General features: G+C 66.7%; 208 protein-coding genes, 3 pseudogenes and 1 riboswitch (2 of these 212 running past the window's edge). Of the genes and pseudogenes, 108 read left to right on the forward strand and 103 right to left on the reverse strand.

Annotation, left to right across the window (positions count from 1 at the left end; translation table 11 throughout):
- From QFZ61_RS04790 to QFZ61_RS04810, 5 genes are all read right to left on the reverse strand, one after another.
- Positions 1-761: the 5' portion of a hypothetical protein gene (locus QFZ61_RS04790; protein WP_307033793.1), read on the reverse strand. The gene continues 130 nt to the left of window position 1, outside the view; 761 of the gene's 891 nt are visible here — the first part of the coding sequence; its start codon is at positions 759-761; its stop codon lies off the left edge, out of view.
- Positions 761-2,050, reverse strand: a complete 1,290-nt coding sequence (locus tag QFZ61_RS04795) for a heparan-alpha-glucosaminide N-acetyltransferase domain-containing protein (RefSeq protein ID WP_307033794.1) — start codon at positions 2,048-2,050, stop codon at positions 761-763. The genes QFZ61_RS04790 and QFZ61_RS04795 overlap by 1 nt, the downstream gene beginning before the upstream one ends.
- Positions 2,051-2,079: 29 nt before the next feature.
- Complete coding sequence (gene dapA / locus QFZ61_RS04800) at positions 2,080-3,018, reverse strand: 4-hydroxy-tetrahydrodipicolinate synthase (protein ID WP_307033796.1); 939 nt, start codon at positions 3,016-3,018, stop codon at positions 2,080-2,082.
- Positions 3,015-6,953, reverse strand: a complete 3,939-nt coding sequence (locus QFZ61_RS04805; protein WP_307033798.1) for a Pls/PosA family non-ribosomal peptide synthetase — start codon at positions 6,951-6,953, stop codon at positions 3,015-3,017. Before QFZ61_RS04805 ends, dapA begins: the two co-directional genes overlap by 4 nt.
- Positions 6,954-7,885: 932 nt before the next feature.
- Positions 7,886-8,866 carry an aminodeoxychorismate lyase gene (locus QFZ61_RS04810; protein ID WP_307033800.1) on the reverse strand — a complete coding sequence of 327 codons (981 nt, stop codon included), beginning with the start codon at positions 8,864-8,866 and terminating at the stop codon, positions 7,886-7,888.
- Between the two features lie 91 nt (positions 8,867-8,957).
- Here QFZ61_RS04810 and cls point away from each other — a divergent pair, with 91 nt between their 5' ends.
- Entirely contained in the window at positions 8,958-10,430 is a 1,473-nt protein-coding gene (gene cls, locus QFZ61_RS04815; protein ID WP_307033803.1) for a cardiolipin synthase, read from the forward strand.
- Between the two features lie 40 nt (positions 10,431-10,470).
- Here the strand turns inward: cls and pabB are convergent, their stop codons facing one another.
- The gene (gene pabB / locus QFZ61_RS04820; protein WP_307033804.1) at positions 10,471-12,549 is read right to left on the reverse strand and encodes an aminodeoxychorismate synthase component I; all 2,079 of its coding nucleotides are present in this window, start codon (positions 12,547-12,549) and stop codon (positions 10,471-10,473) included.
- 187 nt (positions 12,550-12,736) lie between these two features.
- Between pabB and QFZ61_RS04825 the strand changes: the two genes are divergently transcribed.
- From QFZ61_RS04825 to QFZ61_RS04845, 5 genes are all read left to right on the forward strand, one after another.
- Positions 12,737-13,684, forward strand: a complete 948-nt coding sequence (locus tag QFZ61_RS04825) for an SDR family NAD(P)-dependent oxidoreductase (protein WP_307033806.1) — start codon at positions 12,737-12,739, stop codon at positions 13,682-13,684.
- Positions 13,685-13,743: 59 nt separating this feature from the next.
- On the forward strand, positions 13,744-14,580 hold the full coding sequence (locus tag QFZ61_RS04830; protein WP_307038008.1) for an amidohydrolase family protein: 837 nt from the start codon (positions 13,744-13,746) through the stop codon (positions 14,578-14,580).
- A gap of 1 nt (position 14,581) precedes the next feature.
- Complete coding sequence (locus QFZ61_RS04835) at positions 14,582-15,823, forward strand: acyl-CoA dehydrogenase family protein (protein ID WP_307033808.1); 1,242 nt, start codon at positions 14,582-14,584, stop codon at positions 15,821-15,823.
- A 78-nt stretch (positions 15,824-15,901) separates the two neighbouring features.
- A complete protein-coding gene (locus tag QFZ61_RS04840) occupies positions 15,902-16,357 on the forward strand; it encodes a MaoC family dehydratase (RefSeq protein WP_307033810.1) in 456 nt (151 codons plus the stop codon).
- Positions 16,358-16,409: 52 nt separating this feature from the next.
- Positions 16,410-18,014, forward strand: coding sequence for a long-chain fatty acid--CoA ligase (locus tag QFZ61_RS04845; protein WP_307033812.1), 1,605 nt, complete (start codon positions 16,410-16,412; stop codon positions 18,012-18,014).
- A gap of 73 nt (positions 18,015-18,087) precedes the next feature.
- Here the strand turns inward: QFZ61_RS04845 and QFZ61_RS04850 are convergent, their stop codons facing one another.
- From QFZ61_RS04850 to QFZ61_RS04865, 4 genes are all read right to left on the reverse strand, one after another.
- The gene (locus QFZ61_RS04850; protein ID WP_307033814.1) at positions 18,088-18,711 is read right to left on the reverse strand and encodes a LysE family transporter; all 624 of its coding nucleotides are present in this window, start codon (positions 18,709-18,711) and stop codon (positions 18,088-18,090) included.
- A 100-nt stretch (positions 18,712-18,811) separates the two neighbouring features.
- Complete coding sequence (locus tag QFZ61_RS04855; protein ID WP_307033816.1) at positions 18,812-19,363, reverse strand: dihydrofolate reductase family protein; 552 nt, start codon at positions 19,361-19,363, stop codon at positions 18,812-18,814.
- Positions 19,364-19,485: 122 nt separating this feature from the next.
- The gene (locus QFZ61_RS04860; protein ID WP_307033818.1) at positions 19,486-20,307 is read right to left on the reverse strand and encodes a methyltransferase domain-containing protein; all 822 of its coding nucleotides are present in this window, start codon (positions 20,305-20,307) and stop codon (positions 19,486-19,488) included.
- An 81-nt stretch (positions 20,308-20,388) separates the two neighbouring features.
- Positions 20,389-20,889, reverse strand: a complete 501-nt coding sequence (locus QFZ61_RS04865) for a MarR family winged helix-turn-helix transcriptional regulator (protein WP_307033820.1) — start codon at positions 20,887-20,889, stop codon at positions 20,389-20,391.
- Positions 20,890-21,109: 220 nt separating this feature from the next.
- Here QFZ61_RS04865 and QFZ61_RS04870 point away from each other — a divergent pair, with 220 nt between their 5' ends.
- From QFZ61_RS04870 to QFZ61_RS04900, 7 genes are all read left to right on the forward strand, one after another.
- Positions 21,110-23,323, forward strand: a complete 2,214-nt coding sequence (locus QFZ61_RS04870; protein ID WP_307033822.1) for an MMPL family transporter — start codon at positions 21,110-21,112, stop codon at positions 23,321-23,323.
- 189 nt (positions 23,324-23,512) lie between these two features.
- Complete coding sequence (locus QFZ61_RS04875; RefSeq protein WP_307033824.1) at positions 23,513-24,031, forward strand: hypothetical protein; 519 nt, start codon at positions 23,513-23,515, stop codon at positions 24,029-24,031.
- Between the two features lie 368 nt (positions 24,032-24,399).
- Positions 24,400-26,259: a molecular chaperone DnaK gene (gene dnaK, locus QFZ61_RS04880; RefSeq protein WP_307033826.1), complete on the forward strand. Its 1,860-nt coding sequence runs from the start codon at positions 24,400-24,402 to the stop codon at positions 26,257-26,259.
- A 2-nt stretch (positions 26,260-26,261) separates the two neighbouring features.
- Positions 26,262-26,909, forward strand: coding sequence for a nucleotide exchange factor GrpE (locus QFZ61_RS04885; protein WP_307033828.1), 648 nt, complete (start codon positions 26,262-26,264; stop codon positions 26,907-26,909).
- A gap of 169 nt (positions 26,910-27,078) precedes the next feature.
- Positions 27,079-28,065: a DnaJ C-terminal domain-containing protein gene (locus QFZ61_RS04890; RefSeq protein ID WP_307033830.1), complete on the forward strand. Its 987-nt coding sequence runs from the start codon at positions 27,079-27,081 to the stop codon at positions 28,063-28,065.
- Between the two features lie 10 nt (positions 28,066-28,075).
- Positions 28,076-28,510, forward strand: a complete 435-nt coding sequence (locus QFZ61_RS04895) for a heat shock protein transcriptional repressor HspR (protein ID WP_307033832.1) — start codon at positions 28,076-28,078, stop codon at positions 28,508-28,510.
- Positions 28,511-28,775: 265 nt separating this feature from the next.
- Positions 28,776-29,174, forward strand: a complete 399-nt coding sequence (locus QFZ61_RS04900; protein WP_307033834.1) for a hypothetical protein — start codon at positions 28,776-28,778, stop codon at positions 29,172-29,174.
- A 34-nt stretch (positions 29,175-29,208) separates the two neighbouring features.
- Here QFZ61_RS04900 and QFZ61_RS04905 read toward each other — a convergent pair whose 3' ends face one another.
- Both QFZ61_RS04905 and QFZ61_RS04910 read right to left on the reverse strand, forming a co-directional pair.
- On the reverse strand, positions 29,209-32,616 hold the full coding sequence (locus tag QFZ61_RS04905; protein ID WP_307033835.1) for a DEAD/DEAH box helicase: 3,408 nt from the start codon (positions 32,614-32,616) through the stop codon (positions 29,209-29,211).
- A 131-nt stretch (positions 32,617-32,747) separates the two neighbouring features.
- Positions 32,748-33,323: a hypothetical protein gene (locus QFZ61_RS04910; RefSeq protein WP_307033837.1), complete on the reverse strand. Its 576-nt coding sequence runs from the start codon at positions 33,321-33,323 to the stop codon at positions 32,748-32,750.
- A gap of 153 nt (positions 33,324-33,476) precedes the next feature.
- On the opposite strand from QFZ61_RS04910, the gene QFZ61_RS04915 reads away from it, so the two are divergent.
- Both QFZ61_RS04915 and QFZ61_RS04920 read left to right on the forward strand, forming a co-directional pair.
- Positions 33,477-33,977 carry a sigma-70 family RNA polymerase sigma factor gene (locus QFZ61_RS04915; protein ID WP_307033839.1) on the forward strand — a complete coding sequence of 167 codons (501 nt, stop codon included), beginning with the start codon at positions 33,477-33,479 and terminating at the stop codon, positions 33,975-33,977.
- Positions 33,974-34,642 carry an anti-sigma factor gene (locus QFZ61_RS04920; protein ID WP_307033841.1) on the forward strand — a complete coding sequence of 223 codons (669 nt, stop codon included), beginning with the start codon at positions 33,974-33,976 and terminating at the stop codon, positions 34,640-34,642. The genes QFZ61_RS04915 and QFZ61_RS04920 overlap by 4 nt, the downstream gene beginning before the upstream one ends.
- 72 nt (positions 34,643-34,714) lie before the next feature.
- Here QFZ61_RS04920 and QFZ61_RS04925 read toward each other — a convergent pair whose 3' ends face one another.
- The gene (locus QFZ61_RS04925) at positions 34,715-35,533 is read right to left on the reverse strand and encodes a DUF1206 domain-containing protein (protein WP_307038009.1); all 819 of its coding nucleotides are present in this window, start codon (positions 35,531-35,533) and stop codon (positions 34,715-34,717) included.
- A gap of 199 nt (positions 35,534-35,732) precedes the next feature.
- Positions 35,733-36,656: a tRNA (guanosine(46)-N7)-methyltransferase TrmB gene (gene trmB / locus QFZ61_RS04930; protein WP_307033842.1), complete on the reverse strand. Its 924-nt coding sequence runs from the start codon at positions 36,654-36,656 to the stop codon at positions 35,733-35,735.
- Positions 36,657-36,767: 111 nt separating this feature from the next.
- Here trmB and QFZ61_RS04935 point away from each other — a divergent pair, with 111 nt between their 5' ends.
- On the forward strand, positions 36,768-38,042 hold the full coding sequence (locus tag QFZ61_RS04935; protein ID WP_307038012.1) for an MFS transporter: 1,275 nt from the start codon (positions 36,768-36,770) through the stop codon (positions 38,040-38,042).
- A 111-nt stretch (positions 38,043-38,153) separates the two neighbouring features.
- Here QFZ61_RS04935 and QFZ61_RS04940 read toward each other — a convergent pair.
- Together QFZ61_RS04940 and QFZ61_RS04945 are read right to left on the reverse strand one after the other, a co-directional pair.
- Positions 38,154-39,444: pseudogene (locus QFZ61_RS04940) on the reverse strand (MFS transporter).
- A gap of 19 nt (positions 39,445-39,463) precedes the next feature.
- Complete coding sequence (locus QFZ61_RS04945; protein WP_307033844.1) at positions 39,464-40,720, reverse strand: M20 family metallopeptidase; 1,257 nt, start codon at positions 40,718-40,720, stop codon at positions 39,464-39,466.
- Between the two features lie 161 nt (positions 40,721-40,881).
- Here QFZ61_RS04945 and QFZ61_RS04950 point away from each other — a divergent pair, with 161 nt between their 5' ends.
- The 3 genes from QFZ61_RS04950 to QFZ61_RS04960 all read left to right on the forward strand — a co-directional run bounded on the left by QFZ61_RS04950 (position 40,882) and on the right by QFZ61_RS04960 (position 45,618).
- Positions 40,882-41,910, forward strand: a complete 1,029-nt coding sequence (locus tag QFZ61_RS04950) for an Lrp/AsnC family transcriptional regulator (RefSeq protein WP_307033846.1) — start codon at positions 40,882-40,884, stop codon at positions 41,908-41,910.
- 79 nt (positions 41,911-41,989) lie between these two features.
- On the forward strand, positions 41,990-43,402 hold the full coding sequence (locus QFZ61_RS04955) for an MFS transporter (protein WP_307033848.1): 1,413 nt from the start codon (positions 41,990-41,992) through the stop codon (positions 43,400-43,402).
- 317 nt (positions 43,403-43,719) lie between these two features.
- Positions 43,720-45,618 carry a DEAD/DEAH box helicase gene (locus tag QFZ61_RS04960; RefSeq protein WP_307033850.1) on the forward strand — a complete coding sequence of 633 codons (1,899 nt, stop codon included), beginning with the start codon at positions 43,720-43,722 and terminating at the stop codon, positions 45,616-45,618.
- A gap of 106 nt (positions 45,619-45,724) precedes the next feature.
- On the opposite strand, the gene QFZ61_RS04965 is transcribed toward QFZ61_RS04960, so the two are convergent.
- From QFZ61_RS04965 to QFZ61_RS04985, 5 genes are all read right to left on the reverse strand, one after another.
- Positions 45,725-46,375 (reverse strand): MBL fold metallo-hydrolase, encoded by a 651-nt coding sequence (locus tag QFZ61_RS04965; RefSeq protein ID WP_307033852.1) that lies wholly within the window; start codon positions 46,373-46,375, stop codon positions 45,725-45,727.
- A gap of 10 nt (positions 46,376-46,385) precedes the next feature.
- Positions 46,386-47,405 (reverse strand): aldo/keto reductase, encoded by a 1,020-nt coding sequence (locus tag QFZ61_RS04970; RefSeq protein ID WP_307033854.1) that lies wholly within the window; start codon positions 47,403-47,405, stop codon positions 46,386-46,388.
- Positions 47,406-47,581: 176 nt separating this feature from the next.
- Positions 47,582-48,001, reverse strand: coding sequence for a multidrug efflux SMR transporter (locus QFZ61_RS04975; RefSeq protein ID WP_373427130.1), 420 nt, complete (start codon positions 47,999-48,001; stop codon positions 47,582-47,584).
- Positions 48,001-48,324, reverse strand: coding sequence for a multidrug efflux SMR transporter (locus QFZ61_RS04980; protein WP_307033856.1), 324 nt, complete (start codon positions 48,322-48,324; stop codon positions 48,001-48,003). The genes QFZ61_RS04975 and QFZ61_RS04980 overlap by 1 nt, the downstream gene beginning before the upstream one ends.
- 11 nt (positions 48,325-48,335) lie before the next feature.
- Positions 48,336-48,401: riboswitch (guanidine-III (ykkC-III) riboswitch) on the reverse strand.
- A gap of 161 nt (positions 48,402-48,562) precedes the next feature.
- The gene (locus QFZ61_RS04985; protein WP_307033858.1) at positions 48,563-49,171 is read right to left on the reverse strand and encodes a HutD family protein; all 609 of its coding nucleotides are present in this window, start codon (positions 49,169-49,171) and stop codon (positions 48,563-48,565) included.
- 84 nt (positions 49,172-49,255) lie between these two features.
- Here QFZ61_RS04985 and QFZ61_RS04990 point away from each other — a divergent pair, with 84 nt between their 5' ends.
- Complete coding sequence (locus QFZ61_RS04990; RefSeq protein WP_307033860.1) at positions 49,256-49,855, forward strand: phosphoribosylanthranilate isomerase; 600 nt, start codon at positions 49,256-49,258, stop codon at positions 49,853-49,855.
- Between the two features lie 61 nt (positions 49,856-49,916).
- Here the strand turns inward: QFZ61_RS04990 and QFZ61_RS04995 are convergent, their stop codons facing one another.
- Positions 49,917-51,008, reverse strand: coding sequence for a metallophosphoesterase (locus QFZ61_RS04995; protein ID WP_307033862.1), 1,092 nt, complete (start codon positions 51,006-51,008; stop codon positions 49,917-49,919).
- A 215-nt stretch (positions 51,009-51,223) separates the two neighbouring features.
- Between QFZ61_RS04995 and QFZ61_RS05000 the strand changes: the two genes are divergently transcribed.
- The 3 genes from QFZ61_RS05000 to QFZ61_RS05010 all read left to right on the forward strand — a co-directional run bounded on the left by QFZ61_RS05000 (position 51,224) and on the right by QFZ61_RS05010 (position 52,817).
- On the forward strand, positions 51,224-51,769 hold the full coding sequence (locus QFZ61_RS05000) for a YceI family protein (protein WP_307033864.1): 546 nt from the start codon (positions 51,224-51,226) through the stop codon (positions 51,767-51,769).
- 116 nt (positions 51,770-51,885) lie between these two features.
- On the forward strand, positions 51,886-52,287 hold the full coding sequence (locus tag QFZ61_RS05005; RefSeq protein WP_307033866.1) for a YccF domain-containing protein: 402 nt from the start codon (positions 51,886-51,888) through the stop codon (positions 52,285-52,287).
- Between the two features lie 41 nt (positions 52,288-52,328).
- On the forward strand, positions 52,329-52,817 hold the full coding sequence (locus QFZ61_RS05010) for an SRPBCC domain-containing protein (protein WP_307033868.1): 489 nt from the start codon (positions 52,329-52,331) through the stop codon (positions 52,815-52,817).
- Between the two features lie 19 nt (positions 52,818-52,836).
- On the opposite strand, the gene QFZ61_RS05015 is transcribed toward QFZ61_RS05010, so the two are convergent.
- A complete protein-coding gene (locus tag QFZ61_RS05015) occupies positions 52,837-53,706 on the reverse strand; it encodes a DUF4031 domain-containing protein (RefSeq protein ID WP_307033870.1) in 870 nt (289 codons plus the stop codon).
- Positions 53,707-53,811: 105 nt separating this feature from the next.
- On the opposite strand from QFZ61_RS05015, the gene QFZ61_RS05020 reads away from it, so the two are divergent.
- The 5 genes from QFZ61_RS05020 to QFZ61_RS05040 all read left to right on the forward strand — a co-directional run bounded on the left by QFZ61_RS05020 (position 53,812) and on the right by QFZ61_RS05040 (position 58,058).
- Positions 53,812-54,222 (forward strand): molybdopterin-binding protein, encoded by a 411-nt coding sequence (locus QFZ61_RS05020; RefSeq protein WP_307033872.1) that lies wholly within the window; start codon positions 53,812-53,814, stop codon positions 54,220-54,222.
- Positions 54,219-55,013, forward strand: a complete 795-nt coding sequence (gene modA, locus QFZ61_RS05025; protein WP_307033875.1) for a molybdate ABC transporter substrate-binding protein — start codon at positions 54,219-54,221, stop codon at positions 55,011-55,013. Before QFZ61_RS05020 ends, modA begins: the two co-directional genes overlap by 4 nt.
- A complete protein-coding gene (locus QFZ61_RS05030) occupies positions 55,010-55,846 on the forward strand; it encodes an ABC transporter permease (RefSeq protein WP_307033878.1) in 837 nt (278 codons plus the stop codon). Before modA ends, QFZ61_RS05030 begins: the two co-directional genes overlap by 4 nt.
- Complete coding sequence (locus QFZ61_RS05035) at positions 55,843-56,892, forward strand: sulfate/molybdate ABC transporter ATP-binding protein (RefSeq protein ID WP_307033880.1); 1,050 nt, start codon at positions 55,843-55,845, stop codon at positions 56,890-56,892. Before QFZ61_RS05030 ends, QFZ61_RS05035 begins: the two co-directional genes overlap by 4 nt.
- An 83-nt stretch (positions 56,893-56,975) precedes the next feature.
- Positions 56,976-58,058, forward strand: a complete 1,083-nt coding sequence (locus QFZ61_RS05040; protein ID WP_307033882.1) for an SDR family oxidoreductase — start codon at positions 56,976-56,978, stop codon at positions 58,056-58,058.
- A gap of 10 nt (positions 58,059-58,068) precedes the next feature.
- Here QFZ61_RS05040 and QFZ61_RS05045 read toward each other — a convergent pair whose 3' ends face one another.
- Positions 58,069-58,569 carry a carboxymuconolactone decarboxylase family protein gene (locus tag QFZ61_RS05045; protein ID WP_307033884.1) on the reverse strand — a complete coding sequence of 167 codons (501 nt, stop codon included), beginning with the start codon at positions 58,567-58,569 and terminating at the stop codon, positions 58,069-58,071.
- Positions 58,570-58,775: 206 nt separating this feature from the next.
- Here QFZ61_RS05045 and QFZ61_RS05050 point away from each other — a divergent pair, with 206 nt between their 5' ends.
- Both QFZ61_RS05050 and clpB read left to right on the forward strand, forming a co-directional pair.
- Positions 58,776-60,233, forward strand: coding sequence for a YdiU family protein (locus QFZ61_RS05050; RefSeq protein ID WP_307033886.1), 1,458 nt, complete (start codon positions 58,776-58,778; stop codon positions 60,231-60,233).
- Positions 60,234-60,411: 178 nt separating this feature from the next.
- Entirely contained in the window at positions 60,412-63,072 is a 2,661-nt protein-coding gene (gene clpB, locus QFZ61_RS05055; protein WP_307033888.1) for an ATP-dependent chaperone ClpB, read from the forward strand.
- Positions 63,073-63,170: 98 nt separating this feature from the next.
- Here clpB and QFZ61_RS05060 read toward each other — a convergent pair whose 3' ends face one another.
- A complete protein-coding gene (locus tag QFZ61_RS05060; RefSeq protein ID WP_307033890.1) occupies positions 63,171-64,031 on the reverse strand; it encodes a hypothetical protein in 861 nt (286 codons plus the stop codon).
- 350 nt (positions 64,032-64,381) lie between these two features.
- Between QFZ61_RS05060 and QFZ61_RS05065 the strand changes: the two genes are divergently transcribed.
- Both QFZ61_RS05065 and QFZ61_RS05070 read left to right on the forward strand, forming a co-directional pair.
- On the forward strand, positions 64,382-64,615 hold the full coding sequence (locus QFZ61_RS05065; RefSeq protein WP_307033892.1) for a DUF3073 domain-containing protein: 234 nt from the start codon (positions 64,382-64,384) through the stop codon (positions 64,613-64,615).
- Between the two features lie 244 nt (positions 64,616-64,859).
- The gene (locus QFZ61_RS05070; protein WP_307033895.1) at positions 64,860-65,639 is read left to right on the forward strand and encodes a VOC family protein; all 780 of its coding nucleotides are present in this window, start codon (positions 64,860-64,862) and stop codon (positions 65,637-65,639) included.
- A gap of 76 nt (positions 65,640-65,715) precedes the next feature.
- Here QFZ61_RS05070 and purM read toward each other — a convergent pair whose 3' ends face one another.
- From purM to QFZ61_RS05085, 3 genes are all read right to left on the reverse strand, one after another.
- Entirely contained in the window at positions 65,716-66,885 is a 1,170-nt protein-coding gene (purM, locus tag QFZ61_RS05075) for a phosphoribosylformylglycinamidine cyclo-ligase (protein WP_307033897.1), read from the reverse strand.
- Positions 66,882-68,576: an amidophosphoribosyltransferase gene (gene purF, locus QFZ61_RS05080; RefSeq protein WP_307033899.1), complete on the reverse strand. Its 1,695-nt coding sequence runs from the start codon at positions 68,574-68,576 to the stop codon at positions 66,882-66,884. Before purF ends, purM begins: the two co-directional genes overlap by 4 nt.
- A gap of 72 nt (positions 68,577-68,648) precedes the next feature.
- Positions 68,649-68,987 carry a hypothetical protein gene (locus QFZ61_RS05085; protein ID WP_307033902.1) on the reverse strand — a complete coding sequence of 113 codons (339 nt, stop codon included), beginning with the start codon at positions 68,985-68,987 and terminating at the stop codon, positions 68,649-68,651.
- A 205-nt stretch (positions 68,988-69,192) separates the two neighbouring features.
- Between QFZ61_RS05085 and QFZ61_RS05090 the strand changes: the two genes are divergently transcribed.
- Positions 69,193-70,041, forward strand: coding sequence for a class I SAM-dependent methyltransferase (locus QFZ61_RS05090; RefSeq protein WP_307033903.1), 849 nt, complete (start codon positions 69,193-69,195; stop codon positions 70,039-70,041).
- Positions 70,042-70,132: 91 nt separating this feature from the next.
- On the opposite strand, the gene QFZ61_RS05095 is transcribed toward QFZ61_RS05090, so the two are convergent.
- From QFZ61_RS05095 to QFZ61_RS05115, 5 genes are all read right to left on the reverse strand, one after another.
- Positions 70,133-71,080 (reverse strand): type IV toxin-antitoxin system AbiEi family antitoxin domain-containing protein, encoded by a 948-nt coding sequence (locus tag QFZ61_RS05095; RefSeq protein ID WP_307033905.1) that lies wholly within the window; start codon positions 71,078-71,080, stop codon positions 70,133-70,135.
- Between the two features lie 167 nt (positions 71,081-71,247).
- Positions 71,248-71,724, reverse strand: a complete 477-nt coding sequence (bcp, locus tag QFZ61_RS05100) for a thioredoxin-dependent thiol peroxidase (protein ID WP_307033907.1) — start codon at positions 71,722-71,724, stop codon at positions 71,248-71,250.
- Between the two features lie 123 nt (positions 71,725-71,847).
- Positions 71,848-73,056: an MFS transporter gene (locus QFZ61_RS05105; RefSeq protein ID WP_307033909.1), complete on the reverse strand. Its 1,209-nt coding sequence runs from the start codon at positions 73,054-73,056 to the stop codon at positions 71,848-71,850.
- On the reverse strand, positions 73,053-73,892 hold the full coding sequence (locus tag QFZ61_RS05110) for a hydroxypyruvate isomerase family protein (RefSeq protein WP_307033911.1): 840 nt from the start codon (positions 73,890-73,892) through the stop codon (positions 73,053-73,055). The genes QFZ61_RS05105 and QFZ61_RS05110 overlap by 4 nt, the downstream gene beginning before the upstream one ends.
- A gap of 29 nt (positions 73,893-73,921) precedes the next feature.
- Entirely contained in the window at positions 73,922-74,086 is a 165-nt protein-coding gene (locus QFZ61_RS05115; RefSeq protein ID WP_307033913.1) for a glycine zipper domain-containing protein, read from the reverse strand.
- 101 nt (positions 74,087-74,187) lie between these two features.
- Here QFZ61_RS05115 and QFZ61_RS05120 point away from each other — a divergent pair, with 101 nt between their 5' ends.
- Positions 74,188-75,171 carry an aldo/keto reductase gene (locus tag QFZ61_RS05120; RefSeq protein WP_307033915.1) on the forward strand — a complete coding sequence of 328 codons (984 nt, stop codon included), beginning with the start codon at positions 74,188-74,190 and terminating at the stop codon, positions 75,169-75,171.
- Between the two features lie 30 nt (positions 75,172-75,201).
- Here the strand turns inward: QFZ61_RS05120 and QFZ61_RS05125 are convergent, their stop codons facing one another.
- Positions 75,202-75,726 carry a DUF488 family protein gene (locus QFZ61_RS05125; protein WP_307033917.1) on the reverse strand — a complete coding sequence of 175 codons (525 nt, stop codon included), beginning with the start codon at positions 75,724-75,726 and terminating at the stop codon, positions 75,202-75,204.
- An 83-nt stretch (positions 75,727-75,809) separates the two neighbouring features.
- On the opposite strand from QFZ61_RS05125, the gene QFZ61_RS05130 reads away from it, so the two are divergent.
- From QFZ61_RS05130 to QFZ61_RS05140, 3 genes are all read left to right on the forward strand, one after another.
- A complete protein-coding gene (locus tag QFZ61_RS05130; protein ID WP_307033919.1) occupies positions 75,810-76,460 on the forward strand; it encodes a uracil-DNA glycosylase in 651 nt (216 codons plus the stop codon).
- Between the two features lie 129 nt (positions 76,461-76,589).
- Entirely contained in the window at positions 76,590-76,829 is a 240-nt protein-coding gene (locus QFZ61_RS05135; protein WP_307033921.1) for a hypothetical protein, read from the forward strand.
- A gap of 85 nt (positions 76,830-76,914) precedes the next feature.
- Positions 76,915-77,931, forward strand: a complete 1,017-nt coding sequence (locus QFZ61_RS05140; protein ID WP_307033923.1) for a serine hydrolase — start codon at positions 76,915-76,917, stop codon at positions 77,929-77,931.
- A gap of 106 nt (positions 77,932-78,037) precedes the next feature.
- Here the strand turns inward: QFZ61_RS05140 and QFZ61_RS05145 are convergent, their stop codons facing one another.
- Positions 78,038-78,874: an alpha/beta fold hydrolase gene (locus QFZ61_RS05145; RefSeq protein WP_307033925.1), complete on the reverse strand. Its 837-nt coding sequence runs from the start codon at positions 78,872-78,874 to the stop codon at positions 78,038-78,040.
- A gap of 163 nt (positions 78,875-79,037) precedes the next feature.
- On the opposite strand from QFZ61_RS05145, the gene QFZ61_RS05150 reads away from it, so the two are divergent.
- Together QFZ61_RS05150 and QFZ61_RS05155 are read left to right on the forward strand one after the other, a co-directional pair.
- Positions 79,038-79,199 (forward strand): hypothetical protein, encoded by a 162-nt coding sequence (locus tag QFZ61_RS05150; protein WP_307033927.1) that lies wholly within the window; start codon positions 79,038-79,040, stop codon positions 79,197-79,199.
- 109 nt (positions 79,200-79,308) lie between these two features.
- Positions 79,309-80,229 carry a 2-hydroxyacid dehydrogenase gene (locus tag QFZ61_RS05155; protein ID WP_307033929.1) on the forward strand — a complete coding sequence of 307 codons (921 nt, stop codon included), beginning with the start codon at positions 79,309-79,311 and terminating at the stop codon, positions 80,227-80,229.
- Between the two features lie 9 nt (positions 80,230-80,238).
- Here the strand turns inward: QFZ61_RS05155 and QFZ61_RS05160 are convergent, their stop codons facing one another.
- The 5 genes from QFZ61_RS05160 to QFZ61_RS05180 form a co-directional block, all read right to left on the reverse strand.
- Positions 80,239-80,640: a VOC family protein gene (locus QFZ61_RS05160; RefSeq protein WP_307033931.1), complete on the reverse strand. Its 402-nt coding sequence runs from the start codon at positions 80,638-80,640 to the stop codon at positions 80,239-80,241.
- Between the two features lie 4 nt (positions 80,641-80,644).
- Positions 80,645-81,454: an SDR family oxidoreductase gene (locus tag QFZ61_RS05165; protein ID WP_307033933.1), complete on the reverse strand. Its 810-nt coding sequence runs from the start codon at positions 81,452-81,454 to the stop codon at positions 80,645-80,647.
- A gap of 133 nt (positions 81,455-81,587) precedes the next feature.
- Positions 81,588-81,749, reverse strand: coding sequence for a hypothetical protein (locus QFZ61_RS05170; RefSeq protein WP_307033935.1), 162 nt, complete (start codon positions 81,747-81,749; stop codon positions 81,588-81,590).
- Positions 81,750-81,869: 120 nt separating this feature from the next.
- On the reverse strand, positions 81,870-82,769 hold the full coding sequence (locus tag QFZ61_RS05175) for a hypothetical protein (RefSeq protein ID WP_307033937.1): 900 nt from the start codon (positions 82,767-82,769) through the stop codon (positions 81,870-81,872).
- 687 nt (positions 82,770-83,456) lie between these two features.
- Entirely contained in the window at positions 83,457-83,657 is a 201-nt protein-coding gene (locus QFZ61_RS05180; RefSeq protein ID WP_307033939.1) for a hypothetical protein, read from the reverse strand.
- A 278-nt stretch (positions 83,658-83,935) separates the two neighbouring features.
- Between QFZ61_RS05180 and QFZ61_RS05185 the strand changes: the two genes are divergently transcribed.
- The 3 genes from QFZ61_RS05185 (at position 83,936) to QFZ61_RS05195 (ending at position 88,553) form a co-directional block, all read left to right on the forward strand.
- Complete coding sequence (locus QFZ61_RS05185; RefSeq protein ID WP_307033941.1) at positions 83,936-85,672, forward strand: ABC transporter ATP-binding protein; 1,737 nt, start codon at positions 83,936-83,938, stop codon at positions 85,670-85,672.
- The gene (locus QFZ61_RS05190) at positions 85,669-87,759 is read left to right on the forward strand and encodes an ABC transporter ATP-binding protein (RefSeq protein ID WP_307033943.1); all 2,091 of its coding nucleotides are present in this window, start codon (positions 85,669-85,671) and stop codon (positions 87,757-87,759) included. The genes QFZ61_RS05185 and QFZ61_RS05190 overlap by 4 nt, the downstream gene beginning before the upstream one ends.
- 281 nt (positions 87,760-88,040) lie before the next feature.
- Entirely contained in the window at positions 88,041-88,553 is a 513-nt protein-coding gene (locus QFZ61_RS05195; protein WP_307033944.1) for a hypothetical protein, read from the forward strand.
- A gap of 122 nt (positions 88,554-88,675) precedes the next feature.
- Here QFZ61_RS05195 and nagA read toward each other — a convergent pair whose 3' ends face one another.
- From nagA to QFZ61_RS05245, 10 genes are all read right to left on the reverse strand, one after another.
- The gene (gene nagA, locus QFZ61_RS05200) at positions 88,676-89,854 is read right to left on the reverse strand and encodes an N-acetylglucosamine-6-phosphate deacetylase (protein ID WP_307033946.1); all 1,179 of its coding nucleotides are present in this window, start codon (positions 89,852-89,854) and stop codon (positions 88,676-88,678) included.
- The gene (locus tag QFZ61_RS05205) at positions 89,854-90,537 is read right to left on the reverse strand and encodes a sugar MFS transporter (RefSeq protein ID WP_307033948.1); all 684 of its coding nucleotides are present in this window, start codon (positions 90,535-90,537) and stop codon (positions 89,854-89,856) included. Before QFZ61_RS05205 ends, nagA begins: the two co-directional genes overlap by 1 nt.
- 605 nt (positions 90,538-91,142) lie before the next feature.
- Positions 91,143-92,792, reverse strand: a complete 1,650-nt coding sequence (locus tag QFZ61_RS05210) for an ABC transporter ATP-binding protein (RefSeq protein WP_307033950.1) — start codon at positions 92,790-92,792, stop codon at positions 91,143-91,145.
- A gap of 65 nt (positions 92,793-92,857) precedes the next feature.
- On the reverse strand, positions 92,858-94,003 hold the full coding sequence (locus QFZ61_RS05215) for a serine hydrolase (RefSeq protein WP_307033952.1): 1,146 nt from the start codon (positions 94,001-94,003) through the stop codon (positions 92,858-92,860).
- Entirely contained in the window at positions 94,000-94,563 is a 564-nt protein-coding gene (locus tag QFZ61_RS05220; RefSeq protein WP_307033954.1) for a GNAT family N-acetyltransferase, read from the reverse strand. Before QFZ61_RS05220 ends, QFZ61_RS05215 begins: the two co-directional genes overlap by 4 nt.
- A 13-nt stretch (positions 94,564-94,576) precedes the next feature.
- On the reverse strand, positions 94,577-95,728 hold the full coding sequence (locus tag QFZ61_RS05225) for an anhydro-N-acetylmuramic acid kinase (RefSeq protein ID WP_307033956.1): 1,152 nt from the start codon (positions 95,726-95,728) through the stop codon (positions 94,577-94,579).
- 11 nt (positions 95,729-95,739) lie between these two features.
- Positions 95,740-96,663: an N-acetylmuramic acid 6-phosphate etherase gene (murQ, locus tag QFZ61_RS05230; RefSeq protein ID WP_307033958.1), complete on the reverse strand. Its 924-nt coding sequence runs from the start codon at positions 96,661-96,663 to the stop codon at positions 95,740-95,742.
- On the reverse strand, positions 96,660-97,457 hold the full coding sequence (locus tag QFZ61_RS05235; RefSeq protein ID WP_307033960.1) for an ABC transporter permease: 798 nt from the start codon (positions 97,455-97,457) through the stop codon (positions 96,660-96,662). The genes murQ and QFZ61_RS05235 overlap by 4 nt, the downstream gene beginning before the upstream one ends.
- An 86-nt stretch (positions 97,458-97,543) precedes the next feature.
- Positions 97,544-98,515, reverse strand: a complete 972-nt coding sequence (locus tag QFZ61_RS05240; protein WP_307033962.1) for an ABC transporter permease — start codon at positions 98,513-98,515, stop codon at positions 97,544-97,546.
- A gap of 60 nt (positions 98,516-98,575) precedes the next feature.
- Entirely contained in the window at positions 98,576-100,138 is a 1,563-nt protein-coding gene (locus QFZ61_RS05245; protein WP_307033964.1) for an ABC transporter substrate-binding protein, read from the reverse strand.
- A gap of 202 nt (positions 100,139-100,340) precedes the next feature.
- Between QFZ61_RS05245 and QFZ61_RS05250 the strand changes: the two genes are divergently transcribed.
- The 3 genes and pseudogenes from QFZ61_RS05250 to QFZ61_RS16945 all read left to right on the forward strand — a co-directional run.
- Positions 100,341-101,243, forward strand: coding sequence for a MurR/RpiR family transcriptional regulator (locus tag QFZ61_RS05250; RefSeq protein WP_307033966.1), 903 nt, complete (start codon positions 100,341-100,343; stop codon positions 101,241-101,243).
- 72 nt (positions 101,244-101,315) lie between these two features.
- A complete protein-coding gene (nagB, locus tag QFZ61_RS05255) occupies positions 101,316-102,128 on the forward strand; it encodes a glucosamine-6-phosphate deaminase (protein WP_307033968.1) in 813 nt (270 codons plus the stop codon).
- A 13-nt stretch (positions 102,129-102,141) separates the two neighbouring features.
- Positions 102,142-102,770, forward strand: a pseudogene (locus QFZ61_RS16945) (ABC transporter ATP-binding protein); the annotation flags it as partial.
- A gap of 1,142 nt (positions 102,771-103,912) precedes the next feature.
- Here the strand turns inward: QFZ61_RS16945 and QFZ61_RS05270 are convergent.
- Entirely contained in the window at positions 103,913-104,821 is a 909-nt protein-coding gene (locus tag QFZ61_RS05270) for a DNA adenine methylase (protein ID WP_307033973.1), read from the reverse strand.
- Positions 104,818-106,170 (reverse strand): hypothetical protein, encoded by a 1,353-nt coding sequence (locus QFZ61_RS05275; RefSeq protein WP_307033975.1) that lies wholly within the window; start codon positions 106,168-106,170, stop codon positions 104,818-104,820. Before QFZ61_RS05275 ends, QFZ61_RS05270 begins: the two co-directional genes overlap by 4 nt.
- 834 nt (positions 106,171-107,004) lie before the next feature.
- Between QFZ61_RS05275 and QFZ61_RS05280 the strand changes: the two genes are divergently transcribed.
- Positions 107,005-107,682 carry a hypothetical protein gene (locus tag QFZ61_RS05280; RefSeq protein ID WP_307033977.1) on the forward strand — a complete coding sequence of 226 codons (678 nt, stop codon included), beginning with the start codon at positions 107,005-107,007 and terminating at the stop codon, positions 107,680-107,682.
- Positions 107,683-107,805: 123 nt separating this feature from the next.
- On the opposite strand, the gene QFZ61_RS05285 is transcribed toward QFZ61_RS05280, so the two are convergent.
- A complete protein-coding gene (locus QFZ61_RS05285; RefSeq protein WP_307033979.1) occupies positions 107,806-108,507 on the reverse strand; it encodes an SCO1664 family protein in 702 nt (233 codons plus the stop codon).
- A gap of 25 nt (positions 108,508-108,532) precedes the next feature.
- Positions 108,533-109,207, reverse strand: coding sequence for an MSMEG_4193 family putative phosphomutase (locus QFZ61_RS05290; protein WP_307033981.1), 675 nt, complete (start codon positions 109,205-109,207; stop codon positions 108,533-108,535).
- Positions 109,208-109,356: 149 nt separating this feature from the next.
- Here QFZ61_RS05290 and QFZ61_RS05295 point away from each other — a divergent pair, with 149 nt between their 5' ends.
- The 3 genes from QFZ61_RS05295 to QFZ61_RS05305 all read left to right on the forward strand — a co-directional run bounded on the left by QFZ61_RS05295 (position 109,357) and on the right by QFZ61_RS05305 (position 113,989).
- Positions 109,357-110,745: a sigma 54-interacting transcriptional regulator gene (locus tag QFZ61_RS05295; RefSeq protein ID WP_307033982.1), complete on the forward strand. Its 1,389-nt coding sequence runs from the start codon at positions 109,357-109,359 to the stop codon at positions 110,743-110,745.
- Between the two features lie 27 nt (positions 110,746-110,772).
- Positions 110,773-112,773 carry a VWA domain-containing protein gene (locus QFZ61_RS05300; RefSeq protein ID WP_307033984.1) on the forward strand — a complete coding sequence of 667 codons (2,001 nt, stop codon included), beginning with the start codon at positions 110,773-110,775 and terminating at the stop codon, positions 112,771-112,773.
- A gap of 757 nt (positions 112,774-113,530) precedes the next feature.
- Entirely contained in the window at positions 113,531-113,989 is a 459-nt protein-coding gene (locus QFZ61_RS05305) for a hypothetical protein (protein WP_307033986.1), read from the forward strand.
- On the opposite strand, the gene QFZ61_RS05310 is transcribed toward QFZ61_RS05305, so the two are convergent.
- Positions 113,905-115,329 (reverse strand): MFS transporter, encoded by a 1,425-nt coding sequence (locus tag QFZ61_RS05310; protein WP_307033987.1) that lies wholly within the window; start codon positions 115,327-115,329, stop codon positions 113,905-113,907. The two genes, QFZ61_RS05305 and QFZ61_RS05310, sit on opposite strands and share 85 nt — an antisense overlap.
- Before the next feature lie 104 nt (positions 115,330-115,433).
- Positions 115,434-116,327 carry an alpha/beta fold hydrolase gene (locus QFZ61_RS05315; RefSeq protein ID WP_307033989.1) on the reverse strand — a complete coding sequence of 298 codons (894 nt, stop codon included), beginning with the start codon at positions 116,325-116,327 and terminating at the stop codon, positions 115,434-115,436.
- Between the two features lie 148 nt (positions 116,328-116,475).
- Between QFZ61_RS05315 and QFZ61_RS05320 the strand changes: the two genes are divergently transcribed.
- Positions 116,476-116,805, forward strand: a complete 330-nt coding sequence (locus QFZ61_RS05320; protein ID WP_307033991.1) for a hypothetical protein — start codon at positions 116,476-116,478, stop codon at positions 116,803-116,805.
- Positions 116,806-116,808: 3 nt separating this feature from the next.
- Entirely contained in the window at positions 116,809-117,606 is a 798-nt protein-coding gene (locus tag QFZ61_RS05325; protein WP_307033993.1) for a nitroreductase family protein, read from the forward strand.
- 6 nt (positions 117,607-117,612) lie between these two features.
- Here the strand turns inward: QFZ61_RS05325 and QFZ61_RS05330 are convergent, their stop codons facing one another.
- The 14 genes and pseudogenes from QFZ61_RS05330 to glyA all read right to left on the reverse strand — a co-directional run bounded on the left by QFZ61_RS05330 (position 117,613) and on the right by glyA (position 134,284).
- Positions 117,613-118,419 carry an alpha/beta fold hydrolase gene (locus QFZ61_RS05330; protein ID WP_307033995.1) on the reverse strand — a complete coding sequence of 269 codons (807 nt, stop codon included), beginning with the start codon at positions 118,417-118,419 and terminating at the stop codon, positions 117,613-117,615.
- A 49-nt stretch (positions 118,420-118,468) separates the two neighbouring features.
- A complete protein-coding gene (locus tag QFZ61_RS05335) occupies positions 118,469-119,215 on the reverse strand; it encodes a cytochrome b/b6 domain-containing protein (protein WP_307033997.1) in 747 nt (248 codons plus the stop codon).
- Between the two features lie 1,035 nt (positions 119,216-120,250).
- Positions 120,251-121,234 (reverse strand): electron transfer flavoprotein subunit alpha/FixB family protein, encoded by a 984-nt coding sequence (locus QFZ61_RS05340; RefSeq protein WP_307033999.1) that lies wholly within the window; start codon positions 121,232-121,234, stop codon positions 120,251-120,253.
- 12 nt (positions 121,235-121,246) lie between these two features.
- A complete protein-coding gene (locus tag QFZ61_RS05345; RefSeq protein WP_307034001.1) occupies positions 121,247-122,023 on the reverse strand; it encodes an electron transfer flavoprotein subunit beta/FixA family protein in 777 nt (258 codons plus the stop codon).
- A gap of 207 nt (positions 122,024-122,230) precedes the next feature.
- Positions 122,231-122,614: an S-layer homology domain-containing protein gene (locus QFZ61_RS05350; RefSeq protein ID WP_307034003.1), complete on the reverse strand. Its 384-nt coding sequence runs from the start codon at positions 122,612-122,614 to the stop codon at positions 122,231-122,233.
- On the reverse strand, positions 122,523-124,154 hold the full coding sequence (locus QFZ61_RS05355) for an S-layer homology domain-containing protein (protein WP_307034005.1): 1,632 nt from the start codon (positions 124,152-124,154) through the stop codon (positions 122,523-122,525). Before QFZ61_RS05355 ends, QFZ61_RS05350 begins: the two co-directional genes overlap by 92 nt.
- A 516-nt stretch (positions 124,155-124,670) precedes the next feature.
- Entirely contained in the window at positions 124,671-125,414 is a 744-nt protein-coding gene (locus QFZ61_RS05360; protein WP_307034007.1) for an ABC transporter permease, read from the reverse strand.
- A 130-nt stretch (positions 125,415-125,544) separates the two neighbouring features.
- Positions 125,545-126,444 carry a formyltetrahydrofolate deformylase gene (gene purU / locus QFZ61_RS05365; RefSeq protein WP_307034009.1) on the reverse strand — a complete coding sequence of 300 codons (900 nt, stop codon included), beginning with the start codon at positions 126,442-126,444 and terminating at the stop codon, positions 125,545-125,547.
- A 3-nt stretch (positions 126,445-126,447) separates the two neighbouring features.
- Positions 126,448-127,821, reverse strand: a complete 1,374-nt coding sequence (locus tag QFZ61_RS05370; protein ID WP_307034011.1) for an L-serine ammonia-lyase — start codon at positions 127,819-127,821, stop codon at positions 126,448-126,450.
- On the reverse strand, positions 127,821-128,456 hold the full coding sequence (locus QFZ61_RS05375) for a sarcosine oxidase subunit gamma (protein WP_307034013.1): 636 nt from the start codon (positions 128,454-128,456) through the stop codon (positions 127,821-127,823). The genes QFZ61_RS05370 and QFZ61_RS05375 overlap by 1 nt, the downstream gene beginning before the upstream one ends.
- Positions 128,449-131,416, reverse strand: a pseudogene (locus tag QFZ61_RS05380) (2Fe-2S iron-sulfur cluster-binding protein). Before QFZ61_RS05380 ends, QFZ61_RS05375 begins: the two are co-directional and overlap by 8 nt.
- Positions 131,413-131,742, reverse strand: a complete 330-nt coding sequence (locus QFZ61_RS05385; protein WP_307034015.1) for a sarcosine oxidase subunit delta — start codon at positions 131,740-131,742, stop codon at positions 131,413-131,415. Before QFZ61_RS05385 ends, QFZ61_RS05380 begins: the two are co-directional and overlap by 4 nt.
- 14 nt (positions 131,743-131,756) lie before the next feature.
- Entirely contained in the window at positions 131,757-132,977 is a 1,221-nt protein-coding gene (locus QFZ61_RS05390) for a sarcosine oxidase subunit beta family protein (protein WP_307034017.1), read from the reverse strand.
- Positions 132,974-134,284 (reverse strand): serine hydroxymethyltransferase, encoded by a 1,311-nt coding sequence (gene glyA / locus QFZ61_RS05395; protein ID WP_307034019.1) that lies wholly within the window; start codon positions 134,282-134,284, stop codon positions 132,974-132,976. The genes QFZ61_RS05390 and glyA overlap by 4 nt, the downstream gene beginning before the upstream one ends.
- Positions 134,285-134,450: 166 nt before the next feature.
- Between glyA and QFZ61_RS05400 the strand changes: the two genes are divergently transcribed.
- Positions 134,451-135,122 carry a GntR family transcriptional regulator gene (locus QFZ61_RS05400; RefSeq protein WP_307034021.1) on the forward strand — a complete coding sequence of 224 codons (672 nt, stop codon included), beginning with the start codon at positions 134,451-134,453 and terminating at the stop codon, positions 135,120-135,122.
- Here the strand turns inward: QFZ61_RS05400 and QFZ61_RS05405 are convergent.
- Positions 135,119-136,621, reverse strand: a complete 1,503-nt coding sequence (locus tag QFZ61_RS05405; protein WP_307034023.1) for a PucR family transcriptional regulator — start codon at positions 136,619-136,621, stop codon at positions 135,119-135,121. The genes QFZ61_RS05400 and QFZ61_RS05405 overlap by 4 nt on opposite strands.
- A gap of 145 nt (positions 136,622-136,766) precedes the next feature.
- Here QFZ61_RS05405 and QFZ61_RS05410 point away from each other — a divergent pair, with 145 nt between their 5' ends.
- From QFZ61_RS05410 to QFZ61_RS05450, 9 genes are all read left to right on the forward strand, one after another.
- On the forward strand, positions 136,767-138,332 hold the full coding sequence (locus QFZ61_RS05410; protein ID WP_307034025.1) for a cytosine permease: 1,566 nt from the start codon (positions 136,767-136,769) through the stop codon (positions 138,330-138,332).
- Positions 138,333-138,360: 28 nt separating this feature from the next.
- A complete protein-coding gene (locus tag QFZ61_RS05415) occupies positions 138,361-139,617 on the forward strand; it encodes an aminopeptidase P family protein (protein WP_307034027.1) in 1,257 nt (418 codons plus the stop codon).
- A 92-nt stretch (positions 139,618-139,709) separates the two neighbouring features.
- Positions 139,710-140,513 (forward strand): creatininase, encoded by an 804-nt coding sequence (locus QFZ61_RS05420; RefSeq protein ID WP_307034029.1) that lies wholly within the window; start codon positions 139,710-139,712, stop codon positions 140,511-140,513.
- Between the two features lie 65 nt (positions 140,514-140,578).
- Positions 140,579-141,313 (forward strand): GPP34 family phosphoprotein, encoded by a 735-nt coding sequence (locus tag QFZ61_RS05425; protein WP_307034031.1) that lies wholly within the window; start codon positions 140,579-140,581, stop codon positions 141,311-141,313.
- A 112-nt stretch (positions 141,314-141,425) separates the two neighbouring features.
- Entirely contained in the window at positions 141,426-142,028 is a 603-nt protein-coding gene (locus QFZ61_RS05430) for a helix-turn-helix domain-containing protein (protein ID WP_307034033.1), read from the forward strand.
- A 169-nt stretch (positions 142,029-142,197) separates the two neighbouring features.
- Complete coding sequence (gene argE, locus QFZ61_RS05435; RefSeq protein ID WP_307034035.1) at positions 142,198-143,424, forward strand: acetylornithine deacetylase; 1,227 nt, start codon at positions 142,198-142,200, stop codon at positions 143,422-143,424.
- The gene (locus QFZ61_RS05440) at positions 143,421-144,743 is read left to right on the forward strand and encodes an MFS transporter (protein WP_307034037.1); all 1,323 of its coding nucleotides are present in this window, start codon (positions 143,421-143,423) and stop codon (positions 144,741-144,743) included. The genes argE and QFZ61_RS05440 overlap by 4 nt, the downstream gene beginning before the upstream one ends.
- A gap of 108 nt (positions 144,744-144,851) precedes the next feature.
- Positions 144,852-145,160, forward strand: a complete 309-nt coding sequence (locus QFZ61_RS05445) for an MmcQ/YjbR family DNA-binding protein (RefSeq protein WP_307034041.1) — start codon at positions 144,852-144,854, stop codon at positions 145,158-145,160.
- Between the two features lie 64 nt (positions 145,161-145,224).
- The gene (locus QFZ61_RS05450; RefSeq protein ID WP_307034043.1) at positions 145,225-146,547 is read left to right on the forward strand and encodes an APC family permease; all 1,323 of its coding nucleotides are present in this window, start codon (positions 145,225-145,227) and stop codon (positions 146,545-146,547) included.
- A gap of 30 nt (positions 146,548-146,577) precedes the next feature.
- Here QFZ61_RS05450 and QFZ61_RS05455 read toward each other — a convergent pair whose 3' ends face one another.
- The gene (locus QFZ61_RS05455; RefSeq protein ID WP_307034045.1) at positions 146,578-147,078 is read right to left on the reverse strand and encodes a MarR family winged helix-turn-helix transcriptional regulator; all 501 of its coding nucleotides are present in this window, start codon (positions 147,076-147,078) and stop codon (positions 146,578-146,580) included.
- Between the two features lie 82 nt (positions 147,079-147,160).
- Complete coding sequence (locus tag QFZ61_RS05460) at positions 147,161-148,225, reverse strand: LacI family DNA-binding transcriptional regulator (protein WP_307034047.1); 1,065 nt, start codon at positions 148,223-148,225, stop codon at positions 147,161-147,163.
- 210 nt (positions 148,226-148,435) lie between these two features.
- Here QFZ61_RS05460 and QFZ61_RS05465 point away from each other — a divergent pair, with 210 nt between their 5' ends.
- From QFZ61_RS05465 to QFZ61_RS05485, 5 genes are all read left to right on the forward strand, one after another.
- A complete protein-coding gene (locus QFZ61_RS05465) occupies positions 148,436-149,275 on the forward strand; it encodes an ABC transporter substrate-binding protein (RefSeq protein WP_307038016.1) in 840 nt (279 codons plus the stop codon).
- Between the two features lie 115 nt (positions 149,276-149,390).
- Complete coding sequence (locus QFZ61_RS05470; RefSeq protein WP_307034049.1) at positions 149,391-150,179, forward strand: amino acid ABC transporter permease; 789 nt, start codon at positions 149,391-149,393, stop codon at positions 150,177-150,179.
- The gene (locus tag QFZ61_RS05475) at positions 150,176-150,955 is read left to right on the forward strand and encodes an amino acid ABC transporter ATP-binding protein (RefSeq protein ID WP_307034051.1); all 780 of its coding nucleotides are present in this window, start codon (positions 150,176-150,178) and stop codon (positions 150,953-150,955) included. Before QFZ61_RS05470 ends, QFZ61_RS05475 begins: the two co-directional genes overlap by 4 nt.
- Positions 150,956-152,008 (forward strand): Gfo/Idh/MocA family oxidoreductase, encoded by a 1,053-nt coding sequence (locus tag QFZ61_RS05480; RefSeq protein WP_307034053.1) that lies wholly within the window; start codon positions 150,956-150,958, stop codon positions 152,006-152,008.
- 64 nt (positions 152,009-152,072) lie between these two features.
- Entirely contained in the window at positions 152,073-153,185 is a 1,113-nt protein-coding gene (locus QFZ61_RS05485) for an FAD-binding oxidoreductase (RefSeq protein WP_307034055.1), read from the forward strand.
- Positions 153,186-153,285: 100 nt separating this feature from the next.
- Here QFZ61_RS05485 and QFZ61_RS05490 read toward each other — a convergent pair whose 3' ends face one another.
- The 4 genes from QFZ61_RS05490 to QFZ61_RS05505 all read right to left on the reverse strand — a co-directional run bounded on the left by QFZ61_RS05490 (position 153,286) and on the right by QFZ61_RS05505 (position 156,028).
- A complete protein-coding gene (locus QFZ61_RS05490; RefSeq protein WP_307034057.1) occupies positions 153,286-154,017 on the reverse strand; it encodes an SDR family NAD(P)-dependent oxidoreductase in 732 nt (243 codons plus the stop codon).
- A 103-nt stretch (positions 154,018-154,120) separates the two neighbouring features.
- Positions 154,121-154,324, reverse strand: a complete 204-nt coding sequence (locus tag QFZ61_RS05495) for a hypothetical protein (protein ID WP_307034058.1) — start codon at positions 154,322-154,324, stop codon at positions 154,121-154,123.
- A gap of 295 nt (positions 154,325-154,619) precedes the next feature.
- The gene (locus QFZ61_RS05500; protein ID WP_307034060.1) at positions 154,620-155,816 is read right to left on the reverse strand and encodes an NAD(P)/FAD-dependent oxidoreductase; all 1,197 of its coding nucleotides are present in this window, start codon (positions 155,814-155,816) and stop codon (positions 154,620-154,622) included.
- A 5-nt stretch (positions 155,817-155,821) separates the two neighbouring features.
- Entirely contained in the window at positions 155,822-156,028 is a 207-nt protein-coding gene (locus tag QFZ61_RS05505) for a DUF2945 domain-containing protein (protein WP_307034062.1), read from the reverse strand.
- A 240-nt stretch (positions 156,029-156,268) separates the two neighbouring features.
- Here QFZ61_RS05505 and QFZ61_RS05510 point away from each other — a divergent pair, with 240 nt between their 5' ends.
- Entirely contained in the window at positions 156,269-157,165 is an 897-nt protein-coding gene (locus QFZ61_RS05510) for a dihydrodipicolinate synthase family protein (protein WP_307034064.1), read from the forward strand.
- Positions 157,166-157,218: 53 nt separating this feature from the next.
- On the opposite strand, the gene QFZ61_RS05515 is transcribed toward QFZ61_RS05510, so the two are convergent.
- Together QFZ61_RS05515 and QFZ61_RS05520 are read right to left on the reverse strand one after the other, a co-directional pair.
- A complete protein-coding gene (locus QFZ61_RS05515) occupies positions 157,219-158,049 on the reverse strand; it encodes an oxidoreductase (RefSeq protein WP_307034066.1) in 831 nt (276 codons plus the stop codon).
- A gap of 77 nt (positions 158,050-158,126) precedes the next feature.
- A complete protein-coding gene (locus QFZ61_RS05520) occupies positions 158,127-159,707 on the reverse strand; it encodes a chitinase (protein WP_307034068.1) in 1,581 nt (526 codons plus the stop codon).
- Between the two features lie 213 nt (positions 159,708-159,920).
- On the opposite strand from QFZ61_RS05520, the gene QFZ61_RS05525 reads away from it, so the two are divergent.
- On the forward strand, positions 159,921-162,242 hold the full coding sequence (locus QFZ61_RS05525) for a glycosyltransferase family 2 protein (RefSeq protein ID WP_307034069.1): 2,322 nt from the start codon (positions 159,921-159,923) through the stop codon (positions 162,240-162,242).
- Positions 162,243-162,302: 60 nt separating this feature from the next.
- Positions 162,303-162,734 carry an STAS/SEC14 domain-containing protein gene (locus QFZ61_RS05530; protein ID WP_307034071.1) on the forward strand — a complete coding sequence of 144 codons (432 nt, stop codon included), beginning with the start codon at positions 162,303-162,305 and terminating at the stop codon, positions 162,732-162,734.
- 57 nt (positions 162,735-162,791) lie between these two features.
- Here the strand turns inward: QFZ61_RS05530 and QFZ61_RS05535 are convergent, their stop codons facing one another.
- Positions 162,792-163,448, reverse strand: coding sequence for an alpha/beta hydrolase (locus QFZ61_RS05535; protein ID WP_307034073.1), 657 nt, complete (start codon positions 163,446-163,448; stop codon positions 162,792-162,794).
- Positions 163,449-163,590: 142 nt separating this feature from the next.
- Here QFZ61_RS05535 and QFZ61_RS05540 point away from each other — a divergent pair, with 142 nt between their 5' ends.
- Complete coding sequence (locus QFZ61_RS05540) at positions 163,591-165,537, forward strand: ATP-binding protein (RefSeq protein ID WP_307034075.1); 1,947 nt, start codon at positions 163,591-163,593, stop codon at positions 165,535-165,537.
- 18 nt (positions 165,538-165,555) lie between these two features.
- On the opposite strand, the gene QFZ61_RS05545 is transcribed toward QFZ61_RS05540, so the two are convergent.
- Positions 165,556-166,647: a type I restriction endonuclease gene (locus QFZ61_RS05545; RefSeq protein WP_307034078.1), complete on the reverse strand. Its 1,092-nt coding sequence runs from the start codon at positions 166,645-166,647 to the stop codon at positions 165,556-165,558.
- 141 nt (positions 166,648-166,788) lie between these two features.
- Between QFZ61_RS05545 and QFZ61_RS05550 the strand changes: the two genes are divergently transcribed.
- From QFZ61_RS05550 to QFZ61_RS05560, 3 genes are all read left to right on the forward strand, one after another.
- Positions 166,789-167,181, forward strand: coding sequence for a helix-turn-helix transcriptional regulator (locus QFZ61_RS05550; protein WP_307034079.1), 393 nt, complete (start codon positions 166,789-166,791; stop codon positions 167,179-167,181).
- Positions 167,182-167,193: 12 nt separating this feature from the next.
- A complete protein-coding gene (locus tag QFZ61_RS05555; RefSeq protein ID WP_307034081.1) occupies positions 167,194-167,691 on the forward strand; it encodes an SRPBCC domain-containing protein in 498 nt (165 codons plus the stop codon).
- A 199-nt stretch (positions 167,692-167,890) separates the two neighbouring features.
- A complete protein-coding gene (locus QFZ61_RS05560; RefSeq protein WP_307034083.1) occupies positions 167,891-168,670 on the forward strand; it encodes an SDR family NAD(P)-dependent oxidoreductase in 780 nt (259 codons plus the stop codon).
- Positions 168,671-168,759: 89 nt separating this feature from the next.
- Here the strand turns inward: QFZ61_RS05560 and QFZ61_RS05565 are convergent, their stop codons facing one another.
- Positions 168,760-170,994, reverse strand: coding sequence for a PKD domain-containing protein (locus QFZ61_RS05565; protein WP_307034085.1), 2,235 nt, complete (start codon positions 170,992-170,994; stop codon positions 168,760-168,762).
- Positions 170,995-171,728: 734 nt separating this feature from the next.
- On the opposite strand from QFZ61_RS05565, the gene QFZ61_RS05570 reads away from it, so the two are divergent.
- The 8 genes from QFZ61_RS05570 to QFZ61_RS05605 all read left to right on the forward strand — a co-directional run bounded on the left by QFZ61_RS05570 (position 171,729) and on the right by QFZ61_RS05605 (position 182,995).
- On the forward strand, positions 171,729-172,505 hold the full coding sequence (locus tag QFZ61_RS05570; protein ID WP_307034087.1) for a glycosyltransferase family 2 protein: 777 nt from the start codon (positions 171,729-171,731) through the stop codon (positions 172,503-172,505).
- Between the two features lies 1 nt (position 172,506).
- Positions 172,507-173,508, forward strand: coding sequence for a glycosyltransferase family 2 protein (locus tag QFZ61_RS05575; protein WP_307034089.1), 1,002 nt, complete (start codon positions 172,507-172,509; stop codon positions 173,506-173,508).
- A complete protein-coding gene (locus tag QFZ61_RS05580; RefSeq protein WP_307034091.1) occupies positions 173,490-174,812 on the forward strand; it encodes a glycosyltransferase family 2 protein in 1,323 nt (440 codons plus the stop codon). Before QFZ61_RS05575 ends, QFZ61_RS05580 begins: the two co-directional genes overlap by 19 nt.
- 111 nt (positions 174,813-174,923) lie before the next feature.
- Positions 174,924-177,158 (forward strand): hypothetical protein, encoded by a 2,235-nt coding sequence (locus QFZ61_RS05585; protein ID WP_307034093.1) that lies wholly within the window; start codon positions 174,924-174,926, stop codon positions 177,156-177,158.
- Between the two features lies 1 nt (position 177,159).
- Positions 177,160-177,978, forward strand: coding sequence for a glycoside hydrolase family 16 protein (locus QFZ61_RS05590; RefSeq protein WP_307034095.1), 819 nt, complete (start codon positions 177,160-177,162; stop codon positions 177,976-177,978).
- Positions 177,968-179,032 carry a phosphotransferase family protein gene (locus QFZ61_RS05595; protein ID WP_307034097.1) on the forward strand — a complete coding sequence of 355 codons (1,065 nt, stop codon included), beginning with the start codon at positions 177,968-177,970 and terminating at the stop codon, positions 179,030-179,032. The genes QFZ61_RS05590 and QFZ61_RS05595 overlap by 11 nt, the downstream gene beginning before the upstream one ends.
- 108 nt (positions 179,033-179,140) lie before the next feature.
- Entirely contained in the window at positions 179,141-180,829 is a 1,689-nt protein-coding gene (locus tag QFZ61_RS05600) for a long-chain-fatty-acid--CoA ligase (protein WP_307034099.1), read from the forward strand.
- Between the two features lie 291 nt (positions 180,830-181,120).
- Positions 181,121-182,995 (forward strand): hypothetical protein, encoded by a 1,875-nt coding sequence (locus QFZ61_RS05605; RefSeq protein ID WP_307034101.1) that lies wholly within the window; start codon positions 181,121-181,123, stop codon positions 182,993-182,995.
- A gap of 67 nt (positions 182,996-183,062) precedes the next feature.
- Here QFZ61_RS05605 and QFZ61_RS05610 read toward each other — a convergent pair whose 3' ends face one another.
- A complete protein-coding gene (locus tag QFZ61_RS05610; protein WP_307034102.1) occupies positions 183,063-184,514 on the reverse strand; it encodes a lipopolysaccharide biosynthesis protein in 1,452 nt (483 codons plus the stop codon).
- Positions 184,511-185,653, reverse strand: a complete 1,143-nt coding sequence (locus QFZ61_RS05615; RefSeq protein WP_307034104.1) for a glycosyltransferase — start codon at positions 185,651-185,653, stop codon at positions 184,511-184,513. Before QFZ61_RS05615 ends, QFZ61_RS05610 begins: the two co-directional genes overlap by 4 nt.
- 205 nt (positions 185,654-185,858) lie before the next feature.
- On the opposite strand from QFZ61_RS05615, the gene QFZ61_RS05620 reads away from it, so the two are divergent.
- Complete coding sequence (locus tag QFZ61_RS05620; protein ID WP_307034106.1) at positions 185,859-186,455, forward strand: DUF1992 domain-containing protein; 597 nt, start codon at positions 185,859-185,861, stop codon at positions 186,453-186,455.
- Positions 186,456-186,625: 170 nt separating this feature from the next.
- Complete coding sequence (locus QFZ61_RS05625; RefSeq protein WP_307034108.1) at positions 186,626-187,390, forward strand: DUF4386 family protein; 765 nt, start codon at positions 186,626-186,628, stop codon at positions 187,388-187,390.
- Between the two features lie 89 nt (positions 187,391-187,479).
- Here the strand turns inward: QFZ61_RS05625 and QFZ61_RS05630 are convergent, their stop codons facing one another.
- From QFZ61_RS05630 to QFZ61_RS05665, 8 genes are all read right to left on the reverse strand, one after another.
- The gene (locus QFZ61_RS05630; RefSeq protein ID WP_307034110.1) at positions 187,480-188,121 is read right to left on the reverse strand and encodes an NADPH-dependent F420 reductase; all 642 of its coding nucleotides are present in this window, start codon (positions 188,119-188,121) and stop codon (positions 187,480-187,482) included.
- An 82-nt stretch (positions 188,122-188,203) separates the two neighbouring features.
- Positions 188,204-188,521 carry a DUF6221 family protein gene (locus QFZ61_RS05635; protein ID WP_307034112.1) on the reverse strand — a complete coding sequence of 106 codons (318 nt, stop codon included), beginning with the start codon at positions 188,519-188,521 and terminating at the stop codon, positions 188,204-188,206.
- 34 nt (positions 188,522-188,555) lie between these two features.
- Positions 188,556-190,430, reverse strand: coding sequence for a Na+/H+ antiporter (locus tag QFZ61_RS05640; protein WP_307034114.1), 1,875 nt, complete (start codon positions 190,428-190,430; stop codon positions 188,556-188,558).
- Between the two features lie 208 nt (positions 190,431-190,638).
- Positions 190,639-191,850 carry a DUF4232 domain-containing protein gene (locus tag QFZ61_RS05645; protein ID WP_307034116.1) on the reverse strand — a complete coding sequence of 404 codons (1,212 nt, stop codon included), beginning with the start codon at positions 191,848-191,850 and terminating at the stop codon, positions 190,639-190,641.
- 130 nt (positions 191,851-191,980) lie between these two features.
- A complete protein-coding gene (locus QFZ61_RS05650; RefSeq protein ID WP_307034118.1) occupies positions 191,981-193,438 on the reverse strand; it encodes a S8 family serine peptidase in 1,458 nt (485 codons plus the stop codon).
- A gap of 142 nt (positions 193,439-193,580) precedes the next feature.
- The gene (locus QFZ61_RS05655) at positions 193,581-195,080 is read right to left on the reverse strand and encodes a carboxyl transferase domain-containing protein (protein WP_307034120.1); all 1,500 of its coding nucleotides are present in this window, start codon (positions 195,078-195,080) and stop codon (positions 193,581-193,583) included.
- 19 nt (positions 195,081-195,099) lie between these two features.
- Positions 195,100-196,341, reverse strand: a complete 1,242-nt coding sequence (locus QFZ61_RS05660; protein WP_307034122.1) for a CaiB/BaiF CoA-transferase family protein — start codon at positions 196,339-196,341, stop codon at positions 195,100-195,102.
- A gap of 54 nt (positions 196,342-196,395) precedes the next feature.
- Positions 196,396-197,808 (reverse strand): SLC13 family permease, encoded by a 1,413-nt coding sequence (locus tag QFZ61_RS05665; RefSeq protein WP_307034124.1) that lies wholly within the window; start codon positions 197,806-197,808, stop codon positions 196,396-196,398.
- A 123-nt stretch (positions 197,809-197,931) separates the two neighbouring features.
- Between QFZ61_RS05665 and QFZ61_RS05670 the strand changes: the two genes are divergently transcribed.
- Entirely contained in the window at positions 197,932-198,633 is a 702-nt protein-coding gene (locus QFZ61_RS05670) for a FadR/GntR family transcriptional regulator (protein WP_307034126.1), read from the forward strand.
- Positions 198,634-198,704: 71 nt separating this feature from the next.
- On the opposite strand, the gene QFZ61_RS05675 is transcribed toward QFZ61_RS05670, so the two are convergent.
- The gene (locus tag QFZ61_RS05675; RefSeq protein ID WP_307034128.1) at positions 198,705-198,956 is read right to left on the reverse strand and encodes a DUF2630 family protein; all 252 of its coding nucleotides are present in this window, start codon (positions 198,954-198,956) and stop codon (positions 198,705-198,707) included.
- Between the two features lie 222 nt (positions 198,957-199,178).
- Between QFZ61_RS05675 and QFZ61_RS05680 the strand changes: the two genes are divergently transcribed.
- Positions 199,179-199,745, forward strand: a complete 567-nt coding sequence (locus QFZ61_RS05680; RefSeq protein WP_307034130.1) for a type 1 glutamine amidotransferase domain-containing protein — start codon at positions 199,179-199,181, stop codon at positions 199,743-199,745.
- Positions 199,746-199,913: 168 nt separating this feature from the next.
- A complete protein-coding gene (locus tag QFZ61_RS05685) occupies positions 199,914-200,327 on the forward strand; it encodes a VOC family protein (protein WP_307034132.1) in 414 nt (137 codons plus the stop codon).
- A gap of 77 nt (positions 200,328-200,404) precedes the next feature.
- Here QFZ61_RS05685 and QFZ61_RS05690 read toward each other — a convergent pair whose 3' ends face one another.
- Complete coding sequence (locus QFZ61_RS05690; RefSeq protein ID WP_307034134.1) at positions 200,405-200,638, reverse strand: hypothetical protein; 234 nt, start codon at positions 200,636-200,638, stop codon at positions 200,405-200,407.
- Between the two features lie 133 nt (positions 200,639-200,771).
- Here QFZ61_RS05690 and QFZ61_RS05695 point away from each other — a divergent pair, with 133 nt between their 5' ends.
- From QFZ61_RS05695 to QFZ61_RS05705, 3 genes are all read left to right on the forward strand, one after another.
- Positions 200,772-201,119 (forward strand): cupin domain-containing protein, encoded by a 348-nt coding sequence (locus QFZ61_RS05695; RefSeq protein ID WP_307034136.1) that lies wholly within the window; start codon positions 200,772-200,774, stop codon positions 201,117-201,119.
- Between the two features lie 73 nt (positions 201,120-201,192).
- Complete coding sequence (locus QFZ61_RS05700; protein ID WP_307034138.1) at positions 201,193-202,002, forward strand: alpha/beta fold hydrolase; 810 nt, start codon at positions 201,193-201,195, stop codon at positions 202,000-202,002.
- The gene (locus tag QFZ61_RS05705; protein WP_307034140.1) at positions 201,999-202,727 is read left to right on the forward strand and encodes a triacylglycerol lipase; all 729 of its coding nucleotides are present in this window, start codon (positions 201,999-202,001) and stop codon (positions 202,725-202,727) included. The genes QFZ61_RS05700 and QFZ61_RS05705 overlap by 4 nt, the downstream gene beginning before the upstream one ends.
- On the opposite strand, the gene QFZ61_RS05710 is transcribed toward QFZ61_RS05705, so the two are convergent.
- A complete protein-coding gene (locus QFZ61_RS05710; RefSeq protein WP_373427131.1) occupies positions 202,724-203,461 on the reverse strand; it encodes a GAF and ANTAR domain-containing protein in 738 nt (245 codons plus the stop codon). The genes QFZ61_RS05705 and QFZ61_RS05710 overlap by 4 nt on opposite strands.
- Before the next feature lie 306 nt (positions 203,462-203,767).
- On the opposite strand from QFZ61_RS05710, the gene QFZ61_RS05715 reads away from it, so the two are divergent.
- The 4 genes from QFZ61_RS05715 (at position 203,768) to QFZ61_RS05730 (ending at position 208,392) form a co-directional block, all read left to right on the forward strand.
- Complete coding sequence (locus QFZ61_RS05715) at positions 203,768-205,228, forward strand: HAD-IC family P-type ATPase (RefSeq protein ID WP_307034144.1); 1,461 nt, start codon at positions 203,768-203,770, stop codon at positions 205,226-205,228.
- A complete protein-coding gene (locus QFZ61_RS05720) occupies positions 205,182-206,513 on the forward strand; it encodes an HAD-IC family P-type ATPase (protein WP_307034146.1) in 1,332 nt (443 codons plus the stop codon). The genes QFZ61_RS05715 and QFZ61_RS05720 overlap by 47 nt, the downstream gene beginning before the upstream one ends.
- A gap of 113 nt (positions 206,514-206,626) precedes the next feature.
- Positions 206,627-207,979 (forward strand): phosphoribosyltransferase, encoded by a 1,353-nt coding sequence (locus QFZ61_RS05725; protein ID WP_307034148.1) that lies wholly within the window; start codon positions 206,627-206,629, stop codon positions 207,977-207,979.
- Between the two features lie 2 nt (positions 207,980-207,981).
- Positions 207,982-208,392 (forward strand): DUF302 domain-containing protein, encoded by a 411-nt coding sequence (locus QFZ61_RS05730; protein ID WP_307034150.1) that lies wholly within the window; start codon positions 207,982-207,984, stop codon positions 208,390-208,392.
- 12 nt (positions 208,393-208,404) lie between these two features.
- Here QFZ61_RS05730 and QFZ61_RS05735 read toward each other — a convergent pair whose 3' ends face one another.
- A complete protein-coding gene (locus tag QFZ61_RS05735; RefSeq protein WP_307034152.1) occupies positions 208,405-209,445 on the reverse strand; it encodes an NAD-dependent epimerase/dehydratase family protein in 1,041 nt (346 codons plus the stop codon).
- A gap of 187 nt (positions 209,446-209,632) precedes the next feature.
- On the opposite strand from QFZ61_RS05735, the gene QFZ61_RS05740 reads away from it, so the two are divergent.
- Complete coding sequence (locus QFZ61_RS05740) at positions 209,633-209,815, forward strand: hypothetical protein (RefSeq protein ID WP_307034153.1); 183 nt, start codon at positions 209,633-209,635, stop codon at positions 209,813-209,815.
- Between the two features lie 50 nt (positions 209,816-209,865).
- Here QFZ61_RS05740 and QFZ61_RS05745 read toward each other — a convergent pair whose 3' ends face one another.
- From QFZ61_RS05745 to QFZ61_RS05760, 4 genes are all read right to left on the reverse strand, one after another.
- On the reverse strand, positions 209,866-210,117 hold the full coding sequence (locus QFZ61_RS05745; RefSeq protein WP_307034155.1) for a DUF6480 family protein: 252 nt from the start codon (positions 210,115-210,117) through the stop codon (positions 209,866-209,868).
- A 118-nt stretch (positions 210,118-210,235) separates the two neighbouring features.
- Positions 210,236-210,877, reverse strand: coding sequence for a hypothetical protein (locus tag QFZ61_RS05750; protein ID WP_307038017.1), 642 nt, complete (start codon positions 210,875-210,877; stop codon positions 210,236-210,238).
- Between the two features lie 139 nt (positions 210,878-211,016).
- On the reverse strand, positions 211,017-211,754 hold the full coding sequence (locus QFZ61_RS05755; RefSeq protein WP_307034157.1) for an SRPBCC family protein: 738 nt from the start codon (positions 211,752-211,754) through the stop codon (positions 211,017-211,019).
- On the reverse strand, positions 211,751-212,215 hold the full coding sequence (locus QFZ61_RS05760) for a universal stress protein (protein ID WP_307034159.1): 465 nt from the start codon (positions 212,213-212,215) through the stop codon (positions 211,751-211,753). The genes QFZ61_RS05755 and QFZ61_RS05760 overlap by 4 nt, the downstream gene beginning before the upstream one ends.
- Positions 212,216-212,358: 143 nt before the next feature.
- Here QFZ61_RS05760 and QFZ61_RS05765 point away from each other — a divergent pair, with 143 nt between their 5' ends.
- Together QFZ61_RS05765 and QFZ61_RS05770 are read left to right on the forward strand one after the other, a co-directional pair.
- Positions 212,359-213,231, forward strand: coding sequence for an NAD(P)-dependent oxidoreductase (locus tag QFZ61_RS05765; RefSeq protein WP_307034161.1), 873 nt, complete (start codon positions 212,359-212,361; stop codon positions 213,229-213,231).
- Positions 213,232-213,239: 8 nt separating this feature from the next.
- Positions 213,240-214,271 carry an aldo/keto reductase gene (locus tag QFZ61_RS05770; RefSeq protein WP_307034163.1) on the forward strand — a complete coding sequence of 344 codons (1,032 nt, stop codon included), beginning with the start codon at positions 213,240-213,242 and terminating at the stop codon, positions 214,269-214,271.
- 37 nt (positions 214,272-214,308) lie between these two features.
- Here the strand turns inward: QFZ61_RS05770 and QFZ61_RS05775 are convergent, their stop codons facing one another.
- Positions 214,309-215,043: a FadR/GntR family transcriptional regulator gene (locus tag QFZ61_RS05775; protein WP_307034165.1), complete on the reverse strand. Its 735-nt coding sequence runs from the start codon at positions 215,041-215,043 to the stop codon at positions 214,309-214,311.
- 133 nt (positions 215,044-215,176) lie between these two features.
- On the opposite strand from QFZ61_RS05775, the gene QFZ61_RS05780 reads away from it, so the two are divergent.
- From QFZ61_RS05780 to manD, 7 genes are all read left to right on the forward strand, one after another.
- Positions 215,177-216,472, forward strand: a complete 1,296-nt coding sequence (locus tag QFZ61_RS05780) for an ABC transporter substrate-binding protein (RefSeq protein WP_307034167.1) — start codon at positions 215,177-215,179, stop codon at positions 216,470-216,472.
- A 110-nt stretch (positions 216,473-216,582) separates the two neighbouring features.
- Positions 216,583-217,557 carry a carbohydrate ABC transporter permease gene (locus QFZ61_RS05785; protein WP_307034169.1) on the forward strand — a complete coding sequence of 325 codons (975 nt, stop codon included), beginning with the start codon at positions 216,583-216,585 and terminating at the stop codon, positions 217,555-217,557.
- Positions 217,557-218,447 carry a carbohydrate ABC transporter permease gene (locus QFZ61_RS05790; RefSeq protein ID WP_307034171.1) on the forward strand — a complete coding sequence of 297 codons (891 nt, stop codon included), beginning with the start codon at positions 217,557-217,559 and terminating at the stop codon, positions 218,445-218,447. Before QFZ61_RS05785 ends, QFZ61_RS05790 begins: the two co-directional genes overlap by 1 nt.
- 7 nt (positions 218,448-218,454) lie before the next feature.
- Complete coding sequence (gene dgoD, locus QFZ61_RS05795) at positions 218,455-219,603, forward strand: galactonate dehydratase (RefSeq protein WP_307034173.1); 1,149 nt, start codon at positions 218,455-218,457, stop codon at positions 219,601-219,603.
- Between the two features lie 5 nt (positions 219,604-219,608).
- Positions 219,609-220,283, forward strand: coding sequence for a bifunctional 4-hydroxy-2-oxoglutarate aldolase/2-dehydro-3-deoxy-phosphogluconate aldolase (locus tag QFZ61_RS05800; protein WP_307034175.1), 675 nt, complete (start codon positions 219,609-219,611; stop codon positions 220,281-220,283).
- Entirely contained in the window at positions 220,280-221,254 is a 975-nt protein-coding gene (locus QFZ61_RS05805; protein WP_307034177.1) for a sugar kinase, read from the forward strand. Before QFZ61_RS05800 ends, QFZ61_RS05805 begins: the two co-directional genes overlap by 4 nt.
- Positions 221,255-221,310: 56 nt before the next feature.
- Positions 221,311-222,540, forward strand: coding sequence for a D-mannonate dehydratase ManD (gene manD / locus QFZ61_RS05810; protein ID WP_307034179.1), 1,230 nt, complete (start codon positions 221,311-221,313; stop codon positions 222,538-222,540).
- Between the two features lie 121 nt (positions 222,541-222,661).
- On the opposite strand, the gene QFZ61_RS05815 is transcribed toward manD, so the two are convergent.
- Complete coding sequence (locus QFZ61_RS05815) at positions 222,662-222,871, reverse strand: hypothetical protein (protein WP_307034181.1); 210 nt, start codon at positions 222,869-222,871, stop codon at positions 222,662-222,664.
- Between the two features lie 236 nt (positions 222,872-223,107).
- On the opposite strand from QFZ61_RS05815, the gene QFZ61_RS05820 reads away from it, so the two are divergent.
- Positions 223,108-223,890, forward strand: a complete 783-nt coding sequence (locus QFZ61_RS05820; protein WP_307034183.1) for a phosphatase PAP2 family protein — start codon at positions 223,108-223,110, stop codon at positions 223,888-223,890.
- 32 nt (positions 223,891-223,922) lie between these two features.
- Here the strand turns inward: QFZ61_RS05820 and QFZ61_RS05825 are convergent, their stop codons facing one another.
- Entirely contained in the window at positions 223,923-224,210 is a 288-nt protein-coding gene (locus QFZ61_RS05825) for a MerR family transcriptional regulator (protein ID WP_307034185.1), read from the reverse strand.
- A 176-nt stretch (positions 224,211-224,386) separates the two neighbouring features.
- On the opposite strand from QFZ61_RS05825, the gene QFZ61_RS05830 reads away from it, so the two are divergent.
- The 4 genes from QFZ61_RS05830 to QFZ61_RS05845 all read left to right on the forward strand — a co-directional run.
- A complete protein-coding gene (locus tag QFZ61_RS05830) occupies positions 224,387-224,812 on the forward strand; it encodes an Hsp20/alpha crystallin family protein (RefSeq protein WP_307038019.1) in 426 nt (141 codons plus the stop codon).
- A 167-nt stretch (positions 224,813-224,979) separates the two neighbouring features.
- A complete protein-coding gene (locus QFZ61_RS05835) occupies positions 224,980-225,360 on the forward strand; it encodes a DnaJ domain-containing protein (protein WP_307034186.1) in 381 nt (126 codons plus the stop codon).
- Between the two features lie 75 nt (positions 225,361-225,435).
- The gene (locus tag QFZ61_RS05840; RefSeq protein ID WP_307034188.1) at positions 225,436-225,825 is read left to right on the forward strand and encodes a hypothetical protein; all 390 of its coding nucleotides are present in this window, start codon (positions 225,436-225,438) and stop codon (positions 225,823-225,825) included.
- 131 nt (positions 225,826-225,956) lie between these two features.
- Positions 225,957-226,455: the beginning of a GH1 family beta-glucosidase gene (locus tag QFZ61_RS05845; protein WP_307034190.1), read on the forward strand. Its footprint extends 1,052 nt past the window's final position; only the first 499 of its 1,551 coding nucleotides appear in the window; its start codon is at positions 225,957-225,959; the stop codon falls past the right edge of the window.

A 226,455-nucleotide genomic window follows, 5' to 3' on the forward strand; every position in this document is an offset into this window, starting at 1 on the left:
CCGTCTGCGCCGCCCGCTGCCGGTGCCGGCGTGGTTTTTGTACCTGCCTTGAACACCGCCGGCTCCACTCCCATCACGATCCTGTCGCCCGGCTTGGCACTCTTGAGCAGGCGGGTCACCGTGCTGAGGCCGGAGGAGATGCAGCCCAGGGTGGGGGAATTGCCCGCGTGAAGGAAGATGGCGAAGGAAGCACCCTGAACCGTGGGCATGTCCGGTTCGCGGTTCCAATTAATGACCGCGGCCTGTTCGTAGTCACCCTCCCGCATATAGAACCAAAGATTTTCGTCCGCGTCGCCGCCCTCGCCCTCGAAGTACTGGTTGTACGTCGGGCCCCGCTCCCCGCCCCAGCGGGAATTGCGGTTAAGGGTGTGATACTTCAGTGCGGTCCCGGGATTCGCCCTGCCAAACGCCTCGGTGAAGGTAAACGAGCCAGTAGGCGAGTAGAGGGTGTCCTGCCACATTTTGCCCGGCGGTGCGAAACCAGCCCGGCCCGCAAACCCCGACGTCTGCCACTCCTGGACGTACCCGCCGTCGGCGTGGACGCAGCCGGTAATGAGGACCTCTATGTCGCCGTAGGCTTTCGCCGTGGCAAAGGTCACCCGGTCCGCTCCGTGCGTGGGGAACTGCACTTCGCCGGCGGTCAATCGTTCGCATGGGTTGGACACCGTCGCCGGGCGGGGTGCCGCCGAGAGCGGAGCTGCCGAAAGACCCAGTGCCACGGGGATGGCCATAAGGACTGCCACCAGAGGGCGTAGTTGCACTACCGGGAACCTCGCTGGGCGTCAGGGCCGGCAGTCGTCGGCACTTGATCAGACGCTGTTCTCTCCTCAAGCCCCGCGGTGGTGAGGGTTTCGGTGGCTTCACCGGGACGTGCGGGCAGATCCGCGGGCGCCCGGTTGTCAAGGACCCGCTTCCGCGCCCGGCCGGCGCCGTTAGACACCACGCGTTCCAGAGGGCCTTGCTTGCCTGCTGTCACGTTCCTCCAGATGACGGCGAAGAGTGCCGCGGCGACCGTATGAACTGCCAGGCACACCCCCGGCCGGTCCAGGAGGAAACCCGTGGAAAGGGCAACAAGGTGCGCTGAGTAGAGGGTGAGTGTCATGCCGCCCATGGCAGCCAGCGGCATGTAGGCCGATGCCGACTTCCCGGCGAGGATCAGCATGATGCCCAGGGTTGCCGCAGCGATACCGATGGTGTTGAAAAGTTCCAGCGGAGTGGCGGAGTACGGGGACAGGATCGCCAGCCACCACCACGACGTCGTGGGCAGCGTCGGATCGGGTCCCCAGATCTGGATGTCGCTGAGCCCTGTGGCGTTCAGCCACGGGGTGGCCTGAAGCAGGGCGGTCCTCCCGCCGAAGGGCCCCAGCAGGGCTTCCGAGAGCAGCCATGAGCCGACGGCGAGTCCCACGCCCCAGAGGGCCACTTTGACCTGGACCGCGTGGGAACGCAGGTCCAGTCTGCCCAGGGCAAGGCCCGCGCAGATGTAAGCCATCCACGGAATAGCCGGATAGGTTCCGTCCACGAGCAGCGTTGAGATGGTCGCGGTTGGCTCGGTGACAAGGGAGCCGAACGTTGGATCGTAGTCGCCTAGGCCGGGCAGATGGTCGCGTACCGATTGCATGAAAATGGGCCCGAGCACGGCAAAACCGAGCGCCGCCAAGGCGAGGAAGCGCGGACCGCGGCCCAGCAGGGGAATCGCCATCAGGAACATGGTGCCGTAATACGCCAGGATGATCGCTGCCGGCGGGTTAAGAACGGCGAGCAGCAGGCCGATCGACATAATGATGAGGGCACGGACCGCCAGTGCCCATTTCGCCGCCGTCAAGGCCCGGCCCGTCAGGGGTGTCCTCCCGCCGGAGGTGAAGGTGAGCGAGACCCCGGCGAGCAAGGCGAAGAGACCCGCCGATACACCGGAGAAAAGCGTCCACGACAACGTGGGAGCGTAGTTCTCGTCGTAGCCAGGCAGGATGTGGATGGCCATCATGCCGATCAGGGCGAGTCCCCTGGCGACGTCGACGCCGATGAGGCGTTGCTTTGGAGCTGAGGTCATGGCCGTCCTTTGGGTGATTTCGATGCTGTTCATGCCGGTTGTGAAGCCGGAACCCGGGCGGACGCCAAATCCCGCATCAGGACGTCGGTTTCCGTATCGGTTAGGCCAACCAGCGGCAGCCGTACCGGCCCGCCGGGCAGGCCCTGGCTGGCCAGCGCTGCTTTTACCGACGCGGCGGCGGGGGCGCGGAACATTCCCCGGTAGATCGGCAGCAATTCGCGGTGGATTTCAAGCGCCTCCGCCACCCGGCCCTGGCTGTAGCAGGCGAGGAGGTCGCGCAACCGGTGGCCGACCACATGGCCGACTACGGAAACGAAGCCGACGGCGCCGATGGAGAGCAACGGCAAGTTCAGCGCGTCGTCCCCCGAGTAGTAGGCCAGATCCGTGCGGTTCATCACCCAGGCGGACGACTCCAGATCGCCTTTGGCATCCTTGACCGCAAGGATCCGGGGATGCTGCGCAGCCGCCACCAAAGTGTCCGGTTCGACCGCCACTCCGGTTCGCTTCGGAATGTCGTAAAGCATCACCGGAAGCGCAGTGCTGTCCGCGATGGCAAGGAAGTGTTCCAGAATGCCCCGCTGGGACGGGCGTGAGTAGTACGGCGCAACCACCAGCAAGCCGTCTGCTCCCTGCGCCGCGGCCGCCCTTGCCAGCGCGATACTGTGGCGCGTGTCGGCTGCACCCACGCCGGCGATAACTTTCGTTCCGCTGCCGCGGACCGCTTCGATCACCTGCTGCACCAGCGACGCCTTTTCTTCGTCCGAGGTGGACACCGATTCGCCCGTGGTGCCGTTGACCACGATGCCGTCATTCCATCCCGGTCGCGTCAGCCACCTCGCGAGGGTTGAGGCCCCGACGTCGTCCGGCTCGCCGTGGCGGTCGAACGGTGTGACCATGGCAGTAATGACCGAACCGAAGGCCCGGTGTGCGGCTGCCCAATGGTGCCGCTGGAAGTCTGTTTCGGTCATTTGCTCTCACTCCTTGGTGCTTGCCATACGGGCTCCGGTTGAGTGTCTTCCACCCGAGGTGCTGTGTCACCGCTGCCTTGCGCCCTGTGGCGCTGGCGGAGCGGTGCCTTGTCTGGCGTCCAGCGGCGGATGGGGTTTCCTGCCCAATAGCTTCCCGCTGGCACTACCTCCGAGCGCATTACCAAGGACGCGGCCCCGACAGTGGCGCCTTCCATCACCGTGCTGCCCGGCAGAACGATGCTGTTCGGGCCAAGGGTGGACCGGGCACCCAGCTGGACTTTGTCCATCCGCATGATGCGGTCGTGGAAGAGGTGGGTCTGCAGCACTGTCCCGCGGTTGACGCTGGCGCCTTCACCCAGGGAGATCAGGTCGAACTCCGGCAACCACCAGGTCTCACACCACACACCGGGCCCGACTTTGCTGCCCATCAGACGCATCCACCAGTTCAGCATGGGTGTACCGAGGCTCATCCGGACCAATCCGGGTACAGCGAGCGATTCGGAGAACACATCAGCGAGCTCGTTGCGCCAGACGAAGGAAGTCCACAGCGGGTACTCGGTGGCCTCAAAGCGCCCGACCAACGCCCACTTCGCAGCCAAGGCGACCAAGCAGGCAACGACCGCGCTGCCCAGCAGTACCGGGCCGGACCAGAGGGCCGCGGCCAACAGCCCGCTTTGGTCCATGATCTGGCTGAGCACCCAGACGGTGATCAGGGCCAGCCATGCGGTGACGATGGCAGGAAGGATTCTGCAGGCTTCGACTGCTCCGCGTGCAACCATCAGATGCCGTAAGGGGTGGTAGGTCCGGGACGAATCGCCCTGGTCTACCGGCCGGGGAAGTTCCACGGCCGGCTGGCCGAACCATGAGGAGTTTGCGGGCATGTCGGTGGGTGCAGAAGACAGAACCGCCAGCAGGGAGTTGCTGGGAACGTGGCGGTCCGGGCCCACTATCGCGGAGTTGCCCACGAAGGATTTCTCTCCGACGCTTGCTGCACCCAGATGGAGCAATCCTTTGCGGATCCGCCGTGAGGCCACGAGGGAGTGGTCTGCCAGGAAGGACCGGTCAGCGAACTCGGTGAGGTGCGGCAAGGTCTCAACGGTGGAAACTTCCACGTGCTTCCCCACCCGGGCGCCGATAAGCCGCATCCACACTGGCGTAAACAGACTCGCGTAGATGGGGTAGGTGGAGATCAGCGACTTCGTCAGCAGCGCATCGGTCAACCAGGACGCCCAGGCGGCCGCACCATGCACGGAATGATAGCCGGGCTTCATGAAGATGCTCAACGCGCGCACCAGCGCGGCAGTCAGTGACAGATAGACGACGACGGTGACCACAACGAACACCGGGCTCCAGGCCGCCAATCTCCAGAGGGCGTTTTGCAGGGAACGGACGTCCTGGAGGGCAGCCAGTGCGATGAGACTGCCCGGGATAACGGAGACCAGTGGAAGAAGGGTCAACCCGAAGAGCGATATCGGATAGAGCACCGAAAGCACGTGCGGTCGGCGGTGTTCGCCGGTGTCGGAGGGCCAGTCGGTGCCGGCCGCTCCCACATGCTCCATCTGTGATCCGGCCCAGAACTCCCCGGCAGGGACCTCGCCGGTGACCGAGGTGCCCGGCGCGACCTCCGCGCCTGCGCCTACGTGGGTGTCATTCATCAGAATGGAGCGCATTCCCACGCGGGCATGTTCGTCCACGCGGATACGGCCGATATGCAAGACGTCGCCGTCCAGCCAGTGCCCGGCCAGGTCCGCTTCGTGTTCTATCGATGCACCTGTGCCGATCGTGGCAAGACCTGTGACGGGCGGCATAGCGTCGAGGTGGACGTCCTTGCCGACCCTGCAGCCGAGCGCCCGTGCGTACCAGACGGCCATCGGAGTGCCCATCACCGGTTCCAGCTTGCAGTAAGTGACTACCCGTTCCACAGTCCACAATCTCAGGTGGACTGCGCCGCCGCGGGGGTAGCTCCCGGGTCTGATCCCGGCGAGCAGGAGCCGTGCGGATCCCGTGGCGAGGAGGAAACGGAAAGGAACGCTGTAAAGCACAACCCAGGCCGCCACCAGCGGCAGGAGCGGGGGATTCGGAACCCAGGGGCTCTCCGAGATCTGGAAGAGGATGAAGCAGACGATGAGGATGCCGGTGAGGTAGCGCAAGCCGGTAATGGAGTAGAGACCCAGAATCACCGCCGACTGGAGCCAGCCGATCGACGAGGGGGTCCGGGCAACGTGGCGCTCCTCGGTTTCCGAGCTGGTGCTTTCCTCGAGGTAGGTCGAGAGCTCCCCGAGGGTCGGCTGTGCGTAGACGTCAGCAATGGAAACGTTCGGGTAGCGGACGCGAAGCGAGGAAACCAGTTGCGCGGCGGCCAGGCTGGCCCCGCCGGCCGCGAAGAAGTTGCTCTCCTCCGTCAACGGCACCGGGCCGAGGAGGTCGGTCCATTGCTTGCCCAGCCAGGCAAGTTCGCCGGTAAGCTCCTCCACGGGCGGCCCGGCAGCGACCACGAACGGCCAGGGGAGGGCTTTCCGGTCCACCTTGCCCGAAGTTTTCAGGGGAAGGTCATCGACGACGCCGAGCGCGGGAACAAGTTGTGCCGGTAGTCTCCCGGCCAGAAGTGCCCGGCATTCTTCCAGATTGAGCACCGAGCCTTTAGCCGGCACGAGATACCCGGCAAGCACCTTGTTGCCGCTGGGGCTTAGCTGGACGGCTCCGGCGGCCGCTGCCACTCCCGGCAGTTCAGCGAGGGCTTGATCGATTTCCCCCATCTCCACCCGGCGGCCGGCCAGCTTGACTTGTTCGTCCGCCCTGCCGACGAACACCAGCCCGGCCGGGTCCGCAAGCACGATATCGCCGCTGCGGTAGGCCCGCTGCCATCCGAGCGACGGCATCGGTGCGTACTTTTCGGCGTCCTTGGCCGTGTCCAGATAGCGGCCGAGTCCCACACCGCCAATTACGAGTTCACCCTCTTCGCCCCACGCAACAGGCTGCCCGTCGGCACCGACGACGGCGAGGGCGTAGCCGCACAACGGAAGTCCGATCCGCACGGGCTGCTTGCCGTCCACTAGGGCCGCGCAGGCAATAACGGTGGCCTCGGTGGGTCCGTAGGTGTTCCACACCTCACGGGAAGGACCGGCGAGCCTGGCGACCAGGTCGGCGGGGCATGCTTCGCCGCCGAAGATGAGCAGCCGGACTTTGTCCAAGGCCTCGTTCGGCCACAAGGCTGCGAGGGTCGGGACCGTCGACACGGCCGTGATGTTCCGTCGTGCCAGCCACGGCCCGAGATCAGCGCCCGAGCGGACCACGTCCCGGGGAGCCGGAACCAGGCAGGCCCCGTTCCGCCACGCCAGCCACATCTCCTCACAGGAAGCGTCGAAAGTGACGGACAACCCGGCCATCACCCGGTCTCCGGGGCCGAGCGGGTTGTTGACGCAGTACAGTTCTGTCTCCGCGTCCACCAGGGCCGCCGCGGAGCGGTGCGTGATGGCCACGCCCTTCGGCTTGCCGGTGGAGCCGGAAGTAAAGATGATCCAGGCGTCGTCTTCGATGTGCGGCTCGGGGCTGTGTCCGAGGGTCCGCACCCCGCCAATGAGAGCGAGTTCGAGACCTCGGCCTATCACAGCGCAAACGCCGGCCTCGGCCCAGACCGTTTCGGCCCGGTCTTCGGGTTCGTCCGCGTCAACAGGGACATAGGCAGCCCCAGCGGCGAGCACCCCAAGGATTGCGATGTAAAGGTCCACAGATCCCGAGGGAACCCGGATTCCCACACGGTCTCCGGCACCGATATCGGCACTCCATAACCGGCGGGATATGTCCGCCATGCGCCCGGCCAGGGCGTCGTAGGTCAGCACCACAGAGCCGTCATCGAGCGCGGGCGCAGCGGGGTAGCGGGCGATTGTTTCTTCAATGATGTTGACCAGAGTCCTCGGAGCCGGGGCTTCCGTCACCGGGAAAATGGCTGGCTGGGCCGGTTTGTGCTGTTCCTCCGACGGAAAGCCGGACGCGGCAGGACCGCTCAGAGGTTCGTGTGCCCTTCGGTGGTCGGATCGGACTGCAGGGTCGTCGTGATGGCGAATAGTCACCGCCGGTTTTGAAGGATTAACTTTGCGGTGGGCTGTTCCTGAAGCGTTGGTGAAGTCCAATCACGCTCTCCTTAGAAATGGCGATACGTACTGGCCAGTTGCAGGGCGCAGTGATAGCCCTGCCGTACGTCGACGTGGCCTGCATGGAGCTTTGGTCCTTCGCTTCGGTCCTGGGGACGGCGACAGCGATGGCGACCCGGTGGGCCCGGAATTCGGACCGGAACTCGATATCCACGCGCGGAATAAACCCCCCAACGAACAATCGGCGTGTGCTCCATGCCCTATGAACTATAGGAAGAGCAGCCCGGGGCGCCCACGAGTATTGAGTACCCGAATTTTCCACTTGGACTACCCGGGCGGTTGACTTAAGGGCGGCGCGGGTTCCGGGGAAGGCTGGGTCTGGGTGCGGCGATGTCCCCTAGGCGGAACCGGCAGGCCCGCTTTCATTTGCGTGGGAGCGCCACCGGGCCTTCACGTCCTCAGGCAGGTCCTCCCAGGGCGGCGCCGGGGGCATCCAAAGGCCTTCCAGCAGTTTCAGACGCTCCTCGTACAACGCCTTACCCGGATCGGTAGGGTCAGCCACAACGCGAGTCCGGGGTGGTGGTTGGGATGGAACTCCAGTCGCCGACCCTGTCGCTGACTGCAAGTGCCTTCATGGAGAACCGACCTTCTATTCCGGGCACAGTCGATGCTGCACCCTGAGACCTGCGGCGTTCCCGCCCATTTTACGTCGTTTACCGGGAGGGATCGCCCGTCGTTCCCGGGGCGATGCCCCTGCGTCGGGCGCTCGGCCGGGGTTACTCGATTGTGGCGAACAGTTCGTTCAGTTCCGCCGTGAGCTCCCGGCGCAGCTCCGGGGTGCCGATGTTCTTGCCGTCGATGTGGTTCACGGGTGCAAGCAGCCGGATGCTCGAGATAAGCCAGACGGCATCAGCGTCGTAGAGGTCGGCCGGTACCAGTGGGCCGTAGCCCAGTTCCCAGCCGGCGGCCTTGGCTGCCGTGAACAGGGCGCCCTGTGAGGTGCCGGGGAGGATACCGCTGTCCAGTTGCGGGGTGATCAGCCGGCGCACGGTGCGGACACCGCCCTCGCCGTCGTCGGTTGTTCCCAGGTGCGCCAGCAACACGGTCGACGTCGGGCCCTCCAGCACCCGGCCGTCTGCGGAGGTGAAGATGACGTCGTCCGCGCCCTGGTGGCGGGCGTGGCGCAGGGCCGCCATGTTGACCGCGTAGGAGAGCGTCTTGGCACCCAGCAGGAGCCATGGCGCGCGCTCGCCCACCTCACTGTCGTAGCCGCGGTCCAGCAGGACGACGTCGATTCCCGTCTCGCGCTGCCGGCGGCCCGCCGCCGGGGGAGGCGATGCCTGGACCCAGCAGGTCGGGGGGGCGCCGCCTTCGACCCCGCGGGTGACCAGCAGCTTGACTACCACCTCGTCGGCGTCACTGTCGGCGCCGGTGTCCGGGCCGTCCGCCGGGGCCGCCTGCTGGCCGCGGAACTCGCGGATGGCCGTTTCGATGGCGCGCCGCCAGGCGTCCTCAGCCGGGATGTCCAGTTCCAGCGCCCGTGCGGAACCGGCCAGCCGGTTCAAGTGGGCCTGCAGCTTGCGCGGCCGGCCGCCCACCGCCAGGAGCGACTCGAACACGCCGTCGCCACGGGTCGCGCCCTCGTCCGTGGCCATCAGCTGCGGCTTGGATGCATCGGCAATGCGGCCATCCCGGAACGCGGGGTCAAGGAACACCAGCACGGTGGCGCCGGCCTGGGCTGAGGCGGAGGAAGTCATGGCTTCAGCTTAGTGCGGCGCGCCGGGATAAGATTTGCGGGTTGCCCGTTCCGGAACTGTTCCGCGGGTCTGGAACTTTAGGGGTTCGCCTGTGCTGTGGCCATTTCCGTTAGTGGGGACGCTGCCGTCCTGGGTGATCCTGGTGATTACGCTCATCGACCTTGTCATCCGGGTGCTGGCACTGGGCATCATTCCAGGCAACCGCCGTCCCACCACCGCCATGGCGTGGTTGCTGGGGATCTTCTTCATGCCGGCGTTGGGCGTGGTCCTCTTCCTGCTCTTCGGCAACTTCCGGCTCTCCCGCCGGCGCCGCGCCCAGCAGGAGGCAGTGAACACCAGAATCCGGGCGGGGACCTCCGAACTGGCCGCCGTCGAAAGCCGGTATAACGGCTCCGAGTGGGTCGCGTCCGCGGCCGAGCTGAACAAGACCCTCGGATCGCTGCCGATGGTGGATGGCAACAGCGTCGACCTGCTGCCCGGTTACCCGGACTCCATCAAGGCGATGGCTGCCGCAGCCCGGGAAGCCAAGACCTTCATCAATGCCGAGTTCTACATCCTGAGTTCGGACCACGTCACCAACGACCTGCTGACCGCACTTGAGGACGCCGCCGAGCGCGGCGTCGAAGTCCGCCTCTTGTTCGACCACCTCGGGACGCTCCGGATTAAGGGATACCGCAAGCTGATCAAGCGGCTTAAGGCCAGTAAGATCCGCTGGCGGCCCATGCTCCCGCTGCGCCCCGTGCATGGCCAGTGGCGCCGGCCGGACTTGCGCAACCACCGGAAAATCATGGTGATCGACGGCGAGGTAGCCTTCACCGGCTCGCAGAACCTGATCGAACCGTCCTACAACAACCCGCGGCACCGCAAGGTGGGCCGGCAGTGGGTCGAGCTGATGACCTGCATGCGCGGCCCGATTGTCACCACCCTGAACGTCGTGTTCGCCACCGATTGGCTGAGCGAGACCGACGAGTCACTGGAACACCAGTTGGCCCACCGGTCCGGGCACTACGGGGAGGTCACCGCGCAGGTGGTGCCGAGCGGCCCCGGCTTCATCACCGAGAACAACCTGCGGCTGTTCAACACGCTGATTTACTCCGCGCAGCACAAACTCTCGATCTGCAGCCCGTACTTCGTTCCGGACGATTCCCTGCTCTACGCCGTCACGACCGCGGCCCAGCGCGGCGTCGACGTTGAACTCTTCGTCTCGGAAAAGGGCGACCAGTTCCTGGTCCACCACGCCCAGCAGTCCTACTATGAGGCGTTGCTCGAAGCCGGGGTGCGGATTCACCTCTATAAGGCGCCGTTCGTGCTGCACGCCAAGCACTTCACGGTCGATGATGAAGTTGCGGTGCTGGGTTCGAGCAACATGGACATGCGCTCCTTTTCACTGAACCTGGAAGTGTCCGTCATGATGTTGGGCGAGGATATTGTGCAGCGGATCCGCGCCGTGGAGGACACCTACCGCGGCATTTCCCGTGAGCTCAAGCTCGAGGACTGGCGGAAGCGGCCCATGGGGGTCAAGTACGTGGACAACGTCGCCCGGCTCACCGCCACGCTGCAGTAGGCCCGGCCGGGCTGCTGGCTCAACGGGTCTGAGCGCCGGCTCACCCGGCCGGGAACCCGGCGCCCAGCGCCGAGAGCACGCCGAAGGCTTTGGTCCGGATTTCCTCGTACTCCTCCTCGGGCGAGGAATCGGCAGTGATCGCCCCGCCGACCCCGAGGCTGAGCGAGACCGCGCCTTCCGCCCCGGCCGTCACCACGAGGGTCCGGATGGCGACCGCGAGGTCCGTGGCGCCGCTGAGCGAAAAGTACCCGATCGCGCCGGAGTAGACGCCGCGCGGTGCGCCTTCCAGCCGGTCCAGGATGTCCATGGTGCTGACCTTGGGGGCGCCGGTCATGGAGCCGGCCGGGAAGCAGGCCGCCACCGCTTCGGCGCGCGGCGCTCCGGGCCGGAGGCTCGCATCGATGGTGCTGACCATCTGGTGCACGGTGGCGTAGCTTTCGATTGCGCAGAGCCGGCTGACCGAGACGGACCCCGGAACGGCGAAATGGCTCAGGTCGTTGCGCAGCAGGTCCACGATCATGATGTTCTCGGCCCGGTCCTTGGGCGAGGACTCTAGCTCCCGGCGCAGCCGCTCATCCGTTGCGCAGTCCGGGTCGCGGCGGCGGGTGCCCTTGATCGGCTCTGCCCGCATCGCGCCGTCGGCAGCAATCCGCAGGAAGCGTTCCGGTGACGTACTGGCCACCGTGACGTCCGCCAGCCGCAGGAAGCTGGCGAACGGCGCAGGGTTCCGGCGGCGCAGGGCCAGATAGGCCTGCCACGGATCAAACGCGCCGTGCGCCGCGGTGGCCGTCACCGCCGTCGTGAGGCAGACCTCGTAAGTGTTGCCTTCGGCGATTTCCGCCTGCGCCTCGGCGATTTTGGCCTGGTAGCCGGCCTTGGTGTCCCGTGCGCTGAAGGCCAAGGTGCCGGCGCCGTCCGCGGACGGTACGACGCCGGCACTGCCGTGGTGCGCGTGTTCGGCAGATCGCCCGGAAGCCCCTTCGGCAGACGGCTCCGACGCCGCAGTGACAGCGGCGCGGGCAGCGGCCAGCCAGCTCCCGGCGTCGGGAGCGTCGAGGGCAAGCAGCCACGCACTGCCCTCCCGGTGGTCCAGCACCACGGCACGGCCCGCGAAGATCAGGGAGGCGTCCGGGGTGGCGGCGCCGACATCGCTGCCGCCGGTTTCACGTTTGAGTTCGTAGCCGAGATAGCCCAGCCAGCCAAGGGTGAACCCGCACGGGTAGTTGACCGGGGCGTCCAGCTCCTCCCGGCCCCAGGCGCCGTCAAGCCAGCGGAAGAATCCGCCCTCGGTCGCCACAGTGCTGCTGCCGACGCTGACCAGGGTGCGGCCGGAGCGGTGCCGGACCGAGCGGCCCTGACTCCCGCCGTCGTCGGCCAGGATGCTGAAGCGGCCGCGCTCGCCTGCCTCCTCGCCGGTCAGGGATGAATCGAGCCACACCGCCTGGGCAGATCCGGCGTAGAGCGCTTCGAAGAGTCGTGCGGGGTCCGGGGCGGCGTCCAGCCGCTCGGCGCGGAGCCGCCTGCCGCGGCGTTCGGAGAGTTCCGGGGACAGGACCGGGGCCAGCGCAGGAAGGTACTGCAGTGCCTGAAGCACCTCCGCCGGTGCGGCGCCGTCGGCCCGGTTGAGCACCCGCACGTCCGCCCGGGAGGGCACATGGTCCGCGGCCAGCCAGCTGTCCTCCTGGCCGGCCCACAGGTCCCAGAACGGCTCGTAACTTTCGCCGTCACGGTCCAGGGCGCGGGTCCGGCGGTCCTGGTCCGGGGAGTCCGTCCAGATCACCGCATCGAGGAAGGGTACGGCAGCTGCGGCCGCCGCCCCTACCCCCTCGACCAGCACAATCTCGGCCGGCTGGGTCAGCCGCTCCGCACCGTCGTCATTCCGGTCCCAGTCCCAGCTGGTCCATCGCGCGGCTGCTCCGCTGCGCAGCGGGGCAAGGACAGTGGCGGTGTAGCGTTCGATGCCAGCCGCCAGTCCGTTCCAGCCGGGATAAATGTCTTCAAGATGGAAGAGCGACACCTTGTGGTGTTCGCGCAGCCGCGCCGCGAGTTCGATAGCCAGGGTGGTTTTCCCTGCACCCGAGCGCCCGTCGATGGCGATAATGACGGGTGCGGGGCTCATGAACTCGAGCCTACCCGGCAGGGCCGCTGGACTCCCGACGGCCCTCCGCAGGTGCGACCGACGGGCCGGTCTCTCCAGCCGCCGGTTCTTAATCATTGACTTTCTCAATTATCCATACTTTCATGAATGAAGAGCAGCATCCATGCCACAGCGCTGGGTGAATCCGTCAGCTAGCAAAGGAGCAGCGATGAGCCTCGCAGGAAAAGTAGCAATCGTCACGGGAAGCGGCCGCGGGCTGGGCCTGGCCTACGCCCGGGAGCTGGCCAGGCAGGGCGCCGCCGTCGTGGTCAACGATGTGGATGCGTCCGTCGCCGACGAAGCCGTCCGGACCATAAAGTCCGACGGCGGCCGGGCAGCAGCCGTCGTCGCCCCGGTGGGCAGCTCCGACGTCGCCAAGCAGCTGGTCGAAGCGGCAGTCTCCGAGTTTGGCCGGCTCGACATCCTGGTCACGAACGCCGGGATCCTCCGGGACAAGAGCCTGTTGAAGATGACAGATGACGATTTTGACGCCGTCATCAACGTCCACCTGCGCGGCACCTTCACCTGTGCGCGGGAAGCGTTCGGTTATTTCAAGGAGAACGGTATTGCCGGCCGCATAATCACCATCGGCTCTCCCACCGGCCAGCGCGGCAATTTCGGCCAGACCAACTACGCCGCCGCCAAGGCAGGAATCGTGGGCATGGTCCGGACGTGGGCGATGGAGATGAAGAAGGCCGGCGTGACCGTCAACGCCGTTATCCCCGTTGCGGCGACCGCCATGACCAAAACCGTCCCGTACTTCCAGAAAGCGGTCGAGGCGGACGAACGCGGCGAGGCCATGCCGGCCTTCTTCCGCCACGAACTGGGCTTCGGCACCGCCGACGACGTTGCCGGCCTGGTCGCATTCCTCGCCTCCGACGCCGCCGCGGAAGTGACCGGGCAGGCGATCGGCGCCGGCGGCGACCGGCTCCAGCTCTGGACCCACCCGGAGGCGGCCGCCACCGAGTACCGCGAGGGCGGCTGGGGCTATCAGGATCTGGTGGAGAACTTCGGCACACTCTTCGGCGACAAGCTGCAAAGCGTCGGGGAGGAGTTCCTGCCGCTGCCGGAGGAGCTGAAGCCCGAACCTTCAGGTACCGCTGCGAAGGCCGGCTAACCGTGGCTTCCGCACGTTACGAACTCGGGATCGACGCGGCCGGGCTCGCAGCGATCGACATGCACGTCCACCTTGAGATCGACGGCCACGGGCACGGTTCCCTGCCGGCTGAACTCACCGAGGCCTCCGCGAAGTACTTCAAAGCGGAGGAACGGACGCCGTCGCTGGACCGGATTGCGGACATTTACCGCGAACTGAACATGGCTGCCGTCGTCTTCACCGTGGATGCCCGCACGCAGCTCAAGCACGAGCCCAACAGCATTCCCGAGCTCATCGCCGGGGCAGCACGGAACAACGACGTGCTGATTCCATTCGGCAGCGTGGACCCGCGCACCGGCACCGAGGCCATCCAGGGCGCCAAACACCAGGCCGTGGACCTCGGCGCCCGCGGCTTCAAGTTCCACCCCAGCCTGCAGGGCTTCGATCCCTCGAACGAGCAGTTCTACCCCCTGTGGGAAGCGCTCCAGGAACTGGGCCTGCCGGCGATCTTCCACACCGGGCAAAACGGTATGGGAGCCGGCCTGCCCGGCGGCTACGGCATCAAACTCGCCTACTCCAACCCGCTCCTGCTGGACGCGGTGGCCGCGGACTTCCCGGACCTGCAGATCATCATGGCGCACCCCTCGGTGCCATGGCAGGACGAGGCGAATTCGATCGCCACGCACAAGTCCAACGTCTTCATCGACCTGTCCGGCTGGTCGCCCAAGTACTTCCCGGAGTCCCTGGTCCGGATGGCCAACTCGGTGCTGCAGGACAAGGTGCTGTTCGGCACGGACTTCCCGCTGATCACCCCGCAGAAGTGGCTAGGCGCCTTCGCTGACCTGCCGCTCAAGGACGAGGTCCGGCCCAAGATCCTCAAGGCCAACGCCGTCCGGCTGCTCAGGCTGGAGGGCTGAGATGGGCGCGGACACCGCCACTGCCGCCGCCGGCCGGACAAACGGCCAGGAGGAACGACTCTATGCCGGCTGCGACTTCTACGACGCCGAATCACTGCTCACGGCCCCCGAACGCCGGGTGCTGGGCCGGCTGCGGGCATTCCTGGACGAACAGGCCCGGCCTTTGCTGGCCGATTACTGGGAGCGGGGGGAATTCCCGGACCAGCTTGCCCAGCCGCTGATTGACCTGGACCTGATGGAACCGGCGGACCTGGCCGGGCCCCCGGGCGAGGAACGGACCCCGGCCCGGGGGATCTACCACGGCTTCCGGATCTTCGAACTGGCCCGCACCGACGGATCCCTAGCCACCTACTACACCGCCCAGGCGGGGTTGTTCCGGACCGCCATCCGGGTCGGCGCCTCGCCGGAACAGCAGGCGGAGTGGATGCCGAAAGTCCTGGATTTTTCGTTGAAGGGGGTCTTCTCGCTGACGGAGCCCGGATCCGGTTCCGACATCGCCGGTGGCCTTTCCACCAGCGCCCGAAGGGACGGCGACGAATGGGTCCTCAACGGAGCCAAGCGCTGGATCGGAGGAGCGGCCGGCGCCGACGTGCTGGCGGTGTTCGCCCGCGACGAGGCGGACGGGCAGGTCAAGGGCTTCCTCGTGGACCGCGGGTCCGCCGGGGTGGCGCTGCAGAAGATCCACGGCAAGACGGCGCTGCGGATGATGCAGAACGCCCACATCACGCTCGAGGACGTCCGCGTCCCGGAAGCGATGCGCCTGCAGAACGTCAACTCCTTCCGCGACGTCGCCGCGATGCTGAGAGCCATGCGCTCCGACGTCGCCTGGATCGCAACGGGCCTAGCCGCCGGCGCCTTCGAAGCAGCCTGCCGGTACGTCACGCAGCGCGAGCAGTTCGGCCGGCCGGTCGGGTCCTTCCAGCTGGTCCAGGAGAAACTCGCCCGGATGCTCGGCAACGTCACCTCGGCCCTGTCCCTGGTGGTCCGGCTGACCGAACAACAGGCCAAGGGCATCTATCGGGACCAGGACTCCGCACTGGCCAAAATGCAGACCGCCTTGCTGATGCGCGAAACCGTCGCACTGGCCCGCGAGGTGGTGGGCGGCAACGGCATCACCCTTGAATCCGACGTCGCCCGTTTCCACGCGGACGCGGAAGCGGTTTATTCCTACGAAGGCACACACGAAATCAACGCCCTGATCGTTGGCCGCGCCCTCACCGGCCACAGCGCCTTCACCCGCTAGCCCACTGAACCCGGCAGCGGACCCGGCACTGCCGGCCCCGCCGCCGTCCCCTTATCCCGCCACTACCAGGAGCCTAAAATGCCCAACCTCGTCGTCGATTTCGACAAACTGCTCACCCTCGCCGGTACCGACCTCGGCACCACCGAATACCGTGAGATCAGCCAGGACCAGATCAACAAGTTCGCCGACGCCACCGGCGACCACCAGTGGATCCACGTGGACGTCGAACGGGCAAAGGACGGGCCGTTCGGCGCCCCGATCGCCCACGGGTTCCTCACCCTCTCGCTCATCATCCCGTTCTGGGGCGAGCTGTTCGACGTCGAGGGCGTCACCACGAAGGTGAACTACGGCCTGGACAAGGTCCGGTTCACCTCGCCGGTCAAGGTCGGCTCCCGGATCCGCATGCAGGCCACCATCGCCGAGGTCACCGAGGTCAAGGGCGGTGCCCAGATCAAGGTTTCCAACACCATCGAGATCGAGGGCCAGGAACGGCCCGCCGTCGTCGCCGAGTTCCTCGCCCGCTTCTACAGGTAAGCCCCGCCGATCGGTCCTGCAGGCCTTACCGTCTTCCTAGAAAGGATTTGCTGTGGAGAATCTTGGCATCGGTTCGTGGCTGCAACGGCGCAGCCCGAAGTCGGGCACGAAGACCGCCGTCATTGCCGGGACCCGCGAGCTCAGCTACGCAGACCTCGCCCGGCGCGCCGCCGGGCTGGCCAACGCCTTCCGGGAACGCGGGGTGGGCAAAGGCGACCGGGTGGCGTATCTCGGCGAGAATGATCCGTCCTTTCTGGAAACGCTGTTCGCCGCCGGGCTCCTCGGCGCGGTCTTCGTACCGCTCAACACCCGGCTGGCTCCGCCGGAAATCCAGTTCCAGCTCCAGGACAGCGGCGCCGTGCTGCTGGTCCATGCGGCAGCGCTCAGCGGGCTCGCAGAGCGGGGCGCGGCGAAAACGCCCGTCCGGGCCCGGCTCGTCGTCGCTGATGGCACGCACGACGGCGGGACGGCCGACGACGGCGGTGCTTTCGTCACCGCCGGCGATGAGGGCGCATCGGCCGAGGCTTTCGAGGAGGTCCTCGCGTCCGGCTCGCCGCTGGCGCCGGATGTCGCCGTCGAACTGGATGACGGCGCCCTGATTCTCTACACGTCCGGCACCACCGGCAGCCCCAAGGGGGCGCTGCTCACGCACGGCAACATCACGTGGAACTGCCTCAACGTGCTGGTGGACTTCGACTTCTCCTCCACGGACGTCGCGCTGATGATCTCCCCGATGTTCCATGTGGCTTCGCTGGACATGGGGGTGCTGCCGACCCTCCTGAAAGGCGGCACCGTGGTGCTGGAACCCAAATTCGATCCGCGCCGCACGCTGGAGTTGATCCAGCGGCACGGTGCCACCATCATCAGCGGGGTCCCCACCACCTACCAGATGCTGTGCGAGCACCCGGACTGGGACGCCACCGACCTTAGTTCGCTGAACAAGCTCACCTGCGGCGGTTCCGCGGTGCCCATGCGGGTCCTGGAAGCCTACGAATTGCGCGGGCTGCGCTTCTCCCTGGGTTACGGCATGACCGAGACGGCTCCGGGTGCCACCGCGCTGCCAGCCGAACGCTCCCGGGACAAAGCCGGGTCCTCCGGCCTGCCGCACTTCTTCACCGACGTACGGGTGGCGGATCCCGCGGATCCAGAGGCCGGGCCGGTGGGGCCCGGCACCGTCGGGGAGATCCAGATCAAGGGGCCCAACGTGATTCGCGAGTACTGGAACCGCCCGGACGCCACCGCTGATTCCTATACCGAAGACGGCTGGTTCAAGTCCGGCGACGTGGGTTACAAGGACTCGGACGGCTTCGTGTTCATCTCCGACCGGCTCAAGGACATGATCATCTCCGGCGGGGAGAACATTTACCCGGCCGAGGTGGAGCAGGCGATTGCCGAGCTTGACGCCGTCGGCAGCGTCGCGGTGATCGGGGTGCCGGACGAGAAGTGGGGTGAAGTCCCGCGCGCCGTCGTGCTGCTGCGCGACGGCGCCGCGCTCACCGAAGAGCAGCTGCGCGCCCACTTGGAGGGCCGGCTGGCGCGGTACAAGATCCCCAAGTCCGTGGTCTTCGTGGCCGAAATGCCGCGGACGGCCAGTGGCAAGATCCGAAAAACGGCCCTGCGGAAACTCTCCAGCGGCGCGGGCGGCCAGCTCGAGTAGCGCGAACGTACACTTCGGGCCCGGGGAGTTAGCGCGAACGTACACTTTGGGCCCGGAATGCCCGCCGGGGCGCCTAGTGGATGAGCGCCAGCAGGACGCCGACGGCCATGAACAGGACGCCGAAGGTCCGGTTCAGTATTCGCTGGCCGCGGGCGTCGTGGGTGAAGCGCTGGAACGTCTTGGCCGCGGCGGCGAAAAAGAACCACATGACGAGGATGTCGATCACGACCACGGTGGTTGTCAGGACTAGGTACTGCGGCAGCAAGGGGTCGTTCGGGCGGATGAACTGGGGCATAAATGCGAGGAAGAAGACGACCGCTTTGGGGTTGAGCAGGTTCACCCAAAGGCCGCGGCGGAACATGGAGAAGGCCGGCTCGTTGCGCAGCGCCGCGACCTTCTCCTGGTCCAGGTCCGGCTTGTGCCGGAACTGCTGGATGCCGAGATAGACGAGGTAGGCGGCGCCGGCGTAGCGGATGACATTGAAGGCCAGCGGCGAGCTCGCCACCAAGACCCCGACGCCCAGGGCGACGATCAAGATGTGCACCACCAGGGCGGCCTGCTGGCCGAGGATGCCCCAGATGGACCGGCGGAAGCCGGAGTTCAGGGAGTTGCTCATGGTGTTGATGGCGCCCGCGCCGGGAGTGAAGCTGATTAGGACACCGGCGCCAGCCAAAGCCAGCCAAAGGGAAGGTTGCACCTATCAAGTTTACGGTTCCCGACCGGCCCCGGTCCGCTGTCCAGCAGGGCCGGCCCCTGACCCGCCCTCGGCCCGCTGCGCGGCGACGCCAGGCTTACGCTCAGTCCCGGCGGCGGCCGTAGCGCAGGATCATGTTCCCCTTGCTGGTCTGCTGGGATGACTGGAGCTCGAGCCGGGTCAGGGGGTCGCCGTCGTTGAAGAGCCGCCGTCCGCTGCCTGCGACGACGGGGTGGACGATCAGCATCAGGCTGTCCAGCAGGTCGGCGAACAGCAGTTGGCGGGTCAGTGAGATGCTGCTGAAGACGCCGATGTCGCCGCCGTCGCGGTTCTTCAGGTCGGCGACGAACTCCTCCAGCGGGCCTTTGATGAGCTGCGAGTTCTGCCACTGCAGGTCCCCGGTGAGCGTCCGGGAGGCCACATATTTGGGCAGCGGATTGATGAATCCGGCAAAGTCCGCATCAGCTTCGGCGTTCGGCCAGTACTCCGCCCATTGCTCGTAGCCCACCCTGCCCAGCAGTCCGGCGTCGATCCGGCTCATCATCTCGCCCATGCCCGCTCCCAGCTCCTCGTCAAAGCTGTCGAACTGCCAAAGGAACGGGTCTTCCACCACGCCATCCACGGAACTGAACAATCCGGCCGTCACGGTTCGCATTACCTTCTCCTCATTGCAGGGTGTCTGTGTGCACCCTAGCGGCAGACCGGCAGGGAGGGAATGGGCTTCCGGGATCAAAACCGTGAGCCGGGACTGCGGCTAAGCGGAAAGCGGCCGGCGCGTCACGCCCGGGCGATTACCTCGCCGTTGGGAATCAGGAACCAGCCGTCGTCCGTGGAGCCCCAGCGGTGCCAGCCAGCGGAGATCCGGGCGAGGTCCGCGGCGCTGGCGAAGCCGTATTCGACAGCCTGCTCCGCGAAGGCCGAGTGGAGCACCCGCTCACCCCACACCCGCGCCTGCCAGCGGCGCATCTGGCCGGTCGCGTAGAGCCAGTTGCTGCTGGACGGTGCGACGTCGGTGAACCCGGCGGCCTGCGCCCAGCCCACCAGCCGCCGCCCGGCGTCGGGCTCGGCGCCGTTGCGGCGGGCGATCCGCTGGTACAGCTCCATCCACTCGTCCAGCTCGGGGACCGCCGGGTACCAGCTCATGCCGTGGAAGTCCGCGTCGCGGACGGCAACAATCCCGCCGGGTTTGGCCACCCGGCGCATCTCCCGAAGGGCTGCCACCGGGTCGGTAAGGTGCTGCAGCACCTGGTGGGCATGGACGACGTCGAACGTTTCGTCTTCGAAGTCAAGGTCGTAGATGTTGCCGGGGACAAAGCGGACGTTGCTTATTCCGCGCTCCGCGGCCAGGGCGCTCGCGTGGGCGATGACCTCAGGGGAGCGGTCCAGTCCGGTCACCTCGCCCGGGGCAACCAGCGTGGCGAAGTCGCAGGTAATGCTGCCCGGCCCGCAGCCGACGTCGAGCACCGATACCCCGGGCGTCAGGTGCGGGAGGACGAAAGCCGCGGAGTTTTCCGCCGTGCGGGCGGCGTGGGCGCGGACCACCGACTCGTGGTGACCGTGGCTGTAGACATCTTCATCTTCGGGCTGCTCGGCGCTCATAGGAAAACGCTACGCCGCCCCCGCCCGGAAACGGCCCAACTGACGCGCACTGGGCGCCGGTTTATCCTGCCAAAACGGCTGCTAATTCGGGGAGCCGCCCCGGGAAGCCTCCTCGCCGGCCCGAACGGTCGCGTCGATCATGGCGTTCATAAAGCGGGTGGCGAGCTCCTGCTCCTCGAGGGTGAACCCCTCGAGGGCGACACCCATGTGGCGGGCCAGCGGGAGGAACATGGCCCCGCCGTCACGATAGGCCTTGGGGGTCAGCCGGAGCTGGACCTGCCGGCGGTCCGTGCCCTGCCGTTCCCGGACCACGTGCCCGGATTTGTCCAGCCGGTCAATCAGCGCGGTAGTGGCCGGCGAGCTGAGGTGCAGTTCCTTGCGCAGCACGCCGGGGGTGACCACCTGGTTCCTGGCGGTGTGTTGCATGATGACGGACAGCGCGTTGAGGTCGGTGCGGTGCATATCGTTCCTGCCGCCCGCGGCGTCCACGTAGCGGTTCGCCTCCAGGCTGAACTCCTGAAGCAACCGGACCAGCGGCGGAGGACCGGCGGCGCCCGGGCGTCCCGATGTTTCAGCTGTCACGGCCAACCTCCCTTCCGGCAATCTGGGCGCCGTTGCGCACTGCCCTCCCGGACCGGCGCGCGGCGCCCTCCGGAGTTTACTGCAGGTGCAAGCGGATCCGGTGTCTTCACATCCGCCCTGGAAAAAATCTAAAAACTTAGCCCGGACGGTTATCTCCATGATGGAGATAGTCTATGATGGATGCAATCTTACTCTTCCGAGGCCCTCCCCGAAGGACGTCATGAAAAACGCACCCAAGCACACCTCCCGTGTTCCCTTCTGGCTGCGCTGGCTGGTGCCGGCCGTCCTGGTGGTGGCGTGGCTGGCCATCGCCGGGATCGGCGGCCCCACCTTCGGCCGGCTCAGTGAGGTTTCTTCCAACGACCAGGCCTCGTTCCTCCCCGCCGGGGCCGAGGCCACCGAAGCGCAGGACTGGCAGGCAAAGTTCCGCGACTCCAAGGAAATCCCTGCGGTGATCGTGATTGAGAGCGATTCGGCCTTCACGCCGGCTCAGCTCGGCCAGGCTGCGGCGCTGAAGGGCAAGCTGGAGGCCCTGCAGGCCGGCAGCGCCGTCATCGGGCCGATCCCTTCGAAGGATTCGAGGGCCGTGCAATTCGTGGTTCCCATCGCGGCGTCCGATGAGGTGAAGACCGTCGTCAAGGAGCTCCGGGACGAGGTCACGTCCTCGGCGCCGGAGGGCATGCGCACGTTCGTCACCGGCCCGGCCGGGCTCACCGCGGACCTCGTGAGTGCGTTCGCGGGAATCGACGGAATTTTGTTGCTCGTGGCCCTCGGCGCGGTGTTCCTGATCCTGCTGATCGTCTACCGCTCACTGCTGCTGCCCATCACTGTGCTGTTCACTTCCGTCTTCGCGCTCTGTGCCGCCATCCTGCTGGTTTTCGGCATGGCAAAGCTTGGCTGGATCCAGCTCAACGGCCAGAGCCAGGGCATCCTCTCCATCCTGGTGATCGGCGCCGCCACTGACTACGCGCTGCTTTACGTGGCCCGCTTCCGCGAAGCGCTAACACACACCACCAACCGCACCGCCGCCGCGCTCACCGCGTGGAAGGCCGCCTGGGAGCCAATCCTTGCCTCCGGCGCCACCGTCATAATTGCCTTGCTGTGTCTGCTCTTCTCCGACCTGAACTCCAACAAGGCCCTGGGCCCCGTGGCGGCTGCCGGTATTCTCTGCTCGCTCCTGGCGGCGCTGACGCTGCTGCCGGCGATGATGGCGCTGCTCGGCCGGGCGGCGTTCTGGCCCTTCCGCCCCAAGCTGCTGCCGGAGACTGAGCGCGAACCTGAACTCGTCACCGGCCTTGAGGGCCAGAAGGGCCTTTGGCGGGCGACCGGATCCCTCGTCTCGCGCCGCCCCCGCACGGTGTGGGTGGCCTCCGTGCTGCTGCTCCTGGTGGCATCCGCCGGTGTCCTGCAGCTCAAGGCCAACGGCGTCCCGCAGACCGACGTCATCCTCACCGCCTCGAACGCCGTGGACGGCCAGGAGGCCCTGGCCCGGCACTTCGACGCCGGCTCGGGCAGCCCGGCCGTCATCGTCGCCGACGAAGCCAAAGCCCAGGACGTGCTGGCTAAGACCAAGGCCAGCGACGGCGTCGGTGACGCCTACCTGCTGGGCGCCGGCGGCGCGCCGGTTGTCCCTGGTGCGCCGGGTGCGCCCACCGCGCCGGATGTCCGGGACGGCAAGGTCCTGATCAATGCGACCCTCAATTACGCGGCGGACTCCAATGAAGCCGAAAACGTCGTGGTGGACCTGCGCCAGGAACTGAAAAAGATCGACGACGGCGCGCTCGTCGGCGGCGTCACGGCCACTGCCCTGGACACCAACACCACCGCCCAGCGCGACCTGGTCACCATCATCCCGGTGGTCCTCGCCGTCATCCTCGTGATCCTGATGCTGCTGCTGCGTTCCGTGCTGGCCCCGGTCCTGCTGGTCGCGTCGGTGGTGCTGTCCTACGGCGCGGCGATGGGTGTCTCCGCCGTCGTGTTCAACCACATCTTTGGGTTCCCCGGGGCAGACGCGACCGTGCCGCTCTTCGGCTTCGTCTTCCTGGTGGCGCTGGGCGTGGACTACAACATCTTCCTGATGAGCCGGGTCCGGGAGGAATCCCTCAAGCACGGGACCCGCGCCGGCATCCTGCGGGGTCTGGCCGTCACTGGCGGCGTGATCACCTCCGCCGGAGTTGTCCTGGCGGCCACCTTCGCAGCCCTGGGCGTTATTCCGATTATGTTCCTGGTGCAGCTGGCCTTCATCGTGGCGTTCGGCGTGCTGCTGGATACCGTCCTGGTCCGGTCCCTGCTGGTTCCGGCCCTGGCCTACGACATCGGCCCCCGGATCTGGTGGCCGAGCAAGCTGGGCCGTCCGGAGACGGACGCCGCCGCCCGCACACAGCCCGCCCCCCAAGAGCCGGAGCCGGAGTCGGCGGAGGCGGGAATCCGCTGACCGAAAGCCCGATGCCCAGCCGTCGTCACCGTCCCGGTACCCCCCGCCGGCCCGCGGTGACGGCGGCTGTTTGTGTCTGCGGGTTCGGCTGCAGCCCTCTGTTGCTGCCCTCTGTTGCCTCCCGGTGGCGGTCGATAGACTGCGACTGCGCCCACGGGGGCGCCCGATGCTTGCAGGAGGGATCCAGACATGTCTGAGAACAGTGAGTTTGACCGAGCAGCTGCGCACGAGCGCCACGGCGCGACCCCGGCAGGGGCTGCCGGGGAGCCGGCCACCGGGGTGCGTGCAGCCGAAGAGCCTGCAGGAGCGGCAGGGCTCGAGTCCGATGCCGGCCAGTACGTCGAAGGCGACTACGGCCACGCGGGGGTCGCAACCGAGAACCCTGCGGGAGCCCCGGAGGGGGAGTATGCGGAGGGGAATTACGGTAAGGCCGGCGTTGCCACCGGCTCGACCATCGGCACCGAAGAGGGGGACTACCCCGAAGGCGACTACGGGGCTGCCGGCGTCACGCGTCCGGACGCCGCCGCGGGCGAGGAGGGCGAGTACCCCGAAGGTGATTACGGCGCCGCGGGGGCTGCTGGTGCTGGTCGCAGCGGGCGTACGGGCCGGCGTGCCGCCGGCACCCCAGTCGACGCGGAACAGCTGGGCCGGGACGACGCGGGTCGGGACGGTACGGGCCGGAACGACGCAGGCCGCGGAGATATCTGAGTCCGCCAGCGGAGCCCCCCCACGGCCTAGTACGGCTGGGCGTCACTAGCCACGATGGCGGCCCGGCCGGGGCGTTCTCGCTCAGCAGAATCGAGAGCGGACCGGTCGTTGCTGCGCGAAAAGCCGCAGATTTCTGCGGCTTTTCGCGTCCTTCCGCAGCGCCGAGCCCCCAGGATCTGCAGACTTGAGCGGTGCTGACTCAACTTTGGTTTGACATCAAACCCGCCCTGAGTAAAGTTGAGTGCAGAGCGCTCAATAAGTGAGTGCGCCTCGTAATCGACGGGCTCGATCCCCGGGTATGGCCCGGTCGCCGGGCACCCGCCCGATGACCGGGACCAGCAGTTTCCAAGGAAAGAAGGAAGCAACACATGTCACGAGCAGTAGGTATTGACCTCGGAACCACTAACTCCGTCGTCTCCGTTCTCGAAGGTGGCGAGCCCACCGTTATTGCCAACGCCGAGGGCGGCCGCACCACGCCGTCCGTCGTTGCGTTCTCCAAGTCCGGTGAAGTCCTGGTCGGTGAGATCGCCAAGCGCCAGGCCGTCAACAACATCGACCGCACCATCGCCTCCGTCAAGCGCCACATGGGCACCGACTGGAACGTCGCGATCGATGACAAGAAGTACACCGCGCAGGAGATCTCCGCGCGCATTCTGATGAAGCTCAAGAACGACGCCGAATCGTACCTGGGCGAAAAGGTCACCGACGCCGTGATCACCGTTCCGGCGTACTTCAACGACGCCGAGCGCCAGGCGACCAAGGAAGCCGGCGAAATCGCAGGCCTCAAGGTCCTGCGCATCGTCAACGAGCCGACCGCGGCTGCTCTGGCCTACGGCCTGGATAAGGGCAAGGAAGACGAGCTCATCCTCGTCTTCGACCTCGGCGGCGGAACCTTCGACGTCTCCCTCCTCGAAGTGGGCAAGGACGAAGACGACTTTTCCACCATCCAGGTGCGGGCCACCGCCGGTGACAACCGCCTCGGCGGCGACGACTGGGACCAGCGCGTCGTCGACTACCTGCTGAACCAGCTCAAGGTCAAGGGCATCGACCTGTCCAAGGACAAGATCGCCCTGCAGCGCCTGCGTGAAGCTGCCGAGCAGGCCAAGAAGGAACTCTCCTCCTCCTCCAGCACCAACGTCTCCCTCCAGTACCTCTCCGTCACCCCCGACGGCCCGGTCCACCTGGACGAGCAGCTGACCCGCGCCAAGTTCCAGGACCTCACCAAGGACCTGCTGGAGCGCACCAAGAAGCCATTCCACGACGTCATCAAGGAAGCCGGCATCAAGCTCTCTGACATCGATCACATCGTGCTGGTCGGTGGTTCCACCCGCATGCCCGCAGTCTCCGAGCTGGTCAAGGAACTCGCCGGCGGCAAGGAGCCGAACAAGGGCGTCAACCCGGACGAGGTCGTCGCCGTCGGCGCCGCACTGCAGGCAGGTGTCCTGAAGGGCGAGCGCAAGGACGTGCTGCTGATCGACGTCACGCCGCTGTCCCTGGGCATCGAGACCAAGGGCGGTGTCATGACGCACCTCATCGAGCGCAACACGGCCATCCCGACCAAGCGCAGCGAAACCTTCACCACGGCGGATGACAACCAGCCGTCCGTGGCGATCCAGGTCTTCCAGGGCGAGCGTGAGTTCACCCGGGACAACAAGCCGCTGGGCACCTTCGAACTGACCGGCATCGCTCCGGCACCGCGCGGCGTGCCGCAGGTCGAGGTCACCTTCGACATCGACGCCAACGGCATCGTCCACGTCTCCGCGAAGGACAAGGGCACCGGCAAGGAACAGTCGATGACTATCACCGGCGGCTCCAGCCTCTCCAAGGAAGACATCGACCGCATGGTCCGTGACGCCGAGGAGCACGCAGCTGAGGACAAGGCCCGCCGCGAGGCGACCGACACCCGCAACACCGCAGAGCAGCTCGCCTACTCCGTGGACAAGCTCATCGCCGACAACGCCGACAAGCTGCCGGAAGAGGTCAAGACCGAAGTTCAGGCCGACGTCGACGCACTCAAGTCCGCGCTCGAAGGCACCGACGACGCCGCCGTCAAGACCGCGTTTGAGAAGCTCCAGGCTTCGCAGACCAAGCTCGGCGAGGCCATCTACGCGCAGCCCGGATCCCCGGACGGCGCCGCGGGCGCCCAGGGTGCACCGGCCGGCGAGCAGGCAGCTGCCGACGAAGACATCGTCGACGCCGAGATCGTTGACGAAGACGAGAAGAAGTAATCATGCCGCACCACGGTAACGAAGAAGAGCACGCAGGCGAGGGCCGGGACGAAAACCAGAAGCCGGTGATCCACGACAACCGCAAGGTTGATCCGAAGACCGGCCAGGCACGCCACCCGGACCAGGAACCGGCCGGAGCGGAGCCCGACTCGGGTGACGCACTGTCCCAGGCTGAGGACATCCTCAACAGCGTTGATGTGCCGGCTGCGGACTCCGTGGCGCAGGGCGTCGACGCGCAGGAGGCGGAGGAACTGAAGAACGACCTCCGCCGCCTGCAGGCCGAGTACGTCAACTACCGCAAGCGCGTCGAGCGTGACCGCGCCGTGGCTGGGGAGATGGCCGTCATCGGCGTCCTGAACGCCCTGCTGCCGGTGCTGGACGACGTCGACGCCGCCCGGCAGCACGGTGACCTCGCGGACGGACCGTTCGCCGCGATTGCCGCGAAGCTGGAGAACGCGCTGAAGACGTACGGCCTGGTGCGCATCGATGAGACCGGCGTGGAGTTCGATCCCACGATCCACGAAGCCCTCATCCAGCAGCCGGGGGCGGACGTCGTCAACGACACCGTCAGCCAGGTCCTGCGCTCGGGCTACAAGTCCGGCGACCGGGTCCTGCGTGCGGCCCAGGTGATTGTGGCCGTTCCGGCGTAGTCACCTTCGCGAAGCGAGACAAGGGGCCCCGCCCCTTCGCCGGGTGGCCAAGGATCTGCGATCCTCGGCCACCCGGCTCCAGCAGGCCCGATGCCACTCCCGGGCCCCTTGTCTCGCTCCGCTCCGCGGTAATCTCGCCTTACGCTTTGTTTTTTGAAAGGAAACGCCATTGGCTAGCCAGGACTGGGTCGACAAGGACTTCTATAAGATCCTTGGTGTCGCCAAGGACGCTTCCGACGCCGACATCAAGAAGGCCTACCGGAAGCTCGCCCGGCAGCACCACCCGGACACGAACGCGGGGGACAGCGGGTCGGAGAAGAAGTTCAAGGACATCTCCGAGGCGTATTCCGTGCTGTCCGACCCGGACGAGCGCCAGCAGTACGACGCCATCCGGGCGATGGGCGGAGGTGCGCGCTTTGCACCTGGCGGTGCCGGCGCGGCCAGCGGCGGCGCCGGGTTTGAGGACCTCTTCGGCGGCCTGTTCACCGGCGGCGGCGGGCGCCACTCCGGCGGTTACAGCACCGCCGGTGGCATTCCGCCCGAGTTCGCCGACCTTTTCGGCGGCGGTGGCTTCGGCGGTGCCGGCGGCCAGTCCTTCCAGCGCGCTCCGCAGAAGGGTGCCGACCGGACCGCTTCCACCAGCATTTCTTTCGCCGGGTCCATCCGGGGCACCACCATCGGGCTGCGCGAGCCCGATGGCGAAGTCATCGACGTCCGCGTCCCGGCCGGGATCAAGGACGGCCAGAAGGTCCGTGTGCGGGGCAAGGGCCAGTACGGTCCGGCCGGCAACGGCGACCTCATGGTCACGGTCAGCGTCAAGCCCCACGACTTTTACACCCGTGACGGCGACAACCTGCGCATCCACGTCCCGGTAACCTTCCCCGAGGCCGCCCTGGGCGCCGACATCGAGGTCCCGACCATTGACGGAGACAAGGTCAGGGTCCGCGTGCCCGCCGGTACGCCGTCGGGCCGGACGTTGCGCGTCAAGGGCCGCGGCGTCAAGCACAGCAAGGCGACCGGGGACCTGCTGGTCACCATCGACGTTGCCGTGCCGAAGAAGCTGAACAAGGACGCGGAGGAAGCCGTGAAGGCTTTCGCCTCGGCCACCACCGGCGAGGACGTCCGCGCCGGCCTGGCAGCCAGGGCCCGGCTGTAGGAGTCCTGCCATGGACATCGAGTTCGACCAGCCGATCTTCGTTATCTCCGTGGCCGCGGAGCTGGCGGACATGCACCCGCAGACGCTGCGCCAGTACGACCGGCTCGGCATCGTCTCGCCCAGCCGCGCCCCCGGCAAGTCCCGGCGGTATTCGCAGCGGGATGTGAACATGCTCCGCGAGGTGCAGCGGCTCTCGCAGGAGGGCGTCTCGCTGGAGGGGATCAAGCGGATCCTGCAGTTGGAGAACCAGGTTGCCGGGCTTCAGCGCCGGGTTACCGAGCTGACCGAGGAGCTGGGCCGCCGCCGGCAACCGCTGGATTCCCGCATCTTCGCGGCCGGGGCGGCCGGCGACGTCGTCACCCTATCCCGCGGGCAGCGACCCCGGGCACGCTCCCAGGCCGTCGTCGTGTGGAGGCCGCACGGGACGACCGGCACGTCCAAGTAGTTTTCCCCTGCGCAAAGTGCCCGCGCCGCGGATTCGAGTGGCCGGAGCTGCGAAGTCGGGTAGCCCCAACCCGTGACTGGCGCCCGAGCTGCCGGTTGGATTGTAATGTGGCAGCCGGGCGGCAGCCAGCGCGTCCGAAGTTCTTCCGTTCACGCGGAACTCGGGCGCGCATCAATCCAGTGCAAGTGTCGGGGGGGCAGCACATGGTTCACTCCACTGATCGGTACGCAGCAGCGCCGGTGTCCGCAATGAGCGCGGGCCGGCCATGAACTCGCGGCTTCACGCCGCCGCCGTGTTCGGGAGCTCCCTGCCGGGCTTGCTCCTGCTCACGCTCGGCCAGGCGGTCGTCGTCGTGTGCGTCTGTTCGGACCTGGTCCGCGCCGTGTCCGTGCCGCGTTCCCGCCGCCGCTACGTGGCCAACACCGTGTTCCGCACCCTCGCGCTGCCCTCGATCCTGGCCACGGCCCTGACCGTGCTGGTCTACGCTGCCTCGGGCGCCTGGACGCAGGTTGCCGGCGCGGTGTTTGTCCTGGTGTCCGTGATCTTTCGCTGGCACTCGGACGCCGGTGACGACCACTGGTGGACGGGCAAGGGCAAGCAGCTTGGCAGTTGGCTCCGGAGCCACACAGTCTCCGGTCGGCTCGCCGAACCGGCTGCGGCTTAGGCACCCAGCGCGGCGCGGCGGGCCGGCTGTACGGCTAGTCGGTGAACAACCCGGCCAGGTCCTCCGCCGTCAGCGTCCCGCCGGAGAGGGCGTCGCCTTCCATCACGTCGGCGAACAGCTGGGACTTCTTGGCCTTCAGCGCCATGACCTTTTCCTCGATCGTGTCCTTGGCGACGAGCCGGTACACCATCACGTTGCGGGCCTGGCCGATCCGGTGCGTCCGGTCCACCGCCTGGGCCTCCGAGGCCGGGTTCCACCACGGATCCAACAGGAACACGTAGTCCGCCTCGGTCAGGTTCAAGCCGAAGCCGCCGGCCTTGAGGCTGATCAGGAACACCGGCGCGGCGCCGTTCTTGAACTCGTTGACGACGTCGGAGCGGTTGCGGGTGCTGCCGTCGAGGTAGCAGAACTCGATGTTTTCCTCGACGAGCCGCTCGCGGACCTTGCCCAGGAAGCCGGTGAACTGGCTGAAGATCAGCGCCCGGTGGCCCTCGGAAACCAGGTCCTCCAACTGCTCGAACAACACGTCAAGCTTGCTTGAGCGAACACCTGAGAGCGACGGGTCGATCAGGGACGGGTCGAGGCTGAGCTGGCGCAGCAGAGTCAGCGACTGGAAGATCGTGAACCGGTTCTTGTTGACGTCCTCAATCAGGCCCAGGATCTTCTGCCGCTCGCGCTGCAGGTGCGTCTGGTACACCTTCTGGTGCCGGGGGTTGAGCACCACTTCGAGGACCTGTTCCTGCTTGGGCGGCAGGTCGTGGATGACCTGCTCTTTGGTGCGGCGCATCATCAGCGGGCGGACACGGCGCCGGAGCTTGTCCAGCTGCGCCCGGTCGCCGTTCTTTTCCACCGGCTTCTGGTAGTACTCGGCGAAGCGCTTCGGACTGGAGAAGAGCCCGGGGGCGACGATTGAGGTCAACGCCCAGAACTCCATCAGGTTGTTCTCCAGCGGCGTGCCGGTGATCGCCAGCTTGAACGCCGCTGGCAGCTTCCGGGCGCACTGGTAGGCCTTGGACTGGTGGTTCTTCACGAACTGCGCCTCATCCAGCACCAGCCCGGCCCACCGCTGCGACGCGTAGGCTTCATAGTCGATCCGGAACAGCGCGTAGGACGTGATGACGACGTCGGCCCCCGCCATCGCCTCGGCCGGCACCGACCCGCTCTTGGCGAACGTCTCGCTGACCGCCCGGACCGTCAGCCCGGGGGCGAAGCGTGCGGTTTCGGCCTGCCAGTTGCCCACCACGCTGGTGGGCGCCACTACCAGGAACGGCGCCCGGCCGGCACCGGCCACGCCCGCCACGCCGTCGGCTGCCTCCGCCGCTACCTTGGCGGCGCAGATCAGCGCCAGAGCCTGCACGGTCTTGCCCAGACCCATGTCATCGGCCAGTACCCCGCCCAGCCCGTGGCGGTAGAGGAAGCTGAGCCAGTTGAAGCCCTCAAGCTGGTAGGGGCGCAGTTCGGCGTTCAGGGTGTCCGGCAGCGGAAGCCCCTTGACCCCGCCTTCCAGCAGGCCGCCGACGGCTTCACGCCAGGCTGCGGCCTGCTGATCGACGATTCCCAGCTGCGCCAGCTCGTCCCAGAGACCGGCCTGGAAGCGGCTGATCTGCAGCGGCGCGTCCTTGTTGTCCTGCAGCTCCCGGGCCTCTTCGATCAGGGCTCGCAGCTGATGCAGCTCGGGCAGGTCCAAAGAGAAATAGGCGCCGCTGGGGAGCAGCATCTTGGTCTGGCCCGCGGCGAGGGCGGAGAACACAGCGGCGAAAGACACCGGCTGGCCCTCGAGGGAGATCTGGATGCCCAGGTCGAACCAGTCCCGCTGGTCCGTGGCCTTGGTGGAAATGGACACCACCGGGGCTTCCTCGGCCTCGCGGTAATCGGCGATCTCACCGGCCGTGTCAACGGAGACGTCCGGAAGGTCGCGGAGCCGGGGCAGGACTTCCTCGGTGAAGGCCAGTGTGTCCAGGCCGCTGAGCTCGGCGGACGCAGCCAGCCGCGGAGTGCCCCAGCCGCCGGTGGCGGATTCACCCAGCTTCGGCACCACATCCCAGGGCAGGCCGACCGTCTCCAGGATGCGGGCCTCAGCGGTATCGTCGCGGTAGCCGTGGTCGCCCGGGTGCCGCCAGAGCGGCTGCGCCGTGACCAGCGTGCCCGATTTGTAGTGCCATTCCCAGTGCAGCCGCACCCGGTGGTCCGCGCCGTAGTTGGCCAGCAGCGACAAGGTAGGCACGGCCAGGGTCGGCAGCTCGACGGATTCGTCGGAGGCCGTCACCCGGGCCGTCTGTTTCAGCTTGGGGTAGAACCCGGTCAGGAAGCGTCCCTCATCGCGGGCGGGGATGTGCAGCGTGGTGCCGGCGGTGACAAAGGTCAGCAGTTCCTCGCTGAGCCCGCTTTCCAGCGGGGCGAGGGTAATCGCGGAGTCACCCGGTGCCATCCCGGGCAGTGCACCGGCGTCGGAGGTCACGAAGATGCCGTGCGCGGGCCGGCCGATGGTGCCGACCGCTGACGGATCGACGACGGCGCCCTCCACGGTGATGGTCGGCGCAAGCGCCAGCCCGCCGTCGTCGGCCCCTTCTGCGCCAAACCGGGTGAGATTGAGTCCGACGGCGGCCGGTTCCTCGGCCAGCCGCACCGGTTCGTCACCGCGGCCGTGGAGCAGGGCCAGGCCGATCTTCCGGGCCCCGGCCAGCAGGCTCCACAGGTTTTTGCCGGCGTAGGTGTTCAGCCCGAGCCAGAGGCCGGTTCCGGCGTGCTGGCGGTTCGCCTGTGCCGTATGGGAGGCGAGGAATTCCTGCATCCACTCGACGTGGGCTTCATTGCACTCGCGCCGGTAGTTCAGGTAGCTGAGGGTGTTCCAGGAGACGTCGCCGCGGATCCACTTGCCCTTGGCACCCATGATGACCGGCCGGGCCTTGAGTTGGCGGACGCTGCGCAGCGGGTCACGGCGTCCCGTGTAGGAAAAGTGCGGGGCCGGTTCCTCGATTTCAAACTGCAGGGCCAGCGGGATGCCGTTGGTGGACTGGGTGATTCCCGGGCGGGCGAGCAACGGGCTGAGGGCCTGTTCCCAGTCCGGGAGGTCCAGCGCCTGGGACTGCCGCGCAAGCCGGGAGGATTCCGCAGGGGCGAGCAGCTGGACACGCGTGGCCGGGTTGTCCTCCGCGGCGAAGAGCAGGGCGGCCACGTGCTTGCAGTCCTTGCGCATCGGGCAGCTGCAGACGCCGACGCTGCAGCTCCAGCCACCCGCCTTCCGGACCAGCTTCGCGGTGGTCGAATACGGCACATCGGCGCCGCCGCGGACCTTTCCAAGCATCAGCCCGGTCCCGGCGTCGAAGGAAATCCCGGACACCCGGCTTCCCATGGCGTAGGCGAGCCCGGCCGCGAGCGAGCGGTCGTTGATAGCGGGGGTTTGTATCGCCAGTGCCGCACTCTCGTCCGGATGGGAAGGCATGTGCGCACTACTTTCAGCAGTTGGTCATCTGATCTATCTTAACCAGCCCGGACTGCCTTCACTTCCCTCGGTACTTCCTCCCTCCTTCAGCCCCTCGTGCGGCCAGCTCGGCAGGAACGGGCTGCACGTTCTCAGTAGCCGCCCCCGGCTGCGGACGTAATCATGTCGCCGGCGGGGTTGACCAGGTACCAGACGCTGCCGACTCCCTGGCCGGTGATGTCGCCCGGGGCCTTGTCCTTGAAGTAGTAGTAAACCGGCATCCCGTTGACGGTGAGCTGCTTCTTGCCGTCGGGTGTGTTGATAGTCCCCAGTTTCCCGGTCACCCCGTCCGCTGAAGGCGTGCCCGAGCCACTGAGTACCGGTGGCCATGCCGCGATGCAGGAGCCCGTGCAGGCGCTCGTGCCGGAGTCCTTCGTGTCCTTGGTATAGAAGTAAACGCTCATGCCCTTGGCGTCCACGACTGCCGGGCCGGCCTTGGTAGCGGCCGTTTTAAGGTCGACGGCGGCGGCCGGGGTGCCGGACTCACTGCCGCCTGCGGCAGCTGAGGTGGCCGGGGCAGAGCCACTCGAAGCGGATGCGGCGGCGGAGCCCGCCGTCGTGCCGGCCGTGGAAGCCGGCGGCGTTGTGCTGCCGCTGCCGCCCGCGCACCCGGACAGAACGCCGGCGAGGGCCAGGGCGGACAGGGTGATGCCGAAGTGCTTGTTCATTTTTCGCTCCTTGGCTGGGTGCCGGGCACCTCGCGGTCCGGCTAGCTGTTACGACGGCGGCAGGGGAAGAATGGTTCAAGGACGGCCCGTTGAACTTTTGCGCCGGTATGGACGTCCTAATGGGCAGCAGGACCAAGCCCGGGGAGGTGCCGCATGCCGCTGGACGAAGACGTGGTGGCCGTGATTTACCGCGACCACGGAACGGCCCTGCGTCGGTTCGTCCTGGGCGTCTGCCACGACCCGCAACTTACGGACGACGTCGTCCAGGAGACGGTGCTGCGCGTGTGGCAGCAGGCGCCCCAGATCACCGGCAGCCTGCGCAGCTACCTCTTCCGGACAGCGCGGAACGTTCTGATCGACAACTACCGCAAGGCCCAGCGCCGGCCCCGTGAAGCTACCGAGCGGGATATTGCAGACCCTGTTGGCGCCGCCGAACGCGTTGATGAACTGCTCAACCGGGTCCTGATGGAGGAGGCGCTGCTTCGCCTCAGCGCCGAGCACCGGGACGTGCTGGTGGCGCTCCACTACCGCCGCTTCACCGTCCAGGAGGCATCCGATCATCTGCATATCCCAACCGGAACGGTGAAGTCCCGGGCCCACTACGCGATCCGGGCCCTGCGGACAGTGCTCGACGAAATGGGGGTGGAACAGTGAACAGCCCGGACCTCCACCAGTTGCTGGGCGCCTACCTGCTCGGCGGCCTGCCGCTGGAAGAGGCCGCGGAATTCGAACGCCACCTGGCCGGATGCTCCGACTGCAGGACCGAACTGGACCGGCTTGCCAGTCTGCCGGCCCTGCTGGACGCGGTCCCGGTGGCGGACGCCCTTGCGCTCACCGCCGCGGCGCCGGGGCCCGCTGCCGCGCTGCCGGATCCGCTGCCGGGACGGATGCTGGACCGGGTCGCGGCGCGGCGCCGGAGCGTCCGACGGCGCTGGACGGCGGCGCTGGCCGCGGTCGCCGCGGTGTGCCTCGGACTCGGCATCCAGGCCGCGCCGCTGCTCAACCAGCCCCCCAAAGCGGACGCCAGCTACTCCGTCCAAGTCAACGACGGCCTGCAGATCACTGTTGACATGGTTAAGAAAACCTGGGGGACCGAGCTGTCGGTGGAGGGCCGCAGCCTTCCGGTGGACGGCACCTTCTCCTTGTGGGTTCGGGACCACGACGGCGGCGAAGACCGGGCCTGCGCCTGGACGGCAACGCCCAGCGGCAAGGTCAAGATCACCGGAGCCACACCACTGCAGCTCGCCCGGATCTCCAGCGTCGAGATGCGGAACGGGCAACAGCAGACCCTGGCCGTCATCGGTGTGCCCCACGGATGAACCCGCGGCGTCAAAACGCTGTGGCACTCACCCGTGTGAGTGCCTGCAGCCTCCAAGCAGAGGCGACAGTCGTTACATCCGGGCGAGCCGGGCCCGCACGGCCAAAAAGATGCCGTAACAGATCAGGCCGGCGCCGACGGCTGCCAGCAGATACATGCCGAGCGGCTGGTCACGCAGGGCCTTCAGGCCGCCGTCGAGCCCCGTGGACTCGGCCGGGTTCGCTTTGATGGTGGCAATCACAATCAGCAGTCCGGTCAGCAGCAGTGCCACGCCTTTGGCGGCGTAGCCTGCGATTCCGGCGACGGTCACCGCGGTGTGGGCGGTCGGGTTGGAGGGCAGACGCAGGTACTTGAGGAAGGACTTCCGAAAGCCCCGGACGGCGTAGACGACCCCGGTCACGGCGATCGCTGCCCCGACAAGGATCAGCAGGAGAATCCCGCCGGGGGCCTCCAGCAGTTGCAGGGTGAGGTCGCTGGTGGAGCGGCGGTGGTCTGCATGGGCGCCGATCGCGACGGAGGCCAGGGTGAGCGCAAATCCGGCGTAGACGACGGCCTGCAGGGTTGCTTTGAGTTTCCTGCCGACCTTACGTTTGGTGGGCAGGTGCTCGAAGTCGAAGACCGCGTCGCTGGTCTGCCAGATGGCCAGGGCGAGGCAGGCGCCGAAGGCGCTCCACAACAGGATCGGGCCAGCCGGCTGCTTGGCCAGTTCCTCGACGGCGCCGCTGACATCGGCCCGCCCCTCGCCGCCCATCGCGATCCGGATCGCGACCAGACCGATGAGGAAATGGAGCACGCCTGACACCGCGAAGCCGGCGCGGGCCGCAATTTCGAGGGGCTTCGAGTTAGTGACGTCCTCGGCGACCTCCGCGGCGTCCTTGAGTTCTTTCTTGATGGCCCGTCCCTCGCGCTGTTGAGCTGTTGCGCTGGCGTTACTGCTTCTGCCAGTCGTGCATGGTTTCGTTATCCTGCCACGCGAATCCTCCGGCCGTCAGCAACCCGGCGCATCGGCCCCGACAAGCCCACGGGACCTCCGGGCCCGGGGGCGGAGGGCCAGCCGGGCCCGCGGGGCCGGCGCTGCCGGGATCCCGGCGTCAGCGGCGGCGGTAGCAGAGGTCGAAAATGAGCCGGCCAGCCTCGTGGGCCTTGTTTTCGAAGCTGGTCAGGATCCGGCCTTCAAATCTCGGAGCCCAGCCGCCGACGTCGTCCACCCCTTCATTGGGACCGGTGTGCTCGGTGCTGACCGGCGCCCGGCCCTCCTTGACCTGCGCTCCGCCGACCAGGGACTCCACACCGGATTCCCAGACCTGGGTGAGCGGGCTGTCGTCGCCATTGTGCTCACCCTCATGAAGATTCTCGAAGGCCTCCGAACCGGCCAGGACGTCGCGGACGTGGACGGCGTAGTTGGACCAGTCGGTCGCGATCCGCCAGATGCCGCCGGGCTTGAGTGCCCGGGCGGCGAGCTCGGCGAAGGCAGGCTGGATCAGGCGCCGCTTGTGGTGCCGCGACTTGTGCCACGGGTCCGGGAAGAAGACCCACAGCTCGGTTACCGAACCTTCCGGAAGCATGGTGGCCAGCACCTCGGGGGCATTGGCCTCCACCACCCGGACGTTCGTCAGTCCCCGGCTGTTGATCTTGATCAGCGTGTTCGCCAGGCCGGGGGTGTAGACCTCGACGGCCAGGAAGTCCCGGTCCGGGTTCTGTTCGGCAGCATGGCAGACGGCATCACCCAGCCCCGAGCCAATCTCCACCACGAGCGGTGCCTTACGGCCAAACTCGGCCTCGGCGTCGAACACGTAATCGGGGTGCACGGAAGTGTTGGCGATGTGCCGCGGAACCTCGACGGCCCACCGGTCCGAATGCTCCTCCCACGCGGCCTGGCGGCGGCCTTGCAACCGGGTGCCGCGGCGTACGAAACTGACCGGCCTGCCGCCGTAGGTGCCGAACGAGGCCTGGCTGCCCGGCGTGACCGGGCGAGGTTCCTGTGCAGGCTGGGGGGATTCTGGGGATTCACTCATCACCTCCAGAATAGTGGAGCGCAGCTTCGTCTCCCTTTCGGAACGGCGCCGTTCGCCTGCCAGAATGGGTCGGTGACAACACCAAAGAACGCGACCGGACCCGCCCGCAACGTGCCCGGGAGCGCCCCGGAGAGCCGGCGCGAACCATGGGCGGATTCACTGGTGGACGCTGAGATCGATGATGTCCCCGCCGTGGGACCCACCGTGCTCGGCAGCCGCCGCGCCCTCGCTTACCTGGGTGTCTGCCTGGTGCTGATCGGGCTGAACCTTCGCAGCGTCTTCTCCAGTTTCGCCGCGGTGCTCCCCGAGGTGACAGCTGATGCGGGCCTGCCAGGCTGGGCCGTCGTTGTGCTGACCACCGCGCCGGTCACGCTGCTGGGAGTGTTCGCCCCGCTGGCGCCGGTGCTCGCCCGGCGGTTCGGCGCCGAACGGGTGCTGCTGGGCGCCATGGCCGTCCTGACCGGGGGCCTGCTGCTCCGGCCGCTGGAGGCCCCCGGCGTGGGCCACTTGCCGGCTCTGCTGGCCGGGACCGCCGCCTGCGGCGCCGCGATCTCCCTTTGTAACGTCCTGCTCCCGGGCCTGGTGAAACGCGATTTCCCGCACCGCCTTGGTCTGATGGGCGGGTTGTATACGACGGCGATCTGCGCCTCCGCGGCCCTCGGCGCCGGCTTCACCTATCCGCTGTTCAAGGCGACCGGGCAATGGACCGCGGCCCTGTGGTTCTGGGCCCTGCCCGCCGCCGTCGTCGCCCTGCTGTTCCTCCCGGTGGCGCTGCGGCAGCGGCACGGACGGCAGCATGCAGCAGCCGGCGGAGTCAACGTGTGGCGCTCTGCCATCGCCTGGCAGGTGACGATCTTCATGGTGCTCCAGGCGATGATGTCCTTCAGCGTCTTCGCCTGGCTGGCACCGATCCTGCGCGAACGCGGCGTCGACGGCAACACGGCGGGCCTGATTGTGTCCGCATCGATCCTGTTGCAGATGCTCGGCTCCCTGTTCGCGCCGGCCCTGGCCGCCCGGCTTCGGGACCAGCGCGCCATCAACGTGGTCGTGGCGCTGATGACCGGCGGCGGGTTCGCCCTGAGCATCTTCGGCCCGCTGGACCTGGTCTGGCTGTGGACCGGGCTGCTGGGCCTGGGCCAGGGCAGCCTGACCGCGGTGGCGCTCACCATGATCATGCTGCGGACCCGCGACGGGCACACCGCTGCCCACCTCTCCGGCATGATGCAGGGGGTGGGCTACGGCGTCGGCTCAGTGGGAACCCTGCTGGTCGGCCAGCTGCACCAGTCCACGGGCACCTTCGCCGCCGCCGGCGTGCTCTTCCTCGGCGTCGGAACCCTGGCCGCCGTGTTCGGCTACCGGGCCGGCAAGGACCGTTTCATCGGCTAACCCTGCCCAAAATAGAGATGCGCTATCAGTTGTGGCTGTTCTGAGCCTCCAGAACAGCCACAACTGATAGCGCAACCGGGCAGGCCGGTGATAGCGCAACCGGGAGTCGGCTTAGAAGGTGAGGTCCTTGCCTTTGGTCTCCGGGATGGTGAAGACGAAGACGGCGGACACGGCCAGGAGCAGCACGGCGTAGACGTTGAACAGCTGCGGCATCTGCAGGCTGGTGCCAAGCCACTGCTGCAGGTAGGGCGCGGTTCCGCCAAACAGCGCCACGCAGATGGAGTACGGGACGCCGACGCCGACCGTGCGGATGCTGGTCGGGAACAGTTCGGCGTAGACGGCCGGAACGATGGCCGCGCTCGCGGCGATAAAGATCAGCATGACGGACATGCTCACCGCCAGCTGCCAGGCGGAATCCTTGAGCAGGGCAGTCATCGGAAAATGCAGCACGCCGGCGCCGATCGCCCCGGCCCAGAGCACCTTCTTGCGGCCGATGCGGTCCGAAAGCTTGCCCCAGAAAGGGCAGCGCGGCAATGAAGACGATATTGCCCACTACGCCTGCCCACAGGGCCTCGCCGCGGTCGATCTTCAGGGCGGTGGTGGCGTAGCTGGGGGCAACGACGCCCCAGATGTAGTAGATCACCGTCAGCCCGACCGTCAGGCCGATGACCTGCAGGGCCTGCTTGCGGTGCCGGACGATCTGCGGCCAGATCGGCGCGCGCTTCTCCGCGGGCGCTTCACCTTCGAAGACATCCGATTCATGCAGCCGAGCCCGCATGATGAGTCCGTAAAGCCCCATTGCGGCGCCGAGCAGGAACGGGATTCGCCAGCCCCAGGCGTTCATCGCCTCGGTGCTCATGGCCATGTTCAGGACCGCTCCCAGGAGGGTGCCGAACAAGATGCCCACCGTGCCGGAGGTGTAGATCAGGGTGGCCCAGAAGCCTCGGTGTTCCTTGGGTGCCATCTCGGAGAGGTAGGTCTGGGACGAGGGCAGTTCCCCGCCGTGCGCCAGGCCCTGGATTAGGCGGGCCACCAGAAGTAGGAAGGATGCCCACGCGCCCACTGCCGCGAAGGTCGGGGCGATGCCGATCATGAGGCTGCCCACGGACGCGAGGCCCACGGCCAGGGTCATGGACGCCTTCCGGCCGATCCGGTCGCCGATCCAGCCGAAGAGGAACCCGCCGAAGGGGCGGGCAACGAAGCCGACGGCGAAGATGGCCAGCGTCGACAGCACAGCGGACGCGGGGTCGGCTTTGCTGAAGAGCTGGCTGGCGATGAACGGTGTGAAAGTGGCGTAGATGGCCCAGTCGTACCACTCGACAGCGTTGCCGATGCCGGTTCCGATGAGCGTCTTGCGGGTCGATGTCCGGGATGTCGAGGACTGGGACGCGGTTGAGGTCATGGTGTTCTCCGTGAGTGGGCTAGGAATCGGTGGAGGCGGCAGCAGCGCCGACGGAAGGAACCGCTGCAGCGAGCGACGCCAGCCGGGAGATGGCGAGTTCGGCGTACAGGGCGGCACCGTCTGCCAGCACGCCGTCGTCGAACGTGGCATAGGGGGAGTGGTTGAACGCGGTTGTCCCGTGGTCGACGCCGGGTGCGACGGCGCTGAGGCCGATGAACGTGCCGGGGACTTCGGCGAGGACGCGGGAGAAATCTTCCGAGCCGCTGAGCGGAGTGGCCCAACGTGCCAGCCGGGTATCCCCGAAGAGGCTTTCAATGACGTCCTCGGCGGTGTGGGTTTCGTCCTGGTCGGTGATGGTGAGCGGGTATTCCTGCTGGTAGTTCACGTCGACCTCGACACCGTGGGCCGCCGCGATGCCTTTAAGCAGGCGCGGCACGGCGTCCATCATCTTGAGCCGGGAATCCTCGGAAAACGTCCGGACTGTCGCCTCGATGCGGGCGGTCTCCGGAATGATGTTGCGTTTGGTTCCGGCCTGCAGGACCCCCACAGACAGAACAACCGGATCGAACATGTTGAACTGGCGGGTGACCATGACCTGGAGCGCGGTCACCATCTCGGCAGCAACCGTGACCGGGTCCTTGGCCGCGTGCGGTGCCGAACCGTGCCCGCCGGCGCCCAGCACGGTCACCGTCAGGCCGTCGGAGGAGCTCATCATGACACCCGGTTTGGTGCAGAAGGTGCCGTGCGGCTCCAGCGCAGAGAACACATGCATCCCATAGGCGGCGTCGACACGCCGGCCCGGGGCGTCCAGTACACCCTCGCGGATCATGTAGCTGGCACCGTCGAAGCCTTCCTCGCCCGGCTGGAACATCAGGACGACGTCGCCGGCCAGCCGGTGCCGCTGTTCGGCCAGCAGCGTCGCGGCTCCGGTGAGCATGGAGGTGTGCAGGTCGTGGCCACAGGCGTGCATGGCGCCGTCCACCCTGGAGGTGAAGTCCACCCCGGTTTTCTCCTGGACGGGCAAAGCGTCCATGTCCGCGCGGAGAAGGACCGACGGGCGGGTCTCCGCGGCACCGGGGGCCTGGCCGCGCAGGACGGCGGTGACCGACGTCGTGTCCGCGCCCAGGGTGATCTCGTAGCCGAGTCCGTCGAGCTCTTTGAGGACTTTCTCCTGCGTTCGCGGCAGCTCGAGGCCGATTTCCGGTTCCTGGTGCAGCTCATGCCGGAACCGGGCGAGGTCGGCCTGCAATTCGCGGGCGTCTGCGGTGATGGACACGTGTTCTCCTCCACGGGTGGGTACTGGATACGGGCGCCCCTTGGTCGGGCCGACCCCTTGGTCTATTCTGAGGTGACGCAAGCCACAGCGGCGGAAACGCCTGAAAGAATGCAAAAGACCCGGCTGTGCCCAAGATTCGTGCAGGAAAGAGTTGAAGCGCTGTGGAACCAAGCGAAGAAGACCTTGCGCTGATTAACGTGCTGCAGATCGCCCCGCGGCTGAGCTGGGCAGACGCCGCCGAGGTCCTGGGAGTCCATGCCACCACTCTTGCGGCCCGCTGGGAACGTTTACGGACCGCGGGGGCCGCCTGGGTTACCGCGCACCTGATCGGAGACCCGCAGCAAATGTGCCTGGCGTTCGTCGCCGTGGACTGCGAGATGAACCGGCGCCAGGAAGTAACCGCCAGGCTCACCGAGATGCCGGAGGTTGTCACGGTGGAGGAGGCCGCCAGCAACCGGGACCTCATGCTCACCGTGATCACGGCCTCGCTGGACGATTTCAGCTTGCGGGTGGTGTCGAAGCTGAAGGAGATCAGCGGGCTGGTCAAATATGAGACGGCGCTGTGCACCCGGCTGCACTCCAGCGGCGGGGCTTGGCGGCTGAACGTGCTGAGCCGGGCCCAGGAAGCCGCCGTGCGGAAAATGGCCGGACCCGAGGCCACCGGAATTGACCAGCCGGCCCTGCAGGACCTGCCGGCAAGCCACTTGGCGCTGCTGCCGTACCTGGCCCGGGACGGCCGGGTGACCGCGGCGGAGATTGCCCGCGGGCTGGGCAGGCATCCGGCCACGGTGCAACGGCAACTCAACCGCGTGCTGGCCAGCGGGATCCTGTCTTTCCGGTGTGAGATCGCGCAGAAGTATTCGGCTTTCCCAGTCACTTGCCAGTGGTTCGTCAACGTTCCGGCCGGACAGCACGAGGCTGCAGCGGCCCAGCTGAAGACGATGCGGAACGTCCGGCTCAGTGCTTCCACCACTGGTCCCACCAACTTCGTCATCATCATGTGGCTGCAGTCCTTGGCAGATGTGATGAATATCGAGTTGGCCCTGCAACAAAAAGTGCCCGGGATCCTCCTGGTGGAAAGCGTCGTCATGCTCAGCACGGTTAAGCGGGTGGGCTGGATGCTCAACCCCGACTCACGGGCGAGCGGCGCCGTCGTTGTCCCGGCCCAGGGCCTGGAAGCCGCCCGCTGAATTCCCGGCGCCAAGAGCGCGGACGTGCGGCTCGGGCTGCAGGTTTCCGCCTGCGGTGTTGTCCCTCTAGGCTTCATCCATGCCTGCTCGTCCGCAGTCCGGCCCGGACCTTGCCCCGGAGGCCGCCGGCATCTTCCACCGCAGTTACCTGCTGGTGACGCTGGGCGCGTGCGCGCTGGTATTCCTGGCCGCCTTCGAATCGCTGGCCGTGACCACCATCATGCCGGTGGTCAGCCGGGAACTGGACGGTGCCGGGCTCTATGCCCTGGCTTTCGCCGGACCCCTCGCCACCGGGGTGATCGGCATGGTGGCGTGCGGGGGATGGTCGGATCGAAGAGGACCAGTGGCGCCGCTCCTGACCGCCGTCGGAGTCTTCGTGCTGGGCCTGCTCATCGCCGGAACTGCGCCGACCATGCCGGCTCTGGTGGCCGGGCGGCTCGTCCAGGGACTGGGCGGGGGAGGGTTGACCGTGGCCCTGTACGTTGTGGTGGCCCGGGTCTACCCGCCGGTGCTGCATCCAAAAATCTTTGCCGCCTTTTCCGCGGCCTGGGTCATACCGTCCCTCGTCGGCCCGTTCGCTGCCGGGCTCGTGGCGCAGGTGGCGGGCTGGCAGTGGGTCTTCCTCGGCGTGGTCGGGCTGGTGCTGCCGGCACTGCTCCTGACCGCCCCCGCGCTGCGCGGGCTGCGGGGAACGGGCGAACGGCCGGCCGACGCCCCCGCGGCTGCCCCCGGACCGGGCGGCGCCGTGAAGCTGGCCCTGGCGGCGCTCGCCGCGGCTGCCGTGCTGGGCCTGAACCTGTCCGCCAAGCTGCCGGGACCGTCCGGCGGGTTCCTCGCTGCGGCCGCCATCGCCGTAGCGCTCGTGGCGGTCCGTCCCCTGATACCCCCCGGAACATTGACCGCCCGGCGCGGGCTGCCAAGCGTCATCCTGACCCGCGGGCTGGCTGCAGCCGCCTTCTTCGGCGCCGAGGTGTATCTGCCCTACCTGCTGGTGGAGCGTTACGCCTTCGCCCCGACGTTCGCCGGCCTCACGCTCACCGGCGGCGCCGTGGCCTGGGCTGCGGCCTCGGCCGTCCAGGGCAAGCTCGGTTCCCGGCTGGATCACCGAAAGGCAATCCGGATCGGTTCAGTCCTGGTGCTCGGCGCCGTCGTCCTCGCCCTGCTGACAACGCTGCTGGGGTGGCCGGCCGCCGTCGCGATCATCGGCTGGATCTTCGCCGGCGGCGGCATGGGGCTGATGTACGCCAGGCTCAGCGTGATGACCCTAGCGCTATCCACCAAAGACACCGAAGGGTTCAACAGCTCCGCGATGTCCATCTCCGATTCACTCGGCGGCGCGCTGGCGCTCGCGGCCACCGGGATCGTCTTCGCCGCGTTCGCCACATGGGCCGGCGCGGCCCCCTTCGCCGGGGTCTTTGCGCTTACTGCCGCGATCGGCGTCGTCGGCGTCCTCGTCGCACCGCGGGTGTCCGGGCCCAGGGAGGGCGGCTAGGAAACGAGAGGGCTCCCGCAGATGATAGACTGGGGGAACTTGATGTGCAGTGATGCCCACTTTGGTCTTGAATGACCGGCCCGGTCCATCAACCGGTTCGCCTGCTGGATTCCTTACGGATTCCGTTCAGGGAGTGGGATTTTTTCATGTGAGAGGCACATCCTGCGTCGATGAACGCGTTCTATTTGGTCCCAGCCGCCCGCAAAGCTTGCGGACAGCCCGGTTGATCACCTGACTTTTCTTCGGCGAACCCCTGGTCCAACCGGCGCCGGGGGCCGATATCCGCACGGATACCGCCTGAAAGACCTTCAAAACACATGACTACTTTTGCTGCCCTCGGCACGCCCAAGGCTCTCGCCGAAACCCTCACCGCCCAGGGGATCACCGAACCGTTCCCCATTCAGGTCAAGACCCTGCCGGACACCCTGGCCGGACGCGATGTCCTGGGCCGCGGCCGCACCGGTTCCGGCAAGACCATCGCCTTCGCCATCCCGCTGGTCGCCCGGCTCGCCGAGCGCGAAGCCAAGCACTTCCGCAAGCCCGGCCGCCCGATGGGTCTGGTCCTCGCACCGACCCGCGAACTGGCCACCCAGATCAACGCCACCATCGAGCCGCTGGCCAAGGCCATGGGCCTGAACACCACCGTGATCTACGGTGGCATCTCCCAGGCCCGCCAGGAAAAGGCCCTGCGCGCCGGCGTCGACATCGTCATCGCCTGCCCGGGCCGCCTGGAGGACCTGATCCGCCAGCGGGTCCTGACCCTTGAGGGCGTTGAGATTACTGTCCTGGATGAGGCCGACCACATGGCGGACCTCGGCTTCCTCCCCGTGGTCAAGAAGCTCATGGACATGACCCCCAGCCAGGGCCAGCGCCTGCTGTTCTCGGCCACCCTGGACAATGGCGTGGACAAGATCGTCCAGCGCTACCTCTCCAATCCGCTGACCCACGCGGTCGACGAGTCACAGGCTGCGGTCACCACCATGGAGCACCACGTTCTCGTGGTCAACGACCAGACCGTCAAGAAGCAGCTGATCGTCGAGCTCGCCTCGGGTGCCGGCCGCCGTGTGCTGTTCATGCGCACCAAGCACCACGCCCGCAAGCTGGCCAAGACGCTGACCGACGCCGGCATCCCCGCCGTCGACCTGCACGGCAACCTTTCGCAGAACGCCCGTGACCGCAACCTCGCCGAGTTCTCCTCGGGCGAGGTCCGCGTCCTGGTCGCCACCGACGTCGCGGCCCGCGGTGTCCACGTCGACGACGTCGAACTGGTCATCCACGTGGACCCGCCCACCGAGCACAAGGCCTACCTGCACCGCTCGGGCCGCACCGCCCGGGCCGGTTCCGACGGCACCGTCGTCACGCTGACCCTCCCGGAGCAGCAGTCCGACGTCAAGAAGCTGATGAAGGCTGCCGGCGTCGACGTCAGCTTCGAGCGCGTCACCGCCAACTCGCCGCTGGTCGCCGAACTCGTGGGCGAAATGGCCGACAAGATCGATCCGCGCACCCGCGCCGCGCTGCTGGCAGCCAAGTCCAACCAGGGCGGAGGCACCTCCACCGGGGCCAACGCTGAGCGCAAGCGGGCCCGCCACCAGGCTGCCCCCACCGCGGGTGGCCGGGGCGGACGCGGCGGACGCGGCCGGGTTTCCGCCGAAGCTCCCCGCACGGATCTTCCCCGCGCTGAGCGCCGCGCCGTGGCCTACGAAGGCCAGGCCGCTGCCCGCAACGCCGCGGACCGCGTCATCGAGCAGAACCAGGACCGGGCCGACGCCCAGCGCGCCGAACGCCGCAACGCCCGTGGCCGCGGCCGTGCCACTGCCTACGCTCACCACAACGACGTACCCGCCGCCGGGGGCCGTCCCGCTGCCGGACGCGGTTCCGACGGCCGGGCAGCCGACGGCCGCACCGATTCCCGCACCGGCGCTCCGCGCACCGGTTCTGCGCCCCGCTCCGGCTCTGCGCCCCGCTCCGGCTCTGCGCCGCGCGGCGGCTCGGCAGCTGGCGGCCAGCGCGGCGGACGCCCGGCAACGGGCCAGCGTGCAGCCGCAGGCGCCAAGTCCGGCGGGTCCGCCCCGGTGTGGTCCTCCAACACCGGCGGAACCTCGGGCGGCTCCTACGCCGGCGGCGGCAACGGCCGCTCCGGCGAAGGCCGTCCGGCACGCAGCGGCGGCCCCCGCCGCGCGTCCGCCCCGGCGTCCAACGAACGCCGCAGCCGCTAAGGCTCCGGTCTTGCGCTAGGCAAAATAGCTGGCGCTACGGAAACGGACGGCCGCTACGGGGATCCCCGTAGCGGCCGTCCGGATCCGTAGCGGATTCTGCACAGCCTTACCAGCCGCGGGCGCGCCACTCTTCCAGGTGCGGGCGTTCCGCGCCGAGGGTGGTCGGCTTGCCGTGGCCCGGGTGCACCACAGTGTCATCCGGATAGACGTCGAACAGCCGCTCAGTCACGTCGGAGAGCAGCTGGGCGAACCGCTCCGGATCCTGCTGCGTGTTGCCCACGCCCCCCGGAAACAGCGAGTCGCCGGAGAAGATGTGCGCCGGTCCCTCCGGGTCCTGGTACACCAGGGCAACCGAGCCGGGGGTATGCCCGCGCAGGTGCACCGCCGTCACGTCGAACCCGTCGAAGTTGCCGACGTCGCCGTGATCCAGCAGTACATCGACTTTCACCGGCAGCTCCGCGGCATCGTCCGTCCCGGCCGCCGTCTTCGCGCCGGTCGCCTCCACCAGACCCGGCAGCGCCCGGACATGGTCCCAGTGCTGGTGGGTGGTGGCGATCAGCGCCAGCTTCGGCACGGCATTCGTGTCCGCGGCGGCGTCCGCCAGCAGCCCCTGGATGGCGGCCAGGTCATCGGCCGCATCGATCAGGAGTTGCGCGCCGGAGGCCTTGGCGGTGAGCAGGTACACGTTGTTGTCCATCTCGCTGACCGAAATCCTGCGGATGGTGATGTCCCGGAGCGAGTGCATAAGTGAGTCCATGGGCATCAGTCTAGGAGGACTGTTCGCGGCCTTGCGAGACCCAGTTCGGGTCAGCGGCGCGGGAACCGACGACGGCGTCCGCGGCGGCGTCGAGCCGTTCCAGTTGCGCCGCGGTCAGGTCCAGGGCGAGGGCGCCGAGGTTCTCGTCGATCCGAGCCGCCTTGCGCGTGCCGGGGATCGGCACCACGGGCAGCCCCAGCTTGCGGCCCTGCGCGAGCAGCCACGCCAGCGCCACCTGGGCCGGCGTCGCGGCATGTCCGGGGCTGCTGAGCTCAGCGGCAACCGACTGGATCGCGGCGACGACCGCCTGGTTGGCGTCCTGTGCGGTGGCGGCAAAACGCGGGATGTTGCGGCGGAAGTCGTCACTGCCCAGCTTTGACGCGTCGACCGTGCCGGTGAGGAATCCCCGGCCGAGCGGCGAGTACGGCACGAAGCCCACACCAAGTTCGACCGCGGCCGGGACCACGTGGCGCTCCACGTCCCGGCTCCAGATGGACCACTCGCTCTGCACTGCGGCGATCGGGTGGACCTTGCTAGCCTCGCGCAGTTCCTCGGCCGTCACCTCGGACAGGCCCAGGTGCCGCACCTTGCCGGCCTGCACCAGCCCCGCCATGGCCTCCACGGTTTCCCCAATCGGAACGCGGAGGTCACGGCGGTGCATGTGGTACAGGTCGATGGTGTCGGCGCCCAGGCGCTGCAGGCTGCGGTCCACTGCCTGCTTCACGTAGGCGGCGTCACCGCGGATGTCCGAATAGCCCTTGGACGGTGTTCCCACCAGGGCGAACTTGGTGGCCAACTGCACCTCACCGCGGCGCTCCTTGAGCAGCTGCGCGATCAGTTCCTCGTTGCTGCCATCGCCGTAAATGTCCGCCGTGTCGATGAAGGTCATGCCGGCGTCGACGGCGTGGTGCAGGGTGGCCAGCGCCTCGGCGGGGTCGACCTCGCCATACACCGGGGTCAGGGCCATGCCGCCGAACCCGAGGGGGCTGACGCTGAGGCCGTCGCCGAGGTGGACTGAAGCTGCCGTCATGGGTGGGTCTCCTGTCGTTGCTGCACGGGTTTACCAGCCAAGAACCCCGGCGGGCGCTCCGGTATTCCGGCGCGTCGGGCAGCCGTCCCGCGCTCCTGCCCAGTTACCGGCCGGTTTCTGCCCGGTTAGGGCCGAAACCACGGCGTGTCGGCCCGCATCCGGCCCGCAGGTTCTAACTAACCGGGCGGGAGCGTCGCACCGGCTGCCGGATCGCCGGACGGAAGCAGCTTCAACCCGGCCGCGCAGCCCACGATCCCGGCGATGAAGAGTAGCTTCAGGGGACTCGCAGGCTCGACGCCGGTCGCCATCGCCCAGCCGACCGTCAGGGCCGCTCCGATTCCCACCCAGACGGCGTAAGCGGTGCCGAGCGGGATGCTTCGCACCGCCAGGCCGAGTCCCACCATGCTCAGGGTCGCAGACACGCCGAAGACCAGAGTCGGCAGTGGCCGGGAAAAGCCATCGGACAGGCCCAGGGCCGTGGCCCAGACCGCCTCCAACACCGCGGAGGCTAGCAGGATGAGCCACGCCAAGGCAGTTGAGTTAGTGGCGGGTTTCGGCGCCTGGCCGGCGACTTCCGGTGTCTGGCTCGGTGCCATTACGCCACCAGCTTCAGGCCGGCCACGCAGGCCACGATCCCGCCCAGCAGCAGGATCCGCCCGGCGGTCGCCGGCTCCACCTTGGTGGCCATGGCATAGGCGGAGGTCAGCACGACGCCGACACCCACCCAGACGGCGTACGCGGTGCCGGTCGGGATGGACTGCATGGCGATGGCGAGGCCGCCCGTGCTGGCCAGGACGGAGACAAGGAAGATGGCGGCCGGCGCAATCCGGCGGCGGCCCGGCGCCTGTGAGGTCCGGTGCAGCGCTGCAGCCCACACGGCTTCCAGCGATCCGGACAAAATGAGAATCAACCACGACATGACACAGATCCTTTGGCCAGTCTTGTCGCGTGCCGGGTACTGAACCGTCGTCCGGAGACCGCGAGCAGCGGTCTTGCTTTCAGCGTAGCAACGCCCTCGCGGAGAGACGAACCCGGGGAACCGCCGTCGAGCGGTACCGACCAGCCCCGCCCCACCCAGAGCCCATCGAGGGCCCCGGAACGGCCGTTTTGAGGGCTGGCAACGGCACTTGTGGAGCCGTCGATCGGGGTACCGGGGTTTAGTCCTTGACGGGGTCGATCGACACGACGGCCAGGAAACCGCGGCCCAGGATTTCCGGTGTTTCAGTGTCGGAGCCGACGACGGCGTCGTATCGGTTGAGCGGCTCTGCGCCGCCGGCACTGCTGCCCGCGCCGCCGCCACTGCTGGCGGCCGCGCTGACGGTGGCCTGGCCCTGCAGCAGGATCCCGAACTGGCCGCCGAAGACCGGATGGGGACGTTTCTTGGAGAGCTCGATGATGGACGTGTAGCCCTTGAAGACACCGGCCCGGGTCAGGACGTTCAGATCCCGGATGTCACCAGTCGGCAGGGCCCCGGCTGCCTCGGCGTCGCCGGTAAACCGGAACGGCCGGTATCTCTCCAGCGGATGCTCGGCGCCGTCGACGGTAAGAAGCAGCAGTTCGCCCTCAACCACGGTGAGCACACGCTCCATCCCCGGAAAGCTGGAAAACGCGCCGGCCTTGGTGACGTCGGCAATGCTGACGCGCCAGTCCCAGCTTTCATCCGCCGCACGCTGGGCGGGCGCCGGGAACCGGGCCAGTTCGCGGGTCGCGCCGCCGCCGTTGCGCCACGGACGGGGTTTGAGCTCGGCATAGCGGATGATCTCCATCGCCCCAGCTTAACCGCGTAATTTCGGTGCGGGCGCGGCGGTCTTGCTAACGTCAAGGAACAACAAGCTTTATAGGGAGCCGGAATGTTCGTCAAAGTGTGCGGCCTCAGTACGCCCGAAGCAGTGCAGGCCGCCGTCGACGCCGGCGCGGACGCCGTTGGCCTGGTGCTGACGCGCAGTGCCCGCCAGGTGTCACCAGAACATGCCCGGGAACTCCTGGCCGGGGTACCGGCGGGGCTGCCCGCGGTGGGCGTTTTCCGGGATGAGCCCACCGCCGACGCCGTCGCGGCCGCCCAGGAGGCCGGGCTGGAATGGGTGCAGCTGCACGGCGACCGGACCCCCGCGGACGTCCGGACGGTGCACAGTGCAGGGCTCAAACTTATCCGGGCCATCAGCATGGCGTCGGCGCCGGAGTCCTTTGCCGACTGGGGAGAGGACCAGCTGCTCATCGATGCGGCGGTGCCCGGATCCGGTGAGGCCTGGGACTACGCCTCGGTCCGCGATCTCGGACTTGAGGGCCGGAAGTGGTTGCTCGCCGGCGGCCTGGACCCCGACACCGTGGCCCAGGCCGCGGGGGCGGCCGGAGCCTGGGGTGTTGATGTTTCGTCCGGCGTCGAGCAGTCCCGGGGCGTCAAGGACCTCACGAAAATCTCCGCGTTCGTCAAGGCGGCCAAGGGCACCTAGCATGCAGCCGTGGCGGCTTGCGCCACCGCGGCCACTGCAACAACCAAAAGCGGCCAGGCAGCTAGCGCGTGATCTCGAAGGAGTCGGTGAAGCTTCCCTCCGCCGGAACCAGCTCTGCGGCCAGCGAGTCCCGGGTGACCGTGACTTTCAGGGTCCCGTAGGTCGCCTTCCGGTTCTTGCCGGACCATGCCGCGAAGTAGCCGACTTCCGGGTCGTCCTCGCGGACCTCGTGTAGGCCCACGCCGCCGATCCCGACCCCCGCAAAGACGGTGCCGCGGCCCTGGACCATGGTGTCATCGGTCTCGGCCAGGCACTGGCGGGAGAAGGACTCCGGAACCACATCCGCGCAGTCACGGCTCAGTCCCAGCTGGTGGGTCCGCTGGTAAATGTGCTGGTGGCCGCTGAGGACCAGGTCCGCCTTCTTCTCGATCAACATGTTGGTGAATGCCTCACCAGGCTGGCACTCGTAGGCTCCCAGGTTGAAGCAGGGGGTGTGCATGCCGACCACGGTCCAGGGGATCTTTCGCGACTTTGCCTCGTCGAGGGCGTCGGCTGTCCAGCGCCACCTCGCGCTGTCCTTTGAGTAATCCAGCGGCTGGCCGTCACGGAACTTGATGCCGGGGGAGACCATGATGATCCGCACCAGAGGGTTTTTCTGCGGGACGTCGACGTACCACTGCGTACCGTACTCACCTTCAAGTCCGGGCAGCCGGTTGGGCAGGCACTTGACGAAGTTGGCAATGTCCCCGTCGTGGCCGTCACTCTCGTGGTTGCCGGCCACCAGCTGGTACGGAAATTCGGAGCCGAGCTTTTCGGTAACCATGTCGCAAAACTGTTGTTCGATCCCGGGTTCGTAGGTGAAGTCGCCGAGGGCAAGGTTGAGTTGCGGCTTGATCTTCGCGATTGAGCTGAGCACCTTGCGGGCGCTGGAGCCGATGCCGATATCCCCCTGCGCGGTGAAAAGCACCGGGGGCTCCTCCGGAGCCGAGGATTTGGACGGCGAACGGCTGGAACCCGAGGGCGCCGGCGTTTGACCCGAATCGGACGACGGCGGCGGCTTGGGGGTCTCGGGGGTGCAGCCACTCACCAGCAGTGCCATCAGCGCACCGATGATCACGGCCCTTCTGCCCCTGGAGGCGGATGACTCGGCCACTCTTCCTCGTTTCGCACGTAATTTCGCACCTAGGCCGGACGACCTGAGCACGCATCGGCGCATGGGCCTAGGGTAAGCCAGCGGCGTCTGCTCAGGCCAGAGACTGCCGGGCAGCCGCGGACACCTATCGTCGCTTGGGATTCCTCGCTAGCATGCGGAAGAGGGCTCCAGGCCCCGGCGGCCCGGCCCTCAATCTACGCAAAGGAGAAATGACGATGACCCTGCCCCAAGGATTAACGCCCGGCACCTGGACACTGGATATGTCCCACAGCGAGGTCGGCTTCAGTGTCCGCCACGCCGGAATCAGCAAAGTCCGGGGGCGGTTCACGGAAGCGACGGCGGAGGCGCGGGTGGGAGATTCGCTCGCCGATGCCACGCTGCACGCCACGGTGAAGACGGCAAGCTTTGACTCCGGCGATGCCAACCGCGACGGCCACGTGCGCGGGCCCGACTTCTTCGACGTCGAGAACTACCCGGAAATGACGTTCCGTGCAACGTCCATCCGGGGCGACGGTGAGGACTACGTGCTGACCGGCGACCTCACCATCCGCGACGTCACGAAGCCGGTGGATCTGGAAGTCGAGTTCACCGGCGTCGCTGTGGATCCGTTCGGTGCGACCCGGGCCGGTTTCAGCGCTGAGACGGACATCAGCCGCAAGGAGTTCGGGCTGACGTGGAATGCTGCGCTGGAGGCGGGCGGACTCTTGGTCAGTGACAAAGTCAAGATCAGCGTCGAAGCGGCCATGGTGAAACAAGCCTGACACTTTGCCTGCGCGGCAGGCCTGCCGCGCAGGCAAAGCACCGCAGTCTTTGTTTCAGGGGCGATTCAGGGCCAACCCCTAGTCCGGATGTCGGACCAGCGGGGGACAATGGAGCCATGAAGACACTGCTCAACATCATCTGGCTGGTTTTCGGCGGCCTCTGGCTGGCCCTGGGGTACTTTCTCGCCGGCATCATCTGCTGCGTCCTGATCGTCACCATTCCGTGGGGGCTGGCGTCATTCAGAATCGCCTCCTACGCGCTGTGGCCCTTCGGCCGGACCGTGGTCGACCGGCCCGGCGGAACCGGGGTGTTCTCACTGCTGGGCAACGTCATCTGGCTTCTCGTGGCAGGCATCTGGATCGCCGTCGGCCACGTGCTGACGGCGGTCGCGATGGCGGCAACCATCGTCGGGATCCCGCTGGCCATCGCCAATCTCAAACTCATCCCGGTGTCGCTGATGCCGTTGGGAAAGCAGATCGTGCCCAGCGACCGGCCGTTTGCAGGGACGTACCGCTAGTACAAGCCGGGCGTGGACCGGCCAGGCCGAGGGAGGCAGCAATGCAGGAGTCCGTGGTGCCGGAGGCAGAAAACAGCGACGAGGGGCTCATGCTCCTCATCACCCGCGAGTTCCAGGTTCCGATCGCGGCCGTTTGGTCCGCCCTGACCGACCCGGACCAGGCTCCGGCGTGGTGGGGACCGCGCGGTTTCCACACGCCGCGGGAAAGTATCGACGCCGACCTGGAGGTGGGCGGCTTCTACCGGGCCTGCATGGTCCAGGACGCCACCGGGCAGGAACTCTGGTGGAGCGGCATCCACACTGACATCGAACCGCCGAACCTGTTCATCTTCACCCACGCGTGGGACAAGCCGGACGGCACCCGCGGGGTCGAAACGGAGGTCGCTTTCCGGCTGGAGGAGATCGACGGCGGCACCCGGATGACGTTTACGCAGGGTCCCTTCGAATCCGTAGCGGACCGGGACAGCAATGGCACCGGCTGGCGTGAGTCCTTCGACCGCCTCGCTGAACACCTCCGCCGGCAGGCGTAAGAGACAAGCGGGAACGGGTTCAGCCGAGTTCGGCGTGCAGGTTCCGCCGGGCGGCGTCCTGCCAGAGTGCGCGGCCGCGCAGGGTGTGGAACAGCGGGTCCAGTTCCAGCAGTTGGCGCACGACGGCGGCGCGCCCTGCGGCGAAATCGGCGTCGCCGATGTGCGCAAAGTCTATCCGGACGGCCGCGAGGTAGCGGGCGTAGGCTGTCGGATCGCCACCCAGGACCGAGAGATCTGCGTCGCTGAGGAGGGCGGCGGCTTCATCGCCGGCATCCGGCCGGTGGTCCGCCGTCATCCGCACCAGCCGGGCCACCTCGTAAACCTCCTCGGCGGGAAGCCCGGCGTGCGCCAGCCGGTCCTCCGCCAGCCGGGCCGACTCCTCCTCGTCCTCACCGGCGACGCCACGGTAAACGGCGTCGTGGAACCAGGCGCCTAGCAGCACCGACCGGGGCGGGGCTGCGGGCGCGGTGAGCAGGTCAAGGGCTTCCAGCACGGCGAGCAGGTGGGTTCGGCCGTGGTAGTTCCGATGCTCCTCACCCCAGCGGTCCAACAGATCCAGGAAGAGCGCATCGTGGCCCGGCAGGACCTCATTCCACCGGGTCAGCAACGGCAGTTTCAGTGAACCACTGCGCCGCCGTGCCGGAATCCGCAACCCGCTGGCAATGAGCTTCCGGACCAGGACACGGCCCTCGACGGGCACGGCGCCGGCGGCCACCAGAGCAGCGTAACGGGACTCGGCGACGTCGTAGTGGTCCCCGTCGAAGGCCCGCTCCGGGATGCCCTCGGCCCGCGCGAAGGAGTGCAGCTCCTCGAGCGAGGTGTCCGAGACGAGATGGGAAAAGTGCGTTCCGTGTGCGGGCCACAGGGGCGGATCAAGGTAGATGGCCATACCGGCAGTCTACGAGGTGACCCTCAGGACGTAAGGACCGATGTAAAACCGACAATGCGGGGCCCAGGGACCTTAAGTGGCGCAAATGCGGCCTAGAATGTTCGTATGTCTCGTTTTCGCGTTTCTGAAGCCGCCCGGTTCCTGGGTGTCAGTGACGACACCGTGCGCCGCTGGACCGAGAACGGCAGCCTCACGCCGCTCAAGGACGAGTCGGGCCGGCTGGTGGTCGACGGGCTTGAGCTCGCCACGTTGGCCCGCCAACAGGCGAAGCTTCCGGACGACCCCTCGCGTGCCGGCAGTTCCGCACGAAACCGCTTCGTCGGTCTGGTCACCGCCATCACCGCCGACACCGTCATGGCACAGGTGGAGCTGCAGTGCGGGCCGTTCCGGGTGGTCTCGCTGATGAGCAGCGAGGCCGTCCGCGACCTGGGCCTAGAGCTGGGCTCGGTGGCCACCGCCGTCGTCAAAGCCACCACGGTGATCATCGAAAACCCGCACGGAAAGAGCATGCTGTGAACCGGGCCCGGAAGGCCGCGGCCCTGCTGCTCTCCGCAGTCCTCGCGGCGGGTGCCGCCGGCTGCGCGTCGCCCGGTAGAGGTGCCGGCAGCGGTGCCGGCGGGGCGGACGGTTCAGGCCAGAAACTCACCGTGTTCGCCGCCGCCTCACTGAAGGAACCTTTCACAGCGCTGGCCCGGAAGTTCGAAGTCGGCCACCCCGGGTCCAGCGTCGCGCTGAGCTTCGCCGGTTCGGCCGATCTCGCGACACAATTGAGCCAGGGCGCCGCCGCGGACGTGTTCGCTTCCGCGGACCCGGCGAACATGGCCAAGGTCTCCGACGCCGGGCTGGTGAACGGGGCCCCGCAGGACTTCGCCAGCAACGTCCTGGCCATTGCGGTGCCTCCTGCCAACCCGGCCCGGATCGGCTCGTTCGAGGACCTGACCAAGGCGGGGACCCGGGTGGTGGTGTGCGCGCCGCAGGTCCCGTGCGGTGCGGCCGCCAAATCAGTTCAGGAGAAAACCGGCGTGACCCTACAGCCGGTGAGTGAGGAATCCTCCGTGACCGACGTGCTCGGCAAGGTCAGCTCGGGCGAGGCCGACGCCGGACTCGTCTACGTCACCGATGTCCGGAGCGCCGGGACAAAGGTCAAAGGCATTCCCTTCCCCGAGGCGGCCGCCGTCGTCAACCGGTATCCGATCGCCGCGCTGAGGACCGGCCGCGATAAGGACCTCGCGGCCGCCTTCGTCTCGCTGGTCACCGGATCCGAGGGCCGGCAGGTCCTCGCCGACGCCGGCTTCGGGCGCCCGTGACCCGCCACGGCTACAGCGGCATCCCTCGCTGGGTTTTCGCCCTCGCCGCCGCAGGGGCGCTGTTTGTCCTGCTGCCGCTTGCCGCCGTCGCCGCCCGGGTCGACTGGCCGCAATTTCTCCCGCTCGTCACCTCGGAAGCCTCGCTCACCGCCCTTGCACTCAGCCTGCGCACGGCGGCTGCGAGTACCGTGCTCTGCGTGCTCTTCGGTGTCCCGCTGGCCCTGGTGCTGGCCCGCGCCGATTTCCCCGGCCAGCGGCTGCTGCGGTCGCTCGTGCTGCTGCCGCTGGTGCTCCCGCCGGTGGTGGGCGGCATTGCGCTGCTCTACACCTTCGGCCGGCAGGGCCTGTTGGGGCGGAGCCTGGAGCTTGCCGGCATCCAGGTCGCGTTCTCGACGACGGCGGTGGTCCTCGCCCAGACCTTCGTTGCGCTGCCATTCCTCGTGGTGAGCCTCGAAGGTGCCCTGCGCTCCGCCGGAAGCCGGTACGAGGCGGTAGCGGCGACCCTCGGCGCCAGTCCGTCGACCGTGCTGCGCCGTGTCACGGTGCCGCTGGTGCTGCCCGGCCTCGCCTCCGGGGCCGTGCTTTCCTTCGCGCGCAGTCTGGGGGAATTCGGCGCCACTCTCACCTTCGCCGGAAGCCTGCAGGGTGTCACCCGCACGCTGCCGCTGGAGATCTACCTGCAGCGGGAGACCGACGCTGACGCCGCCGTCGCGCTGTCGCTGGTCCTTGTCGCGGTGGCGGTCATCGTCGTCGGGCTCAGCTATCGGGGCCCGGCGCCGGCGCGCCGTTCCGCCGGGGACCCCGCGCCGGCGGCGGCAGGGGCGCTCTCATGACGTTCAAGCTGGAGGCCGCAGTTCCCAGCCGCGGCGTGGACGTGTCGCTGGGTCTGGGCGCCGCCGAGACGGTGGCGGTGCTGGGACCCAACGGAGCCGGGAAATCCACCCTGCTGTCGGTCATCGCCGGCTTGCTCCGGCCGGATTCAGGCCGGGCGGAGATGGACGGCCGCGTTCTTTTCGAGCTGGGGCAGGGACGGCCTACCTGGAGCCCACCGCACCGCCGCGGCACGGCCCTGCTGGCCCAGGAGCCGCTGCTATTCCCGCATCTGACCGCCTTGGAAAACGTTGCCTTCGGACCGCGCAGCGCGGGCGTCCCGCGGACGGAGGCGCGGGACACCGCCCGGCACTGGCTCACCGAGGTCGACGCCGCAGAGCTGGCCGGCCGGCGCCCGGCCGAACTTTCCGGCGGTCAGGCGCAGCGCGTCGCGGTGGCCCGCGCCCTGGCCGCCGGTCCGGACCTGCTGCTGCTGGATGAGCCGATGGCCGCCCTGGACGTCCATGCCGCGCCCCTGCTGCGGCGCCTGCTGAAGAGAGTCCTAGCGGGCCGGCGCGCCATCATCGTCACGCACGACGTCCTGGACGCCTACATGCTGGCCGACCGCGTGATTGTGATGGACGCGGGCCGGATCACCGAGGACGGACCCACCCGAGAGGTGCTCCAGCGGCCCCGCAGCCGCTTCGCCGCCGGACTCGCCGGGCTGAACCTTGTAACCGGCACGGTAACCCCCGCAGGTCTCCAGACCGCATCGGGACGGGAATTCTCCGGCCGGCACGAGGAGCCGCCGGTTCCCGGCCAAGGCGGCGTGGCGGCTTTCCCGCCGTCGTCCGTCTCCGTCTTCCTGACCGAAGCGCACGGCAGTCCGCGCAACTCCTTCCCGGTCACGGTGACGGACCTGGAACCGCACGGCGACCAGATCCGGGTGCGCGCCGGAGAGCTGTCCGCGGACGTCACGCCGGCGGCGTCAGCGGACCTCGGACTGGCCCCGGGAGTGCAGGCGTACTTCGTGGTGAAGGCCGCCGCCGTCTCGATCTACCCGGCGTAGGCCGGTATCTACGGTAACCACGCGGCCGGCTCCGGGGCCTAGGGTGGAGAGGACCGCCGTCCCGAAACCAGGAGGAACCACACGTGCGCAACAGCCCAGAGCTTGGCCAGGGACGGACCGCCCTGGTGGCAGGTGCCAGCGGGATTGCGGGCTCTGCGCTTGTGGCCCTGCTCGCGGAGAGGGGATGGGACGTCCTCGCCTTGTCTAGGAGCGGTGTCGCTCGGCCCGGTGTACGGCCCGTCGGCGCGGACCTGACCTCACCCGAGAGCCTGGCAGCAGCACTGGCCGGGGAGAAACCGACCCATGTGTTCTTCACCGCGTGGTCGCGGCAGGCAACGGAGCGCGAAAACATCGACGTCAACGCCGCGCTGCTGCGGAACCTGCTCGATGCCCTGCAGGGCAGCCCGGTGGAACACGTCGCCCTGATGACGGGGCTGAAGCACTACCTGGGCCCGTTCGAAGCGTATGCCGCCGGTGAAATGCCCGATACGCCCTTCCACGAGGAAGAGCCCCGGCTGCCGGCTCCCAACTTCTACTATGCCCAGGAGGACGAACTGTGGGCCGCGGCGGAACGCCAGGGTTTTACCTGGTCAGTTCACCGCGCCCACACCGTAATCGGCCACGCGGTGGGCAACGCCATGAACATGGGACTCACCCTCGCCGTGCAGGCGTCTCTCTGCAAGGAGTTGAACAAACCGTTCATCTTCCCCGGCTCGGAGACCCAATGGAACAGCCTCACGGACATGACCGACAGCGGGCTGCTGGCCGAACACATGCAGTGGGCGGCCACGGCCGGTCAGGCGGGAAACCAGGCCTACAACATCGTCAACGGCGACGTCTTCCGGTGGCGCTGGATGTGGCCGCGGCTTGCCGCCTACTTCGGGCTCGAAGCCGTCGGTTTCGAGAACGAGCCCCGCCCGCTGGAAGAGCAGATGCAGGGCATGGAGACGGTGTGGGCCGACCTGGCGGCCCGCCACGGCCTTGCTGAACGGGACCTGGGCCGCGTCTCGTCGTGGTGGCACACCGACGGCGACCTGGGCCGCAACATCGAGGTCCTGGCGGACATGAGCAAGAGCCGCCTCGCGGGCTTCACCGGGTACCGGCGGACGCTGGACTCCTTCACGGGGCTGTTCGACAGGCTCCGGGCTGACCGGCTGATTCCCTGAGCCGCCCGGCCTAATGCTTATTCCTGCCGTTCCTGTTCCGGACCGGGTGCCGGCTGACAATCGAAACCCGGTTGAACGCGTTCATGGTGATTGCGAGCCAGCTGACCGCGGAGAACTCGGCGTCGTTGAGATGCTTTCTGGCCTGGCGGCCCTCGCGCTCGCGGGACGGCTGGTCCGCGATGTTCGTGATTGCCTCGGCCAGAGTCAGGGCGGCACGCTCCTTCTCGGTGAAGAGCTCCGTCTCCCGCCAGGCCGGCAGCACGGCTAAACGCTGCGGCGATTCGCCATTCTGGACGGCATCGCCGACGTGCAGGTCCAGGCAGTAGGCGCATCCGTTGATCTGGGAGATGCGCACGTTAAGCAGTTCGATCAGTGTCTCGTCCAGCCCGGCCTCCAGGGCTGACTCCTTGGCTTTCAGCCCGAGCCCGTTGAGCGCCCGCCACGCTGCAGGGTGTTCTTTGTCTAGGAAAACGCTGCGGGGGCTGTGCCCTGGTCCCGAAATCTCATCCATAACTCCCAGACTACCGACAACTTTTTCGTCGCTACGCCGTGTGATGTGACAAATCTGTCACGCGTATGACATTGTTTACCCATAGCCATACTTCGATCCGGTGGTCGGTTCCTTGGGGGAACCGTCCGCCGGATCGCTTACTTTGTCAGCCGTGTTGCCGATTTGGCGGGCAACCACGCAAGAGGGCATCCGCGTAGTCTTGATGGATGAAGGACACAGTCAATTCCACCGCCACCTTCGAGGGCCAGTTCGCACGTGATTTTGCGGAGCTGGCCATTCCCTGGCGAGCCGAGGAGGCCCCGGACCCGCGGCTGTTGGTGCTCAACGAGCCCCTCGCCGTGGACCTTGGCCTTGATCCTGACTACCTCCGCAGTCCGGAGGGCACGCTTCTGCTGATCGGGAACGGACTGCCCGACGGCGCCACGCCAGTAGCGCAGGCCTACGCCGGCCACCAGTTCGGTTGGTACGCGCCCCGTCTGGGCGACGGCCGCGCGCTGCTGCTCGGGGAGCTCACCCACGCCGACGGGCGGCTGCGCGATGTCCACCTCAAGGGCTCAGGGCGCACTCCGTTCGCCCGCGGTGGTGACGGCCGGGCAGTCGTCGGCCCGATGCTGCGTGAATACATCGTGAGCGAGAGCATGCACGCCCTTGGCGTGCCCACCACGCGGTCCCTCGCCGTCGTGGCGACGGGGCGCCCAGTGCAGCGCGACACCGTCCTGCCGGGCGCGGTTTTAACCCGCGTGGCCAGCAGCCACCTGCGGGTGGGCAGTTTCCAGTACGCCCGGGCCACCGGCGACATCGATTTGCTGCGCCGGCTTGCCGACTATGCCATCAGCCGCCACCACCCCGCCGCGGCAGAGGCGGAGAACCGGTACCTGGCACTCTTTGAGGCGGTCGTGGAAGCCCAGGCGTCCCTGCTGGCCCGGTGGATGCTGGTGGGCTTCGTCCATGGGGTCATGAACACGGACAACATGACCATCTCCGGCGAGACGATCGACTACGGGCCGTGTGCGTTCATGGACGCGTTCGATCCCGCGGCCTCCTTCAGCTCCATCGACGAGACCGGCCGCTATGCCTACCGCAACCAGCCGCCGGTCGCGGAGTGGAACCTTGCCCGGCTGGCGGAGACGCTCCTCCCGCTCATCCATGATGACCAGGACAAGGCGGCGGAACTGGCGGTGGAGGCTCTTGGCGGGTTCCGGCCGCAGTACAGCGCCGCCTGGGCGGCAGGCATGAAGGCCAAAATCGGGCTTCGGGGCGTGAAAGACGACGCCGCCTCGCCCCTCGTCGACGAGCTTCTGGCCCTCCTGCAAGCGGCGCGCGCGGACTACACCTCGTTTTTCCGGGCCCTGGCCCAGGCGGCCCGGGGCCGGCGGGAGTCTGCGCGGAACATGGTTGCCGACGCGGCCGCCTTCGAATCCTGGGCCGAGCGGTGGTGCGCCCTGGAGCCCGACGCCGATGCGATGGACCGGGTGAACCCCGTCTATATACCTCGGAACCATCTGGTGGAGGAGGCCCTCGCGGCCGGCACCGACGGTGATGTGGGCCCGCTCGGCAGGCTGATGGAAGCGGTCTCCAGCCCCTTCGATGAGCGCCCTGGTCTGGAGCGGTATGCCGAACCCGGTCCGGAAGACACCGCCTATCGAACGTTCTGCGGCACCTGACTGCCGGTCCGCGTCGCAGGGCATCGTTGATCGGCGTCCCGCGGTGAACTGCGCCGGGCTGGGCGCCCCTAGACAGCAGTTTCGCCGTGGGCAAACATGGAGCCAAAGCGACGCAATCCAAAGTTGAGCGGGCTAGACTCAACTCTGACGACAGTATTATCCCCGGAAGGAGCTCTCTTTGGACGCCAAATTCACCACCAAGAGCCAGGAGGCGCTTTCGGCAGCTGCCATGAACGCCTCGACGGCCGGAAACCCGCAGCTGGAACCGGCCCACCTGCTCAAGGCGCTCATGGACCAGCGGGAAGGCGTCGCCGTCGCACTGCTCCGGGCCACCGGCACCGATCCGGACGCCGTCAGCGTCCAGGCGAGCTCCGCGATCAAGGCCCTGCCGGCGACGTCGGGCAGCTCTGTGCAGCAGGCGCAGTTGTCCCGTACCGCCATGCAAGCCATCAAGAACGCCCAGAATGAAGCAGAACGGCTCGGGGACTCCTTCGTCTCGACCGAGCATCTGCTGCTGGGCCTCGCCTCCGGCAGCGACGGCGTCGGCCGGCTCCTGCGCGAGGCGGGCGCCTCCCACGAGGCGCTGCTCGCGGCACTGCCCGGGGTCCGCGGCGACCGCAAGGTGGACAACGCCGACCCGGAAAACACCTTCCAGTCGCTGGAGAAGTTCGGCACCGACCTGACCGCGATCGCGCGTTCCGGCAAGCTGGACCCCGTGATCGGGCGCGACGCCGAGATCCGCCGCGTCATCCAGGTCCTCAGCCGCCGCACCAAGAACAACCCGGTGATCATCGGCGAGCCCGGCGTCGGCAAGACCGCCGTCGTCGAAGGCTTGGCCCAGCGCATCGTGGCCGGCGACGTGCCCGAGAGCCTGCGCGGCAAGACCCTGATCGCTCTGGACCTGGCCTCGATGGTCGCCGGTGCCAAGTACCGCGGCGAATTCGAGGAACGGCTCAAGGCCGTGCTCGAGGAAATCAAGAACTCCGAGGGCCAGATCGTCACCTTCATCGACGAGCTGCACACGGTGGTGGGGGCCGGGGCCTCCGGAGACAGCTCAATGGATGCGGGAAACATGCTCAAGCCGATGCTCGCCCGCGGGGAACTCCGGCTGATCGGTGCCACCACGCTCGACGAGTACCGCGAGAACATCGAAAAAGACCCTGCCCTGGAGCGCCGCTTCCAGCAGGTCTTCGTCGGTGAACCCAGCGTGGACGACACCATCGGCATCCTGCGCGGCCTGAAGGAACGCTACGAGGCCCACCACAAGGTCTCCATCTCGGACTCCGCCCTGGTGGCCGCCGCAACCCTCTCCAACCGCTACATCTCCGGCCGGCAGTTGCCGGACAAGGCGATCGACCTGGTGGATGAGGCAGCGTCGCGGCTGCGGATGGAGATCGACTCCGCACCGGAAGAAATTGATCAGCTGCGCCGCCAGGTGGACCGGCTGACCATGGAGGAACTCGCCCTGGCCGGGGAGACCGACCCCGCCTCGGTGGAACGGCTCGCGGCTCTCCGCTCGGACATGGCGGACAAGAAAGAAGAACTCGCGGCCCTGAACGCCCGCTGGGAGGCCGAAAAGGCTGGTCTGAACCGGGTGGGTGACCTCCGGGCCAAGCTCGACGAGCTCCGCTCGACCGCCGACAAGGCCCAGCGTGAAGGCGACCTTGAGGTTGCCTCAAGGATCCTTTACGGCGAAATTCCGGCCCTGGAACGCGAGCTCAAAGCCGCCGCCGAGGCCGAGGCAGCGGCGCCGGACAAGTCGCGGCAGATGGTGGCCGACGAGGTCACGGCCGACGACATCGCCGAAGTCATTTCCGCCTGGACCGGCATCCCGGCCGGGCGCATGCTGCAGGGCGAGAGCCAGAAACTGCTGGAGATGGAACACGTCCTGGGTGAACGGCTGATCGGCCAGACCAAGGCCGTCACCGCCGTATCCGACGCCGTCCGCCGCGCCCGCGCCGGCATCAGCGACCCCAACCGGCCCACCGGATCCTTCCTGTTCCTGGGCCCCACCGGCGTCGGCAAAACCGAACTGGCCAAGTCGCTCGCCGACTTCCTCTTCGACGACGAACGCGCCATGGTGCGGATCGACATGTCCGAGTACTCGGAGAAGCACTCCGTGGCCCGGCTCGTCGGTGCACCTCCGGGCTACGTGGGCTACGAGGAGGGCGGCCAGCTGACCGAAGCCGTCCGCCGTCGTCCGTATTCCGTGCTGCTTCTGGACGAAGTGGAGAAGGCGCACCCGGAAGTCTTCGACATCCTGCTGCAGGTGCTCGACGACGGCCGCCTCACCGACGGGCAGGGCCGGACCGTGGACTTCCGCAACGTCATCCTGGTTCTGACCTCGAATTTGGGCAGCCAGTTCCTGGTGGACCCGAACCTGGACGCCGCGGCGAAGCGGGACGCCGTGATGGCCACCGTGCACGCCTCCTTCAAGCCGGAGTTCCTGAACCGGCTCGACGAGGTGGTGCTCTTCGACCCGCTGAGCGTCGAGGAACTCGCCCATATCGTGGAACTGCAGGTCAAGGAACTTGGCGAACGGCTCAAGGGCCGCCGGCTCAACCTGGAGGTCACGGAGGGCGCCCGAGCCTGGCTCGCTGTCACCGGCTACGACCCGGCCTACGGCGCCCGCCCGCTGCGCCGCCTGGTGCAACGCGAAATCGGCGACCGGCTGGCCAAGGCGATCCTCGCCGGGGAGATTGCCGACGGCGACACCGTCCTGGTCGACACCGCCCCGGACCTGATGGAACTCACCATGGGCGGCTCCGACGTCTCCGCCAGGCCCGACGGCGGCGCCGCCTCCAGGAGCGGCGGACTTTCCGTCCGCCGCAAGGGCTGAACTAGGGGAGCAGTGATTCCTTGATGATGTTTCCGCCGTCGGCGGCTACATAGCAGTCCACCCGACGGTCGCCGGTACCCCAGCTGGAGGAGCTGGGGTTACGCCAGCTTGTAGTTGAGCGTGTAGCCGCTGGACTTCTCGGTCAGGGTTGCGCCCTTGCAGGCGTCAAGCGCCCGTTGTTTCAGGGGATCGCGGCCCGGGTAGGTGTCCGAGGCGGCATACGACTGGACCGCCACCAGCTGCGCTGAATGCCCGGCGTCGCAGGCCACCACGGTGGAAGTCGCGGCGTTCGGGTCAAAATCCTTGAAGCAGTCGCCCAGCCGGAAGTCCAGCGGGCTCACGCCCTCCAGGGGCAGCGGCCCGCGGTCCGCGGGGGCGGACGAGGCGCCGGCCGCCGGCGTGCGCGAACTCTCGGCGGAGTCCTGGCCGGCGGATCCCAGCGAGGTCAGCCACCACATCAGCAGGGCCAGCACGACGACGGCGGCCAGCGCGGCGGCGATCTTCGCCGGGCCCAGCCGCTGCGCGCCCGCCTGCGCGCCCGCCAGCGCGGTGCTGCCCAGCGAGCGGGCCCGCGGCCCAAGCTGCGCAGCCCTGAGCTGGGCTGTGCGGGCGGCAAGCTGTTTGCGGAGCTGCTCTGCGCCGGGCATGGACCGGCCCGCGGCTGTGTTCGAAGCCTTCTCGGCGGGCTGTCCGTCGGGGGCGGCCGCCGGCGTCGTCCGGTTCTTGGTTCGCGTGGCGCTCCGGCGCGAGGCGGGTGTTTCCGGCTCCGGTGCGGCTGGGGGTGGGGCTGGGGCTGCCACGACCGGCACGGCCGAGGTGGGCGGCGCCGAGGGCCGTGGCGGGATGCGGACAGGAGGTATGCGTACCGGCGCCTCGCCGGATCCGTCCGTGGGGGCAGCGCCAGGCATCCCGGCATCGCCGCGCCTGACGTTCACGTCGCTCACCGGTTTTTCGGTCACTCGGGAATCCACCTCTTCAGTGCGTCAGGCCGGGCAGGAGGTCCGGCTTGGGCTCCGTCTCCGGGAACCCAAGATGAGACTCTATCGAAGAAGCCCGCCTGCCCGCATTTGGGCGGGCCGCCGGCGGCACGGTCTGGCCCTGTCAGAAACCGTCACGTCGGGCTCGGGAGGCCGGGCCGAGGAGCCGGAGCGTGCCTGGATGGTCCACACTGTCCCCAGCGGTCCGGGCCGGCGCGCAGTCGGAGCCGAAAGCATGTAATCTAGGTGTACGACAAATTGACCAAACATTCCGGGGCCTCACTAACGCCAATGGTGACCACCTCCGGTCCGAGTACAAAGGGGGTCACGCCATGGGGCGCGGCCGTCAAAAGGCAAAAGCTACCAAGCAGGCTCGGGACATCAAGTACTACTCCCCGAATACTGACTACACAGCCCTTCAGCGTGAGTTGAAGAGCTCTGAGGTCCGTGCGCCGAGTCGTTTCTCGAGTGAGCCTGTAGAGCCGGATTATTCGGCCTACGTGGATAAGTACGCGGACGATTTGGAAGACGACGACGACGGGGTAGGTACCCGCCGCATCGGTTAGTCGGTCCTCTTCCGGCGGTCCTTTCCAGGAAGGGCGCCGGCCATGTTTTTCAGGCCCGTCGGCCACGACCCTTACGGGGCGTGGCCGGCGGTTTTTTGTGTTTGCCCACAAGGTGCCGTCCGCCTCCGGCTGCGTCCCGGCAATTGCCGTGCCCTGCCGCCGCTGATCGGTTGCTGAGGCCCCCGGGCCCGGCTACCGTGGACCTTGCCGGGACGTCCGGCAGCGGCGCACGGGGAGGGCTTCCATGGCCATTCGTTCCGGCTTTTCCGAAGGTGAGGTCTGCTGGGCGGACCTGCAGACCGCGGATGTGGCAGCCGCCAAGGAGTTCTACTCGGCACTCTTCGGCTGGCGCTACGAGGATGAGCCAACCCCGGACGGGCGAAGCTACTCCAAGGCCTTCCTGGGCTCGGAACTGGTGACTGTCATTGCGCCGCAGAACACTCAGCAGTTGGACGCCGCAACTCCGGGCCGGTGGAACGTCTATTTCGCCGCTGCCGATGCCGCTGCCCTTGCCGCTGATGTGCCGCACGCCGGTGGGACGCTGGACTTTGGTCCGGAGGCGGTCGGTGACACCGGCGTGATGGTCTTCCTGACTCCGCCGGGAGGAGGAACCACCGGCGTCTGGCAGCAGGGCTCCCACTTCGGTGCCGCCCGCACCGAGGAGCCCGGGGCGCTGGCCTGGGTGGAGCTTCTCACTCCCGAGCCGCGGGCCGCCGTCGGCTTCTTCCAGACTTTGTTTGGCCACGATGTGACCGAATATCCGCAGGACGACGGCGGAACGTACACGACGTTAGTGGTGGGCGGTACCGAAGTGGCGGGCATCGCCACCGTGCCCGAAGCCGAAGCCAACCTTGAACCGGGCTGGCAGGTGTATTTCGGTGTCCCCAGCGTGGCCGAAGCCGTCGCGGCGGCGCGGGCAGCCGGCGGCGTGGTCCTGGTCGAACCGGAGGACATCGAAGAAGCCGGAACCATCGCCACCCTCCGGGACCCGCAGGGCGGCGTCTTCAGCCTGCTGGAGGTCTAACCCGGCCGAGTGCTCCCCGCCAACAGATCGGGAGCCGGCGGGAGCACTCGATCGATGGGCCGGGCACTCGATGACGCTAGGCGTAGGCGTTGACCATCCGGACGGCGCCGCCGTCGACGCCCTTGGCGCCCTGGACGTAATCCGGGCCGCTCTTGACGACCGAATCGGAGTTTTCCCCGACGGTGCCCATGATCCACGAGGGCAGGCCGCGGGCATTCAGGTGGTCCACCGCGGCGTCGGCGGCTTCCGGGGAGACGATGGCGACCATGCCGACGCCGACGTTGAGGGTGCGTTCCAAGTCGGGGAGCGGGACGTTGCCCAGTTCGGAGACCAGCTTGAAGATGGCGGGCAGTTCCCAGCTGGCGCGGTCGACGGTGGCGAGCAGGCCCTGCGGCAGCACGCGGGCGAGGTTCGCGGCCAGCCCGCCGCCGGTGACGTGGCTGAAGCCGCGGACGGCCCGGCCGGCAGCGGAACCGTTGACCGGGAAGGCGCGGGCCAGGTCCAGGCAGTCCGCGGCGTACACGCGGGTGGGTTCGAGGAGTTCCTCGCCCAGGGTACGGTCGAATTCGGAGACGTGCCGGTCCAGGGCCCAGCCGGCGTGGTTGACCACCCGGCGGACCAGAGAGTAGCCGTTGGAGTGCAGGCCGGAGGAAGCCATGCCGATCACCACATCGCCGGCGCGGACGCGGTCCGGGCCGAGCAGGGAGTCGGCCTCGACGACGCCCGTGGCGGCCCCGGCGACGTCGTACTCGTGTTCGCCCAGCAGGCCCGGGTGCTCGGCGGTTTCGCCGCCCACCAAAGCGGTCCCGGCGACCGAGCAGGCGGCCGCGATGCCCCGGACAATGTCCGCGATGCGCTCCGGAACCACCTTGCCGCAGGCGATGTAGTCGGTCATGTAGAGCGGTTCGGCGCCCACCACGACGATGTCGTCCACCACCATGCCCACCAGGTCAAAGCCGATGGTGTCGTGGATGTCCATGGCCTGCGCAATCGCGACCTTGGTGCCCACGCCGTCAGTCGACGTCGCCAGCAGCGGCCGCTTGTAGGTCAGCAGCTTCGACACGTCGTACAGGCCGGCGAAACCGCCGACGCCGCCGATTACCGAGGAATTGTGGGTCGCCTTGACGGCGTCCTTCATGAGTTCGACGGCGCGGTCGCCCGCTTCGACGTCGACGCCGGCGGAAGCGTAGGTGATGCCGGTGCTCCCGGCGTCGTTCATGTCAGCGGCCGGGGAGGCGGAAGTCATACTGGCTCTTTCTTGTCGGCGCCGGGGGTAGTGGCTTCGTGGTGGATCTCGGGCACAAGGTCGGCCTCGGTGAGCAGTTCCTCGAACTCGGAGTCAGGACCGGGATCGCAGCCGGTGGCACCGGCTTTCTCGGCCGGGTCGGTCTGCGGCGAGATGGCATCGGCGCCGGCGGCATCAACGGCAACCGGAGCACCCGCAGGGGCCGGGGTTGCGGGCAGGCCGCCGAGGTCCGTGCGCTCCAGCAGGTTCTTGCCGAGCTTGTCCGCCGTGGGCAGTTCGATGGGGTACTTGCCGGTGAAGCACGCGGTGCAGAGCCGCTCGCGCGGCTGGCGGGTGGCTTCGATCATGCCGTCTTCGGAGATGTAGGCGAGGGAATCCGCGCCGATGGCCTGCGTGATTTCCTCGATGGTGGCGCCGTTGGCGATCAGTTCCGCACGGGAGGCGAAGTCGATGCCGTAGAAGCACGGCCACTTGACCGGCGGGGAGGAGATCTTGATGTGCACGCTCGCAGCGCCGGCCTCGCGGAGCATCCGCACGATGGCGCGCTGGGTGTTGCCGCGGACGATAGAGTCGTCCACCACCACGACGCGCTTGCCGCGGATCACGGACTCCAGCGCGTTGAGTTTGAGCCGGATGCCGAGCTGGCGCAGCGTCTGCGAGGGCTGGATGAAGGTCCGGCCCACATACGCGTTCTTGACGAAGCCGTGCGCGAACGGGATGCCCGATTCCTCGGCGTAGCCGACGGCGGCGGGGGTGCCGGATTCCGGCACCGGAATGACGATGTCCGCTTCCTGGGTGTTCTCCCGGGCGAGCTGCCGGCCCATTTCCACGCGGGACTCGTACACCGAGCGGCCGGCGATGGAAGCATCCGGGCGGGCGAGGTAGACGTACTCGAAGACGCAGCCGGCCGGCGTCGCCTCGGCGAAGCGCTGCGAACGGACGCCGTCCTCGTCGATCGCGATGAATTCGCCCGGTTCAATCTCGCGGATGAAACTCGCCCCGACAGTGGCGAGGGCGGACTGCTCGGAGGCGACCACCCAGCCGCGCTCCAGCCGGCCCAGCACCAGCGGGCGGATGCCGTAGGTGTCGCGGGCAGCGTAGAGGGTCCCTTCGTCCATGAAGACAAAGCAGAAGCCGCCCTTGATCTTGGGCAGCAGTTCCATGGCGGTCTGCTCGAGGGACACTCCCTCCTCGCCCTGCAGCAGCGCGGTGACCAGGGCGGTGTCGGAGGTGTTGCCCTGCTTCAGCTCCCCGGTCAGCTGAGCGTCTTTGCGGGCCACGATCATGGCTTTGAGCTCGGCGGTGTTGGTCAGGTTGCCGTTGTGTGCCAGCGCGACCGTGCCGGTGGCGGTGGCGCCGAGGGTGGGCTGGGCGTTGGCCCAGTGGCTCGCGCCGGTGGTGGAGTATCGGCAGTGGCCGACGGCGAGATGGCCGGTCAGGGTGTTCAGCGTGGTCTCGTCAAAGACCTGCGACACCAGGCCCATGTCCTTGTAGACGTTGATCCGCTTGCCGTCGCTGGTGGCAATACCAGCCGACTCCTGACCCCGGTGCTGCAGCGCGTACAGCCCGTAGTAGGTGAGTTTTGCTACTTCTTCGCCGGGAGCCCAGACGCCGAAGACGCCACATGCGTCCTGCGGGCCTTTTTCGCCAGAGAGAAGATCATGAGTGAGTTTTCCATCGCCGCGTGCCACTGGTCGATTATCTCACGTTGCGTGCAGGGTCTGTCCCGACGACTGCTTTGTGACCTGCTTGTGCTCGCCCGCTTACGCGCGGTCCCCGCCGTCGTTCTCGCCCTGGGTGTCCGGAACCGAGTCGGGGACGGACTCTACGACGGCGCGTTCAGCCTTGCGGACACTCAGCCGGTCCAGCACCAGTGCCACGGCGGCGCCCAGGGCTGCGCCGCCGGCGATGCAGAAGGTCAGGAAGAAGCCGAAGACGGAATTCGCGTCGTAGCCCTCGTCCCCCGGCAGGCCGTAGGCGATGACAGCCGCCACCACGACGCCCAGCAGGCCGCCAGCAATCAGGAACGGCACATACTTCGGAGCGCGCCGGACGGTGACGGCGCGTCGTTCGGGCACAACGGGGGTGTCTTCAGGAACCATGCCGTTAAGCCTACTGCCCCGCCGTGCCTCGGATTCGCGCCGGTTCGCCCCGGTTTTTCGCGCCGGATTCGGACAGGGGCTGCCCAGATCCGGGGTGCGGCTGTCCGATTCCGCGGCGGAAATCCGGAAGCCTAGCGGGAACGGGGACTACGGGGCAGACTTGTGTGCGGGGGAGGGTGCGGTCCGCGGACTGTAAGGACGCACCATGGCAGTTGCAGCGGACGACATCCGCGACCGGCAGCGCATTATTTGGGACCATTTCGCGGCCGGCTGGAAGAAGTGGGACGCGGCACTGCTCGGCTGGCACGGGCCCTTCGGCGACGCTGTGATCGAGGACGCCTGGCTGGGGCCGGATTCGGTGGTGCTCGACGTCGCCTCGGGGACCGGCGAACCCGGGCTTACGGCCGCGGCGCTGGTGCCGGAGGGCCAGGTCGCCATGGCGGACATTTCTGCCGGCATGCTGCACGTGGCCACCGAGAAAGCCGCTGGCCTGGGCCTGACCAACGTGAGCTTCAGTGTCTGCGACGCCGCAGGGTTGCCCTTTGAGGACGCGACGTTCGACGCCGTCCTGTGCCGCTTCGGGTTCCTGTACTTTCCGGACACGCGGGCCGCTCTTGCGGAAATGATGCGCACGGCAAAGCCCGGCGCGAGGATCAGCGCCGCCGTCTGGGGCCGGGCCGCCCAGAACCCCTGGGCCACCCTCGTGCTCGGCGCGCTCGTGCAGCATGCCGAGCTCGCGCGGCCGCCGGCCGGGATGCCGGGGGTGTTCCGTTGCTCGGCGCCGGGCTTCATGGCCCGGCTGTTCCGGCAGGCCGGACTCGTGGAGGTCACCGAGCGGACGGTCAGCACGGACCTGGTGCACCGCTCCCCGGAGAGTTACTGGGAGTTCATGCAGGACATCGCGACCATGGTGGCACTGGGGCTGGCGCAGGCGGACCGGGAAGCACAGGCCCTGATCCGTTCGGACGTGTTCCAGATGCTGGGGCGCTATGAGCACGAAGGCGCCGTCCGGCTGCGGTCAGCGGCGACCATCGTGGCCGGAACCCGGGTGTAGGCCGCTTTTCGCACCGGTTCCGGACAGCCGCACCGCGGACCCGGGGTGCGGCTGTCCGAAACCGGCGCGGATTTCGAGGATCGGCGCGGTTTCAGTGGCGGCAGGCCGGTCGTGTCTGCCGCGGGACGCCCATAGCCGAAAGGTAAGCCCCGAACCGGGCAGAGCAGGAGATCCCCTTCCAGGTCCAGCGGATCACCCTCCGCCCGGTCGCCCGAATCCGGTCTTCGCGGCGCTTCTCCTCAATGACGACGTCGGAGGCGGTGCGGCCCTGTAGGTACTCCGGCTTCTGGTATTTGACCAGGCCGTCGAATTCTCCGCAGAGCCGGTCTTCGCACCATTCGAAGTCGGGGCGGCCGGCAAAACCCCTGGCATCGAAGACTTCGGACTGGAGCGTCGGAGACTGGAAGCCGAGGCGGTGCATCAGGGCCCGGCTTACGGACTCTCCGGCCGAGCCCGACGCCGCATCCGCGAAGTCTAGGGCGGCACGGATGCGCCTGGCCGCCGAGGCGGAGTAGTTGGTCCCGATGCCGGCATCCAGCTCCGACTTGCTCAGCGGCGCCAGCCCGGGTTGAGGTTTCAGGACGTGGTCGAGGGCGGCAACCGCCTGTTCGAAAGACTCGAACGCCGCGAGGTCCAGCACCGTCTGGAGCCGGGAAGTGACCAGCAACCCGCGACGTTCGTCGACCTGCAGCAACCCGGCATCAGCGAAGTGCCGCCGGACGCCGGCCCGGGAGCGGCCGCCGCGGTCATCGAAGGTGCAGGCATGCACCAACAGTGAGCGGCCCAGTACTGGAAGATCCCACAGCGCGGCGGATGATGCCCGGCAAAACACGGTCCGGTTTTGCAAGGTCGACGCGGCTGCCTGAACCAGAAGCGGGTACTTGTCCCAGAATTTCAGCGCGTCCCACACAGCGGCGGGCGCGTAGACGCCCTGCCGGATCCGGCGCAACTCGCCCGCGGCAGCCCGGCGGGCAAGCTGACGGGTATCGCGGCCCAGACGTGCCGAGTCGCTGCTGAGGATGAAGTCGGTTCGGTCCATGCCCCGATGCTGTCCCGGGAATGCGACGCCGGCAACGGACTAAACAGCGGATGTGGAGAACCGCCGGAGTGGTTCGCGGTTTTCGTGGCGGTTCCGGACGGGCGCACCGCGGGCCCGGTGCGCGGCCGTCCGAAACCGGCGCGGATTTCCGGATACCGTGCGGACCCCTAGACGCCCAGTTCGGCTTTCAGTGCGGCGACGTGGCCCTCGGCCTTGACCTGGTACTGCGCGAGCTTGACCTTGCCCTCCGGATCAAGGACCACGGTGGAGCGAACGATGCCTTCGGTTACCTCACCGCGGACCAGTTTCTCGCCCCAGGCTCCGTAGGCCAGGGCGACGGCGTGGTCCTGGTCGGCGAGCAGTGGGAAGGTCAGCGCGAAGTCACCGGTGAAATGGGCGAGTGCTTCGGGGCCGTCGGGGGAGATGCCCAGCACTTCGTAACCCGAGCCCTGCAGCGAGGACAGGCTGTCACGGAAGTCGCAGGCTTCGGTGGTGCAGCCCGGGGTGGCCGCCTTCGGATAGAAGTACACGATGACGTTCTTGCCGCGGTAGTCAGCGAGCGACACCCGATTGCCCTCGGCATCGGGAAGCGTGAAGTCGGGGGCCGGGGTACCGGGCTGGAGCTTGACGGGGTTCTGGCTCATGGGAAGTCCTTCGGGAGGGCTGGAATGGAATCTGTGAGGCACAACACCGGGCGCTGATTCCCTATTCCGCGAGCGGCACCCGCGCCCCGCACCTGCCGGACCCGCGCTCGGGCCGGTCCGCCCTCAGGCCGGTCCGCTGATGACCCGGTTCCGCCCGGCCAGCAGCCCCACCAGGGAGAGGACCGCCATGATGCCCGCGGTCACGAGGAGCGGCAGCGTCCAGCCGTCGGTGAGGTCGTGAAAGGCGCCGAACAGGACCGGTCCCACCGCGCTGAGCCCGTAGCCGACAGATTGCGCCATGCCGGACAACGCCGCAGCCTGCGGGTGGTTCACCGTCCGGAGGCTGAACAGGGACAAGGCGACGACAATGAGGCTTCCGCAGCCGATGGCCCCCAGGACGATCCACAGCAGCACCAGGTCCGGCGCCAGCGTCAGCCCCAGGAACGTCGCCACCGTGAGCGCGCCGCTGGTGGAGGCCACCAGCCGCTGGTCGCGTCCGCGGTGAAGGATGCCGCCGGCGGCAAGGCTGGCGAAGACGCTGATCAGCAGGAACACAGACAAGTGGATACCGGCGGTGGTGGCGGGGACGCCGCGGCTTTGTTCGATGGTGGGCAGCCAGGCCATCAGGACGTAGAAGGCGATCGACTGCAGCCCCATGAAGATCGTCACCTGCCAGCCCAGGGCGGAGGACCAGGGCGACCGGTAGGTGGCCTTCGGGGCGGCAGCATGTGCCGTGCCCGTCCGGTGGCGGCGCAGCCAGGGCAGCAGCACCGCCATGGCAATCAGAGCCAGTCCCACCCAGATTCCCAGGGCCAGCCGCCAACCGGCCGGGGAGGTTTGGGCTACCGGGACGACGACGGCGGCCCCCACCGCGGCGAAGGCGGCCTGGGCGGCGGTATAGCCCCCGGTGACCTGACTGACCCGCATTGGAAAATCCCGCTTCACGAGCGAGGGCACCAGGACATTGAGGAACGCGATGGCCAGCCCGATCAGCGCGGTGCCGGCCCAGATCACCCCGGTCAGCGGCAGGGAGCGCAGCACGATACCCGCGGCGAGGATCAGCAGGGAGGTCCAGAGCGCCCGGTCAAGGCCCACCCGGTTGGCGAAGCCGGGCGCCAGGGGCGAGAAGACGGCAAAGGCAATGAGTGGAAGTCCGGTCAGGAACCCGGCTGCGGCACTGGAAAGCCCGAGGTCGGTGCTGATGTTCCCGAGGACGGGCCCCACGGTGACAAAGGAAACCCGCAGGTTGACGGCGATAAGCAGCACGCCGATGAAGGCGACGCCGATCCTGGCGGTACGGTCGGTCGTGTTCCGGGTGGCGGCGGGGGTCACGGCATGTCCCTCCGGCCGGAGGCGGCCCGGCTGGCGGGCTCGCTGGCAGGCTGGCCGAGCGCCCAGTCGAACGCGGTTTCCGCCGGCGCCTTGTATTCCAGGCCGATCCGGCCTTCGTACCCCAGCTCCCGGCTGCGGGCGATCCAGCCGGCCAGCCGAAGGCCGCCCGACCCCGGAGCGCCGCGGCCCGGGCTGTCGGCGATCTGGACGTGGCCGAAATCCCGGGCGTGCCGCTCGATGACCGCATCGACGTCGTCGCCGTTGACCGAAAGGTGGTAAAAATCGGCGAGCAGCTTGATGTTCGCCGCGCCCGTCTCCTGCCTGACCCGCGCCAGAACGCGGACGGCGTCGTCGGCCGTCAGGAGTGGGTAGCGGGGTGCGCCGCTGACCGGCTCCAGCAGCACTGTTCCGCCGCTGCGGCCCACAACGGCTGCCGCGGCGGCGAGGTTTTCGACGGCGAGTTCGTCCTGCTCCTCGGGGGAGTGCCCGTCCTGCCGGTTGCCGTAGAGCGCGTTGAAGGAGGTGCAGCCAAGCCGCGCGCCGATGCCGGCGACGACGTCGATGTTGTCCCGGAACTCCGAGCTGCGGCCGGCCCAGGAGACCAGACCGCGGTCCCCGGCAGGCATGTCCCCGGCGTTGAAGTTCAGCCCCGTGAGCCGGACGCCTGCGTCGGTGATGGCCCGTTCGAAGGCAGTGATCTCGGCGTCACCGGGAACGGAGTCCGCGAAGGGCCACCAGAACTCGACGGCGTCGAAACCCGCCGCTTTCACCGCCGCGGGACGTTCCAGCAGCGGCAGTTCGGTCAGCAGGATGGAGCAGTTCACGGTGTAGGACATGGGTTCTTTCGGGTGCAGGGCGGGACGGGCTACCGCCGCTTCCGCGGATCTTTCCGGGTGGCCAGGCCGACCAGCGCCCCGACGGCCACGCCAATCAGCAGCCCGGTGAAGGGTTTGTCCGCCGTGGCCACGCCGACGGCATAGCCGATGGCAGCACCAACCAGCATTCCGATCCACAGCGACTCGTACTTCACAGGCTCAGGCTAGCAAGCCCCAAGCCGCGCGGGCCCCCATCCAAGCCGCGCGGGCCCGCATCCGAGCCGCCCGGGCCCACATCTGAGCCTATAGTCGGAGCATGGAACAGCGCATCTTGGGCAAGACCGGACGGAACGTCTCCATCGTCGGGCTGGGAACCTGGCAGCTTGGAGCGGACTGGGGGACCGTGGACCCGGCGCAGGCTCGGGCCGTCCTGGACGCCGCCGCCGAAGCGGGGGTCACTTTCTTCGACACCGCGGACGTCTACGGGGACGGCCGCAGCGAGCAGGCCATCGGCGCTTTCCTAGCGGACAACCCGGGCCTGGACATCACCGTGGCCACCAAGATGGGCCGCCGCGCGGAGCAGCGGCCGGAGAACTACACCCTCAGCAACTTCCGCGAGTGGACTGACCGGTCCCGGCGCAACCTCGGCAGAGAGCAGCTCGATCTGGTCCAGCTGCACTGCCCGCCGAGTGCCGTCTACAGCAACGCCGAGGTCTACGATGCTCTGGACACCCTCGTGGCCGAGGGCGCTATCCGGAACTACGGCGTCAGCGTCGAGCGGACCGATGAGGCCCTCGAAGCGATCCGGCATGACGGTACCGCCACGGTGCAGATCATCCTCAACGCCTTCCGGCTCAAGCCGCTGGACGAGGTGCTACCCGCGGCACAGGCCGCCGGCGTCGGCATCATCGCCCGCGTGCCGCTCGCCTCCGGTCTGCTCTCCGGGAAATACACCGCGGACACGTCCTTCGCCGAGGACGACCACCGGAACTACAACCGCGCCGGGGCGGCGTTCGACGTCGGCGAGACTTTCTCCGGCATCGACTTCGCGGAGGGCCTCAAGGCCGTGGCGGAGTTCGAACAGCTGGTGCCCGACGGCGTCAGCACCGCCCAGGCGGCCATCGCCTGGATCGCAGCCCAGGACGGCGTGAGTACCGTCATTCCCGGCGCCCGGAACGTCGAGCAGGCCCGCGGCAACGCGGAGGCGGCGTCGGTCAGCGGCATCGACGCGACGTTCGACGTCGGCGTCCGCGAAATCTATGACCGCTACTTCCGCGCCTCGATCCACCCGCGCTGGTAGCCCGCTCTACTGGTAGGTTGCCGGGCCGGATCACTCCGGTGGGTACCAAATCCGCTCCCCGTCCACCCGCGCGAAGGAGGTCAGGGTGTGGGGCTTGGCGGACTTTTCCGTCATGATGTCCAGCACCTTGGCCTTCCGGACCAGCAGCGCGTCGCCGACCAGCGAGCGGTGGCAGCGCCAGGGGACGGCTTCGGCGCACATGATCGCCGCGTCGCTGTGCTTGCCGTGCTCCAGCAGCTGGCCAACGGCGTCAGCGAAGTCCTCGGTCTGCATGTAGTCCGCATAGCCCCGGAACGAGGCATTGCGCCAGGCGCCGTTGGGACTGTCCTTGGTGGTGTGCCGCAGCCCGCCCAGGGAGGCCATCCGCCGGTAGGTGATTCCGCTGGCCCGGACGCTCGCCGCCAGCTCATCGGTGTTGAACTGCGGGTTGTGCCGTGACTTCGGGACGGTCCGCACATCGATCAGCTTCTTGATCCCGTGGGCCTTGAGGATGCCGATGAACTCGTCGATGGGGTGCGTGGAGTGCCCCACCGTGAAGATAGTCGTGTCCGTCATGTCCCCCATGCTAAACGCCGGCGGCGGGGGCGGCGCGGATAGTCTGGTTGAGCTACGAGCTGCCAACGGAACGGGCACCAGCTATGACTTCACGCGCCATTGAGGACTTCGTCAACCGGCTCGCCGCCGTGGAGACAGGGCCAGCGTGCAACAACTTCTTTGACGACGCTGCACCCGGGAACGCCCAGCGCCGGCTGAACCTCGCCATCTACCTGCAGGAAATGCTCGACCGCTCCCCGAAAGTGCTGCTGGTCGGTGAGGCGCCGGGCTTCCGGGGCATGGGGATCACCGGCGTTCCCTTCACCAACAGGACCATGTTCGGCGGTCCAGCGAACCGGCTCGGGCTTTTCGGACCAGGCAAGGGCTACGTTGTGCCGCCGGACGCCGACGGAATTGCGGCGGAGCCGACGGCGACGGTGATGTGGGAGGTCCTAGCCGAGCTGGAGTTCCTTCCGCTGCTCTGGAGCGCCTGCCCCTGGCACACCCACCTGCCTGGCCGGCCGCTGTCCAACCGCACCCCCACCGCCGCCGAAGCGGCCCTCGGTTCCCCATTCTGGCAGGAGCTGGCCCGGATCTTCGCCGTCGAGGCGGTGGTGGCCGTCGGTAACGTGTCGCACCGCAGCCTGCAGCGCAGCGGCTTCGACGCCCCGAAAATCCGGCACCCTGCGCACGGCGGCCGGGCCGGGTTCAAGCGGGGACTGCAGGAACTGATCGACGCCGGCATGGCCCGTTAGGTTCGTCGGCAGGGTCGGTGGGTCGGCAGGTTAGGCAGGGTCGGCACGGTCGGCAGGGGAGCCCCCGGCGTCCGTGCCGGCCGGGCTAGGGTGGAAGGACGTTTTGATCCGTGGATGAAAGGCAGGACCATGACTGATCCGAACCAACCGAGCACCGATCCCGCCGACCTGCGCGGACCGGGCGACCCGGACGCCGTCGAAGTCCGCCAGCCGCACGCCGAACCGGGGCAGGCCGGCAACATCCGTGACGAACAAATGACCCATGCCGCCGGAACGGTGCCCGCCGCCTATGTCGGGTCCGGCGACCCCGGAGCCGAGGACAAGCCGGAAGACGCCGTTGACGCCGGCACCTGGGACGACGAGGTGTAAGAGACCGTCGCCATGACCGGGTGACAGCAAGTTCAAAGTTCTTCCATAGGTCGTACCGCTAGCTTGAGCCGCTATGGAAGAGAGCATGACCTGGCACGGGCACACCGGCCCGCGGCACGTACGGGCGGATCGGCGCAGCACCGCCCTGTTGCCGGTCGCAGTTACTGCCCTTTTGGCAATGGGGCTAGCCCTCGGCGGCTATTCGGCCGCGCACCCCCGTTCGACGGCGGCCGCGGCCGGAACCGTAACCGGAACCGTGACAAGCAAGCTCGCACCGGCCGGCGCTGCCGTTCAGGCCGCCGGAACTGCCGTCCTCGCAGCCGGGGCTGCCGCTGGCACCGCAGCGGGAACCGGCGCTGCGGCCGCAGGAGCGGGCACCGCAGCCCTGCACGCCGCCGCCGGAACCATTGACCCGGAACTTGAGACGGAGATCAACGGCATCATTGACGCCAGTCCTGAGTACCGGATCGGGGTGGCCCTAGTGGACCTATCGGGCGGCTCCGATGCGGAGGTTCACCGGTATGGGAGCGAGGACCCCTTCGTGGCGGCCAGCACCGCCAAGGTGCTGGCTGCGGAGGCATTTTACCACCAGGTCGACATCGGCGCAGCCTCGCTGGACGAACAGCTGGGCGACTACTCCGCGGCCTTCCAGCTGCAGGCGATGATCCAGCAGAGTGATAACGACTCCTGGGCGCTGATCATGGACGCCGTGGGCCACGCGGAACTGACGGACTATGCGGCGTCGCTGGGCGTGCAGTACAGCCCCGAGAGCAACGCGCTCACGCCGTCGGACATGGCCCGGATTCTGGCGGGGCTCTACCGCGGAACGCTGCTGGAGGCCAGGGATGCCGCGCAATTGCTTTCCGCCATGCAGGACACGAACGATGAGACACTGATTCCCGCCGCGGTTCCCGCCGGCGTCACCGTCTTCCACAAGTACGGCGCGCTGGACGGGGAACTGCACGATGCCGCCATCCTCGCCAAGGACGGGCAGGCGTACGCCCTCGTGGTTTACACCAGCGGTGACGACCTGAGCAGTGCCCCGGAGCGCACGGACATCATCCACCGGATAGCGGCCGCGGTAACGGACGCCGTGTTCTAGACGCGCTTCGCCGAGTCCGCACCGGAAACGGACGGGCGCACCGGAAACGGACAGGCGCACCCCGGGCCCGGGGCGCGCCTGTCCGAAAGCGGCGCGAAAAGCCCGGCTACTTCGCCAGGAACCCCAGCAGCGCCTCGTTGACCTCGGCGGCGTGGGTCCACAGCATGCCGTGCGGGGCGCCCTCGATCTCCACGTACTCCGCGTCCGGCAGCGCCTTCGCGAAGCGGCGGCCGGTAACGTCGATCGGCAGGATCTGGTCCGCGGTGCCGTGCACGATCAGGGCCGGGACGTCGATCTTGGCCACGTCTGCGCGGAAGTCGGTGAGCCAGGTGGGCTGTGCGGCCGCCGACGCCGTCGGGCCGCCCGAGGTGGCGAGGTTCCAGCCGGCCCGCATCACTTCCTCGCTGAGCCGTGGCGTGCCCAGGAAGGTGTCGCTGTTGTAGAAGTTCTTGAAGAAGTCGGTGAAGAAGGCGTATCGGTCGGCGGTGACTGCCTCCATCAGGCTGTCGAACACCGACTGCGGGGCGCCTTCCGGGTTGTCCTCGGTCTGCAACAGGTAGGGTTCCAGCGAGCCGAGGAACACGGCCTTGGCCACCCGTGCCGAACCGTAACTGCCCAGGTAGCGGCCCACCTCGCCGGTGCCCATCGAGAAGCCGACCAGCACGGCGTCGTTCAGGTCCAGGTTTGTCAGCAGCGTATTGAGGTCAGCGGCGAAGGTGTCGTAGTCGTAACCCTCGGTCGGTTTGCTGGACTGGCCGAACCCGCGCCGGTCGTAGGTGATGACGCGGTAGCCGGCGGCCAGGAGCGCGGCCGTCTGCTTCTCCCAGGACGATCCGTCCAGCGGGTAGCCATGGATCAGGACCACCGGCTGTCCGGACCCGTGGTCTTCGTAGTAAAGCTCGACGTCGGTGCTGTTCTCGGTTCCAACCTTGATGTATGCCATGAAGCGGTCCTCTCGGTACGGTCTGGAGTCAATCCGCGGGCTGCCCTCCCGGGTCCCACTGTAGGAAAGCAACGCCCAAGGGGTGCGGCCTGTTCCATGAATTTGGTCCGCATACCCCCTGGGGTATAGTGGAGGCACGAAACCTACCAAAGGGGAACAGCATATGTGCCGACAGGTTGCATGCAAGAAGTGCGGTAAGACCACGTGGGCCGGCTGCGGCCAGCACGTCGACCAGGTTATGCGCGGCGTCAAGAGCGCCGACCGCTGCAAGGGCCATGCCGACGAGCCGAAAACCGGCTTCTTCGCCAAGTTCTTCGGCCGCTAAAGCCTGCCCGTGTCCGGGCGGCGGTAAGGCTCCCGCTGCCCGGCAGCTGGCTGCCCGGGTTGTGGACACTGTCAGCAAAGGGTGAGGCCTGACCACTAGGCTGGCAGCTATGCCAAGGAAAATTTCAGTCAGCCTGCCGGACTCCAGCCTGCGGGAATACCTCAAACCCCACCCCGACGTCACTGTCCTCGAATGGGACCTGACCGGGGAACCGCCCCAGTCCCGCCTCGACATCGTGGTGCCGCCCTACATGGGCGGCCAGGGAGTCCTGCGAGGACTGGAAGCCGTGGAGACCGGGCTGGTGCAGAGCCAGTCGATCGGTTACGACGGCGTGGAGGAGTTCCTGCCTGCCGGCCGGACGTACGCCAACGCCGCCAGTGTCCACGAGGCATCCACCGCTGAGCTGACCGTGGCCCTGATCCTGGCCAGCCAGCGTGAGCTGCCGAGGACGCTGCAGAACCAGCGCGAACGCCGCTGGGAAGCCCGTCCGACTGCCAGCCTGGCGGACCAGCGCGTCCTGATCATTGGTTACGGCGGCGTCGGCAAGGCGATCGAAGACCGGCTGCTGCCGTTTGAAACCACCGTGGCCCGCGTGGCCAGCAAGGCGCGGTCTGACTCACGCGGTCCCGTCCACGGCATCGACGAGCTGCAGGCCCTGTTGCCGGAGCACGACATCGTGGTGGTCGTGGTGCCGCTCAGCGACTCCACCCGGCACCTCGTCGACGATACGTTTCTTGCCGCCATGCCCGACGGCGCCCTGCTGGTCAACGTGGCCCGCGGACCGGTCGCGGACACCGATGCCCTGGTCAAGCACACCGGCTCCGGCCGGCTCCGCGCCGCGCTGGACGTCACCGATCCCGAGCCGCTGCCCGAGGACCACCCGCTGTGGGACATCCCCGGCGTCATCATCAGCCCGCACGTCGGCGGGGCGAGCGCAGCCATGCGTCCTCGGATGGGCAGGCTGCTGCAGCGGCAGATCGAGTTGATGCTCGCTGATGAGCCGCCGTTGAACGTGGTGCTGGGCGGCTAAGCCGAAAGGCTAGGAACCAGGCTGCCGGGCGCCGTCGGGCGGGGTGCTATCGCCCCGTCCGGCGGTGTCCACCACGCAGAACCGATTGCCTTCCGGATCGGCCAGGATGACGTAGTCCGCGTCCGCCGGCCGCTTGCTCCATTCAACCTTGGTGGCGCCGAGGTCCAGGAGGCGCTGCACCTCGGCGTCCTGGTCCTCCGTGTAAAGGTCCAGATGCAGACGCGGTGGGACCTGCACGGCGGCCGGTACGTGGTCCAGGGAAATGCACGTGCCACCCCCTCCGGGCGGCTGCAGAATCACGAAACCGTCGTCCGGCTCCCGCCGCGGCTCGTAGCCCAGGGCGGCCTGCCAGAAACTCATTTGCCGTTCCAAGTCATCCACCCGGATCACGACCGAGCCGATGCTCAACATCGCCCTAAACGCTCCGCCAGTCGTGCCCGGTGATGTGGGAGCCGGCCTGCGGTCCCATCTGGAGCATGCCGCCGTCGACCGCCCAGGTGGCTCCGGTGACATAGCTCGAGGCCGGGGAGGCCAGGAAGGCGATGACGGCCGCCACTTCCCGGGCGTCACCGGGCCGGCCGAGGGGAACGCCGGGCCGGTCGGCCTGCGTGGGGTCTTCGTCCGTCTGCCCGGTCATGGGAGTGGCGATCTCGCCGGGTGCGACGTTGTTTGCCGTGATGCCGTGCTCGGCGAGTTCCAACGCCATGGTCTTGATCAACCCGCCCAGGCCGTGCTTCGAGGCGTCATAGGCGGCGGCCCCCACCCGGGGCTGGAGCTCGTGGACGCTGGTGACGGCGACGATGCGGCCGCCGCGGCCCTGCTTCACCATGTGCCGCGCGGCGGCCTGCAGGCAGACGAACGCGCCGTTGAGGTTGGTGTTGAGGGTCTGCATCCAGGTGTCCAGGTCAAGGTCAATGAATTTGGTGCCGTCGCCGGTGCCGGCGTTGTTGACGTACACGTCCACGCTGCCCAGTTCCTTGGCCAACTCATCTATGGCGGCTGCGGCTTCGCGGACCTCGGTGGTGTCCAGGCGGCGAACCACTGCTTTGCGCCCGAGGCTCCGGATCTCTTCGGCCGTCGCTTCCGCGCCCTGCTGGTCGGTGTGCCAGGTGACGCCGACGTCGAGCCCGGCTTTCGCCAGCGCCACCGCCGTCGCGCGGCCTATGCCGGAGTCGGATCCCGTGACGATTGCCGTTGCAGGCTGAAAACTGGTCGTGTCTTCCATCGCACATCCTTTCGTGAGGGTGGGCCGTGAGCCGTGAGCCGTGGTCGCGAACCAGGCAGGCTTTCACGCTAGGCGCGCCGGGGCGCGACGCGCAAGGGCTGCCCCGGACCGGCCCCGGCCGTTGGCGGTGGCACTAGCGGCTCCCGTCGGCCCGGCGCATCGCCGCCGACCGGAACACCGCGGCCTGCTGCGCGGCCGGGCTGAGCCGGTGGCTGGCGAGCTGGGCGAGGAGGATCCTGCGTTTCGGGTGCCAGCCCGTGACCCCCGACGCCGGGCACCCGGCGGAACCGGTCAAGGCTCCGCAGCCGGTGCTGGCGCACTAGCTTCTCAACCTCCGCATTCTCGAATATAAAAAAGGGCGGGTCCTCCGGTTTTCACCGAAGGACCCGCCTTTACTGGTGCTATTTACGTTGACTTACTTGACGGCGACAAATGCTTTGTCGGCCACCATTCCCGGCCGAATAGCGAGGACGCCCTGGGCGGCAGTGGCTGACGGCACTTCGATGGCTTTGTTGCCGGTGGCTGTCCCGCCCTTGTAGAGCGCGCTGGTCGTGTCAATCGGTTCAGGCGCCATGACCAGCTTGTCGAGGCCGTTGATTGTCTTGCCGTCCGGCGTGACGTACTCGACGGAGACGAATGCGGGCATCTGTCCGTTGGCGTCGTTGCCGATGTAAGTGGCCGAGAAGTTCACGAGGATGTACTCGGAGCCTGCGGCCGGCGGCTTGTTGTAAGTGTCGGCCGCCATTACAGCATCAGTTGCGGCGAGCTTGACCGAGTTGACGACGATGCGCCAGTCCTTGGACTCCACGGCGGAACCAATCGGGTTCGGGTTTTCGCGGGTGCCGACTTTGCTGCCACTGTTGCCTGCGGGCGCGGCATTCGTGGAGGTTGCCCCGGAGGGCTGAACGACCTTCGTCTCGCCGCTGCCCACTGCGTTACTAAATGATGTGGCGACAACCGAAGTAAATACGACGACGCCGACGATGGTGCCCACTACGGAGATGATGAGGGCGGCGATACCCATCCCCTTGGCCTTGTCCTTGAAGAACAAGGAAACAATGGCAAGGATGAAGGCAATCGGAAGCAGAATCCAACCGATGATCAATGCACCGGGGACGCAAGCAAAAATAAATCCGACGATCGCCGCAATAAGGGCAATCAGCCCGACGACATTCCTCGGTTTCTTTGCCTTTGTCGGCTGCTGTACAGGTGCTACGGGTGGCGCCCCGTGTCCGGCTTGTGCGGTGGACGGCTGCTGCGGTTCGTGGGGCGCGGTCTGCTGTGAGCCCACCCCAGGGAGCTCTGAATTTGTCATAACTCAAACTATTTCAGAGGGGTATGACAACAAGCGTTTCCCGACACAGATGAAGTGATAACGAATTGGCATTCAAATTCCACCCTGCCCCCGCCCGGCCTCCGGTCGTAAACTGACGGACGGGCGCGGGGTCCGCGATGCCGGTTGGCCATGGCGGCCGGCCGGAACCGCTGGCATGTGCCCCCGAATGACCGAACGGCCCGGCTGTCCCACCAGGGCCGCCATCGAGAGCTACGGAAAGGGTCACGGACGCCAAAGCCGTGAGAGCACCATTGCGGGCTTCGCGCCCCGCGGCCGGCCGGTGGTTCTGGGCGTTCCTCAGGAATCCCTCGAGGCCAGCGCCGCCAGCTTGGTGATGGGCAGCAGCTCCGAAAACGGGCACGCCTCCGGCCTGCGAAGGACTCCGAGTACACGCTCCGACTCTCCGCCCTCACCGGGTTCCGGCCCATGGTCGAACGTACCCGCTGGAGAAGGCCGCAGAGGCTTCGACCACATGATGTCCGGGAAGGCGCGCTTCCGCGTGGCCCTGGCCACCGACGGCGCCCACTGAGCGGTTGTAACTGCAGGGCTCCCTTCCCGGGGTACTCGCGGTGACAGGAGGCAGGAGACCTTGACGGCTTCCTGCCTCGTTCGCGTTTATCCAAGCCGTAGTTGGACATGCGCTCAGCGCGACATCAAGCCTTCAGCCTAGCCCGAGCCGCCGTGCAGGCGCTGGGTAGGGGTGCGCAGTTCGCGGGCCAGGAACCGGTACAGCCCGACGGCCAGGGATACCAGACCCAGGACCAGGAATTTGATCAGGAGCACAGCAAGGGCAACCGCGCCGGTGATGAGCAGCAGCAGGCCAAGGGGGACCAGCAGGGGCAGATAGATGAGGAAGGCGCCGAACACCGCCGCGAGGTAGCCGCGCTGCGTATGTCATGATCGTGGCCTGATCCATCGAAAATCCTGTCGAAAAGACACGGCGTCGGCGGTGCTGCACGGCGATAGATTGTTAATAGCACCGCCCTATCGGACCAGCAAGAGCCCGCGGAATCCGCCCTGAGAGGAACGCCTTCCCTTCCAAGCATCCGGACGTAAACTGACATTCGAACCACCGGGGGAACCGTGCGAGATGCGGCGGGAACCGTGCGCCACGACGGGTAATCCGCGCATGAACTGGAGGCCGGATGCTCTGGAAACTGCTCGTCCAATACCTGCGGCCGCAGCGCAGGCTGTTGCTCGCCGTCGTCGTCTTCCAGCTGGCCGCGTCTATCGCCTCGCTCTACCTGCCCACGTTGAACGCCGACATCATCGATAACGGCGTGGCGCGCGGGGACACGGACTACATACTACGCACCGGCGGTGTGATGCTGATGATCACCCTGTTGCAGATCGCCTGCACCATTGCTGCCGTCTACTTCGGTGCGAAGGCCGCGATGGCGCTGGGCCGGGACGTGCGCGGGGCGATCTTCACCCGGGTGGCCGAGTTCTCCGAGCAGGAAGTCACCCGGTTCGGCGCGCCCAGCCTGATCACCCGCTCCACCAACGACGTCCAGCAGGTCCAGCAGTTGGTGCTGATGTCCGCCACCCTGATGGTCACCGCCCCCATGCTGAGCATCGGCGGCGTCATCATGGCCATCCGGCAGGACGTGCAGTTGTCCTGGCTGATCGCCGTCAGCGTGCCGGTGCTCCTCATCGCTGTGGGCTTGATCGTCTCCCGGATGGTGCCGCTGTTCCGGCTGATGCAGACCCGGATCGACACGGTCAACCGGGTGCTGCGTGAACAGCTCACCGGCATCCGCGTGGTCCGCGCGTTCGTGCGTGAGGACATCGAGACCGCGCGCTTTGGCCGGGCCAACGAGGACGTCACGGACACCGCGCTGCGCGCCGGGCGGCTGATGGCGCTCGCGTTCCCCACCGTGATGCTGGTGCTCAATGTCTCCTCCGTGGCGGTGATCTGGTTCGGCGCGTTCCGGATTGAGGACGGCTCCATGCAGGTGGGCACGATGATCGCGTTCCTGAGCTACCTGATGCAGATCCTGATGTCCGTCATGATGGCCACCTTCATGGCGATCATGATCCCGCGCGCGGCCGTTTCCGCGGACCGGATCGGCGCGGTGCTGGGCACCGAGTCCAGCGTCCGGCCGCCCGTGCATCCGGTCAGCATCTCCGGTGCCGCCCGCGGTGAGCTGGAGATGCGCGACGTCGGATTCGCCTACCCGGGTGCGGAGGCGCCGGTCCTCTCGGACGTGGACTTCACTGCCCGAGCCGGGCAGACGACGGCGATCATCGGGGCCACCGGGTCGGGCAAGACCACGCTGGTGAACCTGATGCCGCGGCTCTTCGATGCGACCTCCGGGTCTGTGCGGATCGACGGCGTGGACGTCCGCGAGCTGCACCCGGACCTGCTCTGGGGGCACATTGGCCTGGTCCCGCAAAAGCCCTACCTGTTCTCCGGCACGGTGCGCAGCAATCTGCTCTACGGCAAGCCGGACGCCTCCGAGGAGGAACTCTGGCAGGCGCTGGCGATCGCCCAGGCCGAGGACTTTGTCCGTGAGATGGAGGGCGGCCTGGACGCGCCGATCTCGCAGGGCGGCACCAACGTCTCCGGCGGGCAGCGGCAGCGGATCGCGATCGCCCGGGCGCTGGTGAAGCGACCCGAGCTGTACATCTTTGACGACTCGTTTTCCTCGCTGGACACCGCCACGGATGCTCGGCTGCGGCAGGCGCTCAAGGACCACACCGCCGGTGCGACGCTGGTGATCATCGCCCAGCGGGTGTCCAGCATCGCGGTCGCTGACCAGATCCTGGTGCTCGACGACGGCAGGATCGTCGCGCACGGCACGCACGAGGAGTTGCTGGAGACCTCGGAGACGTACAACGAAATTGTGAACTCCCAGCTGGCAGCGGAGGAAGCGGTATGAGCAAGGTCGAGTCCCCGACGGCGGGCGGCGGCCCGGGCGGCTCGCGCGGCGCGGGCGGGGCCCGCGGCGCGGGCGGGGCCGCAGCGGGCGGAGAGCCGCGCTCCGGTGCCGGCGCACCCGGGGCTGCGCAGGAGGCCCCGCTGCGGATTCCCCGGCCGCGCGGCGGCCCCGGCCACGGCGGCCCGTTCGCCGGGATGAACGTCCCTGCCGAGAAGGCGATGAACTTCGGCCCGTCCGCGGAGCGGCTGCTCGGCGAACTCCGCCCCGAACGGCTCTGGCTGGCGCTGGTACTGGCCCTCGCCGTCGTGAGCGTGGCGCTTTCGGTGATCGGGCCGCGTCTGCTCGGTGAAGGGACCAACCTGATCTTCGCCGGCGTCGTGTCCAAACAGCTGCCCGCCGGGGTGAGCAAGGCGCAGCTGATCGCGCAGCTGCGGGCCGCGGGGGAGAACCAGAAAGCGGACATGCTCAGCGCCATGGCGCTCACGCCCGGCACCGGCATCGACTTCGCCGCGCTGTCCTCGGTGCTGCTGTGGGCGCTGGTGCTGTACGTGCTGGCGTCGGCGTTTATGTGGATGCAGGCATATATCCTCAACGGCGTGGTGCAGCGGACCGTGTACCGGCTGCGCGAACGGATCGAGGCGAAGATCAACAGGCTGCCGCTGCGCTACTTCGACACCGTGCAGCGCGGCGAACTGCTCAGCCGGGTGACCAACGACGTTGACAACATCTCCCAGAGCCTGCAGCAGTCCATCAGCCAGGCGGTGACCTCGCTGCTGACCGTCGCCGGGGTGCTGGTGATGATGGTCATCCTGTCGCCGACGCTGGCGATCATCGCCCTGGTGACCATCCCGCTGACCCTGGTGACGACTGCGCTGATCGCCAAGCGCTCACAGAAACTGTTCGTGGCGCAATGGAAGAACACCGGCGAGCTGAACGGCCAGATCGAGGAGACCTACACCGGACACGCGCTGGTGAAGGTCTTCGGCCGGCAGCGCGAGGTGGAGGAAACATTCCGAAAGAAGAATGTGGAGCTGTACCAGGCCAGCTTCGGTGCGCAGTTCATTTCCGGGCTGATCATGCCGGCCATGACGTTCATCGGGAACCTGGTTTACGTGGGGATCGCTGTGGTGGGCGGGCTGCAGGTGGCGTCCGGGGCGATGCAGCTGGGCGATGTGCAGGCGTTCATCCAGTATTCGCGGCAGTTCACCCAGCCGCTGGCCCAGCTGGGCTCGATGGCGAACCTGCTGCAGTCCGGCGTGGCCTCGGCCGAGCGGGTGTTCGAGCTGCTGGACACTGAGGAGCAGTCGCCTGACCCGGTTCCGGCCGTGGCACCCGACGGCGGGCGGGGGCGGCTGGTGTTCGAGGACGTGTCCTTTGCCTACTCTCCGGACAAGCCGCTGATCTCTTCGCTGTCTCTGGTGGCGGAGCCGGGGCAGACCGTGGCGATCGTGGGGCCGACCGGGGCAGGCAAGACCACGCTGGTGAACCTGATGATGCGCTTCTACGAGCTCGATGCCGGGCGGATCACGTTGGACGGCGTGGATGTCGCGGCGATGTCCCGGCACGAGCTGCGGTCGCGGATGGGCATGGTGCTGCAGGACACCTGGCTGTTCGGCGGGACCATCCGGGACAACATCGCCTACGGCCGGCCGTCGGCCACGGAAGCGGAGATCCTGGAGGCGGCGAAGGCGACCTACGTGGACCGGTTCGTGAAGTCCCTGCCGCAGGGCTATGACACCGTGCTCGACGACGAAGGTTCCAATGTCTCGGCGGGGGAGAAGCAGCTGCTGACGATCGCCCGGGCATTCCTGGCCCGGCCGTCGGTGCTGATCCTGGACGAGGCTACATCGTCTGTGGATACCCGGACCGAGGTGCTGGTGCAGAAGGCGATGAGCGCGCTGCGGTCCGACCGCACCTCGTTCGTCATAGCCCACCGGCTTTCCACCATCCGCGACGCCGACCTCATCCTGGTGATGGAAGCCGGCCAGATCGTGGAGCAGGGGACTCACGCGTCATTGTTGGAGGCCGGTGGCGCGTACGCCGCGCTGTACGAGGCGCAGTTCGCGGCTCCCGTGGCGGAGGTCTAAGGGGCGTTAGGCTGCGGGAAGCTAATGACGGAGGGCTTCAACGCTCCTAAAATTTGCAGTGCAAGGCGCGGGCCGGAAACGGCGGGTAACAACCTGGACTAGTGCGCTGGCCGTGTTGGGCGCAAGGCTCCCCGGAGTCATACCGGTGATCCAGGTGGCCCGTGCCCTGCCCTAGTCGCTGCCGGGCCACGGCAGGCAGACCTGTTGAAGCGCCGAGCCTCTGTCTAGACTTGAATTGCGCCCGAGCAGACGCACGAATTCTTCTCGAAAGGGCAAGGATCATGACAGACCGCAGCGACTCCGAATCGCCGGAAGAGGCACCCCAAAAACCGGCATCGGGCAAACACGAGGCCCTGGGCGGGCCGGCTGAAGGTATCAACCAAGACGCTGTGTCCCAGGACCAGCAAATGTCGTCCGGCTTCGACGCCCTGGCCGATGATTCCCGCAGCGGTGCGGACGTCCGCGAAGCGGTCAACGTCGCGGAGGCGGGCACCAGCGCGGAAGGCGACCATGCGCATCCGGAACGGGCCAAGAGCGGCGAGGCGCCCGTCGAGCAAGTCTACAACGATCCGGCAATGACGGAGGGACAGCGGACCGGAACCGGCGCCGCAACCTCGGCCGCCGGCGCTGCGCCCGGACCATCCCCGGCTGAGGCGGGATCCGGCGGCGCTCAGTCCGTTGTCGGCGCCCGGGAGTCGGACCGACGCGCCGCCGGTGAGCCGCCGGCTGCAGGGCCGCCCTTCGAAACGGGGGAGTCTGGCCAGCAGGCAAAACAGCAGGGCCACTCCGAGTGAGGGCCTAGCGCCGACCCGGCGCCGTCGGGGGCAAGGATGCTTGCCTCAGTTTGTGCGGACTCGTCTGGTCTTGCGCGGCGAGCGCTGCCGCGAGGCCGGTCCGAGGTGTGGCACCGCGCAGATCAGCGAGTGAAGAGGCAGCGTCCTGCCGCGTACGTGGCGCTGATCTTCCAGTCGGAGTCGAATAAGGCAAGGTCGGCTTCGTATCCCGGTGACAGCAGCCCCAGGGTGTCCTGCAGGTTTAGCAGCCGGGCTGGAGCGAGAGTCAACGCTTCAACCACAGCATTCTGGCCAATGTTGTTGCTAATCCCCAGTCGCAGCGCGTTATCGAGCGTCAGCGTGGAACCGGCCAGTGTGCTTGTTCCCGCCAAGACCGCCCTGCCATCGCCAGCTTCGACGTGCAGTTCGCCGAGTAGATAGGATCCGTCCGGCGCGCCGGCAGCGGCCATGGCGTCGGAAACGAGCACCACCCGGCCGGCCGCAAGCCGGAACACCATGGCAGCTACTCGCGGATGGACATGGATGCCGTCCAGGATGAGCTCCATATAGGCGTCCCGATCGAGGGCGGCGATGATGGGACCGGGTTCTCGGTGGTGGATCCCTGGCATGGCGTTGAACGCGTGAGTCAGCATCGTTGCGCCTGCCTCGAAAGCGGCGAGGGAAGTCTCGTAGCTCGCCTCCGTATGTCCGATGGCGACGCGCACCCCGGCCCGGGAGAACTCTCCGATCGCCTCGAAAGCTCCTGGCTGGTCCGGGTCAATCGTGACCTGCCGCAGTGTTCCACGGCCCGCCTCAATGAGCTGACCGATGTCGGTGTCCGCGGGAGCGACCAGATGCTGCGCGCTATGGGCTCCTCTCCGTTCCTTGGCAAGAAACGGCCCTTCCAGGTGACTGCCCAGAACCAAAGGCGATGTAGCGGCGAGCTCAGCGACCATTCTGAGGTTGGCCATGAGTTCGGGTACGGGGTTGGCCACAAAACTCACGACGGCGCGGGTGGTCCCATGGGTGTGGTGGGCTGCCAGCGCCGCCATGATGGCCTGCGGGCCCTGTTCGTTGCTGTACGTACCACCGCCGTGGAAGTGGACATCGATGAACCCGGGCGTGACATACCCGCCCCGGCCCTCCACCACGGCCGTCAAAGGAACAGCGGCGCTCTGCCACGAATCACCCTGTCCCAAGTCCTGGATTCGGCCAGCGGCCACGCTGATCCACGCGTTCTCAATGGTCTTGGTGGCGTCGACGGCTGTGACATCCCGGATTAAGAAGGATTTGTCGTCGATATGTGAAGGTCGGTCGTTCATTAGTCTGCATTCTTCTCTGCCGAGGGCTCGGGCGGTGACTTTTTATGGACGGTCAGGGGCGCTATGAGTGCCGTCAGAAAGGCGGCCGTAACTAGGATCCGGGAGGCTCCCGGGCGCAAGGTGACCGAGAGGAGCACGGCCGGAATGCCTGCCCCGCCTGCCGCCCCAATGGCGACCAGCAGCCCGACCGCCTTCTTTGCGTCGTAGATCTTGACCCGGGAGAGCCCAATGCCGAGAACTAGTGAGTACGTCGGGCCGAGGGACAAGATGGCAACGCCGGAGAAGACCATGGCCAACCCCGGGTTTACCTGCCTGACCAATCCCGCTGCGGCAAAGCACGCCACGGCCAGTGTGCACGCGACGGTAAGTAGCGCTGACGGAGTCACTGATGACTTGAGTATGCACCATGCCGCATACCGGCCGGCGGCCATCAATACCCAAAATACTGAAGTGCCTGCCGCCGCGGTGTGGGGGTCCAAAGCAAGAACATCCGTCGCGATGACCGCTGACCAGCCCGAGAATACTGTTTCGATGCCCACGTAGACGAAGAGGGCTGCCGCTACGGGAGCCAGCAGGACGAGCAGGGACTTTGCAGGGGACCCGGTGCGGGTTTCGGCGGCAAGGTTCTCGGGCTCAGTTTTTCCCGCCTTGGGCACCAGGCGGTGGAAGAGAACCGTGGCCACATGAATGAGCGCAATTGAAGCAAGCAAGGGAGCAGGGCTCGCACCGACTAAGCCTGAGACGATGAACAGCGGCCCGGCGGCCCCGACGAAGGCAACTGTCCCGGTGAGGGCTGACAAAAGTCTGGCTGTCCCGGCGCGCGGCAAAGACACGAGCCAGCACACTTCCACTGGCTTCGCATAACCCGAATCCAACGCCGGCGACCATCGCCGACATTGCGAAGGCAGGCCCGTCTGGTGCAAGCGGGAGTGCAACGAGAGCAGCAGCTTGAAGTGCCGATCCAGTGCTAAGGACGGCTGACGGCGACATTGCCCGCAGCAGAATTGCGGAGAGCAGCACGCCCGCCATCAGGCCGAAGAAGAGCGCAGGAACAACACCAAGGTAGTCCGCTGTGGAGGCGTGGACGTTATGGGCGCTAAGGGGAATGCTCGCTGGGATTACGGAAGCCGTACCGCCCATGCCGGCGAAAGCGGTGAACAGCCCCACCTTTGCAGTCCGCTGTAGCGGTACCTCTGAGGCCGGGTTCAGTCGATTCGGACTCGGGAGGGACGCCCGAAGGGCGTCATCTCCAACGTTACGGTGGGCCACTACGGTAGCGCTTTTGCGTTCATGCGCCCGTCTTGGCGGCAGGAATAGCTGCGAGGAGTTCCCGGGTGTAATCCGCGACGGGGCGGTCGAAGATGTCTGAGGGGCTGCCGCTTTCAATGATTTTGCCGCGCTGCATGACGTGTACCGTGTGGGAGATCATGCGGACGACGGCGAGGTCGTGACTGATGAAGAGGTAACTGACGTTTAGCTCTTTCTGGAGCTCCGCCAGCAGGTCCAGCGTCTGGGCTTGAACGAGAACATCGAGGGCGGAGACGGCCTCATCGAGTACGACAAGTTCGGGAGAGAGCGCTAACGCGCGGGCGATCGCGACACGCTGCCGCTGACCGCCGGAGAGCTCATGGGGCAGACGCTCAGCAAGGTCTGCAGGCAGGGCGACCTGGTCCAGCAGCTCAAGGCACCTTCTTCGGCGTGCGTCCTTCGTTCCGATGCGGTGCACCCGTAGGGGCTCAATAATCGATTCGGCGACGGTGTAGCGGGGGTCAAGGGACGCATACGGGTTCTGGAAGACCGGTTGGATCCGGCGGCGGAATGCGAAGAGCTCCCGTCTGCTCAGGGTTGCGATGTTGGTCCCGGCAAAAAGTATCTGCCCGGTGCTGATCTCCTCCAAGCCGAGCATGAGATTTGCAGTTGTCGATTTGCCGGATCCTGATTCCCCGACAATTGAGACGGTCTTGCCCCGCGGGATGCTGAAGCTGATGTCGTCGACCGCCGTGAACGTCGTGCCCGCCTTTCCGCTGGATCCACGGATGGTGAAGGTTTTGCTTAGGTTGCGGACATCCACGATGGTGTCCTCGGCTTCGCCTGGTGGCCGCTGGGCGGTGCTGGCCGGGGTTTCCATGACGAGGGTTCGGGAGGTCAGGCTTGGCGCGGCCTGCAGAAGGCGTCGAGTGTAATCATCCTGGGGGTTGTTGAGGATGGTGGTTGCGGGGCCGGACTCGACGATCTGCCCCTGACGCATGACGACGATGGAGTCTGCGCGTTCGGCCGCCAGTGCAAGGTCGTGGGTGATGAGCAACACGGCGGTGTCCATTTGGGCCGTCAGTTCTTCAAGCCGGTCTAGGATTCGTCTCTGCACTGTCACGTCAAGTGCTGATGTCGGCTCATCGGCAATCAGGAGTCGTGGCCGGCACGCCAGCCCGATTGCAATGAGCACACGCTGGCGCATCCCGCCGGAGAATTCATGGGGGTATTGGCTGAGTCTGCGTTCGGGGTCCGGGATGCCGACCATTTTGAGGAGCTCGATGACTTCCTCCTGCCCGGTGGCGCCCAAGGGGCGGCCGTGGACTTCCAGCGCTTCCGCGATCTGATCTCCGATGCGCATGAGCGGGTTCAGATTGGACATCGGATCCTGGGGCACGAACCCGATTTTGGCGCCGCGGATTGTCATCATTTCCCGGTTGGATGCGTCCGCTAGGTTCGAGCCGTCGAAGTAGATCTCGCCTCCGGTTATCTGGCCGTTGGAGGGTAGCAGCCGGTTGATGGCCGCTGCGGTCGTGGACTTTCCCGACCCGGATTCACCAACAACGGCCACAGTTTGTCCGGGGAAGACGTCGAGGGAGACGCCGCGGACAACCGTCACGGGCCGGGCCGTGGTGCCGAATGCGATTGAAAGATTCTTTATGGAAAGGACTGGGGAAGGGGCAGACATAGTCTGTTCCTCTCTCTTGCTGGGCTGCAGGTAGCTGCGGTCGGAGTTGAAGGCTGGGCGGGCTTTCATCGACATCGGCGCTCAATCTCTTCGCCTGCCGCTTGGAGGAGCTCCGCCCACAACACGTCCGTCGGGACGGGTGTTTCATTCACGAGGAGGCGGTTGCTCCCGAGGGCGAGGGCAATTTCTCGTCCAGGGACAAAACCGACGGCGCATCCGACGTACCCCGGATGGCCGAGCACCGTGTATGTCTTGTCGGCGACCCGCATCTGGTATCGGCGGAATCCCAGCGACTGCCCAGCGTCGGGTCCCGGCGCAAAGAACTCGGCGACGACGGAGGGGTGCCACAATTCTTCGTGGTCCTCGAAGGCCGCCAACGCGGCACCGAAACGGAGAAGATCCGGAACAGTGGAGAACAATCCTGCGTGACCGGAGACTCCGCCGAACGCGTGGTAAGCATTGCCATCAGCCACCTCGCCGTGGACCGGTCGGACCCGCCAGCCTGCGAAGTCGGTGCTGTGGAACGGAACCTCATAGGGAACTTGGGAATCGATCATGGTCGCTTCGATCCGGTCGTCTCGGGCGCCGGTCGCGACATTGGGCCCGGCCGGCCGGGCGTAGCGCGTCGAGGTGAGTTGGAGCGGGCGGTGGATGAGTTCCTCAGCAGCTGAGGCGAGGTCTAGACCCGTGGCGCTGGCCACAATGCGGCCAAGAAGAATGAATCCCAGGTCGGAGTAATGGCGGGCAGACCCCGGGGTGAACCCTAGCGGGAGGGTTTCGACCAGCCGGTGCGCTTCTTCCGGCTCGGTGGTAGCCAAGTACAGCGGGTACCACTCTTTCAGGCCGCCCCGGTGAAGGAGCAGGTCCCGCACCGTAACAGCCTCCCGGGCGCCGTCGGAGAACCCAGAGAGGTAGAGCCGGACAGGGTCCTCGAGGCCGACGAGTCCGTCGGACACCAGCCGCATCAGACAGGCGGTTGTCGCCAGGACCTTGGTGACTGAGGCCATGTCGTGTTGGGTTTCCACCGTCATGGGATCAACTCCGACCCGCTCGCCGTCAATCCACCGGGCTGTGCGGTAGCCTGCGGAAGCTGTGGTGGAAAAGCGCGCGCACTGGACTCCGAGGGTGACCCCGGCAGGAGGCTGCGTGCCCGGAGGCGTCCCCGGCGTCGGCGAGACCATGCGGCGTGCGACGTGCATCATGTCCGTCATGGCGTAGGTCCGGCGTTAGCCCCGGAAACGGCTGCTCCCGGCCTGCCCGTGGAGGAGAGCGCGTTTGTCATTGTCAATACCGGTTCGCCGAACTCATAACGTGTCTCGCCGTCCTGGTGCGCGGCCTTCCAGCCGTGATGACCGTAGAAGGCGATGGACGGCGCGTTCCGCGCGAACACACATAGGCTCGCCGAGTTTGCTCCTTTCGCCGCCAAAGCCTCCTCCGCTGTTCGGAGGAGGAGGGCGCCAAACCCGGCGCCCTGGGCGGGTGGGTCGACGTACAGCGACCAGATGATCCCCTGACCGTCGCTGCCCCTGAGCCCGTACCGTACGACGGCGCAGGCAGCGCTTCCCTCGCCACGGCTCGCAACGAGGATCTCGTCCGGCTCCGTCCGGTCGGCAAAGGCCTTACTCCACAGCTGGACGGCGCGTTCGTCGGTCATCTGCCGTATGGCGCCCGAGGGGAGGACCTGCGCGTAGGGGCCGCGCCAGCATGCCAGGAAGACTCGGACGATGGCTTCCATGTCGGCGGCTGTTGCCGGGCGCAGGGTGAGGGTCATGGTGACTTTCGATTCAGGAGCGCACGAGCGTGAGTGCCCGCGGCGAGGTCCGTTTGGGTGCCGGAAGGTTCAACGGCCCCTTGCCGGGAGTGATCGTGCCAAGAATGCGGCTTTCCCGTGCCCCTGTTCCGGCCGGTACCGTCCCGGGCAGACCGTGCGCGGTGCACCACCCGATGAGGGCGAAGGCAATTGCTTCCTTGTCATCCGCCGGAGCACCGTAGTCGTCGGACAGTTTGATTGCCACATCTGGTAGCGCTCGCCGCAGCCCGTTCATCAGAAACTGGTTGCGGCATCCCCCGCCGGAAGCGACAAGGAGGTCGACCCCGTGGTTCCTAACTTCTCTGGCGACCGTTTGGACCGTCAGCTCGGTCAGCGTGGCAACCAGATCGGCGTCGCTGGGAGTGCGCCCCGTCGTTCGGAGCATTTCTTGTACGTAAGCGAGATGAAAGTGCTCCTTCCCGGTGGACTTGGGAATGGGCAGGTCAAAGTACTCGTCGGCCATCAGCGCTTTGAGGAGGACACCGTCGACGGCGCCCGTTGCGGCGATCTGTCCGTCGGCGTCGTAGCCGTCGGGATGGAGCTTGCGGTCAACAATGACGGCATCGATAAGGGCGTTGGCCGGCCCGATGTCGTAGGCAAGGAGGTCCGAGCTTCCGAAGACGACGGTCATGTTGGCGATGCCGCCCAGGTTGAGAGCCGCCGCTGTCCCGTCGTGGCCGGCGAGCAGGAGACCGTCCAGGTAGGAGACCAATGGGGCGCCGTGACCACCGGCGGTGATGTCCCGGATCCGGACGTCGGAGAGCACCGGGGCGCCGGTAGTTTCCGCGATCCAGGCGGGCTGGCCGATCTGAAGTGTCCCGCGGGCCCGTCCTCCCTCCACCCAGTGGAAGACGGTCTGCCCGTGGGATACGACCAGGTCGACGGGGCCCGTACCGCTCAGGATGTCGGCGGCGGCCTGCGCGAAGCTTTGTCCCACGATCGTGTCGAGTTCACAAACCTCCGCGAGTGTGGTGGCCGCAGGAAGAGCCCGGAGAAGCCGTGCCCTAAGGGACGGCGGATAGGGTGTGCTGGCGGTTTTGAGCACCGTGCCGGTGAGGTTCCCGTCCTGCTCGCTGAATTCCACGACGGCGGCATCGATCCCGTCGTGCGAGGTTCCTGAAATCATGCCCAAGATTTTCACGCGTGCTCCCCAAGGGCGGCACGAAGCCGTCCGTCGTTGTCTTTGATTTGAGCAGCCGCGTCCTCCGGGCCGAGATTCAGCCGGATGGCGACAATGGCGCGCTTAACCGACTGGCTGTTCGCGTCCAGGGCCTCGGCTGCTGTGGTTCTCTCGGCTCCCGTGACGGTTTGGATCATCCTCAGGGCCCGTTCGCGCAACTTGGCATTGGTGGGCTTCACGTCGACCATGAGATTTCCGTAAGTCTTGCCCAACTGGACCATCACAATGGTTGAAAACATGTTCAACACAAGTTTTTGGGCTGTGCCAGCCTTCAGCCGGGTGGAGCCCGCCACTACCTCCGGACCAACGAGGACCTCGATCCGGTGTTCCGCTGCGGCCGCCAGCGGCGTACCCGCATTGCAGGTCAAAGCAATGGTGAGGGCTCCGTTGGCACGGGCACGCTCCAGAGCAGCGACGACGTATGGGGTCCGGCCACTGGACGCGATGCCGATGACGGTGTCAAGCCGCCCTACCCCGGCCGCGTCCATCGCGGCCGTACCGGCCTGCGTGTCGTCCTCCGCGCCTTCGCTTGGCGAAACGATCGCGCTCGGACCACCGGCGATGACCGCGAACACCTGTTCCGGGGGAGTGCCGAACGTTGGAGGACATTCGGATGCATCGAGGACCCCGATCCGCCCCGGTGTCCCTGCACCGACGTAGATCATTCGCCCTCCTGCCTTCATGCGGGACACAGCAGCCTCAATCGCGGGCGATATCTGGGGGAGGGCCCGCCTGACAGCATCCGGCACGGAAGCGTCCGCGGTGTTCATGGTGGCGGCGAGCTCGCCAACGGACATCTTGTCGATGTCGGCGAAACGTGAATCGGTGCCCTCAGTGTCGAGACGGGTGAGTCGGGCAATCTCCGTTGGATTCAGAGTCATCGGTCGCCTCGTTTCCGGGGGTCCAGGCTGTCGCGCAGCCCGTCGCCGAGCAAGTTCAAGCCGACGACGAGGAGAACGACAACCGCACCGGGGGCAACCATGGTCCAAGGCGCCGCGTAAACGAGGGTGCGGGCTTCGAAGATCATGGAACCCAGCGACGGTGCCGGCGGGGGAGTACCCAGCCCGAGGAAGCTCAGGGACGCCTCGGTCAGGACCGCCCATGAAAGGGACAGCGCAACCTGCACCACAATGATCGACGTGATGTTAGGCAGGACATGGCGCAGCATAATCATCAGACGGCTCTGACCCGTGCTGGTCGCGGCCCTGACGTACTCCACCTCCCGCAGGGACAGCACGGGGCCGCGAGTGACGCGAACGAAGATCGGCACGTAGACGATGGCGATGGCCACGGCGATGGTGAACCAATTGCGGTCGAACACAGAGGCCAACGCGAGGGCCAGAAGCAGAGGCGGGAAAGCGAAGAGGACGTTCGTTATGCCACCGATCACGCCGTCCGGTACGCCACGATAAAAGCCGGCGAAGAGCCCGCCCATGGTACCAATGACGGTTGCGAAGGCAACGGCGGTCACGGCGATGACGGCCGAGTTGGACACCCCGGCGGCGACGCGTGCAAAGACGTCGCGTCCGAACTGGTCGGTACCGAACCAGTGCGTCGCCGATGGCGGGAGCAACCTGGAGGGGGCATTCTGGGCGATCGCGTCGTAAGGAAGGGCGTGGGAAAGAGACAAGGCCGAAAGAAGTACGAGAAGTCCGATGATGATCAGGCCTGTCAAACCGGTAGGACTCTTCCACAGCCCCGCACCCAGGCGCGCCGGCCTCGGCAAAACAGCTTGCGCCTCAGCGACCACGGCGTTCTCGCTCATGAGGCACGCACCCGGGGATCAATGACCCTGTAAAGCAGGTCGGTAAGCAGATTGACGATGACAAAACTCAAGGCAATAACCAAGACGGTGCTCTGCACGAGGGCATATTCCTTCTGCTGGATTCCCAGCAACACCTGACGCCCGATTCCTGGGATGGAAAAAATTTGCTCAACCACCACCGCTCCGCCGAGCAGGTAGCCGAACTGAAGCCCGGTCATGGTGGTTATCGGGACCAAAGAGTTTCGCAGGACGTGCCTGAACTGCAGCCGCCTTTCCGGAACCCCCTTCGCGCGGGCGGTGCGAATGAAGTCGTTGGAGCGGATCTCAAGCACCGCAGTGCGGGTGGTCCTGATGATGGGTGCCGCAATTCCGAAACCAAGGACGACGGACGGCAGCAGCATCTGCTGCAGGTTCAGCAGCGGGTCCGCTGTCAGGGCAGCGAAGCCTCGGCCGTTGGGATTGAAGCCGTACGACGCTGCGAAGACTGACAAGAGGGTCGTGGCCAGCAGGAACGCCGGGATGGAAAGCCCGGCCAAGCTAACCGCCTGCGACACCGCGTCACGCGGAGAATCCGGCCGGGAGGCCCCGAGCATACCGAGGGGAACTCCAATGACCAACGCAAGGATGATGGCGAGAACTGCTAGTTCGAAGGTCACCGGCAGAGACCGCACCGTGAGGTCAAAAACGCTCTGTTGCGACCGGGACGAGAATCCCAGATTCCCCGTAAAGAGGTTTCCGAGCCAGGAGAAGAACTGGACGAAGAGGGGCTGGTCAAGACCGTAATACCGTTCCAGTGCAGCCTGCTGGGAGGGCGTCAGGGCAGCGGCCTCGGTGCCCAGGCCGGCCGTTATCTGGTCCCCAGGAATGGCCCGGAGCATGATGAAAACGAAGATCGCCACACCCAGCAGAGTGCCGGCGGCGCCGCCGACGCGGCGAAGAACGGGATTGTGAATGAGTCTCTGAAGCATGTGCCTGGTTTTCTCGCCAGTCAGCGGGGCCCTGGCGGACCAGGCCCCCGCTGGCGCGGGTTAGTTGATGGTCGTGGTCCGCAGGAACTGCAGGGAGCCGTTGGCCATCGGAACGAAGCCTTGGACGGAGGATGTGGTGGTGGTGTACGTGTAGCTCGTGAACAGCCAGACCCAGGCAGCATTGTTCTCAAGCTCCTTGGAAACCTTGGCGTAGATGTCCTTCCGCTTCTGCGGGTCGGTGCTCGCTTTACCTTCGGCGAAGAGGGCGTCAAGGGCTGGGGAACTGTAGCCCGCCACCTTGTTGAGGTTGCCGGTGCTGGTGAAGTAGCGCCCGTACATGCCATCCGGATCCGGGCGGCCGCCGTTGAGGGCCACCGCTGCGTCAAAGTCGCCAGCCTTCCACCGGGTAACGAAAGCGCCTGACTCCAGCACTTCCACGTTGAGGGTGATCTTCGCTTCGGCGAGCTGGGACTTCAGATTCTGGGCCTCGTCCACTGAAGTGGCGTACTCGCCCTGGGAGACGATGGTTGAGAGCGTCACGCCGTCTTTCTTGCCAGCCTTGCTGAGGTAGTCAGCGGCCTTGGAGAGATCCCGTTTAGCGCAAGGGCGGTCGTCCGCGTTGGACTTGAACGCCGGGGAGGTGATCGGTCCGGTGACTTCGCCCTCGCCGAGGGCGGCGGTATCGAGCACCTGCTGCCGGTCCACGGCGCACTGGATGGCCAAGCGGACGTTGACGTCCTGCAGGTCCCCCCGTCGGGCGTTCAGCTGCAGGGCGTGGTAGCTGAGTTGAGGCGTCTTAGCGACGGACATGTTGGGCCCCGCAGCAGTTTTAGCCACCAAAGGGCTGTTGAACACGGCGAAATTCACGTTGCCGGACTGCATCGCCGAAACGATGGAGTTTTCATCAGGAATGACGCGCATCTCCACGGTGTCGAGCTTGGCCTTGTCTCCCCAGTAGGAATCGTTACGGGCAAGCTTCAGCGACTGACTCGCGACCCGGTCCTTCAAAGCGAACGGGCCAGTACCGTTGGGAGCCTTCATAAGGGACTGCTCCGCGTCGTCCGAGGACAGAATCGCCATATTCACGACGGCGAGATTGGATGGCAGGGCAGCGTCCGGAGCGGACAGTCGCAGGACAACAGTGGCGGGGTCCGGGGCCTCCACTGCCGTCACGGCTGCCAGGGATGTACGGGCGACAGCACCTGTAGCTTCCTCTCTGATCTTGTCCAGGGAGAACTTGACGTCCTTGGAGTCGAAGGCACTGCCGTCGCTGAACTTGACGCCCTCCCGGAGCTTAAACGTCAGGGTTTTTCCGGCATCCGACGCCTCCCAGGACTTCGCCAGGCCGGGAACGACCGCCAAATCCTTATCGAACTCTGTCAGCGTTCCATAGATGTTCTGCAGAACAGAGACCGCCTGGAACTGGGTGGCTTTCCAGGGAAGGAGGGTGTCCGGATCGGTGGTGATCCCTACGACCAGGTTTCCGCCGGAGTTTCCGGCCTTGCCGGCCGTCGCACCCGTTGGGGCGGACTGGGCGCCGCAGCCAGTAATGGTGACGGACACTGCTGCGGCTATTGCGAATGCCGAAAGCGTGCCACGGATGAATCGGGAACCGCTGTGCATGGTTTGGTCTCCTCAGTGACAAGTGATGCCTCCTGCCATGCCGCACCGGCTGTTGCAGGTCCCCCAGAGAGCATCGATGATCCGGGTTGGTCATTAACTTACCCATGTGACCTGAATCATGTAAAGATATTCCGCAGAAGAGTTTTGCGACGTCGGTCCCTTGAAGACTGACGTCCGATGAACATGTTGAAGAGGGAGCAGAATGGCGAAGAGCGCAGTAAATGCCGCGGACTCTGAAGCGGTGCTGATTCGCATTCGCGCAGCTTTGCCCTCGCTGCGGCCGTCTGAAAGACGTATCGCTCAGGTGTTCGTGGACAGTCCGTCGGAGGGCGCCACCCTGTCGGTGGCCGAACTTGCCGACCGTTGTGAAACGTCCACCACATCGGTGGTGCGTTTCTATAAACGAATGGGGTACTCCCACTACAAGGACCTTCTGATGGACCTCACACGGGAGGCCATGCGTCAAGAAATGACCACTTCGAGCCTCCCGCCGGTTTCCGGAGACATTGGGCGCAACGATTCTCTCGACGTCATTGTGGCCAAAGTGGCCATCAACGAGACTCTGTCAATTTCAGACACGGCACGGTCACTGGATACAGAGGCCCTGGGACAAGCAGTGACGCTGATAACAGGATCCCGCCGGATCGACACCTTCGGTATGGGCGCCGGCTCGCTGGTCGGCCTTGACCTGCAACAAAAACTTTCACGTGTCGGCCGCACGGTGATCAACTGGTCGGACCCTCATTCGGCCTGGACGGCTGCCGCGACGCTGGACTCCTCCTGCGTGGCCATTGCTATATCGCATTCCGGTCGCACCGGTGACACGGTGGATTTCCTTACAGTCGCGCGCGAATCCGGGGCGGCCACCATAGCAATCACCAACTTTCACACCTCGCCGGTCGCTTCAGCGGCCGACGTCGTGCTGACGACGTCGGCGAGGGAGAGCGCGTTCCGGTCCGGCGCCCTTGGCAGCCGTATCGCCCAGCTCATGGTGGTCGACTGCCTCTTTACGGCGGTAGCCCAAGCTTCCTACGACACCTCGGTGGAGGCGTTACGCAACACCTACAGGGTTGTCCATGACCGCAGCCAGGGCGGCGCCCGGTAGCGCCAGCGGCACACGACGCCGGTCGGCAGACCGTTTTTGTTCCGCACAGGGCCGTTTACGAATTGGAGAACAATGGAAGTCATCATTGCCGCGACGCCTGGCCAGGTCGGGTGCATCGCCGCAGGAGTCATCGCGGGGATTGTCGGCAAAAAACCGGACGCCGTCCTTGGCCTCGCGACGGGCAGTTCTCCCATGGTCGTCTACGCAGAACTCGCCAGGATGCGTCACGACGCCGAAATTGACCTGGTTGCGACACGGGGCTTCGCTCTGGACGAGTATGTTGGGCTCGCGCCCGGGCACCCGGCCCGCTACGCCGCCGTCGTGCAACGGGACATCGTGGAACCGCTCGGCATGACGCCTGAAAACGTGACGGTCCCCGACGGCGGGAGCCTCGATCACGAGCAGGCCTGCAGGGACTTCGAAGCAGCGATCAGCCGCTCAGGCGGTGTTGATGTCCAAATCCTCGGCATCGGTACCAACGGCCATATCGGTTTCAATGAGCCAACGTCGTCGCTGACGTCCCGCACCAGGGTCAAGACACTCACTGAGCAGACGAGGGCCGACAACGCCCGCTTCTTCAACACCGCCGACGAAGTCCCGAGGCATTGCATAACTCAAGGACTGGGCACGATCTTTGAAGCCAGGCAGCTGCTTCTTGTCGCGCAGGGAAAGGGCAAAGCCCGAGCCCTCGCTGCGGCTATAGAAGGCCCCTTGTCGAGCATGTGCCCCGCGTCGTTGTTGCAACTCCACCCGCGTGCAACGGTAGTCATCGACGAAGCCGCCGCAGGCGACCTCGCCCTCACCGATTACTACCGCTATGCGTTCGACAACAAACCAGCTTCGAGTGGTGTGCGGTTCGGGCAAGGTCCCTGCGGCCAGGGTTAGCAGGCAGCCGGCGACCGGAGACGGCAAGACAACCCTGGGGAAACTGATGATGCGCTCTTACGAGCTTGACACCGGGAAGATCGCGCTCGACGGCGTGGACGTGGCGCTGATGTCCCGGCATGAGCTGCGCTCGCGGATGGGCATGGTGCTGCAGGACACCTGGCTGTTCGGCGGGACCATCCGGGACAACATCGCCTACGGCCGGCCCGGTGCGTCGGAGGCGGAGATCCTGGAGGCGGCTAAGCGACGTATGTGGACCGGTTCGTGAAGTCCCTGCCGCAGGGCTACGACACCGTGCTCGACGACGAGGGCGGCAACGTCTCGTCGGGGGAGAAGCAGCTGCTGACCATCGCCCGGGCGTTCCTGGCCCGACCCTCGGTGCTGATCCTGGATGAGGCCACATCCTCGGTGGATACCCGCACCGAGGTGCTGGTGCAGAAGGCGATGAGCGCTCTACGGTCGGACCGGACGTCGTTCGTCATTGCCCACCGGCTCTCCACTATCCGCGACGTCGACCTCATCCTGGTGATGGAAGCCGGGCAGATCGTGGAGCAGGGCACGCACGCGTCGCTGCTGGAGGCCGGTGGGGCGTATGCCCGGCTGTACGAAGCCCAGTTCGCGGCGCCGGTGGCGGAGGTTTAGATGCGCTTACCTCGGACCGCTAGAAGGACCGCTGGCCAGCCGGCCGAGCTCGGGATGTACGAGTACCGCCGTTGTTGCAGGGAAAACGTCATGCGCCGACCTCTCATGGCACCGCGACTGACCATTTACGGCCGGCTCCGAAAGGCTTTAGAACTCTGGCCAGCGTTGGCTTCTTTCTAGTGCTGACCCGTCAGTCTCGTCAGCTGGCAACTAACGTCGGCCAGTTGGTTCCCACACTCGTCGAGCCAAGACTCCTGAGCCGAGGGCGAAATCTCAAGCCACCATGTTTCATTCGAACCGGCCCCGGTGTGCTGTCCCCTAGTGCCAATGACGTGCCTATCTAGGATCTCCTTTGGTATCAACCATGCGTTCATGTCGAAGGGGGCTAAGCCAAAGCACAGGCAATAGTCGTAGTCCCGGTCTCGAATCTGTTGAAATCGGTAGAAGCCAGAGTCCCAAAGGGTGGAGAACTTCACCTGAACAAGCACGCCGTTTAAGTCAAGGTAAGGCTGGTTGTCCATGTAGACCTGTTCGGGGAAAATCCCAAGAGTATGTGCCCATGAAGTGACGAGCTGTCGCGCTACAGCCCCCTTGGTGGCGGACGGGAGGGCGAGCACCCATTTGAAGGGACTTTCATCCCATATTTGAGTTCCTGGATGCTGTGTCTCCAGCCCATGAAGTATACGTCTCAGGAACTCGAAGTCCCTTTCGGAACGAAAATTGACCATTACGACGACCCCCCTCGGTTCGGCGCGGCGACGAATGTCTCCCCTTTGGATTCAAGAATACCTTTAGCCAACCTGACGTGTATATTTTCCTTTTGTTCGTGAGATCGCTCGCTTTTCTGCTCCATTCGTCTCTCGGTGGGGAGAAGCCGTGCTGACGATTGCCGGGCCTTCTCGGACCGGCGGTAAGGGTTGCAGTCAACCGCTCGGGGAGGGCCGTCTCTGAATCAGTTGCCGGTTTCGCTCTGTCCTGGTGGATGGTCCGGGCCGCCGTGATGGGAAGCCCCGTCTCCTGCGGTTGCCGGACGTGAACCAGTTCAGACCGCGGATGCTCGTCATCGATGAACACCGGACCCGGTCCGCGCGCTACTTCCAGGCCTCTTCGCCGCCCCTGGCGCGGCCGGGTGTCGGTATCTCCTAAGAGAGCAGTTCCATGCGCTTTTTTCGGAAGCTCGCGGCCGAAATCCCGCTAGGACTTAATTCGTCGGGCAGAACGAGCTCCGGTGCATGGAAGATCACTTCGGAGCCCTTGGACGATTTAGCGGCGCTGTAGCTAAGCCCGTAATGGAGCGAGTCCTGGGCTTCGTAAAGGCGCAGTATGGCAGGGGCGGCGTCGTAGGAGACGATCCAAGGATGCGCCAGGCGGGAAACGGAGGCTGCGACTTCTGCGTGATCCTGATGCTCGTAAAAGTTGTCGTACAACCCCTCACCCTTCACGTAATACGGGGGGTCGAGATATAAAAACGCGGGGGGCTGTTCAGGTTCGGCCCATGACATGACGAACTCTACTGCATCGATTTTGGTGAGGCTAATGCGTGACTTGAAGCGCGATATCTTTCGAATGCGCTGCACTAAGTTGTCTTTGTTAAACCTGGCATCAATTTTCCACGGGCCGTCTTGTTTAAGGCCACCTATGATGCCGCCGCTGATAATGCCTGAGCGGTTTGTCCGGTTGAGGAAGAAAGTCGAGAAGCCTAGCTCAAGAGTGGATGGCGAGATACTTCTCTGGACATCCTTCTGAAAGTGCCACTCTTCAACCGAAACTTCCGTCGTTTCTATAAGGGAACAGAGTGCATCCGTGTCATTCAGCACTGAGTGCCAGAACGCGTGTACGCCCTCGTTGAGGTCATTGATGTGGATATGGCCCGCATAGTCTTCGAACAGCAGTGACAGCGCTACGCTGGCTCCGCCTGCGTAGGGTTCGACGTAGTCTGAGCCCAAGAGATCGTTTTTCAGCATTATGAGCTTGATGTAGTTGGCAATCTTTCCTTTACCCCCGGGGTAGCGCAGAGGGGAGGGGAAACGTGCTGCAGCGGCCCCTGTCATTGCCAGACCACCTGAAGAAATGGTTGCAGTTCGTCCCAGGCGGTTCGGACTTCGCTAGCCTTAGGAATCACGTATTTGTTATGTACGTACTGATTGAAGGTCATCGCAGACGCCGCTATGGTGTCCTGCGAATCGGCGATCTTGTACATGGCGCGCTTGAGCTGCTGGTCAAGGAGGTCTTCCGAGTGAAGTTTGTCCACGACTTTCTTCAATCGTTTTGACAATGGGGTGTTCATGCGTTCTTGTTCGGTCATCAAAGAGTATTCGGCAATTCCGTGATCTACCGTTAGTTCGAGGAATACGCGGAGCATCACTACGCCGGCGTTGGGAAACGTGTCCGCGTCGAGAGAGGTGAGTTCATTAAAAATACCGTTGAGGCGGGGAGGGGCGGGATTGATGCCGCAGTTCTTCATCGCCACGGACGTTCGCGGCGCTTTGGTGCGGGTCTTGGGTCTGGGTTTCGGCTTCAGGGGCGGAACACCGGAAGAGGAGGCCTTGCCTGCGTCTGCAAGAATCACGGGCGAAGCGATGCGTGTCGCTGGGTCGGGAAGTTCGGATGCGGAGAATTCTTTCAGATAGGCGACCCGGTCACTGGCCTCATAGACATCCTTTACTTTGATGGTCCCGCTACGGAGGTCGGTGACCATACGGCGCAGCCCCTTTATCACCTCAGCTGCAGGGAAATGCGTCACGACCTGTCCACCCACAAAGTCGATTCCGAGCGTTTCCCTGATCTCCTTGGTATTCAGGATTCGCTGAAGGGTCGTCATAATCCGCGTTTTGGATGAACTGGGCCCATCTACACTGTCGACGTAGTCGAGGATCTGTCCCGCAGTACTCCTTGGCCGGTTCTGCCCATGGCGGCTGAGGAACCGGTCCTGTTCGTTAGCGTCCCATTCAACTAGGCCTGCACCTTCGTTTGCCCCAGTGTGCCTGAGGGTAACCCAGTGAAAGGCGTCATCTTCGTTATCGAAAAGAACGCAGGTGAGCTCGTCCACGGGGTCTTTCTCGAAGAGCTTTGCGAGCTCACCGAGTCGGCGCTGCTCGCTAGGACTGAGTCCACCGCTGACAATCATCGGATTGTCAAGCGCCTTCAGCGCCAAGACCCGTCGATTTCCTTCGATAACCCTGTACTTCCTACGCTGGTCATCAGTAGCGACAACAGCGGGCAGGTTGGTGGGATCCGTGCCGTGCTTGACGATGTTCTCAGCCAAGTTCACCAGCCGCTTAGCCTGCTGCTTTGCGAGGGTTACGTAGACCTGCTGTTGCGAAGCCTGTTCATCCCCAAGCCGTGCATTTTTTTGGTCCAAGAGCAGATCTGCCAAAGGAACACTGACGGTTTCAGGCACTGACTTCCCCCCAACTCATATTCAGCTCTGTCGTGAGCCACCTAGTCCACAATAGTCATCAACGAATGCCGTGGACACCAACGCCATATCTTGCCTAATCATGTCTCGCTACGCATAGCCGACAGCGATGCGTGGGACACCCGTTGCGGCGGGAGAACGAGGAGGCGCGTCTGCCATGGTGCGGACAGGGTCAGCGACGGAGGCGGCGCGCTTGTAGTTGCACGCCTCCCGTCGCAACATCTTCACTAACCCCGCTGAGTCCTGCGCCGTCAGTTGCAGTACCACCGTATCTGTGAAGATTGGCCGGGCCGGGCACTTGGTGCTGAGCTTGCGGCGGTATGCGCGAAAGCGCTGCCCGGAACTCGCCGCAGGCACTCGTGCTTGGAGTAGACCTGGTCTCGGGTGCCAATCGCCAATCAAATCTCTGACCCTCCGCGTCGGTCCAGGTGGACTCGAAGCGGCAAGGGCTGAACTGCAGGAAGGCGGCTAGTGCAACGATTCGATGCGTCGGAATGCGACCCCGCAAACCCGTCATGCTGTATACCTAATGTCCCTGCTCGGGGTAGCTAAAAGTTTGTCGTAGGATAGGCAAATCTTAGTAACCTTTTGGCGTCCGCACGGTGGCGCGTCGTCCTGGGAGTCCGAATCATGACACTGTCAATCGCATGGATTCGAAGTGTGGGAGAAGTTGAAGAACTAGTTTTCGCATCGGATAGCCGACTTCGAAATGGGCAAGCATGGGACTGTTGCCCGAAGATAATGTCGTTGCCTCGATCAGACTGTCTCATTTCATTTGCGGGAGATACTCAATACGCATATCCACTCATGCTGCAAATGATCCAAGCCATTGACATGTATGCTCCTTCCAGTGACCGGAGAACCGATATCACGGTCGCAAAGAGGCATGCGCTCGAAGTGTTTAATCAGATGCGCTCTTTGATTCACGATTTTCCTCGCGGCGTCTCAAGCGCTGGTGATCCGGAGGCCGGTTTTCTTTTCGGTGGTTATTCGTGGCGTCAACAGGAATTCCTCATATGGCAACTCCACTATGATGCCTCAATTGATAGGTATACTTTTCGACCGGTCCATAAGTGGGCAAAAGGAAACTCCAAGAAGGCCATAGCATTCACCGGCGACGTGACCGTCGAAGCCAAGAATCGGCTCATAGACCTACTGAGGGACCGTGGGAAGTTGAGGAATGGCGGCTTCGACATGGAACCCTTCGAGGTTCTTCGCGACATGATTAGATCCAACGAATACCCCACCGTTGGTGGCGCTCCCCAAGTGGCGAAGGTTTACAGATTCCTTCGATCCCAGCATTTCGCCGTGCGATGGCCGGATGCCAGCGGCCTTCCCCACGCTTTGGGCCGTCCAGCGTTGACCTACGCCAGCGCCGAAGGGGAGCCGCCGGTGCCATATGAGAGATTTGACGTGCCCGTAATTGACCCTGATAGCCCGGAGCGCCATTCAAGACACAGTAAAGAAGGCCAAGACGTTCTCTGGACGAAGTAGGCCGGACGGGTGGCGCGCTGGTTGGGAATCCCGCTTTTCTAGTGCGCGGAAGCGCACCGAGACCATCAACGGCCGCAGGGTGCAGTAGCGACCGGTGCAAGAGATACAAGAATGTTCACCATCTCAAACGAGCGGCCAGGGATAGCGCATCCCCGTCCGGTCCACCGGCAGTGACCCCGCAACCAGCATCCGCTGCACTCGCCGCTGCAGGGCGGTGACCTCGTCGTCGTCGAGCAGTTCCGCCAACTCGGCGGGGACGGTCTCCGCGAGCTGAGCGATGTCGGCCAGCAGGGCCTCCGGAATCGGCTCGCCGGCGAAGTCCCAGATCACGGTGCGCAGTTTGAAGGCCGCGGAGAAGCAGAGTCCGTGGTCGATGCCCCAGATCCGGCCGTCGTCGCCGCGGAGCACGTGGCCGCTTTTGCGGTCGGTGTTGTTCGCGACAAAGTCGAACAGCGCGATCCGGGCGAGATCAGGATGGGTCTCGGGGGCGTCCTCGAACAGTGTGAAGTAGTGCTGCTGGAAATCGCACTCGATGAACCACTGCAGCGAGCCGACGCCCAGGGGAGCGTCGTCACGGATCACGGTCGGCGGGACGAAGCCCCAGCCCAGCGACTCGCTCAGCACGTAGGCGGCGCGTTCGCGCTTGTAGAGCCCGGGCTCGAAGTCGGAGAGCGGACGTTCGCCGGCCTCCGGTTTGTAGACCGCGTACCCCTCGTCCTCGCCGCAGGTGACCTGGACCAGGAACGTCTGGTTGCTGCTGCGCGGGATGAGGCCGAGCAGCTCGATGCTGCCCTCGGTCAGCAGAGTCAGTTCGCGGCCGGACACGATCGCTCCCGCCTCCGAAACCGATTCATGACGCCCGGAGCCCGCTGAGCGGTTCCGCCGTCGAATTCACCATCAGCACCGCAGGGTCCTGGCCCTCCACAAACGTGATGGCCGAGACCGAGCCAGGGCTGATCATGATCCGCTGGAACAGGTCCAGCGGCGTGCCCAGGGCGTGGGCCACTGCGGCCTTGATGGGATCGGCGTGGGAGAAGCACACCACCACACCCCCTGCGTGGGCCGCGCACAGCGCCTCCATCGCGCCGACAATCCGGTTCTGCATTTCCGGGAAGCTCTCGCCGTCCGGGAAGCGGAACTGGGACGGGCTGTGCTGCACTGTCTGCCACTCCGGCACGGCCGCCAGGTCTGCGATCGCGGAGCCGGTCCAGCCACCGAAATCACACTCCAGCAACCCGTCGTCGTGCTTCACGGCCAGCCCCGTGCGTGCCGCCGTCGGCTCCGCCGTCTCACACGCGCGCTCCAGCGGGGAGGAGTAGAGGGCATCCACCGGCAGTCCGGCGAGCCGGTCCGCGACCCGTTCGGCCTGCTCCCGGCCGCGGTCGGAGAGGTGCAGCCCCGGCGCGCGGCCCGGCAGGACGGATCCCGTAGTCGGCGTCTGGCCGTGGCGCACCAGCAGCAAGAGGGTGCCCGGACGCGCGGGGGCGGGAGGAGGAGTTGATTCAACTGCAGTTGCTGTAGCCATCAGCATCCAGCCTATCGTTCACCGCCTGCCCCGTACCTCGCAAGCTCGGCCCGGGGACCCCGGGCGGCTCTCTTAGCCAAGCGTCCGGATGCGCAGGAATCTCACCAAATCCCTCGATTCCCCGCCGGGTACAGGTCTACGGTGGAGGAGTGAGTGATCGCCCCGAAATCTTCACTGTTGGTGAACTGCATGCCTCCGGCCACGTCCACAAGGACCTGCGCCGCGAGATCCGCGATAACCTGCTGGCCGCGCTCGCCGCCGGCCGCGACCCGTGGCCCGGGATGTACGGCTTCAGCCGCACCGTCCTGCCGCAGCTCGAACGCGCCCTGCTGGCCGGGCACGACGTCGTCCTGCTCGGCGAACGCGGGCAGGGCAAGACCCGGCTGCTGCGCACCCTGGCCGGGCTGCTGGACGAGTGGTCGCCGGTGATCGAGGACTCGGAACTGAACGAACACCCCTACGACCCCATCACCGAACACTCCCGCGCCCTCGCCCTCACCGAGGGGGACCGGCTGCGGGTGGCGTGGCGGCACCGCTCCGAACGGTACGTCGAGAAGCTCGCGACGCCGGACACCTCCGTCGCGGACTTGATCGGCGACGTCGACCCGATGCGGGTGGCCGAGGGCCGCCGCCTGGGCGACCCGGAAACCATCCACTACGGCCTGGTGCCGCGCTCCAACCGCGGCATCATCGCCATCAACGAACTCCCCGACCTCGCCGAGCGGATCCAGGTCTCCATGCTCAACGTGATGGAGGAACGCGACATCCAGATCCGCGGCTACGTGCTGCGGCTGCCGCTGGACGTCCTGGTGGTCGCGTCCGCCAACCCCGAGGACTACACCAACCGCGGCCGGATCATCACCCCGCTGCGGGACCGCTTCGGCGCCGAGATCCGCACCCACTACCCGATCGAGCTCGAGGACGAGGTGGCCGTCATCGAACAGGAAGGCCAGCTGGTGGCCGGCGTCCCGCCCGTCATCCTCGAAATCCTGGCCCGCTACACCCGGGCACTGCGGCAGTCCCCGGCGATCAACCAGACCTCCGGGGTGTCCGCGCGGTTCGCGATCGCCGGCGCCGAAACCGTCGCCGCCGCCGCCCTGCGCCGGGCCAGCGTGCGCGGCGAGGACCACGCCGTCGCCCGGATCATCGACCTGGAGGCCGCCGTCGATGTCCTCGGCGGCAAGATCGAGTTCGAATCCGGCGAGGAAGGCCGGGAACAGGACATCCTGGACCACCTGCTGCGGATGGCCACCGCCGAGGCCGTCCGGGCGCACTTCCACGGCATCGACATGGGTGACCTCGTCGCCGCGCTGGACGGCCACACCACGGTTACCACCGGCGAATTGGTCACCGCGCGGGAGTTCCTGGAAGGCCTCCCGTCGCTCAACGGATCGAGCCTCTACGACGAGATCGGTGAGCGCCTGGGCGCGGAGAACGACGGGCAGCGCGCCGCCGCCGTCGAACTGGCCCTCGAAGGCCTCTACCTCGCCCGCCGGATCTCCAAGGACTCCGACGACGAGGAAACGGTTTACGGCTAGGCAGTCCCAAGGCTTACAGGAGGGCCCATGACCGCTCACCACCGGTCCCGGTACAGCCGCTACGCGGGCGGGCCGGATCCGCTCGCCCCGCCGGTGGACCTGGCGGAGGCGCTCGACGCCGTCGCCGAGGACGTCATGGCCGGCTACTCGCCCCGGCACGCCCTGCAGGAGTACCTTCGGCGCGGCGGCCGGAACCGGGAAGGACTCGACGACCTCGCCGGCCGGGTGCAGCAGCGGCGCAAGGACCTGCTGGGCCGGCACAAGCTGGACGGGACGCTGAACGAGGTCCAGAAACTGCTGGAGACCGCGGTGCTGGAGGAGCGCAAGCAGCTGGCCCGCGACGTGCGGATGGACGACACGGACCGCGCCTTCCGCGAGATGCAGCTGCAGAACCTGCCAAAGTCCACGGCCGCGGCGGTCAACGAGCTCGCCTCCTACGACTGGCAGTCCAGTACCGCCCGGGAAGCGTACGAGCAGATCAAGGACCTGCTGGGCCGGGAGATCCTGGACCAGCGCTTCGCCGGCATGAAGCAGGCGCTCGAGGGCGCCACCGAGGAGGACCGCGCGGTCGTCGCCGAGATGCTGGGCGACCTCAACGAACTGCTCGACAAGCACCGCCGCGGCGAGGACACCGACGCGGACTTCCAGGAGTTTATGACCAAGCACGGCGAGTTCTTCCCGGAGAACCCGCAGTCGGTCGAGGAGCTGATCGACGCGCTCGCCGAGCGCGCGGCCGCCGCTCAGCGGATGCTGCGCTCCATGTCCGCCGAGCAGCGCGAGGAACTGATGCAGCTTTCCGCCCAGGCGTTCGGCTCGCCGGAGCTTATGGCACAGCTGGGCCAACTCGATGCGAACCTGCAGGCCCTGCGCCCCGGCGAGGACTGGTCCGGCTCCGAACAGTTCGACGGCGAGGAGGGGCTAGGCCTCGGCGACGGCACCGGCGTGCTGCAGGACCTCGCCGAACTGGACGAACTCGCCGAGCAGCTCTCCCAGTCCTACAACGGCTCCCGGCTGGATGACCTGGACCTGGAGGCCCTGGGCCGCCAGTTGGGGCAGGACGCGGCCGTCTCGGCGCGGACGCTCGCGGAGATTGAAAAGGCCATGCACGACGGCGGCTTCCTGCAGCGCAACGCCGACGGGGACCTGAAGCTCTCGCCGCAGGCCATGCGGCGACTGGGCCGGTCGCTGCTGCGGGACACCGCCAAACAGCTCTCCGGCCGGCAGGGCCGACGGGACACCCGGGCCGCCGGGGCGGCGGGGGAGCAGACCGGGTCCAGCCGGCCCTGGGAGTTCGGCGACGCCGAACCCTGGGATGTCACCCGTACCATCACCAACGCCATCCGCCGCACCATCGCCGACGGCGGCGACTCGCGCCGCGGGCTGCGGCTGGCCGTGGACGACATCGAGGTGACCGAGACCGAGGCCCGAACCCAAGCCGCCGTCGCCCTGCTGGTGGATGTGTCCTTCTCGATGGCCGCGGAGGGGCGCTGGGTGCCGATGAAACGAACCGCGCTGGCCCTGCACCACCTGGTGTCGACTAAGTTCCGCGGTGACCGGCTGCAGCTGATCGCGTTCGGCCGTTACGCGCAGTCGATGGACATCGGCGAGCTGATGGCCTCGCCGGCGCTGCGGGAACAGGGCACCAACCTGCACCACGGCCTGCTGCTCGCCGGCCGCTTCTTCCGCAAGCACCCGTCCATGCAGCCGGTTCTGCTGGTGGTGACCGACGGCGAACCTACCGCGCACCTGCTGGCCGACGGCGACTCGTGGTTCAACTGGCCGCCGGACGCGGAGACCATCCGCGTCACCGTTGCCGAGCTGGACCGGCTGGGCCGTTCCGGTGTGCAGGCCACGTTCTTCCGGCTGGGGAACGACCCGGGGCTGGAACGGTTCATCCAGAAGATGGCCCGCCGGGTCGACGGCCGCGTGGTGGCTCCTGAGGCCGGGGACCTGGGCGCCGCCGTCGTCGGCGAGTACCTCCGCGCGCACTTCCGGGGGCAGGCGTACAGCGACGACGACTGGGCGTAGTAGTCCAGGTGTGGGCGGCACGGTACTTGTCGAATTTCGCCGCCCGGTGCAAGCAGCCGAGACCGAGCTGCGCCGGCACATTCCAATAACGCCGCGGAACTTTGCCAGCGAACACAAAGCACCACACTTTTCTTGCCCAGAAGCGCCGGCAGCAAATCGTTGAAACTGCTGGCACCGTTTTCTAAAAGAGTTTGCGAGTAGCCCTAGGATAAACAAAACCTCATTACTTTCCGAGTTTTAGATCTCGACGTCGAGCCAAGATTGTGCCGGAGCATTGTTATTTGAAGTTAGGGGGCGCTGAGCCGTGAGCAGCGCCACGGTGCTCCGAGCCGCCCGGGTGCTGGGCGAAGGCCCCGAAGAGGGGTTGCTGCCGGGCGCCTCACCCTCGGACTTGGGGCTTTTCTGAAAACTGGCACAAAAAAAATAAACGTGTATGGTCATTGGTACACGCAAAGCACAGAAAGGTGTGATTCCGTTGTCCGGAAAATCGCTTAAGAGTGGTAGTGCCAAAAAAGCAGGAAAGACGATTCTCGAAAAGCGGGCCCAGAAAAGAGCTAAAAGCGAAACTAGTGAACTTCAGTTCGTGAAGCCGCGCAAGAATCAGCGCTAATATGCCGCGGGCGGCCGGACGCGAGACTCCTAGCCCGCTCGGCCGCCTGCACCTCTTCTCCCGCGATGTAGACGCCGTCGCCCAGCAACGCCAGGCACCCGGAGGTGCCTCGCATTTCGTGTAAGCCCAAAGACAAGAAACAGAACCATGAACACCACCTACGACGCCTTGATCGTCCCCGCCCAACTCACCCAGCCCGTGCGGATTGAAAGGGTGGACGTCGATGTCGATGTTCTGCAGGAACTGGTGGGAGGGAACGTGGAGTCCCTCCCCGGTCCGGACTGGCACGTCTACTTTAACGATGAGGGCGGGCGGCTGCCGCAAAACGATCGGGCGGAAGTCCTCATCCGCGAAGCAGGCGCCGATCTCGATGAGACTTTCAAGGGGACGGGCGTCTTCCTGGGCCACGGTCCTAGCGGTGAAGAAGCCAGCGCCCCCGCTCACCTCATCCGGCTCGCCGAGCAGCTCTTCGCTGCCAGGCTTCAGCCCGCGCTGCCCAGTCTGTCCAGCGCGCGACGCCCTCAGTCCGAGGACGGGGAGCCGGTCTCCGCCGTAGCGGACACATCTGCACCCACGCCCGCATACGACGCCGAAACCCGGCGGTAGACCGGGGCTAGGAAGGCCAGCAGCGCGGCTGCGATCAGGATGACCCCGGCGATCAGGAACACCAGGGCGATGCCGCGCGAGGTTCCCTCGCCCAGCAGCGGGGCCAGTTGCGCGGCACCCTCGGCGGACCGTGCGTACGGGATGATCCAGACCTGGGCGATCGGTGCGATGAGGAAGGCAGTGACCGGCGCTGCCGCGGACTCGAACGCCATCGCGAAGCCGAACACCCGGCCCTGCCGGGGCAGCGGCACCACCCGCTGGATCACCGTCTGCTCGGCGGCCTCGACAACAGGCACCAGGACGAGGTACACCCAGATCCCCGCGACGTACAGCCATGCCCACTCCCGCAAAGTGAACACCGCACCGATGACCCCCATCAGGATCACCGCGAGGAGCATGGTGCGCAACGGGTTGCGCCCGAGCCCGAATCTGCCGACCAGCGCGCCGCCCAGGATGAAACCGGTGGCACCGAGGGCGAGGTACGCGCCCCATAGCTCCACCGGGAACATCTCCAGGCCGTACGGGTCCATCAACGCCATGTAGACGCCGCCGATGAAGTTGTTGAATGTGGAGAACACGATCAGCGCGAACAACCCGGCCACTGCCGCCACGGCGGCGAGGGAGCCCCGCAGGTCGAATCCGCCCTGCGCGTCCGTGGTGGCGGCGCGGACCTCCTCGGGCACCCGCAACGTCAGCACGTGGGCGAAGGCCAGCGCGGTGAGCGCCAAGGCCACCACAATGGTCCAGCCCATGCCCAGCACCCCGACCGATACACCGGAAAACACTGAGGTGACGATGAACATCAGACCCTGCACCATGCCCACCAGCCCGTTGGCGTTGGCGCGCCGGTCCGGCTCGATGAGGATGGTGACGGTCGCGGCGAGCGCGATGTTGCGCATGTTCTCGACCACGGCGCCGAGCAGGATGATCAGCATGAAAGCCCAGAACCAAGGCCGCGTCAGATCCAGCAGTGCGTCGGCGGGAGTCAGCAGGAACAGCGCACCGGACAGCATGAACATCACCAGGGTGAAGGCGGCCGCAAAACGCATGACCGCAAGCTTGCGGTACCGGTCGACGTAGGTGCCGAAGCTGATGCTGGACAGGGCGATCAACAGCATGTAGGCGCCGCCCACCACGCCGGTGGCGATCACGTTGCGTGTCTCCAGGTAAACCCAAAATGTCAGCGCGAACCACAGGTAACTGGTGGTGATATTGGCCAGGCCGGTGTTCACCAGGATCCCGGTGAAGGTGCGGTACCGCTGCTCCGGGCTTCGCGCAGGGGTGTCGGCCGCGGCGGCAGCTGCGGCGGACGTCGACGGGACCGGTCCCTGCTCGGTCATGGGTCCCAGTGTAGTGAGGACAGGCCGGTGTGGACATGCCTCCGTCCTTCCGCCGCGGGGATAGCCGGCGCCGGGATTACGGCAGGGCACCCACGGCGGCGCGCCTAGCCCACGAGACTCAGCACGGCCTGCGCGAATGCACCCGGGTCCTCCTGCGGCACGTTGTGCCCGACGCCCGGGAGCAGGACCTCGCGGTACGGGCCCGTGAAATGGTCCCGCCCGGTTGCCGCCGGCGGGCCGCCGATGCCGTCGTCCCCGCTCTCCAGCACGACCGTCGGGACGGGAATGGCCGGCTGGCGGGAGATCAGCTCCTCGAGGTGCCGGTACAGGGGATCGCCGTCGGCCAGGCCATAACGGTGGCGGTAGGAGTGGACGACGACGTCGACGAAGTCCGGATTGTGCAGGCTGGGGGCGCTTGCGGGAAACGCCCCACGTGCCGCGGCCCAGGAGGGCGACCAGGTGCGCCAGAGCAGCTCGCACAGGTCGTCCCGGTTGCGTTCCAGCCCACGGCGTCCCCGCTCGGAGTGGAAGTAGTACTGATACCAGTAGCTGCGTTCCCATTCCGGGTCCACGGGCTCGCCTGATGTCGCGAGGTTGTGCATGTTGTAGCCGTTGACCGTGACCAGGCCGCGCACGCGTCCGGGTTCCAAAGCCGCCACGATGCACGCGGCCCGGCCGCCCCAGTCGTACCCGGCAACGACTGCCTGCCCGACAACGAGCGCATCCATGAAGTCAAGCAAATCCTGCGCGAGCGCCCCCTGCTGTCCGGAGCGCATCGTCGTGTCGTCGAGGAAACGGGTGGGGCCGAAGCCGCGAAGGTACGGCACCAGCACGAAGGCGCCCTGGGCGGCGAGGAGCGGGGCGACGTCGTCGAAGGCCCGCACGTCATACGGGAACCCGTGGAGGAGGATCACCGGCGTCCCGCGGGGATCGCCCGCTGATTCGTAGCCGATCTCCAGGACGGGGGTCTTGGTGCGGCCGAAGGATGCATAGCTCATGGTGCCGGGTCCTTCCACTCAATGCGGTGAGGCCAAGACTACTGGGCGCAGCCCCCGGGTCCTTGGGGGGCCAGGGGCGAACCCCGGCCCCGATGCCGTGCAAGGATAAGAAACCTGGGTATGGGACTGTCAGGACAGCGAGGTAAGCGTGGATTGGCTGCGGATCTGGTTCGACCTGGCCGGTGGCAGCTTCCTGGCCAGTGCGGTGCTCGGACTGGGCGTGGCACTGAAATGGTTTCAGACCGGCGGGTTCCGGTGGGTCCACCATGCACTGTTCACGGTCACCTGCGTCCTGGCCGCCGTCGCTGCCAGTTCCCTGTTCTGGTCCTCGAGCCCGGCCGGCTGGTTCCTGCTGCCGGCCGCTGTCCCGCTGGCGGCGCTGCCCGCCGTCGGGTCCTCAAACATCACCCGGCACGCCGCGCTGGCCGCGGCAGCCGCCCCATTCTTTCTTGTCAGTCTGCTCGTCGCCTGGAGGTAGTGCATGGAGTTTCTAGATGTTGTTTTCAACCGGAAGACCACCAACGGGCCCTTTCTGCCGGACAAAGTCAGCGAAGAACACCAGCAACTGCTGATGAAGGTGGCTGCGGCGGCGCCGTCGCAGTTCAACAGCCAGCCGTGGCGGTTTGTGCTCATTGAGGAGCGCGAGACCATCGACAGGATCGCTGAAATCAGCGGGGCCAGCATGACCAAAGTGATGGCCGAGGGGACCTTCTTCGAGCGCTACAAGAAGTACTTCCGCTTCAGCCGTGACGAGATGGAGGAGAAGCGCAGCGGGATGCTTTTCGACCAGTTGCCGGCGCTGCTGCGACCGTTCACGAAGAGGGTGTTCACGCCGTCGGGGCAGTCACTGATGAATAGGCTGCGGGTTCCGCGGACCCTGGGCGAGGAAAACCGCAAACTGGTGGCGGGCTCGCCGCTGCTGGTGGGGGTGCTGCTGGACCGTGCCGAGTACCGGCCGGGGCAGCTCTCGGCCTTCTACTCCGTCTTCAGCATGGGCGCGGCAATGGAGAACCTCTGGCTGACCACTGTGGAGCTCGGGATGGGCATCCAATTTGTGTCCTTCCCGATGGAGGCGCCGGAGAACTGGAAGCGCATCGAGGAACTGCTGCAGGTTCCGGCGGACCTTGAGCTGATGGCCGTGTACCGCCTGGGTTATCTGCCGGAAACCCAGAGGCGGCCGGCCATCGACTGGTCCAGCCGGGAGCGGAAGCGGATCTCCCAATACGTCTTCCGCGGAACCTGCGCCGTTCCCCAGTCCGGGTGGGACGGGCCTTCTTAAGCCGGTTCAGTCGTTCCGGTCATGCACCCCCGCGAGCCAGTCAACGATCAGGGCTTGAGCCAGGGCGGGCTGCTCATGCAGCAGCGCGTGGCCGGCATGGTCGAGGACAGCGAACGTGCAGCGGGGGTAGTGCCGGGCCAGGTCCGCCGGACCGGAGTAGCCCGCGGTTGAGTCCTGCCGTCCGGCCAGAATGAGGGCGGGATGAGGGTAGGGGTTCCCGGTTTCCGGGTGCCGCAGTTCCCAGCGGGAAAAGATCCGCATCAGGGCAGCTTCATCAACAAGGGGTACTGCCGGAGCCACAAGATCACGGAACCGGCTCAGCGTTTCAGGGGTTTGGATAACGAAGTAGCCCCGGTACGAAGCCTCGAGTTCCGGGCCGAGGTCGATGGCCAGGTCGGCGGACGACACCAGGACCTCGTGGTCGGGCACGTTGCGGGTCTGGGCACCGATCGGGCAGACCAGCGCAAGCCCGATCACCTGCTCGGGCCGGTGTTGCGCAATGGCACGGGCCAGGTACCCGCCGTAGGAGTGGCCCAGGACAAGAAGCGGTTCAGACCCGACGACGTCGTCAATGAAGTCGAGTAGAACCTCCACGACTTCATCGTTGCTGGCAACCGTCTCGGGCGCCGGGGTCCGGCCCATTCCCGGCAGGTCCGGATAGAGCCGCCGGAAGCCAGAAGCGGCACTGAACATCGGCTCGAGGGCGCCGGCGACTTCGCGGTGGTCCACACCGGCACCGTGCAACGCCAAAACCGGCGTACCGCTGCCGAATTCGGCGTAATGCACAGTCACTCCGCGGACCGTGGCCTCCATCCAGACAGTGTAGAACGCCGGGTCTGCGCCCGTCCCGCGGTACCGGCCGCTAGCGGCTGCTCACTTTCCCGAACAGCCTCGCAAGGGGCGCGAGCACGATTGGCCGGGCGGCGAACCAGCCGGCCGCGGTGAGAGCGATGGCGGCTGCGAAGAGCCAAAACCCAACCCAGTTCACCTCGTCGGTGCCCGCGAACATGTGGTTCAGGTTCCGCAGCGCCCCGGTCGCGAAGACCAGGAACACGTGGATGAGGATGAACAGCACGAAGAACAGCATCGTCGGGAAGTGCAGCGCACGGGCGGCCTCCACCGGGTAGATCCGGTTCAGCGTCTTCGCGTCCTTGGGCCAGAACTCGCTCATCCGCGCCCCCGTGACCGCCGCGATCGGGGCCGCGATGAACACCACGATGAAGTACATGAGCTGCTGCAGGCTGTTGTAGTTGACCCAGCCGGTCTCCACCGGCCAACTGAGCGTCATGTACTGCAGCAGTGCCGACGCCGCGTTGGGGAAAACCTCCCAGCTGGTCGGCACGATCCGCATCCAGTGCCCGGACGAGAACAGCAACACCGCGAAGATCAGCCCATTAGCCAGCCACAGGATGTCGAGGCTCTGGTGCAGCCACAGCGTGATGCTGATTTTCTTGCCGCCGCGTTTCGGCGTCCAATAGGCGGGCGGCTTCTGCTGGGTGCGCACCTGGTAGCCGGAGCGGATGATGAGCACCATCAGGAAGATGTTCAGGAAGTGTGTCCATTGCGCCCCACCAGGGGAAGCCCGGCTGGGCCGCCGCGGGTAGCTCATAGGTGCCGGGGTAGCGGCGGAGGAACTCCGCCGCGCCTGGCAGCGTGGTGACACCGCGCGCTGCGAGCACCAAAATCCCGGCGGCGACAATGGCGCCCAGCGCAAGGAGTACGGCCCGCGTGATCCACTGGCCCAGGGTGCGCGAACCGTAGAGCTTTGCCTTGGGCTGGGGCTGCTTGGGCTGTTGGACGGCGGCGGCAGGCGCTTTGGGAGTCTCAGCCTTTTCGACGACGGCGGCAGCGGGCGTTTCGGGCTTTTCGACGACGGCGGCGGGGGCTTCCGACGGTGCCGGTGCGCCCGCGGTTAGCGACGGTTCCGCCTGTGCCGGGACGACGTCGGCGGCCGGCGCGATCCTCGCGGCGGCTGGTGCAGCTGCGGGCGGAGCGGCAACTCCGGCGGGGGCTTGCGCCGATGCAGGTGCCGGAGTAGGTGCTGGTCCCGGCGCAGGGGCGGCAACCGTCGGAGCGAAGCCGGCCGGCGGCCACGGCTCGCCCCCGGCAACCCGCGGAAGGCCGCGCCGCAGCGCGGTGGCGCCCGGCGTCGTTGTTTCCGGTGCGGTGTCGGGAGTGACCGGGGCCGGCAGCGGCGCCGGCGCCGCCTCCTCCGCAGCAACGGTTGCAGGCGCAACCGGCGCGGGCACCGGCCTCGCCGGCCGGGGGACGGTATCGGCAACGGGAGGGTCAGCCGGTGCCACCGTCGGCAGTGAAACCTCACCTGCGGGCGGCCACGGCTCGCCGCCCGGCACCCGCGGGAGACCGCGGCGAAGCTGCCGGCCGGCCGCGCCCGCTTTCGCCTCAGGGGCGTCGGTCGCGGCGGCGGTCGCTGCGGGAACGCCGGGGGACGGGACCTCTACCGGCACAGACACCGCCGTCACTTGCTGCGCTACATCGGCCGCAGCGGGAGCGGCATTGGGGGCCGCAGCGGGAGCGGCAGTGGAAACAAAACGCTCGGGCGCATCGCCGGCCGGCGGCCAGGGTTCGCCGCCCGGCACGCGCGGCAGGCCCCGCCGAAGAAACCCGGACTGAGTTGCCATCGCTACTTCTTCCGGGCCTCGAGGGCGCTAATCAGCTGGGGGACCACCTTGAAGACGTCGCCCACCACGCCGAAGTCGGCGATCTCGAAGATCGGCGCGTCGGCGTCCTTGTTCACGGCCACGATGGTCTTGGCTGTCTGCATGCCGGCCCGGTGCTGGATCGCACCGGAAATGCCCAGGGCGATATACAGCTGCGAGGACACGGATACCCCGGTCTGGCCCACTTGGTGCGCGTGCGGGATGTAGCCGGCGTCGACGGCGGCACGCGAGGCGCCCACGGCGGCGCCCAGCGTGTCGGCCAGCTGTTCAACGAGGGCGAACTGTTCTTTGGAGGCCAGGCCCCGGCCACCGGCAACAACCTTCGCTGCGCCGCGCAGTTCCGGCCGGGTGGCGACGGCTGTCTCCTCGTCGAATGAATCAATCCGTGCGGCCGGTTTTCCGGACGGTGTCACGGAGAGGGTCTCCGACGTTTCCGGCTGGGCCTCGGCCCGGGCCTCGACGGCGCCCTGACGAATGGTGATCACCGGCGGCCCGAAGGTCGCCGTCGAGGTCACGTTGTACGCGCCCCCGTACACCGAGTGGTTGGCTACGACGCCCTCTTCATCACGGGAGACGCCGACCGCATCGACGCAGACCGCCGTCCGCGTCCGGGCTGCATACCGGCCCGCGAGGTCGCGGCCGTCCAGGGAATGTGAAAGCAGGATTGCGTCCGGCTGCACCTGTTCCGCGGCGGAGGCAAGCGCATCGACGCCCGGGACGCCCAGAACGGCAGGATCCGGAGTCTCGGCGATCAGGACGCGAACGGCACCCAGAGACGCGGCTTCCGCGGCGGCGGCCTTTCCGGCGCCGGGTGCGGCCAGGACCAAGGCAACAGGGGTGCCGGCTCCAGCGGCAGCGCCGAACAGTCCGGCGGCCGCTTGCTCGAGTTCACCGGAAGCCCGGGCTTCGACGACGACGAGGATGGCGTTTTGAGGAAATTCAGTCATGTCGGCAGTCCCTTACGCCAGTCGGTTTTCGATCAGGAAATTGGCAAGCTTCTCACCGGCGTCGCCCTCGTCAACGATCTTGACCCCCGCGGCCCGCGGCGGCTTCTCTGCAACGGCCAGCATGATGGACCGCGCGGTGTCCGGGTCGTCGGCTGTCACACCCAGGTCCGCGAGGTTCAGCGTCTCCAGCGGCTTCTTCTTAGCGGCCATAATGCCCTTGAAGTTCGGGAAACGCGGCCCGGGTAGCGCCTCGGTAATGGAAATGACGGCAGGCAGGGAGGCAGAGACCTGCTGCACACCTGACTCGACTACCCTGGTGCCGGACACCCCGCCTTCGTTGATCTCGACTGAACTCAGCCCGGAAACCAGCGGCACGTCCAGTAATTCCGCCACCATTGCCGGCATCATGCCGCCGGAACCGTCGGTGGAAGCGTTCCCGGCGACCACCAGGTCGAACCCGGCGCGGCGGATCGCTGCGGCCAGGGTCTCGGCGGTCAGGCCAAGGTCCGCACCGCGAAGCGCCTCGTCACAGATGTGGATGGCGCTTCCCGCGCCCATCGCAAGGCCTTTCCGTATCGTCGCCGTGGCGCCGTCGGGGGCCAGCGAGAGGACGACGACGTCGGTGCCCTGGTTCGCGTCCGCGTAAGCCAGCGCCAGCTCCAGGGCCCGCTCACAGATCTCATCAATGACGATCTCGCTGGCGTCCCGGTCAGCGAGGCCCGTTTCGAGGCTCAATTTTCGGTCCCCGTAGGTATCGGGGACTTCCTTGACGAGGACAACGATCTTCATTGATGGCTCTTCCTGTGGCGGGCATGCCGCCGGAGGGGGACATGGCTAATCTCCCTAGAGTCTACGAAAGAGCGGCCCTGCCCGGCTGACCGGACCCGTGTCGCCAACGGATGTGCCACGCGCCGCGCCTCCGGCAACAGGAAAGGTCCTCCGCTTCCCTTCCAGGCTGCGGAGGACCTTCCGGTCGGCTGCTGTTGCGGCGCCAGACTAGGCCGGGGGGTACTTCATCCGGTAGATGAAGGCCGCGGACTGGTCGCGCTGGACGCCCCACTCCGGACGGAACACGACGTTGCCGCCGCCGAGGTCCCAACCGGTGGTGATGTGCCGCTCCGCCAACCAGGAGATCTGCTTATAGAAGGTATGCCAGGTGGGAACGTCCGAGAACATGGACGTTGCGGGAGCGACATACTCCGGTGAACCAGCGGCCCGGTACAGGAATGCGGCCATCTGGTCGCGGAGGACAACCTGCGTCGGACGGAATGTGACGACGCCGTTGCCCTCATCCCAACCGGTCGTAATCTTCTGGTCTGCCAGCCAGGAAATCTCCTTGTAGAAGGTGCGCCAAGTCGGGACGTCCGCGAACTTTGACACCGCAGGCGGGGTGTAGTCCGGCGACCCGGCCCGACGGTAGAGGAACGCTGCCATCTGGTCCCCGCTGGACCTCCCAGGAAGGCTGGAACAACACGGTGCCGTCGCCCTGCTCCCAGCCCGTGGTGATCTTCCGGTCTGCCAGCCAGGCGATTTCCTTGTAGAAGGTGTGCCAGGTCGCCACATCCGCAAACGGAGACACGGCCGGCGGGGTGTAGGGCGGGTCGCCGAGCGTCCGGTAGGCGAACCAGTAACGCTTGGTGGCCTCGTTGCTTGCCAGCACCACCAGGCCGGTTGTGCTGTTGACGCTCTGCTTGCTGGTGGTCACGTCGTTCATACTTGCGGACGCGCTGTCCTCGATGATCGGCGTGCCGCGGCCCTTTGAAAAGACCGGGTTGTCCATGGAAGCGGTCTTCTCGTAGATCGCGCCGGGCGTTCCGGAGAAGTCGCAGCTCTGCACATCGGATGCCGGTCCTGTGTGGAAGGCATGGATGGTGTTCGACTCAGTATCGAGGACGATCTGGGGGCGGGTCACGCAGTCGTCCACCGTGGCAATGGTCGAGGACGTAAACGCTCCGGTCCCGGGCTTGAAGACCAGCAACATAAGCTCCGCCGCGCTCTGCTCGCCGGCGGTGTTGTTGTAGCTGGTCTTGATGGCAGCGAAGACGCGGCCGGAACGGTCGGACTGTAGGGTTTTGACGCTCACGTGGTCGTCGGCGACTTGGTTGCCCTTCACAGCGTCCTGGGCCTTCCACGAGGACGAAGCCGTGGGGCTGGTGCCGTCGGTGTGGGTCGCCCACCGTACGGCTCCGGTGAGCTGGTCGCTCCACATCACCCCGATTTTGTTGCTGCCGTAGGCGACGATCGCCGAGATGTCGTCCGGGGCCAGGTTCGGGTTGGAGACGGGCAGCACGAAGGGCGTAAGCCAGCCCGTGCCACCGGGCGCGGAGCGATTAACGTAAACCTTGCTGGTGTAACCGTCCGTCGCGTTCCAGGCGACCTGCGTCCAGGTGGCCCAGATTGCCCCGGTGCTGTCCTTGTCGATCGTCATCGACTCACTGCTGTTGTTCGTGATGACGGTCGGAAAGCCGCTGTCCAGCGTGTACTTTCCGCCGGCGTAGCTGTAGCGGTAAAGCCTGGCCTGTCCTGGATCTGACTGCACCGGTGTGGTATCACCCGAGACTGCGGCAACATGTGATGCGATGTACAAGTGGGTGCCGTCCCACATGGTGTCCGCGAGGGTCGTGGCGCGGGTGTCGTTGGTGACCCCGGTGCTGACCCAGGTCTTGGACGGAACGTCGAGGCGGTGGATGGTCCAGCCAGTGCCGGTGGTCCACATGTCCGCCCACCAGGAACCGTCATTCCACCAGAGCTTGCTCTGTGGTTTGTCGGAGGTCGGCGGGTTGTTAACCCCGGCATAGCTGGCGCCGGGATAACCGGAATCGGAAGCTGCGGTGGCGGTGCTGGTGCTCCCCAGGACGAACCCGGCCAGCACCATCGCTGCGGTCAGGACCTGGCTGAGCCAGCGGACGGTACGTTTCATATTGATCGCTATTCCTTCACGCTTGGATCACCATTTCCATGGGATTCGGGTTTCTGTAATGCCATCCGTTGCGTCGGCGGGGAAGAGGCTTTTCGCTTTCCCACATTTCCGGCGTTATTTCTGACCCAGCAAACCCGACCCTTGGAATTCGTGATACCCCCCTAAGTGCCAAGCTGAATTGTGCGCGATGCACAAGGCAACCTCGACCGCAACCGGTGTGGCACTATGTGGTTCAGTTGCGGCATACCCCGGGGCCTGCAACCGTCCCAAGCCATCGGTGTACCGTCCCAGTATCGAGATGGAAATTCGCGAATTCAATAAAAAGTGAGACATTCCCGTCTATATCGAGTAGACGATTTTTGTCACCACGTGGCAGTCCAAGTAGGCGCGTGAGAGAAGCAAGTAGTAACGCGTACGATTCAAGAAGCTAGACGCCCCGGTGCGGGCGTGCATCCCATCGTGGCTTCGATCAAAACTGAGTTTTATGGGTCGGTCGCGTTTGATGGGGCATTCAATTCAGAGTGGTTCGGGGCGGACCTGCACCGGAGCGAGCCAGGCGGTGAGCCCGACGGCGACGAGGCTGCCGGCGGCGATGATGGCCGCGAGGACCACAATCTGGAACCGTCCTGCCTCCAGCGGTGAGACACCGCCGAAAATCGCTCCGACGAACGCGCCGGGAAGCGTGACGAGCCCGGTGGTCTTGGTCTGATCAACAGTGGGAACGAGGGCCGCGGAAATGGCCCGCCGGACCGGGTCCGCCGTCGCCTGCCGTGGCCGTGCGCCCAGGGCGAGCCATCCCTCGACCTCTTCCCACCGGTCGTTGACCAGTTCGACGAAGCGGCGGCCGGACAGGGTTGCGATTGTCATCGCATTCCCGATCACAATCCCGCCGATCGCAAGAATGTATCGCGGAATGAAAGCGATCGCCCCGGTGGCGAACACGACGGCGCCCGTGGCCAGGACGCCCGCGGCCATGCACGTTGCAACGGGGAGGAACCTGGACCGGAGCGACCCCAGACGCCGCGCCGACGTCGCGGCCGCAACGGTGAACATGACGGCAAGGGCGGCCGCGACCAGCCACGGTGACTCGATGACGCCGGATAAGACGAAGCTGATGGCGGCGAGTTGCACCACTCCCCGGGCGACGGCCAACGCGGCCGACCACGGCGCCGCGACCCGCGCGCCCATCAGTACGGTCGTCGCCATCCCGATGAGGATGACGACGCCGAGGGCCGTCCGGAGGGACTCGTCCAACGTCATATCGGCTCACACAGGGTCTGGGAGTTGGTCACCCTGCGATTTTTGCACGCGCCGCAAGGGTGGCGGACCGCATGAGCGCGCACTGCGCGCCGGAAGGACCGCGGAACGATCCTCCCGGTGCGGCGACGCCCTACCTCAGCACCACCGTCCGGTTTCCCTGCAGGATCACCCGGCCCTCACAGTGCCAGCGCACGGCGTTGGACAGCGCCTTGCACTCGGAGTCGCGGCCGGCCGCGACGAGGTCTTCAGGCCCGTAGGTGTGGTCAACCTCCACCACCTGCTGGGAGATGATCGGCCCCTCGTCCAGTTCGCCGTTGACGTAGTGCGCGGTGGCGCCCACGGTTTTCACGCCGCGCGCGTACGCCTGGTGGTAGGGCTTGGCGCCCTTGAAGCTGGGCAGGAAGGAATGGTGGATGTTGATCGCCCGGCCGTCCAGCTTGCGGGTCAGCTCGTCGCTGAGGACCTGCATGTAGCGGGCCAGGACCACGAGTTCGACGTCGAACTCCTCGATCAGCTCCATCAGCCGGCCTTCAGCCTCGGGTTTGGTCGCGGCGGTGACCGGCACGTGGAAGAACGGGATGCCGTGCCATTCCACCAGCGCCTGGTGGTCCGTGTGGTTGGACACCACGGCCACCACGTCGACCGGGAGTTCGCCGATCCTGGCGCGGAACAGCAGGTCATTCAGGCAGTGCCCGAACTTGGACACCATGATCAGCACGCGGCGCCTGGCACCATGCGGTTCCAGCCGCCAGCTCATCCCGAAGCGCTCGGCCACGGCGGCGAATGCGGTCCGCAGGGTATCCGCCGTGGAGGTGTCGCCGTCGGACGCGAAGTGCACGCGCATGAAGAAGTGCCCCTCGGAGCGTTCGCCGAACTGCTGGTTGGCGATGATGTCGCAGCCGTGTTCCAGCAGGAAGCCGGAGACGGCGTGGACGATGCCCGGCGTCTCCGGGCAGTCCAGCGTCAGGACGTGCTCCACGGTGGTGGCCGCGGACGGACCGGTAACTGTTTCAGTCTTGGTGGTAGTCATGCCTCAGCACTCGATCACGTTGACGGCGAGGCCCCCGCGGGAGGTCTCCTTGTACTTGGTCTTCATGTCCGCTCCTGTCTCACGCATGGTCTTGATGGCTTTATCCAGCGACACCTTGTGGCTGCCGTCGCCGTGCAGCGCCAGCCGCGCGGCGTTGATGGCCTTGACGCTGGCGATCGCGTTCCGTTCGATGCAGGGAATCTGCACCAACCCGCCCACGGGATCGCAGGTCAGGCCGAGGTTGTGTTCGATCCCCACCTCCGCGGCGTTCTCCACCTGTTCGGGGGTGCCGCCGAGCACCTCGCAGAGGCCCGCGGCCGCCATGGAACACGCCGACCCCACCTCACCCTGGCAGCCCACTTCGGCGCCCGAGATGGAGGCGTTGATCTTGAACAGGATCCCCACGGCGGCCGCCGCCAACAGGAAACGGACGACCCCGTCGTCGTCGGCTCCGGGGACGAACTTGGTGTAGTAGTGCAGCACGGCGGGCACGATGCCGGCCGCACCGTTGGTCGGGGCGGTGACGATCCGGCCGCCTGCGGCGTTCTCCTCGTTCACGGCGAGGGCGAAGAGGTTGACCCACTCCATGGCACGGAGCGGATCGGTGCTGCCCGTGTCCGCCGCCAGGGTCCGGAAGAGCGACGGCGCACGGCGCCGGACGTTTAACCCGCCGGGAAGGATGCCTTCCGCGGCGCAGCCGTTGTCCACGCACTCGCGCATCACCGCCCAGAGCGCCAGCAGCTTTTCCCGCAGTTCCGCTTCGGTACGCCAGACCAGCTCGTTGGCGAGCATCACCTCGGAAATGGACAGGCCCTCCCGGCCGCAGATCGCCAGGAGTTCGTCGGCCGTCGTGAACGGGTAGGGCAGGACCGTGGCGTCCGCCACCACCCGGTCACCGGCACCGGCGTCACCGTCCACGACGAAGCCGCCCCCAACGGAATAGAAGCTCCGTTCGCTGAGCACTGCGCCGGCATGGTCCAGGGCCCGGAAGGTCATGCCGTTCGGGTGGGCGGGCAGGGACTTGCGGCGGTGCAGGACCACGTCCTCGTCCCAGTTGAAGTCCACCCGGTGGTCCCCGCCGATCCTCAGTTCGGCGTCGAGCGCGGCTGCGGCCACCTGGTCATCCGCGGTGGCGGTGTCCACGGTCTCCGGGTCCAGGCCCTGCAGGCCCAGCACCACGGCCTTGTCCGAGCCGTGGCCCCGGCCGGTGGCACCGAGCGAGCCGAACAGCTCGGACTGGACCCGGACCGTGGCGATGAGCTGGCCGTCGGCTTTGAGGCCGTCGGCGAAAAGTTTCGCCGCCCGCATCGGGCCGACCGTGTGCGAGGACGACGGCCCGATGCCAACGGAAAACAGATCAAGGACACTCAACGCCATCAGGGCACCTCGGTGGACGCGTATTCACGCATGGCATCGAGCAGCCAGCGGCCAAGGAACTCGGCGAAGGATGCCCGAGGCAGGATCCGGTAGGTCTGGTCCGCGGTCTTCCACAGCACTGCCGGGATCCCGCCGATCTCGGTGGACAGCGCCGTCCCGGTTGCAAAGACGCGGGGATGCAGGTCCAGCGAGCAACCCTTCTCGAGCACCGCCCGCGCCTTGGGGCCCGAGAGCTCGAGCGTGGTCCGGTTGGCGGACAGGTCCACCACCTGGCCTGCGCCGCCGCCGAGTGCCTCGACCAGGGCGCCGGGGAGCTCCCCGCCCAGGTCTTCGTGGGCTTCGGCCGGTGCCACCAGCAGGAACTCTGCGGGACCCAGCCACAAGGCGGCGGTCTCGCCGCGGCCGCGGACTTCGCCGGAGCTGGCCGGCAAGCCGCCGGTCAGGGCGCCCAGCCGTTTCCCGGCGTCGCCGGAGGGGTCAACGCGGATCCCTGCCATGGTCAGGAACGGCACCTCCCGCAGCTCCACGGCGCCACGAATGGAGCCGGTCTGAAACGCGTCGGCCAGTTGCGAAGCGGGGCTCCTGCGCAGGGTGAGGATCTTCTTGGCATTTTCGAGTGCTGCAGTGTCAGCCATCTTTACGGGTCCCTTCGGAGTCAAAAAGTACGGTTTCTGCGACGACAACATCCACCAGCTGGTCGCCGGCGGCGGCCACCAGGGTCTCGCCGATGCGGTTGCGGCCGTTCTTGATCAAGGCCAGCGCAAAGGACCGGCCCAAGGCCGCGCTGTGGTAGCTGGAGGTCACAAATCCCTGCATGGGCACCGGGCCCTCACTCGGGTTGACGGCGATGCCCTGCTCCACGAGCTGGGTGCCCTCCGGAAGCCGGACGGAGCCGTCCACCGGCAGCACGCTGACCAGGTGCTTCCGGTCGGTGCGGTCAGCGTCCTTGCGGGCGTAGGACCGTTTGCCGATGAAGTCCTTGACCTTGGACACGACCCACTCCATCCCGGCGTCCTGCGGCGTGACGGTGCCGTCGGTGTCCTGGCCGACGATCGGGTAGCCCTTCTCGGCGCGCAGCACGTGCATGGTTTCGGTGCCGTACGGGGTGATGTGGAATTCCGCGCCGGCCGCCGCGACGGCCTCCCAGGTGTTCAGTCCGTACCAGGATGGGACGTTGATTTCGTAGGCCAGCTCACCGGAGAACGAGATCCGGCAGATCCGTGCCCCGACACCGGAGGCCAACGTCGTTTCGCGGAACGTCATGAACGGGAACGCTTCAGCGTCCAGTCCGCCGTCCGCGGCCAGTTCCGGTGCCAGTTTGGCGACCACTTCCCGGGACTTGGGCCCGACGACGGCGATAGTGGACCACTGCTCCGTGACGGACGTGCAGTGCACATCCAGTTCCGGCCACTCGGTCTGCAGCCACTCCTCCAGCCAGTCCAGGACTTTGGCGGCACCGCCGGTGGTGGTGGTCATGAAATACCGGTCCGGACCCAGGCGCAGGGTGACGCCGTCGTCGAAGATCATGCCGTCCGGGGTGCACATGACGCCGTAGCGGGCGGACCCGGGGGCAAGTTTTTTGAAGGCGTTGGTGTAGATCCGGTTCAGGAACTCGCCCGCGTCCTTGCCGCGGATCTCAATCTTGCCCAGCGTGGTGGCGTCCATGAAGCCCACGGATTCGCGCACAGCGGCGCATTCGCGCAGCACCGCGGCGTCCATGTCCTCGCCGTCCTGCGGGTAGTACCAGGGCCGCTTCCACTGCCCGACGTCTTCGAACAGTGCACCTTGGGCGACATGCCACGGATGGATGGAGGTGAGCCGGGCCGGGTCGAAGAGCTCGCCGCGCTGGCGTCCGGCCAGAGCGGCGAATGCCACCGGCGTGAACGGGGCGCGGTACGCGGTGGTGCCGATCTCGCCAATACCGGCTGTTTCGCCGCCGCCGTGCTTGAGCGCCGCCGCGATCACGCCGATCGCGTTGACGCCGGAGGTCTTGCCCTGGTCATTGGCGGTGCTGATCGAGGTGTACCGCTTGACGTGTTCCACCGAGCGCATGCCTGCTCCGGTGGAGCGCAGGACGTCGGCCACGGACTGGTCGCGCTGGAAGTCGACGAAGTGGTGGTGCCAGTCCTCGGGCCCGCCTTCCTGGCCGGGAACCAGCCAGAGCTGCCGGGTCGGGGCGGAGGCCCGGGGCGCGGCGAGCGGCTCTGCAGCCGAGGCCGTCGAGTCCGTAGCGCCGAAGCCGGCTGCGCCGACGGCCGCAACCCCGGCTGCGATGCCCTCGGCAACGCAGTCGGCCAAGGCGTAGCTGCCGCGGCCTGCGCCGGCGACCTGTTGGTCCGGTACCACGCTGTTCGGCACGAAGGCCGCCAGGTCCTCGTCCCAGCGGAGCCTGCCCTGGCGCTGGGAATGCAGGTGCACCACCGGTGACCAGCCCCCGGACACAGCCAGCAGGTCACAGGCGAGCTGCTCGACGCCCGAGGTGAGCTCGCCGGCGTCGTTGATGCTCCGGACCGTGACCCCGGAGAGCCGGCCGTCACCGGACTCCGCGGCGCTGGTGTCGGCCACGGCACTGCCAATCAGCACCCGGGTGCCGGCCGCAGCGGCTGCCGCGGCTACGCCGCTCAGCTGCGGCCGGGCGTCCACGACGGCCTCGACCTTGATACCGGCGGCGCGGAGGTCAGCGGCGAGGTCGTAGGCGCTGTCGTTGGTGGTGCTGATGACCACCCGGGAACCGGCGGCGACGGCGTAGCGGTTGAGGTAGCTGCGCACGGCGGAGGCGAGCATGATGCCGGGCCGGTCGTTGTTGTCAAAGACCAGCGGCCGCTCGTGGGCGCCGGGGGCGAGGACAACCTGGGGCGGCGCGGATGTGCCAGATCCGCTGCCGGGACACTCCGGGGGCGGCGGGGGACAGGAGGTGGTCGGTCCGGTTCTGCGCCGCGATGACGTAGTTCGAGTCGTAGGAGCCGAAGGCGGTGGTGCGGTTCAGCACGTTGCACTCGGCGGCGGAAATCAGTTCGGCTTCCACCCCGGCGACCCAGTCCAAGGCCGGTTCACCTTCGATGGTGTCAGCGAGTGCCGGGTCGGTGGAGCCGGAGAGCAGGGCGCCGCCGAGCTCGGGCTGGTCGTCGATGAGGATGACCCGGGCGCCGGCACGGACGGCTTCGCGGGCTGCGGCCAGGCCGGCCGGTCCGCCGCCGACCACCAGGACATCGGTGTGGACGTACTTCTTGTCGTACTCGGCGCGGTCCTCCGCCGGGTCGAGCTTGCCGAGCCCGTTCAGGAATTCGGCGCTGAGCCCGTCCACCAGGGACACCGTCGTGGCGGGAAGCATGGATTCTGCGACGTGGCCCGGGAAGCGGGCCGCGACCTTGACCAGCGCATTGGCCTCCTCGACGCCAGCGGACAGGATGCCGCGCGGGCGGTCCTCGTACAGTGAGTTGCCAGCGGTGATCCGGCCATTGGCCAGCAGCGCCGAGGCGAGGGTGTCGCCGGGGTGGCCGGTGTACTCGCAGCCGTCCAGGCTGAAGCGCCAGGTGACGCTGCGGTCGATGCGCCCGCCGGCGCCGAGGCGAGCGGGCTGCTGCTGAGCGGTCATTTGACGGCTCCTTCCGGGGAAACGGGGGTGGTGATGGTCGGGGCCGTGGGTCCGGCCGCGGGGCGAAGCTGGCCCATCGGGTAGACCGCCTGGATGTCGTAGGTGACGGTGTCGCGGAGCATGTTGAACCATTGCCGGCAGCCGGTGCTGTGCAGCCAGCGTTCGGCGAAGGCGCCCTTGGTGTTGTCGCGGTAGAAGAGGTACTCGGCCCATTGGCGGTCCGTGAGTTCGGCCGGGTTTTCCGGGTACGGCACGTGGGCCTGGCCGCCGTAGTGGAATTCGGTCTCGTCCCGGGGACCGCAGTTGGGGCAGGAGATCAGGAGCATGTCCGGTCCTCTTTCTAGTGGGCCACGGCGGCGGCGCCGTGTTCGTCGATCAAGGCGCCGGTTTCGAAGCGCTCGAGGGCAAAAGGTTTGTTGAGGGTGTGCGGTGTTCCGGTGGCGATGGTGTGCGCGAAGGTGAGGCCGGCGGCCGGGGTTCCCTTGAACCCGCCGGTGCCCCAGCCGCAGTTGACGAACATGTTGTCCACCGGCGTGGTGCCGATGATCGGGGAGGCGTCCAACGTGGTGTCCACGATCCCGCCCCAGGTCCGGAGCACGTGCGCCCGGGCGAAGATGGGGAAGAGTTCGACGGCGGCTGCCATCTGGTGCTCGATTACGTGGAACGACCCGCGCTGGCCGTAGCCGTTGTAGGAGTCGACGCCGGCGCCCATCACCAGTTCGCCCTTGTGGGCCTGGGACACGTAGACGTGCACGTGGTTGGACATGACCACCGTGGGGTGGACCGGTTCGTGCAGTTCGGAGACCAGGGCCTGCAGCGGGTGAGACTGGATGGGCAGCCGGAAGCCGGCCATCTCGGCCAGGACCGAGCTGTGACCGGCGGCGGCCAGCCCGACCTTCTCGGTGTGGATGGTGCCGCGGTTGGTTTTGACGCCCGTGACGCGGTTGCCGTCTTTGATGAAGCCGGTGACCTCGCAGTTCTGGATGATGTCCACGCCCATTTCGTCGCACTTGCGGGCGAAGGCCCAGGCCACGTGGTCGTGCTTGGCGATGCCGGCCCGGGGCTGGTAGGTGGCACCCATGACGGGGTAGCGGATGTTGTCGCTGATGTTCAGGATGGGGCAGAGTTCCTTGACCTGCTGCGGGTCCAGCCATTCCGCGTCGACGCCGTTGAGCTTGTTCGCCCCCACGCGCCGCATGCTCTCCCGGACATCGCCCAGGGTGTGGGCCAGGTTCATCACGCCGCGCTGGCTAAAGAGGAAGTCGTATTCGAGTTCCTCGGGCAGGATTTCCCACAACTTCAAGGCGTGCTCATAGATGGCGGCGCTTTCGTCCCACAGGTAGTTGGAACGGATGATGGTGGTGTTCCGCGCCATGTTCCCGCCGGCCAGCCAGCCCTTTTCCAGGACAGCGATGTTAGTCATCCCGTGGTTCTTGGCCAGGTAGTATGCCGTCGCCAGGCCGTGGCCGCCGCCGCCGACAATGACGGCGTCGTAGCTGTTTTTGGGATCGGGGTTCCGCCAGAGGAAAGCGGGGTGTTCGGGAAGCTGTTCGGTGCTCACTGGGCAACTCCGTTCGGGGTGGATCCGGCCGCGCCGGAAAGGTGGGGATAGAGCGGGAACTTCTCGGCCAGGACGGTCACCCGGTCGCGCAGCAGCACCGCGGACTCGTCGCTGAGCTCGCCCTTAAGCGCTTCGGCGATGATGTCGGCGACCTCGGTGAACTCGGCACGGCCAAATCCCCGGGTGGCCAGGGCCGGGGTGCCGATCCGGAGGCCGGAGGAGACCATCGGCGGCCGCGGGTCGAACGGGACGGCGTTGCGGTTCACGGTGATGCCGATCCGGTGCAGGCGGTCCTCGCCCTGCTGCCCGTCCAGGTCGGACTCGCGCAGATCCACCAGGACCAGGTGGACGTCGGTGCCGCCGCCCACCACGGAGATGCCGTGTTCGGCCACGTCAGGTTGCAACAGCCGGTCGGCGAGGATCTGCGCCCCCTCCAGGGTGCGCTGCTGGCGGTCCCTGAACTCTGCAGTGGCGGCGATTTTGAAGGCCACGGCCTTGGCCGCAATCACATGTTCCAGCGGGCCGCCCTGCTGGCCGGGGAAGACGGCGGAGTTGATCTTGCGGGCCAGCGAGGCGCGGCTCAGGATGACGCCGCCGCGGGGTCCACCCAGGGTCTTGTGCGTGGTGGTAGTGACGACGTCGGCAAACGGCACCGGGTTCGGGTGCAGGCCCGCGGCCACCAGGCCGGCGAAATGGGCCATGTCCACCATCAGGTAAGCACCTACCAGGTCGGCAATGCGGCGGAACTCGGCGAAGTCGAGCTGGCGGGTGTAGGCGGACCAGCCGGCGACGATGAGCTTCGGCCGGTGCTCGAGCGCCAGTGCTTCCACCCTGTTCATATCCACGGTCATGTCGGATTCGCGCACCTGGTACGGAACCACGTTGTACAGCTTGCCGGAGTAGTTGATCTTCATGCCGTGGGTCAGGTGCCCGCCGTGGGCCAGATCCAGGCCCATGATGGTGTCGCCTGGATCGAGCAGCGCGAACATTGCGGCGGCGTTGGCCTGCGCGCCGGAGTGCGGCTGTACGTTTGCAGCTTCTGCCCCGAACAACTCCTTTACCCGGTCGATGGCGAGCTGCTCGATCACATCGACGTGTTCGCAGCCGCCGTAGTAGCGCTTGCCCGGGTAGCCCTCGGCGTATTTGTTGGTCAGGACGGAACCCTGGGCGGCCATCACGGCCGCCGGGGCGAAGTTTTCGGAGGCGATCATTTCCAGCGTGGACTGCTGGCGGCCAAGCTCCCGGGAGATGGCTGCGTCGACCTCGGCGTCGACGACGGAGAGGGTGCCTGTGAGCACGTCTGCCATGGTTTGCTCCTTTCGATCAAAGGGCTAGTCAACAACTGCTAGCCAACTAATACATGACTGATATATTAGGTTGAATGCAACAATATGTTGCAGATCACTCACCGTCAAGGGTGGGAGCGAAGATTGCGGAGCGAGTCAGTGGCCCGCACGGGCACGAGGAGGGGACATGACGAGCCTTGCACTAGAAGACGCGGCGGCCGAGGCAGAACTGCCGCTGTCCGAACAGGCCTACCGGCAGCTGCGCGACCAGCTGATCATGCTGGACATCCGGCCGGGCGAAGCCATCAATGACTCAGCGCTGGCGGCCCGGCTTGGCTTCGGGCGGACTCCGGTGCGGGAGGCGCTGAAGCGGCTGGAGAGTGACCATCTGGTGGTCTCCTATCCGCGCCGCGGAACTTTCGCCACCCGTGTGGACATCACGGAACTGGCGGACATTTCGGAAATCCGGGAACTGCTGGAGCCGTTGGCGGCCAGGCGGGCCGCCCGCAATGCCGGTCCTGCGATGCGTGCCAGGCTGCGGGCACTGGCTGCCGACATTGCGGAGTCAGACCCGCTTGGCGCCGACCAGCACGCGCTGATGCGTTTCGACATCATGGTCCACCGGCAGATCTATGCGGCGGCCGCCAACCCCCACCTGGAAGACGTGCTGATCCGGTACGACAACCTGGCGACGCGGATCTGGTGCCTGGTGCTGGACAAGATTCCGTCCGTTGCCGGGCACATCACCGAGCACGTTGACCTGCTCCACGCCATTGCCGACGGCGACGCCGAACGGGCCGCCGGCCTCGCTTTCGAGCACGTCACGAGCTTTGAGAAGACCATCCGCAGCGTGCTTTAGGTTGTCTCCCTGCGCAGGCCCGGCGGCGCTGCGGCTACCGCAGCCGCGGCCCCGATATGGATGCTGAACAACCTGCCCGAAGTCCGCGGGTCGCAGCCCAGCAACACCAGGATTTTGCTTAGCCGCTTGTGCATCGTCTGCCGTTCAATGTTCAGGGACACCGCCGACGCCGTCGTATTGCAGCCCGAATCCAGCCAGCACAGCAGGGTGGCCAGCAAGGTGGTGCCGTGCTTGCGGTCCCAATCCATGACTTCTCCGAGCGCCGACTCCACGTAGGAGTTCAAAAAGGCCGGCTCGGGCACTGCGGCAAGAATGCGGCGGCCCAGGAAGTCCATGGCGTCGAGTACCTCCCCGGCCGCAGGCACGCCCAGTCGAAGAACCTCCTGGGCCTCCACGTAGGAGTCGTGTGTGCGGGAGCTGTCAGCCACGCTGGGGCCGAACGCCGCGTAGGTATCCGAACCTGCCAGTGCGGTGCCGGCGCCGCGGATCAGCACGTCACGGGCTGCCCGGGCTCCCTGATGCGGGAGCGCAAGCAGTACCGCCCGTTCACCGTCCCAGAGGTGTGACTTCACCTGCACCCCGCGCAGCCGGAGCGCACGCTCCACGGCTGGAAAATTTGCATCCCTCCCGGTCGTCCGGAAAACGGCCATCACGGCGGTGAGGCCAGGCTGCAGTCCTGCCTGCAGCCAGAGCTGCCGGACGACGTCGGCGTCCCGGCCTTCGATCACCGCTTCCAGCAGGCGCGCCTCCGCCACCTGGGCCGGCGTCGGCCGGAATGCCTGCGCGAGGGCGAGGGCGAGGATACCGGCCAGTCGGTCGGCCGCTAGATCCAGCAGCAACGGGTCTTCGTCCGGCGAGTGCAGTGAGAGCTGCGCTGCGAGCTGGCCGCCGACGACGATGCCCGCTTCGGCGCGGTAACCCCCCTCCGTGTCGACTTCGCCGGCGCGGCCGAGGAGGGATCCGTCGGGAGCTACCAGCGCCACTTCGGCTTTCAATGTTCCGGCCAACAACTCGAGGATGGTCGGAAGGTGGGGTCCTTTGTCCGTGATCTGGCGGGCAATCTGCCGTGACACGTCGTCGACCACCAGGTGGGCAGCGGCCTGTTCGTTGACCACGAGCCGGTTCACGGCCTCGGCGATGTCGACAAAGGGCGCCACCGACCGAAGTTCTATCAGCGGCAGCTTGTTCCGGTTCGCCGCGGCAATCAGGTTCTCGGACAGCAACGCCGCCTGACCGGCGGTCTGCAGGGCCAGCGCGGCGATGTGCCGTGCCGCGAGGCTTGCGACATAGTCTTCCTGCTCCTCGACCGGCAGTGCCAGCAGGGCCTCGCCGCCGGAGAGCAGCAGTTCCCCGCCGCGCAGGAGCGGAGCGATGGTGAGCACCTCGCTGGAGTGCACCCAGCGAACCGGGCGCTGCCACGTACCGGGCACGTCGCTGCGCAGCAGCGGGCTGGCGGCCGCCATGGCGGGCAGGGCAAGCACTTCAGCGAGCGTGATCATTGGATCTCCCTCCCGGGGGACGCGACACTTTGTCGCTTCATATGTCGCCAGTGTAATCAGAATGATTCTACTTTGTGGGGAAGCTCACTCCTAAACTGGATTCACTCCCCGTTCTTCATCACAACGTAGTGAATTGAGGCACAGCATGAACCAAGCTCAACAAGGCCAGCATGAAGCGGCCACTGGAGAGGTTGAAGACGTCCTGCAACCCATTCCGGAATCCGCCCGGACCACGAAACTCTCCGGCCAGTTCTGGATCTGGGCCGGCGCGAATGTGGCTCCCATCAACTGGATCCTCGGGGCCCTCGGCATTCACCTCGGGTTGGGCCTCGGCGACACCATCCTGGTGCTCATCGTCGGTAACCTCATCGGGATGGCGGGCTTCGGCTTCTTCGTCATCCTGGGGCAGCGGACCGGTGCCACCGGCATGCTGCTGGCCCGCGGCGCTTTCGGCCGCCGCGGCGCTTACCTACCGGCAGCCATTCAGGCCACCATCGCCATCGGCTGGTCAGCGGTAAACACCTGGGTCATCCTTGACCTGATTCTGGCCCTTTTCGGCATGATCGGCTGGGTTGACCCCGCTGAACGCAACATCGGCGTCCGCATCCTCGTCGCGGCGGTCATCATGAGCGTCCAGGTCGCAATCTGCTACCGCGGCTACCGCGCCATCTCGAAGTTTGAGCGGATCACCATGCCGCCCACGATCCTCGTCCTGGTCGGGATGTCGATCGTCGCCTGGACGCAGCTGGACATCAACTGGAGCTACGCCGGGCCCGAGGGGGCCATCCTCGAAGGGCTGCCACGACCGGCCGCCATGTCCTCGATCATGACCGTCATCGGCATCGGCTGGGGCATCGGCTGGTTTACCTACGCCCCGGACTACTCCCGCTTCGTCAGCCGCAAGGTCAAACCCGCCAAGTTGTTCACGGTCAGCGTCCTGGGCCAGTTCCTGCCCGTGGTCTGGCTGGGTATCCTGGGGGCCAGTCTCGCAACCAAGAACGGCCAGGCAGACCCAGGGCAGCTCATCGTCTCCAACTTCGGCGCCCTGGCCATTCCGGTCATCCTGCTCGTCATCCACGGGCCGATCGCCACGAACATCATCAACCTCTACACCTTCGGCGTCGCCTTCCAAGCCCTGGACGTCAAAATCTCCCGGCGCAAGCTCTCGATCATGGTCGGAATCCTGTCCATGTTTGCCGTGATCGGCTTTATGTTCGCCGAGGACTTCGCGATGATCCTCGACTCCTGGCTCGGCGCCATTGTCGCTTGGGTCGCGACCTGGGGCGGCATCATGGCCGTCCACTACTTCATCTTTGAACGGCACCACAAAGACTTCTCCTACCTCTTCCTCGACTCGAAGAAGACTGCTCTGAAGTCCGTCAACCCGGCAGCCTTCATCGCCTTCTTCGCCGGCATCCTCATGACCTGGATGTTCATGTACGGCGGGATCCCCGCCCTGCAGGGCCCAATCGCCACGGCAATGGGCGGCGTCGACTTCTCCTGGCTGGCCGGGACCGTCACGTCGTCGGTGATCTACTTCGCCCTCGGCTACGCCCGCTTCCGCCGGCGCATCCGGGCCGGCGTGCCCCTCGGCATCCGCCTCAACCTGCAGGAAGAAGCAGTCCTCGCCGAGCACGGCGACGCCTGCGAAGACAAGCACAGCATTCCGGAACCGGCCCCGCGGCCTCAACCGGCACAAGCCACCTCCTGAAAACCACCGCAACGTAAGGAAACCCCGCATGACCATCACGACTTCCGCCCCCGCTGCCAACGTCTCCGAGCTGGAGCGCCTCAAGGTTCTGAACAACGGCGAAAAAGTCAGCCTGACCTTCTCCGACACCGAGTTTGAGCGCCGTCTGGCCGGCCTGCGCAGCATCATGGCAGAGAAGGACCTCGACGCCGTCGTCCTTACCAGCTACCACTCCATCAAGTACTACTCGGACTTCCTCTTCACCTACTTCGGCCGCTCCTACGCCATGGTGGTCACCAAAGATGACACAGTGACCGTCACGGCCAACATCGACGCAGGCATGCCCTGGCGGCGCAGCTACGGCGACAACGTGGTTTACACCGACTGGCGCCGAGACAACTACATCTTCGCGATCCAGGAAGCACTGCGCACCCGCGGCATCAACCCCCGTCGGCTGGGGGTGGAGGACGATTCCCTCCCGCTGGACAACCGGAACAAGATCCAGGCGGCGTTCGGGTCGGCCACCCTGGTGGATGTGGCCCAGGCCGCCATGCGCCAGCGAATGATCAAGTCCGCCGAGGAAATTGAGGTCATCAAGCACGGCGCCCGGATCGGGGACCTGGGCGGCGAAGCCATCCGCAACGCCATCACCGCCGGCATCAGCGAGTACGAAGTTGCCCTCATCGGCACCGAAGCTATGGTCCACGAAATCGCCCGGACGTTCCCGAACTCGGAAATCCGCGACACCTGGGTCTGGTTCCAGTCCGGGATCAACACCGACGGCGCCCACAACTGGGCCACCACCCGCAAGATCCAGGAACACGACATCCTGTCGCTGAACTGCTTCCCCATGACCTCCGGCTACTACACGGCGCTGGAACGGACCCTGTTCTACGGCGAACCGGATGCCCGCTCGCTGGAACTGTGGAACATCAACGTAGAGGTCCACAAACGCGGGCTCGAGCTGATCAAGCCGGGCGCGGTCTGCAAGGACATCGCAGCCGAACTGAACGAGATCTACGTCGGCCACGGCCTGCTCGCCAACCGGACCTTCGGCTACGGACACTCCTTCGGCGTGCTCAGCCACTACTACGGCCGGGAAGCCGGACTCGAGCTCCGCGAGGACATCGACACCGTGCTGGAGCCGGGCATGGTGGTCTCGATGGAACCGATGATCACCGTCCTGGACGGCCAACCGGGTGCCGGCGGCTACCGCGAGCACGACATTCTCGTGGTCGGCGACGAGGGGGCCGAGAACATCACCAAGTTCCCGTTCGGTCCGGAGTACAACATCATCAGCGCCTGACAGCCAGACCGGAAGGGCGCGGCGCCACGGCCTCCGTGGCGCCGCGCCCTTCCGCAGCACATCCACTGCATCTGCAAAGGAGCACCACCAGCATGCACAAGTCAGTTTTCCTTGAAGACACGGACGCGTTCAGCTACCGCGAGGCCCTTGCCTCCGGAGAGTCCATCGTCCTGATCCCCGTCGGCTCGCTGGAACAGCATGGCCCGCACCTCCCGTTGGGAACGGACACCATCCTGTCCTCCCGCTTCGCCGAGGGTGTCGCGCGGCAGCTGGGGGCACTGGTGGCCCAACCCATTGCGTATGGCTACAAGTCCCAGCAGAAGTCCGGCGGCGGTAACCATCTTTCCGGCACCACCAGCCTGGACGGGACCACGCTGATCGGGGTAGTGCGCAATCTGGTGAAGTCCTTCCTGAACCAGGGCGTCCGCCATCTGGTCCTGATGAACGGCCACTTCGAGAACTACCAGTTCCTCTACGAGGGAATCGATCTCGCCCTCGAAGACCTCGGAATCAAGCCCGGCGCAGCGCAGAGCGTGCTGCTGCTGTCCTACTGGGACTTCGTCAGCCAGGACACCCTTGCGCAGGTCTACCCGGACGGCTTCCCGGGCTGGGACATCGAACACGGCGGTGTGCTGGAAACCTCGCTGATGCTCCATCTCGAGCCGGCCCGGGTGGCCATGGACCGCCTGGCGGACGGTCCCGCCGCGGTGCTGCCGCGCTTCGACCGGCTTCCGGTGGTGCCGGACCGCACCCCGGCCAGCGGCTGCCTCTCCTCCGCGGCCGGCTCCAGCGCCGACAAGGGCAGCCTGCTGTACAAGCAGGTGGTCGAAGACCTAGTCGCCGACATCGTCACCGAGTTGGTCCTGGAGCCCGCCCGGGCGGCCGTCCTGCAGTAGCAGGACAGCGGTTTCGGGACGTAATGCCCATGGTGGTGGTTGCCCAGCTGCGCCACCATGACGCTATGGACCCTGAAACACCGAAAGCAGCAGAACTGAGCCTTCCCCAGGCCTTCCTCCTTCTCGCGACCAACGATCAAGACGGAAAACCCGCCGTGCCGGTGTTCGCGCTGCGGACTGCCCTGGCCGGGGCCGTCCTCGCCGAACTTGAGCTGTGCGGTGCCATCGAGCTGCAGGGAAAGCGCGTCAGGGTCACGGACTCGCCGGCGTCGACGAGCGTCGAGCATGAGCTGGAGCTCATTCGAGGCAAGTCCCGGCCCCACAGCCCGAAACGGTGGGTGTCCATGCTCGAGGGCAAGGCCGAAGTGCAGCGCGTCTACGACGGCATGGTCGCCCGAGGCCTCGTGGAGCAGATCGGCGAAAAGCACCTCGGTGTTTTCAGGTCCATCCGGTACCCGGAGAAGGACCACGGCCCGGAAGCTGCCCTCCTGCAGAAGATCGGAGCTGCGCTCAGTACTGTGCTGCCAGCTTCCGCGGAACCGGCACCCGGGGGCTCCGACGTTCCGAGCCCTGATGTCCCGGCGGCCCCAGGTGCGGCGCCGGCTGCAGCTGAGGCGCCGGACGCCAGGACCACGGCCCTGATCGCGCTGCTGCAGGCAGCCGGGCTGCTCGGCAAGCTGTTCCCGGCGGTGGACAAAGTCCGCGCCGACGAGCTGGCTAAGGACTACTGGCCCGCCCGCGCGGTGGAAGATGAACTCCGGCTGATCAGGCTCGCGAAGGAAGAAGCTCCGGCCGTGTAATCCTCACTGCCGGGAGCCGGAGGGGCTCCGAAGGTGCGCCGCGCGCGGCGTCCGGAAACCCGGCAGCGTTCATTATGTTGACGATGCGTTCAACCTAAAGGACCATCGTCGTATGGAGAATCATCTTGCCGGCCCGGCTTTCCCCGGCGTGGAGGGACAAGCCGAGCGTGCGATGACCGCCGTCGGAGCGTTGGTGCTGCAGTTGCGCAGGGAGGCTGGGTACAGTATCGGCAGCCTCGCCGCGGCGGCCGGTCTCAGCCCGGGCCTGCTCAGCCAGATCGAGCGCGGCCAGGGTAACCCGTCGCTGACAACGCTGATTAAGCTTTCCCAGGCGCTGAAGGTGCCGGTCGGACGTTTTTTTGACACCAAAGACAAGGGTGGCGCCCTGGTCCGGCGGAACGAGAGGCGGCGGCTCGAAGTCGCCGAAGACAACCTGATCTACGAACTCCTCACGCCCCACATGAACGGGCACCTCGGCATGCTGCGGGCACAGATCGCTGCAGGCTGGGACAACCGGAACGCTCCTTTCGTGCACCCCGGCGAGGAGTGCGTCACCATCGTGCAGGGCAGGCTACACGTGTGTGTCGACGGCGTCGGATACGACCTCGACGAGGGTGACTCACTCACTTACGACTCGTCCCTGCCGCACTGGTACCGCAACCCGACGTCGGAAGACGCCGTGCTCATCGGGGCGATGACGCCGCCGTCCTTCTGACCGAAGCGGCGTGGCGGTCTGTTCAATAAAATGAACAAATCTGACCCAAAGTGTTGACACTGGGAATGAGCGACCCAAATACTGGATGGAGTGCGCGGCCGCTCGGCTAGCGCTTTCGCCGCCGGCATTCTTGGCCGGCCCCGTCAACACTCCCAGGGGGAACCCGCCTATGATGCCCGCAACTGCGCCGGCTGCCGCTCTAATCGCTACGGAACCCAGCGCCGCCGCGCTGGAATGGTCCAAGAAGCTCGTCTCCTTCGACACGACCAGCCGCAATTCCAACGTCGCGCTGATCCGCTGCATGGCGGACGAGCTCACCGCCCACGGCATCGCCCCGCTCATCGTCCCTAGCCCGGACGGCAACAAAGCCAACCTTTTCGCCACTATCCCGGCCCACGATGGGACAGTCACCGGCGGCATCATGCTCGCCGGCCACACCGACGTCGTCCCGGTGGACGGGCAGGCCTGGGACAGCGAGCCGTTCACGCCGGAGACCCGGCAGGGGCGGCTCTACGGCCGCGGCACCACGGACATGAAGGCGTTCAGCGGTGCCATCCTGGGCTTTCTGCCGGAATTCCTGTCCCGGCCGCTGGCGGAGCCGCTGCACTTCGCCTGGACCTACGACGAAGAGGTCGGCTGCCACGGTGCCGTCGTCCTGCTGGCCGAACTGGAGGCGCGCGCGATTCACCCCCGCATTGGTTTCGTCGGTGAGCCGACCAGCATGCGGCCCGTCTCCGCACATAAGAGCAGCCAGCTCTTCCGCGTCACGGTCACCGGCATCGCCGCGCACTCCTCGATGACTTCCACCGGCGTGAACGCCATCGAATACGCAGCCAGGGCGATCGCCTTCATTCGCTCCGTCGCCGACGAACACCGGCTTGGGGGGCCCTTCGACGAGACCTTCGTGGTCCCCTACACCACGGCCAACGTCGGCGTCGTCAGCGGTGGCGCGGCGGTCAACACCGTGGCGGAAAAGTGCGAGTTCGAATTCGAGTTCCGGACCATTCCGGGTGATGACGCGGAGGCCGTGATTGCGCGGATCGAGGAGCACCTGGCGGGGCTGCGGAGTGAAATCCAGCAGGAAAACTCCTCCGCGGATGTCCGGATGGACGCCCTCGGCACAGTCCCCGGGCTCAACCCCGACGGTCCCCGCGAAGCACTCGAACTGGCGCAGCGCCTCACTAGAAACGCCGTCGAAGAATCGGTGGTTTATGCCACCGAGGCGGGCCTCTTCCAGCGGGCCGGCATCGACACAGTGGTGTGCGGCCCCGGCAGCATGGACCAGGGACACACCGCCAACGAATACATCGAACTGAGTCAGATCGCTGCCTGTGAGACTTTCCTGCAGGCCCTCGCCGACCACCTTTCCACAACCGAACGGACCGAACAGCCATGAGCCACCAAGCCACTACCGGTGTGGAAACACAGGACGGGATCCTGGACACCCGACCGCCCGCCGTCGTCGCCCTCGAGCGAAGCAACGCCCGCAAGGCCGTCGTCGCTGCCTCCATCGGCAACGGACTCGAGTGGTTCGACCTGATCGTGTACGGCACGTTCGCCGTCACCATATCCAAGCTGTTCTTCCCCACTGACAACGAGGCCGCATCGCTGCTGCTGACCTTCGCCTCGTTCGGCGTTTCCTTCATCATGCGGCCACTTGGCGGCATCCTGATCGGACGCTACGCGGACAAAGCCGGCCGCAAGGCGGGCATGCTCGTTTCGATCCTGGTGATGTTCGTGGGCACCCTGCTCATCGTGATCGCGCCGACGGCGGCCGCCATCGGCGTCGCTGCCAGCCTCCTGGTGCTGGTTGCCCGGCTGTTGCAGGGCTTCGCCACGGGCGGGGAGTTCGGCACCGCAACGGCGTACCTGATCGAGTACGCACCCACACGCAAGGCCTTCTACGGCAGCTGGCAGGTGGCCACCCAGGGTGGCGGCATCCTGCTCGCCGGCATCTTCGGGTTCGTCCTCAACAGCTACCTCAGCACCCAGTCCCTCGAGTCCTGGGGCTGGCGCCTGCCGTTTATCTTCGCGCTGGCCATCGGCCCGGTGGGCTGGTACATCCGCTCCAAGATGGAGGAAACTCCGGAGTTTCTGGCCACCGAACGGTCCGCGGCGCCGCTGAAGGAAACCTTCATCGGTAACGGCGGTCGGCTGTGGGCGATCGTCGGCGTCGTTTCACTGGGGTCCGTCGGCGTCTACATCGCCCTTTTCATGCCCACCTACGCCATCGTGAACCTCGGGATGCCGAAAACCGTCGCGTTCCTCTCCACTCTGATTTTCGGTGTGGTGATGAGCCTCGGCTCCCCGTTTATCGGTATGCTCGCCGACAAGGTGGGGCCGGCCCGGATCATGACCTGGGCTGCTCTTGGCACCATCGTTGCGGGCATTCCGGCGTTTCTGGTCCTCATTGCGGCGCCGGAACTGCCGACCATGATCGTCGTCGAACTCGTCCTGTCGGTGCTGGCCACGGCCTACTTCGCGCCGCTGCCGGCCATCATGTCCTCGATGTTCCCGGCCCGTATCCGTTCCACCGGGCTCTCGCTGGGCTACAACATCGGCGTCACCGTCTTTGGCGGGTTTGCTCCCTTCATCCTCACCTGGCTGATCGGCAGCACCGGATCCCTGCTGGTGCCGGGCTACTACCTCGTCGCCATCGCGGTCATCGCCACGGTAAGCCTGACCATCTCCCGCAAGGTCTACCGCCAGGCATAGGAAGTCCGGCGGCCGGCGCACCCTGGTCAGGGCGCCGGCCGCCGGCCCGCTGACGGGAACGGGACAGCCTGCTCTTGCCCGGCACTGAGCCCGGTGCCACCATGGCTCATGGCCACTGAGGATGACGTCCGACGCACTGCCCTGGCCCTGCCGGGAGTTGTTGAACGGCGCAGCTGGGGCCAGCCGGCCTGGTTTGCCGCCACGCTCCTGGCGCGGATCTGGGAGGAAGGCGTACTGACGGTCAAGACAGAGGAACGCGACGCGCTCGCTGCTACGGATCCGGATACCTTCTTCTGGACCCTGCACCACGAGCGGTCACCGCAGCTGCTGTTGGTGCGGCTGGACCGGATAGACGACGACGAGCTGGGTGAACTCCTGGCGGAATCCCACCGTTTGGCCGGCGGCCGTCAGGCCTGATCCGGCACCAGGGGGCGAAGGGCGTTGGTAAGGGCGCCAAGTGCAGAACGCATAGGCTTGGGCCATGGAAACTGTCACCGAACCAACAAAGTCGAAACTGAAGCAGGCCATAACCGGCCCGCTGCTCTACCTTTTTATTCTCGGTGACGTCCTGGGCGCGGGGATCTACGCCCTGGTGGGCAAAGTCGCCGGCGAGGTCGGCGGCGCAATTTGGATTCCGTTGGCGCTGGCCTTGATTCTGGCGCTGCTGACGGCCACTTCCTACGCGGAGCTCGTAACGAAGTACCCCAAAGCCGGGGGAGCCGCCGTCTTCGCTGAACGCGCTTTCAAAGTGCCCCTCATCTCGTTCCTCGTCGGCTTCTGCATGCTGGCCGCGGGCGTCACCAGCGCGGCAGGATTGAGTCTGGCATTCGCAGGGGACTACCTCAAGCCCTTCCTCGATGTCCCCGCGACCGCGGCGGCACTGGTATTTCTGTTCCTGATCGGCCTGCTCAACGCGCGGGGCGTCAAGGAGTCGGTGCGAGCAAACGTCATCATGACCGTCATCGAGGTGTCCGGGCTGGTGCTGGTCATCGTGCTGGTGGGCCTGATGTTCGGGCGCGGCGACGGCGACGCGTCCCGTGTGGTGGCCTTCAATCCCGAGGTCTCTCCGGCGGCCGGAGTCCTGGCTGCCGCCCTGCTGGCGTACTACTCGTTCGTCGGTTTCGAGACGTCGGCCAACGTGGCGGAAGAGGTCCGGGACGTCCACCGCGTGTACCCGAAGGCGCTTTTTGGAGCGTTGCTGACCGCCGGCGGCATCTACGTCCTGATCGGCCTGGCCTCGTCGATCGCACTGCCGGCGGATGAGCTCAACCAGTCCTCCGGACCGTTGCTGCAGGTGGTGCAGGCGACCGGTTTCGGAGTGCCGGACTGGCTCTTCGGCCTGGTTGCACTGATCGCTGTCGCCAACGGCGCGCTCCTGACCATGATCATGGCGAGCCGCCTGGCCTTTGGAATGGCGGAACAGTCACTGCTGCCGGCCGTCCTGGGGCGTGTGCTCCCGAACCGCCGCACTCCTTGGGTCGCCATTGCCGTCACAACCGTTGCCGCCATGTTGCTGACCGCCACCGGGGACCTGGAATCACTGGCGGAGACGGTCGTGCTGTTGCTCCTGTTCGTCTTCATCAGTACAAACACGGCGGTTTTGGTGCTTCGGAGGGACAAGGTAGAGCACAAGCACTTCCGGGCGCCCACGGTCGTCCCGTACCTGGCATTGGCTTCGTGTGCGGTGCTGCTGTTGCAACAGGATGCAGGCATCTGGTGGCGGGCGGCCGTGCTCTTGCTTGTCGGCCTGGTGTTTTTCTTCGCTGCCAAGTGGGTCGCATCCAAGGCCCGCACCAAGCACTAGACGCTCCAGGCCGGGAGGGGGCCGGGCCAGTCAGCCCGCGTCAATGGTGTCTACGGCTTCACGCATCCGTAGCAGAAAGCCCACCACGGCGCGTGCGTCCTCGGGGGTGAGGGAGTTGGCAATTTCGAGCATCCGCTGGTGCATCCGGCCCAGGGTGTGGCGTACTTCCTCGTCCGCCCCGGGCGTGGGCCGGAGGATGATGGCGCGCCGGTCGGAGGGGTGCGGTTCGCGGGTGATGTAGCCGCTGGCCACCATCCGGTCGACGAGGGCAGTCATCGACGCAGATGTCATGCCCAGGCGGGTGGCCAGTTCTTTGGGCCGGACCTGTACTCCGGCCGTCTCCGCTTCCAGCAGGTAGCGCAGCGCCAGCAGGTCCGTCTCGCCCATCGCCATGGAGTCGCGGGTGCGGCGCCGCATCGCCGTCTCCGACGCCCGGTAGTCCCGCAGCGCATTTAGGACGTCGACGCCGGAGGGCTGGCCGTCCCGTCGGGCCGGGTACCAGTAGCCTTCGCTCTCACCGGAGGGATGCACGCGATTTCCTTAGATAACCTAGCTGTACGTTCGTCTAAGCAATAAAGGGTAGCGCAGTCCTCGGGCCAAAGCCGCCGTCGGACTATTTCGGTGCCGCGACCGAACCCCTGCGGATCAGTTCCGCCCTGAATTCCGGAACTACGGCGGACGGCTGTCGGCCCTCAATCTGCCGGATCAGGGCGGAAGCGGCCGCAGCGCCCATGTCGTAAACCGGCTGTGCGATGACCGTGAGCGGCGGCGTCGTCAACCGGGTCCAGGCAAAGTCGTCGTACATCAGGAAGGAAACTTCCTCCGGAATCGACAGGCCAAGCTCCTGGATGGCTTCGACCACACTGAGACCGATCAGGCCGTCGGAAGCGATAATCGCCGTCGCCGGATCAGGGCGCTGCAGCAGTTCCCGGGTGATCTTTCTGATCGACTCGGCACTGCCTGCGTTCAGTCGGACCAGGTCGTCCGGCGGTTGCAGGCCCGCCTCGGCGAACGCCCGTCTGAACCCGTCGCGCCGGTCCGAAATCTGGGACGACTCCAGTGCCATGCCATCGTGGTACGGCTCGTTCGTCCGCAGCGTGGAGATGAAGGCGATCCGGCGATGGCCGGCGTCGATCAGGTAGCTCGTTGACTGGTAGGAGATGTTCTCCATGTCTACGGCAATGGTGTCCACGTCGAGCCCCGGCGCTTTGCGGTCCAGCAGCACCAGGGGCCGGGCGGATTCGTGGACCCGCCGCAGGTGCTGGGTGTCCACGGAGGACGCCGGCGCCACGATCAAGCCGTCCACTCGCTTGTCCAGCAGGACCCCGACGGCGTCGACCTCCGCGGCCGTATCCTCATCCGTGTTGACCAGAATGACGTTGTAGCCGCTGCGCTTCGCGGTGTCCGAAATGCCTCGGGTCGCCAGGCCGAAGTGGGGATTTTCGATATCACCGACCACAACCCCGATCGTATGGGACTTACCCGTGTTCATGCTGCGGGCCAGTTCATTAGGGCGGTAGTCCAGCTCTTCGGCGGCGGCCAATACCCGCTCCCGGACGTCATCGCTGACTGCACCATAGTTGCCCAGAGCCCGCGCGGCCTGGGCCTTCGAAACCTGAGCGGCCCGCGCGACGTCGGCGACGGTGACATCTCGGCGGCGGGAAGGATCACTTTTCATTACGGCCTTTCGTAGCGAACCCTTGACGCCGTCTGTGGCTTAGATTACATTTCTAGCAATCGATGTGAGTCCGGTCTCAATCGTATGGATTGAGACCGGACTCAGCAAGACCCCCATTGACGCATCCTCCCGCCGGGCGCGGACCGCGCCTCACTCCCATGATTGGAAAATGCTGTGAACACAGGAAAGAAACTGCGCCCCGCGGCGCTCATGGCCGCCGCCGTCGCCGCGGTTCTCGCGCTGTCCGGCTGCGGCGGGGCCTCCACCGCCTCGTCGTCGCCCGCGGACAACCCGTACGGCCTGATCCAGGCCGGCACCATCCGTGTCGCAAGCCTGGGCGATTCCAAGCCCTATACTTTCACCGACGCGCAGGGTAGTTTCACTGGCTTCGACGTCGAGCTCTTCAAGGACGTGGCCCACCGCGCCGGTGTCGACAACGTGGTTTTCACCGGCCAGGACTTCTCCGGGCTGCTTTCCGCCGTTGCCAACGGCCAGTTCGACGCCGGCGTCGCCGCCATCGGCATCACGGACAAGCGCAAGCAGACGGTTGACTTCTCCGACGGCTACCTCGCCGGCTACCTGACGGTCATCACGAAGCCGACGTCCGGCATCAGCGGGGCCGACGGCCTCGGCGGAAAGCGCCTCGGGGTTGTGCAGGGGACGCTGCAGGAAGCCTACGCCGTGAAGAACTTCACCTCCGCCAGCCTGGTGCGCTTCCCGGACAACAACACCGCAATCTCCGCCGTAAACAGCGGTTCCGTCGATGCCCACTTCCTGGACTACGAGGCGGCCAAGGCGTACGAGAGCCAGTACGGGCTCGTCAGCGCCGCGGACATCCCCTCCTTTGACGCCCCCGCCGGGTTCGCCGTGGCGAAGGGCAAGACTGCCTTCAAGGACGCACTGAACAAGGGACTGGCCGCCGCGATGGAAGACGGCACCTGGAAAAAGCTGTACCAGAAGTGGTTCCCGGGCTCCCCGATGCCCAAGCAGTACCTGCCGAAGGCCGAGCAGGCGGCAAGCCCGTCGCCCACCCCCACCTCAAGCAAATAAGCCGCCGTACCGCCAGGCGAACACCTCCAACAGCTAGCCCCGCGGCAACAAATCAGGCGGGCCGCCCTACGCGGCCCGCCTAGGATCCACAAGCAACCTACGTCTGAGAGCAACCATGGACTGGTTAAGCACCATCGCCCGTACCTTCTTCGACTTCGCCGCAATGGCTGAAGTCCTGCCCCAGCTATTGGGAGTCGGTCTCCTCAACACCCTCATAATCTCCCTCGCCGCAACTGTCATCGGGGTTGTCCTCGGCATGGTCATCGCCGTCATGGGCATCTCTCCCTCCCGGTGGCTGCGCGTCCCCGCCCGGATCTACACGGACCTCTTCCGCGGACTCCCGGCAATCCTCACTATCCTGCTGATTGGCCAGGGATTCGCGCGCTTCAGCCAGTCGATCTTCGGCCCCTCGCCCTACCCGCTGGGAATCATTGCCCTGAGCCTGATAGCCAGCGCCTACATTGGAGAGATCTTCCGCGCCGGCATCCAGAGCGTTGACAAAGGCCAGGGCGAAGCCTGCCGGGCGCTGGGCATGAGTTACGCCAAGTCCATGGCCTTGGTGGTCGTGCCGCAGGGCGTCCGCCGGGTCCTGCCGGCGCTGGTCAACCAGTTCATCGCGATCGTGAAGGACTCCTCGCTGGTCTACTTCCTCGGCCTCCTGGTATCCGAACGGGAACTCTTCCGCGTTGGCCAGGACGCCGCCGTCCTCTCCGGCAACCTCTCACCGCTGGTGATGGCCGGGGTCTTCTACTTGGTGATCACCGTGCCCCTGACCCACCTCGTCAACTACTTCGACAACCGGTTCCGTACCGGCCGCCGCCGTCCCGCCGCCCCCAGCAGCGGTCTCAAAGAAGTCAACGAACTCGCCGCGGCCTCACCGCTGACCACCGGGAGCAACACATGAGCCTCGCCAGCAACACCGCCAAGAACACCGCACCGGACATCGAGACCTTCCACGGCTCCAGCCTGGAACTGAAAAACCTCACCATGGCCTACGGCGACATCGAGGTGCTGCGCAATGTCAGCCTCAGCGTCGCGCCGGGAACCACCACCTGTATCATCGGGCCCTCCGGCTCCGGCAAATCCACCCTGCTGCGCGGAGTCAACCGACTGCACGAGCCCAAGAGCGGGGACGTGCTCCTGGCAGGCGAAAGCGCCCTGCACGTCAAACCTGACCTTTTGCGGGCCCGCATTGGCATGGTGTTCCAGCACTTCAATCTCTTCCCGGACCATACCGCCCTGGAGAACGTCGCACTGGCCCTTTGGAGCGTCAAGGGAATGCCCAAGGCCGAGGCCCGAGAACGCGCCCGCCGCCGCCTCGCCGAGGTCGGCCTGGCCGAACGCGCCGACCACCGGCCCCGGGACCTCTCCGGCGGCCAGCAGCAGCGCGTCGCGATCGCCCGGGCCCTGGCTATGGAACCTGAGGTCATGCTCTTCGACGAGGCCACCAGCGCCCTGGACCCGGAACTGGTCAAGGGCGTGTTGAACCTGATGGCCGGCTTGGGCCGCCGTGGGATGACCATGCTGGTGGTCACGCATGAAATGGGCTTCGCCCGGAAGGTCGCGGACCAGGTGGTCTTCATGGACGAAGGCGAAGTCGTCGAATCCGGCACCCCCGCCCAGCTCTTCGACAACCCCCAAAGCGAACGGCTTCAGCGGTTCCTCTCCGAGGTGCTCTGAATGGAGACGTTGAAGGAAAGCACCGCGGGCTCGCCCATCCGCACCGCCGTCGTCGGCTTCGGCGTCTCGGGCAAGGTCTTCCACGCACCGCTGATCGCAGCCCACCCGCGCTACTCACTGGATGTCATCGTTACCTCCCAGCCGGACCGGGCCGCGGAAGCGGCGCGACTCTACCCCGACGCCAAGGTTCTCGCGTCGCCGGAGGCGCTGTTCGCCCTCGCTGCGGACCTCGACCTTGTCGTCCTCGGCACGCCTCCGCAGACCCACTTTGATCTCGCCGCAACTGCGATCTCCCGGGGCCTGTCGGTCGTGGTGGACAAGCCCTTCGTCCCGACCTCGGCCAAGGGAGAGGGCCTGATCTCCATGGCGACTGACGCCGGCGTGCAGCTTACGGTGTTCCAGAACCGGCGCTGGGACGCGGACTTCCTAACGCTTCAAGAGTTGCTCCGTGGCGGTGCGCTCGGTGACGTCCGCAGCTTTGAGTCGCGCTTTGAATGGTGGCGGCCGGAAGGGTTCGGGAACTGGCGTGATACGGCTGCAGTGTCCGACGGCGGCGGCATCCTCAACGACCTCGGCGCCCATCTGATCGACCAGGCCATCCAGCTGTTCGGCCCGGTGGCCGAGAGCTACGGGGAGACCGCCAACCACGGTCACCCCGACGGCGGTGACACCGAAGCTTTCGTTAGCCTGCGCCACGAGTCCGGTGTCCGTTCACGGCTGTGGATGAACGGGATGGCGGCCCAGACCGGTCCGCGCTTCCACGTCCTCGGGTCCGAGGCTGGCTACACCAAGCGCGGCCTCGACAGCCAGGAACGCACCTTGGCCCACGGGGTGCTGCCCTCGGATTCCGCCTACGGTGTCGAGCCCGAGGACTCTTGGGGGGTCCTCGGCGTCGACGCAGCCGCCGTGCCCGTCCCGGCCAGGAGGGGCGCTTATCCCGAGTTCTATAGCCGGCTGGCAGCGGCGCTTGATGGTAACGGCCCGCTGCCGGTTGACCCCCGCGAATCCCTTGAGGTGCTCAAAGTCATCGAGAGCATCCGCGCCTTCGCCTAGCATCCCCGCGCGGCCCTCCAGGTCCCGCGCACCCTGAAGCCAACCCTTAAGAAAGGCCACACCCATGTCCTCCACCAAACGCGTCGCCGTCATCGGCGGCGGCATCCTCGGCGTCTCCACCGCTGTCCATCTGCTGCGCGAAGGGGCCTCCGTGGTCCTTTTGAGCGAACAAGGCCTGGCCAGCGGGGCCTCCGGCCGCTCCTTGTCCTGGCTGAACTCCGCCGGTGAGCGATCCACCCCGTACCACCAGCTCCGCGTCGCCGGCGTGGACCGCTACCGCACGCTCTTCGCCGCGGACCCGGACCGGGACTGGCTGCAGTTCGGCGGCGGCGTGATGTGGCACGCCGCTGGCCAGCGGTCCGCGACGCAGGCCCGCCACGACTACGAGACTTCCATTGGGTACAACTCCAAGCTCGTCGAGCCAGACCAGATTGCCGCGGTGGCTCCCGGAATCGACGCGGCGGCCGTGCCGGAGGCCGCGATCTTCAACCCCGGCGAGGGCTGGGTCAGCCTGCCCGAGCTGGTGGACTTCCTGATGGAGGAGTTCCACGCCCTGGGCGGGGAACTCGTCCTCAACGCCGGCAAGGTCTCGGTCACGGTCGACGGCGGCCGGGCCACCGGTGTCGAGACGGCCGCCGGCGGGACTTACGCGGCGGACGCGGTGCTGGTGGCGTGCGGCGCCGCGACCCCCTCCGTTGTTGCGCCGCTAGGCGTCGAGATCCCCAACGGGTCGCCGGTGTCCATGCTGGTGCTGACCAAAACCGTGGAACACGGGCTCAGGGCCGTGCTGAACACACCCCGGGCCGCGGTCCGGCCGAACCCGGGCAACACCCTGGCCCTGGACCATGACTGGTACGAAGAGCACATCACCGAACACGCCGACGGCACCTTCAGCATCCCGGACGAGGTGGTCCAGGAACTCGCGGACGAAGCCTCCAAGCTGATCGCCGGCAACCCCGAGCTCAAGCCGGCCTCCTGGAAGATCGGGTACAAGCCCATCCCGGGCGACGGCGAGCCCGTCCTCGGCGAACTCGGCCAGGTGCCCGGCTGCTTCGTGGCCTTTACCCACTCCGGCGCCACGCTGGGCCTGATTGCCGGCGAACTGCTCGCGGGCGAGATCGTGACCGGCAAGAAGCACCCGATGCTTGCCACCTTCCGGCCGGGGCGCTTCTCCTGACCTAGGCTCGGTGAGCAGCCCGGGCTGAGCCTGCAACGCTACGACGGCGGTGGAACAACCCGACGTCGTCGTAGTGCTTGTCGATGGTGCCGCCGCCGGGTCAGGCCAGACGCACTCCGGTGGCCCGGGCCAGATGATCCACCAGCTCGTCCTGGAACTGCTCGTCATACACCGCGGGTTGGGCTTTCGCCCGGCGCTGATGGTGCCAGTAGCCGCCGGAGGTGAGCGCCTCCGGGTCTTCACTCGTGGCGAGCCATACCTGCGTGAGATGTCCTAGGCGCAAGTCGTCGGGCGCACCCGGGCCGCCCATCTTCGTAGGCACCCAACCGGGGTCCACGGCGTTGCTGAGGACGTCCGGCCAGGCCCGGGCGACGTAGGCAGCGAGAGCGGTGACGTAGAGCTTGCTGTCCGAATAGGAGACGCTCGGGTCCCGGCCGCCCGAGGCGATGCCTGAGAAGGCGGCGTGGCCGCCACGGTGCATACCGCTGCTGAGATAAATCAGCCGGCGCGGGCGGGGGATCAGCGCGGTGAGGACGTAGGGGGCGAAGACGTTGACCTGCAGGATCTGCGGTCCGTGCAGCACGCCGGCGTTGTGCACCACCGAGTCCACTGCCCCGCCCGGGTTCACCTGTTCCGCGACGGCGCGCGTTTGCTCGAGGTCCGACAGGTCCCCGATCACTCCCGTCGCGCCGCGGTCAAGGAGGTCCTGCACCGCGGTGAGGCGCTCGGCGCTGCGTGCGTGTACAACGACGTCGTGGCCGTTCCGGAGCAAGGATTCCGCGGTGGCCCGGCCGAGTCCGTCAGTTGATCCCGTAATGAAAATGCGACCCATAGCTTCGAGTATCGGCCCTCCGGCCGCACTCCGGATACCACCCCGGACGCAAACGACGACGGCGGGAGCCTCCCGCCGTCGTCGTTGTGCGCTTGTTGAGGTGCTAGGCGGAGGCGGACTCCAGGTTGCCCGCGCCGTGGTTCAGGCTGAGCGTAAAGGTGTTGGGGCCGCTGGCGTGGACCGCGATGTTGGACTTTGCGGTGTTGTGGCGGACCGAGAGGTCGTGGACCAGGGCGTCCAGCTCGTGGTGCATGGTGGAGCGGTCCACGAGCTTGTGGGTGACAGTGTTGGCAGTTTCAAACGTCATTGTTCAGTGCTTCCATTTCTGAATCCGGATGTCCGGCTCCGCACCGATGCGGAGCCGCCGTAACCAACCGGGACACCCGAGACCGTGGCGGCTCTGCGAGCTCACCGGTTTGGCCTCATTGCGTCCACCAGGATGGTGCCCCCGGGCCGCGTCCGACGTTGGGCGTCAGAAGCGGACCTGAGGGCTGTGCAGGCCGGGGACTAATGCCCCGTCTGCCTTTTCATCATGCACAGCGCCGGGCTGACGGCTCAAGCCAGATCGCGATTGTTGCAGGTGAGACTCGTCACAACCCACGTCAGGCGCGGCCCTTGAGGATCAGACGCCAGTAGATCTGGGGAAAAATGTCGCGGTCCACGATCCAGGACAGCCGGGTCTCCTTCCACGTTGGCACCTTGGGGATGGTGGGCATGGGCTGGAACTGGTCATCGAACTCCGCGAAGACAACCGTCGAGCGGGAGACCGTGAAGGGGCACACGGAGTAGCCGTCGTATTTCTGCTTCAAGGGCTTCCCCTTTCGGACGGCCACCAAGTTCTTGGCGAGGACCTTGGTCTGCTTCCGCAGGGAGCCGCCGGACTTCGAGTTGGTGGTGGCCGCGGCGTCCCCCAGTGACCAGACGTTTGGAAACCTGGCGTGCCGGAGAGTCTGCGGATTCACTTCAACGAAGCCGCCGGCGTCACCCGCGGCGGGCAGCTTGGTCGCCTTGAGCCAGTCCGGGGCCGACTGGGGCGGGACGGCGTTAAGCACGTCGTAGTGCAGTTCCTCGGTGGATCCGGTCGCATGGTCCTGGATGCGAGCGGTCTGCGCCGCAGGATCCACGGAAACCAGTTCGCTGTTGAGCCGCAACTCAATGCCGTACTCGGCAATCTTGCGGTTCAGCTCTTCGTCGACGCCGGGCACACCGAACACCGTGGGGTAGGGCTGCACCATCACCACGCGGATGTCTTGCAGCACGCCCTGCTCCCGCCAGTAATCGCACGCCAGATACATCGGCTTCTGTGCAGCGCCGCCGCACTTGATCGGCCCGGCAGGCATGGTAAAAACGGCGGTTCCGGACTTGAGCGCGCTGAGAAGTGTCCACGACTTGGCTGCCAGGCCGAACTCATAGTGGGACGCTCCGGCCGGGGAGTGGACGGCCTCGGCCAGGCCCGGGATCTTCCCCCAGTCCAACTGCAGGCCGGGGCAGACCACCAGATGCCCGTAACCAAGCTGCCCGCCGGAGGCCAGCGACACCGTGCTGGCAGCCGGGTCCACGTCCACCACGCTGTCCCGGACCCATTCCACGCCGCGGGGCATAACGGAACGCTGCGGCCGGGTTGCCTCCGACGCGCTCGCGCGCCCGCCGGCGATGTGGGAGAACAGCGGCTGGAAGAAGTGCTGCTCTTTCGGCTCGACCACGGCGACATCCTTTACCCCGTAACGGCGGAGGCGCCCCGCGAGGGAAAGGCCGGCGTTGCCGCCGCCGATGATCACGACCTCGTGCTGCCCGGCCACGGCCTTTACTTCTTCTCTGTCAGGGCGGAGGCTTTGTGCGCGGCCCGGGCGCCGGTTTTCGCGGACTCCACCACGTACTGCGGCTCATCCTCACTGGCCCGGTGGGTGTGTCCGTCCAGCTCAAAGTCGCTGACTTTCTTTTCTACGATCTTGCCGTGGGTGGCGCCCTGGGACGTGTTCCATTCCACCGGAGTTCCCTTGCTCAGCGACATCGGTGCTCCTCTGGTAGGTCGGGTCCAGCAGCGCAGGGGGATCAGCCGCTGAAGTCTCAATGGTAAGCATGATGAGCTTTATTGGGTACCGTCCGGTCCCGCCGCCAACTGGCCGCCGCTTTCGGACTGACGGTCCCCGTGCCCGTTTTGCGGTTCGCGTTGGAGACGCTTGTCCTGCCTAGAATGAGGCCCACGGCGTTTGGCCTTATGGCCATAAGCTCCCGGCAAGGAGTTGGACGAATGTTTACCGGCCTGAGTGCCTTCCCCCTGACCCCCCTCGCGAATGACGCGGTCGACGAGGCCGCCTTCGTCCGCCTCGTCGAACGGCTGGTCGAGGCAAACGTTGATTCGATCACGGCGCTCGGTTCCACCGGCTCCTACGCCTACCTGAGCAGCCAGGAGCGGAGCCGGGTCGCCCGGCTGGCTGTCGAGTATGCCGCCGGGACGCCCGTGTTCGTTGGCGTTGGGGCGCTGCGGACCTCGCAGGTCCTCGCGAACGCGGAGCAGGCCGAGCAGGCCGGGGCCGCCGGACTGTTGCTCGCCCCGATGACCTATCAGCCGCTCACGGACGACGACGTCTACGAACTCTTCCGCGCGGTATCGGAGAACTCCCCGCTACCGGTGATCGTGTACGACAACCCGGGCACCACACACTTCAGCTTCAGCACCGAACTTTATGGACGCATCGCCGCCCTGCCCGGGGTCGCGTCGATCAAGATTCCGGCCCTGCCGGCCGATCCCGAGCAGGCGCGGGCGAGGCTCCGGAACCTCCGGGCGGCCCTCCCTGGCGGCGTGAGCATCGGGGTTTCCGGCGACGCCGCGGCCGCCGCCGGGCTGGCGGCCGGCTGCGACGCCTGGTACTCCGTCATCGGTGGCACGTTGCCAGCCGTGGCGTTACGGATCACCCGCGCCGCCCTGCACGGGCGGCCCGCCGAGGCGCTGGCCGAGTCCGAACGGCTGGCGCCGCTGTGGCGGTTGTTCGCCGAGTTCGGCGGCAGCATCCGAGTCGTGGCAGCAATCGCCGAACACCTGGGGCTGGCGCCACAGGCAAGCCTGCCTCTGCCCATCCTGGGGCTGACAGGGCGGGAGCGGGCCCTTGTTGCCGCCGTCGTCGACGAACTCGGACTGGCCGACTAACCCGGACATACACGGTGTCCGCACCACGGATCCCGCACGCCCGGAAGAAGGCTTCAGTCCTCGATGGCTGTGCTCACGCTGACGTCCCGCCACTGGTCCAGGTCCGCGCGTTCGGCCTGCGCAACGGCACCAAAGGCGTCGAACGCATCCTCACCGAGCACCAGCAGGGCCGGCGGGTTCTCGCTTTCGACGACGGCCAGGATGGCTTCCGCCGCCTTGGCGGGGTCGCCCGGCTGGGTGCCGTGGATGGTGTCATGCTCTTTGCGGCGCCTGCCGGCGGTGTCCGCATAGTCCTCGATCGGCGTCGCCGACTGGGTCAGCGACCGGCCGGCAAAGTCTGTCCGGAACGCGCCCGGTTCCACGACGGTGACGTTGATGCCCAGCGGCTGCAGTTCTTTCCGCAGGGACCCCGAGAGGCCCTCCAGGGCAGCCTTGGTGGCGGAGTAGTATCCGGACCCGGCCGGACTAATCCGGGCGCCGATCGAGGAGATGTTGAGAATGGATCCGGCCCGTCTGGCGCGCATGTCCGGGAGGACCGCCTTGATCATGTCGATGGCACCAAAAACGTTGGTGTCGAACAATCGCCGGATGTCGGCGTCGTCTGCTTCCTCAACTGCCGCTCGGTATCCGTACCCGGCATTGTTGACCAGCACATCGACAGCGCCGAAACGGGCCTGCGCCTGCTGCACCGCAGCTGTGATCTGCTCCCGGTCGGTGACATCGAGGGGGAGTGCCAGCGCCGTCTCCGGGTAGGCCGCCCCGAGCTCGTGCAGCGTCTCGGTGTTCCGCGCGGTGACTACCGCACGGTGGCCGCGGGCAAGGACCGTTTCTGCGAGGGCCCGGCCGAGACCGGTCGAGCATCCAGTGATGAGCCAGGTTGCCATTGGGGGGTCCTTTCGCTGGTTCTACTTATCCAACACGAGAACGACGGCGGACGGCAGACCCGCCGGCGGCTGCGCCCCTACTTGGCCGTCGGCGTCGGCGTCGGCGTCGGGGTGGCCGTTGCCGCCGGGGCCTGCAGCTGGGCCGGGGTGAGTTTCATCCACGGGGAGTCCGGGGCGCCCTCGAGCATGGCCTGCGGGCTGTCCGACTGCGTCCACCATTTGGCTTCAAAGGCATAACCGTCGAAGAGGATCCGCGAACCGCGCTGGTAGACCGCCGTCGGGGACCAATCCGGGTAGGTGCCTGCCGGGATGGTCGTCCGCGGGCTGGGCCGGTCTCCCGGCAGCACGGGGCCGATCAGCTTCCAGGGGACGGTGGCGCCCTGCTCTACCGGGTTGTCGGGGCTGTCACCCTGGGTCCACCACTTGGCCTCGTACACGTTGCCGTGCCACACCGTCCGGTCCCCGGACACGTAGCGCGCGGTTTCCTTCCACACCGGGTAGGGGCTGGTGGAAGGATCGTCGGTGGCAGTCGGGGCGGCGGACGTAGCCGTAGCCTGTGGTTCGGCTGACATGGTGGGGATGACGTCGGCACCCAGAACGGTGGAGAAGTGGACGTCCCCCTGCTTGACGCCACTGCAGCTGTCCGAGACCTTGGTGACGTCCGGGTAGTTGCTTCCACAGGTACGGTCACGGTTGAGGGACCACATGGAGACCCTGCCGACGCCCTTTGACTTGGCGTATTTGTTCAGCGAAGCGGCGTCGTCGAGGGTGAAGATTTCCCCTGCGATGTCGTTTTGTCCGATCATCGGGGTGAGGCCCAGCTTGCGCCAGACGGTGTCGGAACCAAGGTCCTCACCGTTGTCCCGGTACAGCGCCTGCACCTGCGTGTGGGCGGCGGCGGCAGCGGACGCGGAGGCCTGGTACATGGTCTGGCCGGCCGGTTTACTGGCGCTGAAATCCATGGTCATGATATTGACCCCGGTCACTTCGACGCCGGCGCGAAGAGTGCGTGCCACGGCGTCGCGCCCGGCCTGGGTCAGGCCTGCCGGGTCCGCGGGCAGCGTCAGCCACACGTCAAGGTTCTTTCCGCCGTTCTTGCGATCCTGCTGGAGGGCGGCGAGAGCCTTGCCGCGACGGTCAATGGATGCTGCATCGGTGAGGGCGGCACCCTCGACGTCCAGGTCTATCGAGCGCAGGTCGTACCGCTCGACCACCTCGCGGTACGCGCCGGTAAGCCGGGACTGGTCCGTGCACTCGAGCGCGAGTTCGCTGTTGCTCAGGCCGCCGAACGAGACCGAAACCGTCCCGCCGATCTGGCGGAATCTGGCGATCCGCCGGTCCAGATCCAGCTCCGTTTCGGCCGCGGCGAGACTGTAGGCGGCACCCCACGACGGCGTGCAGGGGTTCTCCTTGTCCGAAACGATGAAGGACAGTACGGCGCCCTTGGCCTCTGGAGTGGTCGGCGATTCGAAAGCAAACCTCGGCGTCGCGGTCACGTCGACGTAGCCGGAAAAGACTGAGGGGATCGAGGACGCGGCGGTGGCGTCCTGAAAGGAGCGGAGCCCCAGATACGACCCGCCGGTGAGTGCCAGCAGGACCAGAACAAGGACTCCGAGCCGCAGCTTTGAAAGGCGGCGTCCGGGAAAGCGGTTCGACACAGATTTACCCCAATACTTGTCGGAGAGTTGAAGCGCAACCCTTCCACGCGGATTCGCCGCCTTGTTCTCGCCGCCCGGCTTCGTAGTGAAGAAGCAGGGGGTGAGTCATTGGGCGTCGTGCGCTTAGTATAAGGGCAGACCGCGCTCCGCAATGACGGGGAGGGCGGCCTGCCGTGTGTCCGCTGGGGGTGCACAGTCTGGGGATGGGGAAGTATGACTGAGCTTTTGGCCGCTCCGCGGCCTGACGATTTGGACGCCGGGGACCCGGCGTCGAAAGCCCGCAGACGGCAATGGGGAGCGGAGCGGCGGTCTGAACCATTGGCCATCGTGCACCCCGAGCCGTCACGCCGGAAGGTCATTCTCGGCAGGGTCGGCATCGTCGTGACCGTGCTGGCCTGGCTGGCGTATGTGGTGACCACGGTGCTCAGGGAACTGGTCAACGACCCCACTGCGGGGTTCAGATTCCGTGCCGAGGCGGTGTCCTACGTCGTCGTCGTTACGTTCCTGACGTTCTCGGCGCTGATGTACCTGCTGGCCAGGCAGGGTGCACTTAACCGCTTCCGCGACCACCGCAGAGTTCCCCGCGGGGAGCTGGACCGCCACTTCGCCGATTACCAAAATGCAGTTACGGTGCTCGTCCCGTCCTACGCCGAAGAGCCGCAGGTCGTCCGGGCCACGCTTTGGTCCGCAGCGCTGCAGGAATTCCCGGACCTGTCTGTCGTCCTGCTGCTTGATGATCCGCCCTTCCCCACCGACCCCGCGGACCGGGAGCGGCTGCAGGTCACACGAGACCTCGCCGCAAACATCACCCGCACCCTGCACGAGCCGTCCTCACGCCTGAACGCCGCCAGAGACGCCTTTGACCGCAGAGCCGGTAACGGTTCGTCCGATGGCGAGCTTGAGGCGCTGATCGAGGAGTACGAGTACGCCGCCGGCTGGCTTGAAGGGATGGCGGAAGCCGAAACCGTCGAAGACCACGTCGATGAATTCTTCGTGGATCTGGTGCTGATGGGCCTCGCCCGCGAACTGCGGCTGGTCCTGACCGCCCTCTATGCGGCGCGGGCCCAGGGCGCCACCCCGGAACCGGCGCGCATGCGGGAGCTGTACGCCCGGCTGACGTGGATCTTCAATGCGAGGGTCTCGACTTTTGAACGCAAGAAATACGTGAGCCTGTCGCACGAGGCAAACAAGGCCATGAACCTGAACTCCTACCTCAGCCTCATGGGGCAACGGTGGCGGCCCGAGCAAACGGCAGACGGCACGGTTCTCCGGCCAGCGGTGGAACGGGGCCCGAATGACCTCGTCATCGAGGACAGCACCTACGTTCTGACCCTCGACGCCGATTCGCTGCTGCTCAGGGACTACTGCCTGCGGCTGGTGCAGTTCCTGGAATCCCCCGGAAACGAGCGGGTGGCCGTCACCCAGACGCCCTACTCGTCGTTCCGCGGCGCACCGACGCGAATCGAACGGGTCGCCGGGGCGTCCACGGACCTCCAGCACATCCAGCACCAGGGCATGACCCGGTACGGCGCCACCTTCTGGGTGGGCGCCAACGCGGTGATCCGCAAGGTAGCGCTCGAGGACATCGTGGAAGTTTCCGCAGAAGGCGGCTTCGAAGTGCGGACCTACATCCAGGACCGCACCGTCATCGAGGACACGGAATCGAGCGTGGATCTGGGCCGTGAAGGCTGGGATCTCGTGAACTACCCCGAACGCCTCAGCTACAGCGCCACGCCCCCTGACTTCGGCTCCCTCGTGGTCCAGCGCCGGCGTTGGGCCAACGGCGGCCTGCTGATTCTGCCGAAGCTCTGGGACGCCATCCGGCGCCGCCGTGGGAGCGACAGGGACGTACACGCGCGTGAAATCATGCTGCGCGTCAACTACATGGCCTCCATCACCTGGGCCAGCTTCGGACTGCTATTCCTGCTGGCCTACCCCTATGACAGCAGGCTCCTCAGCCCTCTGGTGTTCGCCGCAGCGCTGCCGTACTTCCTGGCTATGGGCAGCGATTTGCGCGATTGCGGCCACCGTTTCAGCGACATCTTCCGGATCTACGGGTTCAACCTGGTGCTGATGCCGGTGAACCTCGCCGGCGTCGTGAAGTCGTTGCAGCAGGCGCTGACGGGCGACAAGATTCCGTTCGCGCGCACCCCAAAGGTCAAGGACCGGACCGCTGCCCCCGCCATTTATGTCCTTGCGCCGTATGCCATCGTGGTGTTTTCGCTGCTGACCGTCTGGCGCGACGCCATGTTGCACAACTGGGCCAACGCCGTCTTCGCGGCCTTCAATGCGGTGATGGCCGGATATGCCATCACCGCCTACATCGGGCTGAAGAACTCGGTGGTCGACATCTTCCTCGGGGTCCTGAACTGGCTGTACGTCAGGCCGAAGCAGCCTGTTTCCGCGCAGCCCGTGATCGTTCCGAAGTCCCCGGAAGAGGTCGATTGGGAGTCGATCCTCTACCACGGCGACCGGCGGCTCAACCGCGACCTGCGCGGCAAGAAGGACCGGCGCAAGAGGGCCGGTGTTCGCTGACCGTAACATGGGCCGGTTGGCCGTGGCTGCCCCGGCCTGCCCGCCCCTAGAATGGGCCAGATGATGCCGGAACCGATCCTTGCCGCGAACGGGAAGAACTCCCTTTCTGTCACTGAGGGCATCATTGAGTCCGTCTGGGCTCCGGGCACCTTCGTGGACATCGATGATGCCCGGGACGCCATGCGGGCCACCGCCCTGCTGGCGAGGACGGGGCGGATGCCGATGCTTTCCGTTATGACCGACGTCGAAATCAGCGCTGCTGCACGCTATGAGTTCGCCAAGTCGGCCGACGTGCTTGCCATTGCTGTGCTGGGGTCGAGCGCCGTCGACCGTGTAGTGGCTGCCGCCACCAGCCGCGACACCCGGTACCCGCATGAATTCTTCACCTCCAGGAGCCAGGCCCTGGCCTGGCTCGCCGGCTTTCTCGACCAGTCCGCCGAGCCCGCTTCCGAGCAGCAGGAAGCCTCCGTTACCGCGTCGGGGGCCCGCTAGGGGCGTGGCGGCAGGTCTTCGATCTGTGCCCGGGCCTGCGGTACGGGTGTTGCCGGGCTAGAGGTCCACGATCAGCCCGGCCAGTTGGCTGGCGCGGCTGATGAAGGGCGAATGGCTGGCGTCCAGGTTCAAGGCGTTGGTACAACGGCGCGCCATTCTCTCCTGCAGGGCAGGGCTGAGCGCCCTGTCCTGTTCGCATCGCAGATACGTGCTTTTGATCTCTTCCCAGGCCGCTCGCTCCGGAATTCCGCGGCCGTGGCCCGGCTGCTGCGGCACGAGCAGGCTGGTCGCCCGCCGGCTTTCCGCTTCGGTGCAGTCGGCATAAAAGACCTCACGGGCTCGCTCGGGCCGGATGCTGGTGGTCCCGTCGTTGTGTCGGCGCACCGCTTCATTTACCGGTGCATCCGGCCCGCCCAGTAGCGCTCCGCTCTCCCCGGCGGCGGGAACGAAAGCGGCCACGTAGACCAAGTGGCGGATCCGCTCCAAGCCGGTGATGACCGATCCCCCGTAGGAATGGCCCAAAACCAGGGGAGGGGTCGGGCATTCATCCACGGCCTCCTGAACTGCTGACGTGTCGGCCGCGAGCGAGCCCCGGTGCAAGCGCGGCACGCGAACTGAAGCGCCTCGTGCCCGCAACTCCTCAGTGAGCAGCTCGAAGTGCGCGGGCTGATGCCACAAGCCGTGGACGAGAACGACGGTTCCAGTTCGTTTCATCGACACAGCGTACGGTGCCGCAATATGGCGCACGCGTGCCAAAACGGGTTTGGCTGTTACGCTCCCCCTACAGGGCCCCGGCATAGGGCGCACGAGGTCCGGCGGGACCAGCAACGACGGTGTTGTGAGTGAGGGAATCAGCATGACGATTGCCGAAATTCAGGTGGACCAGCGCGTGATCGGGATCGACTCGCGGCGCTTCGCCTCGGTGGAGAAAGCGCTGGTGGAACTGATCACCAACAGCGACGACAGCTACGCCCGCCTGGAGAAAGCCGGTGCAGCAATAAGCGGGCGCATCAGGGTCAACTACGAGCGCCACCATGTGGGCGCCGTGCTGATGGTTAGCGACCAGGCCGAGGGTATGTCCTTCGCCCAGGCCGGCCGAATCCTCAGCTACGGCGGTGCCCACAGCCCGCTTGCCCGTGGTGAGGGCGACGGTCGCGGCTACTTTGGCCGCGGGCTGAAGCAGGCGATCTTCGGCCTGGGGCACGGCTGGCTCGAGACCATCCGGAACGGACGCTTCACCCGGATCGACGTGTTCCGCGGCGGCAACGGCGGCTACCTGTACGACGACGGCGGGGCGGACCGGCCCGCCGCCCCGGCCGACTACGCCCGGCTGGGCCTCCATCAGACCGCGGAAGCATCCGGGACCCGGGTGACTGTCGTCGTCGACAACCCCAGGGTGCGGATCACCCAGCACGGCACGCTGGCGCAGTCCCTGTCCGATAACTTCTATCTGCGCGGAGTGCTCGCCCGGCGCAGCGTTGAGCTGGAACACGGCCAGCCCGGCGGCGTCGAGCACCACAGCGAACCGGTGCACTTCCGCGAACCCCCGGCGCAGCTGCTCCTTGGCCCGGACGACCCCGGAATCGTCAGCTTCGAGGGCCGGTCCTACCCGTTTACGCTCACGCTGAAACGGGTCACGGGCGCCGAGCTCACGCTCAGGGGCGACGATCGGACCAATGGCCTGGTCGTCCTCTCCGGGAAAGCCGCACTGGACTGCCAGTTGTTCGAGTTCGAAAACCAGGTGGGCACCGAGTACCTGTTCGGCGTCGTCCGGTGCGATGCCCTGACCGAAATGCTGGGCCGTGGTCGGGCGATCATCAGCGATGAACGCGAGGGCCTGAACCCCCGGGACCCCTTCGTCGCCGCGTTCTCCGCCGCAGTCAGCCGGATGATCGCGGGTGCGGTGCAGGCCGAGCGGGAGAAGCTCACGCACCTGGACCGTGCCACCACTTCCGGGCGCACCGCCGAGATGATCGAGCAATTGCTGCAGCACATGAACGAAGCCGCCGTCGTCGACCTCGGGCTGGACACGTCGTCACCGCGGCCCTCAGTCGGCGGCGCGGCGGCGGGGGAGCGTCCTGCGGCGCTCCGCTTCACCACCCCGTTCTACTACCGTCCGCCGGGCCACCCGTTTCACGTCGCGCTGCTGCTGGACGCGGCAGAGCTGCCCGACCGCGAGACGCTCACCTTCGAGGCCGACCTCCCGGGTTCGATCCGGATCGAGCCGCACCCTGATCCGGTGGCAGTCAGTGCGCTGGAGGAGGTGCGGCGGCTGGAGTGGACCGTCATCGGGCTGCGGCCGGGCGCGCGGGGCGCGCTGACGGTCCGGGCGGGAACGTACTGGGCGCTGTGCGAGATCGTCATCGCCGAGCACGCCTCTCGCCACGCAGCCGACCAGCCGCCGCACGCAGCGGTGGCCGTCGCCGGCGCGGCAGAGCCAGCCGTTGGGCACCGGGAGGGGCATCGCCCAACCCGGGACCACGGCGCCGACCTCTTCACCGGCTATGAGTTCCGCAGCCTGGACAACAGCGCAGACCGGGCCGTCTACAGCGCTGAGGAACGCAAGGTCATCATCAACACCGCTGCGCCCACGGTCCAGCTCTACGTCGACGGCCGCGGTCGATTCCGCGACTCTGCACGGCTGCTGTTGGCGGAGCTGTTCCTGGACGTCATCGCTGACGAACTCGCCCGCCGCCGCACCGAGCAGCACGGCCACGCCGGCGACCTCGCGGCCTTCAAGAACGCCAAGCGGGACATCATCCGCCGCTACGGCAGCGACGTCCACCGCACGTTCCTGGGCTAGGTCGTAAAAGGAGACGAACTACAGATAGCTCCTGACGCTCGCCCGCAGCGCTTCGGTGTGCTCGTAAATCTCCTCCAGCGAACTGATCGGAACACGCGTTTCCTCCTTGTCGCTGCCAAAAAGGCCGATGTACTTCTGGGTCCGGTTGAAGTGGAGGCGGGCGATCGGCTTGCGGTTATTGTCATCCAGAAGCACCGCAAAGTAGGACTTTGCATCGCGTTGAGAAACACGGGCAGGCTTGACCTCACTACAGACGATGGCGCGGACGATCTGATAGCCCTCGATTTCCTCCAGCGTTGTCTCGATGCCGTCTGCCGCCTCAAGATCGGCCTGAGCGACCGGGGCGCTCGTGACTGCTGCGGCCGCTGCGGTTTCGTCGCTCTGCGGGAAATTAGGGGCGCCAAGAGCCTTCTTTAAGCGGTCGTTCACTTGGTCGTTGAGGAACTGCTTAGATGCTTTCCCGACCAGAGTACTGAACTGCTCGCGGACTTTCTGTGTGTAGGCGCCCGTGTAAACGCGGCCGGTCAAAAACTTGACCCATTCGTCTTCGGGTTCCTTGAACTGCGCGGCCAGAGTGCGCTTGAGTTCGCCGATGTACTTCAGTTCCCCCGCCGCGCTGATGATGGAGTCCAGGTCGAAGACGTCTTTGGACAACTTCTGCAGTTCGGGGATAAGCATTTCGTCAATGTCGTTAAGATCGAGGACGAGGAATGGCTTTGCATCCATCCGGTTCGGCGCGTCGAGGTCAGTGAAGAACTGATAGACCTCCCCGTTGGTGAGAATGGCAATCCGGGCATTGGTTACCGCGAAGTATCTGAACAACTGCGATGCGTGCTCTATCTTGACGGGCTCAGTGGACTTCTTGCACTCAATCAGGATCTGAACTTCTCCGTCCTTGACGATCGCGTAATCAATCTTCTCGCCCTTCTTCAATCCGACGTCGGCGATGAACTCGGGGACGACCTCCAACGGGTTGAAGACGTCATAGCCGAGGATGCTCGATATGAAGGGCATCACGAAGGCGTTCTTCGTCGCTTCTTCTGTTTGGATAACCTGTCGCTGCTGGCGCACCTTCGCCGCCAGCGCCGACAGTTTTTCTGCAAATTCCATGGATCCCCCTGAATAACGATGACTAGATTGACAATCTAGCGCAGAGCATCGACAGGCCAGGTTATCTAAGGCCAGGGAGCTGGAAACGGCCCGCGTAAAACCCCTTGACTCATTCGCGCGGCAGGAATAATCTACAACCAAATGGTTGTAGATCAGTTGAGTGATGAAGCGGTAGACCGCTTGTTCCAGGCCTTTGCGGACAGCACCCGCCGGGACATTGTGCGGCGCGTGACGGTCCGGGAGTACTCGGTATCGCAGCTCGCCGGTCTCTACACCATGAGTTTTGCCGCCGTCCAGAAGCATGTGGCGGTGCTGGAGCGCGCTTCCCTGGTGACCAAGGAGAAGCGTGGAAGGGAGCAGATCGTGCGGGCCGATCACGAGGGGCTGCTGAAGGTCCGCCGTCTGCTCGATGAGTACGAGGTGATGTGGTTGCAGCGCACGGAGCGGATCGCGGACCTGCTGGCCGAAAGTGCGTCACCAGCGGCAGCCCCACAAGCGAACGACAAGAAGGAAATCAGGGAAGCAGAAGGATAGGAAGGGTTCGACATGACAGTCATCAGTTCAACCAAGAACCTTGAGGCGCTCAGCCTCACCCTCGTCTCGGAGTTCAACGCCGGCGTCGAGCGCGTCTGGCAGATCTGGGAGGATCCGCGCCAGCTCGAGCGCTGGTGGGGCCCGCCCACCTGGCCGGCGACCTTCGAGAAGCACGACTTCGTCCCGGGCGGCGAGGCGAGCTACTACATGACCGGGCCCGACGGTGAGAAGGCCCGCGGCTGGTGGCGGTTTGTCTCGATCGAAGCACCGCACCGCCTGGTTTTCGACGACGGTTTCGCCGACGACAACGGTGAGCCCGTGGCTGACCTTGGCACCATCCACGGCACGGTCACCCTGGAACCGCTCGGGAACCGGACCCGGATGACCGTGCTGTCCACCTTCGAGACGGAGGAGCAGATGGAAAAGATCGTGGCCATGGGAATGGAAGAAGGCATGAAGGGTGCCCTCGGCCAAGTGGACGCGGTCCTCGCCGAGCACGCCCACGCCTGACGGGCGGTGCGGCGCAGCGTTACGGCAGTGCGGGCGGCGGCGGGAGGCTCCGCCGCCGCCCGCACTGCACACCGGTGAGGGGCATGCCCGGCACGACGCCCACGCCGACCTCCTCCGCGCACCCGACGACTGGCAGACGGGGGAGTAGCAGTCCCACTATGCTGGCGCTTTCAGGACCATCAGTATCTGGAAGGACATCATGGGCAACGGAGCTTCATGGCAGGAAACCATCACCCCGGGGCGTTTCGCCGGCTGGACCGTCATCGTCACCGGTGCCGGGTCCGGCATCGGGCTAGCTACCGCGCTGCGGGTGGCAAAGGAGGGCGGCAGGGTGGTCGCCGCGGACGTCAGCAAGGAACGGCTCGACGACCTGGTGGCACAGAACGGGAGCCTGGACCTCGTCCCGGTGGCCGGGGACATTTCCACCGAAGAGACGATTGCCGCCATCGTCGCCGCTGCCGGGGGCAGGGTGGACGCGCTCGCGAACGTGGCCGGCATCATGGACCGGTTCGCCCCGATCCACGAAGTGGAGGACGACGTCTGGGAGCGGGTTTTCAGGGTCAACGTCACCGCACTAATACGCCTGACCCGGGCGGTCATCCCGCTGATGCTCGAAGCCGGAACCGGGTCCGTGGTCAATGTCGCCTCGGAGGCGGGGCTGCGCGGGTCCGCCGCCGGCGCCGCCTACACCGCGTCTAAGCACGCCGTCGTCGGGCTGACCAAGAACTCCGCGGTGATGTACGGGCCGAAGGGACTGCGCTTCAACGCGGTGGCGCCAGGGGCGACGCTCACCAACATCGCGGCCGACTGGGGCTCGCAGCTGGCCGCCGAGCGCCTCGGCCCGCTGATGGGGGCGAACGTTCCGACGCCGGCCACGGCGGCCCAGCTGGCAGCCTCGATCACCTTTCTGCTCAGCAATGACGGCACCAACGTCAACGGGGCCATTCTCGCCTCGGACGGAGGTTGGTCCGCACTCTAGTTTCGAGGGAGCGGCAAAGGGATGTCCCGGCCACCGAGCGGCCGGGACATCCCTTTCGTTACTACTGCGGGCTGGCCCCGGGACGAACCCTAGGCGGCCGGTTTCAGCGCGGTCTGCCAGACGGCGACGGCCTTGGCGGTGCTGAAGGTCCAGGTAGCGGTGCCGCTGGCGCCGGCCGTGGCCTGGGGCTTATCTGCAGCCTCGCCGATCTGGCCGCCGGATGCTTCCCAGCGCTCGGTCCAGCCGCTCGGAGGCGTGGCTCCCGGGCTGCCGCTGTCGAAGCCGACGCCGCCGATCAGCATGGCGCCGTTGCTGGCGGTGGTAATGCTGGGTGCAGTGATGCTCGTCGCCGAGTAGCTCGTGTTCACCGCCGTTGCCACCGAGCTGTCCAGCGGCGTCGTGTTGTTGACCCCGCGGTAGGCGGTGACGCCGGCCCCCCACTTGACGGCGGTGCTCAGGGTCCAGCTGTAACTGCCTGGGTCGGAGGTTCCGACCACGTGGTAGTAGCTGAACACTTTCGCGCCGCTGCTTGAGGAGCTGTTGATGCCCAGGCCGTTGACGATCGCCGTCCAGCCCGCCGGGGCAGTGGCCGTTGGGGCCAAGTCGGCGGTTATTGAAGCGACCAGCACATCACCGGCGGCAGCGCCGGCCGGCTTGTTCAACGTAACGGTCGACGACGCCGTCGTGGCGCTCGCGGTGGTCGCCGCGCCAACGGTAATCCCGGACGACGGCGGCGGCGGGGTGGTCGCCCCGCTGACCGTGATCACGGTGCTCGCCGACGTCGAGCCTGCACTGTTGGCAGCCGTCAGCGTGGCGGTGTAGGAGCCCGCGGCGCTGTAGGTGTGGGTCGGGTTCTGCACGTTCGACGTCCCGCCGTCACCGAAGTTCCACGACCAGGAGGTGGGTGCTCCGGTAGTGGTGTCCTTGAAGGCCACGTCGACCGGCGCCTGGCCCGAGGTCGGCGAGGCGGTGAACGACGCCACCGGCTTGGTGACACCGCTCGATCCAAGGCTGCGGTAGGAGTACCAGTAACGCTTCGTCGCGTTGTTGCTGGCCAGGACCACCAGGCCGGTGGTGCTGTTGATGCTCTGCTTGGTGGTGGTGACGTCATTCATGTTCAGCGAGGCACCGTCCTGGATGACCGGGGTGCCGCGCCCTGACGGGAACACCGGGTTGTCCATGGGCGCCGTCTTCTCGTAGATGGCGCCGGAGTATCCGGAGTAGGGGCAGCCGGTCACGGACGTGCCGGGAGCGGTGTGGAAGGCATGCACCGTGTTGTTCTGGGTATCGAGCAGAATCTGCGGACGGGAGACGCAATCGCCCACTGTGGCGATCGTGGACTGGGTGAAGGATCCCGTGGCCGGCTTGAAGACCAGCAACTTCAGCTGTGCCAGGGACTTGTCCGAGGAGGTGTCGTTCAGGCTCGTCTTGACGGCGGCAAAGACACGGCCGCTGGTGTCGGCCTGCACGGTCTTGATACTCATATGGTCATCGGCCTGGCCGTTACCCTTGATGGCATCCTGGGAGCGCCACGAGGACGTGGCGGTGGGGTTGGTGCCGTCCGTGCGGATGGCCCAGTGCACAGCGCCGGCGAGCTGGTCGCTCCAGAGCACGCCGATCTTGTTGCTGCCGAAGGCCACGACCGCCGAGATGTCGTCCGGCGCCGGGTTCGGGTTGGTCACCGGAAGCACAAACGGAGTACTCCAGCTGGTCCCGCCGGGCGCCGAGTTGTTGACGTAGACGGTGTTCTTGTAGCCGCCCGTGGAGTTGCTGGACACCTGGGTCCAGGTGGCCCAAATGGCGCCGGTGGTGTCCTTGTCGATGGTCATCGACTCACTGCTGTTGTTGGCAATCGTGGTAGGGAACCCGCTGTCCAGGATGTACTTCCCGCCGGAATAGCTGTAGCGGTACAGCTTGGCCGGCTGGCCGGCGACTGACGGCTTCGGGGCAGAGTCACCGGAGACCGTGACGACGTGCGAGGCGATGTAGAGCTTACTGCCGTCCCACAGCACGTCCGCGAGGGTGCTGGCCCTGCTGTCGTTGAGGACTCCGGTATCGACCCAGCTGTTTGAAGCCAGGTCGAGGCGGTAGATGTGCCAGCCGCTGCCGGACGTCCACATGTCTGCCCACCAAGAACCGTCATTCCACCAGAGCTTGCTCTGCGGCTTGTCCGAGGTGGGCGGATTGCTGACGCCGGTGTAGCTGACGCTGGGGGAACCGTAGTCGCTTGCGGCCGAGGCGTTGCTGGCGATGCCAAGCAGCCCTCCAGCGACGAACAGCGCCATAACCAATGACTGGCTGAGCCAGTGCGATACACGTTTCATATTTGAGACCGTTTCTTTCGTGCGGCGACCGTGGATTGCATGGGAGATTGTCACCGGCTGTCGATGGGGTAATGCTAACCACTTTGAAGAGTGCTGAAAAGAAGGAATTTAAAGAAGGTCCATAGGCGCCCGGTTTCGGCACTAAAGACGTAAAGTTGAGAGTGCGCATTTCGGAGCCGGTGTTCGGTTCGGTGGCACTTCTGAAATGAAAGCAGCACCGCGGGGATGCTTCCCCAGGGGCGCCAGCTGGCCGGTGCCACCGCGGGATGCACGAGTCGGCGGGGCGTGCAGGCCGTCCAAACTTGGCCTCCCGCGGGCCGCCGCAGGGCACAGCAGCCGCTGAAACAAGCGCTTTTCGGGCGTGCAGCCGACCACGAGTAGGCCCGCTGGCCATGCCCCGCGTTTCCCAAGTAGACCGGGACGGCTACCCAAGTAGGGGCGTAGTTTGCCTGCGGGAAAGTGTACAAACACCCAAGTAATAGCCACTCGTGACACAACTTTAGGTGAACTTTAGGCTCGGGATATGGCCACAGCCCAGTGGCAGCTGGGATATGGGTCGGTACAGGTTTGCGAAAGAATTTCTCCGAATTTGTCCGATAGGTTCTCAAAATCGCCGGGAGTAATTCCCTGGTGTCTAAATTCATGAAGTGGTGAGGCGTTTGTCAATTCAAAATTTGGCCCCAAGATCCACGTCGAGTACGGAGGGCGCCCCGCACAGGGCATCTGTAAGCGTCGTGATACCAACCCTTAATGAGGAAATGAATTTGCCCTGGGTACTGCGGCGCATGCCGTCGTACGTTGACGAAGTCGTGATCGTGGACGGGCGTTCGCACGATCACACCGTGGACGTCGCCCGTGCACTGCGGATGGATGTTGTGGTGGTTGCCGAGCCGCGCAAGGGCAAGGGCATTGCCGTCCGGGCCGGCTTTGCAGCCGCCTCCGGCGACATCATCGTGATGCTCGACGCCGACGGGAGCATGGACCCGCAGGAAATCGGCTGGTTCGTCTCGCCGCTCCAGCACGACTACGACTTCGTCAAGGGGTCACGGTACGTCACGGGCGGAGGATCCGAAGACCTCACCTGGCTGCGGAACACCGGCAACCGCGTGCTGACCGGGCTGGCAAACACGGTGCTGCGCAGCAACTACTCGGACCTTTGCTACGGCTACATCGCCCTGCGGCGCGAGTGCCTGGAAGTCCTGCAGCTGGAATCGGACGGTTTTGAGATCGAAACCGAACTGATTGTCCGGGCAGCCAGGGCGGGCCTGCGGATTGCGGAGGTCCCGAGCTTTGAGCTGGACCGCATCTCCGGGGTCTCGAACCTGCAGACTTTCCGGGACGGGTGGCGCGTCCTGCGGACCCTGGCCCGGGAGTGCACGGCCTGGGAGGCGCCCACGGCCGGCGCCCGGCCCGAGGCGCTGCGGAGGGTGAAATACACCTACCCGGACGTCCGCTTTGCACGCACTCCGACAGACCCTCGGAGTCTCCTGGCCCTGGCGGAAGGTGCCTAAGATGCTGGACTTCAATTTTCGACCCTCCGTTTCGGTTGTGATCTGCTCCTACACCGAGCAGCGCTGGGACCTGTTGATGCGCGTCATCGACTCCGTCCACGGCCAGACACTCAAGCCGGAACAGGTGATTGTGGTGGTCGACCACAACGTAGATCTCTACAAGCGCCTGGTCGCTACGGTGCAGGACGTAACCCTGGTGGAAAGCACGGGCCCGCAAGGTCTCTCCGGCGCCCGGAACACCGGCGTCGGCCTGGTGACCTCCGAGATCGTTGCGTTTCTTGACGACGACGCCGAGGCCGATCCGTTCTGGCTTGAGCGCTTGACCGCACTCTACGACGACTCCGACGTGCTTGCCGTGGGCGGCATGGTGGAGCCGGTCTGGGAAGGGGGCAGGCCCGGACACTTCGGCCCTGAACTGGACTGGATTGTCGGTTGCAGCCACCGGGGGATGCCCAGGGTGGCCTCGGAGGTGCGGAACGTGGTGGGGGCCAACATGTCCTTCCGTCGGGAGGTTCTCCAGCATGTGGGTGGCTTCAACGTCAGCCTCGGCCGCCAGGGCACGAAACCGCTGGGCTGCGAGGAAACCGAGGTTTGCATCCGCGCAGCCATCGGGGCACCAGGATCGCGGGTTGTGTACGAGCCCTCAGCCCTTGTCCGCCACCATGTCCCGGTCCAGCGCGGCACCTTCCGCTACATGATGGAGCGCGCCTGGTCCGAGGGTCTTTCCAAGGCGCAAGTCAGCCAGGTGGTCGGCCACAAACGCGCCCTTGGTCCGGAACGGCGGTACGTACGCAGCGTCCTGCCGAGGGCAGTCTTCTCCGCCCTCACGGACTGGAGGAAGGGCACCGACCCGCAGGGGCTGAACCGCGCCGCCGCCTACGTGGCGGTGTTGACGGTCACCGCGGCGGGCTACTTCAGGGGACGGCGGCTCGCCGCAGGCTCCGAACCTCTCCTTGCCGGCGCGATTCCGGCGGCGAGGCAGCCATGGCGGGAAGCCACGTGATCGACGTCGAAAATGAGGTGATGCCGGATCCCGCCGGCCGGATCCTGGAACTGCTTCCGGCGATGCCGTCGGAAGCCGTTCCGGACTGGGCCGGAGCCCGATGGGTCGGAGCCGTGGATCTGGAGTCCCTCAACGGTTACAGCCAGCTGCGGCTCCAGGAATCGCTGGGTTACAGCCGGGCACGCCTGCTGGTCCGCAACGGAGCAGCCGTGCGGGGCTTCATTGAGCTCGACGCAACGGACGGGTCCCTCGCGCGGAGCCAGGTGGAGGCTGCGGCCGCGGAACTTCCCGCGGCCGCAGCGCCCCGGGCCGCCTCAGCCACGCCGTCCATCACCGTCATAGTGTGCACCCGCGACCGTGCCGAGTGCCTGCGGAAAGCCCTCGAAGCGATCCTCCGGCTGGACTACCCAAACTTCGATGTGATCGTGGTGGACAACGCAGCCCGCAGCAGTGACACCCGCGACATGGTCCGGAAGGAGTTTCCGGACCCGCGGTTGACGCTTATTTCCGAGCGCCGCCCGGGGTTGTCCCACGCCCGCAACGCCGGGCTGCGCCACGCACAGGGCGACATCGTCGCCTACACCGACGACGACGTGGTAGTGGACGAGGGATGGCTGCACGCGATTGCGGCCGGCTTTGAACAGGCCCCGGACGTGGCCTGCGTGACCGGCCTGGTGCCGGCCGGGGAACTGCGCTCGCAGGCCCAGGGATACTTCGACTCCAGGGTGGGTTGGTCAAAGACGGTGGCGCCGAAGGTCTACTCCCTGGCCGACCCACCGGCAGACCTCCCGGTCTTCCCTTTCTGCGTGGGAGCTTTCGGCACTGGAGCGAACTTCGCCCTGGACCGCCGGGCCGCGCTTGCCCTGGGCGCCTTCGATACGGCCCTGGGTGTGGGAACACGGACGGGCGGCGGTGAAGATCTGGACATGTTCACCCGCGTGATCCTGTCCGGGCGTTCGCTGGTGGTGCAGCCTTCGGCTGTCGTCTGGCACCGGCACCGGGCTGACCTTGAGGAACTCATCGTCCAGGCGCGCGGGTACGGCAACGGACTGGGAGCCTGGCTGGCAAAAATCTTCATGAATCCGCGCACGGCACGGATGGCCCTGGCACGCGCGCCGCGGGGCGCCGCGTACTTCCTGCGGAACATCCGCAGCCACCGCAGCGGTGCAGGGGTGCCCGGCTCCAGGGAACCTCGAAACCCGGTCGAGGCGAAAGCCCTGCGGACCGAGCTCGTCTATGTGGCGCTCGGCCCGCTCAACTATCTTCTACAGCGCCGGTTGGGTCGGCGCCGGCGGGCCGGCTAGGCGCCTCGGACGGAGACCCAAGCAACGCACAGTTTTGAGGGGATCTCGGCGTCACCATGGAACGCCGATTTCCCCTCGCCAAGTCCCGAACGAGCGAGGAAGTTTGAGTTCATGAGTCTCTTACTGGAAGACGAAAAGCCAGCCCCCAAAGCGCCCCTCCCGGCAGTGTCCCGGCTGGGGCCGGGGCGGCGTTTGGACGCCGGCCTCGCCCTGGCGGGCGCCGTCGTGGCTGTCCTGATCCTCCTCGACCTTGGTGGGCCGGCGCTGGCCCCGGTGACCATGGTCGGCTGCCTGGTGCTGCCGGGCTGGGTCCTCATCCGGCGGATTCCCGATGCGGACCCGCTGGCCCGCGCCGTGTTCACGATCGTCGCAAGCGCTGCAATCTTCACGATCCTGTCCCTTGCCATGGTGTGGACCGGGGTGTGGCAGCCGCGGCCGGTGGCAGCCGCCGTCCTGCTGGCGGCGTCGGCCCTGATCATGGCCGTCCCCGCACCTGCCGCCGTGTCAACGCGACGGCCGCTGGACTGGCGAGGGGCCTGGCGTCTGGAGGATTTGCGGCACCGGAGCCTTTCCAGCAACGTCCCGTGGGCGGTCCTTGCCGTCGCGATGGTGCTCTGGGGAGTGGCACTGGCCCTGACCGGAGACGAGCTTCACGGCGATAAGGGGCTGCTGACCACGTTCCCCGTGCTGTGGTACTTCGCTGCCGCCGGCGTCGCCGCTCTGTGCATCTGGGGAGTCGCCGCCCGCCGGATGGCCTCCACGGCGTTCCTGGCGGCCTCCTTTACCGGGCTGGTTGCTGTGCTTTACGCGTCGGCGGCGATGGTCGTCAGTGTCCCCCGGTTGCCTTGGTCCTACAAGCACATCGCGGTCACCAATTACATCGGCGCTACCGGCCAAGTTGACGCCACGATCGACATCTACAACCGGTGGCCAGGGTTCTTCTCGGTAAGCGCCTTCCTCGGCGAAGTGGCCGGGTACCGCGACGCTGTGGGCTACGCCTCCCTTGCGGAGTTCTCCTTTGCCCTGCTGGACGTGGCGATCGTCCTGGCGATCGTCCGGACCCTGAGCTCCAACCCCCGGATCTATTGGACGGCCACGCTGGTCTTTGCCCTGACGAATTGGGTCAACCAGAACTATTACTCACCCCAGGCATTCTCCTACACCCTGTACCTCACGATGTGCCTGGTCGCCCTGACCTTCCTGCGCAGCGCCCCGGTCAAGTTCGCTGCGGCCTTCGAGGGCCGTCTTGGCAGGCTGCAGCGCCGCTCCGGCCGGCGCCGGGCGGCCGTGGCAGGTGCCGAAGCTCCCGTGCCAGCCGCGGCCATGGTGGTCCCCGCTGCCGTTGCCCTGCTCGTCCTGCAGGCCGTGGCCGTCGCCAGCCACCAGCTGACGCCCTACCTGGCTTGCCTGGCGCTGGCCCCGCTCTTTGTTTTCGGCTACTTCAGGCCAAAGTGGCTGGCGCCCGCCCTGGCGCTCGTCGCCATCGCCTACCTGCTGCCGAACCTGGATTACGTCGCCAACAAGTACGGTCTTTTCAGCGGTTTCGACGTCGTGAAGAACGCCAGTTACGACGTGCCGCAGGACCTCCCGTTTGGGGACATCTCGCGCTTGATGACACGCTCACCCGACGCCTTGTCCTTGTTGATCGGTGTCCTAGGACTGGCCGGTTTTGTCCGCAACGTGCTCCGCGGCAACGTCAGGCAGACGCTCATTGTCGCCTGGCTCGCGGCTGCACCAGTGTTCTGGCTGATGGTGCAGTCCTACGGCGGGGAAGCCAAATTCCGGGTCTACCTCTTCGCCCTGCCTTTTCTCGCCGTCGGCGCCGCCTGGCTGTTCTGGTCCGGTCCGCTCCGCACCCGCAAGGCAGCGCTCGGCGCCACCGCGGCACTGACCGCGATGGCCGTGCTGTTCACCGTTGCCTACTTCCAGTCGGAGGCCAAGTTCCGCGTCCAGAAGACGGACGTGGTCGCGGCAGAGTGGCTGGACGGCCAAGTGCAGCCCAAAGACGCCATCTTTCAGACCAGTGCCTTCTTCCCGCTCCTGATCGGGCCCAACTATCCCAGCTACCTGGAGTGGGGCCGGCTGACCTCGCTGACCAAACTGATCCAGTCCTCCGACTACCAGCTGACCGCTGCCGAAATCGAGCAGTACGCACACAAGAACTGGAATCCGGATCGCGTCTTTGTCGTCTTCTCAGACTCCCAGCTTGCGCAGGTCACCAGGGACAAGCTGTTCGACGCCGACAAACTCCCGGCACTGGAACGGCAGCTCGCGTCAGCTAACAACGTTGACAAGGTCTTCAACAACGGTGCTGTCAGGATCTACCAAATCCAAAAAACCGGCTAGCGTGGGGAGGAAAGGCGTGCTGCTGGCCCGGGTTCTTTCCGTCCTGCTTGCGACAGCCTTAATGATCGCGGTGGCCATCCTCATCACGCCTGACGTCCCGGCCGGCCGAATGCCGGTCGGGGATATTCAGGGCTGGAAGCAGACCGGGGCGCAGGACTTCAAGGAGCCGGCGGAACGGGGGAGCGTGGGAGACGTTTACGGTCCCGACATGCGGGGCTACCACGATCTCCGGGACACCTCGGGCCAGGGGGTGTACACACCGGACTCCGTGCTCTCCGTCAAGAACGGGAAGCTCGACTTCTTCCTGCACTCGAAAGGGGGGAAACCCCGGGTGGCGAGCGTTGTGCCGTTCGGGTACGCGGGTCAAACCTATGGCCGGTATTCCATCCGGTTCCGAGCGGACAGCATGCCTGGCTACAAGATCGCTTTCCTGCTCTGGCCAACGAGCGACGACTGGCTGGACGGCGAGATCGACTGGCCGGAAGGTGAGCTCAATGGCCCCTTTTACGGGGTGTCCGCCATCAAGGACTCCCCGTTGAAAGGCCGGGACCGCTTCGACCCGGTGACGCGCAACACTTCGCCCACGGACGCTGCCGACTGGCATGTGGCGACGACGGAGTGGACGCCCGGCAAGGTCAAATGGTTCTGGGATGGGGGACTGGTGGGGGAGACGACAATGCCCGAGGGAGTACCGGATAAGGCGATGCGCTGGACGCTTCAATCCGAGACAAAGGACGGGGCCGACGCAACGACGCCGGCGCCCGGCACGTCGGGCCACATCGAGGTTGATTGGGTGGTGCAGTATGCGTATGCCCCGTAGCGGACTGCGTTCCGGCAGCTCCCGGCCCCAGGCAACGGCCGGGGCGAGCTTCATCGACGCGGCACTCCAGGACCACTACCGGGAGTGGGACCTGGCATCGCTGGGACTTGGCCATGAGTGGACCACCGTGTTCATCACGCCGCAATTCACCACCTCGCGCCACGTCGTTGCCCTGGTCTACGCCCCCGGCGCCCGGCAGCCGGCCCTGGTCGTGAAGGTTCCGCGCTGCCCCGGGGACAACGAGGGCGTCCAGCGGGAAGCGGACATGCTCCGGCAACTTCGCGCTCTAAGCGGCGGGCAGGTGGAGGGAGTTCCCCGCATTGTCGCGACGTTGGAGGCCGGGGCCTACACCGTCCTCGTGGAGACTCCGCTGACCGGCCCGCCCCTGGATCCGGACCGGGTGGCAGCAAACTTGCCCGCCGCCGTCGCGCTCGGCGTCGACTTCGTTGACTCCCTGCCCTGCACTCTCCCAGGGTCGACCAACGAGGGCTGGTACGAGCGGACGGTGGAGCACCCGCTCGAAGCGCTGGCTGCACTCCTGTCCGGGGACGCCGAAATTGTGGAGCTTGTCCACCGCACGCACAAGCTGCTGGAGCCGCTGCGCTCCGAGGCTTTGCCGGCGGTGTTCGAGCACGCGGATCTAAGCCACCCCAACCTCTTGGTGCGTCCAGGAGGGGGGCTTCAAGTGATGGACTGGGAGCGGGCCTCGGCCTACGGGATTCCGGGGCACGATCTCACCTTCTACTTGCAGTACCTCAGCGAATCCTCGGAGCAGGCGTTTGAGCGCCCCGCCCAGCTCGCGGCCTTCGACTCGGCCTTCGGGCCGGACGGCTGGGCGCTGGCGCCCCTGCGGCGGCACTTGCTGCTCCGCGATGTCCACCCGGAACTTCTTCCCCAGGTCGTCCTCGCTACCTGGGCACGGTCGGCGTCAACGCTGGCCTACCGTTTGGCGGCCGAGGTGGGCCCAGCGGCCGGGATGGGCGACGTGCGGCAGGCGGTGCTCAATGACCGGGACTTCTGGCTCTGGAGGCACGCCGCCGCGGAACTGCACTGAGCGTCCGTTCGCACGCCGCCGCGGAACTGCACTGAGCGTCCGTTCGCACGCCGCCGCGGTCGGGGCGGGGATTCGCCGACCGACGGCGGTTCACGGCAAGATGGAAGGATGGAGAAAACGGACCGGCAGCCTTGGGTGAAGAACTACCAGCCGGGCGTGCCGGCCGAGATTGAACTGCCCACAGAGTCGCTCGTCGCGATGCTGGAACGGTCCGTGGCCGAAGCCGGCAGCGCTCCGGCCCTGGAGTTTTTCGGCCGCCGCACCAGCTATACCCAGCTCGGCGAGCAGATCGACCGCGCCGCAGAGGGACTGCGACGCCTCGGTGTCCGGGCCGGCGACCGGGTGGCCCTGGTCCTGCCGAACTGCCCGCAGCATGTCGTCGCGTTCTACGCGGTGCTGCGCCTGGGCGCCGTCGTGGTCGAACACAACCCGCTCTACACCTCCCGGGAACTGCGGCACCAGTTCGAGGACCACCAGGCGCGGGTCGTGATCGCCTGGGACAAAGCAGCCGCCGCCGTGCGGGAGTTCCCGTCCGACATCGAAATCGACCACGTGGTCTCCGTGAACCTGCTGGAAGCCTTCCCAGCCGTCAAGCGCCTCGCTCTGTCCCTGCCGGTCAAAAAGCTGCGCGAAACCCGGGCCTCACTGACAGCACCGGCGCCGGGGACCATGCCGTGGAAGGAACTCCTCAGCCACGGCCGGATCGACGATGCCCACCCGCGCCCCTCGGTGCACGACCTCGCCGCGATCCAGTACACCTCGGGCACCACCGGCCGGCCCAAGGGCGCGATGCTCACGCACTTCAACCTCTACTCGAACGCCCTCCAGGGTGAGGCGTGGATGGCCGGGGCCGAGTACCGCAAGGAAATTTTCTACGCAATCCTGCCGATGTTCCACGCCTTCGGCATGACCCTCTATCTGACCTACGGCATCCGCAAACAGGGCCTGCTGGTGCTCTTCCCCAAGTTCGAGACAGACCTGGTGCTGGCCGCCATGAAGAAGTCACCGGCGACGATCTACTGCGCGGTCCCGCCGATTTACGAGCGCACCGCCATGGCAGCCAAGGAAAAGGGCATCTCCCTGCGGTCCTGCAAATACTGCATCTCGGGGGCGATGAACCTGCCCGGCCACGTGGTGGAACTGTGGGAATCGGTCTCCGGCGGCCTGCTCGTGGAAGGCTACGGGATGACCGAATCCTCCCCGGTGGCACTGGGCAACCCGTTCCATCCGACCCGCCGCACCGGCACCATTGGGGTGCCGTTTCCCTCCACCCTGATGAAGGTCGTCGAGGTCGACAATTCTTCCGTGGAAGTCCCGCAGGGCCAGCCGGGGGAGCTGCTGCTCAAGGGCCCTCAGGTCTTCCAGGGCTACTGGAACAACCCCGAGGAAACCGCCAAGACCCTTACCGAGGACGGCTGGCTGCACACCGGCGACGTCGTGACGGTGGACCCGGACGGCTTCACCACCGTAGTGGACCGGGCCAAGGAACTCATCATCACCGGCGGGTTCAACGTATCGCCCACGGAGGTTGAGGCCGTGCTGCGTCTGCACCCGGACGTCCGGGACGCTGCCGTGGTCGGTAAACCCCTGGAGCGAGGCGGCGAAATGGTGGTCGCCGCCGTCGAACTTGAACCCGGCACCGAGCTGGACCAGGACGCGCTGCGAACGCACTGCCGTGAACACCTCGCCGGCTACAAGGTTCCGCGCCGGGTGGTGCCGGTGCAGGACCTGCCCCGTTCCATGCTCGGCAAGATCCTCCGCAAGCAGGTCCGCGAAGACATCCTCCCCCGGCTCTGACGGCCGCCGGTGAACCGTGGCCGCAAGTAGTCGCCGGCACGGCAGCAGGTAGGGCCCAAGTAAACCCGAGACGGCACCGTCCGAGGCGGCTACTCGTGACAACCGCCGCGCCGGATCCTACGCTGGGAAGACAATTTCCGCCGGCGCGCAGGTGCCGGATCGGTGTCCCTTGGGCTGACAGCGGTTGAGTGACGTGACCGTGGGCGGGAGCGCTTGGGACCACCGGGAAAACCGGTCAAGGAGGTCTCACACGGCCATGGTCCCTACGACTTACGACGGCGGGTGCGCGGCATGACCGCCTACCCCCCAACCAGCCACCCGGCAACCCATCCAACAGTGCTCAAGGCTTTTCGCTCCCTCGATGAAACGGGGGTCCCATGGGTGTTGCTGCGCGGCGAGGATGACCTGGCCAGGCCCTCCGGAGACGTCGACATTCTGGTGGACCGTGGCATGCTGCCGGTACTGGACGAGCTGATGGGCCGGATCGGCCTGTTCCGCGTGCAGGCTACGGGCCACGGAAGCCACCGCTTCTACTTCGGCTACATCGACGTCGATGAGCTGTGGCTAAAGCTGGACATCGTCTCCGACATCTCGTTCGGACGGTATCAGCAGTGGCGCACCCCGCTGGGTGCCGGCTGCCTCGAACGGCGCGTGCGTCAGGGCGAGTTCTGGCTCCCCGCACCGGATGACAAAGCCTGGTTGCAGTTGCTGCATCTGGTGCTGGACAAGGGCGAGATCAAGCCGGAACGGACCGACGTCGCGCTCGCGGCCGCAGCGGCCGCGTCCGAGCACGACCGGATCGCGGCCTATCTGGATCTCCGCAGCGGCGACGGCACAGCGGCTCAACTACTGGAGCTGGTCCGCACCAAGAACTTCGATGAGGTCCGCATACTGGCAGGTCAGCTGCGGTCCGCCTGGACCCGGACACGGCCGGTGGGCACGCGGGTGCAGGGTTATGGCAACCGCGGACAGCGCCTGCGCACCCCCAGGCTCCCGGGGCGCGGGCCGGTGGTGGGCGTGATGGCTCCGGACGGGGCGGGCAAGACCACCCTCCTGCACGGGCTCCGCGCCGATTTCCCTCTTCCCACCGCGTACGTGTACATGGGCATGTGGGGGGCCGGCCCGTGGGACCACCTGTTGCAAAGAGTGCCGGGCGGACGGACGGCCAAGAAGATGTTCCGGCTGCTCAAGGGCGGGGCGGCAGCCCGGTACCACAGCCTGCGAGGGCGCGTGGTCCTCATGGACCGGGTGGCCTACGATGCCCTGCTGCCTGCTATGGCGGGCAGCAGCCCGACTCCGTCCTGGTCGAACAGCCTGGCGGTGCGGCTTGGACCGTCCCCGGACATCCTGTTGGTCCTCGACGCCCCGGGCGAGGTCATGTTCGCCCGGAAAGGCGAGCACACGGTGGAACTCCTGGAACACTGGCGGCAGGCCTACCTGCAACTGGCCACGCGGCTGCCGGGCGCCCGGGTGATCGACGCCGGCCTCCCGCAAGAGCAGGTACGGCGGCTTGCCACGGAAACAGTCTGGAACAGCATCGCAGCCCGCGCCCCGCTGGCCCCCGAGGCGGACGCTGAGGATTCCTCCGGCCTGGCCCTGCACCAGTGGCGCCTGCTCGACTGGCGGTTCCTGATCCCGCTGCTGCAGCCGTCGCGCCTCGGATACGGCGGTGCCATCGGCCGGGATTTGATGTCCGCCCTGCACCTGCTGGACCCCGCAGCGGCGCCGGTCCGGCCCAGGCCGTCCAGTGCCGGCGCTGACGGCCCTGCCGGCGAGGGGTTCGACGTCGTCCTGCTCCGGGAACCCGGGACAGAGGAGTTTGTAGACGCCGCTGCGGCGGTGCAACCCGGCGGATGGGTGTGCGCCCAGGTCAAACGCACGCTCCGCGGCCGGCGCCCGCACACGGTCGCGGGCTGGAAGCGGATGTTTGTCCGGCACGGTTTCGAGGACGTCAGCGTCCACTGGAACGTGCCGGGCCTCGATAACCCGGCCAGGCTGGTGCCGGTGAGTTCCGCGGCCGCAGTGCTCGGGACCCTGTCCCTGCACAAGGGCGTCCGTTTCGGTCTGCTGAAGGCCCTCGCCGGCCGGCTCGCCCTCATCCTGCACCTCTTCGACGTCGCCATTCCCGCCGGAACGGTCACCGGCCGACGCCGGAGAGAGGACTGACGGTCCGACGCCGTTCCACCGGTCGCCTGCCGCTGCTTGACGCGGCAGGCCCAACCTGGCTGTACTCCTAGCGCCGGCGCACCAGTTCGACCATCTCATCGTGAAGCGGCCGGTAGGCCAGCCGCAGGATCACGTAGACCGCAGCCACCGCCACGGCGATCACCAGGAGCATGCTCGGCACGGCCCCCAGCGCCGGAGCAGCGAAGTTGCCCAGACCGGTCACTGCCACCGCTGCTCCACAAACCAGACCCGGGGCGACCGCGCCCAGCAGCGCCCGCGGCCGGAGCTCAATGACCCGCGCCGCGACGACCTGCATTCCGCAGGCGAACAGGACCGCGACCACCAGCTGCGCCACGGCCACCCCCACGATGCCCCACTGCGAGGCGAGGAGCAGCACCGGCAGCAGAATCAACAGCCGCACCAGTGACACCACGATCGAGAGGCCGGGCCGGCCCAAGGCTTTGTACACGTCATTGGCGCCGGCTCCCAGGGAGCGCGCCGCGGCGTACAGGGCGAGGAAAATCAACGGCAGTACTGCATCGTTCCATTTCTCCCCAAAGACAAGCGGCACCAGGACCGGAGCCACCACTGCCAGCCCCACGCCGGCGGTAACCCCGTAGAGGGACTGGATCCGCACGCTCGTGAGGTACCCGGCGCGGAGCCGTTCCGGCTCGGCACGGACCCGGGCGTAGAGCGGGAAAAGCACCGTCGAGAGGACGAAGAAGACATTGAGGATCACCACCTCCGGCAGGCGGAAGGCCAGAGTGTAGAAGCCGAGCGCCTGGGCGCCGAGGACGATGCCGATGATCAGGTAATCGATGTCGAAGATCAACCGGGCCAGCAGGCTGCTGCCCGCCACCGGTGCGCCGTACTGGATATTGGCCAGCAGGGCGTCCTTGCCGGCCCGCCAGAACTGCCAGGGCGCATGACCGCGGACCAGGAACCAGCACGTGGCCGCGTATGCCACCGAGCCCGCGGCCGTCCCCACAGCCAGGGACCATGCACCGTGGCCGGTGAAAGCGAGGCTGAGGGTCACGGTTCCCATCGTGGCAGCCCGAAGAACCGGAGCGGCAGTGAGCTTCTTGAAGTGCAGGTCCCGGCGCAGCAGGGCTTCCGGAACGGCGCCCAGCGAGGTGGCCAGCACGGACACGCCCAGGACCTGGACCAGCGGAACCACCTCGGGAAGCTGGAAGAGCTCGGCAATAAGCGGTGCGGAGAAGAACGCGGCCATGCCCAGCAGCGACCCCAGCACCATGGAGATCAAGAGCGCTGACCGGGCGATGACACCGTCGCGGGGCAGATACACGAGTGCCTGGGCGACGCCGGCGTCGGCGATGGTTTCGGCGTAGCCCATTAGGACCAGGGCCAGGGCCACCAGGCCGTAGTCGTGCGGGGAGAGCAGACGCGCCAGAACGATGGTCGTGATGAGCACGATGATCCGGCCCCCGGCGAAGGCCAGGCCCTGCCACATGGCCCCCCGGACGCCGGTGCGCGCCAGCTCACCCGGCGCCTGCGTCATGCGGAGCCACTTCCGCTGATAGCCCTGCGCAGCTCGTCCAGGTACTCGTCCGCAGCCGTTTGCCAGGTGCGGACGGCGCCGGGGCCCTGGGCGGCCGGCTCACGGCGCGGCCCGGCCAGGCGTTCGGCGACCAGGCGGGCGAACTTCACCGGGTCCTCCTCGACTGTCAGCAGAGGGTGCGGTTCCTGTTCCCGCGCGGCCACCGGCGTGGCCACGACCGGGACACCCGCGGCGAGCGCTTCGCGCACGGAGTTTCGGATTCCCACACCGTGTTCGTCCGGGAACGCCGCCACGTCCGCGGACTGGAACACGTCAAGGACCGAAGGCACGTTGGCTGCGACTTCCACCCGGGGGCCGGCGAGGGCCAGGACGGCCGGGTCGGGGCGGCGTCCGGCCAGGACGAACGTAGCCTGCGGCACCTGCTCCCACACCTGCGGGGCAATCGTGCCGATCAGCACCCTCGCGCTGTCGACGTTAGGGCCGTAGTTCAAGCTGCCGACAAAGCAGACCACCGGGGTTTCCCGCCGCCCGGGGACGGTAACGGCCTGCTCGGCGCCGTTCGGGATGCTGCGCACCTCGCGGCGCAAACGCCGCGACCACTCGGCGGCATCCTGCGAACCCACGGTGAGTAGCCGGGCCCTCGACGGCAGGCGCAGTTCAGCGCGCAACGCCTGGTACTCCCGCGCACGGTAGGCGGGCTTCAGCCGGCCCGCGATGGCGGTGTCCATCCGGGCCCGGACGGACCAGGGGTCGACGGTCTGCAGGACCATCGGCCCCTGGACGTGGCGGGCCAGGAACAGGGCATGCGGACCATGGATGAGGGTGGCGTCGCTGCGCGCGGAGAGCTGCCGGGTCAGGGCCACAGCCTCGGCAGTGGCGCGCTCATGCTTTCCCGCGCCGTTCAGGCCGCCGATGGAGCGTACCAGCGCCGCGGCCCGGCCGCGCGGGGTCAGGATGTGCACCTCAGAGCACCGGTCGCGGACCTCATCGGGCAGCGCCACGTCGCCCGCGTAGCTCAGCAATGTCACATCGACGCCGGCAGGGAGGTTCCGCAGGATCTCGTACGGAATCATCGAGCTGCCGTCTCCGTAAACAGGGTCCCGGTTGGGCACACTTTCTGTGATGTACAGAAGCCTCATTGCACGAGTGTACTGGACCGTTCCTCGGGGTTACGGGGGGCCAAACGGCCCTGTTCAGAAGCCGGAGAGAACCCAATAATGCCTCCGCACAAAAGCACGACCGAACTCAGGCAGGTGGGCAGGCGGCCAGCGGTTCCGCCGTCGTCGAGAATCTGTCCATACTGGAAGCAGACCCAACATTCCGGCAGCGGGAAGGACCAGGTTCATGAGCAGCGGGGAAAGCTCGGCGTTCCGGCGCCGGGTGGAACGGGCAGCCGAGCTGCGGTCCATCAGGGCCAGCGGCAGCACGTTCCAGGAAAACAGTGAACTTGAGGCGGCCGAGGAAAAACTCCGGCAAAAACGAGCCAAGGTCGGCGACGCCGCCAAGGCTGAATACCTCGTCCGTGACGCCATGGCGCAGGGCAAGTTCGACAACCTGAAATACGCGGGCAAGCCCATCCCGGGACTGGGCGAGGTCTACGACCCGGACTGGTGGGTGAAGGGGCTGCTGCAGCGTGAAAACGTCACCGGGCTCGGCCCCACAGCGATCCTGCTCCGCACGGAGGATGCCGGGCTTGACGACCGTCTTGACGGCCAGTTCACCGAAACGCAGGTACGGGACATCATCACAGACTTCAACGCCCGTGTTGTCGACGCCCGGCGGCAGCTCCAGGGCGGGCCGCCGGTCATCACCAAGACCCGCGACGTCGACGCCGAGGTCGAGCGCTGGCGTGAACGGCGGGCAGCGGCGGCCGCCGGTGCCCCGCCGCCACCACCGCAGCCGAAGCTGCCCTGGTGGCGGCGGATCTGGACGGGCCAGTAGAGGGCAGGCCGGACAGGCGCCGGCGTGGCCTTAGAGGTGGCCGGACGGCTAATTTGACGCTGGCCGGGTGGCCAGAACCGGCGTAGCCTGCGCTATAGACGCACCTTTAGAACACACCACCGCGGCTAAAACACCGCCCGGCGGTGCACCGGCGGAAGCGGGTGAGGCACATGAAAAGGACCAGCACCAAGGGCAGCCAACGGCCACCGGCCGGCCCGGCTCCGGCTGTGCGGCCAGCAGAGTCCCTGGCACCGTTGCGACTGGCCGGGACCCTGGCGTTGACGGGCTTCGTCGTATCGCTGGCCGCCGGCCTGTTCCACGCCGAGTCGGCCGACGCGAACGACCACCCGGCAGCGTTCGCCGCGTACGCCCGCAGCAGCGTCTGGACGGCGGTCCACTTGGGCCAGTTCGCGGGCATGGCGTTGCTGATTGCCGCATTGCTGGTCCTGCTCGTGGCCCTGCGGACACCGGAAGGCCAGCCGGCGTGGACAGCGCGGTTCGCTGCAGTTGCAGCGGCTGCCGCGCTGGCGCTCTACGCCGCGCTCCAAGCCGTAGACGGCGTCGCCCTTAAACATGCCGTGGACGCCTGGGCTGCCGCCACGGAACCGGCCAAGGATTCCCGGTTTGCAGTCGCCGAGGGTATCCGGTGGCTGGAGTGGGGCCTGCGCAGCTACCAGAGCTTTCTGCTCGGGACGGCCCTGCTCCTGACCGGAGCCGTGGTCGTCCGCGCGGGCCGCATCTCCCGGGCGCCGGGGTACCTCATGGCACTCGCGGGGGTGGCCTACCTCGTCCAGGGTTGGATCATCGGCGCCGAGGGGTTCTCTGCTGCGAACACCATCCCCACGCTGGCCGGCATTGTTCTGACCCTGGGCTGGTCGCTGTGGCTGGTGGTCGGTGCCTGGCGAGGCAAGACGGTTCCGGGCCCCGTGCCCTGACTGGGTTCTGCCCGTCCGCCTGCGCGAGTGTGCAGTTCACGGCAGTGTCCGGCGCGGAAACTGCCGCGAACTGCACACTCGGTGGAGGGTCAGAGAGTGCGGGGCGCCTTCGCCAGGTTCTCCTGCAGTTCGGCTGCGTTCTGGCGGACGCCGTACGCCGGGCGGTCCCGTTCCACGCGCCAGCTGTCGGACAACGGGCCGATGTTGACGGTGTCGAAACCGAATTCATCGTAGAACCGGGTGACGAGTTCGGCTGCTTCCGGGAAGTCGCTCGCCGTCGCCAGAGCACGCCGGTTGTCCGTGCCGGCAGGCGTTCCGTCGGTGGTGATGTCCGTGTACATGATGTGGTTGAATCCCTTGGCCACCTTGGATTCGGGCAGGTGCTCTTGCAGCATGCCCGAGGTGGTGGCCTCGCCGTTGTCGAGGGCGGGAATACGGCCGTCGCGCTCCCAGTAGTAGTTGTTGGTGTCGATGACGATCTTGCCTGCCAGCGGCTCGGCGGGGATCTCCGTGATGCTCTTCAGCGGGACTGTGACGACGGCGAAGTCGCCCGCCGCGGCTGCCTCTGCCGCGGTTGCCGCCCGTGCCCGGGGCCCGAGCTCGGAGACGAGATCCTGCAGTGTTTCCGGTCCGCGCGAGTTGCTGATCACGACGTCGTAGCCGAGTTCGACCGCCTTGCGGGCGACCTGGCTGCCAATGTGTCCTGCACCGAGAATTCCAATAGTTGTCATACCCGGGCCAACGGCATTCCCGCCTGAGATATTTCAGGGTTCGACGTCGGCGCGCGAAACAGTTGGCGCGTGCGGGCCTTTGTCAGTGGCGGAGCCAGTGCTCCTCAAAGTCGGGGTGGTCGAAGTACGGCAGCGCCAGGGCCTGCAGGGACCGTTCCATCCAGTCGAGCGAGCGCGGCGCCCAGTGCTGCTCCTGCAGTGAGTCGCTGACCATCGCGGCGAGGGCGGACTGCCGGGCCGCTTCGACGACGCCGATCAGCCTCCGCTTCGCCTCGCACTCAAGCAGCAGCCGCTGTTCGTACCATTCGCCCGACTTGGAGACTGTCCGGTCGCTGAGCAGGGTCCGGGCCGCTGCCTCGTCCTCGGAAATGCGCTCGGACAAAAACTCGACAATGTCCACAAACCGAGGGTACGCGCGGGGACCGGCCTTGGCATCACCCCAGCAGGTCGTCCTCGTAGCACCACCGCCAGTCCTCGCCCGGCTCGGCGCTGCGCATGACGGGGTGGCCGGTGGCCCGGAAGTGCTTGGAGGCGTGCGTTCCGGCGGAGGAATCACAGCAGCCCACGTTGCCACACGCCAGGCACATCCGAAGGTGCACCGGCGTGGTTCCGTCCCGGCGGCAGTCAGCGCAGAAGGGCTCTGCCGGGGCCGGCCGGTCCGGGGAGTCCTCGAGATGCTCGCAGGTGCCGCCGGGCCGGGCGATGCCCTCGCCGCCAACCTCGCCGGTCGTGTCCAGTTCGTCCAGCGAGACGTCCAGCATGGATTCCTCAACGTCCAGCCGCTCCAGGACCTGGCTGAGGACTTCGTGCGCGTACTCGCCGCCGCGCCGGAGTTCCAGCACCTTGGCCCGCTCGGCGTCGAGCATGGCGAGCCGCAGTTGCGCGTAGCGGTGGCTGGGCGTCGCCGCCTCCGAGGTTGGCCGGCCGAGCCGCTCCCAGGCGGCGAGTCCCCGCTCCTGGGTGCGCCGCTTCAGCATCGCGACGACCTCCGGCGGGTCCTCGTCGACACGCAGCTCCTGCAGCCGTTCCACCCCGGCGGACGTGGCGAGCTGCATCAGCGATGCCTGGTTCAGGGCGTCCTCGCGCTGGTCCGGGCCTTGCACCCGCAGCAGCCGCACCAGGGCGGGCAAGGTGAAGCCCTGCAGCGCCAGCGTGCCGCCCACCACCACCATCGCGGCCAGGATCAGCACCGGCCGGTGTTCCAGGTCCGGCGGCAGCGTCAGCACCGCGGCCAGCGTCACCACCCCGCGCATGCCGGCCCAGGAGACGATCGCGGAGTATTGCCAGGGCGGTGCCGGGTCCGCCCGCCGCACGGACGGAATCAGCCGCGGCAGGTACGTCGCCGGAAATACCCAAACCGGCCGCAGCAGCAGGACGGCCAGCAGGATCACGGCGCAGCCCGCCCAGATCCGGCCGGCGCCGAGCGAGTCGTCCTGGACGCCCTCAATGATGGTCTGGACCTGGAGGCCGATCAGCAGGAACACGGAATTTTCCAGCAGGAACTGCACCGTGTTCCAGTTGCTGCGCTGGCTCAGCCGGGCGGCGCCGTTGGGCATCGACGGCGCCTTCATGCCCATCACGAGACCGGTGACGACGACGGCGAGGACACCGGAGGCATGGATCGCCTCGGCCGGAAGGTAGGCCACGAACGGTGCCATCAGCGACGTCGTGGTATTGATCGCGACGTTGCGGATCCGCTTGCGCAGCATCGTCAGCACGTAGGCGGCAGCCAGGCCGACCACCAGGCCCCCGCCCGCCGCAACCAGGAAGCCGCCGGCAATCTCGGCCGCGGACACAGACCCGGCAATCGCGGCGATGGCGGCGCGGAGGCAGACCAAAGCGGTGGCGTCATTGACCAGCGATTCGCCCTCAAGGATGGTCACGATCCGGCGCGGCATGCCCACCTTGCGGGCGATGGCTGTGGCAGCCACGGCGTCGGGTGGAGCGACGACGGCGCCCAGGGCAATCGCCGCCGCCAGCGGGATTTCGGGGAACAACCACCAAACCACCACCCCCACCGCGAGGGTCCCGAAGATCACGTAACCCACCGAGAGTAGACCGATGGCGCGGCGGTTGGAACCGAAATCGAACAGTGAGGTCCGCAGCGCGGCGGCGTAGAGCAGCGGCGGCAGCAGCCCCACGAGGACCAACTCGTGGTTCAGCTCAATACGCGGGACAAAGGGGAGGAAGGACCCCGCGACGCCGGCCAGGACCAGCAGCAGGGGAACGGAAACATCCAGCTTCCGGCCCAATGCGCTGCCGGCACAAACGACGGCCACGAGAACCAGCAGTCCAAGAGCAAGATCCATGAGCCCATTCTGTCAGGCGGCCCCTTCCGCCGGGACGCCGGAAGCAGCGCGGGGCAGGCGAAGCTGACTTTCCTCGCACGGTTGTCCTGACTGTGCAGCTGGTCGGGGGCGTGCCGGCTGGCCGGCTGGAGGCAGGCCGGGTCCGGCCGGGGTGGGCTGGGCGGTGAATTTGCACGACCACCCCGGCTGAAGGCCTCGTGGTCGACGACTAGGCCGGAGGCTCGGCCAGGCTCCAGGCCGTCACCGCCACGTGACCGCCGCTCACCACGTCCAGGTCTGCCGGGAGGCTGGTCCGGGCGACGCCGGAAAACGGGGCCACCAGGACCGTCCCGACCCTAGTGTCACCGGCGCCGGCCATGGCGTTCCAGCCCAGGGCTGCTTGCGCGACCGCTCCCGGGGTGACGGTGATCGGGCGGGGGCCCGGGTCCGTGGTCATGAAGGTGCCGCCGCGGACTGTCAGGATGTCCATGGCCCATCCGGCAGTGTCGTTGAAGGCGACGTCGGGGTAGGCATTGAGCACGCACGGTGCCGTGCCGGAATTGACGAGCCGGATGGGCATGCCCCGGTGGCCGGTGGCGGCGTCCGGTGTGCCGAGGGTAATTTTCACCTGCTCGCTGCGGCACCAGCCCGGATCCGGAGCCTGCTGCGAGGGGCCCACGGTGGGCGAGCCGTACACCACGGGCGGTGCGGTGGGCGACGGCGGCGGCGCGGGCCGGGCCCGGGCGGCGGTGGCGGCGCGGGTTGCCGCTCCAGACAACGGCGCGGCGGCGACCAGCAGCACGGCGCAGCCGACCGTGGCAGCGAGGAGGGCCCAGGACTGCACCGGCAGCCGCCGTCGGCCCGGGCCAGCCAGCTGGGGGCGTTGCTCGGACGCCGGTCCGCGGTCGGAGAGGTGGCCGTCATCCTGGCGGCCTCCGCTGCGGGCTGTCCGGATCCATATGAGAGCAGGGACCCAGCCCCACACGGTGCCCCAGTAACCGGCGCTCAACAGGGCGGTGCCGGCGTTGTCGAACAGTGACGCCAGGCGCGGTGGCGGCCACTGCGCCAGGATGCTCCCGGCCGACCAGAGCACACCGGTGAGGAACGATGCGAGCACCACGCACAGCCAGACACTCAGCATGGCCGTCTGGTCGCGCGGCCGGCCCGCCGGACGGGGCACCAAGAATTGCAGCAGGAGCAGCAGCAGGCCCAGCAGCGTCAGTACGGAGACGATCGGAATCAGGAGCGGCCAAGGCCCCGCGGCCCGCCAACTGGAAGCGGCCACTGTTTCGGGAGCGATCAGCCGGGCGAGGGAGACCGGAAGGACGTTGAACCAGCTCAATGCCGCGAAAAGCGCCCCGCTGAGGAGCCATCCGATTCCCGCGGCCGCGGCCGCCGTCGTCGCAGCCCTGCTTGCTATACCCCCACTGCGTTTCCCCATGCCGGCCAGCCTAGTTCAATCCGCGGGAACCACGCCGTTCGATGATTCCGGGCGCACCCGGCGTTTCGAGCCACCGAACTGGCAGAAGACCGTCGAAACGGGCCGAACCAGGCCGGCCCTGGTCCGGAGCCTAATACCGGGTGATCTGGGTCAGGTAGCCGTAGTACTTCGAACCTGCCGGGCGCAGCGGATCCCCTTCGAAGCCGAAGTCCGGGTGCCGCTGGTTGTAGGACTTGGTGAGCTCGAGGAACTGCTCGGTGACGTCAGCGCCCGAGCCGTGGCAGGTTTCATGGCTGATGCACAGGGCGACGGCTCCTGCCACCGCTGGGCTGGCGAAGCTGGTGCCGTGGTTCACGCCGTAACCGCCGGGGACCGTGGACAGGACGCACACCCCCGGAGCTGCGACGGTATGCCGCCGGTCCTGGGCGTTGACGGCGAAGTTGGAGAAAAACGCCGGCTGGTCGTCCCGCTGCCCGAGGGCGCCCATGTCGAGCTGGTTGCAGATGCTCGGGGCGAGGCCTCCCGGGCGGCCGTCAAAATCGCCCATAGCCGTGGCCGTCAGAACTTCCTGATAGGCGGCCGGCACCGTCCCGGCGAAGTCGGAGGCGGCATTGCCGGCCGCCACCGTGTACGCCACTCCGGCCCGGACGGAACGGCAGATTGCGTAATGCAGCGGGTCGGTGCCCTTGCCGCAGTTGGCCGTGTCGGAACCGCCGCCGCCGATGCTCATGTTGGCAACGTCAATGTCATTGCTCCGGTCCTTGTCCCGGCGGGTCGAGGTGACCCAGTCAATGGCGCAGATCAGGCTTGCCTCACTGATGGTGCCGGAGTCGGCCATGACCCGCACCGACCAGAGCGGCGTCCCGGGCGCCGCGCCGATGATGCCGGAGCCGTTGTTGCGGGCCCCGATGATTCCGGCCACGGCCGTCCCGTGCCCCATGACATCAATGGGGGTGGCCACTTTGACGGGTTGGCCGGAGGAGCAGTCGATGCCACCTTTGACGTTGAGGTCCGGGTGGGTGGCGTCTACGCCGCTGTCAATAACGGCAACATTGACGCCGGGTCCGTCGTCGGTCCCCGGGTGAACGTGGGCGGCCCTCATGGCCTCGTCCGGGTCCCCGCCGATGCGCTGCCACCACAACGGGGCGATCTGGGTGGAAGGCGTCTCTGACTCCGGCGGCTCGTGGAAGTGTCGGTCGACGGTGACGAAATCGACGCTCGGATCGGTTGCAAGCTTGCTGGCCTGGGAGGCGGTCATTTTCCCGGCGTAACCGCTGACCGCGTCCCGGTACACCGTGGAAGCCGTGACGCCGAACTTCCCCCGGTGCGCCGCAGCAATAGCCCCGGCGTCGCCGGTGCCGTCCTTGAGCACCACGATGTAGTCCTGATCCTGCCCGGCCGCGGCCGGTGCTGCTGCCGAAATTCCGCCACCCACGGCCAGCGCGGCGGCGGCCAGCCCCGCCAGGAAGCGCCCTCGTGCGGGGCGGCCCGGCGCCGGATAACCAGGCTCCGGCGCGGAACCGCGCTGGCCTGGGGCCACCAATGTCTTTCGCGCCTGGCGGAAGAATGTGCAGACAAATGTGTTCATCGCGGCCTCCATTAAGCGTTGTCGCTTCCGAGCGCCCCCCGTGCATATCGTAGGCCCGGGACGGAGAAAAAATCAGGGCCAAACGATGTTAAACCAAAGGACGACGGCGGGATGTCCGCCGTCGTCCTTCCTTCCTGATTCCCTAACCCGGGGGCCCTCCGCCCAGGTTCCGGTACTTTTCGAGCCGGCGCGGAAGCAGTTCGTCCAGGCCCGCGGCCGCGACCAGGGACAGCTCGTATTCGATTGCCTGTCCCATCCGCTGGCAGAAGGCTTTGGCTTCCAGTGCAGCGTCGGGACGTTCATCAATGATGTGGTCGACCAGTCCATTGGCGTGCAGCGCTGCCACGTTGACGCCCTGCGCCGCGGACATGGCGGGCGCGAATTCGGTACTGCGGTGCACAATCGCGCTGGCACCCTCCGGCGGGAGCGGGGAGAGCCACGCATGCTGCGCGGCCACTGTCCGGTCGGCCGGAAGCAGGGCAAGAGCCCCGCCACCGGCTCCCTGGCCCAGCAGCACCGAAACCGAGGGCGAACCCAGACCGATCAGGTCGTGGAGGGACCGTGCGATTTCGCCGGCAAGACCGCCTTCCTCCGCCTCCTTGGACAGGGCCGCCCCGCCGGTGTCGATGACTGTCAGCAGGGGCAGGCCGAGTTCCTCCGCAAGCCGCATGCCGCGCCGTGCCTCGCGCAGCGAGGCCGGGCCCATGGCGGTCTGCTGCGACGGCCTCGGCCGGGTGTGGCCGAGCACAACGCAGGACCTCTCGCCGAACCTGGCCAGGGCCAGCAGCAAGCCAGGGTCCTTCTCACCCTGGCCGGTGCCGTTCAAAGGCAGGACGTCCCGTGCCCCGTACGCCAGAAGCTGGCGGAGGTCCGGCCGGCGCGGGTTGCGTGAAATCTCGATCGACGCCCACGCGCCGGCCTCCGCCGGCCCGACTGCCAGCGTGGCCGGAGCGGCTACCGGGGCGGGTGCGCCCGCGAGCAAGATATCCAGCGCACGGTTCACGACGTCGGGCAGCTGCTCCGCGGAAACCACTGCGTCCACAAGGCCTTTGTCGAACAGGTTTTCCGCCACCTGGACGTTTTCCGGGAAAGGCGTGCCGTACAAGGCCTCATATACCCGGGGACCCAGGAAGCCCAGCAGCGCGCCCGGTTCCGCCACTGTGATGTGCCCAAGGGACCCCCACGATGCCATTACGCCGCCGGTGGTGGGGTGGCGCAGGTACACCAGGTAGGGGAGTCCGGCCTGCCGGTGGGCGCGGACCGCTGCGGTGATCTTGACCATGGACAGAAACGCGAGGGTCCCTTCCTGCATCCGGGTACCGCCCGACGCGGGACCGGCCAGCAGGGGCAGGCCCTCGGCCGTGGCCCGCTCAACTGCGCTGACAATTCTTTCCGCAGCGGCGGCCCCGATTGAGCCGGCAAGGAACCGGAACTCACTGACGATCACGGCGACCCGCCGCCCGCGGATCAGCCCTTCCCCGGTCAGGACGGACTCATCGACGCCGGACTTTTCCCGCGCCGCTGCCAACTCGGCCCGGTAGCCGGGGTCGGGATCCGCGTCCGTCACCGGCTTGTCCCAACTCCGGAAGGAGCCGGGGTCGAGCACGGCTGCTATCAGGCCCGCGGCATCAAGACGCCGCATTTTCTGGTCCGCCAACACGTCAACTACCGGCCTGGGACGGCGCATCCGCCGCTGAATCTGGAGCAGTGGCGGTCTCCAGCCAGCGCCGGATCTGGTCCCCGTCCTGGTTCAGCAGCGGCGGTGCGCTGTGTGAGGTCAGGGTGGTCTCCTGCACATCGCCGGTGCTGAAGAAACGCAGCGGCGGACCGGGCAGGCTGATGTTTCCCAGCACCTTGTGATCGACGTCGACGACGAGCCCCTGGGAGCGGACCTGCTCCCAGGCGTAGACCTCGTCCAGGGTCCTGACCTTGCCTGCCGGAATGCCGGCTTCGTTCAGCTTGGCGAGCAGCGGCTCGGCTTCGTACTCGGCGAAAGCGTGTTCCACGGCCTCGATGACCTTGTCACGGTTACGGACCCGGTCGGCGTTGGTGGCAAATTCCGGCCGGCTCGTGTCGATTCCGAATGCCGCCGCGAAACTGTTCCAGAGCTTTTCGCTGCCGACGCTGATCTGGACACTGCCCTGCCGGCAGTGGAACAGGCCGTAGGGGGCGATGGAAGGGTGGTGGTTGCCCTGTGCCCTCGGTACTTCGCCGGCCACGGTCTGCCGGGTGCCCTGAAACGCGTGGACCCCGATCAGTGCCGACAGCAGCGAGGTCCGGACCACCTGGCCGGTGCCGGTCCTTTCGCGCTGCAGCAGCGCGGCGAGGGTGCCGAACGCGCCGTACATTCCGGAGAGAAGATCCGCGATCGGCACCCCGACGCGCTGCGGGTCATCCGGCCCGGAGCCGGTGAGGGACATCAGGCCGGCCTCCCCCTGGAGGATCTGGTCGTAGCCGCTGCGCTTTGCTTCCGGTCCGTCGTGTCCGAACCCGGTGATGGACAGGATCACCAGCCGTGGGTTCAACGCATGCATGTCCGCCGTCGAGAAACCGAGCCGGTCCAGGACACCGGGGCGGAAGTTTTCCACCACGACGTCGGCCCTCTCCAGCAGTTCCCGCAGAACCTGCCGGCCGTCGTCGCTCTTCAGGTCCAGCGCGATGGATTCCTTGTTCCGGTTGCAGGACAGGAAGTACGTAGCCTGCGGGTCGTCCTCAGGACCCACAAAGGGCGGGCCCCAGCCGCGGGTGTCGTCGCCGCTTCCGGGGTTCTCGACCTTAATGACGCGGGCGCCGAGGTCTCCGAGCATCATGCCGGCGTGCGGGCCGGCGAGGGCCCGGCTGAGGTCCACGACGAGGTACCCGGACAGCGGGCCTTCGGTGGTGCGGTCGGTTTCGTTGCTCATGAGTTGATCCTTACGATGTGCAGTTCAGCGGGTGCGGTGGGCCGGCAGGCGCAGTTACATCCAGCCGGGGACGACCATGATGAGCCAGGCGACGGCCGGACCAGCGGCCACGACGATGCCGCTGTAGGCGAGAATCTGCTTGTAGAACTTATCCTTGTCCAGGTTTTCCGGCGCGTTGGCCAGCACCAGGGCGCCGTTCGTGGAGAAGGGTGAGACGTCAACAATCGTGGACGAAACGGCGAGGGCTGCGATCACACCGACGGCGCCGATGTCGCCACTGGCCAGGAACGGAACCGCCAGCGGAATGAGGGCCGCGAGGATGGCGGTGGAGGACGCGAACGCCGACACGATGCCGCCGATGTAGCAGATCAGCAGTGCAGCCAGCAGGGGCATGCCGAGGTTGGAGACGCCGCTGGAGACGAACTTGATGGTTCCGGCCTCCTCAAGGACACCGACAAAGGTGAGCATGCCGCAGATGAGCAGGACGGTGGACCAGCTGATCTTGTTGACGGCTCCCTTTTGGGCCTCGGGGGAGACCAGGGCGAGGATGATGGCGATCGTGATGGAGACGAAGCCGACGTCGACCTTGAAACCGAGCGAGATGACGGCCAGTGCAATGAGGCCAACGATGGTGACCAGCTGCGGCAGGGTCGCCCGGGCGCCGTTGGAGGCGGCTGCGGCAGCGCCGTCGACAGCGGAGGAACCGGCAGCGGAAGTGCCCCCGGCGCTGCCCTTGGCCGACACACTGGCGGGGGAGATATCGGAACCGGAGCCCTGCAGGGTGACGCCGGCTGCGCGTGCGCCGACGCTGACGTTCATGCGGGTCTCCGCCGCCTGCTCGATGAACCGGCCGGTCTTGGAGGAGAGCAGCTTGTTGCCGCCGAGAACAACGAACAGCACGAGTGCCACGACGAGGTTGAAGAAGAAGCTCGCCAGGAAGATCGCCATCGGGCTGGCTGCGAGTTCTGTTTTGGCGATGATGCCGTTGACCGTGACACCGTAGACGGCGATCGGGGAGAAGCCGCCGGCCTGGGCGCCGTGAATGACCATCATGCCCATCATGAGCGGGTTGATCTTGTGCTTCGCGGCGAAGCTGAGGGCGATCGGCGCAATGATGGCGACGGCGGCCGGCGAGAGTGCGCCCACGGCCGTGATCAGAGCGGTGATGGCGAACATCACCCACGGAATGAGGGCCACCCTGTTGCCCACCATCCGCACCGCTGCCCGGACCAGCAGGTCGATGGTGCCGTTGTTTTGCGCGATGGCAAAGAGGTACGTGACACCGACGATTGTCAGAAAGAGCCCACCGGGGAAATTCGCGAGGATCTCCGTGGTGGACATGCCGAGAAAGACCGAGCCGAGCAGGAACGCGCCGACGAAGGCCAGCGCGCCCATGTTGAGGGGCAGCACCGTGGCCAGCAGGAACATCACCGCCAGAATGATGATGGAAAGCACGGGAGCGGACATCTTTGTTCCTCCGGGTAATGTGATGTGAATAACAGGACTACTGGCCTAGCCTCTTAGACTGTAGGTGAGTTTGTCAATACGCCTCTGCGATAGGATGGCGGCAGCGCAAGGCGGGGAGGGCGAATGGCAAAGAAGTCAGAGGGTCCGGAGATCGGCCGGGTGTCCAGGCCGCGGCTCTACGAACAGCTTGTGGCCCAACTTCTCGAGTTCATCGAGGCAGCGGACCTTGGACCCGGCGACCTACTGCCGGCGGAGCGGGACCTGGCCGAACGGCTCGGCGTTTCCCGCGCGACGCTGGCGCAGGCGCTGGTAGCGCTCGAAGTGCTCGGGGTCATTGACGTCCAGCACGGCACGGGTGCGGTGCTGGTCTACCGTCCGAATGTCCCCGCAGTGATCAAGGGACTCCGGGAACACCGAAGCCGGCTTCCTGAGATTGTTGAAGCCCGGAGCACCCTGGAGGTCAAGCTCGCCGAACTGGCGGCCGCCCGGCGCACTGACCAGGACATGCGGGCGATCGACGCGGCCATCGCCGTGATGACGGAGGAAGTGGCGGCCGGTTCCAAGGGGGCGCGCGGCGATGAGCTGTTCCATCAGGCGGTCACGGCGGCGGCCCACTCAGCGGTGCTGGGTCAACTCATGGCATTCATCGCCGAAATGATCCTGGAGACCCGGCTCGAATCATTGGGGCAGCCCGGGCGGCCTGAACAGTCGATCGCTTCGCACCGCAAGATCGCGGAGGCGATCCGCTCGCAGGACGGCGCCGGTGCGGCCGCGGCCATGATGGCCCACATCGAGCTGGTGTCCGACGTCGAGCTGCTCAGATAGGCAGGCTGCCCACGTAAGCGGCTGCCCGGGGGAACGGAGCGCGGTGCCGCGCACCGTTGCCGCCCCTTCGCTCAGTTCTTGTAGTCCTCCACCTGCGAAACGGGCCGGGCTTCGGCATCGTCCGGATTCTCACCGTACTGCTTCTTGGCCCGCCGCTGCCGCAACAGGTCCCAGCACTGGTCGAGGTCCTCCTCGAGCTGCTGGAGTCGAATCCGGTCCGGGACATGGTCGTGGTCCGGGCTCGCAGACTCGCCGCGCTCGCGGAGCTCTCGTTCCTCGTCCACCAGGGTGGTGATGCGCTGCAGGATGTCCCGTTCGTCCATGATGTCCTACTCCTAGTCGTGAGGCTCTGGATACCGCCAGCCTAACCATGGAACTTCGCCTCTGGCCAGCAGATCCAGGTCGGCCGACCTAAAAAACGGGACATTTCATCAGCTTGCTTATTATTTCGCGGCTTCCTACAGTTAATCCTGTAAGGCACCAATTTCTCCGCGTGGGACGCGGCCGGACGGCTGCTGGACCCTCGCGTTGCTAGAGGAGGACACATGTCGGAGCACAACATTTCAGGCAAGAAAGTCGCGTTTCTACTGACGGACGGCGTTGAGCAGGTCGAGTTGACCAGTCCGTGGAACGCGGTCAAGGAAGCCGGCGGCGTGCCGACCCTCGTTGCCCCCAAGAGCGGGAAGCTGCAGGGCTATGACGGCACGGACAAGGGCGAGACTTTCGACGTCGATCTGACTGTGGACCAGGCGAACGCCTCCGACTTCCACGCTCTGGTGATCCCGGGCGGTGTCGTGAACGCGGACCACCTCCGCGTCGACAAGGGCGCCCAGGCCTTCGCCCGCAGCTTCTTTGAGCAGCACAAGCCGGTGGCTTCGATCTGCCACGGGCCGTGGCTGCTGATCGATGCCGGCGTGGTGAGCGGCCGCAGCCTCACTTCCTACCACACGCTCCAGACAGACCTGAAGAACGCCGGCGCCAACTGGTCGGACGAGGAAGTGGTTGTTGACCAGGGCCTCGTGACGAGCCGCAACCCGGACGACCTGCCGGCGTTCAACGACAAGCTGCTGGAAGAAATCGCCGAAGGCGAGCACGCCGGGCAGACCGCTTAGGCCACGGGCCGCAGCCGCGCGCGACACCGCCCGCGCGGCTGCCGGTTCCCTTTGGCGGGGCCTATGAAGCGTCGCCGTTTTCGGGCAGGATATGCCGTGTAAGCGGCGCAGGTCCTAGCGTTGCCGTCCGTCTGCCCCGCAGCCGTCAGCTACCAAGGAGTCCCCGATATGACCACCCTTAACCCGTACCTTGGCTTTCGCGACAACGCCAAGGACGCCATGACCTTCTACCAGTCTGTGTTCGGCGGCGAGCTGAACATGAGCACGTTTGCCGAGTTCAACGCCAGCGATGATCCCGCCGAGCAGGACAAGATCATGCACGCGATGCTGACCGGGGAGAAGGGTTTCGTGCTGATGGGGGCGGACACGCCCAACAGCATGGATTTCACACCCGGAAACAACTTCTCGGTGTCCCTCAGCGGCGCCGACGAGGCGGAGCTGCGCGCCTACTGGGACAAGCTGTCCGACGGCGGCACGGTGACCATGCCGCTGGAGAAAGCCCCGTGGGGCGACACCTTCGGCATGTGCAAGGACAAGTTCGGGGTGGACTGGCTGGTTAACATCGCGCCCGCCACGGCGTAGCCGCCTCCGAAGCGCAGGCCGGGCCCCGTACAGGTGGCCCGGCCTGCGCTGTTGCCGGGGCTGCCAGTCCGAAGTTGTCAGTCCGGAGTGGTGTCCGTGGTGAGGCCGCGGTCGTCGGCGGTCTTTTCGTCCTGCTCCTCGGCCGGTCCAGGCACCTTCTGCGTATCTCCCGTTGCCGGCGTTGTGCCTTCGGCAGGGCCCGACGGCGTAGGCGCACCTTCTGCGCTGCCCCCGTCGCGGGGAACAGGCTTGGAGCCCTCCTCGACCCCGTCGCTCACGATGTCTTCCGGTTCAATCGGCTTGTTGCTCATATGTTCCTCCGACGTTGGCCTGGGATGGATTTCCACTCCGGTGCTTCCACCCAAGTTACAGCCGCGCCGGCAGCAAGGTACAGGCGAGGGGGTGAGGATGGCGCCGGGCCCGGGCGGGGACTAGAGTTCCGGCATGAACCAGGATCCGGTGGCGACAAACCCCGAATTGTACCGGGTGGTGTTTGAAAACGAACGCGTGCGGGTGTTGGAGTACCTGGACCGCCCAGGGGATAAAACCGTGACGCACTCGCACCCGGACAGCGTGATGGTCACCCTGAGCAGTTTCCGCCGGCGACTCTCAGCCGACGGCCGGGAGGTCGACGTCGAGCTTCCCGCCGGGCTGGCTCGCTGGTTGCCCGCGCAGTCCCATTCCGGCGAAAATACCGGCGACGCCGACACGCACGCGATTTTCGTTGAGCTCAAGGAACCAAGCCCGGACTCGACCAGCGCTCCTGATGCACTGGGACCTGCGTCTGGCTGAGACCTCCTGGCTTCCGGGGCCGGTGAAACAGCTCGATGTCGGGTTGGAGCCAAGCGCTCAGTATGCTTACCAGATGAGATCCACCAGGACCAAGCCTGAACGCATCGTGGTTGAGGCTGCTGGGCACGTCGGCCACGTCTTCGCCTCCCGGCGGCCGGCGGCCGTTGCATCGGCGGCGCCTGCGGTCGTCCTGGTCCACGGGATCGGCGTCTCGCACCGGTATCTGCAACGGTTGCACCGGCACCTGGCGGCGTCGGTCGACACCTACTCGATCGATCTGCCCGGCTTCGCCGCCACTCCTACGCCGGCACACACGCTGAGCGTGGCCGAGCACGCGACGTACATCCTCGGTGCCCTTGAGCAGCTGGGAGTGCTGGAGTTCGTCTTCGTCGGACATTCCATGGGCACGCAGTTTGCAATTGAAGCCGCGCTGCAGCAGCCACACCGGATTCCTCACGTCGTGCTGATGGGCCCGGTGGTAAACGACGAGCGGCGCACCGTGGCGCAGCAAGCCCTGTCGCTCGGCCGGGACTGCCTGTTCTTCGAGAGCCCTTCCTCCAACGCCCTGGTCCTCACCGACTATCTTCGTTGCGGGCTGGTCTGGTACCTCAAGAACCTGCGGCTGATGCTGAATTACCGGATCGAGGACAGAATCCGGGGCGTCACGTCCCCCATCCTTGTGGTGCGCGGCGAACACGACCCGGTGGCGACGGCGAACTGGTGCCACCGGCTCGCGGCGCGGGCGGCCGACGCCCGGTGCCTGGAGATCGAGGGCACCGGCCACGTCGTCCAGCACAACAGGGCCGTCGAAGTTGCGCAGACCATCCTTGCTTTCGCCGGCGTCGGTGCCCCGGGAAGCGCAGCGGAGGAGTACACCTCGTGAGCAGCCTTCTCCAGATCGCCGGCTGGTGGGCCAAGGACTACGTCTATGCCGTCGGCCGGCAGCTGCGCAGCGCGGCCTCCAGAGTCAGCTCCGATGAGTTCCTCAGCGGCACCGGCCGGCCCGTCGTCGTCATCCCCGGCATCTTCGAGGACTGGCGTTTCATGTTGCCCCTGATCCGCAGCCTCCACGACGCCGGGCATCCCGTGCACGTGGTCACTGTGTTGCAGCGCAACCGCCTCGCGGTGCCTAAAGCAGCCGCCCTGATCGCCGACTATCTCCGCGACCGGGACCTCACGGACACCCTGATCGTGGCCCACAGCAAGGGCGGACTGATCGGCAAGTACACCATGATGGCACTGGATCCGGACCGGCGGCTGGTCCGGATGGTGGCCGTCGCCTCGCCGTTCTCCGGCTCACGGTACGCCGGGTTCATGCTCCTGCCGAGCCTGCGGGCACTGTCTCCGCGCAACGCGGTGACGCTGCAACTGTCCCGGGAGCAGAGGGTCAACGAAAGGGTCACGTCCATCTACGGGCTTTTCGACCCGCACATTCCGGAGGGCAGTGTCCTTCCCGGTGCGCGGAACGTGCAGCTGGACACCGGCGGCCACTTCCGGATCCTCGCCCACGAGCTCACCATCAGCACGGTGTTGGCGGAAGCGGCCGCGTCCGCTCCTCCCGCCCCTGCGTCGGCCGCCCGGGGTGGTGACGCCGGCCGGGCGCACTAGCCGTCGAAGTGGGTCCGCGCGGGACCCTGGCCCAAGGCATCCACAATTCCGGCGGCGACAACGTTCAGCTTCACGTTACGCGCGCTGGACGCCGCCTTGAGCAGTTCGAAGGCTTCGTCCTGGCTGCAACGGTTCTGCGCCATGATGATGCCGACCGCGACGTCAATTCCGGTCCGCGTCTCCAGCGTCGCCTTGAGGTCGGTGGCAGTTTCGCTGAAGTGGGCAAAGCGCACGGCCAAGCGAACCGCCATGGAGGTTTGGTTCACGAAGGTACCTGCCAGCTCACGCGCCGGTTCGTCGAAGCGGTGCGGGCGGTGTGAGTAAAGGTTCAAGGCCGCCCTGGTTTCACCGTCCAGAAGGAACGGGACAGCGTAAATTGACCGCATGCCGTGTTCCCGGATGGTGGCCGCGAAATCCGGCCAGCGCTCTTCGGCTTCGAGGTCTTCAACGTGCACGGCGGTCTGTTCTAGGGCGGCCGTGACGCAGGGGCTGCCGTCGCTGAAGCCGTACTGGATCTCATCCATGGCCTGCGCGGCCGGGCTGCTGCTGGCCACGGTGGCTGCCTTCCGCTGACGGAGCAGTGTAACCCCGCAGAGGATTTCGTCGCCGGGCTCTGAAAGGCTGCGGGCCGATGCCCGCGCCAGCTCGCAGAGGAATTCCTCAACGTCGGCGCTGTTGAGCACAAGCTGGTTCATGTGCTCATTGATCGATGTTGCTGATGACTCGGTTGCCACTGTTTGTTGATGCCGTTTCACTCGGTCTCTTCGACCCGGCGACCTGCTGCCCCACAGCGCGGAGTATGGCGACGGTAGCAGTCAGAAAGCCGGATCAAAAAACTATCCAACGGCCTTCTGCTAAACCGTACCGGGAAAAAGTATATACAGGCCTTCGCCGGGATCTTGCCCTGGCCAATGCAGGCGCCAGTGCACAAATTCCGGGCAGCCCCGCGCGTGCCGGCGGGAAATGTTTCACAACCAATGACTCGCGGCGTGGCCGGTCGTAGTCTAAGCGGTAACTCGAGGGATAGGGACGGATCCTGTATGTCACAACTCGCAGTAACGGAGTCGGCCCTGCCATTGTCCATCACCGACGCAGCCCGCACCCCGGCAGCCGCCGTGCTCGACCGGCTCGGGACTTCCCCCGCCGGACTGTCCGAAGCGGAGGCCAAGGACAGGCTCGGGGTTTTCGGCGCGAACGCGGTCCGGAGCCATGAGGCAAGCGGCTGGTCTGTCCTCGGCCGGCAGTTCCGAAGCCCTATCCTGATCCTGCTGCTCATCACTGCCGGGCTGTCATTGTTCCTGGGGGACGCCACCAACGCCGTGGTCATCGGCGTGATCCTGCTCGTCAGCGTCGGCCTGGGGTTCAGCAATGAATTCCGGGCCGAGCGCGCCGCCGAGGCGCTGCACTCACGGGTCACGCACACCGCCGTCGTGGTCCGCGGCGGGACCGTTAGTGAAGTGGACGTGACCGCCCTGGTGCCAGGCGATGTTGTGCAGCTGGGCCTGGGCGCCATCATCCCCGCCGACGTGCGCGTGCTGACGGTCAAGGACCTGCTCTGCGATGAAAGCATTCTGACCGGGGAGTCACTGCCGGTCCCCAAGGACCCGGCACCGGTAGCGGAGGGCGCCACGCTGGCCGACCTGGCTTCCTGCATGTTCATGGGCACCGTGATCCAGTCCGGCAGCTGCACCGGGGTGGTCGTGGCGACCGGAGGCCGCGCCGAGTTCGGCCGGATTGCACTGGGTCTGGGGGAGCGGCAGCCGCAAACGGAATTCCAGCTCGGACTCAAGCGGTTCTCCTTCCTGCTGCTGCAGGTGGCCATCGTGCTGACTTCGCTCATCTTCCTCGCCAACCTGCTCCTGCAGCGCCCGGTGATCGAGTCGTTGCTGTTCTCCCTGACGATCGCCGTCGGCATCACGCCGCAGCTGCTTCCCGCCGTCGTCAGTACCAGCCTGGCGACCGGCACCCGGCAGCTGGCGAAGCGGAAAGTGCTGGTCAAGCGGCTGGTCTGCATCGAGGACCTCGGCGATATGGACATCCTCGTGACGGATAAGACCGGCACCCTGACGGAGGGCCGGATCAGTTTTTCGGCGGCTCTGCCGGTGGCCGCCGGCATGTCGGCACAGCAGGTGTTCACTCTGGGGTTGCTCGCCACCGAGGCGGACTACATGGAAGCGCAGCGCACCGTCATCGGGCAAAACCCGCTGGACGCGGCGCTTTGGCAGTCCCCGGACGCCGCCGCTTTCGAACCCGTGCGGTATGAACGGCTGGACGTGATCGACTTCGACCATCAGCGGCGCCGGACCAGTGTCCTGGTCCGGGATGACGGCAACCCCGCCCTCATCATCACCAAGGGTTCACCGGAGGACGTCCTGGCGTTGTGCGGCCCGACCCCCGCACAGGTCCAGGACCTGCTGGACAAGCAGTTCGACGCCGGATCCCGGTGTGGTGGCGGTGGCGACCAGGCCCGCCGCTGGCCTGACCGACATCACCGCCGCTGACGAAACGGCCCTTGAGCTGGCCGGCTTCCTGGTCTTCCTCGACCCGCCCAAAGTCAATGCACGCGAGTCCCTGGACCGGCTTGCGGCCCTGGGCATCACGGTCAAGATCGCCACCGGCGACAACGCCAAGGTCGCAGAGCGGGTCTGCGACGAACTGGGCGTGCTCTCCGGCGGGACACTCACCGGTGCCGAAACCGAGGCCATGTCCGACGCCGAACTGAGCGCCGCCGCACGGGAAGCCAGCATCTTCGCCCGCGTCTCACCCGAGCAGAAGGCGCGGATCATCCGCTTGCTGCGCCAGAGCGGCGGCGCGGTCGGGTTCATGGGCGACGGCGTTAATGATGCGCTGGCACTGCACCAGGCGGACATCGGCATCTCTGTGGACAGCGCCACGGACGTCGCCAAGGACGCGGCCGACGTCGTGCTGCTGGATAAAGACCTCGGCGTGCTGGCCGACGGCGTGATGGAGGGCCGGCGGATCTTCGCCAACACGATCAAGTACGTGCTGATGGGTACCTCGAGCAATTTCGGGAACATGTTCAGCGCCGCCACGGCATCCGTCGTGCTGAGCTTCCTGCCGATGCTGCCCGGGCAGATCCTGCTCAACAACCTGCTCTACGACACCGGCCAGCTCGCCATCCCCGGTGACCGGGTCGACAAGGAACAACTGCTGGCTCCGGCGCACTGGAACATTTCCTTTATCCGGCGGTTCATGTTCCTCTTCGGCCCGATCAGCTCGGTCTTCGACTTCGCGACGTTCGCCCTGATGCTGTTCGTCTTCGACGCGGCCCCGGGGGAGTTCCGGGCGGGCTGGTTCATCGAGTCAATTGCCACCCAGACGCTGATCATCTTTGCCATTCGGACGCGCCGGGTGCCGTTCCTGCGCAGCCGGCCGTCGGCCGGACTGCTGAGCGCATCACTGGGCGTAGTGGCCCTGGGCATCTTCCTCCCGCTGTCACCGCTGGCCGCCGTGCTCGGCTTTGACCCGCTGCCCGTCCCGTTCTTTCTGGCCTTGCTGGGCATGATCGTCGTATACCTGGTGCTGGTGGAGCTGGCCAAGCAGTGGTTCTTCGCCCGCGCGGCCCAGCAGCCCGCCGCCCCGGCCCTGCCGCGGGTGCGGCGCCGGGGCAAGGACCACCACGTGGCCCGGCGCGCAGCGCGCTTCAGTGCTCCGGGTTCCGTCAGCCGCCACGCCCGCCGGGCACCGCTCGCACCGCGGCGCGGGAGGCCTGCGCCGCGCAGGGGAAACCGGGTACAAGGGCCCTCACATCCCCGAAAGTCGTGACGGATAGTGAGAGGAAGCGGCCCGGCTGGTTCCATGCCCGGCCCTGCAGCGCACGCCGGTGGTGCACGCCGTGGGGCGCCCGACGGCCGCCGCCCGATCTGAAAGCCAAGACAATGAGCATCTTTAAGGACAGGGTCGACGCCGGGCGGCAGCTGGGGAGGCGGTTGGCGGACCTCCGCGGCAAGGACATCGTGGTCCTCGGACTTCCGCGCGGCGGAGTCCCGGTCGCTTTTGAGGTCGCCGCCGCCCTGGATGCGCCCCTTGACGTGATCGTGGTGCGGAAGCTGGGCCTGCCCTACCAGCCGGAGCTTGCGATGGGGGCGATCGGTGAGGGCGGTGCCAGGGTGCTGGAGGAGCACGTGCTGGCCCAGGCAAGGGTCAGCGACCAGGAGCTGAAGGCGGTCGAAGACCGGGAACGGGCTGTGCTCGAGAACCGGGTGGCGCGGTTCCGGAACGGCCGCGGCCGCCAGGACCTGACCGGGCGGATCGCTGTGATCGTCGATGACGGCATCGCCACCGGGTCCACCGCCCGGGTCGCCTGCCGGGTCGCACGGAAACTGGGTGCGGCCAGGGTGATTCTCGCCGTGCCGGTGGCACCGGCGGACACCCTCGCAGCGCTGGGCGAACCCGACGAGCTGGTGTGTCTGGCGACACCGCGCCAGTTCTCCGCCGTCGGCTACCACTACCGGGACTTTTCACCCACCGAGGACGACGAGGTAATCCAGTTGCTCGACGCCGCGGCACGGCGGCTGCAGGAGTCGCCGCCGCGGTCCGGTTCCGTGGCGGACCTGCCTGCGGAGCAGACGGAACTCGACGAGGAAGTGCAGATACCGTCCCGAAGCGTCAGGCTCGAGGGCCACCTGCACCTGCCCGTTCCGGCGCGCGCCGTCGTGGTGTTCGCCCACGGCAGCGGCAGCAGCCGGCACAGCCCGCGGAACCGCTTTGTCGCCAGCGTACTGCAGCGCGCCGGCCTCGGGACGCTGCTGCTGGACCTGCTCACCCCGGGGGAGGAACGCAACCGCGCAAATGTGTTCGACATTGAGCTGCTCGCCCGCCGGCTCTCCTCCGTCGCCGACTGGCTGGGCACGAGAGAGGACACTGCGTCCTGCGCCGTGGGCTATTTCGGTGCAAGCACCGGTGCCGGCGCCGCACTGTGGTCCGCCTCCGAACCGTCCGCCCGGACCGCCGCCGTCGTGTCGCGCGGCGGACGCCCGGATTTGGCCGGGCCCAGGTTGTCCGCGGTCCGCGCGCCGACCCTGCTGATCGTTGGAAGCTTCGACTACGAGGTCCTGGAACTAAACCGGAAAGCCAAGGCCATCATGCGCTGTCCCAACCAGCTGGCCGTGGTTCAAGGCGCCACCCATCTGTTCGAGGAACCCGGCACCCTCGCCGCGGCCGCCATTCTGGCCAGGGACTGGTTCACCCAGTACCTTCTGCCCGTGAACCGACTAACCCCCCAGGAGTGAAGATGAGCTACACCTACACCGCCGTCGTGCCGATGAGCTGGACGGACGCCCTCGAAAAGACGCGCGCGGCGCTCGCGGGCCAGGGGTTCGGAATTCTTTCAGAGATCAACGTCCGTGACACCTTTGCTGCCAAGCTGGGCGAGGACGCCGCGCAGACCCTTGGAGAGTACGTGATCCTTGGCGCCTGCAACCCGCAGCTGGCAAGCCGCGCCCTGGCGGCGGAGCCCGAAATCGGCGCCCTGCTGCCGTGCAATGTGGTGGTCCGGCGCGGCCCGGGGGAGGCCGAAACGACGGTGCAGGCCATTGACCCCGAAACCATGGTGCAACTCAGCGGCAGCCCCGCGGTCCGTGAAGTGGCCGACGACGCCGGCGCGCGGCTCCGTGCCGCCCTGGCGGAACTGGACGAGGCTTAGGCTCAGCTCCGGTCAGGGTTTACGGGGCCGGAGTGGAGGTGAAGCCGGGCGTCCCTTGCCGGCCCCCATCCCCTCGAGCACGTCCATCAGCGCCTCGAGTGAGGACCGCCGGGGCCGCCAGCCCAGAACCTCCCGCGCCCGGGACGTGTCCATCAGGGGCGCCCCGGCGGCCATATCGATCCACCCGCCGTCGGTGGCCTGCAGCCGCAAACGCCAGCTGAGCTCGACGACGGCGCGCAGCACTGCGACCGGGATCGGCAACAGCCGCCGCGCCCGGAAGACCCAGCCCAGCGCGTTGGGATCAAGAATTGGTTCGGCGGCGATGTTGAAGGCGCCCTCGGCACGTTTTTCCAGCACCCGCCAGTAGGCGTCGGCGACGTCGGCGGCGTGCACTGCCTGGAAGACCAGCTCGCTGGGAATGGGCAGCAGCGGCAGCCAGGGCCTCCGCGGGACGAGGCGGGGCAGCACGCGTCCGAGGAAGTAGCGGCCCACCTCGCTGCCGGCTTCCGCGCTGAAGATCAATGCTGGCCGGAGCCGTGACACGACGACGTCGGGGTTGTCTTTCGCGAAATCATCCAGCAGGCTCTCCTGCGCGGCCTTGTCCACACTGTAGTGGGAGCCCTTGATGCCGGCCGCCGGCCAGTCCTCCCGGGTCCGTCGGTCCTTCGGGGCCGGTGAATAGGCACCCACCGACGAGGCGCACACGACCTGGCGCACGCCGGCTGCCCGGGCTGCGGCGAGAACGTTGGCCGTTCCTGCCACGTTCGTGCGGCGGAGGAGTTCCCGGTTGTGGTTCGGCTGGATCAGCCACGCCAGGTGCACGACGGCGTCCGCGCCGGCCAGAGCCTGTATCAGGGCCGGCTGGTCGTTCTGCTCGCCGACGTCCAGGGTGTGCCACTCAACCCCGCGGAACGGGGCGGCATTCTGGTCAGGAGTGCGCCGGGTGATGCCAACGAGCTGCAGGTCGGCACCTTCTTCGGACCGGGCCTGGTGCAGCCGGGTCAGCAGTGCCGTGCCGACGTTGCCGCTGGCTCCGGTGATGACGATGCGCATGGGATTCTCCTCTGTGCTTTTCAGTGGAAGCGGTGGTCCGGCGTGCCGCGGGTACCGGGAACCTGGCGTTGGAACCAAGCATGCCGTTGACCCTTGACCGCCAAGGAGGACGAGGACAGGATGAAGACGGTTTGGCCTGCGCTGGAGATGCAAGGCGGGGCTTGAAGTTGGAACGAAAGGATTCGTCATGACTGAAACGCCGGAGCCCAACGAGCGTCGTCACACGGAAGCGCCCGCCGAGGGAGAGGACACCGAGGCCGAGGAGAGCACTTCGGGGGTCCGCTCCCACGCTGAAGAGCCATCGGAAGGCGCCCCGGGAAAGGGCGCTCCCGACGAGAGAACCGCCCACGAAGCCGCGGATGGCGGGTAGGGGCATCCGCCCCGACCCACCCGCCACGGAGGGCGCTGATTCGTCCGGGGCTACTCGCTGTGCCCCTGGTCGCCGCTCATTTGGTCCTCTGCCGGCGGCGTCTCGCCAGGCGGCACGCCGCCGCCTGGTTCCAAACCGGTGATGTTGCCGCTCAGCGGATCAGGGTTGGGTGAGGCTCCCTGGTCGGCCGCCTGCCCGTTCTGGCCGCCGGGCCGCTCCACGTGGATGTCGCGGGCGGACCCTCCGCCTGGCTTCGGCGGGTCGGGGTTGGCCGGGTCATTTTCAGGATGGTAGGTGCTCATGGGTCATGCCTTCCCTAGTTTGGAACTCTGGACGATCAGTAAGCATGCTGATCATTCTAACCGCCAAACCTCGAATCGGGCCGTGGGAACTCAAATTCGCCGGAAAGGAGCACAACCTTTAAGCGCCGTGCGGCCTGTGGCCGCCGCGGGTGGTCCGGTAGGCGTAGACCAGCAACGCGATCCCGGCCAGGATCAGGGCGGCCGGGAGGGCGAAGTCAACCGCAAGGAGCAGTGACATGGCCTGGAAAGCGAAAACGACGCCGAGGACGCCGAGGATGGCAGCCGGAATCAGCGGCCACTTCATCCGGCCCGACGGGGCGGGATCGCCGGGGTGCTGGACCGGCACCAGGGAAAGCAGCCCGAAGGTGGCTGCGAGGCCCAGAAACAGGACGGCGGCGACGGTCGTGCCCTGAAGTTCAGGCGGGAGGGCCACGACGACGGCCAGGGTGAACAGCACGCCGGCGGGGATGAGCGCCCACCAGTTGGTCCGGATCCGCAAGAAGACAGCGGCAAAACCGACCGCCATAAAGAGGAACAGGTAGGTTCCCGCGCCCTCGGCGCCTGCGAGTTGGGTGGCAGTGATGACCGCGCCGAGGCCCAGGAAAACCGACCCGGGAATGGCGGCCCACCAGAACTCCCGGCTGCGGACAAAGAGGGACGCGAACAGCACGCCTACCCCGGCGAAGATCAGTGGCGGCAGGACGGCTGCGGTTTTCAGGATTCCGAGCAGGTCCAGCAACAACAGTCCGCCGACGGCCATGAGAATCACGCCAGCGATAATGCTCGTCTTTGCCGATTGCACCCTGCGCCTCCCGGGGACTCGGTGGCAGCCGCGCCGCTCTGCTCATCTCAGGCTAGGGCTGCCGTGGTACCCGACGTAGGGTACAAAGCCCCCGCGCTCAGTGTGCCCGCCGCCCCGTGCGGCCCGGACGCAGGCGCTCCACGCGGGCGCGTATCCCCAGAAGCATCCGCCGCTCCATCACAAACTGCATCGGCTCGAGCAGCAGCCGCAAGGCGATGCCCAGCGGCAGCGGAGCGTAATCGTAGCGCGTCCGGGAGAGCAGCCGGGTACTGCTGGCGCCTAAGGGCTGCAGCACGAAGCTCCAGCCTATTTCCAGCCGCGTCCCTGTCGCCGGTCTCGCACCGCCAGTTACCTCGCGGGTGCGCGGATCCATTTGCCCGCCGAGCGCCAGCACCGCGCCGGGCTCCAGCCGGCGCACCGGGACACCGCCACCAGGGGCGAGCGGGATGACGTCGCCGACAGCGAGTTGTTGGAACTCCGGCAGAATCCGATCGGCGCTGTGCATGTCAAGGCCGACGGCATTCTCCAGGAAGTCATAGCTGTACATCCCGCCGCGCCCGGAACCCATCTGGACGAGCCACGGCCAGACGTCGCTTGGCGGAGCGCTGATGCTGACCGCCCGGGTGCTTTGCAGGCGGGGCGTGGGCACCAGCTCATCACCCGGCAGCGGCCCAGCAGCTTCCTGCGCCGTGGCTCCCCAGCGCAGCAGCCAGGGGCGCAACGCGAGAACGTACCCTGCTGCCGCAGCGGCGGCAGCCACTGCCGCGAACGGGCCCTTCAGCCGGGCCGGAAACGGTGCCCGGCGCGCGGACTCGGTCTCCCGGACGGCACTCATTCGTTCAACTGGCGCTCGCCGGCCTCCTGGCCGACCACCAGCACCGGGCAATGGGCATGGGCCGCGCAGGCGCCGCTGACCGAACCCATCACCTGCGCGAGAAATCCGCCCCCGCCGCGCCGTCCCACGACGAGCAGTTGCGCGTCGTTGCTCTCCTCAATCAGTACCTTGGCCGGCGGCCCGAACTTCACCTGCCGGCTGAGCCGCTCCGGACGGGCACTGCCGAAAGCGCGCTCCAGCGACTCCTCCAGCAGCCGCTTGGCGGTCTCTTCAAGCTCTTCCGTGGAGGCAGTGCGCTCCTCCGGCAGACGGGATGCGAAGAAATAGTCAGAGGTGCCCAGACACGTGATCACCTCCAGCGGAGCGTCCAGGCTGGCGGCCATCCGGCCGGCGAGCCGGAGGGCCGTCGTGGAGAATTCCGAGCCGTCCACGCCCACGACAATCCGCTGGTCTGCAGTCATGGCACCACCTTCCCGGCCCGTCCCCGCAGTGCCTAGGGCCAAAGGTCACCGCAGCCCTTGCCCGCCGTGCGTGTTCGGTGCGCTGCCGACGCCGCCCGTTAGGGTGGAGGCACGGCAGCGACCCGACCAACGAGGAGAACCTGATGAGAATTGCAGTCACCGGAGGAAACGGGAAGCTTGGCAGGAACGTGGTCCGTAGGCTCCGCGCCGACGGCCACCAGGTCACCTGCCTGGACCAGACGGGGGAGCGGGACCCGGGATTCACCCGCGTGGACCTGCGGAACTACGGGCAGGTGGTGGACGTCATCCTTGGCCTCGATGACCGGCACGAAGGTTTTGACGCCGTCGTCCACCTGGCGGCCATTCCGGCCCCCGGCCTCGCCCCGGACGCGGCCACCTTTGAAAACAACATGCTCGCCACCTACAACGTCTTCCAGGCCGCGCGCCGTGCCGGCATCAAGAAGATTGTCTATGCCTCGAGTGAGACGGTGCTGGGACTGCCGTTCGACGTCGACCCGCCGTACATTCCCGTGGACGAGGAATACCCGGCCAGGCCGGAAAGCACCTACTCGCTGGTCAAGCACCTCGAAGAGCAGATGGCCATCCAGCTGACCCGCTGGGACCCCGCGCTGAGCATCACCGCCCTGCGCTTCTCTAACGTGATGGACCCGGAGGACTACGAGGAATTCCCCTCCTTTGACGCCGACGCCCGGCTGCGCAAATGGAACCTCTGGGGCTACATCGACGGCCGCGACGGCGCCCAGGCTGTGGCGCGGGCACTCGCCTACGTCGAACCCGGCTTCGAGGCGTTCGTCATCGCCAACCAGGACACCGTGATGAGCCGCTCCAGCGCCGAACTGGCCGCAGAGGTGTTCCCGGACGTCAAAGTGGTCAAAGAACTCGGCGAGCACGAGACGCTGCTCTCGATCGAGAAAGCCAAGCGCGTCCTGGGCTACGCGCCGGAACACAGCTGGCGAAACTACCACTCGCTGCGCACCACCCCCACCGAAGACTGAGGAGTCCCATGGAATACCGCACTCTGGGCGCCAGCGGCGCCGTCGTTTCCAACTACGCGCTTGGCACCATGACCTTCGGCGCGGAGGCCACGGAGGAACAGTCCCACGCGATCCTGGACGAGTACCTGGCGGCGGGCGGAAACTTCATCGACACCGCCGACGTGTACTCAGCCGGGGTCTCCGAGGAGATCATCGGCCGCTGGTTCGCCGGCCGCCCGGACGCCCGCGACCGGGTGGTGCTCGCCACCAAGGGCCGCTTCCCGATGGGCCAGGCACCGAACGACGTCGGCACCTCGCGCCGGCACCTCAACCGCGCATTGGATGACTCGCTCCGCCGCCTCGGCGTTGAGCAGATCGACCTGTACCAGTTGCACGCCTGGGATCCCATCACGCCGCTGGAAGAAACCCTGCGTTTCCTGAACGACGCGGTCAGCAGCGGGAAGATTGCTTACTACGGCTTCTCCAACTTCCTCGGCTGGCAGCTGACCAAGGCTGTGCACGTGGCACGGTCCCACGGCTGGAACCCGCCGGTGACGCTGCAGCCGCAGTACAGCCTGCTGGTCCGCGAGATCGAGTCGGAAATTGTGCCGGCCTCACTCGACGCCGGGATCGGCCTGCTGCCCTGGTCGCCGCTGGGCGGGGGCTGGCTCTCCGGGAAATACAAGCGGGACCAGCCGCCCGCGGGCGCCACCCGGCTGGGCGAGAACCCGAAGCGGGGCATGGAGGCCTGGGAGGCCAGGAACGCCGACCCGCGGACCTGGGAAATCGTCGACGCCGTCAACGAGATCGCCGGACAACACGACGCAAGCGCCGCCCAGGTGGCACTCGCCTGGCTGGCGGAACAGCCCGCGGTCACCTCGGTGATTCTGGGCGTCCGCAGCACACAGCAGCTGGCCGACAACCTGGCAGCCGCCGACGTGGTGCTGACCGGGGAGGAGCTGGCGCGGTTGGGTGAGGTGAGCCGGCCGCGCGTCGGGGTCTACCCGTACGGGCCGATGGCCCAGGAACAGCGGCGCCGGAAGATCACCGGCGGACGCTAAGAGAGCAGCGCCGGCTCACCCGGCAGCCGGGCGCCCCCTATGAGGCCGCGTCCTGGTGGCTGGACCAGATATCGCCGATCTCCTCGGTGGACTGTTCCACGATCCGGCGCATCGCCGCGTGGGCGGCGTCCGTCTCGGCGCGCTGGATGGCGCTGGCGACGTCGACATGCAGTTGCAGCGCCTCATGCTGGGGCAGGTGCGGCATGAGGCCGTGCTCCGTCCGGCCGGTGAGGACTTCCGCCACGAGGTTGTGCAGCTGGGAGAACATCGGATTGCCAGAGGCCCGCAGGACGGCGGCGTGGAACTCGATGTCCAGCCGCAGGAACTCGTCCTGGTCGCCGCGCTGCCCTGCCGCCCACAACCGCGCGGCCTGGCCGACGAGGTCGCTGCCGGTATCCCAGGAAGCCCGTTCGGCAGCGAGCCGGGCAGCCTGCGGTTCAATCGCGCCGCGAAGTTCGTTCAGGGCCCGCAGCTGGTCCACCCGTCGGGATGAGGCCAGTCGCCAGCGGATCACCTGCGGATCGTAGAGATTCCAGGATTCCTCCGGCTGCACCACGGTACCGAGCCGGCGCCGGGACGCCAGCATGCCCATCGAGGACAGCACCCGGGTTGCTTCCCGCACCACAGACCGCGACACACCGTGCTGCGCCTCGAGCTCGTCCAGCCGCACGATCGAGTGCGGCGCCAAGGTCCCCTCGGCAATGGCGAGCCCCAGGGTCTGGACCAGCACTGAGTGCAGGTCCGCTGGAGACTCCGCCTTTGGGGTTTGCATGAATAAATCATACGGGCGGGCGCAAGGGGTTGTTTAAGTCTGCTTTATTTCTCTAAGATCGCTGCAGAGCAGATGTAAAGATGCATCCGCACGTGGCTGGACACCATCCGGCCCTGAAGACAAGGGAGTCGTAATGAAGCGGCGTTCAATTGCGAAGTATGCGGCCGTAGCCGCGGCACTGTCGCTCGGCCTCACCGCCTGTGGCGGCGGCAGCGGCAGCGGCGATGCCAAGGCGGCCGGTACGGTCCGGGTCACGCTGGCCAACCACGTGTGGACCGAAGGCATCAAGGCAGCCATCCCTGAGTTCGAGAAGGAATCCGGGCTCAAGGTCGAACTCACCCAGCTCGGTGAGGACCAGCTTTCCGACCAGTACAACGTCAAGCTCAACGCGGGCAGTGACGAAATCGACGTCATGATGTACCGCCCGCTCCAGGAGGGCAAGGCGTTCGCGAAGAACGGCTACCTCGCCGACCTGACCAGCAAGGTGTCCGGGGACGCCAACTGGGACTGGAAGGACTACCAGGAGGGCCCGGTCAAGGCCTCCACTGTTGACGGCAAGGTTGTCGGCGTCCCGATCATCACCGAGCGTGAGGTCCTCTACTACCGCAAGGACCTGCTGCAGGCCGCCGGCGTCGAGGTCCCCAAGACCATGGACGAACTCCAGGCCGCAGCCCAGAAGATCTCCGCCGCCAACCCGGACACCGCCGGTTTCGTCGCGCGCACCGGCAAGTCCGCGGCCGTGACCCAGTTCTCCAGCTTCCTGTACAGCTTCGGCGGTGACTTCATCGGTGCCGACGGCAAGTCCGCCATCGGCAGCGACGCCGCGAAGAAGGCCTACTCCTTCTACGGCGGCCTGATCAAGAACTACGGCCCCAAGAACGTCAGCACCGACATGAGCTGGCCCGAGGCAATGGCCATCTTCACCCAGGGCAAGGCAGCCTTCTACACGGAGGCCGACTCGCTTTACAAGAACGCCACTGACCCGGCCAAATCCAAGGTCGCCGACAAGGTCGGTTTCGCAGCCCTCCCTGCCGGCCCGGCCGGTTCCAAGCCGTACAACATCCCGTCGTGGGGCCTGGCCGTGAACAAGGCCTCCGGCAACCAGGACAACGCCTGGAAGTTCATCCAGTGGGCCACCAGCAAGGACCGCACCCTGCAGGCCCAGAAGGCTGGCGTCCCGGGCCCGCGTGCCTCGGTCTGGGCTGACCCGGCCGGAACCTCGACGTACCCGAAGGACCTCGCCGAGGCCATCGCAGCCAGCGCCAAGAACGGCGTCGGCCACGACCGTCCCGAGGTTGTCACCGTGGGCAAGGCCCGCGAGATCGTCGGCGCTCCGATCGTTGCCACCATCACCGGTTCCGACGCTTCGGCAGCAGCCGATTCGGCAAACGACGCCTTCCAGAAGTTCTTGGACAGCGAAAAGAAGTAACGCACCCGGCGCCCTGCGCCTGGCTCCAGACCCCCGGCGGGACGGCTGCACAGCCGCCGTCCCGCCGGGACCACGCTCTTAGCTTCACCCCCAAACTCTTTAGGTGAACCATGTCTGTTCTGAACACCTCACGCGGGAACACGTCCCGCGGCGCAGCCCGGGGCGCCAGCCGCGGGACGGCTCGAACGTCCGGCCCGCAGAGAAACTTCTCTGCCTGGGCGAACCGGCACCGCAAGTGGCTCTTTGCCGCGCCGGCCATGATCTTCGTCGGCGTCCTGATCATCTTTCCGCTGGCCTGGACGCTCTACCTGAGCCTGACCGACTCGCAGGGCTCGGTCCGGGCAGCCACCGAGTTTATCGGTCTGCAGAACTACGCGACCGTCCTCGCCGACGTCGACCGGTTCTGGCCCGCGGTGGGCCGCACGCTGACCTTCACCGGCCTGGCTCTGGTCTGCGAGGTTGTTCTGGGCATGGGCATCGCCCTGCTGCTGTGGCGGCCGTTCCGCGGGGAAAAGTGGGTGCGCGTCGCCATCTTGCTGCCACTGGTCGCCACCCCGGTCGCCGTCGGCATGATGTGGCGGCTGATCTTCGACCCCAACATCGGCTTCGCCAACCAGCTGCTCGGCATGATCGGCATTCCGGCGCAGCCGTGGCTCTCCGGCCAGGACACGGCCCTGGGCACCACTATCTTCATGGACATCTGGCAATGGACCCCCATGGTGGTCCTGATCCTGCTCGCCGGCCTCACCTCACTCTCCGAGGAGCCGGACGAGGCTGCCCGGATGGACGGCGCGAACGCCTTCCAGCGCTTCTTCTTCATCACCCTGCCGCTGATGATGCCGACCGTCATTGTCGCCATCCTGCTGCGCGGCATCGACGCGCTGAAAACCTTCGACATCCTTTACGCCACCAAGGGCAAGGGCGGCGGCTCCTTCCACGAGGTGGAGACGCTCAATGTCTACGCCTACGGCCTGAGCTTTGACTACAACCAGTACGGGCTCTCCTCCGCGGTGCTGATCCTGTTCTTCATGATCATCATCGGCACCATGTGGCTGCTGACCATGCGCAAGAAAGCGGTAAGTTAATGACCGTCCTGAACGAGAACCTCGCACCCCAGACGCCGGCAGCCGGACAGACACCGGCGCGGCGCCGCCGCAAGCCGCTGGCCACCCGCGCCTACAAGGTATTCCGGGTGGCGGCCCTGATCGCCGTCGTGCTCTTCCTGATCGCCCCGCTGATCTGGATGTTGCTGGCCTCCTTCAAGACCAACGTCGACATTTATGACACGGGCAAGTCGCTCCTCTTCACGCCCACCGGCGAGAACTACGCCAACGTGCTGCAGCGCAACAACTACTTCGTCTTCATCTTCAACAGTTTCTGGGTGGCCTTCGTTTCCACCGCACTGTCGCTGGTGCTCGGTGTCCCGGCGGCCTACGCCATGAGCCGCTTCACGATGCACCGCTCCGCCCTGGTGGTCCTGATGGCCCGCGTCATCCCCGGCGTCTCTCTGCTGGTGCCCTGGTACTACGTCTTCTCCAACCTGAAGATGGTCGGCGGCTTCGAGGTGCTGATCCTCAGCCACATGTTCGTGGCGCTGCCGCTGATCGTTTACATCATGATGAGCTACTTCGATTCACTGCCGCTGGAGCTGGAAGAATCCGCGCAGGTGGACGGCCTCACCCCGATCGGCGCCTTCCGCCGGATCACGCTGCCGCTCTCCGTCGCCGGCATGGCTACCGCGGGCATCCTGTCCTTCATCTTCTCGTGGAACAACTTCATGTTCGCCCTGGTGCTCTCCGGCTCCAAGACCAAGACCCTCCCGGTCGCGATCTTCGACTTCGTCTCCTACGCCAGCATCGACTGGGGCGGACTAATGGCGGCCGCCACCGTGGTGACCATCCCGATCATGATCATCGCGCTCTTCACGCAGAAGTACATTGTCTCCGGCATGACCGCCGGCGCGACCAAGGGCTAGGCAGCAGATGACACGCATCAGCAGGATTGAAACCTTCCTCGTCGCCCCGCGCTGGCTGTTCGTCCGGATCGAGACCGACAGCGGGATCGTCGGCTGGGGCGAGGCCAGCTGCGAGGGCCGCAGCGAAACGGTCCGCACCGCCGTCGGCCAGCTTTCCGAACTGCTGGTCGGCCAGGACGCGCTGCGGATCGAGGACCACTGGCAGGTCATGACCAAGGGCTCCTTCTACCGCGGCGGCCCCATCCTGGCCAGCGCCGTCTCCGGCCTGGACCAGGCGCTGTGGGACATCGCCGGCAAACACTTCAACACCCCGGTGCACCAGCTCCTGGGCGGCCACGTGCGGGACCGGATCCGGATGTACGGCTGGGTGGGCGGCGATGAGCCGAACGAAGTGGCGGACCAGATCAGCGCGCAGCTGGCGGTCGGGCTCACCGCGGTAAAGATGAACGCCAGCGGCCGGATGAGCCCGGTCGCCACGGTGGCGGAGCTCGACGGCGTCGTGCGCCGCGTCGCCGCCGCCCGCGAAGTCCTGGGCGACCATCGCGACGTCGCGGTCGACTTCCATGGGCGCTTCAGCCTGGCCAACGCCCGCCGCGTCGCTCCGCTGCTGGAACCGTACCGGCCGTTTTTCCTCGAAGAACCCGTCGTCCCGGAGAACACGCACCTGCTGCGCGAGTTCACTTCCTCCACCACGACGCCGGTTTCCACCGGTGAGCGGCTGTACAGCCGGCAGGAGTTCCTGCCTGCGCTGCAGGCCGGCATCGCGGTGGCCCAGCCGGACCTTTCCCACGCCGGCGGCATTACCGAGGTCCGCAAGATCGCCTCGCTGGCCGAAATCTATGAGGTCCAGCTGGCCCCGCACTGCCCGCTCGGTCCGCTGGCGCTGGCCGCCTGCCTGCAGGTCGGCTTCGCCACCCCCAACTTCCTGATCCAGGAACAGAGCATCGGCATCCACTACAACCAGGGCGCCGAGGTGCTGGACTACGTGGTGGACAAATCGCCGCTAAAATTCGTCGACGGCCACATCGAACGGCTCACCGGGCCCGGCCTCGGCATCGAAATCGACGAGGCCGTGGTCCGGGCCGCAGACAAGCGCGGCCACGCCTGGCGCGGCCCCATCTGGCGCCACCCCGACGGCGCCTTCGCAGAATGGTGAAGAACATGACAGACCCACTGACCCCCGATCTCCTGCTGGCAGGGATCCGCGACGCCCGGCTGGTAGCCATCGTCCGCGGCACCGACGGCGGCGCCGCGGCCAAGGCCGCCCTCACCGCGATGGAAGAAGGCTTCCGTTACGTTGAAATCGCCCTCACCACCCCGGGCGCACTGGAAGCCATCCGCGCGGTCCGCGCGGCGGCTCCCGCTGGCTCCTTCGTCGGCGCGGGCACTGTCCTGACCGGGGCGGACGTCGAGGAGGTGGCCGACGCCGGCGGGCAGTTCATCGTGACGCCGTCGCTGGCAAGCTCGATCCAGGAGGCGGCCCGACTCGGCATCCCCGTCCTCGCCGGGGCGATGACTCCCAGCGAGGCGTACGAGGCGATGAACCGCGGCGCCACCGCAGTGAAACTCTTCCCCGCCTCCAGCGGCGGTCCCGGCTACCTGAAAGCACTGCGCGACCCCTTCCCGGGCATCCCGTTCATAGCCGTGGGCGGCGTCGGCGTCGATGAGGCAACCGGCTACTGGGAAGCGGGCGCGGTCGCCGTCGGCGTCGGCGGGCCCCTGTTCGGCGACGCCGCTTCCGGCGGCGACCTTGCCCCGGTCCGCGAACGGGCCCGCGCGTTCGTTGCCCTGGCCGCAGACTTCGGCCGCTGGGCCGCCGCCGGTCCGCCGCGGTGACCGTCGACCTGCTCACCCTCGGCGAATCAATGGTGTCACTGCGGTCGGGCGGCCCCTTGTCCGCCGGCGGCAGCCTCAGCATGCACGTCGCCGGAGCGGAGTCGAACGTTGCCGTCGGCGTAGCCCGGCTCGGCCACAGCGTCGCATGGGCCGGGGTGGTGGGCGCGGACCCGCACGGTGAGTTCATCCTGCGGCAGCTGCGGAGCGAGGGCATCGCAGTACAGCACCGGGTGGAGCCGGTGCGGTCCACCGGGGTGATGTTCCTGGAGCGGCGCACGGCGGACATCAGCCGCGCCTACTACTACCGGGCCGGGTCCGCCGGCTCCACTCTCAGCCGGGAGGACGTTGACCAGGCCTTCAGCGCCGGCGCCCGCGTCCTGCATCTGACCGGGATCACCGCTGCCCTCAGCGCTGACGCCCGGCGTGCCGTGGAGTACGCCGCCGCGCGCGGCAGCGCCGAAGGGCTGGTGGTATCCCTCGACGTCAACTACCGGAGCAAGCTCTGGTCCCGCGACGAGGCCCGGGCCGTACTGACCCCGCTCGCCCGCCATGCCACCGTCCTGATCGCCTCCGACGACGAACTCGGACTCGTCGCCGACGGCGGTGCCGCCGTCGGGAGAGCGAACCCGGAGGCAACCGAACTGGCAATGGCAGCCGAACTGCTGGACGCAGGCGTCCGGGAGGTCGTCGTCAAGCGCGGCGCCGCTGGCGCCGGCGTGCACACCGCGGCCGGCCGCTCGGAGGCTCCGGCTGTCCGGGTCACCAGTATCGACACTGTCGGTGCGGGGGATGCCTTCACTGCCGGCTACCTTTCGGCCCTGCTCGACGGCGGCGACGTAGAGGCCCGGCTGCGGCGCGGGACCCTCGCCGGCGCCTTTGCCGTCAGCACCGCCGGCGACTCCGAAGGCCTCCCCAGTGCTACGGAACTGGCGCTCTTGGATGCGGCCCTGGACGGAAGCACGCACCGCTAACTTCCCCGAACCATCCCATCCCCCGCTCACGCTCCGCTTGAAAGGCCCCCTAAAACGTGAAAATCATTGCTGCAGAAGTCTTTGTCACCAGCCCCTCCCGGAACTTCGTGACACTGCGGATCACCACCGATGATGGTGTCACCGGTATCGGTGACGCGACCCTCAACGGCCGCGAACTGGCCGTCGCCGCTTATCTGAAGGAGCACGTTGCTCAGCTGCTGATCGGCAAGGACCCGCACCGGATCGAGGACACCTGGCAGTTCCTCTACCGGTCCTCGTACTGGCGCCGGGGTCCGGTGACGATGGCCGCGATCGCCGCCGTGGACATGGCGTTGTGGGACATTAAGGGCAAGGTGGCAGGGCTGCCGGTGTACCAGCTGCTGGGCGGGGCATCCCGGAACGGGCTGCGCGCGTACGGTCACGCCTCGGGCGCAGACCTGGAGTCGTTGTTCGATTCGGTCCGCGAGCACCTGGAGCTCGGTTACAAGTCGATCCGGATCCAGACTGCAGTGCCTGGGATCAAAGCCGTCTACGGCGTCGCCGCGCAGGCCCAGGCCTCGGGGGAGCGCTACGACTACGAACCGGCCGGGCGGGGAGCTTTCCCGCTGGAGGAGGACTGGGACACCCGGGCCTACCTGCGGCACCTGCCCACCGTCTTCGAAGCAGTCCGGAACGAGTTCGGCCCGGAGTTGCCGTTGCTGCACGACGGGCACCACCGGATGACACCGATCCAGGCCGCGAAACTCGGCAAGGCGCTCGAACCCTACGACCTGTTCTGGCTGGAGGACTGCACTCCGGCGGAGAACCAGGAGGCGCTGCGCCTGGTCCGGTCCCACACCACGACTCCGCTGGCGATCGGCGAAATCTTCAACACCGTCTACGACTTCCAAAGCATCATCAAGGAACAGCTGATCGACTACGTCCGGGCCGCGTCCACGCACTTCGGCGGCATCTCGCCGCTCAAGAAGGTGATGGACTACGCCGCTCAGTACCAGATCAAATCCGGCTTCCACGGCCCCACGGACATCTCTCCGGTCGGGTTCGCCGCGCAGCTCCACGTGGGCCTGGCGATCCACAACTACGGGATCCAGGAGTACATGCAGCACTCGGCCGCCACGAACGAGGTCTTTGAGCAGTCCATGACGTTCGTGGACGGCTACCTGCACCCGGGCGAAACCCCCGGCATCGGCGTCGAGTTCAACGAGGAAGCGGCCGCGGCGTACCCGTACCAGCAGGCCTACCTGCCCTACAACCGCCTGGTCGACGGAACGGTTCACGACTGGTGAGCTGCCCCGGCCGGTGAGCGGCAACTGAACCAAGAAGGTCCCGGGCGGCGAGTCCATGCTCAGCCGCCCGGGACCTGGCTTGTTAAGGGCTGCCAGGGGCGGGCCCCGGCGGCACGCCGGCCTAGTGGACCAGTTCCCGGGTCATCCCGAAGGGAACCTGGTCCGAGAGAGCGGCAGTGTAGTGTCCGGGCTTGTGCCGGGTCAGCAGGATGCCATGGGTGCCGGTGAGCATGGCGAGCCGCTGGAGGCCCAGGACAGCGTCGTTGAGCCGTTCGTCCAGCAGCCTGCGGCTGTCGACTTGGATCTCGATGCACTCGCTCGCTGTGGTCATTGCACTGTCTTTCCTAGGAGGGAGCCGCGGTGGTGCCGGACGGCTGAAGTGAGACTAGCCTCGGACTTAAATGCAAGTCAATTCGCCACGCGGACGGGACCGGGGGCAGCGAGTGGGGCGTCCCGGGCCGGCCGAAAGCCGTCGCAGAGCGGAAACGGGATAATCTTCACCGGAACCAACATTTATCGGTACAGATCGACACCGACAACAAAATCAGGCAGAGGCGGATGCGGGCAATGGCGCAAGACCAACCAGGAAAGTTGTCCGGCCGGTGGCGGGTCTTCCACGACAAGTTCGTGGTGGAGGAGCGCTACATGGGTCCCGGCGCCCGGCGGAACCTCTACCGGACCGCCGTGATGCTGATGGCCGTCGGCGCCGTGCTGTTCACCTTCATTCTGATCAGTGTCCTGCAGCGCGGCGGCATCAGTGTGGTCGACGAACCGGTCCGTTCCGGACTGATGACACTGCGGGCGGAGCCTGCCACGACGATCATGATCATCCTCGCCGTCGTCTTCGGGCCCATCGGGCTGCCCATCATCATCCTGGTGATCACCGTGGCGTGGGGGCTGCTGGCCAAGCACGCCTGGCGCCCGATGGTGCTGGCCGGCGCCATGCTGACCGGGGTCATCCTGGCCCAGATCATTGGCCGGACGGTCGGCCGGCAGCGCCCGCCCACGAACCTCATGCTCTTCGGGGCTGACTCCACCTTTTCGTTCCCCTCAGGACATGTGCTGGGCGCCTGCGACTTCCTTCTGGTCACGGCCTTCCTGGTCTTCTCGCGTCGCAAAAACCCGAAAGCCGCCGTCGCCGGCTTTGCCCTGGCCGGCCTCGGGATCTTTTTCGCCGCGGTCAGCCGGCTGTACCTCGGCTACCACTGGACCACCGACGCCCTCGCCTCGCTCTCCATCTCGTTCGTGATCCTCGGGGCCGTGATGATGCTGGACATCTGGCGGACGGCCCGGGTTCCCGGCGAGCAGATCACTGGCAAGCTCTCCAAACAGGAGAGCTCTTCCGCCTAACATCGGCCTCTGCAGGCGCTGGCTGCCGAAGGTTACTGGTGCCTGCGGCCTTCGAGCTCGGCCCGGAGCCCGGCATTGACGGCCTCCAGCTCCAGAACCTTCGCCACCCCCGCCAGATTGAGACCCTCTTCCAGGAGTTCGCTGATCCGCCGCAGCACCGCGAGGTCCGCATTGCTGTACTGCCGCGTCCCCCCGGCGGTGCGGTCCGGTGTCAGCAGACCCTTCCGCTCGTACAGCCGGATATTCTGCTGGCCGGTCCCGACCAACTGGGCCACCACGGAAATGGCATAAACGCCCAGCTCCTGGCCGTGATCCGTCACGAGTACTCCTTCTCTGCCCCTACTGGTTGCGGTGCCGGCGTGCCATCTGGCCGGTATGACTTCCTCTTGCAACAGTGTGGCACTAGTGCTATAAAAAATCTATATCCACCACCACAGATCAGTGCTACTGGATATCCGGAAGAACTTAGGATTCTCATACGAAGGAGTGAGAAATGATGTTGATGCGTACGGACCCGTTCCGCGAACTGGACCGGCTGACCCAGCAAGTCTTAGGCACCACGGCGCGGCCGGCCGCCATGCCGATGGACGCTTGGCAGGAGGACGGCGAGTTCGTCGTCGCGTTCGATCTTCCGGGCGTCAACGTGGACTCGGTCGACCTCGACATTGAGCGGAACGTTCTGACAGTCAGGGCCGAACGTCGGGACCCGGCCCAGCCCAACGTCGAATTGATCGCCTCGGAGCGGCCGCGCGGCGTTTTCAGCCGCCAGCTCATCCTGGGCGACACGCTGGACACCGAGAAGGTCAAGGCGAGCTACGCCGACGGCGTGCTGACTCTGCGCATTCCGGTCCTGGAGAAGGCCAAGCCGCGGAAGATTGAAATCACGCACAAACAGGAATCGATGCACGAGATCGGGAGGTAGCTACGGCGGGGCGGACTTTGCCCTGCTGCGGATGAGATGGGGGTCCCGTGCCTGCCGGCGGCGGGATCCCCGCAACTCCGTCAAGCCGAGCCGTCCAGCCCGGGCATCCCGCCCGAGCCGTCCAGCCGAGCCGTCCAGCCGAGCCGTTCAGACTAGGGGGTGAAGTGATGAACCGTGACCCGCGCGGTTTGTACGCGGCCCTGCATGTCGCGCCGGGTGCAACGGCTGCCGAGATCCGGCAATCGTTCCGCGCGCTCATGCGCCTTCGCCACCCCGACCTCGAAGCCTCATCCGGTACCGGGCCTGCGGACGCCGGCGAGGTGCGCCGCATTCTCGAGTCCTTCGCGGTCCTGCGGAACGCGGCGTCCAGGGCCGAGTACGATCCTGCGGCAGCCGGTGCACCAACCCCGGGGTCAGCCGCAGCACCCCCGCCGGCAGAAGCGAGCGGAAGCCCGGCCGCGCACACGGAGATTCCGGTGCGGTTCCACCCGGTCCGGCAGCCAGTACTCCGGGTCACCCCGGTGCGGTGGGAGCGGGGCCCGGAGTGACGGGCGCGGGTGACCGGTACCCCGGCAGCCAGTCCGCCACGTTCAGCCAGCAGCACGAGAAAGAGGAGGGCGGCCATGAGCGCATGGCGGCGTTACGATTCACACTTGATCCCGGCGTTCCACGAACGTTTCGAGGAACGCTGGGGCGAGGGCACTGCGCCGTTTCTGGACCCGGAAGCGCATGAACTTCCCCTGCCTCGCGCCCAGTGGATCAACGTGGACACCGGCGCTGCCCTGGCGGTCGTCCCCATCTGGGCGGACAAAGACAGCCAGCACCGCTCCTTTGGCGTGTTCTATCTGCCTCCGTCCGGGGACATCTGGGTGCTCCGTCCGGGCTTCACCGGCTATCTGGAACCTGCGGCGGACGACGCGGATCAGCTGCTGAGCCTCAGGAACGATGCCTTCAAGAAAGCCGTGGCCCATGCGAAGGACTTCCTGTTCGGACCGGAGGGCGCCGCGTACTGAGCTGCCGGTCCGATGCAGTGGCCGCCCCGTGGCGGCCCCTGTCGCGGGTACGCGTCGCGGCGGTTAGGCGCGGGCCTCATCCGGGCCTAAAATCAGTCAATCACCAGCGCAACTGCATAGGGGAACCGTCAATGAAAGCTTCTGCCCACGATCTGGCTGCCATACTGCCGCCCGGGTTCACGATGGGCGTCGCGACCGCCGCATTCCAGATCGAGGGAGCGCTGGATGAGGACGGCCGGGGTCCGTCCGGATGGGACGTCTTTGCGGCGATGCCCGGGTCGATCGTTAATGACCACAGCCCCGCGATGGCCTGCGACCATTACCACCGGATGCCCGAGGACGTTGCCCTGATGAAGGAACTGGGCATTGATTCGTACCGGTTCTCGCTGTCGTGGCCCCGGATCCAGCCCGGCGGCAGTGGCCCGGTGAACCCCAAGGGGCTTGATTTCTACGACCGGTTGATTGACCTGCTGCTGGCCAACGGGATTTCACCGATGGCCACGCTGTACCACTGGGATACTCCGCTGGAGCTGGACGAAGCCGGCGGCTGGATGAACCGCGACACCGCCTACCGGCTGGGGGAGTTTGCCGCCATCGCCGCCGCGGCCTACGGAGACCGGGTGGTGCGCT

Origin of the sequence: Arthrobacter sp. B3I4, from assembly GCF_030816855.1 — a bacterium.
Classification (GTDB): domain Bacteria; phylum Actinomycetota; class Actinomycetes; order Actinomycetales; family Micrococcaceae; genus Arthrobacter.

What these genes read in the sequence shown, in the direction of transcription:
- QFZ61_RS04795 (WP_307033794.1), bottom strand. Translation starts at nt 2,050, where the DNA reads ATGACCTCAGCTCCAAAGCAACGCCTCATCGGCGTCGACGTCGCCAGG.
- dapA (WP_307033796.1), bottom strand. Translation starts at nt 3,018, where the DNA reads ATGACCGAAACAGACTTCCAGCGGCACCATTGGGCAGCCGCACACCGG.
- QFZ61_RS04810 (WP_307033800.1), bottom strand. Translation starts at nt 8,866, where the DNA reads ATGACTTCCTCCGCCTCAGCCCAGGCCGGCGCCACCGTGCTGGTGTTC.
- pabB (WP_307033804.1), bottom strand. Translation starts at nt 12,549, where the DNA reads ATGAGCCCCGCACCCGTCATTATCGCCATCGACGGGCGCTCGGGTGCA.
- QFZ61_RS04825 (WP_307033806.1), top strand. Translation starts at nt 12,737, where the DNA reads ATGAGCCTCGCAGGAAAAGTAGCAATCGTCACGGGAAGCGGCCGCGGG.
- QFZ61_RS04830 (WP_307038008.1), top strand. Translation starts at nt 13,744, where the DNA reads ATGCACGTCCACCTTGAGATCGACGGCCACGGGCACGGTTCCCTGCCG.
- QFZ61_RS04835 (WP_307033808.1), top strand. Translation starts at nt 14,582, where the DNA reads ATGGGCGCGGACACCGCCACTGCCGCCGCCGGCCGGACAAACGGCCAG.
- QFZ61_RS04840 (WP_307033810.1), top strand. Translation starts at nt 15,902, where the DNA reads ATGCCCAACCTCGTCGTCGATTTCGACAAACTGCTCACCCTCGCCGGT.
- QFZ61_RS04855 (WP_307033816.1), bottom strand. Translation starts at nt 19,363, where the DNA reads ATGCGAACCGTGACGGCCGGATTGTTCAGTTCCGTGGATGGCGTGGTG.
- QFZ61_RS04860 (WP_307033818.1), bottom strand. Translation starts at nt 20,307, where the DNA reads ATGAGCGCCGAGCAGCCCGAAGATGAAGATGTCTACAGCCACGGTCAC.
- QFZ61_RS04870 (WP_307033822.1), top strand. Translation starts at nt 21,110, where the DNA reads ATGAAAAACGCACCCAAGCACACCTCCCGTGTTCCCTTCTGGCTGCGC.
- QFZ61_RS04875 (WP_307033824.1), top strand. Translation starts at nt 23,513, where the DNA reads ATGTCTGAGAACAGTGAGTTTGACCGAGCAGCTGCGCACGAGCGCCAC.
- dnaK (WP_307033826.1), top strand. Translation starts at nt 24,400, where the DNA reads ATGTCACGAGCAGTAGGTATTGACCTCGGAACCACTAACTCCGTCGTC.
- QFZ61_RS04885 (WP_307033828.1), top strand. Translation starts at nt 26,262, where the DNA reads ATGCCGCACCACGGTAACGAAGAAGAGCACGCAGGCGAGGGCCGGGAC.
- QFZ61_RS04895 (WP_307033832.1), top strand. Translation starts at nt 28,076, where the DNA reads ATGGACATCGAGTTCGACCAGCCGATCTTCGTTATCTCCGTGGCCGCG.
- QFZ61_RS04900 (WP_307033834.1), top strand. Translation starts at nt 28,776, where the DNA reads ATGAACTCGCGGCTTCACGCCGCCGCCGTGTTCGGGAGCTCCCTGCCG.
- QFZ61_RS04905 (WP_307033835.1), bottom strand. Translation starts at nt 32,616, where the DNA reads ATGCCTTCCCATCCGGACGAGAGTGCGGCACTGGCGATACAAACCCCC.
- QFZ61_RS04910 (WP_307033837.1), bottom strand. Translation starts at nt 33,323, where the DNA reads ATGAACAAGCACTTCGGCATCACCCTGTCCGCCCTGGCCCTCGCCGGC.
- QFZ61_RS04915 (WP_307033839.1), top strand. Translation starts at nt 33,477, where the DNA reads ATGCCGCTGGACGAAGACGTGGTGGCCGTGATTTACCGCGACCACGGA.
- trmB (WP_307033842.1), bottom strand. Translation starts at nt 36,656, where the DNA reads ATGAGTGAATCCCCAGAATCCCCCCAGCCTGCACAGGAACCTCGCCCG.
- QFZ61_RS04955 (WP_307033848.1), top strand. Translation starts at nt 41,990, where the DNA reads ATGCCTGCTCGTCCGCAGTCCGGCCCGGACCTTGCCCCGGAGGCCGCC.
- QFZ61_RS04960 (WP_307033850.1), top strand. Translation starts at nt 43,720, where the DNA reads ATGACTACTTTTGCTGCCCTCGGCACGCCCAAGGCTCTCGCCGAAACC.
- QFZ61_RS04965 (WP_307033852.1), bottom strand. Translation starts at nt 46,375, where the DNA reads ATGGACTCACTTATGCACTCGCTCCGGGACATCACCATCCGCAGGATT.
- QFZ61_RS04970 (WP_307033854.1), bottom strand. Translation starts at nt 47,405, where the DNA reads ATGACGGCAGCTTCAGTCCACCTCGGCGACGGCCTCAGCGTCAGCCCC.
- QFZ61_RS04975 (WP_373427130.1), bottom strand. Translation starts at nt 48,001, where the DNA reads ATGGCACCGAGCCAGACACCGGAAGTCGCCGGCCAGGCGCCGAAACCC.
- QFZ61_RS04980 (WP_307033856.1), bottom strand. Translation starts at nt 48,324, where the DNA reads ATGTCGTGGTTGATTCTCATTTTGTCCGGATCGCTGGAAGCCGTGTGG.
- QFZ61_RS04985 (WP_307033858.1), bottom strand. Translation starts at nt 49,171, where the DNA reads ATGGAGATCATCCGCTATGCCGAGCTCAAACCCCGTCCGTGGCGCAAC.
- QFZ61_RS04990 (WP_307033860.1), top strand. Translation starts at nt 49,256, where the DNA reads ATGTTCGTCAAAGTGTGCGGCCTCAGTACGCCCGAAGCAGTGCAGGCC.
- QFZ61_RS05000 (WP_307033864.1), top strand. Translation starts at nt 51,224, where the DNA reads ATGACCCTGCCCCAAGGATTAACGCCCGGCACCTGGACACTGGATATG.
- QFZ61_RS05005 (WP_307033866.1), top strand. Translation starts at nt 51,886, where the DNA reads ATGAAGACACTGCTCAACATCATCTGGCTGGTTTTCGGCGGCCTCTGG.
- QFZ61_RS05010 (WP_307033868.1), top strand. Translation starts at nt 52,329, where the DNA reads ATGCAGGAGTCCGTGGTGCCGGAGGCAGAAAACAGCGACGAGGGGCTC.
- QFZ61_RS05015 (WP_307033870.1), bottom strand. Translation starts at nt 53,706, where the DNA reads ATGGCCATCTACCTTGATCCGCCCCTGTGGCCCGCACACGGAACGCAC.
- QFZ61_RS05020 (WP_307033872.1), top strand. Translation starts at nt 53,812, where the DNA reads ATGTCTCGTTTTCGCGTTTCTGAAGCCGCCCGGTTCCTGGGTGTCAGT.
- QFZ61_RS05035 (WP_307033880.1), top strand. Translation starts at nt 55,843, where the DNA reads ATGACGTTCAAGCTGGAGGCCGCAGTTCCCAGCCGCGGCGTGGACGTG.
- QFZ61_RS05045 (WP_307033884.1), bottom strand. Translation starts at nt 58,569, where the DNA reads ATGGATGAGATTTCGGGACCAGGGCACAGCCCCCGCAGCGTTTTCCTA.
- QFZ61_RS05050 (WP_307033886.1), top strand. Translation starts at nt 58,776, where the DNA reads ATGAAGGACACAGTCAATTCCACCGCCACCTTCGAGGGCCAGTTCGCA.
- QFZ61_RS05065 (WP_307033892.1), top strand. Translation starts at nt 64,382, where the DNA reads ATGGGGCGCGGCCGTCAAAAGGCAAAAGCTACCAAGCAGGCTCGGGAC.
- QFZ61_RS05070 (WP_307033895.1), top strand. Translation starts at nt 64,860, where the DNA reads ATGGCCATTCGTTCCGGCTTTTCCGAAGGTGAGGTCTGCTGGGCGGAC.
- purM (WP_307033897.1), bottom strand. Translation starts at nt 66,885, where the DNA reads ATGACTTCCGCCTCCCCGGCCGCTGACATGAACGACGCCGGGAGCACC.
- QFZ61_RS05085 (WP_307033902.1), bottom strand. Translation starts at nt 68,987, where the DNA reads ATGGTTCCTGAAGACACCCCCGTTGTGCCCGAACGACGCGCCGTCACC.
- QFZ61_RS05090 (WP_307033903.1), top strand. Translation starts at nt 69,193, where the DNA reads ATGGCAGTTGCAGCGGACGACATCCGCGACCGGCAGCGCATTATTTGG.
- QFZ61_RS05095 (WP_307033905.1), bottom strand. Translation starts at nt 71,080, where the DNA reads ATGGACCGAACCGACTTCATCCTCAGCAGCGACTCGGCACGTCTGGGC.
- bcp (WP_307033907.1), bottom strand. Translation starts at nt 71,724, where the DNA reads ATGAGCCAGAACCCCGTCAAGCTCCAGCCCGGTACCCCGGCCCCCGAC.
- QFZ61_RS05110 (WP_307033911.1), bottom strand. Translation starts at nt 73,892, where the DNA reads ATGTCCTACACCGTGAACTGCTCCATCCTGCTGACCGAACTGCCGCTG.
- QFZ61_RS05120 (WP_307033915.1), top strand. Translation starts at nt 74,188, where the DNA reads ATGGAACAGCGCATCTTGGGCAAGACCGGACGGAACGTCTCCATCGTC.
- QFZ61_RS05125 (WP_307033917.1), bottom strand. Translation starts at nt 75,726, where the DNA reads ATGACGGACACGACTATCTTCACGGTGGGGCACTCCACGCACCCCATC.
- QFZ61_RS05130 (WP_307033919.1), top strand. Translation starts at nt 75,810, where the DNA reads ATGACTTCACGCGCCATTGAGGACTTCGTCAACCGGCTCGCCGCCGTG.
- QFZ61_RS05135 (WP_307033921.1), top strand. Translation starts at nt 76,590, where the DNA reads ATGACTGATCCGAACCAACCGAGCACCGATCCCGCCGACCTGCGCGGA.
- QFZ61_RS05140 (WP_307033923.1), top strand. Translation starts at nt 76,915, where the DNA reads ATGACCTGGCACGGGCACACCGGCCCGCGGCACGTACGGGCGGATCGG.
- QFZ61_RS05145 (WP_307033925.1), bottom strand. Translation starts at nt 78,874, where the DNA reads ATGGCATACATCAAGGTTGGAACCGAGAACAGCACCGACGTCGAGCTT.
- QFZ61_RS05150 (WP_307033927.1), top strand. Translation starts at nt 79,038, where the DNA reads ATGTGCCGACAGGTTGCATGCAAGAAGTGCGGTAAGACCACGTGGGCC.
- QFZ61_RS05155 (WP_307033929.1), top strand. Translation starts at nt 79,309, where the DNA reads ATGCCAAGGAAAATTTCAGTCAGCCTGCCGGACTCCAGCCTGCGGGAA.
- QFZ61_RS05160 (WP_307033931.1), bottom strand. Translation starts at nt 80,640, where the DNA reads ATGTTGAGCATCGGCTCGGTCGTGATCCGGGTGGATGACTTGGAACGG.
- QFZ61_RS05165 (WP_307033933.1), bottom strand. Translation starts at nt 81,454, where the DNA reads ATGGAAGACACGACCAGTTTTCAGCCTGCAACGGCAATCGTCACGGGA.
- QFZ61_RS05175 (WP_307033937.1), bottom strand. Translation starts at nt 82,769, where the DNA reads ATGACAAATTCAGAGCTCCCTGGGGTGGGCTCACAGCAGACCGCGCCC.
- QFZ61_RS05185 (WP_307033941.1), top strand. Translation starts at nt 83,936, where the DNA reads ATGCTCTGGAAACTGCTCGTCCAATACCTGCGGCCGCAGCGCAGGCTG.
- QFZ61_RS05190 (WP_307033943.1), top strand. Translation starts at nt 85,669, where the DNA reads ATGAGCAAGGTCGAGTCCCCGACGGCGGGCGGCGGCCCGGGCGGCTCG.
- QFZ61_RS05195 (WP_307033944.1), top strand. Translation starts at nt 88,041, where the DNA reads ATGACAGACCGCAGCGACTCCGAATCGCCGGAAGAGGCACCCCAAAAA.
- nagA (WP_307033946.1), bottom strand. Translation starts at nt 89,854, where the DNA reads ATGAACGACCGACCTTCACATATCGACGACAAATCCTTCTTAATCCGG.
- QFZ61_RS05210 (WP_307033950.1), bottom strand. Translation starts at nt 92,792, where the DNA reads ATGTCTGCCCCTTCCCCAGTCCTTTCCATAAAGAATCTTTCAATCGCA.
- QFZ61_RS05215 (WP_307033952.1), bottom strand. Translation starts at nt 94,003, where the DNA reads ATGACGGACATGATGCACGTCGCACGCCGCATGGTCTCGCCGACGCCG.
- QFZ61_RS05220 (WP_307033954.1), bottom strand. Translation starts at nt 94,563, where the DNA reads ATGACCCTCACCCTGCGCCCGGCAACAGCCGCCGACATGGAAGCCATC.
- QFZ61_RS05225 (WP_307033956.1), bottom strand. Translation starts at nt 95,728, where the DNA reads ATGATTTCAGGAACCTCGCACGACGGGATCGATGCCGCCGTCGTGGAA.
- murQ (WP_307033958.1), bottom strand. Translation starts at nt 96,663, where the DNA reads ATGACTCTGAATCCAACGGAGATTGCCCGACTCACCCGTCTCGACACT.
- QFZ61_RS05240 (WP_307033962.1), bottom strand. Translation starts at nt 98,515, where the DNA reads ATGCTTCAGAGACTCATTCACAATCCCGTTCTTCGCCGCGTCGGCGGC.
- QFZ61_RS05245 (WP_307033964.1), bottom strand. Translation starts at nt 100,138, where the DNA reads ATGCACAGCGGTTCCCGATTCATCCGTGGCACGCTTTCGGCATTCGCA.
- QFZ61_RS05250 (WP_307033966.1), top strand. Translation starts at nt 100,341, where the DNA reads ATGGCGAAGAGCGCAGTAAATGCCGCGGACTCTGAAGCGGTGCTGATT.
- nagB (WP_307033968.1), top strand. Translation starts at nt 101,316, where the DNA reads ATGGAAGTCATCATTGCCGCGACGCCTGGCCAGGTCGGGTGCATCGCC.
- QFZ61_RS05270 (WP_307033973.1), bottom strand. Translation starts at nt 104,821, where the DNA reads ATGACAGGGGCCGCTGCAGCACGTTTCCCCTCCCCTCTGCGCTACCCC.
- QFZ61_RS05280 (WP_307033977.1), top strand. Translation starts at nt 107,005, where the DNA reads ATGATCCAAGCCATTGACATGTATGCTCCTTCCAGTGACCGGAGAACC.
- QFZ61_RS05290 (WP_307033981.1), bottom strand. Translation starts at nt 109,207, where the DNA reads ATGGCTACAGCAACTGCAGTTGAATCAACTCCTCCTCCCGCCCCCGCG.
- QFZ61_RS05300 (WP_307033984.1), top strand. Translation starts at nt 110,773, where the DNA reads ATGACCGCTCACCACCGGTCCCGGTACAGCCGCTACGCGGGCGGGCCG.
- QFZ61_RS05305 (WP_307033986.1), top strand. Translation starts at nt 113,531, where the DNA reads ATGAACACCACCTACGACGCCTTGATCGTCCCCGCCCAACTCACCCAG.
- QFZ61_RS05310 (WP_307033987.1), bottom strand. Translation starts at nt 115,329, where the DNA reads ATGACCGAGCAGGGACCGGTCCCGTCGACGTCCGCCGCAGCTGCCGCC.
- QFZ61_RS05315 (WP_307033989.1), bottom strand. Translation starts at nt 116,327, where the DNA reads ATGAGCTATGCATCCTTCGGCCGCACCAAGACCCCCGTCCTGGAGATC.
- QFZ61_RS05325 (WP_307033993.1), top strand. Translation starts at nt 116,809, where the DNA reads ATGGAGTTTCTAGATGTTGTTTTCAACCGGAAGACCACCAACGGGCCC.
- QFZ61_RS05330 (WP_307033995.1), bottom strand. Translation starts at nt 118,419, where the DNA reads ATGGAGGCCACGGTCCGCGGAGTGACTGTGCATTACGCCGAATTCGGC.
- QFZ61_RS05335 (WP_307033997.1), bottom strand. Translation starts at nt 119,215, where the DNA reads ATGAGCTACCCGCGGCGGCCCAGCCGGGCTTCCCCTGGTGGGGCGCAA.
- QFZ61_RS05340 (WP_307033999.1), bottom strand. Translation starts at nt 121,234, where the DNA reads ATGACTGAATTTCCTCAAAACGCCATCCTCGTCGTCGTCGAAGCCCGG.
- QFZ61_RS05345 (WP_307034001.1), bottom strand. Translation starts at nt 122,023, where the DNA reads ATGAAGATCGTTGTCCTCGTCAAGGAAGTCCCCGATACCTACGGGGAC.
- QFZ61_RS05355 (WP_307034005.1), bottom strand. Translation starts at nt 124,154, where the DNA reads ATGAAACGTACCGTCCGCTGGCTCAGCCAGGTCCTGACCGCAGCGATG.
- QFZ61_RS05360 (WP_307034007.1), bottom strand. Translation starts at nt 125,414, where the DNA reads ATGACGTTGGACGAGTCCCTCCGGACGGCCCTCGGCGTCGTCATCCTC.
- purU (WP_307034009.1), bottom strand. Translation starts at nt 126,444, where the DNA reads ATGACTACCACCAAGACTGAAACAGTTACCGGTCCGTCCGCGGCCACC.
- QFZ61_RS05370 (WP_307034011.1), bottom strand. Translation starts at nt 127,821, where the DNA reads ATGGCGTTGAGTGTCCTTGATCTGTTTTCCGTTGGCATCGGGCCGTCG.
- QFZ61_RS05375 (WP_307034013.1), bottom strand. Translation starts at nt 128,456, where the DNA reads ATGGCTGACACTGCAGCACTCGAAAATGCCAAGAAGATCCTCACCCTG.
- QFZ61_RS05385 (WP_307034015.1), bottom strand. Translation starts at nt 131,742, where the DNA reads ATGCTCCTGATCTCCTGCCCCAACTGCGGTCCCCGGGACGAGACCGAA.
- glyA (WP_307034019.1), bottom strand. Translation starts at nt 134,284, where the DNA reads ATGGCAGACGTGCTCACAGGCACCCTCTCCGTCGTCGACGCCGAGGTC.
- QFZ61_RS05400 (WP_307034021.1), top strand. Translation starts at nt 134,451, where the DNA reads ATGACGAGCCTTGCACTAGAAGACGCGGCGGCCGAGGCAGAACTGCCG.
- QFZ61_RS05405 (WP_307034023.1), bottom strand. Translation starts at nt 136,621, where the DNA reads ATGATCACGCTCGCTGAAGTGCTTGCCCTGCCCGCCATGGCGGCCGCC.
- QFZ61_RS05410 (WP_307034025.1), top strand. Translation starts at nt 136,767, where the DNA reads ATGAACCAAGCTCAACAAGGCCAGCATGAAGCGGCCACTGGAGAGGTT.
- QFZ61_RS05415 (WP_307034027.1), top strand. Translation starts at nt 138,361, where the DNA reads ATGACCATCACGACTTCCGCCCCCGCTGCCAACGTCTCCGAGCTGGAG.
- QFZ61_RS05420 (WP_307034029.1), top strand. Translation starts at nt 139,710, where the DNA reads ATGCACAAGTCAGTTTTCCTTGAAGACACGGACGCGTTCAGCTACCGC.
- QFZ61_RS05425 (WP_307034031.1), top strand. Translation starts at nt 140,579, where the DNA reads ATGGACCCTGAAACACCGAAAGCAGCAGAACTGAGCCTTCCCCAGGCC.
- QFZ61_RS05430 (WP_307034033.1), top strand. Translation starts at nt 141,426, where the DNA reads ATGGAGAATCATCTTGCCGGCCCGGCTTTCCCCGGCGTGGAGGGACAA.
- argE (WP_307034035.1), top strand. Translation starts at nt 142,198, where the DNA reads ATGATGCCCGCAACTGCGCCGGCTGCCGCTCTAATCGCTACGGAACCC.
- QFZ61_RS05440 (WP_307034037.1), top strand. Translation starts at nt 143,421, where the DNA reads ATGAGCCACCAAGCCACTACCGGTGTGGAAACACAGGACGGGATCCTG.
- QFZ61_RS05445 (WP_307034041.1), top strand. Translation starts at nt 144,852, where the DNA reads ATGGCCACTGAGGATGACGTCCGACGCACTGCCCTGGCCCTGCCGGGA.
- QFZ61_RS05450 (WP_307034043.1), top strand. Translation starts at nt 145,225, where the DNA reads ATGGAAACTGTCACCGAACCAACAAAGTCGAAACTGAAGCAGGCCATA.
- QFZ61_RS05460 (WP_307034047.1), bottom strand. Translation starts at nt 148,225, where the DNA reads ATGAAAAGTGATCCTTCCCGCCGCCGAGATGTCACCGTCGCCGACGTC.
- QFZ61_RS05465 (WP_307038016.1), top strand. Translation starts at nt 148,436, where the DNA reads ATGGCCGCCGCCGTCGCCGCGGTTCTCGCGCTGTCCGGCTGCGGCGGG.
- QFZ61_RS05470 (WP_307034049.1), top strand. Translation starts at nt 149,391, where the DNA reads ATGGACTGGTTAAGCACCATCGCCCGTACCTTCTTCGACTTCGCCGCA.
- QFZ61_RS05475 (WP_307034051.1), top strand. Translation starts at nt 150,176, where the DNA reads ATGAGCCTCGCCAGCAACACCGCCAAGAACACCGCACCGGACATCGAG.
- QFZ61_RS05480 (WP_307034053.1), top strand. Translation starts at nt 150,956, where the DNA reads ATGGAGACGTTGAAGGAAAGCACCGCGGGCTCGCCCATCCGCACCGCC.
- QFZ61_RS05485 (WP_307034055.1), top strand. Translation starts at nt 152,073, where the DNA reads ATGTCCTCCACCAAACGCGTCGCCGTCATCGGCGGCGGCATCCTCGGC.
- QFZ61_RS05490 (WP_307034057.1), bottom strand. Translation starts at nt 154,017, where the DNA reads ATGGGTCGCATTTTCATTACGGGATCAACTGACGGACTCGGCCGGGCC.
- QFZ61_RS05495 (WP_307034058.1), bottom strand. Translation starts at nt 154,324, where the DNA reads ATGACGTTTGAAACTGCCAACACTGTCACCCACAAGCTCGTGGACCGC.
- QFZ61_RS05505 (WP_307034062.1), bottom strand. Translation starts at nt 156,028, where the DNA reads ATGTCGCTGAGCAAGGGAACTCCGGTGGAATGGAACACGTCCCAGGGC.
- QFZ61_RS05510 (WP_307034064.1), top strand. Translation starts at nt 156,269, where the DNA reads ATGTTTACCGGCCTGAGTGCCTTCCCCCTGACCCCCCTCGCGAATGAC.
- QFZ61_RS05515 (WP_307034066.1), bottom strand. Translation starts at nt 158,049, where the DNA reads ATGGCAACCTGGCTCATCACTGGATGCTCGACCGGTCTCGGCCGGGCC.
- QFZ61_RS05525 (WP_307034069.1), top strand. Translation starts at nt 159,921, where the DNA reads ATGACTGAGCTTTTGGCCGCTCCGCGGCCTGACGATTTGGACGCCGGG.
- QFZ61_RS05530 (WP_307034071.1), top strand. Translation starts at nt 162,303, where the DNA reads ATGATGCCGGAACCGATCCTTGCCGCGAACGGGAAGAACTCCCTTTCT.
- QFZ61_RS05535 (WP_307034073.1), bottom strand. Translation starts at nt 163,448, where the DNA reads ATGAAACGAACTGGAACCGTCGTTCTCGTCCACGGCTTGTGGCATCAG.
- QFZ61_RS05540 (WP_307034075.1), top strand. Translation starts at nt 163,591, where the DNA reads ATGACGATTGCCGAAATTCAGGTGGACCAGCGCGTGATCGGGATCGAC.
- QFZ61_RS05545 (WP_307034078.1), bottom strand. Translation starts at nt 166,647, where the DNA reads ATGGAATTTGCAGAAAAACTGTCGGCGCTGGCGGCGAAGGTGCGCCAG.
- QFZ61_RS05550 (WP_307034079.1), top strand. Translation starts at nt 166,789, where the DNA reads ATGGTTGTAGATCAGTTGAGTGATGAAGCGGTAGACCGCTTGTTCCAG.
- QFZ61_RS05555 (WP_307034081.1), top strand. Translation starts at nt 167,194, where the DNA reads ATGACAGTCATCAGTTCAACCAAGAACCTTGAGGCGCTCAGCCTCACC.
- QFZ61_RS05560 (WP_307034083.1), top strand. Translation starts at nt 167,891, where the DNA reads ATGGGCAACGGAGCTTCATGGCAGGAAACCATCACCCCGGGGCGTTTC.
- QFZ61_RS05565 (WP_307034085.1), bottom strand. Translation starts at nt 170,994, where the DNA reads ATGAAACGTGTATCGCACTGGCTCAGCCAGTCATTGGTTATGGCGCTG.
- QFZ61_RS05575 (WP_307034089.1), top strand. Translation starts at nt 172,507, where the DNA reads ATGCTGGACTTCAATTTTCGACCCTCCGTTTCGGTTGTGATCTGCTCC.
- QFZ61_RS05580 (WP_307034091.1), top strand. Translation starts at nt 173,490, where the DNA reads ATGGCGGGAAGCCACGTGATCGACGTCGAAAATGAGGTGATGCCGGAT.
- QFZ61_RS05585 (WP_307034093.1), top strand. Translation starts at nt 174,924, where the DNA reads ATGAGTCTCTTACTGGAAGACGAAAAGCCAGCCCCCAAAGCGCCCCTC.
- QFZ61_RS05595 (WP_307034097.1), top strand. Translation starts at nt 177,968, where the DNA reads ATGCCCCGTAGCGGACTGCGTTCCGGCAGCTCCCGGCCCCAGGCAACG.
- QFZ61_RS05600 (WP_307034099.1), top strand. Translation starts at nt 179,141, where the DNA reads ATGGAGAAAACGGACCGGCAGCCTTGGGTGAAGAACTACCAGCCGGGC.
- QFZ61_RS05605 (WP_307034101.1), top strand. Translation starts at nt 181,121, where the DNA reads ATGACCGCCTACCCCCCAACCAGCCACCCGGCAACCCATCCAACAGTG.
- QFZ61_RS05610 (WP_307034102.1), bottom strand. Translation starts at nt 184,514, where the DNA reads ATGACGCAGGCGCCGGGTGAGCTGGCGCGCACCGGCGTCCGGGGGGCC.
- QFZ61_RS05615 (WP_307034104.1), bottom strand. Translation starts at nt 185,653, where the DNA reads ATGAGGCTTCTGTACATCACAGAAAGTGTGCCCAACCGGGACCCTGTT.
- QFZ61_RS05620 (WP_307034106.1), top strand. Translation starts at nt 185,859, where the DNA reads ATGAGCAGCGGGGAAAGCTCGGCGTTCCGGCGCCGGGTGGAACGGGCA.
- QFZ61_RS05625 (WP_307034108.1), top strand. Translation starts at nt 186,626, where the DNA reads ATGAAAAGGACCAGCACCAAGGGCAGCCAACGGCCACCGGCCGGCCCG.
- QFZ61_RS05630 (WP_307034110.1), bottom strand. Translation starts at nt 188,121, where the DNA reads ATGACAACTATTGGAATTCTCGGTGCAGGACACATTGGCAGCCAGGTC.
- QFZ61_RS05640 (WP_307034114.1), bottom strand. Translation starts at nt 190,430, where the DNA reads ATGGATCTTGCTCTTGGACTGCTGGTTCTCGTGGCCGTCGTTTGTGCC.
- QFZ61_RS05645 (WP_307034116.1), bottom strand. Translation starts at nt 191,850, where the DNA reads ATGGGGAAACGCAGTGGGGGTATAGCAAGCAGGGCTGCGACGACGGCG.
- QFZ61_RS05650 (WP_307034118.1), bottom strand. Translation starts at nt 193,438, where the DNA reads ATGAACACATTTGTCTGCACATTCTTCCGCCAGGCGCGAAAGACATTG.
- QFZ61_RS05655 (WP_307034120.1), bottom strand. Translation starts at nt 195,080, where the DNA reads ATGCGGCGTCTTGATGCCGCGGGCCTGATAGCAGCCGTGCTCGACCCC.
- QFZ61_RS05660 (WP_307034122.1), bottom strand. Translation starts at nt 196,341, where the DNA reads ATGAGCAACGAAACCGACCGCACCACCGAAGGCCCGCTGTCCGGGTAC.
- QFZ61_RS05665 (WP_307034124.1), bottom strand. Translation starts at nt 197,808, where the DNA reads ATGTCCGCTCCCGTGCTTTCCATCATCATTCTGGCGGTGATGTTCCTG.
- QFZ61_RS05670 (WP_307034126.1), top strand. Translation starts at nt 197,932, where the DNA reads ATGGCAAAGAAGTCAGAGGGTCCGGAGATCGGCCGGGTGTCCAGGCCG.
- QFZ61_RS05675 (WP_307034128.1), bottom strand. Translation starts at nt 198,956, where the DNA reads ATGGACGAACGGGACATCCTGCAGCGCATCACCACCCTGGTGGACGAG.
- QFZ61_RS05680 (WP_307034130.1), top strand. Translation starts at nt 199,179, where the DNA reads ATGTCGGAGCACAACATTTCAGGCAAGAAAGTCGCGTTTCTACTGACG.
- QFZ61_RS05685 (WP_307034132.1), top strand. Translation starts at nt 199,914, where the DNA reads ATGACCACCCTTAACCCGTACCTTGGCTTTCGCGACAACGCCAAGGAC.
- QFZ61_RS05690 (WP_307034134.1), bottom strand. Translation starts at nt 200,638, where the DNA reads ATGAGCAACAAGCCGATTGAACCGGAAGACATCGTGAGCGACGGGGTC.
- QFZ61_RS05695 (WP_307034136.1), top strand. Translation starts at nt 200,772, where the DNA reads ATGAACCAGGATCCGGTGGCGACAAACCCCGAATTGTACCGGGTGGTG.
- QFZ61_RS05700 (WP_307034138.1), top strand. Translation starts at nt 201,193, where the DNA reads ATGAGATCCACCAGGACCAAGCCTGAACGCATCGTGGTTGAGGCTGCT.
- QFZ61_RS05715 (WP_307034144.1), top strand. Translation starts at nt 203,768, where the DNA reads ATGTCACAACTCGCAGTAACGGAGTCGGCCCTGCCATTGTCCATCACC.
- QFZ61_RS05725 (WP_307034148.1), top strand. Translation starts at nt 206,627, where the DNA reads ATGAGCATCTTTAAGGACAGGGTCGACGCCGGGCGGCAGCTGGGGAGG.
- QFZ61_RS05730 (WP_307034150.1), top strand. Translation starts at nt 207,982, where the DNA reads ATGAGCTACACCTACACCGCCGTCGTGCCGATGAGCTGGACGGACGCC.
- QFZ61_RS05735 (WP_307034152.1), bottom strand. Translation starts at nt 209,445, where the DNA reads ATGCGCATCGTCATCACCGGAGCCAGCGGCAACGTCGGCACGGCACTG.
- QFZ61_RS05740 (WP_307034153.1), top strand. Translation starts at nt 209,633, where the DNA reads ATGACTGAAACGCCGGAGCCCAACGAGCGTCGTCACACGGAAGCGCCC.
- QFZ61_RS05745 (WP_307034155.1), bottom strand. Translation starts at nt 210,117, where the DNA reads ATGAGCACCTACCATCCTGAAAATGACCCGGCCAACCCCGACCCGCCG.
- QFZ61_RS05750 (WP_307038017.1), bottom strand. Translation starts at nt 210,877, where the DNA reads ATGGCCGTCGGCGGACTGTTGTTGCTGGACCTGCTCGGAATCCTGAAA.
- QFZ61_RS05755 (WP_307034157.1), bottom strand. Translation starts at nt 211,754, where the DNA reads ATGAGTGCCGTCCGGGAGACCGAGTCCGCGCGCCGGGCACCGTTTCCG.
- QFZ61_RS05760 (WP_307034159.1), bottom strand. Translation starts at nt 212,215, where the DNA reads ATGACTGCAGACCAGCGGATTGTCGTGGGCGTGGACGGCTCGGAATTC.
- QFZ61_RS05765 (WP_307034161.1), top strand. Translation starts at nt 212,359, where the DNA reads ATGAGAATTGCAGTCACCGGAGGAAACGGGAAGCTTGGCAGGAACGTG.
- QFZ61_RS05770 (WP_307034163.1), top strand. Translation starts at nt 213,240, where the DNA reads ATGGAATACCGCACTCTGGGCGCCAGCGGCGCCGTCGTTTCCAACTAC.
- QFZ61_RS05775 (WP_307034165.1), bottom strand. Translation starts at nt 215,043, where the DNA reads ATGCAAACCCCAAAGGCGGAGTCTCCAGCGGACCTGCACTCAGTGCTG.
- QFZ61_RS05780 (WP_307034167.1), top strand. Translation starts at nt 215,177, where the DNA reads ATGAAGCGGCGTTCAATTGCGAAGTATGCGGCCGTAGCCGCGGCACTG.
- QFZ61_RS05785 (WP_307034169.1), top strand. Translation starts at nt 216,583, where the DNA reads ATGTCTGTTCTGAACACCTCACGCGGGAACACGTCCCGCGGCGCAGCC.
- QFZ61_RS05790 (WP_307034171.1), top strand. Translation starts at nt 217,557, where the DNA reads ATGACCGTCCTGAACGAGAACCTCGCACCCCAGACGCCGGCAGCCGGA.
- dgoD (WP_307034173.1), top strand. Translation starts at nt 218,455, where the DNA reads ATGACACGCATCAGCAGGATTGAAACCTTCCTCGTCGCCCCGCGCTGG.
- QFZ61_RS05800 (WP_307034175.1), top strand. Translation starts at nt 219,609, where the DNA reads ATGACAGACCCACTGACCCCCGATCTCCTGCTGGCAGGGATCCGCGAC.
- QFZ61_RS05815 (WP_307034181.1), bottom strand. Translation starts at nt 222,871, where the DNA reads ATGACCACAGCGAGCGAGTGCATCGAGATCCAAGTCGACAGCCGCAGG.
- QFZ61_RS05820 (WP_307034183.1), top strand. Translation starts at nt 223,108, where the DNA reads ATGGCGCAAGACCAACCAGGAAAGTTGTCCGGCCGGTGGCGGGTCTTC.
- QFZ61_RS05830 (WP_307038019.1), top strand. Translation starts at nt 224,387, where the DNA reads ATGTTGATGCGTACGGACCCGTTCCGCGAACTGGACCGGCTGACCCAG.
- QFZ61_RS05835 (WP_307034186.1), top strand. Translation starts at nt 224,980, where the DNA reads ATGAACCGTGACCCGCGCGGTTTGTACGCGGCCCTGCATGTCGCGCCG.
- QFZ61_RS05840 (WP_307034188.1), top strand. Translation starts at nt 225,436, where the DNA reads ATGAGCGCATGGCGGCGTTACGATTCACACTTGATCCCGGCGTTCCAC.